Genomic DNA, 218,325 nt, shown 5'->3' with positions numbered 1-218,325 from the left:
GTTTGTTGTGCAGATCGCTGTTTTTTTAGCTGAACTCGCGCGTTATAAGGGTTTCTGCTAGGCTAAGAAGTATCAATTTCGATCAAAAAGCTAACAATTTAAGGAGTAAGTCCCATGAATGGTGATATTCGTAGTTATCAGGGCATCGAGCCGACCATTGGGGAACATGTCTATATTGATCGCAGTGCGATTATCGTCGGTGACGTCACGCTGGGAGAAAACAGCAGTGTATGGCCACTCGTTTCCGCGCGGGGGGACGTCAATTACATAAGTATTGGCGCACGTACCAATATTCAAGACAATTGCGTGCTACATGTCAGTCGCAAAAGCAGTGGTAACCCAGACGGTCACCCTTTAGTCATTGGAGACGATGTTACCGTGGGCCATCATGTGATGCTGCATGGCTGTACGATTGGGTCCCGTATCCTTATTGGTATGTCGGCGGTGATCATGGACGGTGCGATGGTAGAAGATGACGTTATCATTGGGGCAGGAAGTTTAGTACCGCCAGGTAAAACACTACGTAGCGGCTATCTCTATGTAGGCAGCCCAGTGCAAGAAGCACGTCCGCTTACCGATGAAGAAAAGGCGTTTTTACCTGCGTCTGCTGCCAACTATGTAAAACTTAAAGATGAGTATGCTTTAAATGTACATTCCGTTTAGTGAAAGTCACGCGAACGCTTCCCTTCCATCTCGAGTTGCGCCAGCAATGGCGCGCCATCTTCTAAGCGCCCGGCAATAACATGAATGACCTCGCCATGTATTTCGACAGTACCCACAACTTTTAGTAACCTTGCGGTAAGGTATTCCTGGCGCTGAGCGCGGGCCGTTGCTTGCCATATCACCACGTTCACCATACCCGTTTCATCTTCTAAAGTAATAAAGGTCACGCCACCTGCCGTGCCTGGTCGCTGTCGACACGTAACCAACCCCGCCACTTGTACGATTTGTTGATGGCGGCAACCTGCCAGCTCAGCAGCTGTGCGCACACCAGCTAACAACCGACGTTCGCGCAGTAATGCGAGAGGGTGACGACGAATAGAGGTGCCCAATACTCGGTAATCTGCCGCTAAACTCTTCACTTCGGTGGGTGGCATTAGCTCTAAGACGTGTTCATCTTGGCCAGCACTCGTTTCGCCATCAACAAACAAAGGTAACTGTTCAACTTTCTCGGCAAGCGTCTGCCACTGACTTTGATAACGGTGTCCAGCTATTTTCTTCAAAGCATCGGCGGCGGCAAATCGTTGTAATAATGCAGGACTCGCGCCAGCGCCGCGTAAGGCACTTAATGAAGCAAAGCCTGCTGCAGGGCGGAGCGCCAACACCGCTTGCACTTGTGTTTCGTTCAACCCGCGAACTAAACAAAAACCTAGCCGTAAAGCCATACCATTTTTCATTGGCACCAGTTGATGTTGCCAAGCACTGGTTTGAATATCGACCGGCAAAATGGTGACATCATGACGGCGCGCATCTTGGATCAGCTGATCCGCCGAATAAAATCCCATCGGCAAACTGTTCAAAAGGCCACAATAGAATGCTGCAGGGTAATGGTACTTAAACCACGCCGATGCATAAGCTAAGTTAGCAAAACTCGCCGAATGTGACTCTGGGAAGCCGTACTCGCCAAAACCACAAATTTGCTGGTAAATGCGTTGGGCAAAATCAAGTCGATAGCCACGTTCCTGCATCCCCGCAATCAAACGTTGTTCGAATTGCTGTAGCTCACCGGTACTACGCCAGTTGGCCATAGCACGGCGTAATTGATCTGCCTCGCCACCACTAAACCCAGCTGCCACCATAGCCAGCTTGATCACTTGCTCCTGGAAAATCGGCACGCCCAAAGTGCGCTCGGTCACTTGCCGTACCTCTTCACTCGGATAGATCACCGCTTCTTCGCCCGCGCGGCGCCGTAAATAAGGATGTACCATGTCACCCTGAATTGGCCCTGGTCGCACAATAGCAATTTGCACTACCAAGTCATAAAAGGTAGCAGGGCGCAGCCGTGGCAACATATTCATTTGTGCGCGTGACTCAATCTGGAACACGCCTATGGAGTCGGCGCGTTGCAACATCTGGTAAACCTTAGGGTCTTCGGTAGGAATACTGGCTAAATCCAGCGGCCGTTGATAGTGCTCGGCAACCAATTGCAACATGCGTCGCAAGGCCGACAGCATACCCAAAGCTAGAACATCAACCTTGATCAGCTTTAGTGTTTCTAAGTCGTCCTTGTCCCATTGAATCACAGTACGATCAGCCATACTGGCATGCTCAATAGGTACTAAATCGGCTAATGGTCCAGCAGCAATGACAAAGCCGCCCACATGCTGTGATAAGTGCCGCGGAAAACCTCGTAACTGTTCGGTAAGTTGCAATAACCAACGTCCGCGCTCGGTATGCGGTAAACCTTTTTGTAGTAATGCCAATTGCTCATACCAAGGAGAGTCTTGGTCTCGACGATCTATTTGTCGCAAGTAGTGCCCGAGTTCTTGCTCATTAAAACCAAGCGCTTTGCCGACATCACGAAAGGCACTGCGTAACCGGTAGCGAATCACCGTAGCCGCCAACGCTGCACGATCACGACCGTACTTCTTATAGATGTATTGAATGACTTCTTCGCGGCGCTGATGCTCAAAGTCCACATCAATGTCGGGCGGCTCATCACGCTCCTTTGAAATAAAGCGTTCAAACAAGACATCGACTTGGTCAGGATTAACCGCTGTGATTTGCAGACAGTAACAAACGACCGAATTGGCGGCAGAACCACGGCCTTGATACAGAATCCCACGCTGCTGGGCAAACTGCACAATGTCGTGAATAGTTAAAAAGAAATACTCGTACTTTAATCCGGCAATAATACTCAGTTCTTTCTCTAGCTTTGCCTGTACGTCACTTCGCAAACCATCTGGAAAGCGCTGTTTGGCGCCTGCATAGGCAAGCTGACGCAGGTGCTCTGTGGCGCTCATGCCCTCGGGGACGAGTTCGGCAGGGTACCCGTAGCTAAGCTCACTCAATTGAAAATCACAGCGCGCCACAATCGTATCGGTAGCATATAACCACGACTCTGGATAACAACGTTTTAGCTGTGCCGCCGAACGTAAATAATGCTCAGCATTTGGGCGTAAGTTGGCACGAACCCCAGATAACGTTTGCCGATAACGAATCGCCGTCATCACATCATGCAATTTCTGCCGCTCAGGTTCAGGGTAAAGCACTTCGTCAACGGCAACGACTGGGAGCTGACTGATGCGTTGGTAATGCTGATATGTGCGTACTTCACTTACATCCGTGGCCTGATAGTGCCGTGCGTAGGCCAACCATAAGCGCTCCGAAAAAGCCGTACGTAGCTTACTCAAGTGTTCGCTAAAGCGCTGCTCTTGAGGACGCCAAAGCAGCAAACAGTCGTCGAGTCCCTGTAAAAAGTCACTGAGCTCAACCTGATAACTACCTTTGGCGCAACGGCTACGTCCTAAGGTAATAAGTCGACATAGCTGGCCGTATCCTTGGCGATTTTGCGCCAGCACTATGAGGGTGCCGACGTCAGACACGACAAAAAAACTGCCCATTAAGAGCTTAAGTGGGTGAGCTAAACCTTTCATTGCGACGAAGGCTCGCACGACACCTGCCACTGAGCACTCGTCAGTAATCGCTAACGCTCGGTAGTCAAGTTGCACTGCACGTTGAATATACTCATGCGGATGCGCCGCACCATACAAGAAGCTGTAGTTGGTGACACAGTTAAGAGCGCTCGGGCGCCACTGTTCGCCGCTGTTAGCTATACCAACCATGCAAATACCACTGTTCGCTGCTTTCGTTACTCTGGTAGCTCGCGCAAGTGCGGTAGATCCAACCTTGTCGTTGCCACCTATCCAGCGCAATAAAATAGTCGCGCACCATACTTTGCCCGTCCCACCAACCGCTTTGAATGCGTTCTGGGCCCCACTGCAATTGCCAGTCACTAACGTTGATCGGCTCGGCTTCAGGCAATAACCACAGCGGCCGCGGCAAATCCGCGGATATTGCCGTTTTCAGTTGCACTGCGGCACTCGTTTGCCATTGCTGCGCCAGCTCTGGTCGCCAGTCCTGCACCCATTGTGCTTGTTGCACGGCTTGCTCACCTAAACGCGCTTGCAACTTACCCAATAACGCTTGCAACTGTCGTTGCTCGTTACCCTGCGTATAGGCATCTTGCTGGGCAGGCAACCAACTGCCGTGCTGAACTTCCCGTGCACTAAAGTCTTCCGCGCGTACGCTTAACTCCAAAGCGGGAGTCTTTAACTGCTGCCGTTCTAACTGGAGCTGCACCAATTGCAACATGTCGCGCTGCCGCCATAGAGGCAGGGCAAACGCCACTCGCACAAAGGTCTGTCGTTTATCACGGTGGTGTGCAATCAGCGCCAACTCTGTCACGCTCAGTTGCCGTACTTGTAAAAACGCCTCTAATTGTTGCAATAGCCGCCGTAACGGAAACAAAAGCTGTTGCCAACTAGCGACTTCGGTCAGTAAATCGAGACACTCACGGAAGCGTAATGGCGGGCGATACCATTGCTGCGGTGGTAGCAAATCACCTTTTAATTGCGCCATATAACTGAACATATTGCGGCCAAAGCGCGCACCTAATTCAGCAACAGGAAGGTGTAACAACGCTCCAAGTCGCTCAATACCGACCTCTTGTAACTGTTGTTGTTGCTGCGCTGGCAATAAGCTTTGCATTATGGATACTTGCCCAAGCTCATGCTGTAAAACCGCCTTATCGGCGCTCAGTATGTTTTTACCTGATTGTGCTAATAACCGCGCAACCAAAGGACTATAACCTGCCGCAAGAACATAATGCACAGCGATACTATTGAGCCGCCGCTGCAATTGCCGCTGCACCCCAGCATAACCACCGTACATACGTTGCAGATCATGCACGGCCAGCAATAAGCCATGCGGTGGGTACAGCGCAATCTGTGCAATATCTTGATGTAGCCACTGCGCCAACCGTCTAAGCACTTGTACTTCACGATCTTCGTCGTAATCACGTTGCTGTAAATCAGGCAACAAAGTACTTGCTGTCACCTCAGCCATACCCTCACGTACACCACCAGCGACTGCTGCGCGATTCGCTTGCACTACCTGGCGTCGACGCTGACCGTCACTGGTACAAAGTACCTGTGGCTGCTGTTGCTGCTCCTGACTCTGCAAACTCAATTGCTCATCCAGCAACAACTGTGGCACATGCAAAAACCACCAAAGCTTGCTCGAACTCATGCCGATAACCGTCTGCGCTCCGGTAAGTGCCGCTCTACGTTGCAAGGGAAGGCAGGCAATGGCCAACCGGCACGGCGCTTCAACACGGCGATTTGCAACTGCTCAGCCGCCCAGCTGAGCTGCAAGCGGTTCACATAAGCACGGGCTTCGGTGGTTTGTTGCCATGGCGTGATCACAAAGGCGAGTTGCTGATGCTTGGCAGCGCTTTGCTGCAAGCGCCTTACGCCGCTGGCGTCAATGCTGTCAAACCATGCCACCACAACGCCTAGCGCTTCGCTTTGCAAGGCTTGCTCAAAGGCCCACAACGCTTGCTTCTGATCTCTTTCTTGCAACCATAAGGGCGCTTGCTTGAGGTGTTGGTAGCGCAAGCCGGGCCAATAGGGCTGACAAGGTGGATTCAACCACAGGCAAGGTTTTTCTTGCGCAAGTAGCACCGGCAACAACAATGCTAATTCGCCTTGAAAGTGATGCAGCACCTGAACTTCGTGCACGGCCCCTCGTAGCCAGCCGCCACCCAAGCGCCGGTCCAACTCTGCCCAACCACTCGCCACTAATTGTTCCGGTGCTAACTGCTCTACGGCCTCGCGCCCCTGCCAGACCCATCCTTTGTGCACCAAGTCTTGTAAAGGGTGTGCCATAACAACCTCGCAAATACTGTATAAATATACAGTATAATGTAGCTGTTTTTTTCAGCACTGGCAAGCTCACCTCTACACATTCAACACTGAATTAAAGTTGAGCTTTGCCCTTTAATTTCCGTATGATGAAATGATACTTAACTGGTCGGAACCTCTTATGCTTACGCTGTTGTTAGCGCCTTTTCGGGTCATTATTAACTTCATTTTTGGTGCGCTCGCCACTGCGATTATTGGTCTGTTGGTGATTTTGGTCGGACTACCGAAATTATTACTCCCTATTCCAGTGGTGCAACGCGGACTTTCGACCTTTGCCAATGGGCTTTTTCGCCTGTGGGGCTACGCCATGTCAATGATGTTCCGACTGACGCAACCGATGCACTGGCATATTCAGGGTGACGCCCAGTTGCATCGTGATCGCTGGTACATGATCTTGTGCAACCATTTGAGCTGGGTCGATATTTTGGTGCTGATGCACTTGGCCTCGCGCAACATGCCAATGCCGCGTTTTTTCTTGAAGCAGCAATTGTTTTGGGTGCCGATTATTGGTTTAGGGTGCTGGACGCTGGATATGCCGTTTATGAAACGCTATAGCCGCGAACAAATTGCCCGCAAGCCTCACCTAAAAGGACGTGACATTGCCACCACGCAAAAGAAATGCGCTAAGTTTCGGCACATTCCCACTACAGTTATTAACTTCTGCGAAGGTACGCGCTTCACGCCAGAAAAACATAAGGCCAAAAACAGTTCATTCAAGCACTTGCTGCCACCGAAAGCAGGCGGCACAGCATTCACTTTGCAAACCATGGGCGAACAATTCGATGCTATTTTGGATATTACGATTGTTTACCCGACGAACCAACGTCCAGCAGTGTGGCTCCTGCTAAGTGGGCAACTAAGAGATATCTATGTGAATGTCGAAACCATTCCGATGCAGCCCGAGCTGATCGGTGATTACTTTAATGATGAGAAATTTAAAGCACGCTTCCAGCGCTGGTTAAACCAACGCTGGCAGCATAAAGATGAGGTCATTGAGGAACTTATTTCTCGAGCAGATAACCCGCAGCAGCAATAAAGTCATCGGCGAAGTTCTGGCTTTCACTGAAACCTTGTGGGATCAGCTTGTATTTACCATTCACGATAAACGTTGGCGTTGAATTCACACCGAAGTTTGACGCTTCACGGTCCATCTTGTTGGCCATGCCGCGTACACCAAAGCTATTGATCATCTTATTGAAATCTTCTTTTTCAACGCCGTTAGTGGCAAAAATAGCTTCGAAATCTTCTTTGCTACCGATCATGTTGCCTTGTGCGAAGTTGCGTTGAAAGATTGCCGCCGAAATTTCTTTTTCTTTGTTCAAACGCTGCGCTAGTGCCCAGGCTTGGTTCATCATCATGCCTTGGCCTTTGTAATTGATGAACGATACGTGCGACTTTTCAAAGGCTTCAGGGTATTTTTCTGCCATTGCTTGAGCAATCGGCTCAAAACGGTAGCAAGCGCCACAGAAGAACGAGAAATATTCAGTAATGATTGGCTCTTCAGTGCCCTGTTCAGCGATCACTTCGTAGTGCACGCCTTCTTCAAATTGCTGCGCAGCGGCAGGGAACAGCATCAAGGCCAAAACGGCAAACAACAACTTCTTCATTTGGTTATTTCCTGTAGTTACTAATAGTTACTTAATTTAACAATTAAAATTTGGACGCAATTCCAGTGGCGCTTCTTGCAACGCAGCATACTGTTCTTTGAGTGCCAACACTTGTTGTTCCCAGTAGCGTTGCTCAGCAAACCACGGGAACGCGCGTTGAAACGCTGCATCTTCCCAGCGCCGCGCCAGCCACGCCATGTAGTGTATGATGCGAAAACCGCGTAAGGGTTCAATCAATTGCGTTTCACGTTCATCAAAATCACAAAATTCTTCGTAACCGCTGACCAACGCATCAAGCTGTTGCCAGCGTTGCTGACGATCATCACCCGCTAACATCATCCAAAGATCTTGGACCGCTGGGCCCGTCATGGCGTCATCAAAATCAACAAAAGTCAGCAAGTCATCATGCAACAGCATATTGCCAATATGGCAGTCGCCATGCAAACGTTGTTGATCAAAACCGCTGAAATCGGTCTCAAGCAACAAGTCGCTCAACGGTTCAGCAATGGCCCAGAATGCGCTCTGCAGATTGTCGGGGATAAGCGGGGTCTGTCGCAACGTCACCAACGAGGCACTGACATGATCTTCAGCAGTCAGGCGCTTTCGATGTTTAAATTCACCTTGCCGCGCCACCGCATGCAAGCGACCAATTTGCCGACCAATACGCTCAAGCTGATCGACGTCACCCGGTTCGACAGCACGCCCACCAATGCTAGGGAAAACGCTAAAGCGGTAGCCTTCAAAGCTATGCAAGGTCGCACCATCAAGCACCAAAGGCGCCACCGCAGGCACGTCCTCGGCGAGGAGCTCTGCGGTAAACGCATGCTCTTCGAGAATCTGCTCATTGCTCCAACGCGCCGGCCGATAAAACTTGGCCACATAGCGCTTTTGGTCGTCAGCAATAAACTGGTACACCCGATTCTCATAGCTATTGAGTGCTAGCAGGCCCGACATAGGATCAACGCCAACACTGGCTAGAGCATTGGCGATTAAATCGGGGGTTAAGCCAGCAAAACTAAAGTCATTGGCCGCATCCATGCGCAGATCGTCCTCGCGATTACTCATAGAGAAAACTCGTCTCGTGTTGTTCAGTAACTTCACCATCAGCGCTGGTGACGACAAAGCGAATATCGTGAACGCGCTGCGTTACGTCGTCTGGATGCACCGCCAACGTGACCGGCACGGTAGCGATGCTGCCGCCATCAATGGTAACTGTGGTGTTGCCGCTTAGCTGGGTGCGCTCAAAGCCTGCAACGGCAATTGTAAACGTCTGCGGTAGCTGCGACTTGTTCAATACTTTCAGTGTGTAAACGTTCTGTACCCAACCTTCCATGCTGATGCTATAAAGCTGGTTACGATCACGCAACACATCGACTTCGAGTGGTTTGCGGGTTGAAACATCCCAAATCAACAAGCCCGTCATGGCGATCATCACCACAAAGTAACCCACCGCTTTGAAACGTGTTTTACGCGTGCGACCACCTTTAAGATTGCGTTCGGTGGTGAAACGAATCAATCCGCGCGGGTAGTTCATTTTATCCATCACGTCGTTACAAGCATCGACACAGGCACCGCAGTTGATGCACTCGTATTGCAAACCATTGCGGATATCGATACCCGTAGGGCAAACCTGCACGCACATGTAGCAATCGATGCAGTCTCCGAGCCCCTGCTCTTTGTGGTCGGCTTTACGCGAACGCGGCCCGCGCGGTTCACCACGATTCGGGTCATACGAAACAGTCACCGTGTCTTGATCGAACATCGCCGATTGGAAGCGGGCGTAAGGGCACATGTGTGTACACATGATTTCGCGCATCCAGCCAGCATTGCCATAGGTGCAGAAGGTGAAAAAGAGAACCGAGAAGATAGCCCAAAAGCCAACATCAAAGGTCCAAAAGTTCGTGAATAAATTGCTAACGTCGGTGAAGTAGCCGACAAATGTCATTGAAGTGAGAAGTGCGACCAAAAGCCATGCCGCATGCTTACCTGTTTTGCGCCAGACCTTATCGAAATCCCACGGGCGACGATCTAAGGCAATTTGCTTGTTGCGCGGACCTTCAAACTTCTTTTCAATCCACATGAAAATAAACGTCCACGTGGTCTGTGGGCACATAAAGCCACACCAGACACGACCGTATAAAGTCGTAACGAAGAAAAGGGCGAACGCAGCAACAATAGAAATCCACGCGAGAATCGTAAGGTCTTGCGGCCACAGCGTCATACCGAAAATTCGGAAGCGTTGGTTAGCAATGTCGAGGAGGACCGCTTGATCGCCGTTCCACTGGAGCCAAGGAATAGCAGCAAACACGAACAACAGTAAAAAGCCAAAGATGCGACGAAAGTATTCGAGCTTACCCTTCACGTCGCGCACATAAATCCGGCTACGTGGCGAGTAGTCGTTGTTTTTCTTGTTCGGATCGGGGCGCTGGATCTTCACTTTATCCGCCGCCACGACTTTGACTTTCTGCTCCATAACCGTACACCGCCCTCAGCTATTTCCACAAGATATGAGGGGATTATACGCTTATTTGTTGACGAATATCAGTGCGTCAGATCAATCAAAATGTGCAATTTACTTGCCAAAAAGAAAACTCCTGTTCCGGCAAGAATAGGGGATCTCCCCTATAGAGACAGGGCACGATCGCAGCAATGATAACGGTGTACAAAAATCCAGCAGAACAGGACAACGTTATCATGAAGAAATTGACCCTATCGACGATCGCAGCGTTAACCCTTGCCGCAGCGCCTGGCCAAGCAATGGCCGAAGCGGTTATTGGCGAACAGCTGCAAGCGAAGTTACCCAGCTTATCCGTTACTGACACCGTGATGGCCGTCGTCACTTATAACCAAATGGAGCCCGTCACAGAATCACAAATTCAGCAGCTGCTCAACTTAGGGCTAACCGACGGCGTACAGTTTTCAACCTTACCAATTATTGGTGTAGTGGCAACGCGTCAACAAATTGAAGCGTTAGCGCAACAGGATGATGTGCGGTCAATTTGGCTCAACCGCGAGCTCGAATACTTTAATGCCGACGCACGCAAAATTACCGGTGTTGAGCAATTGCAAAGCACTGAATTCATGCAGCGCAACAACACGACGTTTACCGGTAAAGGCGTGACCATTATGGTCAATGACTCCGGTATTGACGCCAGTCATCAAGACTTATTTTATGGCGACACTGTAGTACAGAACGTACAAGCCATCACCCATGCACAAGCGATTAGCCTAGTGGCACCAACCGACGGTTTTGTGCTTGAAGACCAAATTAATACTGACCTCAACGTCGGCCATGGTACACACTGCGCCGGAACTATTGCCGGTTCAGGTGTCATGTCTGATGGAAAGTATATGGGTGCTGCACCCGACGCTGAGCTCGTAGGTTACGGCTCTGGAGCAGGTTTATCGATTCTTGATGCTGTTGGTGGTTATGACTATGCACTTAGCAATGTTTATGCATTCAACTCACCAATGCGCATCATGAGTAACTCGTGGGGCTCAAGCGGCAAGTTTAGCCCTGACAGTCCTGTCAGCATCGCTTCTTACAAAGCCTACAAGCTAGGTATTTTATCGGTATTTGCGGCGGGGAACTCGGGTCCAGGTGAAGACAGTCATAACCCGTACGCACAAATTCCTTGGGGCCTTTCGGTCGGCGCCGGTGACAAGTTTGGTAACCTTGCTGGCTTCTCGTCACGCGGATTAAAAAGCGAGTCGGGTACATTTACCATGCCTGACGGCAGTGCGTGGACCTACAACAATGAAGTTACTATTGTGGCACCGGGTGTCGATATTATTTCAACACGTGCCAGCACTAACTTGGTGTCCAACGGTGGTGACGCTGACCTAGACGCCATCGAAACCGAATACGTGCCATTCTACACCATGATTTCAGGCACCTCGATGGCAACGCCTCATGTGGCTGGCATTATTGCGTTGATGATGGAGGCGAACCCTACGTTATCGCTATTAGAGATCAAACGGCTTCTGCAAGAAACCGCAACCAACATGCCAGGTTACGAAAAATGGGAAGTTGGCGCCGGCTATGTCAATGCTAAAGCAGCAGTATCCGCCGCACTCAACTATGACATGGACTACGCCCAAACCGTAAATAACTTAAATAGTTTCAATGCTAATGCCCTGATCACGCCAAGTGACCGCGTGGAAAACTTTGAAGTACTGTATGCGCCCGTCGGCGAACCCGAAACCTTCAGCTTTGAAGTGGGTGAGGATGTCGCTTGGGTGAAAGCCAGTGCCGAAACCTTAGCCAACACCACTAAACTGGTGTTAGTTGCCCCAGATGGCACCGAATACTTCGGTAACCTAACCTTGCCCGTACTGGAAACTGGCATGCGTGTTTCCGCGCCGGGACAGGTTGGTACATGGCAGGTATATGTTTACGGCTTAACTTCACTGTCAGGTGTTGATCCGGACCCGTTAGATGTCACCAATGGCCCAGGCATCCCAGAAGTCATTGCTGGTACCGTCAGCTTCGAGCTAAGTGGTGGCTATGACGGGGTCGATGACATTGAAGGTCATCCGCAGCAAAACGCAATTGAATTCGCCGTTTCCGAGCGCCTCATGGACGGTTTCCGCAGTGGCAAGTTCCGTCCTGATCAAGACCTGAAGCGTAAAGACCTTGCGCAATATCTTGTAATGGGTGGCGCCATTCGCCAGTACCGCGACTTATTGAATGAGTCACAACCTCTGATTCAAGATGTCAACGCTACGTCTATCGCTTATGCCGAGGCCGTTTCTGTGAATGGTGCTGCGCTGAAAGATAGCGATCAGGTACAAGCTCCTGTCATGCTCACGCAAAACGGTAGTTTCGACCCTAACGGCAGCGTGAATAAGCTCGACTTGGCCTATTCACTGGTGCAAACCCTAGGCTTGCAAGCAGAAGCGGAGGCTTTTGACAGCAACGCGGATATTGTCTTCGACTATCAAGGACAAACCCTAATGTTAGCTGATCAACACCTGATTCCGGCGCACCTGAAAGGCTATGTGCAAACCGCTCTGAATTACTCACTACTCAACGTCAATTTTTCGGTAAGCCAAGGACCATTTGATCTTGAGCCGCAGCTAGAAGTTCGCTTTGCTCCAAGCACAACCATTAACCGCGCAGGTTTTGCTGTCACTATGGGACGGTTGTTTAGTAACTACTACGGAATGTAGTCGAGGACAAGGAGTCCACCCTTTGAGGGGCTCATCTGAGCCCCTTCTCTTTTTGCCAAAAGTGATGACTTTTTCGCCAGAAGAGAGTAAGTTTAAAGGGCAAATGTAACAAAATGTAACTCATACGAGGGTATTTGTATGTTACCTAGTAGCTCCATCAAAACATTCTTTGGCGTGGTTGCGACGCTATTTCTCGCGTGTTCCTCAATGACAAGCCGCGCGGAAGTGTTGGATTTAACGATTCAACCACAGAGCAACAAAGTAGAGACCTCGGTTCAGCTCACCGAGTTCATTGGCTTCGATCTCACAATCAGCTTTGAGAACTCCGTCGGCCTTACAGCGCAAAACTTCACAGTGAATGCGCAGCTCATCGATCTCAACGATCATACGATTCTTGATCGCTTACCGGACTCGATACTGACCGGAATTCCTTCAGCTTTTCCGGTATTGATTTCGATTGAACCCGATCCGGCGAAAGGCTTCTCGTTTAGCGGTGCATATGAAATTGAGCTCTACACCAAATCGCTCCACTACACCGCGGGCTCACCGTTACGGATGTTTCATTCACACAACAATGGTGAGTTTGAGGACATCACTACGATGACAGGTTCAGGCAGTTACCGCGTGAGAACGAATGGCGGCCAATTTTCAGATTTCATCATCGTCGCCGACCTACGTGATATCAATACCGTCATCTCTACCAAGGTCAATCGATTAGCTGGCTACGTTGACTCCGTATCGCACTCGCTTACAGCGGTAGCAAGTCAAGCTTTGAGTGACGCTATTGCCAGCATCGAAGTCGCCCTTGCAAATGGTAATTATCAACAAGCACTACAGGCGACCAATGCTCTTATCCAGTTAATGCGCGCCGACGACGGTACACTTTATCCTGATGTTTGGCGTTCAGCTGGCGACCTAGAGAATATCCGCGGTCGTATTCTTAGTATGGCGAATACGCTGCGCTATAGCTTGAGAATTAGGTAACACTGATGCCAGCACTCTTTGATTGCGTCTACCAAAACCGCTTTGCGCCTCGAATTTCCTTATTCGAGGCCAAATCTTACGTTGTCGGTCGTGATCCGGAGTGCGACATCGTTATCGAGCACCCGACAGTATCTAGGCGCCACTGTGTCATGAGGTTTCATGATGGCCAGTGGCGCATTCAAGATTTACAAAGTACCAATGGGGTAAACTTCCTCGGCAAGCGCCATAGCAAACTTGCCTTGGAACAACGATTAGTTATTCAATTAGGGTCGGTGACCTGCGTGCTGCAAGCAAAAAACGCACAGGAACTAACGGTAAACCTTAACCGCAGAGTCTGGGGCCAACAACAGCTACGCACCTTCCATACCCGTTGGCGAAACCAGCCTGACGTCGCCGCCTTGTTGCCCGCCTTGCAGTTTAACTTGGCACAAATTCTTGGGAGCGACCGTTGTGCGGTACTTTTATTTAACGCTACCCACGAAGCCACCTTAGCTAGCGACTTTCCCGGCTGGATGCAAACCAGTGACTTTGACGGAACGACAACATTGATCAATGCCGCAGTGAAAAATAGGCGCCCCTACGTTGTCAACAATGCACTTTTACATGAGCAGCTCAAACACCGTGCGAGTGTGCAAAAAGCACAGATTAAGGCAGCTTTTGCGTACCCCATTGAGTTGGAAGGTAACGTCATTGCAGTGATTTATGCTGACAGCCTTGAAGAGCAACATTATTTTACCGATCATGATATTGATCTAATTGATAATTTTTCATCTATGCTGGCGTTTCAACTACAGCTCAAAAGCCTTGATCAACAATTAGATGCATTAACCGCTGCGGCAACATCACTTGCCGTCTAAACTATAATTCATTCGCCACTTCTCCGAACTGTGTTAAGTTGAGGCTGTAGTGTTTCAACAATAACCAGTGATATTCGATGACAGATGTAAACGATTCATCAACACAGCCATGGCATGCTGAACCTACACGCCCAACTGATCGAGCGCTGCTAGCACCTGGAACCATGCTTGCTGAGCGTTTTCGTGTCGTGCGGCTACTGGGGCATGGTGGACAAGCACGCGTCTACGAGGTCTTCGATACTGTCCTCGAGCAACCTTGTGCGTTAAAACTCTTGGTCACCAACGAACAGCTTTCGACCGATGCTATCGAGCACTTGCGTAATGAAGTCTTGCTCACGCGGCAAATCAATCATCCCAATGTTGTCCGCGTACACGAATTTTATGTGACCGAGAATTATGTGTTCTTCACTATGTCGCTGATCACTGGCACGCCGCTTACCGATGTCATTGACGGTAGCATCCACGCGAAAGAGGTTATTCACTGGTTTCGGCAACTTCTTAGTGCTTTGCAAGCCTGCCATGAAACCGGCATTATTCACGGTGATATAAAGCCCGCCAACTGTATTGTGAACGACGAAGGTGACTTGATTGTGGTCGACTTTGGCATTGGTAGCCAAGACCATCAATCGACGACAACTCATTTCAGTGTCGGCTATACAGCCCCAGAGCTCGCTCAATCACACCGCGCAACTCACGCCAGTGATCGCTATGCCCTTGGCAAAGTCCTCGCGGCGCTACTCCAAGCCAGCGAACAGAAATCATGGGCAAGTGTCGAGCTAAAGCACAACCGCTTGCGCAAACTTGCCGAAAACCTTCAAGCCGACGAGCCAGAACAGCGCCCGTCACTAGCCAGTTGTACCTCGGCCTTGGCGCCACAACAGCGTCATCATGAACTGACGCTTGGCCTCATTGCCATAATAATACTTGTATTGGCGATGTTATGGTTTTTCCAGCCCGCGCAAAAGGAGTCGAACGCATCCTCTGAAGCGCAAGTTTTTACCCTCGCAATAGCGAGCGATGATCAGACCGATGCCATCGCGCAGTTAACCCATTTGATGTTACAAACCGAACCACAAATCTATTCAGTTGAGCCTAATGCAGTGGCCGAGCTCACCAAACAACTCGGTATTCGCGTACTCGATTCTGCGCGCGAGCGTACACGTCTTGCTGAGCTCACCGACGCGCAATATGTGTTAGTACTCAACCAACAAATCATTGCCGAACAACCGCATTTGTTAGCCTTGTTGTTGCGTTTTCCGGGCGAAGAAATACTGCTCAACGAAACCTTTCTACTCAGCCAAGAAACACCTCGACAACTTGCCCAGCAGGTGGCGACGCAAGTGAGCGCGCAGTTAGGAGCAGGGCAAAGCTCCGCCGAGCTTACACTTAACGACAAAGTAGCTGACTACCTTGAACAACTGCAAAATGCCCAGAATGTTGGCGATACAGCGCGTGCACAAGGGGTTCTAAAAACCATGATCGAAACGCCTGAAGTAGGCGATTTCTGGCGTCAGCAGGCACGCGCACAACTCGCCATGTCGGAACAGAATTATACTCTTGCAGCGCAAGTGCTGGACGGCGTGATTGCCAATTACCCAGATCGTGCGGATGTGCTTGAACAACGTGCACAGGTGGCCACTGCGCTAGGAGATTTGCAAGCCGCAAGAGCCTTCTACCGACAAGCCCTAGCACTCGATCCAATGCAACCCATGTGGTGGTTTGAACTTGCTAAGTTAAAAATCATTCAGGGCGAAATGAAAGAGGCCATTTCACAAGAGCTTACCCAAGCATTACTCGGTTTTCGGCAACAAGAAAATCAAGAAGGACAGGGACTCGTGTTGAATGCTTTTGGGGTCGCCTACCTGCGCTTGGCCGAAGTTGAGCAGGCGCGCGATTATTTTGAAATGGCCTTGCCATTTCGAACTGCCGACAACCAACCGGTTGAACGAATTACCACGCTCAGTAATATTGCTACCACAGCCGCTATACTTGGCGATTACGCCGCTGCCGAAGAAGCTCTACGAGAAGCACGCGATCTAGGATTGCAGACGGGAGATGAACTCGCTGTTGCGCACATTGAAAACGAGCGAGGATTATTATTTGAAGAGCAAGGGCTTTACCAACAAGCGTTGAAGCATTATAAGCGCGCTCTCGATTTGCGGTTGCGCTCGGGCGATGACTACGCACGCAGTCAAAGTATCAATAATGTCGCCTTTATTAACTTCCTGCTCGGCGAATTCAGCTTAGCTGAAGTGTACTGGCGACAAGCGCTCGACATCGCTCGGGCAATTGATGAAACAGCAACCCTACATAGTATACAAATAAGCCTCGCGCACTTACTGATCTTGCAGGGGCAGTTCAAACAAGCGGAACACCTACTCGCTGAACTCATCAGCACCACCGACAAGAGCCCAGATGCGCAATCGAACACACAACTACAAGTCAGCCGATTGAATTTTGCCCTAGGGCGCATGCAAGCAGCGGCAGAAGCCGCCGACGCATCGGTTAAAATAGCTGAACAACTGAGTGACCAACGTGGGCTTACCGAAAGTTTGTTGTGGCAGGCCGAGATTGCCTTGCACCTTAACCAAACTGGTTTGAGTAGCGAAGTTTTGGCCACCTTGCGACAACATCAAGAACATTTTAACCATGAGCAGCAGCTTGCCTTTGACTGGCTGCAACTGATGAATGGTGAGCTGCAGATGCCACCGCAACAGTTTGCCGAGCGAGTTCTGCAGACGAACTTATCACGCCTGTTAGAAATGAAAATCCTCTCGGAACTGGTCTACAACTTCGAATTTTCTAAAAACCAAGCAATTTGGACGCGACTCGAAACGATCCTTAATGAAACCATGTATGACGCGTACTTTATTACCTTAGCGGCACGTGGTGACACCGAATCACATCAGATCTTATTGAATAAAATAAAAAGTTTCCCTAGCTACTGGCGCAATTTTGAGCTACTTCAAGTACTATCTAATTCGTCTACGGAAGCTTTGGCGCAGGGAGCTCTCGAACAATTACTAGAAAACATGAATGACAGCCAACGAAAAGCCTATACAGAAAAATTTAACCTCCAGTGAGCTACTGGCGGCGATCGAAGAGCTGCGGGAACAACAAAAATCACTGCAGCACCGACTCGACGCTGAGCAAGCACAGTTGCAACAACTGGCGAAGCGTTTATGGCTGCAACAGGAGCATGAGCGTGCGCGGCTAGCCCGCGAGTTACACGACGATTTGGGACAACAACTTACCGGCATCGCCACCCAACTCTCACAGTTGTCTGCTACTGACGAACGCCTTACGACCATCTATCAGCATGTTAAACATGCTATTGAGAGCACTCGCACACTTTCGCGACTACTGCATCCGACCTTGGTTCATGACCTTGGCTTACAGGCCGGTATTCAATGGCTTGGCCGCCAACTCCTTGCGCCTGCGGGAGTCCATTTACAGCTTGACTATACTGTTACGCATCAACTCGAGAGTGATGTGGAGCTGTTTTTCTTTCGTATACTCCAAGAAGCAATGGTGAATACCGTGAAGTATGCAAAAGCTTCTCAATTTGAGGTCTTTTTCAGTCAATCTGAAACCGCGTTATTGCTACTTTTGCGGGACAATGGTCAAGGTTTTGACGCAGCTAAAACGGCATATGGCGTCGGGCTACAAAGCATTTACGATCGCACACAAGCGTTCGATGCAATGCTCAAACTGACCGCGGCTCCGGGCAAAGGCTGTGAAATTCAAGTCCAGCTCCCCTACCAAAACGTAACTGTTGAGGAGGCGCGTTGATACGACTCATACTGGCCGACGACCATGTCATGGTGCGCCAAGCAATCGCCACAACCCTTCAAGCTACTGGGCAATTCGACATCCTCGCCGAATGTGATGATGGCGTCGCGTTGGTGAGCGCGGCCTTGCGCCACGATGCTGACGTTATCCTTATGGATATTTCCATGCCCAAAATGAACGGCTTCGTCGCTTTGGAAAAAATTCTGCATCACCGTCCAAAGAGTAAGGTGATTGCCCTGAGCATGCACAACGAGCCCGAGTACATCGACGCAATTCGTCATGCTGGAGCGGTAGGTTACGTATTTAAGGACGCACCAACAACAACCCTCCTCGAAACTATTCAAACCGTCCTTAACGGCAAGACAAGCTTTCCGCTAACTGAAAACGCTGCAGGTGCGGAGTTACACCAGCCGCTTGCAGCGTTAACACGGCGCGAACGCGAAGTGTTTTTTCTTGTTGTTGCTGGTCGTTCCAATAAGGAAATTGCGAACTTGTTGGCGATGTCTGCGAAAACCGCCGAGAATCACCGTGGTAAGTTGTTCAAAAAGCTCAACGTAAACACCACCGTTGAGCTCATTCATTTTGCGGCCAAACACGGCCTTTTAGAGTCTTAGTTCTCGGCTAAGTTAGCTAAGACCGAATGCAATAACACATTGGTACCCGCTTCAATATCATGCCAATGCGACCACTCATCGGGAGCATGACTCACGCCATTGACTGAGGGGATAAAAATCAGGCCTGCGTCGGTGATTTCGGACAAAAACTGCGTGTCGTGACCGGCACCACTGGGCATACGCAAATAACTGTAATCCAGCGCTTTGACTTGCTCTTCAATGAGATCGGTAAGTTTTGCCGAGCAGGGTTTAGGGGCTAACCAACTCGATTGTTCATACTCAAACATCAGTCGATGTTTGCGAGCAATCGCTGACAACGCCTTACGACAAGCGTTGGCGACTTCTTTCATAACCTCTTCGTCCATGTCACGACCGACAATGGTAAAAATAGCTTCGCCTGGTACCGTGTGTGGGTAACCTGGTTTTAGCTCGACTTTACCCACAGTGATACGCGTTTTGTCGGTACCGTTTTCGGCGATGATACGCTCAATTTCGTGAGCAAAATCAGCAAGTCCCATAAAGGCATCGCTGCGCATATCCATAGGTGCCGTGCCCGCATGGTCAGCCTTCCCTTTCAAATGCACAATCCACTTAAAAACGCCGGAAATACCTTCGACAACACCAATTTTCAGGTTCTCTTGAAACAGCACTGGGCCTTGTTCAATGTGCAGTTCAAGATAAGCTTTAAGTTGTTCGGGGCGCCATGCAGCATCAAGTGCGTCCATCGCATTTAAGCCTTGCGCGGCCATGGCATCTTTTAAATACACACCGTCAGCGTCATGGGCAGACATAATCCAGTCAGGGTTGAGTTTGCCTGAGATCGCTTGGGCGCCAAGCATGCCACCGAAACGACCTTCTTCTTCAGCTGTGGCTACGCCCCAAACTGGCGTTTCGGTCACCACTTGGTTTTCATCTAGGGTCTGCATGACTTCTAGCGCAGCTAAAACGCCAAGTGAGCCGTCGAAAATACCGCCCGCAGGGACTGAGTCGATATGTGAGCCCATAAGGACTGCTGGCTTATCGAGCTCGCCACGACCAAAAAACACGTTCCCTGCGCCATCCATGTAAGTTTCGTACCCAGCAGCTTTCGCTTTCTCTTGCAGCCAGCGTCGGCTTTCCATGTCGGCGTCACTGTAGCCGGGGCGGTAGATGCCGCGGTCTTCTTCGTTGTAGCCAATTTTGGAGAGTTCGATGAGGTTACCTTTAAGGCGTTCGCAATTGATCTGCATAGGACTCCTTAAAACTCGATGTTTGCTGTTCGCTAACAAAAGCTTAGTTACTGAGGAGGGATTGGGCAAGTGGGATGCGATAGCGTTGAATGACTGACTCGTGCGCTGCGTCGGTGATTTCGGAGTGGAGTTTTCCGCCATTCGCGATGATCATGGCGGCTGATGCTGGATTTGTCTTTTCGCAATGGATATGAATATCTTTAATGCCCATTTGTTGCGCTTTTTCTAGGGTGAGACTAAGCAAAAATTTTCCGAGGCCTTGTCCACGGTAAGAAGGGCGAATGCCTAAGCCGATATGTCCGCCTGCGCGTTCGATTTGGGGAGAGTTTAACCCGTAGTAGAACTACGGGCTACCCGTGTTTGGCTTTCAACGGACAGCGAGGCAAAAAAAGCCCGGCACGGTGCCGGGCGAAAGGGTATAACAACCAGATCTCAGGGAAGTCGATGGGTAATCTACCGCACGACTATGACAAACATGTGACTGCAGCCGAATATTTTTTAAGCGATTCGGCGCGCTGTTGCTGCAGCGTTAAGTACCGCAGCCATTTTGATCGAGTTTTGAATCACTTGCGCAGAGATGTCGTGCTTAAGCAGGACGCCTACGTGTGAGTCAATGCACATACCACAGCCGTTTAGTGCAGAAACGGCAAGTGAGTACAACTCGAAATCTGCTTTATCAACACCAGGATTCGCCATGCCGTTCATGCGTAGGCCTGCTGGCATTTTACTGAACTGCTTATCGCTGCTCAGGTGTAAAAAGCGATAATAAACGTTGTTCATCGCCATCAAGGTCGCGGCAAGCTTTGCTGCGCCAACAGCGTTTTCTTCAATTTTGCCTTCGGCTTCGGCTGTAACTGCAGCCGTCAACGCGTCATCACCAATCGCATAAGCAAGTGATAAAGCGGTACCGTAAAATTGGGTTGGGGTCATGCCAGAGGTATCGACATTGCCGAAAATGCTCGACAAGTTCAATTTGGTGTCTTTACCGTGGTCGCCCAAGCCTTGTTTGTAATCTGCAATGCTCATAAGTTCCTCCGTAAAAAAAAGTGCCGCCGAAGCGGCACTCAAAGTGACATCATTAAATGTGGGGGTAATGATGTCGCTTACAGGGTGTCGCCACCGACTGCGCGGTTACATGGGCACAGTTCGTCAGTTTGCAAACCGTCCAAGATACGCAAGATTTCAGCTGGGTTACGACCGACGTTCAGGTTGTTCACCGACACGTGCTGAATCACGCCGTGCGGGTCAACTACGAAAGTTGCGCGCAATGCTACGTTCTCTGCTTTGTCACGCACGCCCAAGCCATCAACCAATGAACCATTGTCAGCGAATGAGTACTGGTTCAAGCTTTTCAGGTCTGGGTGCTCACGACGCCATGCCAACTTAACGAATTCGTTATCGGTGCTGCCGCCCAATACCACTGCATCACGGTCAGCAAATTCTTCGTTCAATTTCGCGAACTCAACGATTTCAGTTGGGCAAACGAAAGTGAAATCTTTCGGATAGAAGAAAATGATTTTCCACTTGCCTGCAAAGCTGTCGTTCGTGATGGTTTCAAACGCGCTCTCGCCATTTTCTTCTGGCATGTTGAAGCCAGGCTTGGCTGCTACAACTGAAAACTCTGGTAATTTATCGCCTACGGTTAACATATAGGTGTACTCCTTGATTAAGCGTTAAGTGTTCAATAAGAAATCGGGTGGCGTTTCGTGTTACGCCAGCTCGGTACGGGGAGAATGATAGGGGGTAGGGTAGATTTGTTAAAACGAATAAAACGGATTATAGTAATCGGAAAATATGATTGAACCTTGAGAATAGGTTCCGACATCGTGGGGGATTCGATGAGTAAGTTACCGAGCTTAAAAAACTTGAGCTATTTGCTGGCGCTGCATCAGCACCAAAACTTTAATCGAGCGGCACAGGCCTGTCATGTCAGCCAGTCAACGCTTAGTAGCGGTATTCAAAACCTAGAAGAGCAATTGGGCTGCCAATTGATTGAACGTGACCATAAATCCTTCTTGTTCACTGGCATGGGCGAAGAAGTCGTCAGGCAAGCGCGTAAAATCCTCACCGAAACTGAAGAGTTACTCCATTTTGCCCAAAGCCAAGGTAAAACCATGGAAGGACCACTGCGTTTAGGTTGTATTCCTACCATCGCGCCGTTCTTGCTTGGTGAACTGAGTAAGTTTGTACATCAGCACCATCCACAGCTGCACCTTAATATTCGCGAGGACACTACTGCCAACCTGTTGCAGTTACTCCGCAACGGTGAACTTGATGTGCTGATTCTTGCGTTACCCATGGATATTCAGGGTAATCAAAGTTACTTGCTAGGTCGCGACCCGTTCAAACTCGTTATGCATAAGTCGCTTGCTGATAACTTGCAAGAACCAGTGGCCTATGATCAATTACCCGACGAGTCGATTTTTTTACTTGAGAAGGAGCATTGCTTAACTGGCCACGCTGTCGCGGCCTGTGAATTAGCCGACTCAAGTAAAATTAACCCGTTTACCGCGACCAGCCTACATAGCCTTGTACAAATGGCTGACGCTGGGCTCGGCGCGACCTTTATCCCGCAGATGGCCATTGACCGCGGTATTTTGAATGGCACTGACCTTGTTGCCTTGCAACCTAAAGGACAGCAAGCGGCTCGCGATATTGGTTTGATTTACCGCTCGACCACCAATCGCCGGCAGACCTTCCGCAAACTCGCGGAAATCATTGCCGACTTGTTGCCTGAACGCACTTTGCAGTAATTCGGTCGCATTGCAGATAAAAAAAGCAATCCAAATCACGAATTTGACTATAGTAATGGGTACGCTACAGAACTTAAGGAGCACACAATGTTGCACAGCATGTTCAAACCCGCCGCTTTAGCCCTCGCTACTGCGAGCCTCGTCTTTGCCAGCAGCGCCAGCGCTGAAACTGCGCAAACGGAACGTCATAAAGTTGAGGCGACCACTATCGCCGAAGGCTTGAGCTTTCCGTGGGGCATTGCCTTTTTACCCAATGGTGATGAAGCCTTGGTCACAGAAAAGTCTGGCACGCTGCGCCGTGTCGGCATGAACGGCGTGATCAGTGACGCCATTACCGGTGTTCCGGATGTCGTTTATAAAAGCCAAGGCGGTCTACTCGACGTGGCTATTGACCCGAACTTTAATGACAACAACTATGTCTACTTAAGTTATTCCGAAGCCGACCCTGCCGGTGGTGAAGGCAACAGCACAGCGGTTGCCCGCGGCAAGTTGATTGGTAATAACTTGCAAGAGGTCGAAGTGATCTTCCGCGGTGCCCCGAAATATAAGAGCGGCGCGCATTTCGGTTCGCGTTTAGTCTTTTCACCTGACGGCTACCTGTTCATTACCTTAGGCGATCGCTATTCCGCCATGGATGATGCCCAGACCTTAGATAACCACCACGGTAAAGTGGTGCGCATTTGGCCAAATGGCACAGTCCCCGAAGACAACCCGTTTGTCGGCAAAGAAGGTGCACTTGATGAGATCTGGTCGTATGGCCACCGTAACGTACAAGGCGCAGCCATCCACCCTGACAGCGGCGAGTTGTGGACCGTAGAGCACGGTCCGAAAGGTGGTGATGAGATCAATATTCCACAAGCTGGCGCGAACTACGGTTGGCCGATCGCCACCTATGGTGTGGACTATGATGGCAGCATCATTAGTGACCAAACTCATGCTGAAGGCACGGTACAACCGCACTATTACTGGTTGCCATCAATTGCGACCTCGAACATGATCTTCTACACCGGTGACGAGTTCCCAGCTTGGCAGGGTGATGCGCTTGTTGCTGCATTAAAAACCATGAAGGTGGCGCGTCTTGATCTTGAAGGTAACCGCGTGATGCACGAAGAATCACTGTTCGAAGATCTCATCAAACAGCGTATTCGTGATATTGAGCAAGGTCCTGACGGGGCCATCTACCTTGTCACCGACGACCGTAACGGCAAACTCATTCGTATTAGCAACGCTGACGAGTAAACTATGCACTCTCCATCGAAGTTAGCGCTGGCTGTGGCCAGCGCTAGTATGGTTTTTCTTTCTATAACTATTCCCGCAAGCTTCGCCCAAGAAGTTGACAATGCGCCGATCGAACGCATTGAGATCACTGCCAATAAGCGTTCTACCACGCAGACAACGCCTGCCGCCGTCACCAACTTAGCCACTGACCAGCAACTTCCCGGCATGCGAATTGACGCTGCCGAGCTACTTGGTGGTATTGCTAGTGTGCAAAGTGACTCGCGCGCCAACTATGCGCAAGATACCCGTATTACCCTGCGCGGTTTCGGTGCGCGTTCAGCCTTTGGCGTACGTGGCGTGTTGTTGCAGCTTGATGGCGTACCGTTAAGTATGCCTGATGGGCAAGCGCAGACCTCCAGTATTCTGTTAGACGAGCCTGATAACATCCAAGTCATCCGTGGTCCATTGGCGGCCTTGTATGGCAACGCCGCTGGCGGTGTCATTGATTGGCGGAGTGCTGCACCGCGAACTACCGCGACACAAATTGATCTGATGGCTGGCGGCAATGACACCCAACGGCTTTTTATCCAACAAGATCTAGTACAAACTGAGAGCGCTTTGCGTTTTGCCGCGGCGACGTTTAGTACCGACGGACCACGCCCGCATAATAGCGCGAAGCGCCACCAAGTGGCGGCACGCTGGTATCAACAGCTGAACGATACCACTCGCCTCGTCGTGCGTCTCGATAATAACAATGCGCCCCACCTTCAGGACCCAAGTTCACTTACGCCAGATGCATGGCGCGCTGACCCTACGCAAACGGTCGAGCGAGCCTTCACCTTTAACACCCGCAAACGCATTCATCACCAACAAGCTTCGGTGAGTATCGAACACGACACCAGTGAACGATCCGCTGCCGCAACATTCTGGCGCGGCTGGCGCGATGTTGAGCAATATCTGCCATTCCCAGGTAGCGACCTTAATGGCGACGGCGCGGTCATCGACTTACGCCGCGATTTTATCGGTATGAACGCCAATTATCAGTGGCGGCCGTTAAATTTGCCGGAGTGGCAGTTTAGTAGTGGCCTACAAATTGCCGAACAGAATGACCGTCGGTTTGGTTACGTCAATGATTTTGGTGAGCGGGGCGACGTGCGCCGCAATGACGACGGCGTGGTGCGCACCAAGTCCGTTTACGGGCTCGCGGAGTGGCAAGTTGCACCGGCGTGGCAATTGCTAGGGGGCTTGCGCTACAACGACACTGAGTTTGCCGTAGATGACTATTATGTCATTCCAGAAAATCCAGATGACAGCGGTGCCGCAGACACGCAAGAAACCAGTTGGATGGTCGGTTTTAATTACGCGCTTAATGACGCACTCTCACTCTATGTGAGTCGCGGTGCTGGCTTTGAAACGCCAACCTTGACCGAGCTTGCGTACCGCAACGACGGTACTGGCTTGAATACCGAACTCGGCCCAGCCAATAACTTACAGTGGGAAGCTGGACTGAAATGGCAAACTAACCTCGCACAAGCGCGCGTGACTTGGTTTGATATTCAAACCAGCAATGAAATCGTCGTCGATCAAAACAACGATGGCCGCACCACCTATGTGAATGCCGAAAACACCTCACGGAAAGGTGTTGAACTCGAGCTGCAAGCGCAATTAGCTGAGCGTTGGAGCACACGAGCCAGTGCCACCTACCTTGATGCTACCTACAGTAATGGCGCCCGCCTGCCCGGCATTGCGCGTCAACAAGCCTATTGGCAGTTGGCGTGGCAACCTAACGAACGTCAACGCCTGCAGCTGGTCGGCGACTATCGTGGTGAAGTCGCCGCCAACGATGCTAACAACGTTTTCGCACCCAGCCATACTCTGTGGCATTTGGGCTATCAATATAGCTGGCGACACGGCAATGTTGAGCTACAGCCATGGCTCAAGCTTCATAATCTGACTGACCGCGACTATGTTGGCTCCGTTGTCGTTAACCAAGGCAGTGGGCGTGCCTTCGAGCCGGGGATTGGTCGTGATATGCAAGCCGGCGTACGCATTCAGTACCTGTGGTAGGTGAAAAAGTAAGCATTTGGTAAGGCCCTTGCGAGCGGCACCTCGCTAATGTTAGGGTCCGCGAGCTACACGCAGCTAAGCTAGAACAGGTTTAGCTGTAAAATTCGCCTCGATGAGGAGACCATATTATGAAAAAACTATTGGTAATGACTGCTGTGAGTGCCTCACTCGCTATCAGTGCAGCAACCGCCGCGCCGATGGTACAGCAAGCCGCTCAAGGTCAAACAATGCAACAGCAGACTCAAGTGGAAATCACCGACACTTTGTTAGAAAAGTTTATCGTAGCCATGAGCGACGTACAGAAAGTCAGCCAAAAATACGGTCAACAATTCCAGAACACCGAAGATCAGCAGAAAAAGCGTGAAATCCAGCAAAAAGCACAGCAAGAAATGCTGGCAGCTGTAAGCGACGCTGGCCTGTCGCCAGATGAGTACAACGCTGTTATTCAACGCGTACAGCAAGATTCTAAATTGCAGAAGCGTCTGCAAGAAATGACATCTGAATAATACCTTCAGATTTCGCCCAACACTTGCAGTTGGACTACATAAAAAGAAAGCCAGCCTTGTGACGGGGCTGGCTTTTTTTGTTTACGATAGCAAGAGGTTGCGGTTTAGTTTTTGAGGCGCTGAATCAATTCACGTGCTACCGCCTCTGAACTCGCAGGATTTTGACCGGTGATTAAATTACCATCTACCACAGCAAGCGGTGCCCAATCATCGGCTTTCTGATAGTTGGCGCCCAGCTCAATGAGTTTATCTTCCAGTAAGAAGGGTACGACCTCAGTTAGCCCTACACCGGCTTCTTCGCCGTTGGTAAAACCGCTGACTTTCTTACCTTTCACTAAGCTTTCACCATGCTGGTCTTTCGCATTGACCAGCACCGCCGGTGCATGACACACCGCTGCAACGGGCTTCCCTTGACGCCAGAACTTTTCGATCAGTTGCAAGGATACTTCGTTATTTACTAAGTCCCACAAAGGACCGTGACCGCCAGGATAAAAGACCGCATCAAAATCGTCAGCGTTTACCTCATTGAGTTTCAATGTCGTCGCCAACTGGTCCATTACCGCTTCATCTTCAAATAAACGTACGGTCGCTGGCGTTTGCGCATCTTCTTGCTGGCTATTCGGATCGATAGGTGGCTGTCCGCCCAACGGTGACGCCAAAGTGATATCAGCACCAGCATCTTTAAATGCATAAAAAGGCGCCGCAAACTCCTCTGCCCAGAAGCCGGTTTTGTGCCCGCTGTCTCCGAGTTTATCGTGCGAGGTCAGAACCATTAAAATTTTCATGGGCTTACTCCTGTATTTTTGCGAGTGTATCTAGTTAAATGGGGTTTCTTATTACGATTTCAAGCAAGGATCTGATCACATGAGCATTGCCTGGGTAGCCCCCGAACCGAGTTACCGCTCTTACTTACAAGTGCGTTCATTACTGTCAATGCTCATCTTAGCTGGTATGGTTGCCGGTGCCTTTTTTACTGGTATTTACCCAGCTGATGTATTCCCGCTTTGGTGGGCTGGGGCGATATGGGCCGCACTCACTTTGTTTTTTAGCGTGTTCTTTGCATCGCGACGTTTTCTCTTTACCGCTTATGCACGCAGCCCTGAAGGTATGCATTTAAAACGCGGCGCGCTGTTCCGCAAAATCCGCGCGGTACCTTTGAATCGCATCCAGCATGTCGAATTCAAGCAATCGTTTTTAGAACGACTGTTTGGCATTGCGCGCTTGGCCATGTATACCGCGGGTAGCGGTGGCGCAGATTTGACCATTCCGGGTTTGGCGCCAGAATTTGCGTTGCAACTCAAAACCGAGTTGTTGACCACCATCGCTAACGAACCTGAGCAGGAAGAAGACAACAATGAGTGAACTTGCTTGGCAACGCACGCCGCTGATCACCATTGCATTCTTTTTACTCAAACAGCTGAAACAGTTCGTCACCAATATTTCGAACTTGATTCCGGTATTGGCGGCCGTTTTTGTTGCGGGTAAGAATGCGGTATGGCTACCGTTTGCTCTTGCTGGCGGTTACCTTGTCTTCACTATTATCAATGCGGTTTTGCAACAACGGTTTTTTTTGTATGCCATTGCCGATGATGCGGTTCATATTCGATCAGGCTTGTTTAACCGCCAGCATTTAACGCTGAAATACGAGCGAATTCAACAGGCTGAAATCCACGAAGCATGGTACTTTCGTCCCTTTAAGCTGACCATCTTGAGTGTTGATAGCGCCGGCTCCGCAGGTAAAGAGGTCATGATCCCAGGGCTAACTATGCCGCTGGCGCAAGAGCTTCGACAACGCATGCTTGAGGCTCATGACGACACAGCGAGCTCGCGCGCTTCCAGTAGCAGTACCTCGTCACAGGACGAAACCGAGCTTGAACAACATTTTCCCGTCAGTGAAATCATTCGTGCGGGGATTATCGACAATAAACTCTTCGTGTTACTCGCGGTTTTGATTTACCCCATTAGCCAATTAGATTTACTCGATGACTACGTCGTGCCCTGGGTGCAAGCAAATGTCTCTTGGCTCAGTGAGGACAATGCCTGGCTACTCGTCAGTGGGGCGGTCGTCGCCGGCTTAGCGATATTGTTTTTGCTGGCGATTATCGTCAGCTTGATTACCTATCATGATTTAAAGCTCAGCATTCGTGGCGAACGATTTCAGGCGAAATCCGGAGCGCTCTCCATCCGTACCCTAAGTTTCAGGTATCCCAAGTTGCAAGCAGTGTATTTGCGCCGTAATTTACGTGCTCGGTTGTTAAAACGTAGTGTGGTTCGAGTAAGCCAATTACAACCGCGACAAGCACAAGGCGGTGCACAACAAGGCGGGCAACAGTTTATTTTGCCAGTGGTCGACGCTGACTTTTTAGCGCGCTTTCGCCTTCTGCTGCGCCTACCCGACAGCGCCCAAGTGCATTGGCAACGCCTCTCCAACTTGGCCTTACTTGGGCCCAGCGTGTGGCTCGGCTTGCTTGCGCCTGTCGCCGCCGGAGTGCTCTTTTTCGCCCTCGATAGCGGTGCTCTAGGGTTAGTGCTAACAGCTCTCGGTTGGTTACTGTTGCAAACGCTAGTGATTTTACGTTGGCGCAACTATGGCTATAGCTTTGTCAGCAGTGACACACAGCCAAAAGAACAATGGTTCGTGGTGCGCCGCGGCATTTTTAGTCGTAATGAAAACTGGTACCCGCGCCACAAAGTACAACAAATCGATGTTGAACAAGGCCCCTGGCTACGCTTGCTTGGTTTTTCGCATCTCGTGCTTCATACCGCTGCCGGTTCGGAGTCCATTGAGTTCTTAGCCCGCGATGAAGCGCTTCGACTGCAAGAAGAGTGGACACAAGAAATTGCCCGAAATCACCGACGCTGGATGTAGTAGACACAGTTTGTAACGCTTCATACTCGCCAATTGGTCAGTTTTTTGCCAATCTAAAAGAGGTGAATGTTTAGCAACAGACCCAAACAGAGGAAACACATCATGTACAGTGATGATGATTTACGCTCCGCCGTTGCTGCGGGCGTGATTAGTGACAAGGACGCCAACGCTCTACGTGATTACGTAGAACGGCAACGCGCCACGCATTTTCAAGACGAAGAACACTTTCGTTTAGTGAGCGGTTTCAACGATATTTTTGTGGTCATTGCTGCAGTGTTAGCGCTTGCCGCATTATGGACGTTGGGTAATCTTGTCGCACCATGGTTAGGCGGTGGCGCCGTTGCTATCGCCAGTTGGCTATTAGCCGAATACTTCACTCGCAAACGACGGATGGCACTACCCTCCATCGTCTTATTATTTGCCTGTCTTGGCGGGGTTTTTGCTGGGGTTTTCATTAGTTTGATGGACATCTGGCAAGAGTCTCCAGTGGTGCCCTTGTTAGCCTTCTTACCCACCACTATTGTGGCCTGTGCGCATTGGTTTCGTTTTCGAGTACCCATTACGCTCGCTGCAGGGGCAGCGACCACCGTAGGTCTAATCGTTTCTTTATTGGCTTGGGCTTTTGCCTTTTCTGATGAGTTACTCAAAGTCATTTTGTTTGTCGCGGGACTCGCGGTGTTTTCGTTAGCCTTGTATTGGGACCGTAGTGACTTAGAACGCCAAACTCGCCGAGCTGATGTGGCTTTTTGGCTGCATTTACTTGCCGCGCCACTCCTCGTCCATCCAATTTTCGTCACCCTTGCGGATAGCGATATGAACGTCGGTTTAGCGCAAGCCATGGTGACTATTTTGGTTTATTTGGTGCTGGCGGGCGTATCCTTGGTCATCGATCGCCGCGCCCTGATGGTATCGGCATTGTCGTACGTCATTTATGTTTTCAGTGCACTGCTCAACAGTTATGGTCTCGTCTCAGTGAGCACGGCATTAATTGGCTTAGTGGTCGGCAGCGGGCTGTTATTACTTGCCGTATTTTGGCATCCATTACGCAGTGCATTGGTGAAAGCATTACCGCAACGTCTCTCAGCAAGCGTTCCGGCTATTCGTTAAACGTCAGAAATCGCCAACGACTGCTTAAAGCGCTCGACCCAATAGGTTGTTGGTTGCGGGCGCCCATACAAGAAACCTTGGAATTTTCGACAGCCAAGTTGACGCAATGCGTCAGCTTGGCTGTCAGTTTCAACACCTTCCGCCACCACTTCTAAGCCTAAACTCTCACCCAAACTAACAATCGTTTCGACGATCACCGCATCATTCGCATCGGTTAATACATCACGAACAAACGACTGATCGATCTTCAGCTGGTAGATGGGCAAGCGCTTCAAATAGGCTAATGAGGCATAGCCTGTACCAAAATCATCGAGCGAAAAGCGCACGCCTAAGCGTCCCAGCTTCGACATCCGCTCTATGGTGAGCTCGACATTGTCAATCAACATATTCTCGGTGATCTCAAGCTCCAAACGGCCAGCAGGGATCTGATAGCGCTGTAAGCAAGATGCCACGTAGTCGACGAACGCAGGTTGTCGAAACTGTTTCGGACTGATGTTAATGGCTAACTGAAGGTTGCTCAGTTGGGCGTCGTTCGCCCACTGCTGCAACAACATACAGGCTTGTTCAATCACCCAATTGCCAAGCGGGACAATCAAACCACTGCTTTCAGCAACCGGTATAAATTCACTGGGCGGCACTTGACCGAACTCTTCATCTTGCCAACGCAGCAAGAGTTCACCACCTGTCACGCTGCCTTCGTTATTCACTTGCGGCTGCAAATAAAGCTCCAATCGACGCTCGTCGATAGCGCGCCGCAATGCCGTTTCCAAATGTAGCCGGCGGTTAATTGACTGCTGCATTTCCGGATTAAATAATCGAATCGATCCGGTACCTAAACGCTTCGCTTCACTTAATGCGAGATCAGCATTCTTTATGGTTTCAGCCGCACCGCCTTTGCTATCAGAGAACATGCTTATACCGATACAGGCAGCAGTTGTATGGCTGCGTACCCCTAAATCTATTGGTTCTTGGATTGCTTCCACCAATTCGTTTGCCAAGCGTCGAGCGGTTAGAATCGCTTCATTACGATCCGAGCCCAAGTCTTCGAGCACGACCACGAAGTCATCGGATCCCAAACGCGCCGCAAAGTCGGTATCCTCAATACTACGCTCTAGACGTTCAGCAACAGCTCGCAGCAGCCGGTCTCCAACAAGGTGACCCATGCTGTCATTGACCAGCGTAAAGTCGATCAAATCGACTGCTAACACTGCACCTTCGAAACCAGTTCGACGGTAACTCGCCAAGGCATGATCCAATTGCTGGATAAGTAACTTACGATTCGCTAAACCGGTAATACCATCGTAATACGCCAGTTGATTAAGCTGTTCTTGAATACGTACATGCTCAGTAATGTCGGTCGATATACCACAGAGTGCATAAATGTTTTCGTTGGCGTCCCGCAGTGGGATCTTCACCGACAAAAATTGCCGAGTTTCACCTTCGCGGGTCGTGTTGTGTTCTTCATCGACTAAACGCTCACCATACTCGATCACTCGTAAATCATTGTCGCGTAGGTATTCCGCGGTAACCTCGTCAAACAGATCGAAGTCCGACTTGCCGATAATCGACTCTTCAGTTTCACCGAAGAGCTCGCACACCCGTTTATTGGCATATCGGTACTTCAACTGTGCATCTTTGACAAAAATATAGGCTTCGACCGAGTTTAAAATCACATTAGAGCGCTGCTCAGTTTCAAGTAACGCCCGCGACTTGCGGACCACTTGATGGCGCAAAAACGCAACGACCAGAATTGCGAAAGCGAGCAAGCCTACTAAGCCGGGGAGCAGCCATGGCGCAAGAGGAGACACTTCAGCAGGGGCATAGACACCCCACTTTTGCATAATCGCGTGGTAAGGCGAATTGGTATCCGCGCGCCACGTTGCCAACCAACGGTCGACGCTATTTAACACCGATCGCAGTTCAGCCTTCGGCGCAGAGGCAAAGAATAAACGGCTTGGCTGAAACATCACCGGCGTTGCCTTCATACCAAGTTCACGCGCTCGCTGATCACCATACAGATGATTCACCGCAACAAGATCAACACGGTCGGCAAGCACCGCGGCAAACCCTTCATCAAACGAACCGACCGGAACAAACCGTACATTGATACCAAAGTTACGTACTAAATTTTGTAAGTAATGGCTTTGCACCGAATCACGCAATACTGCGACTCGCGTGCCATCCAGTTCGATCAAACTTGTCACTGCTCGGCTCGACTGGGCATAAAGCTGTGACCAACTGTGGAGAACAGGAATTTCGTGAAATAGGAAAGCGTCATCACGGGTATCGGTAATCGCAACATCCGGCATAAGGTCGATCTCGCCAGCCGCCAGAAGCTGCAAACATTGCGACCACGAACATGGAACAATCTCAATTTGCCAATCTTCACGATCAGCGATTTCGTAGAGAACTTCGCCGAAAATTCCAGAAAGTTCACCATTTTCGTCGATAGTCACCTTGGGTGGGTTTTCATAAGCACCGACACGAAGTACTTGCTGCGCCGCCACAGGCGACACAGCAAGGAACGCAACAGTGGCAAGTAAGAGTGGCGCTAGATAGGGCCGAACAACAAGCGGCATGCAGATTTTGTTTCCTCGATAGAAGTTACTCTTATCTATAGCAGATAACGCTGTTTTTTGCCCAAAAATTACGTGGTTAGCCAGCGTGTTTTCGCAACTTCCGAAGCGTTTTGTTAGACTGGTTTTCTCCTTCGTCGCAGGTAAAGAATCCGCTATGTCGCATAACACTATCGCTATTAATCAGCAGCAACAGCCTCTTGATCACCTCGAAAGCGTTTGGTTGTTTGGCTATGGTTCTTTGATTTACAAGGCCGACTTTCCCTATCTACAAAGCCATCCTGCGGTTATTCACGGCTGGCAACGACGTTTCTGGCAAGGCTCCCATGATCATCGAGGTACGCCCGAAGCTCCGGGGCGTGTGGCAACCCTCATTGCAGTTCCCGAGGCTCGATGTGCGGGAATGGCTTACGAAGTTACCCCTGACGTATTCGCCCACCTTGATCATCGTGAAAAGAATGGTTATCTGCGTTTTTTCACGACCTTTGCATGGCTTGATGAACCCGCAACCGTCGAAGGCTTAGTGTACGTTGCGGGACCTGATAACGCGGCGTACTTAGGCCCAGCAAGCGAAGCTGAAATTGCCACACAGATTGCCAACTCGGCGGGGCCAAGTGGGCCAAACAGTGAGTATTTGCTGAAACTTGCGGATGCTTTAAGAGCGTTGGGCGAACACGACGAACACGTGTTCACCATTGAAGCGGAATTAAAAAAGCTACTGGAGCAAGGTTAGGCTTTCTTCACAAACTCGGTTTTGAGCTTCATTGGGCCTATGCCATCGATTTTACAGTCAATATCGTGGTCACCTTCGTCAGTAAGGCGAATGTTTTTGACTTTGGTACCGACTTTTACCACCAGCGATGAGCCTTTCACTTTTAAGTCCTTGATGACCGTGACGGTATCACCATCAACCAGTTCATTACCGTTCGCGTCACGATAAACCTTTTGTGCTGGTGCTGTTTGCTCGTTGGCGGACCATTCATGCGCACACTCGGGGCAGACCAGCATTGGACCATCTTCGTAGGTATAGGGCGAATCGCACTTCGGACAAGCTGGCAGTTGGCTCACGTTGGGTTCCTTTTCGGTTTGGCGGAAATATAGATAATAATTTCGCCGACAATGACCGCTGTGCCATCTGCACGAAACCCCTTCACTTGCACGGGTAAGTCACCTTCACGCCAAGCATCGGCAGGGGTCTCTGCGATGATGCGAATATCACTATCGGCTTTAGCCGTGTAGTTTACTGTCATTCCCTTGGGGATCCAACGCAAATGCTTGGGGATGCTCGCTTCTGCTAAAGCTCCCATGGCCATTTCGAGGCCATTGCATAGCGCAATGGCATGTACCGTACCAATGTGATTTTCAACCGCCTTGCGCTTCTTAAAGCGCAACTCGCAGAAATTCGGCTGTAATTCCGTTATCAGCGGTTTGATACTGCGGAAATAAGGCGCTTTTCGCGCAAACACCGCACTAAATAGCTGCCGTCCAAACGGATAACGTAAACACTTGTGGTAAAGCTTTAATAGATAATTTTCACTCATTACCTAAGCCTTAGATATTCAACAACAAAAAGCCAATGCCAATACGGTTTTGGCGGTGATTATAGTCAATTAACGTTTCGCCATAACCCGAGAAAAATTGAATATAAAAGCGCAGTCCATCAGGCTTATTGCTGTTAACGGGATGGGTAAAGTCCAGTTGCCATGAACCGCGATCCCACGACAACTCGCGCGTGATTCGAGTCACACTGTAGGTGCTCAGATCATTGCGCCAAGAAAAGCGATTCTCAAAATTGCCACGAAAGCGAATCAAATCAGGATTGTCGTCCTCATCGCCGGTTTCATTGACTCGTTGCTTATAGGTGGTTTCCCATAATAAATCCCCCCATTGCACCGCACCGCCAAAGTGGAAATAGTTCCAACTGCGCGAGTCAGGTTTCGTTTGACCATTGGACTCATGCGCAAAACCTACTTTGGCAAAGCGTACTTTAGCTGGGCCGGGAATAAAGTCTAAATCATCAGACCAGGGAACAATATAAAAAACATCCGGATTATAGTTGGTGCTCCGAAACGGCGATGACTCATCGCCATTCCAAGCTTGCCATAACGACGTCTGCGTGTACGACACCCACAAGTCAGCGTTCGGCAACAGCAAGTTTTCGAATAACTTGGTTCGTAACGAGATTTGTAGCTTCACCTCGTTCGGTTTGTAGCTATTAAGCGTATCTGAAGATGGCCCACGCGAGGGTGACTCCGGCTGCGTGTTAATCTCCGAACTATGGTGGATCGGCAAAATAAAGTTCGGTTCGTAGGTGCGTAGCTGAAAGATACCACGCTTATGCTCTTCATCAAGCTCCCATAGACGACTGACTAAATCCTCGGTATCAAACTCTTGCCAAGTTAAACCTTTACTTTGTTGTGGTTCTTCGTTTGCCGCATCATCGGCAACAGCCGACGTACTCATCAAACCCACCCCAAGCACTAGCGCACTCACCCATAAACGCATGGTTTGCTTTCCTTCTTCGCCGAAATTAGTCCGTCACTCGATAACGCTCGATAAGTTCCGCGCCACAAAGCTTGGCCGGAGTGTAATAACCACCCTCAGGATTATGTTCAAGTAACCACAATGTCACATCAACCGCACCACGACTGGTAAGCTTATAGCCATTCATTACCTTTTCACGCTTACTGATCACTTTGCCCTCGGCATTGGTGGCTTCACCCCATACAAAAGTATGAGCTTGTTCAAGCTGCTTTTCGCTGGGCCCAGCGGGTTGTTGCTCGATCTTTTTCTCGAGCCAGTTCTTCATCCACTCGAAACGTAACAACCAACGGAAGTAATTCATGCGTTTTAAGCGTTTCACCAGATTAGGCGAGGCCGGAATATAAACTTCGATCGAGCCGATCCCGGTTGTGTAATAAGCGGTTGAAACATCTCCCCAAGGGATCGTCATCGCCAGCTTTTCGCCGTTACCAAAATCGATTTTGCGCGTCTTATACGCTAGTGGCACCGTTTCGATAATGCCGTTACGCCGCACAGCGCCGCCTTCACCTAGTCGTCGAACGCTGGTTTTTGCCGTACCGCGACTCATGCGTGATGCAGAATCGAAACCCAGCGTCAGCGCTGTAGCATCGGGCATCTCGGCCTTCAATTGTGCGGCAACACAGTCAGTGGGAATCACATCGAAGCCAACACCAGGGCAGAGCACCACATTCGCTCGCTTTGCCTCATCATGTTTACTATGTGCCAACTCGAATACAGCTAACTCCCCAGTGATGTCTAAATAATGCGTGCGCGTCGCGATACAAGCATCCATCATCGGCGCAGCAGTCACGTCAAATGGCCCTGCACAATGCACGACCACCTGTTGTTCAGCCAAGGCCTGGCGCAAGGCAACAGGGTCTTCAAGATTTACGACTTGATAAGGCAATTCGAGTTTATCGGCAACAGCTTTTAACTTTTTTTCATTGCGTCCAGCAAGTAACGGCGTTTGCCCACATTCTTTAGCGTATGCCGCCACCAACTCGCCGGTGTAGCCGTAAGCCCCGTAGATCATCCACGACATGTTGTTCTCCTGATTTACTTTTCGTTACGTACTTTATTGACGTATGACTCAGCATTTTTTTGCCGCGCGGCTTTCGCTACTTCTTTCGGAACGATCGTCTGGCCAATCGGCAACAAGGCGATCATGGCTAGCTTCAAATGTTGGATGCCAAACGGAATACCAATAATGATAATAAACATTCCTAGTGCAGCGACTAAATGACCAAGCGCCAGCCACCAACCAAAGAAAATAAGCCACAGGATATTGCCGATGGAACCAAAAATACCGGTACCAATATCCGTTCGTTGAGTGAGTTCGCGCCGACTCATCGCCTCATAACCGAACGGTAAAAATGCAAACCGACCAATAACAAAGCAAGCTTTACCCCAAGGAATACCGATAATTGAGATAAAAGCGATTAATCCGGCCAGCCACCAGCCAAGGCCCATGACAAACCCACCAAAAATCAACCAAAGTATATTACCGAGAAGCGCCATTCGTTACCTCGTTATTTTTAAAACTTTAACCACTTAACTTTCGCAGAATCTCAGAGTAACGCAAATTCAGGGTAAATAATCTCGCAAAATTGTAAATACGAGCTACATTTAACAACGGAAGTTAACTAAAAACAGGGGGTTATTAGATGAAAAACATGAATCGTTTAGCTTTATTGGCGTTATTTTCGAGTTTGACCCTAGCGGCGTGTAGCCAAGCCGAGCAAGAGTCGGCAGAGAATCAAACCGAACAAGCGATGGAGCAAACTGAAGCAGCAGCAAATGAAGCCGCTCAAGAAACCGAGGAAGCTGCTGAAAAAGCCGCTGATGCCGCTGGTGATGCTTGGGATGAAACCAAAGATGCTGCTGGTGATGCATGGGACGAAACCAAAGAAGCTGCCGGTGAAGCGGGCGACTTTTTAAGCGATGCAGCCATTACCGGCCGCGTCAAAGCTGCACTGGTTGAAGCAGACCAGATCGAAGCCATGAACATCAATGTGGAAACCATCGATGGTCACGTGGTTTTAAGTGGTATTGTTGCGAGCGCAGACATTGCGGATCTTGCGGCGCAAATCGCTGAAGGTATTGAAGGCGTGCAATCCGTTGAAAACGACATCGAAGTACAAAACTAAGTGTATCGATAGAAAACTAACAGCAATTGATTGATCTAAAAAGTCCGTATTCGGTTATGCTGAATACGGACTTTTTTTATGGAGGTTGATCAATGAGTGATGTTAAGTACCACCCCCCAAAAGTATGGACATGGGATCAAGAAAGCGGCGGCAAGTTTGCAAAAATAAACCGGCCAATAGCTGGGGCAACGCATGACAAAGCATTGCCGGTTGGTGAGCACACGCTACAACTCTACTCGCTCGCCACGCCAAATGGTGTCAAAGTCACCATTCTGCTAGAGGAGCTCCTAGAGTCAGGTATCACCGACGCAGAATATGACGCTTTTTTGATTGATATTAGCGAAGGCGAGCAATTCAGCAGCGGCTTTGTCGAGCTCAACCCGAACTCCAAAATTCCAGCACTAGTAGACCGCAGCACGCAACCGCCGACGCGAGTGTTCGAGTCGGGTTCAATTTTGCTTTACCTTGCTGAGAAATTTGGTGCATTTTTGCCCACCCCCCCTGCACAACGCACCGAAACCTTGAATTGGCTGTTTTGGCAAATGGGTGCAGCACCCTTTTTAGGCGGTGGCTTCGGTCACTTCTATGCTTATGCACCAGACAAATACGAATACCCTATCAACCGTTACACTATGGAAGTGAAGCGACAGTTTGATGTCCTTAATCGTCAACTCGCTGCGAACCGCTATATTGCCGGAGACACCTACACCATTGCCGATATGGCTATCTGGCCGTGGTACGGTGCCGTGGTGAATAACGAAGCCTATGATGCTGCTGAGTTTTTGCAGGTCCACGAATACGAGCATGTGTTGCGCTGGGTTAAAGAAATTGGCGCCCGCCCGGCGGTGAAACGTGGCCGCATGGTTAACCGCGCATGGGGCGACGAGAACGAACAAGTTCGGGAACGTCACAGTGCCGCCGATTTCGCCGGTAAGAATTGTTAAACTTTGTTGAATTTGTAGACAAATCTTACGGTAGCGCCTATTTGTTAAAAGTAACTTCTATGAGGCGCTACCAGTGAACATCGGTAATTATCTATTTCGTAAATACACCCAGCCACAACGGCTGCTTCTTGTTGTCGTGCTAATGTCTGCGGTCGCCGGTGTTACCACCCTGGTCTGGATGACCGGTGGCATCAAGTACGTTTACTCCCATTCCATGTACATTCCTATTGCCATTGCCGGTATTATTTTCGGTTATAAAGGCGGCATTATTATCGGCTTGATCGGTGGTGTGGCCCTTGGCCCTTGGATGCCTATCAATACTGAAACTATGGAAATGCAGGACACCATTAATTGGGTATACCGCACTTTTTATTTTGTGGCGGTTGGTACGCTCGCTGGTTTATCAAGTGACACAAGTCGACGCTACATCGAGCGCTTAAAGCAATTAGCTCGACGCGATCCCTTAAGTAAATTAGCTAACCGCAAAGCACTATTGGAGCGGCTACAGGAGCTACGCGACAGTCATAAACTTAACACCCAGAATTATTTTCTCGTCACCTGCAGCATCGATAATGGCATGGCGTTACGTTCAGCGTTTGGCTTCACTGTTATCGACGCGATTATTCAAAGCTACGCTAAAGCCCTGCAAGCTATGTCGGCGCATCAACCGGAAGTGTTTCGTATTCACGCCGGCCAACTTGCGGCCCTATTTCCAAACATCGCCGCCAATGACACCGATGCACTTATGAGAGAATGCCTTTCGACGCTGCGCGAGAATGCGAACTTCGAGAATCTCTCCGTTTATGTTAACCGTCACTTGGGTGGCGTCTACCTCAATGACTTATCTATTGAACCAGCGACGTTGTTACAGCACGCCGAAATAGCGATCGCACGTGCCAACGACAAGATGATGGATTCTTTTATTTACACTCCAGAAGTTAGCGAAACGATTAGCAAGCACCTAGCGTTAATGGCGGAGGTGTCGGAAGGCATCGAGCGCGGTGATTTTCTTATGCATTATCAACCGAAACTGGAGCTCGCAAGCGGCAAAGTGTTTGGTGTTGAGGCACTGATACGCTGGCATCATCCTGAAAGGGGTTGGATTCGACCCGACGAATTTATTCCCAGCGCTGAACACAGCACGCTTATTCTCAAAATCAGTGAATTCGTTTTGCGTGAAGTCATTCAACAAACCAGCGCTTGGCAAAAGCAAGGTATTTACTTGCAAGTCGCCATTAACGTTACCGGCCACGACTTACTGCAGCCAGGATTTTCACAGATGTTGTTTGATTTATTGAATGAATACGACGTCGATGGCAACTGGATTGAAATTGAGATCACCGAAGGCACGCTCATTGAGGATATTGATGATGTTGTCGCTGAATTGTTGAAGCTCGCGAAAGCCAAAATCACCGTATCCATTGATGACTTCGGTACTGGCTATTCATCGCTACAGTACTTGTACAAATTACCTATTTCATTACTCAAAATTGATCAAGTCTTCGTCAAGACGCTACCAGACGACGAGGGCGCCAGTCATATTTGCACCGCAGCCGTCGTGCTGGCGCAAAAGATGGGCATTAAATCATTGGCTGAGGGGGTAGAAACCGAAGCCCACCTTACTTACCTGCGCGAGCTTGGTTGCGATTATGGGCAAGGCTATCTATTCTGTAAGCCCCTAGGAGCAGACGAATTCATCGATTGGTATCGGAGTCATCAAGATCATGAGCAACAACTGGGATGAGCGCTACAACACAGAGGAATACATCTACGGCACTGCTCCAAATGATTTTCTCCAAGAACATGCCACCGACCTGTTAGCTCCTCACGAGCAAGCTCATGTGTTATGTGTTGCTGACGGAGAGGGCCGCAATTCCGTTTACCTCGCTGAATTAGGTGCGCACGTTTGCGCCATGGATATTTCTAGCGTTGCGCTTAAGAAAGCCGTCAAGCTTGCCGAGCAGCGTGGTGTCAGTATCCAAACCGAAGTCGTCGATCTTACTCAGGCAGAACTGCCGAAAGCTCATTACGATGGCATTGTGGCTATTTTCTGCCACTTACCAGGACATGGCCGTGCCCATCTTTATGAACAAATTGCTGCTAGCCTCAAGCCCGGCGGATTTTTCTTGCTGGAAGGCTACACAACTGCGCAACTTGGTCGCGGTACCGGTGGCCCTGACAACGCAGATTTAATGATTTCCAAAGTCGAACTCGAGCGCGCATTCAAAGGTTACACTATTCAGGTCAGCCAAGAGATCGAACGCGACATCCATGAGGGCGATCGCCACAATGGTCGTGGCGCAGTCTGTCAGTTTATCGCCCGCAAACCCCAGCAGCGTCAGCAAAGCTACCAATTCAGTGCTAATCGAGACAAAGCGTCCCATCGCATGCGCTACGTGGAAGGCTCAGTCGCCACTGACGGTGAATGCACCCTCTGCAAAGGACCACTCACCAATGAAGATTAAACCGCTGTTTTGCTCAATAACGTGAAACGGTCATAGCCTCGCAGGTAAAACAACACAAAACAGGCTGCCCACATCGGCCATGCAGCAAAGAACAGTAAGTTATTGAAGGCGTCAAAATAGTAAGGCATGGACGACAACGTTGAAACACCGTGTAAAACAAAGATGAGTCCGTAGGTTAGGGTTTTCCAAAGTCCCAATACAAAGGCAAAGCATAAGGCGATCTGTAAACCTCCGAGCACCGCTGCCAAGTTAGCTGACAAATCACCGATGCCGTAAAAATTTTCAAACACTACGGCGGTGTGACTTGGATTCACGAATTTATCGAGCGCCCACACAAACATAACGATGAACACACCAAGACGCAGAGCAAGTAAGCTCCACGCCAGTTTTTTCTGTAATTGTGCAGAATCTGTCATAGCGTCCTCACTTAAAATCTTGAAATGCTTCATCCACCGGCGTTTCAGCCACATGGTTGGTATAGTTACTCATAGTTTTTTGCGAAATACCGAGTATTACTGCCAACACATGCTTGGGCTCGTAACCAGCCTCAGCAAAATCCTTAAATGCCCGTTGATCAACGTTGCCGCGGGCATCCAGCATACGCTCGGTGAAGAGCCTTAATGCCTGCAGCTTGTCATCGGCAAGCGCTTCACCTTGCTTAATGTTTGCTGTGATAGCGTCATCCGCACCCATTTGCTTCGCAATGGCTGTGTGGGCTGGCACGCAGTAATGGCAATCGTGGTAAACATTGATCGTTTGCCAAACCACGGTTAGCTCATTTTTGTTAAAACCCGCCTCTTGAAACAAGCTATCTAGAGTTTGATAGGCTTCCAGCAGCTGCGGTGAGCTTGCCATGACAGCGAACAAGTTGGGTACCATTCCCATACTATCTTGCGCTGCTTGCAGACGTTCTTTACTGCCATCGGGAGCTGACTCAATCGAATGGAGCTTAAATTTTTGCATAATTGACCTCCTTAAAGGTTTCGAATTGCGCAAAGCTTAGATAATACTTCGCGTTATTTCGAGCGCCGAAAGGTGGTTCCGGTGATTTGGTAGGGTATTAAGGTGATTTAGTTACTTAACGCTGTTCGCGAAAAGCTTGTGCGGAGCAGCCTAAGTAGCGCTTAAAAAAACGGCCAAACGCGGTAACCGATTGATAACCGATAGCCCAGGCGATCGACTCGACCGCTAATGTGCTGCTGCGCAATAAATATTTAGCGCGTTGTAAACGAATCGCATCCAAAAGCTTTTTCGGGCTTAGCGCAGTCGTCTTCACGCAACGCTCAGCAAACGCACTCACAGATAAATGAGCCTGTTCCGCCATTGCTTCCACGCTCCAGTTTTGACCTGGGTCTGCAAGTATTGCGGCGACCACAGGAGCTAATGCGCGGTCTTGCAACGCGGCGAAAAGTCCTGGGGAGTGATGCGTCGTCTGAATAACTTGACGTAACAACTGTACTGCTAAAATTTCGCTTAGGCGCTGTAATACTGTTCGATAGCCAGGTTTGCGTTGTTGGGTTTCGGTACGAACCATCTGTAACAGCTGCGCGAGTTGCTCAGTTTGTTGTCCAGCGGGCACGACCAACCATGGCGGCAACAGCTGAAACACCATTTGATTTGACTCACCTTGATCCTGCAACTCATAACAAACAATACCTTGCTGATCGTGTTCAGCAATGCAATGTTGCGCTAACTGTTGCAAATCCATATCGGTGGGGAGCGTTTGTTGACTTAGAAAGTGAGAAACACCTTGGTTTACAAAGACCACATCACCGGCTTGCAAACGTTGTTTCGAATAGTCATTGCCCGTCACACCAAACCAGCATTCACCTTGAGATAAAACATGAAAACCTACTTTTTCTGGTTGTTTAGCCTGAATTGACCAAGCACCACAAAGACCTGATTCAAAATGCAGCTCTGTACCCAAGGCTACAGAACTGATCAGTAGCTCAATGGATTCCGTCGTTTTAGTTGGTTGCTCAGGCGTTTCGGTCATTTACCTACTACTCTTCAATCGCTGATACTATGTACGATACTAATAAACTTATTCAGGCGTCTATGCGTAGTCTAAACCTATTCATCTGTTTTGGAGAGCTTTCGTTGAAACTATTACCCCTTTACGCCGCCTTATTTATCCCGTTAAGCGCAACGGCACAACAAGAGCAGCCTGATGAAGTCATTGAGGTGCGCGGTGAGCAGCGTGAAATTGTGCTCCCGAGTGAACAAGAGGTAGAAGGCGTATTTGGTACCAATGAACAACTGCAGGATATCCCTCGTTCAGCCACAGTGATCACCGAATCGCTTTTGCGCGAAGCGAACATTGACGATTTGCATGATATTGCCAAGTTTGCGCCTAACAGCCATGCTGCAGCTGGATTTGGTAACCCATCATTACCCAGTATGCGCGGCCAACTTGGCGAGCTCTTCACTGGCGGTATGCGCCGCCAAGCCGGTAATAATGGTTTAGGGGTTCCGCTGTCGCTCAACGCTTATGAAAGTATGGTCGTCGTGAAAGGCGCTCCGCCAGTAATGCTGGGCACCACACAACGGGTCGGTGGCTTTGTGAATCTGCTGCCGAAACGTGCACGCACTGACACTTCGCGTACCGAACTAAAGGCGCGTGTTGGTGAATGGGATCAGTACCGTTGGCAGGCCGATCACAACACCGTCATTGAAGAAGATCGTCACGCCTTTCGCGCCAGCGTAGAAGTCATCGACGAAGGCAGCTTTTACGACTATACCCACCTGCGCAGCGACGACTTATTACTCGCTTATGAATGGACACCATCCAACAGCACGCGTTGGTCGTTGAATTTTGAGTATTATGACGTCGACTGGACGGATAATGCGGGCATAAACCGGCCCACGCAAGATCTCATTGACGCCAACCTCTACATTACTGGTCAGGGACAGCAGCCAAACGGTTCTTATGTGCCAGGCGCTGGCGCAGTCATAAGTCCAACAGGTTTAGTTGCAATTGATCGAAGCACTGTGCTGACCGATCCATTAGATACCAATACCGCAGAAACCTATTTGCTGCATTCCGTTATTGAGCAGCAACTTAATAGTGATTGGTTATTGCTCAATCGTAGCTACTATCAATACCTAGAGCGCGAAGGCATTAACCAAAACAGTTTTGTCGAAATTGTTGACGGTGCGCACACCTTCGAGCATCGTGTCGAGCTCCAGTACGGTGAAAACACCAGCTTTGGGGCAAACCTTCGCTACAACGATGTGCTAGGCTACAGCCAGTTTACGACCGAAGCCGATAACCCTATTGATTTGACCGGTACGCTCGACCAACGACGTATTCCATTAACGCCCGAGCAGCAGGCACGCTTGGTGGAACTGCGCCCGAATTTATTTGTCTCGCCCGGCGCTCAGTACGATCTGAATAACGATGGCATTGGCGATTTTAATCTTTCTGATACGACTGACTCCACCAGCTATCAATGGGGCTTGTTCGCGCAACAAAAGTGGACCGTGACGAAGCAATTTCGCCTCACCTTGGGCCTGCGCGCCGATTACTACGACGTTGAAGCACGCGATCCTCTCGCGCCAGCGGATGTGACCGCCAAACAAGACAGTCATAGTGACTGGCTTACCGCAGCGAGTTTTGCTGCGCAGTACAACTGGACACCTGATCTTGTGGTTTATGCGACCGCTTATGATAGCGATTCCACCTCGAATTCAATGGCTGGCGGCAACGTCCTGAATGCGGCTGGGGTTATCGATTCGCAGAATTTTGCTACTGAAAATCGTCTCTACGAAGTTGGGGTTAAGTATGCGCCGAGCGGGGCTCGCTGGTACGCTGATGCTGTTTGGTTCGACCAAACCCGCAGTCTACGCAACCGTGATGGCTCCAATAGCGGCATCGCCAGCGAAGGCGTTGAATTGCAGTGGCATTATCGCCATGAGCAAGGTTACTGGGTAACGCTCGCCGCCAGCTATATCGATGCGTACTGGGACGATTCAGCCTCCTTTCAAGGCACCCGTCAAGTCGCCGATGCTTTCGATAACTCTCGTCCCGATATCATTGCAGGAACCGGTGTCGGCTCGCCGAACTTTACCGTCTTTCCAGCGTCAAATCAGCAACTGCAAGGCGTTCCAGAGGTACAAGCAAATGCTGTTGCTGGCTGGCAAGTCTCAGACGCATGGTCGCTTGGCGGCGACGTAAGCTACACCAAATCCTATCCGCTTGATTTTTTACAAACGGTGATGATTCGTGACCAACATCAACTGAACTTGCACACGCAATATCGCTTTACCCCGCGATTGAGTGCGCGCTTAGACGTTATCAACGTGACCGATCAAGACAATTGGGCGCCGGTATTCGAGGGTGGTTACTTTGGTGCCACCTTGGCATTTCCTTCGCTACCTCGACATGCCCAGCTAAGCTTAAGCTATCGCTTTTAATAGGAAGTTAAATGTCACTGAAAAAGTTACTCTTTATTGCAATCGTCGCTGCACTGGTCGCTAGTGTTTTCCTTTTCGACTTGACGCAATACCTAACACTGGAACAACTCAAGCAGCAGCGTGAGCAGCTGACCAACTTATTTACTGAGCAACCGCTCCTGATGTTTGGCGGTTACTTTGCGTTGTATGTGCTTTGCACTGCGCTATCAATTCCGGGTGCCACTATTCTGACGCTCGGTGCTGGCGCGATTTTTGGTCTTGCTTGGGGGCTTTTGCTCGCCTCATTTGCGAGCTCTGTTGGCGCGCTTCTCGCCTTCCTCAGTGCCCGCTGGCTATTACATGACTGGGTACAAGAACACTTTAACCAACGCCTAAAAGCCGTCAATGAAGGCGTGCAACGTGACGGTGCCTTTTACTTGCTCAGCTTACGCCTAGTACCGCTCTTTCCATTCTTTGTGATTAACCTAGTGATGGGGCTTACCAAGATCAAAACCTGGACCTACTACTGGGTCAGCCAAGTGGGCATGCTTTTAGCCACCGCCGTCTATGTTAACGCCGGTACACAGCTCGCTGAGGTTGAGAGTCTGGGCGATGTGTTGTCAGCCGACCTACTTGGTGCGCTGGTATTGCTTGGCTTAGTACCGCTGATTGCAAAGCTCATTTTAACCCTACTGAAGAAGCGTCGGGCTTATCAGGGGTACACCAAGCCCTCTTCATTCGATAACAACCTGATCGTTATTGGAGCTGGCTCTGCTGGGTTGGTAAGTGCATACATTGCTGCAGCGGTCAAGGCTAAGGTAACGCTTATCGAGAAGCACGAAATGGGTGGCGATTGCCTGAATACTGGCTGCGTGCCTTCGAAAGCTTTATTGCATGTCGCTAAATCTATTCGGCAGACCCGCGATGCGCAGCGGCTTGGTGTGCAGACCTCGATTGAAAGTATCGACTTTGCGCGTGTGATGGATGAAGTCCACAATGTCATTCAGCGCATCGCACCCCATGACTCCGTTGAACGCTATACCGAGCTCGGTGTCGACGTGATGAAGGGCGAGGCGACCCTTACCTCTCCTTGGCACGTGAAGGTGCGTACCGCCGAGGGAGAGCAGACGATTTCTAGCCGCAGTATCATCATTGCGTCAGGCGCGCGTCCTCTGGTTCCGCCATTTGAGGGGCTTGAGCAGGTGGATTACCTAACCTCGGACAACCTGTGGCAGTTGCGTAAACTGCCTGAACGTTTGTTGGTACTGGGTGGTGGTCCTATAGGTTGTGAGCTTGCGCAAGCGTTCCAGTTGCTAGGTAGCCAAGTAACTCTAGTTGAAATGGCCCCGCGGGTGCTAAGTAATGAAGACACTGATACCAGTGCTTTGCTACAAAAACAGCTACGTGAAGATGGCGTGGATTTACGTTTGAACCATCGTGCCGAGAAGTTTGTGGTGGATGAGAGTGGCCAAGCAAAACTGCTGACGCAACACGAAAGCGAAACTGTTGAACTCGCTTTTGACCGCGTACTCATTGCCCTTGGTCGGCAAGCCAATACGCAAGGCTTTGGACTCGAAGAATTAGGTGTTGACGTCGACAAAACTGTGCACGTGAATCAGCTGTTGCAAACCAACTTTCCAAATATTTATGCTTGTGGTGATGTGGTGGGGCCCTATCAATTTACTCATGTTGCTTCACATCAGGCTTGGTATGCTGCCGTAAACGCTCTGTTTGACCCCTTTAAGACCTTCCGCGCAGACTATTCAGTTATCCCTTGGGTGACCTACACAACGCCTGAAATCGCCAATGTTGGGCTCACTGAACAAGCAGCAGAGCAACAAAATGTGGCCTACGAAGTTGTCGAATACGACATTAGCGATATGGATCGTGCCATCGCCGACCAACAAGATTATGGCCGTATCAAGGTTCTAACCGAACCCGGTAAAGATAAAATTCTAGGCGTTAACATTGTCGGCGCGCAAGCAGGCGAGTTGCTGGCCGAATATGTCTTAGCGATGAAGCAAGGGATCGGTCTGAACAAGATTCTTGGCACTATTCACAGCTATCCAACCATGTCGGAAGCCAACAAATATGTGGCGGGGCAGTGGAAACAGGCACATAAGCCGGAGAAATTATTGAATTGGGTAGCGAAGTTTCACCGCTGGCGCCGCGGTTAGGCATGTCGCTCGATCACCTACTTCAGCGCATCCGAGCTTGTCGGGAATGCGAATCCGACTTGCCTTGTGGCGCCCGTCCCGTGGTACAAGCATCGGTCACCGCACCCATACTTATTGCAGGCCAAGCGCCGGGGCGCCGCGTGCATGCTTCAGGTCTTCCCTTCGATGACCCAAGTGGTGACCGTTTACGCAGTTGGTTGGGTGTTGAACGTGCAACATTCTACGATGAGCGCTGTTTCGCCATCGCGCCGATGGGTTTTTGTTATCCCGGTACGGGCAAAAGTGGTGATTTACCGCCGCGGCCGGAGTGCGCGCCACTTTGGCGCCAGCAGTTATTGCACGAGCTACCTAAGCTCCAGCTAACGTTAGCCATCGGCAAATACGCCATTGATTGGCATCTGAGCCAGCTAAACCATGTGCGAAGCTACAAAACCTTGACTGAAACTGTAGCCCACTGGCAGGAATACTGGCCTGACGTATTACCGATGCCGCATCCTAGTCCACGCAATAATCTTTGGCTCAAACGAAATCCGTGGTTTGAGCGCGACGTCGTACCAATGCTCCAAGATCGCGTCAAAACCTTGCTCGATTAGAGCGTGTGTCATGCCGCGGCTTTCCTGTTAAAATGACGAATTCATTTACCTTAGCATTTATTTAGGAAAAACCATGAGCAGTTGCTGCGGCATTGACAGCCAAGCACAAATTGACAGCGCCCAACGCAAGCTACTTTGGACCGTATTGATTCTGAACGCGGTGATGTTTTTTGTCGAGTTCATCGCTGGCTGGATAGGGCAGTCGAGCGGTTTGATCGCCGACTCTCTAGATATGCTGGCCGACGCCCTCGTTTATTCGGCAAGTCTTTATGCCGTTGGCAAAACCTTAAAACACAAAGCCAATGCAGCCTTGCTGAACGGCAGCTTACAACTCGTACTGGCTACATTGGTTGTACTAGATGTGATCAAACGCTTTTTGTTCGGTAGTGCGCCAAGTGCAGATATTATGCTCTCTGTAGCGTTCTTAGCTTTGATTGTAAACGTCATTTGCTTTGCGATGCTCTACCGCTTCCGCAATGGCGACATCAATATCCGCGCCAGTTGGATCTGCTCCCGGAACGACATGCTGTTAAATACTGGTGTCATCTTCTCGGCGCTGCTGGTGAGTTCACAAAATTCAGCATGGCCAGACTTGCTTATTGCGCTTGTGATTGCGGCAATCGTTATCGTCTCGGCCATCGGGATTGTCCGCAACGCGCTACAAGTACGCCGTGGTGAAGCTGATACGATAGAAGACTGCTGCGGTTAACCCGCAGCTATTTCACCATCACCTTGCCACCCACTATTTTGTAGGCTGGCGTACCACGGATCATTGTTTCACGGGCAAATTCCTGCCCGCAGCCAGGGCATATCCCGACCTCGGTTGTGTGGTCTTCCACAATACGTTCAACAAAACACTTCACCAGTGCGCCTTTACCGCCTTTGCGGTATTTATATAAAGGCGTTCGACACTTATTGCAGCTGATTTGAACCGTACGAAGCGGTTGTTTTTTGCGAGGTTTGGCCATGCCGAGCCATGTTAATGACTGGCATGGCAAATGCAATCGAAAATGGAAGGAGCGCTAAGCTTTTTTCAACGCCCGTACGATGACGAGTAAAACAATAGCGCCAATAGTGGCCACAACAATACTACCAATCAGCCCGCCATTACTTGAAAGGCCAAGTAGACCGAACAAGAAACCGCCCAACATGGCACCTATAATGCCGATAACAATGTTGCCCAAAATACCGAAACCACCGCCTTTAACCAGCGTTCCTGCTAACCAGCCAGCGATAAGACCTACCAATAAAAACCATAAAAAGCTCATTGGAATTTCCTTCTTTTGCTATAGGTGATTGAGATAACTCACTCTTAAACATAGCAAAGAAGTTGATTTTTGGTAGGTGTTGACGAGGCCTTTACGTTTTAACGACTTTGACCAAACTCTTGTAATTTTTGCGCTAGTTTTTGCTCTTGTTCGTCGCAATAAAGGCGCCGCAAGCGCAAGTACAATCCCAATAAGTAAACGCATATTAGTCGTGATCTGTAATCGTTAAACGTAGTCCCGTAGAGCCAATCATGACGGACGCTGGCTCATTCGGCTTTATGAGTAGACTCGGGGAAATATCACTTTGATTGGTCTTTAAACGCGTTGTCACTGCGTAGAACGCTTCTTGTTTGCGTACCGTCATACTCAAATCAAAGGTGTTTGAAACGGATACTGCGGCTTCTTCACCTTCTTTTACGATCAGCGTTGGTGAAGCAATGACTTCGTCCTCATCAACAACCTCAACAGCTACATTGTAGTCTTGTGCCAACGCTGAACCGCACAGCAGACCAACCATCCATATCCATTGTTTTGTTTTCATTGTTAGCTTCCTCTAATGATTTATGTGGCTTAACGATAGCAACAAAACTATAACATTTTATTTTAATTCACCATCGTCACCTGATGTCGTTCACCAATAGCCAGCACTTTATCAAGATCATCTGGCATCGCGTTAATGGTGTCGTTAATTTCTTTGAAGAAGAGATGTGAATGGCTCGGCGATTCGAATGCAATTAACAGACCTTCTTCGTCCGACAACCCTTTAAATGCGGCGCCAGCGTTCCATAAAAACTTAAACATGCTGCTCAGACTCTTGAGCTTTCTCTTTTTGCGTACGGTAAGCAATGCCGCCGGTCTTCTGCGCGACAAGGTTATACATCCATGCTGCAATGAGCGCGAAGATATAGGTCGTAAAACCGTAAAATAAAGGGGCGAGCGTGATACTAAATAGGGAGAACCCGAACGTAATCGCTACATCACTGTCAACGTCACCAATTACGGAAATAACGGCCATTAAAATCGATAACGGGAACAAGATAACAACCGATACACCTGCTGCAACCATTCCACATACCACACCTGCCTTGTGCGGAGCGATGTACGAAAGCCTTTTCATTGACTGTCATCCTTTTCACATTTGATTTACATTTTTATGGTTTTGAAATTAACATTCTAGTCATTGTTTTTCCAGACAAAGTGAAGCCTTTTATCACTGACTATTATGTACTTTCGATTTGATTTTATTGAGGCCGCATACCAAAATATATTAAATATTGGTATTAAATACGGTTTAGTATTCAACAAACGAGACAACTATGGCTAAAAATACAAGCGTCAGCCTAGGGCACCACTTTGATCAATTTGTCGATGAACTTGTCGCTAGTGGCCGCTATGCGTCTGCAAGCGAAGTCGTGCGAGCAGGTTTACGTAAGTTAGAGGAAGAGCGGGATCGCATGGTCTTAGGCGAAGGCGTCGCTAGTGGCACTACGACATACAATTACCGAGCGATTTTTCGAAAGTTGAATGACGAACGTGAGCAATGGCTAAAAGACAATGCCAAAGCCATTGAAGCCTACAACGAAAAGGTTGAGTCAGGCGGTACATTCAGCGATAGCGTAAGGAAGTTCTAATGTCTCAATTTTGGGCGTACCATAATCCTAACCCTCGAACACGCGCCGAATACCCTTTGTTGCTTGAGATCCAAAGTGACTTATTAGGTGATTTGAAGACAACAGTTGTGATCCCGCTAATCTCAGCACATGGCGCAGTTATTCCGCCTATGACACGGCTTAATCCGCGATTTAATATAGACGGGCAAGATTATATTGGAATAATACAAGAGATAGCTGGGCTTGAACGGAAATACTTGGGAGAACCGGCGGCAGATCTAACCGACTATCATGCGGATATAGTAGCTGCTTTTGACTTTCTAATATGCGGCATTTAAACAGTAGAGAAGCATTAAAAAAGGCGCCGCAGCGCCTTTTTTAGCTTCGAAATTCAGAGTTATTCAACCGTCACCGATTTCGCCAAGTTACGCGGTTGGTCAACGTCGGTGCCTTTGATGATGGCCACGAAGTACGACAGCAACTGTAGCGGAATGGTGTAGACGATAGGGGCAATGAGTTCGTCGCAGTGACTGACGTTGATCACGTGCATGCTTTCGTCGCTTTTGAAGTTGGCATCGCGATCGGCAAACACATACATGATGCCGCCGCGGGCACGGACTTCTTCAACATTCGACTTCAGTTTCTCAAGTAGCTCATCATTCGGAGCGACGACGATAACTGGCATTTCAGCGTCAATCAGGGCCAACGGGCCGTGCTTGAGCTCACCCGCAGCGTAGGCTTCAGCGTGAATGTACGAGATCTCTTTGAGCTTAAGTGCGCCTTCCATCGCGATCGGATATTGCGAGCCTCGGCCTAGGAAAAGACTGTGATACTTGTCGGCAAATTGTGGCGCTAACGCTTCGATTTCGTCGCTCAACAACAACGCTTCTTCCAGCTTCGCTGGCAAGGTTTTCAGGCCTTTGACAATCACATCTTGTTTGTCTGCCGCAAGGCCACGGGATTGCCCAAGGGCTAACACCAGCATCATTAAGCCTACCAACTGCGTGGTGAAGGCTTTGGTTGAGGCCACACCGATTTCAGTACCGGCGCGGGTCATGTACGCTAGGTCAGACTCGCGAACCATCGAAGAGGTCGACACGTTACAGATGGTCAAAGAACCTTTGTAGCCGAGCTCTTTCGACAAGCGCAATGCCGCCAAGGTGTCTGCAGTTTCACCAGACTGTGAAATCGTCACCAGCAAACTGTTTGGATGCACGTGCGACTGGCGATAACGGAACTCGGAAGCAATTTCGACATTACACGACACGCCAGCAAGCGCTTCGAGCCAGTAACGCGCAACCATTCCAGCGTGGTAAGAGGTGCCGCAGGCCACAATTTGCACGTGCTCAACACTCTTCAACAGCGCCATTGAGCCTTCACCGAAAGCGTTGTCAGCGACACGCCCGTCGACCAATCGGCCCTCTAACGCGTTACGCACTGCCGCTGGCTGCTCGTGGATCTCTTTGAGCATGAAATGACGATAATTGCCTTTGCCGCCAGCGTCATACTGGCCGTCAGACTCGTGCACGTCACGTTCGATGCGCGCTCCCTGCGCGTTATAAACTTTCACCTCAGTGCGGCTGATATCAGCCATATCACCTTCTTCAAGGTACATAAACTTGCGCGTAACAGGTAACAACGCCAACTGGTCCGAAGCGATAAAGTTCTCGCCGATACCTAGGCCAATCACCAGTGGGCTGCCTGAACGCGCGACCACTAAGCGACCTGGTTCTTGGCAATCCATGACCACAGTGCCATAAGCGCCTTCGAGTTGCTTCACCGCCGCTTGTACCGCTTCAAATAAGTCGCTGTGCGTCTTTTTCTCGTGGTGTACCAAGTGACAAATCACTTCAGTGTCAGTGTCGGAACGAAATTCGTAACCGTGGGCACGCAATTGCTCACGCAGTTTGTCGTGGTTTTCGATAATGCCGTTATGAACAACGGCAATACAGTCGTTAGAAATATGCGGATGGGCGTTTGCTTCAGTCACGCCACCATGGGTTGCCCAGCGCGTATGCGCGATACCTGTAGTACCACTTAGCGGGTGTTCACCGACTGCATCTTTCAATTCTTGAACTTTACCTGTACGACGAATGCTTTCAATAACGCCATCTTCGCTCAATACGGCAAGGCCAGCAGAGTCGTAACCACGGTATTCAAGGCGCTTAAGGCCTTCCAGCAGGATTTTGCTAATACGGCGCTCGGAAGTGGCGCCTACGATTCCACACATACGTCTTATCCTTTCTTTTGCGGGCGTTGCCAGCCCGTCATATTGCGTTGTTTACCACGGGCGATACCCAGCTCGGCATCCTCCACATCCTTGGTAATGGTCGAGCCAGCACCAACTGTGGCTTGTTTGCCAATGCGAACCGGCGCAACCAAAGAGCTATTGGAGCCGATAAAAGCACCATCGTCGATTTGGGTGGTGGACTTATTCACGCCATCGTAATTGCAAGTGATGGTACCTGCACCAATATTCACCTGCTCACCGATGATCGCATCGCCTAAATAGGTGAGGTGATTGGCTTTTGAACCTTTACCGAGCTTCGACTTTTTCATTTCAACAAAGTTGCCGACCTTCGCGCCCTGTTCAAGTACCGAGCCCGGACGCAGGCGAGCATAGGGGCCAACTTCGCATTGTTCGCCAACTTGTGCTTCTTCAACAATGCTATGGGACTTAATACGCGCACCCGCAGCAATTCTGCAGTTACGCAAAATACAGTTGCTTTCAATAACAACGCCTTCGCCAAGCTCGACATGACCTTCAAAGATCACATTCACATCAACTAGGACGTCATTGGCAATTGTGACCGTGCCGCGCACATCAACACGGGCGGGGTCGAGCAGTGTAGCGCCATCGAGCATTAGCTGTTCGGCTTGGCGTTGTTGATACGCACGCTCAAGCGCTGCAAGCTGTACGCGGTTGTTCGCGCCCTCGACTTCATGGATGTCTTGCGGTTGGGTCGAAGCTATCTGTACACCTTCTTGAGCAGCCATCGCAACGATATCGGTCAGGTAGTATTCGCCCTGTGCGTTGTGATTCGATAACGCTCCTAGCCAACGTTTTAGCGCTTTTCCTTGCGTCAGCATCATGCCAGTGTTGGCCTCAGTCACCTTCAATTGCGCAGCCGTTGCGTCTTTTTGCTCAACGATGCCAGTGATGTTGCCATCAGCGTCACGCAAGATGCGCCCATAACCTGTTGGATCGGGTAGGTTGACGGTCAGTAAAGCAAGCTCTGAATTTTGGCCTGCTTCGACTAAAGCTTGTAAGGTCTCAACGCGCGTTAACGGTACATCACCATATAAAATCAGCACATGTTCATCATCGCCAAGATGCGGTACCACTTGCTGCACCGCATGACCAGTACCAAGTTGCTCGGCTTGCTCAACAAAATTAAGCGCTTGCCCACCAAGGCGATCTAACAATACTTCAGCACCGTGGCCGTAAATTACATGAATGGCGCTCGAATCAAGCTGCCGTGCGCTGTCGATCACATGTTGCACCATCGCTTTGTGGGCAACGGGATGTAGCACTTTAGGCAATGCCGAACGCATACGCGTGCCTTTGCCAGCAGCCAGAACCACTACACTCAATGCCATGAATTCGTCCATTTTTCAGTTGGTGAATTGGAAAGCCCTATTCTAGCGGGATTACAGTAAATTAACAGGTGGAAAATTGCTTTGTGTGACGCCGGGTTAATGACTTTGCAGAATATTTGCACAGCAAAAACGAATGGGCTCTAAGTTGAATTGCGGATGTCTGGTCTTTTATTAAACTCTAATTTCATGCTACTTAAGCCTTTCAGGCCACTTTTAGTCTAAGCGAACCAGAATAGACATAAAAGCACATCATTAGTCAGGGGCCCTCGCACAGGCGGCCCCATCAATCTAACATCTACTTCAGGAATAATTCATCGAATTGAGGATGGTTAAAGATTTTGTAGATAAGCTCTTTAACAGTCGGAGCAAAGGCTTTAGGCATGTCCGAACCGCAAGCTATACCGCCGACAAAACTAGCGTCAAACTCTCGCTTATGCTTAACCTGAAAGCTCTCTCCCTGTGCATTTGAAACTGTTAAATCCAATGTCCAGTGCGCATCAGTCATTCCAGAGCTCACATCCGTATCGTTTAGATGGCCTTTAATTAAAACCCCCTCTTTCTCAGAGTATGCACTTGCCATTTTCAACTCTTCGATTAAGGCTTGTTCAATATACTCTTGAAACGATAGGCCATCGCTTAGTTCCACATTATTTGCCAAACGACACATCACCTTGTAATCGGTCGTCGTAGCCGTAAAATCAGCAACTTTGAATTTTCTATCCTGAGCTTTAATTATATTTTGGTTATCTGCCGACGCATGGTACCGATCAACCGGAATTGCACACCCCGAAAGCACACCAACTAAAACCACAACAAGCAATATTTTTAATTCTTTCATTTGTTTCCCTACTCTATTTTATTATTAGTTATTAACTTAATTGCGACTTAAATATAAACTAACAAAAACAAAAAGCCCAGCTCGAGGCTGGGCTTTTGCTTCTATTAGGCTGGACCAGATTATTTGCGGATTTTGCGAATAATCTGCAATTGTGCCAACGCCCGAGACAGTTCTGCCGCCGCTTCTGCGTAGCTAAGATCAGAACTTGAATCTGCGATTGCTTCTTCAGCACGTTTCTTCGCATCAAGTGCTTGTTGTTCGTCAAGCTCTTCACCGCGAACGGCTGTATCAGCCAAAACCGTGACGTTGTGTGGCTGCACTTCCAGCACACCACCAGCAACGTAGATGATTTCTTCTTCACCGCCTTCTTTTACCACTCGCACCATACCTGGCTTGATTTTGGTAATTAAAGGCGCGTGACCAGGGTAAATACCCAATTCACCTTCGCTACCGGTCACTTGCACGGTCTCAACGGCGCCAGTAAACAAACTGTCTTCGGCGCTGACCACGTCAAGGTGTACAGTTTTTGCTGCCATTTAAACCTCCCGGTTCTTACATTTTCTTGGCTTTTTCGGCCGCTTCTTCGATGCTGCCAACCATGTAGAACGCTTGTTCTGGAAGGTCATCATAGTCACCGTTTAAGATGCCTTTGAAGCCAGCGATTGTGTCTTTCAACGCAACGTATTTACCAGGTGCACCGGTGAATACTTCAGCTACGAAGAAAGGCTGCGACAAGAAACGCTGGATCTTACGAGCACGGGCAACGGTCATCTTGTCTTCTTCTGACAATTCGTCCATACCCAAGATGGCAATGATGTCTTTCAGCTCTTTATAACGCTGCAATACAGACTGCACGCCACGTGCTACGTCATAGTGCTCTTTACCGATAACTTGCGGGTCAAGCTGACGTGAAGTTGAATCCAGTGGGTCAACCGCAGGGTAGATACCCAAAGACGCGATATCACGTGACAATACAACGGTCGCATCCAAGTGCGCGAAGGTTGTTGCTGGTGATGGGTCAGTCAAGTCATCCGCAGGTACATATACGGCCTGGATTGACGTGATTGAACCGGTCTTGGTTGAAGTAATACGTTCCTGAAGTACACCCATCTCTTCAGCAAGTGTCGGCTGATAACCTACCGCTGATGGCATACGACCCAACAATGCAGATACCTCGGTACCGGCTAGGGTGTAACGATAGATGTTATCCACGAAGAACAAGACGTCACGACCTTCGTCACGGAACTTCTCTGCCATGGTCAAACCGGTCAACGCTACGCGAAGGCGGTTACCTGGAGGCTCGTTCATCTGACCGTAGACCAATGCTACTTTGTCGAGTACGTTTGAATCTTTCATCTCGTGATAGAAGTCATTACCCTCACGCGTACGCTCACCAACACCGGCGAATACTGAGTAGCCGCTGTGCTCGATAGCGATGTTACGGATAAGCTCCATCATGTTTACGGTTTTACCAACACCGGCACCACCGAACAGACCAACTTTACCACCTTTGGCGAACGGGCAAATCAAGTCGATAACTTTGATACCTGTTTCCAAAAGCTCAGTTGCGTTTGACTGGTCTTCGTACGAAGGCGCTTCACGGTGAATAGACATACGCTCTTCTTCGCCGATGTCGCCCGCTTCGTCGATTGGCTCACCCAATACGTTCATGATACGACCGAGGGTTTGTTTACCCACAGGAACCATGATTGGCTCGCCAGTGTTTTCTACTGTAATACCACGACGCAAACCATCGGTTGTACCGAGTGCGATACCACGCACGATACCACCGCCTAGCTGCTGCTGAACTTCCAAGGTCAAACCCTTGAGGTCACCGTCGGTCACCTTCAGCGCGTCGTAGACCTTTGGCACGCTTGATTGTGGAAATTCGATATCCACAACCGCGCCAATAATTTGCACGACCTTACCTTGACTCATGACATTTCCTCTAACTCTAAAATTCTTGCAAGCTTCGCCTTAAACCGCTTCGGCGCCCGATACAATTTCCGAAATTTCCTGCGTGATAGCTGCCTGACGTGCCTTGTTGTACACGAGCTGCAACTGATCGATGAGGTCTTCGGCGTTGTCGGTAGCGGCTTTCATAGCCACCATCCGCGCTGCCTGTTCACTAGCGATGTTGTCCACCACACCTTGGTACACGGTTGATTCGACGAAACGACGAATCAAGGTATCCAAGATAGACTCTGGTGCTGGCTCGTACAGGTAATCCCAGCTACCTGCTTGCACGCGATCACGTTCTTCGCCTTCAGCTTTCGGCAACGGTAGCAACTGCGCTATCGTTGGGTCCTGCTTCATGGTGTTCACAAACTTGTTGTACACCACGTAAAGACGATCGATGCTGCCTTTATCGAAAGCATCCAACATAACTTGTACGGTGCCGAGCACATCATTCACGCTTGGCTTATCGCCAAGACCTGATGTTTGCGCTAGTAAACGGCCTCCAAAGCGTTTAAAGAAACCCGTTGCCTTGCTGCCAATCGCCGCAAAATCAACTTCAATACCTTGGTCTTGTTGTTCTTTAGCATGCTTAACCACCGCTTTAAATTCATTGGTGTTTAAGCCGCCACACAGACCACGGTCCGTTGAAATGACGATATAGCCAACTCGTTTCACTTCACGTTCTTCTAAGAACGGATGCTTGTATTCCAAGTTAGCGTGGGCAACATGGCCGATCACCTTGCGAATGCTGTCGGCATACGGGCGGCTAGAAGCCATCCGTTCCTGCGCCTTTTTCATTTTCGACGCAGCAACCATTTCCATTGCGCTGGTGATCTTCTGAGTATTGTTAATACTCCCGATCTTGGTTTTTATCTCTTTACCGCCGGCCATGATAATCTCCTGTTAACTCAACGACGTGTGGCCACGCTTAGGTGGCCACTGCTCATTACCAAGACTGCGTCTTTTTGAAGGTTTTCAAACCTTCGTGCAGCTTAGCTTCGATGTCGTCGTTATAGTTGCCAGTTTTATCAATATCAGCCATCAGATCGGCGTGCTCGCTCTTCATGTACGAAATTAACGCACTTTCAAAGTCGAGGATTTTGTCCTGCGCCACATCTTTGAGGTAGCCTTTTTCAGCTGAGAAGATAGACACTGCCATCTCTGCAACGCTCATTGGCTCATATTGGTTCTGTTTCATCAGTTCGGTGACACGTTGACCGTGTTCAAGCTGCGCACGTGTTGCTTCATCAAGGTCAGAAGCAAACTGAGCGAACGCCGCAAGTTCACGATACTGGGCCAATGCCAAACGAATACCACCACCAAGCTTCTTAACGATCTTAGTTTGTGCTGCACCACCTACACGCGATACCGAGATACCTGCGTTAACAGCAGGGCGGATACCAGCGTTGAACAAGTCAGTTTCCAAGAAGATCTGACCATCAGTGATTGAAATCACGTTGGTAGGTACGAATGCCGATACGTCACCCGCTTGGGTTTCGATGATTGGCAATGCGGTTAGTGAACCGGTTTGACCTTTGACTTCACCGTTGGTGTATTTTTCAACGTAGTCCGCATTCACTCGTGCTGCACGCTCAAGTAGGCGTGAGTGCAAGTAGAATACGTCACCAGGGTAAGCTTCACGACCTGGCGGACGACGTAGCAACAATGAGATTTGACGATAAGCAACAGCTTGCTTCGACAAGTCATCGTAGACGATCAATGCGTCTTCACCGCGGTCACGGAAGTATTCACCCATGGTACAACCTGAATAGGCTGCCAAGTATTGCAACGCTGCTGATTCAGAAGCAGATGCTGCAACAACAATGGTGTTTTCCAAAGCGCCGTGCTCTTCAAGTTTGCGTACCACAGAAGCGATGGTCGACGCTTTCTGACCGATAGCTACGTACACACACTTAATACCAGAGTTTTTCTGGTTGATGATGGCGTCAACTGCCAAAGCTGTTTTACCAGTCTGACGGTCACCGATCACCAACTCACGCTGGCCACGACCGATTGGAATCATCGCATCGATAGACTTGTAACCAGTTTGCACTGGCTGATCTACTGATTGACGTTCGATAACGCCAGGTGCGATTTTTTCAACAGGTTCAAAGCCATCAGCTTCGATAGGACCTTTACCGTCGATTGGCTCACCCAAGGTGTTCACAACGCGACCCAATAGGTTACGACCTACTGGTACTTCAAGGATACGGCCTGTTGATTTAACTTTAACGCCTTCTTGCAAGTCCGCGTACGGACCCATTACTACGGCGCCTACAGAATCGCGTTCCAAGTTCAACGCGATGGCGTAACGATTGCCAGGAAGCTCAATCATCTCACCTTGCATACAGTCAGCAAGGCCATGAATGCGGATGATACCGTCGGTTACCGAAACGATAGTACCTTCGTTACGAGCTTCACTGACCACTTCGAACTGTTCAATACGTTTCTTGATCAGTTCAGCGATTTCATTTGAATTCAGTTGCATGCTCAAGTCCCCAATTAGGATTGCAGTGCATGGGCAAGCCGATCGAGCTTACCGCGCACCGTACCGTCAATCACGGTGTCACCAGCTTTAATGTATAAGCCACTGACAATCGCTGCATCGACACTGCAATTCAGCTTAACTTTGCGTGAAAAACGTTTTTCTAACGTCTGTGCTAGATTGTCCTGCTGCTTCTTGGTCAATTTGACCGCAGAGGTCACTTCTACAGTGACTTCTTGCTCGTGTTCTGAGCGCAGTTCGCTGTAAAGCTTCTCGACAGCAGGTAAGGCTTTCAAACGGTTATTCTCCGCCATCAAACGTACGAAGTTTTGGCCTTTCTCATCCAGTTGTTCGCCGCAGACGTTAACGAAAACCTCTACCTTTTTCTCTAGCGTTTCGGCACTACTCAAAAAAGTGGCCATGCCTTCATCGCTCGCAACAGCGGCGGCAAAGGTAATCATTTCATGCCATTTTTCGATTGCGCCGTGCTCTAGTGCAAAATCAAAAGCTGCTTTTGCATAGGGGCGAGCAACCGTAGTCAATTCTGACATTTGCACAAACCCCTTTGGTTAGAGTTCAGCGACCAGTTTTTCAACGATGTCACTGTGAGCGTCTTTATCAATTTCACGCTCAATGATTTTGCTAGCACCAGCAACAGCCAATACTGCTACTTGCTTGCGCAGCTCTTCGCGTAAGCGGTTGCGCTCTGCTTCGACTTCAGAGTGGCCCGCAGCAACGATTTTCTCGCGCTCTTGCTCGCCACGCTTTTTGCCGTCTTCGATTGTTTCGTCCGCGCGTTTTTTCGCTTGGGCGATAATCTCTGCAGCTTGCGCTTTCGCGTCTTTAAGTTCGTCAGCAACTTTAGCTTGCGCTTCTTCGAGGCTTTTCTCAGCTTTTTCACCAGCTGCTAGGCCATCGGCAATCTTCTTCTGACGAGCTTCAATCGCATTGTTTAGCGGTGGCCAAACAAACTTCATGCAGAACAGCACGAAGACGATAAACGCGATTAATTCACCGATCAGGGTCATATTTAAACTCATAGACCCACCCTCCTATTCGTTCAGTTGTTCGAGAAAGTTAATCGAGCCTTACAGAACGAACAACAGAACCATGGCGATACCAACACCGATCATTGCTACCGCATCGATCAGACCCGCCAAGATGAACATTTTAACTTGCAGAGAAGGCGCTAATTCTGGCTGACGTGCACACGCTTCCAAGAATTTACCACCCATGTTACCGAAACCAACTGCAGTACCGATTGCACCGAAACCGATCAATAGTGCTACAGCGATATATTTAAGACCTAACATTAGTTCCATTGTTTTCTCCGATATTTCAAAGGTTGAAGTTAAAAATAAAAGTTAATAGCAAAACTAGTGACTTTCTGAGCTGGCCATACTTAAGTAAACAATGGTCAGCATCATGAATACGAACGCTTGTAACACGATTACCAGAATGTGGAAAACGGCCCAAACAAAATGCAACGGCAACTGCATAAGGCCAATCGCACCAATCAAGATGAAGATCAGCTCACCGGCATACAAGTTACCGAACAGACGCAGTGCGAGCGAGAACGGCTTCGCAACCAACGCGATGGTTTCGAGCAACAAGTTAAACGGAATCAAGAGGATTTGAACCGCCATGTTGCTAGAACTAAACGGGTGCAACGTCAGCTCTTTAATAAAGCCGCCGATGCCTTTCATACGAATACCGTAACCGATCATCAATAAGAACACGCCAAGCGCCAGCGCTGCGGTCATGTTGATGTCTGTGGTCGGTACGATCTTCATGTAAACATCATGGGAGTCGACGCCAAAGCCGGTCTCACCAACCCAGCCTGCAAATGCTGGCAGGAAATCCACTGGGATTAAATCCATCAAGTTCATCAGGAAAACCCAGACGAAGATGGTCAATGCCAATGGTGCAATAAGCTTACTTTTACCGTGGAAGGTGTCGCGCACGTTGTCCGAAACGAACTCAACGATCATTTCGATGAAACACTGGAATTTACCAGGAACACCGGTATTCGCTTTTTTCGCTGCGCTACGGAAAATCATTAAGAACAGGATGCCCAGTCCGATCGACCAAGCGAGTGTGTCTATGTGCCACGTCCAGAACCCGGCTTCACTACACGCTTTATTAAAGGCTAAACCATTTTCGGTAGAGCACATTTTGGCGTTAGTTAAGTGGTGCTGAATGTGACTCTGGAGCGTTAACTCTTCTGCAGCCATCTTAATTCCCACAAGTTTAAGTTGATTTTAAAAACAAAATCGGTGCCAACCATTGCACGATCAAAACTGCTATGTAGCCGCTACAAACCGCAACCAGCGGGAGCGAGGTCAACAATAGCAGTGCGACCAGCAAGATTACTGTGAGGCTAATTTTCAGCGCCTCACCGGCAAAAAAATTACTGACGACTTGTTGCGCCGCACGCGCGCCGCCTTGAGCAAAAGCGCGCCATGCAAACAGTGCTGTTGGAAGCATGACGGTTAGACCACCGCCAACAACACCCCAAAAATATTCATACGATGTCGCCAAAGAAAACGTGCAGGCCAATAAAAACAAGGTACCTGCTTGGGCTCGCAGCAGTTTTACGGCGAGCTGTTTTCCGGCATGTGTTAACGTTCCACTCACGGGCTCAGAACCTCAGTTAAAAGCCCGCGATAGTATAAAGATTTGCGCTCTAATTGCAACAAAATGCAAACGGCTTAAGCATCATCAGGCAACTGAAAGTGAGTGAGTATACCGTCAAGCTCATCTAAACTACTGTAATTTATCACCACTTTGCCTTTGCCTTTGCGGCCATGATTAATCGCAACTGCAGCACCTAAGCGATCGCTCAAACGTTGTTCCAAGCGCTGAATATCGGCATTTGGTTTTTGTGGCTCAACTGGTTTTTTCGGTTCCAGTGTAAGTCGCACCAACTTTTCTGCCTCACGCACAGTCATCGCTTTTGCAGCAATAGTACGCGCAACTTCGCTTTGTTGTTCACCCTGAAGGGCAAGAAGTAGTTTGGCGTGGCCATGTTCAATGTCACCACGTTCAAGGAGGGTTTTGGTTTCGTGTTCTAAGTTGTTTAAACGCAATAAGTTAGTGACGGTTGCGCGTGATTTACCCACTGCGTCAGCAACCTCTTGATGGGTCAGTTGAAATTCATCCAACAGACGTTGCAAGGCAGTTGCTTCTTCCATTGCGTTCAGATCTTCACGTTGAATGTTCTCGATCAACGCAATAGCAACTGCAGCTTCATCGGGTACGTGTTTAACCAAACAGGGCACTTCACTCAAGCGCGCCATTTGAGCCGCACGCCAACGACGCTCACCGGCGATAATCTCGTACTTATCTTTCTCAATTTCGCGCACCACAATCGGCTGAATGATGCCTTGCGCTTTAACTGAAGCGGCAAGGTCTTCAAGTGCTTCAGGCGACATATCCTTGCGCGGCTGGTATTTACCTGGCTGCAAAAACTCAATCGGAAGTTTCTGAAGTTCGCCTTTGCTGATATCCTGTACGTCATTGCCCTCAGGCTGCTCATGTTCGAGCTCACGAGCATGCTTACTGGTGGTTAATAACGCGTCCAAGCCGCGTCCTAGTCCTCGTTTCTTGGCAGACATAGCTCGTGGTTTCCTCAGGCTTCAGCCGCTGCTTCGGCTTTTTTTAATTGTTCTGCGCGGCGAATCAGTTCGCCTGCTAGCGAGAGATAGGCTTTTGCCCCGGTAGATGATTTGTCGTAGTACATAGCTGGAGCACCAAAACTTGGCGCTTCAGCCAAACGCACGTTGCGCGGAATCACCGTGCGATAAACCTTATTGCCAAAATGCGCTTTAAGTTGTTCTGAAACATCGTTCGCTAAGCGATTACGCGGATCATACATGGTGCGCAAAATACCTTCGATTTGCAGCCGCGGATTTACCGCTTCAGCTAAACGCTCGATAGTATCCATTAGGGCTGTTAACCCCTCGAGTGCGTAATATTCGCACTGCATAGGAACTAAAATGGAGTCGGCTGCCGCCATGGCGTTCACCGTCAACATGCTTAGTGACGGGGGGCAATCAATAAAAATGAAGTCGTAGTTATCACTCACTGGTTTGAGTGCACTGGCCAGTCGTTGCTCACGGGCAAATTCTTCCATGAGTTTAACGTCAGCTGCGGTCACGTCACCATTGGCAGCAATCAAATGATATTTACCGTTCGTTTCTGTGACAACTACATCTTGAAAAGGCTTTTGATCAACCAGTAATTCGTAAGCGGTATTTTCGATATCGTATTTATCGATACCACTACCCATGGTGGCATTGCCTTGTGGATCGAGATCAATCAACAACACTTTACGCCGTGTCGCGGCCATCGATGCCGCCAAATTCACCGCCGTGGTGGTTTTACCCACGCCGCCTTTCTGATTTGCAATGGCAATGATTCTACCCACGGGCGTTTAACCTCTTGTTGAGATGATAACTAAGTGACGCTCTGCATCGACTTCAGGTACCTGCAGCGCAATGACGTCGTCCACCTGAAATTTATCGGCTGGAAAATCAGTTGCTAATGCAGTGATTTCAGCTTCAGGATAGACGCCTTTTAAAGCGTAAAACTTACCTTGTGGCTTTGGCAAGTGCTGACACCAATTCAGCATATCACTAAGCGAGGCAAAGGCTCTACTGATGACTCCATCAAATTTAGTTGGGTCATCGAATTCTTCCACGCGGCTTTGCACAGCTTTAACATTCTTAAGCCCTAGTTCGTGACAAACTTGGCGAATAAAACGAATGCGTTTACCTAAACTATCAAGCAATACAAACTCTTTATCCGGTTGTGCAATCGCGAGCGGCAAGCCTGGTAATCCAGGTCCGGTGCCAACGTCGATAAAACGTTCACCTTGAAGATAAGGTAACACTACCAGACTATCGACAATGTGACGACTCAGCATTTGCTGTGGATTACGTACCGACGTCAAGTTGTATGCTTTATTCCATTTATCCAGCAATTGCACCAAACGCACGAGTTGTTGTTGCTGCTCGGGTGCAATGGTGAGCCCTGCACGCTCAATAAGTTCTGCTAATTTTTTCTGCATGCTCGTTTCGATAACCACGGTTAGGCGCTTTTGCGCAACAATCCTTGTTTTTTCAAATGAACTAATAACATTGAAATAGCCGCCGGAGTGACGCCTGAAATACGCGCTGCTTTACCGACGGTTTCAGGTTGATGCTCATTCAGCTTGGCAATCACTTCATTCGATAAACCTTTGATGCTGGCGTAATCAAAACCCATCGGCAAACGCGTATTTTCATGGCGTTGCTGTTTTGCGATCTCGTCTTGTTGGCGAGCGATATAACCAGCGTACTTGGTTTGAATTTCGACTTGTTCCGCTGCTTCGTGATCAGAGAGGCCTGGACCTAACACATCGATCGCCATCATCGCTTGATAGGTAATTTCTGGTCGACGTAACAGATCTTCACCGTTGACTTCTTTCGTGATTGGCGTTTTCACCAATTCGTTGACTGCTGTAACCGCTGGGTGATCTTTGTGGATCCAAGTACTGCGTAAGCGTTGTTGTTCTTGTGCAATAGCTTCCATTTTTTCGCTAAAGCGCGCCCAACGAGCATCATCAACCAAGCCGAGTTCACGGCCTTTTTCGGTTAAGCGCATGTCAGCATTATCTTCACGCAGCAATAAGCGGTACTCCGCCCGAGAGGTAAACATGCGATAAGGTTCTTTGGTACCTAGCGTCGAAAGATCATCGATCAGCACACCCATATAACTATTATCTCGACGTGGTGCCCAACCTTCTTTGTCTTGTGCTTGCAGAGCAGCGTTTAAACCAGCTACTAAACCTTGTGCACCGGCTTCTTCATAACCCGTCGTTCCATTAATTTGGCCGGCAAAGAACAAACCATGAATGTATTTGGTTTCTAAGGTTTGTTGCAGATCACGTGGATCAAAATAATCATATTCAATAGCATAACCTGGGCGCGTAATATGCGCATTTTCAAAACCTTTTATGGAACGCACCAATTCAACTTGTACGTCAAATGGTAAGCTCGTTGAAATACCATTTGGATAAACTTCATGCGTATTTAATCCTTCCGGTTCAACGAAGATTTGATGCGAGGTTTTATCAGCAAAACGCATTACTTTGTCTTCGATCGATGGACAATAGCGTGGCCCAACGCCTTCAATAACGCCTGAATACATCGGTGAACGATCTAAACCACCACGAATGACATCGTGAGTGCGATCGTTGGTATGAGTGATGTAACAACTAATTTGTTGAGGATGATCTTCGGGTTTTCCCATAAACGAGAACAACGGTGTTGGTGTATCACCGGGTTGTTCTTGCAGTTCGGAAAAATCAATTGATTTTGCATCAATACGCGGTGGTGTACCGGTTTTCAAGCGATCAACACGCAAAGGTAACTCACGTAAACGCTTCGCTAATGCATTTGCTGGAGGATCACCAGCGCGGCCGCCTTGATAATTTTCTAGACCAATATGAATTTGGCCACCCAAAAATGTGCCAACCGTTAAAACCACTGTTTTCGCACTAAATTTCAGACCCATTTGGGTGACAACGCCAACCACACGATCGTTTTCAACGATCAGATCATCACAAGCTTGCTGAAATAGATTTAGATTCGGTTGATTTTCAAGTAATTCGCGGATTGCAGCTTTGTACAATACACGATCGGCTTGTGCTCGCGTAGCACGAACTGCTGGGCCTTTGGATGAATTCAGCGTACGAAATTGAATACCTGCACGATCAGCTGCTAGTGCCATAGCGCCGCCTAAAGCATCTATTTCTTTTACCAAATGTCCTTTACCAATACCACCAATGGCTGGATTACATGACATTTGACCTAAGGTTTCGATGTTATGCGTCAACAATAGCGTTTGACAGCCCATACGTGCTGCAGCAAGCGCTGCTTCAGTACCAGCATGTCCACCACCAATGACAATAACGTCATAATGCTGATGGTAAGTTGGAGTATTCGACATAAACGTAATCCTAGAGCCTTACGAGCAAAAATTGTAGCCGTATAGTTTAACCTGAATTGGCTTGGATCGAAACGGTTAAATTTCGTTCAGTTGCTCGTTCTGAAATTTTTTTTAGCGGTCTTAAAGATCTAAAAATAACTTAAGATCTTTTGTTTAGATCTTTTATTGCTATTACTACTAGTGCGGGAAATTCTGTGGATAAGCATCTGTAGCCCTTAATAGCTAAGGATCAAAACGATCCGTAAAGTTGTGATCAATAGATGATCCTTGTTCTGATCAACCTGTGCGTAACTTGCTTGGTTATCCACAGACATAGTTATCAACAGTTTTGTACAGTGTGTATCTACAGATCTCAGAGGATCTTATACAGTGATTACTCACAAATGCGCGAGTAGAGATCCTAGCCATGTTGATGCTTTTTCCTCCGGATCGTCTTGAGACATGTCAATTTCGAGGCGTTCGATTAATCGTTTAGCACCAGCGTTGGCAAGCTTTTCATCAAAATCACGACCGGCAGCACAATAGGTGTCGTAACAACTATCCCCAACCGCAATAACTGCGTAGTGCAGAGGTTCTAAACGGGGTTTTTTGGCATGCAGATCGTCGGCGAATGCCAACATACTGTCGGCGTAGTCACCTGCGCCGTGGCTGGCAATGCAGCCGATCCATAAGGTTTCATCGGTAATCCCTTCGATTAAATCAGTGTAGTCGGGTTCGTAATGAACACGTGCAGTGTAGCCCTGTTGCTGGAGCTGATCGGCGAGTTGATCAGCCAAATATTCTGTGTTTCCTGAAGTGGTAGCGACCAGGATTTCAATAGATGTAATAGCCATGATGGCAACCTTAAAACGTACAAAAGATACTTAAGATGATACCACTTGATCGCGACCTTTGCGTTTAGCTTCGAGTAAAGCTTGGTCGGCACGTTGTAAGGCTTCATTGATGGATTCGTGGGCTTGGATCTCAACGATACCAAAACTCGCCTTGATTTGTACTAACCCCTTAGGCGTTGGGATAGCTGGGAGTGAATGACGTAGGCGTTCAGCAGTTGTAGTGGCTTGCGTTAAGTTTTGTTCGGGTAACAAAATTAAAAATTCGTCGCCACCGAAGCGGGCAATCAAATCACAGTTACGAATATGGGTACGTACACTTTGTGCGGCCATGATAAGCGCTTGATCACCAATTAAGTGACCGTGGGTGTCGTTGATGTTTTTGAACTGATCAAGATCAAACACAATGAGAGCGAGCGGAAAGTCGTTACTGCGTTGCCCTTGTAGTTTGGTCTCGGCGATTTCAATAAAATGCGCCCTCGTCGCAACGTGTGTCAGTGCATCAATTTGGGTTTGGTGATGCAAACGCCGATTATGATTTAACAGTGTCGGTACAGCGAGACCAAAATAGGCATTCGCTGCGACGACACACATCGCAAATTGATAGGTGAGCGCATGTTCGTTAATGCCATAGAAACCGAACCAAAGCGCTATAACAACACTTACAAGAGCGAGAGAAAATACGGTTTGCTCCATTCTTTCGGTAAACACAATCCACATTTGCGGGATGCTAATAAATAAAATGAAGTAGGCAATAGCAGGATGCTCGTAGTAATGATCAGCAACAATAACGAGTCCGACTAAAATAAGCATCAAGGTTATTTTATGGCTCCACATAGGGCGTTTACGTTGATCACTTGCACGGCGTTGGTTCGTGGGGCGTAACCATGAAATATCGTGATCCCAGAGTCGGCTTAAAACTAAAATAAAGAAAGGTGTTAGAACGATTGCTCCGGCAAGATCACCCACCCACCAATTGATCCAAGAGTCGCTCGCTTGCACCCAGTCCATGCCATCAATAAAGAGAAAAGCTCCAATTCCAAACCAAGCTGCTAAGAGCGTCGTTAGCATTGTTACAACGAGAAAATAGAGGATACGTTGGGGCAGTTGCTGAATATCCCATTTACCAACGGTTTGCCGGAAATACAAACCGCCGATGCCGTAGGCAAAAGTATGCGCGAGCGCTAACATCAGACTGTTATAAGCTTGTTCCATATAAGGTAGTGCGCTACCGAGCTGCAGATACATCCACATGCCAACAATTAAGGCTGCCATGAGGATCGGTAAAAAAGCGCGCGTACCGATTAGGATGAACGCTGCAAGCGATAGCCCTGCTGGCGGGAACCAAAGACTAATAAAAGGTTGGTATTCCATTAGTGTCGCCGTCCACCAGACCAATACCCAAAGCGCGATAAAGGCTAGGTAGCGAAAAGATGAAGCAGAAAATTGTCGGATAGCGGGCGCTGACACAGTGGAGATCCATCTACTTACTTTTATTTAACTAACTTTATGTAAAGCACATTTAGCGATAAAAGGAAACTTTTTACGACCAACGCAATGGTTTGAACAAGCTCGGTTTGGTACTTTAAGCGAGTGATTTTAAAATACTTCGAAAAAAGAGAGCTCCCATGCATCGTTCAAGTTTCTGGTTAGCCTTTGCGGCGCTAACCGTGGCAGGTTTTGGTTCGATTGGTGATGTGTCAGCATCAGCAATTAAGCAGACAAAAGGCGATTTTGAAGATAAATTTCGCCAGTTAGATGAAGTGTTACCCACTCCCAATGTTTATCGGAGTGCGGCTGGCGAGCCAGGCGAAAGCTATTGGCAACAGCGCGCCGACTATGACATCAACGTGCGTTTAGACGAGAAAAAACGTCGACTTGATGCTTCCGAAACCATCACCTATCACAATAATTCACCTTACACACTAAAGTATGTGTGGATTCAACTGGATCAGAATATCTTCCGTGATGATTCACGTGCCGAGCGCAGTGCAACCTTTGGTAGCCATCCCGATACCGATCTAGACGGGATTGATAAACCTGCACGGCTTTCGTTAGGTCAATTAAGACGTCAGCAGTTTATGACCGATAACGAGCTCGGTTTTGCCATTGATAAAGTTGCTACGGCGAGTGATGAAGCGTTAAGTTTTACTATTGTTGGCACCAATATGCGTGTCGATTTAGCTGAACCATTGGCACCTGGCGAGCAAACTGAACTAGCGATTGATTTTGGTTTTAACATTGTTGAAGAAGATGCCGTTGGTGCGCGTTCGGGTTACGAACATTTTCCTGATGACGCACGTGACGGTGGCAATGACATCTTTTTGCTAGCGCAATGGTACCCGCGTGTTGCGGCATTTACGGATTACGAAGCGTGGACCAATAAAGAATTTTTAGGCCGAGGTGAGTTCACCATGGAATTCGGCGAATTTAATGTCGCTATTGATGTACCCGCCGATCACATTGTTTCAGCGAGTGGCGTGTTGCAAAATCCGGAGCAAGTGCTTACCACCACACAGCGCGAGCGCTTAGAAGAAGCCCGTACGTCGAAGCGTCCAGTTTTTGTAGTCACCGCAGAAGAGGCTTTAGAGAACGAAAAAGCGGGGACAGACGAACGTAAAGTATGGCGCTTTAAAGCAGAGAACGTGCGTGACTTTGCGTGGGCTTCATCGCGTAAATTTATGTGGGATGCAAAAGGCTATCAACAGGGCGGTGATGTACAACCAGAAGTCATGGCGATGTCTTTTTACCCGAAAGAAGGCGGTGACTTGTGGAAGAAGTATTCCACTGAATCGGTGATTCACACCATGGAAGTTTACAGTCGTTTTTCGTTTGACTATCCGTACCCTACGGCGCAATCGGTGAACGGTCCTGTAGGTGGTATGGAATACCCAATGATTACTTTTAACGGTCCGCGTACCGAGTTACAAGACGACGGTAGCCGAACTTATTCATTGGCCGAAAAACGCTTCTTGATTGGCGTGGTGATTCATGAAATTGGCCATATCTACTTTCCGATGATCGTGAATTCTGACGAACGCCAGTGGACCTGGATGGATGAAGGACTAAACAGCTTTTTAGACGGCGTTGCTGGTCGTGAATGGGATCCGCAAATTCCATGGGGTGTTGAACCGCGTGGCATTATTGATTATATGAAGTCGTCGGTACAGGTACCGATCATGACGCAATCAGATAGCGTATTACGTTTAGGGCCCAATGCTTACACCAAACCAGCGGCCGCATTGAATATTTTGCGCGAAGTGATTCTCGGGCGTGAGCTGTTTGATTTTGCTTTCCGTGAATATGCGCAACGCTGGATGTTTAAGCGTCCAACCCCAGCAGATTTCTTCCGCACCATGGAAGAAGCGTCGGGAGTTGATCTTGATTGGTTCTGGCGCGGGTGGTTCTATAGCACCGATCATGTCGACATCAGCCTCGATCGTGTTTACAAATTGCGTTTAGATACGAAAGATCCTGATATCGATTGGCAGCGTCGTCGGCAAGAAGAAGCCGATAAACCAGTTTCATTTTTTGTTCAGCGTAACGAAGCTGAAGGACGTAAAACGTGGGTTGAACTCAATTCTGATGTGCGTGATTTCTACGACGAAAACGATCGCTTCACGGTGACGAACAAGCAGCGTAATGCGTATCAGAAATTCCTTGAGAAGCTCGAGCCATGGGAGCGTCGGGTGTTTGATCGCGCGATTGCGGAAGACCAAAACTATTACGTTCTCGACTTTTCGAATGTTGGTGGTTTGGTGATGCCGATTTTGTTGCAGATGACCTATGCTGATGGAACTACCGAAAACTATCGTATTCCCGCAGAAATTTGGCGTCGCAATGCGAAGAATGTCAGCAAACTCATTGTGACGGATAAAGAAGTCGTGAGCTTTGCTGTTGATCCGAATTGGGAGACCGCAGACGTGAACATCGAGAATAACTTCTATCCGCGGAAGATTATTGAGTCTCGGATTGAAGCGTTCAAGTCAGAGCGTGGCACTGACCACATTAGCCGTGACTTGATGCAAGAAGCGAAATCAAAACTCAAAGCTGACGAGAGCGATAACGACGAATGATGCGCTGTGCATTTTTCTTGATGGTAATGTTGATGTTGGTGGGCAGTGCTACTGCCCACCAACTCAAATCGGCCGTCACTACTATTTTGTTCAATCAGCGTACGGGCAACATTGAAGTGATGCATCGCTTTGTGTTGCACGATGCAGAGCATGCAATGAGGGAGTTATTTAATAAGAAGCAAGCCGATATTCATACCGATGAAGAAACGCGTGCGTTATTTGCTGCTTATGCACTTGAGTCTTTTCATCTTGCTTCTTTAACGGGACAACCGATCACCCTTGAGCCGGTCGGGTATCAGGTCGATGGTCGTGACTTTTGGGTATATCAAGAAACCGCAATTCCTGCAGATTTGCAAGGACTGGCGGTGCGGCAAAAAGCGTTACAAGAACTTTGGGCTGAACAGCAAAACTTAGTTAATATAGAAGGCAAGGGTGCGATTAAGAGTCTACAATTCACTGCAAAAGACGAATGGCTAACGGTTTCGTTTAGTGACGATGCCGCAGATGATTAGCACCGAGGAGGTGCCATGCTAAGGACCTTAATTGCTTTTGTTATCGCCGTGGTTGCCGGTGCTATTGTCGGTAGCGTCATCCAGACCCAGTTTAATCTCGCAGCACTTATCGAACTTTCAGTTCCGATTTCTTTAGATACTCGAATTTCAACGATAATTCATGATCTTCTTAATTTTTCGCCAATTTTAGCTGCAATTTTAGCGATAGTTTTACTTGTTGCGTTACCGATTGCAGCGCTTTGCAGTCGTAAATTAGGTGGGCCCGAGCGTTGGTGGTTCATTAGTGCTGGCTTCTTCGGGTTATTGTGCTGCTTTGCCGTAGTTAACTATCTTGCACCTATGCCAACCTTGATAGCGGCGACACGTAGTTGGGCTGGACTCGGGGCTATGGCATTGAGCGGGGCTTTCGCGGGGTGGATTTTTGATCGATTATGGCATCCTCTGCCACGTGAACTTGTGGAGCCTTTAGCATGATAAAAAGCTTTTTTTTAGTCCTTGTCATAACGTTTGCGAATGTTGGTATTTGCCAAGCGGCGGATAACGAGGCGTTCCAGGTCGAGGTTGTCACTGATGGCCTAAGCTTTCCTTGGTCACTACAAGAATTACCCGAACAACGCGCTGGTTGGTTGGTAACCGAACGTGGCGGGCGCTTAATACACGTCGCTGACGATGGCTCAGTCAATGCGATACCCTTGCAGTTGCCAGAGCTCTTTGTCGCTGGCCAAAGTGGTCTGTTTGACGTGAGTTTAGCGCCGAATTTTGTGCAGACCCGCGAGTTCTATGTGAGTTATTCCTGTGGTTCTATTAGCGCCAATACAACCTGCCTAGCTCGGGCCAAGCTGTCGTTAAACCCACCGTACACTACGTCAGAAGTGCAGCAGATTTTCGTCGCACAACCGTTGCGTAAAGGTGCTGCGCATTATGGTGGTCGTATGGCTTGGTTGCCTGATGACACCTTGCTGCTGACCTTGGGTGATGGCTTTGACTATCGCGAACAAGCGCAAAACTTAGCGAATCACCTTGGTAAAGTGGTTCGTTTACAGCGCGATGGCAGTGCAGCTTCGGATGGGCCGTTTCCAACGAAGGCCGACGGTTTTATCTTTAGCTATGGACATCGTAATAGCCAAGGTATCGTGTATGACGCCCAACGTAAGACCATTTGGCAACATGAGCATGGACCGAAAGGCGGTGATGAAATTAATCAACTGCAAGCTGGCAAGAACTATGGTTGGCCGATCGCCAGTTATGGTGTTGATTACACGGGTGCGATGGTGACTCCATACCAAGAATTACCCGGTGTGGCCCCTCCTCTGCACCAATGGACCCCCTCGCTAGCGCCCTCAGATATGGCGCTTTATGCTGGTCAGTTATTTGCCGATTGGCAAGGCGATTTGTTGGTGACGCATTTGGCTGGGAAAAGATTACAACGGCTGCGTTTAGTCGACGGGCTGTGGCAAGTGATGAGTGAGCATGCTTTCGTTAACAACAGTCGGTTACGAGCCGTTGCAGTGGCTCGAGATGGCGCTATATGGCTTGCCACTGACGCTGAAAATGGACAATTACTTAGGCTGACCCCGAAGGGAAGCTAACTCGCTAAGGAGTGGGCTATGCCCGATATTGAAAAGAACCAGCAACCCGTGCCGCCATCATTCGAGCAACCATGGTGGAGCAAGGCCATTGTTCTACTGGCGATGCTATTCGTATTTTTGCTTGAGGCGCAAACTCAGTTAGGTTTCGCCCATGGCTTTTTGCATTTGCCCATTGTGTTGTTCTGTTTGTTTGCGGCTTCACACAAGTTTGCTCGCGGCGTTGCTTGGGCATCGTGTTTATTAATCGTATTGGGTTATCTTATTTCGCCACCGCCGCCAATAGGATTCTCTGAATTATTCGTGGTGGGCAATCGCCTAGGTGCGATCGTTGCGATAATAGCGCTGTACATTATCTACACCCACTACTACATGCGCTTAAAAAGACAGCAAGATTTTGCTTATTTTGTCGAAAGTTTACCGATTCAGATTTGGACCGCCACGCCGCAAGGCGAAGTCAACTTTGTGGGTGATAAATTAGCCGCTTATGCGGGTAAGCCCAAGGGAGAAATAATTCCAGACTGGCTTAGTGTAGTGCACCCAGAAGATCACGAGCATGCTATTGAAGTCTGGTCAGCTGCGGTACAAAACCTGCACAAATACGAAGTTGAATTCCGTATGCGTCGCTTCGATGGACGTTATCGTTGGCATTTGACCGAAGCCGTTCCCGAGTACGATGAAGCAGGTAATTGTGTGCGTTGGCTGGGCTCGTCGATCGACATTCATCATCTTAAGGAAGTCGAAAAAGAAGTGACAATCGCATTAGAGCGCTTTGATTTGATGTCAAAAGCTACTAACGACGCTATTTGGGACTGGGACTTCACAACCGATAAAGTGTGGTGGAATCAAGGTTTTGAAGACATGTTTGGCTACGATAGAGCGACCTTAGAGTCAGGTCCGGAGTCGTGGTCCAATCGTATTCACCCCGACGATCTAGAAGAGGTGTTACATAGTATTCATGATGCTATTGATAGTGACGCTACGCGTTGGCAGATGGAATATCGGTTCATGCACGCAAATGGCGAGCCAATAATCGTCATGGATCGGGGGTTTATCGCTCGCGATGCTCATGGTAAAGCAACCCGCATGGTCGGTAGCATGATGAATATTACCGAACGGCGGCAACTCGAACAGCGATTACAGCAAGCACAAAAACTTGAAGCGGTGGGTCAGCTTACCGGCGGCGTTGCCCATGACTTTAATAATTTATTGACGGTAATACTTGGCAATAGTGAAGTGCTCGATCTGCGTCTTAGCGAACAGCCAGAGCTCAAAGCGTTGGCGCAAATGAGCTTGACCGCAGCCGAGCGCGGCGCCGAATTGACGCAACGCTTGTTAGCCTTTGCCCGGCGCCAACCGTTGGAGCCGACCACGGTTAATATCCATGAGACGGTGGTCGGCATGGAGCCGTTACTAAGGCGTACGTTACCTGAATCGATTGCACTTGAATTTACCGTTACTGAACAGCCTTGGCCGTGCCAAGTCGACGTCCATCAGCTGGAGTCGGCATTGCTAAATTTGTGTTTGAATGCCCGCGATGCGATGCCCAAAGGTGGTCGCATTGTTGTTGATTTATACAACCAGTCGTTCGACGAAGATAGCGCAGACATGGCTCGAGGTGACTATGTTGCTGTTGCGGTATCGGATAATGGTGTCGGTATGAGCGCTGATGCCGTTCAACAGGCCTTCGAACCATTCTTCACGACCAAAGAAGTAGGTAAAGGGAGTGGTCTAGGCCTGAGTATGGTGTACGGCTTTATGAAGCAATCCGGCGGTCACGCTAAGATCTATTCAGAGCCAGGTGAAGGCACGACAGTTCGATTGTTTTTCCCTCGTGTTGATGCGGAACCGGAAATTAAAGCCAGCGACGATGATGCGACGCTCTTGGATACCGGTCATGAGCGAATTCTTGTGGTTGAAGATAATGATTTGGTACGGCAAAACTTGGTAAGCCAACTGCAGGGCCTCGGTTATCAGGTCACTGCAGCTGAAAATGGCGACGCAGCTTTGCGTATTTTGCAGCAAGGTGAACGTTTCGACTTGTTATTTACCGACGTTATTATGCCGGGCTCACTCAATGGCCCGCAGCTGGTCGAAAAAGCCAATGACATAGATAGTTCGATGCGCGTGCTCTACACCTCAGGTTATACCGAAAACGCGATCATACATCACGGACGCTTAGACGAAGGTGTTCAGCTGTTGAGCAAGCCTTATCATGCAAAGGAATTAGCCGAGAAAGTACGTAAAGCGCTTACCGTGAAACGCTAGTGATAAAGTGCTTTGTGACCCTTAAAAATTATGTAAAGCAACCACGCAGATTTTTACCTTTGTGCTACTTTGTAAAGACACATTGTAAAGATAAAGAGGTAGCTTTATGAAAGTTTGGATTCCAGTAGTTGTAGCTTCAGCAGTGGTTTTAGCGGGCTGTCAGACACCGATGACAAACACCCAAAAAGGTGCCGCGATAGGTGCAGTGGCGGGTGCGTTGATCGGTAAAGGCACCGGCGACCACGATAAAAGTCGCTACGTCTGGGGTGCAGCAGTAGGCGCCTTGGCAGGAAGTGCCATCGGTAATTACATGGATCGGCAAGAACAACAGTTTCGCGAAGAGCTTTCGGGTAGCGGTGTTCAGGTGATTCGTGATGGCGACAATATTCGCTTACAATTGCCAAGTAATATCACCTTTGCGACCGATAGCTCGCAAATCGCATCGAACTTCGATCCGATCTTGGTGGATGTTGCTCGGGTACTACAACAATATGAGAAGACCACAATGGTGGTAGAAGGACACACTGACAGCACGGGTAGCGCTGACTACAATCAGCAATTATCAGAGAGCCGTGCTTGGTCGGTAAGTAATCACTTGGCCCGTAATGGTGTCGACACACGTCGTATCACCATTATTGGCTATGGTGAGAGCCAGCCGGTAGCTACAAATGATACGGCAAGCGGTCGTCAACTAAACCGACGGGTTGAGTTGCGCATTGTTCCAAATCGTGCGTAGCAAAGGATTGGAGAGCAAAGTGGAAGCGCGCCTTTGGGCGCGCTTTTTTATTGCATTTGATTCAACTGTTGTTGTACGCGGATCAGGTATCGGGCCGCAGTGAGTTTGTCGTTAAAACCCAGTTTGTCGGCCATTTGGTAGAGCTTAAATAAGCGATGGTAGAAACGTGCGCGATAGCGCTTTAACTGCTGGGCCGTAAGGCGCCGCGCTTCGAGTTCTTCGAGCTCGCGCTCCAAAGCTTTGAGTACATGGCGTTGACGAGAGCGTAAATTGGTCGGAAAGACTAACTTAAAACTCGCCATGGCGAGTAAAGGTGCGGCAACCACAGCGATGGCAATACCGACAGCTGTGTAAGGTTCAAAGTGATAGTGCAACGAAGGTTGCATGAGTAGTAAAAACACTAAGTTAAAATCCATGGCACCGGGCGCAGTGCGATTGTGCGACAGCGGCAAACCGGCGACGAGGATGACAGGCATCAATACCACCAACATGCCCAACAGCGAGTCAATGTGGGGCCATATAAAAGCTTGAATCGTTAATGCAACGCTGGCACCTGCGGCTTGACCAAGGAACACGTAGTACATGGTCTTGGCTGGGTTCTCCATGGTGGAGAACAACGTGAGCATGACTGAGGCGCCGAGTAATAAATAGGCGAGTTGCATCCAACCGGTGTAAAACCATGCAAAACTGATCAATAGCATTACCGCGAACGTGCGCAACGCAGCTTGTTGTGCACCCCGCCAATCGCGGTGCAGCAGCACAGAGAAACGATGGTGTGAACGTGCCGTCGAGCCACTCTCACGAAACTGAATGCGATCTTCAATCGCCTCGCTGAACTCTTGAAACTCAAGTTGTAGCGTACTGCCTTGGATAAGTTCTAGTGTGGCCTGCAAACTTTTTCGAATCGGTCGCACTTCATTATCGATAAAGGCTTGCGCCGTATCACGTAGGGCTTGTGCTAAATCTTCGCGGTGTTGTACCGAACTGGTTTCAAGTTGCGCCAGTAAACCAAGCTGTGCGTTGAGCAGCCGCCGGAGCAGCTTGGCCGACAAATGCGCTGAGGGAGAACCTGCACCATGGTCAGCGAGCTGCGTTTCAAGGTGAGCAAGGTTGGTGATTTGGTCATGTAGCGGGATTTTATCAATCGAGCCTTGCTCAAACGCGCGGGCAAGCGTTCTTAAAGTCTCTGCAGTTTGGCGCCGTACTTTGTTCACGAGGGTCTGTTCGGCACGTTTGTAGGTAAAAAACCAACCGACAATCAGGGCGGTTAAAACGCCAAGTAACACTGTGAAGAGACGGTCAAGGCCAAGTGGAAGTAGGGCGTCCGGCGTGCGCGACAGAAGCACCACCATCGATGCCGAGTAGCCGGCTAAGACTGCACCGTAAGAAATAAGTCCGTGTAGCAAGTTGGCACCGTAGACACAAAGGACAACCCACAATGTCAGGCCGATGCCTTTAAGTAAAACGGCATCTCCGGCAACCATGACGATGCCAATACCAATGCTGGTGCCAATGAGTGTGCCGAGGCTTCGATAGCCGGCTTTTTCAAACAGTAAACCACGGGTGGGTTGTGATACCCCCCAAACCGTCATTGCAGCCCATTGTGGATGCTCTAACCCAAATACCCAAGCAAGCAGCAAAGCCAAACAGGCCGCTATACCGGTTCGTGTGCCGAACCGGAAGCGGGAATAGTCAAAACCGTAATTTGCTAACTTAGTTTTGAGTTGGCTCATCTACGAGTAGCGCAATCGCTCCATCTCCGGTGACGTTACAGGCGGTGCCAAAGCTGTCTTGCGCCATATAGAGTGCAATCATCAAGGCAATCGCTGTTTCTCCAAAGCCTAGCATAGATCCAAGCAAACCGACCGCCGACATCACCGCACCGCCAGGTACACCAGGCGCTGCTAACATTACTACGCCAAGCATAAAGATGAACGGCAATATCGTAAAAAACGAAGGTATAGCGAGGGCATCATGTAAGAACATGACGGCTAAAGTGCAGCTAACAATGGTAATCGTTGAGCCGGCTAAGTGGGTCGTTGCGCACAAAGGTACGACGAAATTAGCAACGTCATCATTCACTTTGTTGGCTTTTGCGCAGCGTAAACTTACTGGAATTGTAGCTGCGCTCGACATGGTTCCCAGCGCGGTGAAATAGGCTGGCAACATGTTCTTTAACAGGTGTAATGGACTGCGTCCATGACGCAGGCCTGCCAGTATGTACATTGTCGTAAGGTAAACCCAGTGCAAGGCGACGGCCATCAGGAGCACAATGCCAAAGGTCTGCAAGGTTTGAAAGACAGTTCCAGCATGTGCCATGCCGGCAAACACACCGGCGATGTAGAATGGCAACAGTGGAATAATCACTTTAGCTAAGAGCCGCTCGATGATGTCTCGGCCTTGGTCAGAGAACTGTTTGAGGAGCTCCGCTCGCGTTGCCGCGATGCCTAATCCAAAAATAAATGCCAGAGCTAATGCCGTCATGATGCCGAACACCGGAGGCAAGTCAACGGTGATAAAAGGCTCTAGGGCTTGAGCGCTCGCCTCTGTTCGGGTACCTGCCGCCGTGAGCATCGGAACGATGAACCGTGCTAACCAATAGGCCGCAATGCCCGCAAGAATTGTGGATAAGTAAGCGATAATAAGTGTACGGCCAAGAAGTTTTCCAGAGTTTTGCGGTAACCCAGCGATACCGCTGGTGATGAAGAATAAAATGAGTAATGGAATAGTGAAGAATAGCAGCTCACCAAACAAGCTCTTGAAGGTTAACAGCAGTTGGGTGAACCACTCCGGCATGAACAAGCCAATCACAATACCAAAAACTATACCAAGCACTAGTTTAACAACTAGACCCATGTTGTTGCTCTCGTTGTGGGGTGATGTCGGAACGAACTAGGAGTCTAGTGTACCTGAAAATTAGGCTTTTGAACTAAGGCGTTGGACTTTTGCGGATTGACTACCTGATGAGGAATACGTGGGGGCGTGTTCGGCTGAACTTTCGCGCAACAAATTGAGCATTTGTTGATTATGGCGCAGGCGGTGATCGATAAGCTCGCCATTGAGACGGTTGAGTTGTGCAACACGCTGGGCAACTAAGCGCATTGCATTCCAGTCATTGACGGCATTTTCTTGCACTGCAAAAGCGTGCATATCACGTGGTGAATTACTAAACCCAGCTTGTTGAGCAAGCTCGTCGCGTTGGTGTTCCAACCCCTCGAGTTGTTCATACAATGGTGTTTTATCTGCCGCAACTTGGGTAAGCGCTTCACCGTCGATCGAACCTTGACTCAGCAGCTGTTGCTCGTGTTCGAGAAGCTGCTTGAGCTTTTCAAGTAACTTGTGTTGCTGCTGTACGACAGAGCTTAGCGACATTAGGACTGGCCACTCTCGGTGAGTTCCTGCAGTAGCGCATCGGCGATTTGGTCTGTCCGCATCGTCAGTTGACCGTCACGGATAGCTTGACGGAGCTCATCCACACGAGCTTGATCAATGTCCATGCTGCTATCTTGTGCCGTGCCGCTAAAGTGCGTGACGACTTCAGCAGCTTGTTGTTGTACCGCTGAGGAGTCAGTTGCTTTCTTCGCTTGTTCAGATGAACGTTGCGAGTCAACTTGATTTAAATTGTTAGGTGGTTGAAATCCATTGATTTTCACGAGAAATCACCTCTTTTGGAATCGCTGTCTACCCTTAACTATCGGCGGCTCAGCACATTTCTTTAGGGTAGAAGCGAAAAATTATTTTGCAACTTCAGCCTTGTTCTCACCGACGACTTTAACGTTCAGCGTTTTACGATTTTGCAACTGCACCCGAATGATATCGCCGATAGCACCTTGGTTTAAAGCTTTTGCTTGCTGTTCCACGTGGAACCCATGTCCAGCATAGTGCACTGTAATCATGTCGCCATAGTTTATCACGTTTGTTCGGTTGAGGAGCGACTCGGTAAGTGCTGCACCTGCGTTGATCGAGCGGCGTAGTGACCAGTTCGAGGTAAGGCTCTGTAATGATACGTGTTCGGCAAGCAACACATCTTGCGGTAGCTTACGCAGATCACCCGTTACCAATTTGACGTCCGCCGCCGTTAAATTTTGCTCCGCCGCAATGGCACGTGCTGTCACCCAGTAGCTCGCACTCGCTGAAACGTCGACTTGGAGAAAAAGCGGTCGTTGTGCTGAAGCTTCACAGCTCGCCTTGAGAACGACACGACCCAATACCTTATCTGGGCGATGCGTAAAACTGAGTAACGGTTGGCTGCAGGCATTGAAATAAAGCGCAGCGGTATCCGCGTTGCGGATGCTAACTTCAATGTTTTGGTAAGCAGGGTCAGCATGGCGCTGCAAAAAGCTCGTTACGCTTTTTTGCCAAGAAGGCTCGTCAGCCATTGCTGGCGCACTTATTATCAGCAAGACCCACAGCGAGGCCAGCCTGCGAAAACGCATATCAAAACCTATTTATCATAAGAACTGCACAAAGTATAAGCAGGTGTGCCTTTTTAAAACGTTCGAAATAGGACTTAAAAAATCCCCTTTTCTTTGCTTTGTCTTCCAATTGACCGCTGTACTCTGCATCGTGTGATGGAGGGTTTAGTCATGATTGACAAGTTATCGAACGCACTACAATTTCAACAACAAGCTTTGGCGTTACGTGAACAGCGGCAACGTGTATTGGCCGATAATATCGCGAATGCGGACACGCCTAACTATAAAGCCCGCGACTTTGATTTTAAAGCTGAATTGCAACGCGCAACAGCACAACAAAGCGCGCCTGTTGGGGTGGCTAAAACCCATGCGGGGCATATGTCAGTAGGCGTCTCGAACACCCCCAATGTCGATCTTATGTATCGTAATCCAGCGCAGAATCGCCTTGATGGTAACACTGTTGATATGGACAGGGAGCGCGCGGCGTTTCTTGAAAATTCACTGCGTTATCAAGCGGACATTCAGTTTATGGATGACAAAATCAGCGGCCTGCGCAAGGCCATGCAACCTGAGCAATAGGAGCTAGCAAATGGCTGATTTCTCTATTTTAGATATTTCTGGCTCAGCACTGTCTGCGCAATCCAAGCGGATGAATGTGGCCGCGAGCAATTTAGCGAATGCGAATAGTGTCGCTGGGCCAAATGGTGAACCGTACAAAGCGAAGCAAGTGATTTTTGAGCAACAGTTAGCCAGTGGCGGAGTAGCGGTAAAAGAGGTCGTAGCTTCCGAAGCCCCTCCTCGTATGGAGTACAAGCCTGGGCATCCGCTTGCGAATGACGAAGGTTACGTGGCGATGCCAAATGTCGATCCGGTTGCTGAAATGGTGAATATGATTTCTGCCAGCCGTTCTTATCAAGCAAACGTTGAGGTAATGAACACCAATAAAGATTTGCTGATGCGTACACTCACCATCGGTAAAGGCTAGGAGGCGCGATGAATACCATCGACAGTAATGTGCTGAATCAAATCAACCAAGCACCGAAATCTGAGCAAATTGCATCCGATAGCGAGAGCATGCGGAACAACTTTATGACCTTGTTGGTCACGCAATTGCGCAATCAAGATCCATTGAACCCAATGGAAAATAACGAAATGACTTCGCAGTTAGCGCAAATCAACACGGTTAGCGGAATCGAGTCATTGAACACGACAATGCAAAACATCAATGGCCAAATTGAAGCCGGTCAAGCGATGCAAGCCTCGGCCATGATTGGTCGGGCAGTGTTGGTCCCAGGGCAGCGCATCATGGTTGGCGCGGAAGCCAATGACATTACGCCGTTCGGCTTCGAGCTCAACAGTGCAGCTGAAAGCGTAAAGGTCAATATTTTCAATGAAAGCGGAATGTTAGTTCGACAGATGGATCTTGGCAGTGTTGGCTCAGGTACGCAAACGTTTACCTGGGACGGTCAAATGAACGACGGCAATACTGCACCCGCAGGTGCATACCGTTTTGCGATTGAAGCAAACAATGGTGAGCAAGCTGTCACTTCAGAAACATTTAATTACGCTCAGGTTATTGCGGTAAGTAACAGCGCTGAAGATGGCGTTCGTTTGGACTTAGGCGGAATTTTTGAACCGGTGCGTTTACAAGACGTACGGCAAATCATTTAAGGAGCTCGATTATGGGTTTTTCACAAGCACTTTCAGGTTTACGCGCAGCGGCAACAAATCTTGATGTCGTTAGTAATAACATTGCGAACTCACAAGTGGTTGGTTTCAAATCAGCCCGCGCACAATTTGCTGACGTATACGCCAGTGCGCAGGTGGGTTTGGGTACTCGAGTAGCTGGTATTTTCCAAGACTTCAGTGATGGCAACATCGAAGCGACGTCACGTAACATGGACATAGCGATTGCCGGTAAAGGCTTTTTCCGCTTGGATCAGCAAGACCAAATCCAGTTCTCTCGTAATGGTCAGTTCACCATTGATAAAAACGGCTACATTGTCAACGCAGACGGCGCACGATTAACCGGTTATCCACGCGGCGAGGGCTTCGGTGGTCAACCTGAAGTTCTGCAAATTCCTTCTGCTGGACTTGAGGCGAACCCAACAGCGAACGTATCGGGTGTCTTCAACCTCGATGCAGGAAGCCCTGTTTTGCCTGCCGGCACGTTTGATATGAACGATTCAGACACCTACTCGTATGCAAACTCAATCACCATGTACGACTCGCTGGGTAATGCGCACCCAAGCATGATGTACTTTACCAAAATCGGTGATAACCAGTGGGAAGTGCGTATTTCACGTGGCGGTGAGCTGGCTCCTGAAGTGGGACAAATTGACTTCGACACTAATGGCTTGCTGGTTAACCAAACAAACATGGATGCCTTTACGTTTGCGCCTGGCGCTGGTGCGGCAAATATGTCAGTCGAGTTTGAACTTGATGGCACTACCCAATTTGCGAATCAGTTCGAACAAACAGAAATCGCTCAAGATGGTTATGTGTCAGGTACGTTGATGCAAGTTGCAGTCGATGAAAATGGCGGCATTATCGGCACTTATTCAAACGAACAACAGGTGACGTTAGGTACCGTAGCTTTAGCAAACTTCCAAAGTCTTGAAGGCTTAAAGTCAGTTGGTGGTAATGCTTGGATTGAAACAAAAAGCTCGGGTATCCCGATTCTTTCAGTTCCTGGTGAAGGTCAGTTTGGTTCGTTGATGTCTGGTGCAGTAGAGGCGTCAAACGTCGACTTAACGCAAGAGCTGGTCGCCATGATCATTGCGCAGCGTAACTATCAAGCGAACGCGCAAAGCATCAAAGCACAGGATGAAGCCTTACAGACAACCATGCAGTTGAAGTAAGACTGAAGGGGTAAACCGATGGACGCAATGATCTATACCGCAATGAATGGTGCGCGCCAAACGCTCGATGAGCAGACGGTGGTCACGCACAATTTAAGCAACGTTTCGACGACAGGCTTTCGTGCGCAGCTTGCTGCAGCGCGAGCTGTCCCAATAAACGGCGTCGGTGTGCATGATACGCGCGTGGCATCGGTTGCCGCAACGGGGCTATTCAACAGCCAGCAAGGCGCACTGCAAACGACCGAGCGTGAGCTTGATGTTGCTTTGGCGGAAAACAACTGGCTGGCGGTACAAACACCAGCTGGCGAGGCTTACACCAAGCGTGGTGACTTGCAAGTTGATGCCAATGGCCAGTTAAGCGTTAACGGCATGCCGGTGCTGGGCGATGGTGGGCCGATCATGATACCGATGGGAACACAGTTATCCATTGGCGATGACGGCACCATAAGCGGTATTGGGCTTGGTGGTGATCCGAATGAACTGGTTCCTTTTGATCGCATGAAATTAGTACGGGTCGATCAACCCAATCAACTTGAACGGCGCGAAGACGGCTGGTTTCAGTCGTTGACGGGCGGTCCATTGGCGCGCGATGAAAACGGTAGTTTACGCTCGGGCGCCTTGGAAAGTAGCAACGTCAATGCGGTTGAAGCCATGGTGGCGATGATTGATACCCAGCGACGTTACGAACTTAATATGAATGTTATCAAAACCGCAGATGAATCTGCTCAGCAGGCCAACAGCTTGCTATCGGTGAAAGGTTAAAGGGGGTTACCCATGATTAAGTCATTATGGATCGCGAAAACCGGGTTAACTGCCCAGCAACAACAGCTTGATGTGATTACCAACAACTTATCAAACGTCAACACGTCAGGTTTTAAGCGTTCGCGCGCAGTTTTTGAAGACTTGCTGTATCAAAACATGCGCCAACCAGGCGCGCTGAATAACGCGCAAGATTCATTACCTTCAGGCCTACAAGTAGGCTCTGGGGTGCGCACGGTCGCAACCGAGCGTTTGCATACGCAGGGTGCGCTGAATAACACCGGTAACTCTCGGGATCTCGCGATTAACGGTAAAGGTTACTTCCAAGTATTGATGCCTGATGGCTCGCGCGCATACACACGCGACGGAAGCTTTCAGATTAATGAAGATGGACAAATGGTGACCGCTAACGGATTGCCTTTAGAGCCAGCGATTTTTCTGCCTGCCAATGCGCTGAGCGTCACCATCGGGCAAGACGGTATTGTAACGGTGACCCAACCCGGTAGCCCACTGGGTAACCAAGTTGGGCAAGTGACGTTGAGCACGTTTATGAATGATGCTGGGTTGGAAGCTCGGGGCGGCAACCTTTACGTCGAAACACAGTCGTCAGGAGCGCCGGTTGAGGCGTTACCAGGCTTTAACGGCGCAGGCACCTTGTATCAGGGGTATGTCGAGGCATCGAATGTGAACGTTGTGGAAGAAATGGTCAACATGATCCAGACCCAACGCGCATACGAAATTAACAGCCGTGCGATTTCAACCAGCGATGAAATGCTGGCGCGTTTAGGTCAGCTTTAAACGCTGAGGAGTTGTGCACATGCGGTTCGTAAATCTTTACATTATTGCGTTGCTTGGGTTGGTCGGTTGTTCTTCAGTGCCCGAGCCCGTGGTCGTTGAGCCTTACGAACCTGTCGCGATCCCTGCACCGCAGCCAGCAGAAGCGAATGGTTCTATCTACCAGGCCCAGATTGGTTACGTTCCCTTGTTTGAAGATCAACGTCCGCGTCTGGTCGGTGATGTGATTACCATTGTCCTTGAAGAGCAGGTCAATGCGACGAAATCGTCGTCGTCAAATGCCAGCCGCTCAAGCAATATGGGAGTTGATCTTGAAGGACTACCGGATGTGCTCCAAGAGCTGGCTGATTATGGCTTTGAAGTTGGCAGCGCTAATGACTTCAATGGCTCCGGCGGCTCGAGTGCATCCAACCAATTTTCGGGCGTTATTACCGTGCAAGTCACGCAAGTATTACCTAACGGAAACTTGCAGGTGCGTGGTGAAAAACAAATTGCGATTAACCAAGGCACAGAGTTCATCCGCTTTTCAGGAATCGTCAATCCGCGCATGGTGAGTGGCCAAAATACTGTGTTATCGACCCACGTCGCCGAAGCACGCTTAGAGTATATCGGTGATGGTTACATTACCGGTGCACAGCGCATGGGCTGGTTACAGCGCTTTTTCAATTACGTGTCGCCACTGTAAAGCAAACGAGGTCATGTCGTTATGTTGTCTGTAAAAAAGGCTTTCTTCTTACTCGCTTTATTGCTCACTAGCGAAATTGCCGGTGCCGAACCTATCAAGCAATTAGCCGACTTTGCTGGCGTACGGCCCAATAACCTTGTTGGCTACGGCCTAGTTGTGGGCCTCGATGGCAGTGGTGACCAAACGATGCAAGCGCCGTTTACTGGGCAAAGTATGGTGAATATGTTGTCACAGCTAGGAGTGACGATTCCGCCAGGAACCAATATGCAATTGCGTAATGTGGCGGCAGTAATGGTGACCGCGACGTTGCCGGCATTTGCGAGACCCGGGCAGCGCCTAGATGTGGTGGTGTCATCGATGGGTAATGCGCGCAGTTTACGCGGCGGCACATTATTAATGACGCCACTCAAAGGTGTTGATGGGCAAGTTTACGCCTTGGCACAAGGTAATCTACTTATCAATGGCGTCAGCGCTGAAGCACAAGGGGCATCGGCGGTGATTAATCAACAGGCGGGTGGACGAATCACCGGCGGTGCTATTGTCGAGCGTTCAGTGGCGCTGGATTTGGGCCGCAATGCCGGCATGCTGCAATTGAATCTCAAGCAACCTGACTTTGCCACTGCCCAGCGCATGATGGATGCCATCAATCAAGAGTTTGGTTTCGGAACTGCGGAAGCCTTAGACGGCGGCACGTTGCAACTACAGGGGCCAACCGATTCAAGCCAACGTGTGCGTTTTATGGCGCAAGTGCAACAACTGGACGTCAATCCAAGTGCGCAGTCACCTCGTGTGGTGTTGAATTCGCGCAGCGGTGCCGTAGTCATTAGTGGGCCGGTGCGGTTGCGCCAAGCAGCCGTTGCCCACGGAAACTTGTCGGTGACCATCAGCTCTGAGCCATTTGTCAGTCAGCCAGGACCATTGAGTGGTGGCGATACTGTGGTGGGTACCACCAGCGACATTACTATTGAACAAGAAGCGGGGACGTTACGGGTTGTTGAAGGCGTCGATTTAATGGCTGTTGTCGATGCATTGAACAGCCTTGGCGCGACGCCAAATGACTTAATGGCGATCTTGCAAGCGTTGCAAACGTCGGGCGCTTTGCGTGCCGAGTTGGAGATTATCTAATGGCAGATATGAGTGCACTACATGGTGTAGCAATGGATGGTAAGCAACTGGATTCGTTAAAAACGTTGAATCAACGAAATCCCGAGAAAGCTGCTGAACAAGCCGCGCAACAATTCGAAGCGCTGTTTATCCAGCAGATGATGAAAACCATGCGGCAAGCGGGTGGTGAGTCAGAGTTCTTTAGCAGTAATGCTATGCGCACTTACACTGACATGTTAGACCAACAATTTTCGAGCGAGCTTGCGCAACGCGGCATTGGCCTTGCCGAGCAGTTACTTGGCGAGTTACAACAAAAAGCAAAATAACGCTTAAGTTTTTGCTGTTTCGGCCGATGCTAAAAGTAAGTTGCAGAGGAATGATTGCATGAGCATTTTTTCAATTGGCTTAAGTGGTTTGCGCGCAGCGCAAGCGGGTCTCTACGCCACCAGTAACAACATCAGTAACGTCAACACTGACGGCTATAATCGAGAGTTGGTGAACCTCTCCGAGAACCGTATGCAAGGTGTTGAAGTCGATGGCATCACGCGGCAGTTCAATCAGTTTGTGGCGACGCGCCTGAACGCTGCAAGTGGCAGCTATGAATCGCTGGAAACCTACTATTCTCAGGTACGCCAAATTGACAATGTCTTGTCCGATGAGCGCTCGGGCTTGAATGCGGTCATGGAAAAGTTTTTTGGTGCGCTAAGCCAGTTTGCTGGCAATCCGGCTGACCCATCAGCACGCGAAGGCGTGCTTGGCACCGCAAGTACGCTTACAGCTCAGTTTCGCTCTTTTGATAACTATCTGCGCGACATCGAGACCAGCGTAAACTCGCAAGTTAAGTTTGAAGTCGACGCAATTAATACAATGACTGGTCAGGTGGCTTCTTTAAACGAAGAAATTCTGATGGCTCGCGCCGTTTCTGGGGTCGCACCAAACAGCCTATTGAACCAACGTGATCAAATAGTCCACGAACTGAGTCAGAAGATGGATGTGCGTGTTTATGAGCAAAAGTCAGGCTCGTATACCCTATCGTTAAGCAATGGTTCGCCGTTGGTTGCAGGTGATCGTGTTTATCAACTGGAAACAGTGACTGATCCTGCCGACCCATCGCGGGTAAGCATTATGTACAACGACGTGGCGGGCAATCCAGTACAATTGAAAGACAGCGTTTTTAGTCGCGGTGCTGTAGCTGGTTTGTTGGAGTTTCGCGCGCAAAGCTTAGATAAGATTCGTGACCAATTGGGTCAGATGGTCGTGGCGTTTGCCTCGGCCTTTAATGAGCAACACATGGCGGGTACCGACCTTAACCAGCAGCCGGGGCAGGCAATGTTCTCGCTCGGACAGACGGTCACCAACACCAACCTTCAAAATGCGGGAACCGCGACCGCAACGACGACCATTACTGACCCGCAAGCCTTGCTGGCGACGGGTTACGATGTTAAGCAAACCGCAACTGGGCTAGAAGTCACGCGGTTAGATAACGGTAAACAAGTCGCCGCAACCTTTGACGCAGGAACGAATACCTTGTCGTTTAATGGTCTTGAAGTTGCCTTTGATGCCGGAACATTGGTTGATGGCGATCGCTTCCGCGTGAATCCTTTGCGCGAGCAAGCTGCTAATTTTGACTTATTGCTTACCGAAGGCTCTGAGCTCGCGGCCGCGCAGTCGAATGCGAGCGGTGATAACCGCAATGCGCTGGCATTGAGTCAACTGCAAGGTGACTTGATCGTCGAAGGTAATGCGACGGTGAGCCAAGCCTACGGCGCTATGATTAGTAGTCTCGGCAACCAGATCAATGTGGTGCAAGCCAATATGGCTGCGCAGCAAGGGCTTACCGAGCAACTTGAAGGTCTGCAGCAGTCTGAGTCTGGGGTTAATCTTGACGAAGAGGCGGCGAACCTTATTCGCTATCAACAGTATTACCAAGCCAACGCCAAAGTCATCGAGACTGGCTCGACCTTGCTTGATACGATTTTATCGCTTAGATAACGGAGCTGGACATGCGTATTAGCACCCCCACCATGTACAACTTGAATGTGTCGTCGATGAACCGACAACAGGCCGAGTTTAGTCAAATCAGTCAGCAAATTGCGAGTGGCAAGCGAGTTGTGAATATTGCTGATGATCCGCAGGCGATGACGCAGGCGGTCAATATTAGACAGTCCAAGGCTGTAACTGAGCAGTATGCTGAGGCGCGGGTTGGTGTGCGGAATTCACTTGCACAAGAAGAAAACGTGCTTAATACCGTTAGCGATGTTTATGCACGTGCGAAGACGCTGCTCGTACAAGCATCTAGCGATACCTTAGCTGACCCTGATCGCGCGGCAGTAGCGAGTGAGCTTAAGGGGCTGTATGAGTCGCTGCAGGGGCTTGCAAATACGCGTGATGGTAATGGCCGTTATTTGTTTGGTGGGTACCAAGATGATACCGCGCCGTTTATCAAAAATGGCGCGGGTACCGTCGACTATGTTGGCAATACCAATGTCCGTGAACAGCAAATTGATGGCGACCGCCGCATGGCGATCGGTCATAGCGGTCAAGATGTATTTCTAAATGTGCATAACAGCGCAAACTACGGTGTGCAAGCCGATGCAGCGAATCAAGGCGCGTTGCGTTTTGATAACGTGAATATTATTGACCCTAATGATCCTAATTTCGGCCAACAATACGACATTACGTTTGAAGAAAATGCTGGGCAATTACAGTACCGCGTTAACGGTGGCGCAGCCATTGATTACAATGATCCGATGAAAATTCCCTTGGACGGCATTGAGCTCGAGGTCAACGGTGTTCCAGTGGCGGGTGATCAGCTCACAGTGGCTCGCGGCGCCGACTTGAATACCAATATTTTCCGCACCTTTGAACAAGCTATCGCAGTTCTTGATCAGCCAGCGGCGACTGACAATCAAAAGGCCAATCGCGCCAATCAGATTCGTTCGGCAATGCAGCAATTCGACAATAGTTTGGACAACGTTTTAACCACCCGTGCCGAAGTGGGAGCGCGTCTTAACGAGCTAGATGGCCTCGATACCATTGGTGGCAATCGTGAGCTTGCCTATGAGCAAGCGTTATCTGACTTGGTCGATCTTAATTATGTTGAGGCAAGTGCGGAGTACAGTTTACGTATTGTCGGCTTACAGGCGGCGCAAAAGACGTTTGTTTCGATGAAAGAAATGAGTCTGTTTAAGTTTCTTTAAGGGCCAACGAACAGCGTATCTAAAAAGTTAAAGCCGAGCTGGAATAGGTTTTGTAAGTAATAGCCCAGCTCGGTCATTAGCACAACTAATAGCACCATCCCTAGCGTCAGTGACATCGGAAAGCCGACTGAGAAAACGGTTAACTGTGGCGCTGAACGATTCAAAATGCCCAAGGTTAAGTTGACGATGAGCAACGCACCAAAGACCGGTAAGGCGAGCAAAATACCCGAGCTAAACACCATCCCCCCAAGTCGCGCAATTGATTCAAAGACGCCGCTTTCGAAGGAACCGAAGCTTGCGATGGGCATCCAGGTAAATGACCGTATTACGATCTCGAACAAGATAAGGTGTCCGTCGATCGTGACAAACAACAGGGTCGCGAAGACATAAAAAAAGCGCGATAGAATCATCGTATTAGCGCCGCTGTCGGGCGAAAAGAAGGTCGCGAAGGCCAGCCCCATTTGCAAACCGATATACTCACCTGCGGCTTGTACAGCGGCAAAGGTAATTTGCATCACGAAGCCAATGGCAACACCAATAATCAGCTGTTCGACGACAATGCCAAAACTTGCCCACGACAACAGAGGAATGTCGGGAATAGCAGGAAGAAGTGGTGCAATGATGATGCTAATTATCGCGGCAACGCCAAGCTTCACCCGATTCGGCACGCTGGAGTGACTAAGCACCGGAGCAATGAGGAGCAAGCCACTAAAGCGACAAAAAGGCCAAAAGAATAGACTTATCCAGGCTTCGAGTTGGGCAAAGGTGATCGAAACCATAACGTACTGCCTTACTGCAACATGCTAGGAATGTTAGTAAAGAGACGCGTCGTAAAATCAATAATGACTTGTAAGAGATAAGGGCCAAGAATCACGAGTACCGCCAAAACACCGAGGATTTTTGGAATAAACGATAAGGTCATTTCATTGATTTGCGTAGCCGCTTGGAACAGGCTGATCAATAGGCCGAGTAACAGTGCAGTTATCAATAACGGTCCAGCAAGGTGCAAACACACAAGCATGGCTTGGTAAGCGATGGTCATGACGGTTTCGGGAGTCATTGCGCGACCTTGCTATAAATAAAAGCTGTTGGCTAATGAGCCAATCAGCAGTTGCCAGCCGTCAACCAGCACAAACAACATAAGTTTGAAGGGTAGTGAGATTGTGGCCGGAGGCACCATCATCATACCGAGGGCCATCAGCACACTCGCAACGACTAAGTCAATGATTAAAAAAGGAATAAAAATCGTGAAGCCGATTTGGAAAGCGGTTTTCAGTTCGCTAGTAACAAACGATGGCACGAGGACCTGAAAGGGTACATCAGCAGGGGTCTGAATCGGACCAACGGCAGCGAGCTCGGCAAACATGGCTAAATCGGACTCACGCGTTTGTGCCAGCATGAATTCCCGCATGGGTTGACCAGCGAGCTCTAAAAAGCGCTCAAAGCCGATGCTTTCTTGGCTGAATGGCAGCCATGCAACGTTATAAACCTCAGTAAATACCGGACCCATGATAAAAAAGGTTAAGAACAGTGCCAGACCTAGTAGTACCTGATTGGGCGGCGCAGATTGGGTTCCCATTGCAGTACGCAACAGACTGAAGACAATAATGAGCCTAACGAAGCAGGTCATCATCAACAGTACGGCTGGTAGAAAAGTAAGGCTACTGAGAAAAAGTAGTGTTTGGAGGGGTAATGACCAACGTTGGCCGCCGTCATCCGTAGGCTCGCTTATCGGCCCAGGGATGGACTGCGCAAAGGCGGTTTCGGGCAGCAGTACTGCGAGCACAAATAAACCAAACAGAACGACGCGCAGCATTCGACTAACCTCTATTTTTTTGCTTTGTTAATTGCTGCTGTAAAGCCGCTTGGAAGCGTGTAGCAAAGGATCCCGACGACGGCTTGGGTAGTTCTTGTGGGGCCATTTCGTGCAATTTGGTGATGCTTTGCGGGGTTACCCCTAATACGAGCCAGCGCTCGTCGACTTCGACAATCATCACGCGCTCTTTCGCACCTAGATGACTGACGCTGACTATTTTTGTCCATTTTTGTGCATTGTTGCCGTTTAAAGCAACGCGCTTAAAAACCCAGCCGCAAAATAAAATCAGTAGAATAATCAGCAACAGGATACCGACGACTTGCCCAAATAAGGCAAGACTGCTGGTCATTTCTAAAGGTTGTGGCGAGGTGGTCGCAGTCATTATCGGTTCAACTTTTGTACACGTTCTGATGGCGTGACAATTTCGGTGATGCGGATGCCATATTTATCGTCTAAGACGACAACCTCACCTTGGGCAATCAAATAACCGTTGATAAGAATATCCATGGGCTCGCCGGCTAAGCCGTCGAGTTCAACGACGGACCCTTGTGCTAGCTCTAAGAGTTGCTTGATGGTGATTTTGGTGCGTCCAAGCTCAACGCTGAGCTTCACCGGAATGTCCATAATCAGATCAAGGTCATTCATTGCCGGCTTTGTAGCGCTATTCGCGACGGTTTCGCTATGCGTGGTTTCCGCTTCCGCTAATGCTTCATCCCAAGGTTGCTCTTGATCCTCGGTTTGCTCCGTTGCTTGAGCCGTCTCTTGGCTTTTGTCTTTATTCGTCATGATCATACTCCTTGGCGCGCATTGGCGAGAACACGCTGTTCTTGCGCTCCTTAAAAATTGAATCAGGGAAACGATGATTATTCAGTACGCGCTTCACTTTTAGCGCACGGTTTTCATCGGTGCTACCGAACTCGCATTCCAGCATGGGCAAGCCATTAACGGTCGCTAGGACAGTTTCTGGAAGATCGATAGGTAGCACATCACCGGGTTTGAGCGACATCACCTGAGGTAACCGCAGTGGCAGTTCGACAAAGTCGGCAATAAGCTCGACATGTGACTGTTGCACCTCATGACTGATGCGTTCCCGCCAAGCCTGGTCATTGCGATTACCGCCAAGATCCGCACGCAAATTTGTTAGTTTTTCCCGCAACGGTTCAACCATTGCGTACGGCATGCAAATCGAGAAATTACTCTCGAGCTGCCCTACCTCTAAATGAAATGTCGTCGTGACCACGATTTCGCTTGGTGAGCTGGTAATCGTCGCAAACTTTGACTGTATTTCGGAACGGATAAAACTGATGTCGAGCGGGTGTACTGCACGCCAAGATTCTTGGTAAGCGTCCATCGCTAAATTCAGAACGCGAGTGATGATGCGCTGCTCCGTGCCAGTGAATTCACGCGCTTCGTTACGTGTCATAAAGCGACCATCACCACCAAATAGGTTTTCGACAATCAATGACACGAGTGCATGCGGAAAGACAATCAATGCGCTTCCGCGCAGAGGTTTCATCGAAATCATATTGATATTCGATGGTGAGGGCGTGGCCTCAGCAAAATCACTAAACCGTTGGTAACGTACAGATTCTACAGTGATGTCGGCGTTGCGTCGCAATAGGTTAAACAAATTCATGCGAAACTGGCGCGCAAACCGTTCATTAATGACTTCTAAAGTATGTAAGCGCTCACGTACAATGCGTGCCTGAGAGGCTGGATCAAAGGGCTGTTGAGAGACCTTTTTTTTGGTTTTACTAGACAACTTTTGCGACGCATCAGGCGCAGCTTCGCCACGTCCGACATCGGACGTAGCAAGCATAGCGTCAAGTTCGTCTTGCGAAAGTTGGTGGCCGTTACTCATGTTTTTCCTTTACTGCACTATTTTCCGCGCTATTTACTGAACGATGAACTCGGTAAATAACACATCATTGATTTCAATGGGCTCATCGCCGTTGTACGGTTGGCTTAACGTGCTAGCAATTGATTGTGCGAGCGTCTTCTTGCCTTCCGATTGGGCAATTTTCTCTGCACGTTGGCCTGACAATAAAACCAGCAAGCGGTTGCGCACTTGTGGCATATTTTTGCTAAGGGTTTCTTTAACCTTGTCGCTTGGTAATTCAAGGGTTAGCCCAGCATAAAGTAGCCGTGGACCAAATTGATCACTCGCTAGGTTTACGGTAAACGGTGAAATCGAAAGAAAGACTGGATCAGCACTTTCCTGCTCGACAGGTTGTCCATTCCCGGCTGCTGCTTGCGCTGCAATCGAGCGTGTGTCCCATAGTAGCCAAGTATTTAAAGCTACTAGGATCATCATAAAAAACACGAGTACATAAAGAAGTTTTGAACTCGATTTTGCTTGTTGTGCTGCTTGCTCTTTCTTTGTTGCCATTACTGCGCTCCTTTATTTCTACGCATTCCTATCTATGCATAAAGATCCACGCGACCATCATCTGGAACACGGGAACTTTGGTTAGCCGCCATTTCTTCATTATTATTTTCGGCGGATTCGCGCAAATCTAAAGGGTTGTTTGGCGATTGTCGAGTCGATTGTTGTTGCTCCTGCTGGCCAGACTGCTGCCAAGAGCTTTGTTGCTGACTGACGGTACTGTCAGCCAATTGTAAGCCTTGGGCTTGCAATGCCTCGCGTAACATTGGTAAGGCGTTTTCGAGAGCGCCACGAACGTGTTGGCTATGCGTCAAGATATGCAATTGTGTTGCTTTGTCATCTTGAATCAATTGAATCTGCAGTGGGCCTAGATCTGCTGGCCGTAAATGCAATGTCATTTCATTCTGATTGCGCATCACCATTTGCACGACGGAGTCATTAAGTTGCGCTTGCCACGCTTGAGTTCCGACGGACGGTTGTAATACCGATGCTTGGTTCACCGCAGCAGGTATTTGCGCACGCTCAGTGGTGACGACTTGAATAGTTTGGAGTGCGTGCGATGGGGTTGTTTGCGCTGAATCCGACGCCGACAACGTTGCCGAAGTACCTACGGCGCTTAAATTTTCAGCTGCAAATGCGGCCGACGACGATGTCTGTGTAAATGTTGGAACGTGTTGTTCTGCGGAGCGGTTCCCATTGGTCGCAGTCATTTGCGCTGCTTTTAAGTTGTCTGTCGCCGCACGAGAGGAATCGTGCGCAGCGGCATTGCTACTAGCGTTTTGCTGCTCGACTCCGCGAGGTACTTCTACACGCTGCTGCAGACGTTCATGTTGTGCCAGCTCTTGGCTCATTATGGGTGTCTGACCGTTGGTTTGGCTCGCAGCCGCCGTTGCGGAGGTCGTTACAATCGTACCTGCGATTTCTTTACGGGCTAATGCAGCCTGTTCGGTAACTTGCTGGGCTGCATTTGTTTTGTTGTGCGGGGTGGCCTGGGCCAGTGTTTGCACGCCGTCGGCAGGGGCTGGGCTCGTCCCGTGAGAAAGTGCTTTAGTATTCCCGGAGTTGGTTAGGGCGGCAGTAGCAACGTCACGTTGGCCGATCGTTAAAGGGTCGAGAGGTGCGTTATTCGCCCGCATCGTTGCGGCAAGCTCTGGTTTTGGCAGCTGCTGAACGTCGCCTTTAGATGGCTCTTGCGCATGCTGGGCTACCAGTTGCAATTGCGCACCTTGCATCGCTAGCCATTGTGTTGCGTCGGGCGATACGATTGCTTCGATGTCGTCAACCGAGGAAAAATCACGCGAGGCGAGTTGCATAGCGTTCTGGCCAGCTGTTTGCTCGGTTGGCTGGGATGAAAGCGCCTGAAAAACATCGGCGAACGCACCTTCGCCTCGCGTGTGGGAGTCTTGGTTCGCATCTTGACGCGCGCTAAAGGCGTGCGTCAGAGCTTTCAGTAAAGCGAGTTGAACCATGTGTGTATCCTCAAGTTGTTTTGCGTCGATGACGCAAATACATCGTCAGTGATAATTCGTCGTTCTGCCGTTGTTCGGCGCGTTCACGTTGCTGTTTTATGCTCGTGTGTTGACGCTCTTGCAAAAGGTCAAACGATTGCCAGCGACGCTGTTTTTCTAACCACTTTTGCTTACTTTTCGCAATGCGCTCTTCATTTTGTGCTAGTGCTTCTTGCGCCTGCGCAATAGCTCGATCAAGACTGGCTAAGAAGGCGCGATAGGTGCCGAGCATGGTCGACTGAATACCAATCCGCATTTGCTGCTGTAGCTGCAGAGCGTACTCGTGTCGATACTGCTGAAGCATTTGTAACTGTTGCGCAATCTTTTCTTTGTTATTGCGGTCCTCAGCAAGTAATTGCGCCGCTTGCGTGCGTGCTTTCTCAGCTTGTTCAGTCAAATGAGCTAATGCGACACTATTCATTATGCCCTCCTAAAAGCAAATCTAAGCTTTTAATAGCGGCCTCAAAAGTGGCTTGTTCATCCATTTGCTGCTGCAAAAAAGACTCGATGCGGGGGAATTTTTGCACCGCTTGGTCAAGCAATGGATCGTGTCCGGGACTGTAAGCTCCAACACTGACAAGGTCTCGGTTGCGTTGGTAGACCGAGAATAGCTTTTTGATTTTTTGCGCGGCGATGACTTGTTGTTGCTGCACGACTGCGGGCATGACACGACTAATCGACGCTTCAATGTCGATCGCTGGATAATGACCGCTGTCGGCGAGCTCTCGTGACAGCACAATGTGACCGTCGAGTATGGCGCGAGTTGCATCAGCAATCGGATCTTGTTGATCATCGCCCTCGGTGAGCACGGTGTAAAAGGCTGTAATAGAGCCACTCCCGCGGCGGCCATTACCTGCGCGTTCAACCAAAGCTGGTAGCTTGGCAAAAACGCTGGGTGGATAGCCTTTGGTGACTGGCGGTTCGCCAATCGCTAGCGCAATTTCCCGTTGCGCCATGGCATAGCGCGTGAGGGAATCCATAATCAACAGGACGTTCTTACCCTGATCACGAAAGTCTTCCGCTAGCCGTGTGGCATAGGATGCGCCTTGCAATCGTTGCAGCGGCGAGGCATCAGCTGGGGCTGCCACCACCACCGAGCGTTTGCGCCCTTGTTCACCTAAGATACTCTCAATAAATTCTTGAACTTCGCGGCCCCGTTCACCGATGAGGCCGACGACAATGACATCAGCCTTGGTGTAACGCGCCATCATACCCAGGAGGACCGACTTACCTACCCCTGAACCAGCAAAAAGACCAATGCGCTGGCCACGACCCACACTAAGTAACGCATTGATGGCTCGGATGCCAACGTCAATGGGTTGTTTAATGGGCGCCCGTTGCATGGGATTGATTTGTGCTGAGGCTAATTCGCCGTACCGTGTTCCTTTTGCTAACTTCTGCCCATCCAACGGGCGACCGGAACCGTCAACGACCCGTCCGAGAAGTGCTTCACCAAGCGGAAAGCGGCGCTTTGTCGTGGTGCCGCCCAGCGGGATGACGCGCGCTCCAGGGGTGAGGTTTTGGACTGATTCAAGCGGCATTAAAAACGTAATGTCGTCCGCGAAGCCAACAACTTCTGCTTCAAGCGTGATGTGCTCGCCAACAATTTCACAGGCACTGCCAACCGGAAGTTTCAAGCCAACGGCTTCGAGGACCATGCCAGTAGCGCGGACCAGACGCCCGCAAGCAAACCAGCGTTGGTGGTCGGCCACCCGCTGAGAAACACTTGCAAGTGTGCTTTGCCAATGGCCAATGGAGTTAGCTGTGCTGTTCACTACGCCCCCGCAATTGACTGATGATACGTTCCCAACGCGCTTCAATGGTGGCGTCGATTTCGCCCTGAGAGCTGATCAGCCGGCAGCCGCCGCGCTCAAGCTTTTCGTCGTGTCGGACGCGCCAACCGTGCGTTTTCAGCTCGTCATTGAGATGTTCCTGTACGATCTGTGCGTCCTCTGGGTGCAACAACAAGGTTGGACGGTCTTTAATAAATGGGTCTTCGTGAATGATTTCGCGCACTAGCGTTAGAATTTCTTCAGGGTGCGTTTGCAGTGCTTCGCCTGCAAGTTGGCGACCGACAGTTACAGCCAACTGCACGAGACTTTCGGCAAGCTGTTCGTCAATGCTTTGTAATGCACCCTCAAGTTCTGAGAGCATGTTATTTAACGGACTCAAGGTCGTTTGGCAACGTTCCTCAAAGGCCTTTTCGACTTCTTTTTCGGCAGTTTCTTTGCCTGCGCTATAACCTTCTGCAGAGCCTTTCTCAAAGCCCTCTTGATAACCTTTTTCGTAAGCTTCGGTGCGAGCGTGTTCACGCAGCTGTTTGAGTTCTTCTTGTGCCTTAAACGAACCTTTTTGCGGCGCTTTTGTAACGGCAGGAGATTCGCTGTCTGCTTGCAATGTCTTAAACGACCAGGCTTGCCACTCGCCCTCAGGCGGCGCAGCTGGTTTCTCTTCTAACGGCTGAGCCGCTTTGTTAAAAGGCTTAAACGTAGGCATCATCACCACTGCTTAGGACAATTTCACCGCTATCGGCCAAGCGTCGAACAATTTGCAAAATTGCTTTCTGCTCGGTTTCGACTTGCGAGACGCGAATAGGACCGCGGGTTTCCATCTCTTCACGGATGATTTGGCCGGCGCGCTGCGACATGTTGCGCAAGAACTTATCAACCAACTCGTTAGGCGCACCTTTGAGTGCAACCACCAACGAAGACGTTTCGATTTGGCGTAGTAATACTTGGATACTGCGGTCGTCCAAATCGAGTAGGTTTTCGAATAGGAACATTTCGTCGATGATTTTTTGTGCCAACTCGTCGTTGTAGGCTCGAATATTTTCCAATGCGGTGTCTTCTTGGCCGGTGCTGAGCAAGTTGAGGATTTCAGCGGCAGTGCGAACGCCGCCCATTTTGCTGCGTTTCAGCGACTGACCGTCAAGCATACCGCCAAGTACTTCGGTGAGCTCCTGCAAGGCTGCAGGTTGTACACCTGTAAACGATGCAATACGCAGAACTACATCGTTGCGTAAGCGCTCCTCGAATAGCTCAAGTACGCCAGCGGCTTGCGCACGGTCAAGGTGAATCAAAATGGTTGCAATGATTTGCGGATGCTCATCCTTAATCATTTCGGCAACTTCCGGAACGTCCATCAAATTAAGAGCGTCAATGCCAACGCCGCCAACCTTATGCTCCAAGACATCTTCGATCAGCGTGTTGGCGCGATCTGCACCTAATGCCTTGGTAAGTACCGAGCGAACATAGTCGTCGTATTTGTCTAACGCCGGTGTGTTCGACAAGTCTTGATGGAAAGCTTCAAGGACGCGTTTTATCTCGGCATGTGAGACGTCATTGAGCTTGGTCATTTCTTTACTGATTTTTTGAATCATATTCGGCGGAAAGTGCTTGAAGACTTCCGCCGCAGACTCTTCTTCGAGCATGAGCAGCATCAAGGCGGCACGGCGAATGCCCGACATTTCTTGGCGTTGGGTGTCGTTCGTGGCGTTAGACATGGTCATCCTCGTCAATCCAATTCTGCAAGATTCGCGCGACTTGGCGCGGATTCGTCTCTGCGGCCTCTTTAGCCTTCGTCAGTGCCTCGTTATAACTTTGATTCGAGTTCTTTTCGGGCCAGTTAAAGTCGTCTTTGACTGGCTCTTGGCGAGCGGAGCTAGAGTTTGCCGTTCGTTCGCGAGTCGTTGCGTTGCTTGGCTCTAATGATTCGTCGTCATCGCCAACCACAGCGCGTAGTTGACCGCGTTGAGCAGGGCTTGCGCTAGCTTCGACAGCGGCTTGGCGACGGCGCAGCAGAGGTCGCAACACCAGTAAATAGAAGAGTAATGCTGCGACACCAGCGGCAACGTATTTGATGATTTGCTTAATCAAGTCGAGTAATGCTTGTTGTTCGTACCAAGCGCGTACGACAGGATCTTCTTGTTCTGGCACAAAAGCAGTGTTCACCACCTCAAGTTGATCTCCGCGTTCGGCCGAGAAGCCCATGGCTTGGCGGATGAGGCGTTGAATGTATTCGATTTCTTCGTCGCTGCGAGGCACCAGAACCGGCTGGCCTTCTTCATCGGTGCTGGTGCGGTGGTTGACGACGACGGCAACCGATAGGCGCTGTAATACACCTTGTTGGTGTTGAATATGTGAAATGGTGCGGTCGAGCTCGTAATTCACGACTTGGTCTTGTTGTAGACGGTAGTTGCTGTCAGCGTCGTTATTGGCCACCGCTTGCTCATTGTTTTCCGCATTCGCCGCGTTGCTGACGGGCGATGGTTCTACACCAGGGGGCGTGTTGGTCAATGCTCCGGGAACGCCTTGTGCTCCGTTGCCATTGCCGTTGACGTTCAGATTACGCTGAATGCTACGAATTGCTGCGGTTTCCGCGGTGGGATTCGGGGTATAACGTTCCTCAGTAGCTTCCCGCTTGGAAAAGTCTACTTCGGCAACAACTTGCGCTTGCAGGTTATCGACGCCAAGAATAGGTGTCAGAATAGCCTCAATGCGCTGTTGATACGTACGTTCAATTTCACGCACATAATCGAGCTTAGTGCCGCTTAAGGCATCATTATTAGCCTTTTGCGACAGCAGGGCACCGTGCTGATCGACAACAGTGACCTGATCAGGAGCAAGGTCGGCAACACTGCTCGATACCATATGCACGATGGCCTGAATTTGTCCTTCGCCAAGCTTCCGCCCTGGGTGCAAAGTTAGCACCACAGACGCTTTTGCCGGTTGACGGTCGCGCACAAATACCGAATCTTTCGCCATGGCAAGATGGACGCGGGCGCGCAGCACTGGGCCTAATGCTTCCATCGAGCTGGCAAGCTCGCCCTCAAGTGCCCGCTGGAAGTTTACTTTTTCAGCGAATTGACTAATCCCAAAGGCTTGGTTGTCAAGTAATGAAAAGCCAACGTTGCCAGCGTTGGGCAGCCCCTGTTCAGCGAGTTGCAAACGCAAGCGGTGTACTTGATCGCTAGGAACGGAGATAGTGCCATTGGCATCAATTTGATAAGGGACCTGGCGACTATCGAGCTCAGTGATAATACGACCACCATCGGCCTCGCTTAAATTACTATAAAGGACTCGGTACTCCGGTGCGGAGACCCACAAGAGCAGTACAAAAATCAAGCCAATGAATGCGGCCCCACCAAGCAGTAGCGGTACAAGACCGTTTTCTTTGATCGCCATCAACCAAGCAATCGAGCCATTTGCGGCTGCGCTTTTGTTGCTGTCGTTTGGCTGCGGCTTGGTGGCTCCGGCGGCAGTCGCTGTTGCTTGGCTTGCTTCCATATCGCTGATTGACTCTTGGGTTGTAACACAAATGAAAAACGGATTTATCTAGAGCACATTATGCGGATGTATAGGCAAGGCAAAGAAAAGAAAAGCGTACTTTTTTACGGCCTTTTACTTCTTTCGACCATGAAGCAAGCTGTTACTTTAGCTGCTGTAAAAAGTTACAGAACCTGCGTGGAAGGTAGTAAAAAATGAGTGTACCAGCGATTCAAACGGCACTAAATAAAATGCAAGCCCTGCAAAGCCAAGCGACGACGCAGCCTCAAACAGCTGCGCAAGCGCCTGCTAAAAATGGTTTTGCTGGCGAGTTAAAGCAGTCCATTGAACGTATTAACGAGTTGCAACAAACAGCGGGCGCAAAAACCACAGCATTTCAGCTGGGTGACCCGAATGTGTCGCTCAACGAAGTGATGGTGGCCAAACAGAAAGCTGGTTTGGCCTTTGATATGGGCGTTCAAGTGCGCAACAAGCTGGTCAGCGCCTACAAAGAAATCATGAATATGCAGGTTTAATTCTGCTAAAACTAGAAATTATGTTGCGCGAACTAAGCCTGTTCGCGCACCAGTAAACCAGACATTTCTGACAAGTGCTGCGAAATGCGTAGCACTTCTTCCGATGGAATTTGTCGAATCACTTCGCCCGAATCTCGGCTGACCACTTGAATGACTACGCGGTCGACGGCGTCATTCATTTCGAAATGAATCCCGTAATTGTTCATTACTTCATTGATTTGTTGTACCGGTTTAACCAGCTCATCGCGTTTGAGCTCGCGTTGAACTTCACTTTGGCGCACAGCGGGGAGTTGTTGTAATACCCGATCTAAGCGTTGGCGCTCTGCAGCGGCATGTGTCACAGGCCAGTTTTGGGTGGTAGCGTCATTAATGGGGTTTGCCATGATTTGTCTCCGCAATCGTCCCCTCGTTTGGGGTCTCTAACGATGACTATCGGCAAGTTTGCACAAAACTTTAGCTTCGGTTAAGTAGATATTTAGTTAAAGCGAAATGTTGAAGTGCGCAGCAATTTTGTCGATGCGTTGGTAGAGTTTCCAAGCCGAAGTGACCGCTGTTTGCTCACGGTCATCGAGCTCTAGCACGGTTTCGTCATGCTCCAAATCGGCAACATTGATGACCTCTTGATGGCGCTTTAGCAAGTGCTTCATATTCATTTTGATCATCATTAATTCAAGCTCGAACTCGTTCTTCAAGGTTTCGAGCTGAAACTTACGCGTCGGTGTTGGTGCTTTCCAAATCAAATCGTCGAGCCGCGTTTCGATAACATGTTCGATGGTCCGTAGCTTTGGCATAAGCTCGGTCACTAAGCTACGAACTGTAATGGTCGTGTGTTCTGGCATGATACAACCTTCATTGTTTTTAACATCAAACTTCGCTGGGAGTTAAATAAACGACTTATGTGTGCGGCTTTACCCTAACAAGGATAGCACTGATTGCGGTACCTGGTTGGCCTGAGCTAATACCGATGTGCCCGCTTGTTGCAGAATCTGGGCGCGTGTCATATTGGCAACTTCAACCGCGTAATCAGCGTCTTCAATGCGCGAGCGAGCTGCGGATAAATTTGTTTCATTGGTTTGTAGGTTTGAGATTGCAGATTCAAACCGGTTCTGTATAGCGCCTAAGTCAGAACGCAACGTATCGACATTTGCGATCGCTTCGTCAATGGTACTTAATCGATTTACTGATGCCGCTGGCGTTACGTCCGCACTGGTGTAATCGCCAACTTCCCAAACGAAATTTAAATTGGTTGCCGACTCTGTTGTTCGGTCAAAATTTGCTGGCGTATAGACTTTAAAGTTACCGCCACCTTCGTCGATGTATCCCATCGACTCAAGTTTCACAATATCGTTACCGGTTACCGTAATATTGTCTTCGATGTAGAAGTCACCTTTGTCGTCGGCAATGGCATAGATGTCGTTAACGACGACGGTGTTTTCTAGATCTAACAAAGTAGCCCATTCGGCGCCTGTTGGGGTGGATGAAACGCTAGTAGATGTTAACGTTGTGTCGTTACCAAACTTTGCTTTTAGCGCATCTGTAATGTTCATACCTACGCCATCATCACCCAATTGTGGACCGTTAAAAACTAAGCGGTCGAGGTTTAGCGTTTGCGAGTCGACTTGTTTTAAGCCGATGGCAATGGCTTCACCGTCGTTGGCTCCTATTTGAATGCTGAGCTGCTGATCGCTTGCCAAGACTTTTACACCGTTAAACTCAGTTTGCTTAGAAATGCGATTGATTTCGTCTAAACGTTGATCTATTTCGGCACGGATGGAGGCTAAGTCAGCTGATGAGTTAGTGCCGTTCAAGGATTGCACACTCAATTCGCGAATACGTTGTAAATTGTCATTGACCTGATTAAGCGCACCTTCAGCGGTTTGTGCGGCTGAAATACCGTCGTTGGCATTACGTTGTGCTTGTGCGAGTCCACTGATTTGAGCTGACATGCGGTTGGCAATAGCTTGGCCCGCAGCATCATCTTTTGCGCTATTTATACGTAACCCAGAGGATAAACGCTCCATAGCTGTTGTTAATGATGACTGTGACTTCTGTAGATTCTGTTGCCCAATGAGTGACGTAATATTGGTATTGATGACGGACATTTTGGTTTCCTTAAGACATGGACTCAGCAACTGCCGGATGTTAAATGTCGGAGATATTAAATTCGTATACCCTGATGATCAGTTCCCGGCCGCAATAACTTAAGCAAAAAGGCGCTCCACGTAGAAGCGCCTTTATAGATATCATTAGGCTGTTAACCCAACAATGATAGTACTGATTGTGGAACCTGGTTCGCTTGCGCAAGAACCGAAGTACCCGCCTGTTGTAGAATCTGCGCACGTGTCATGTTCGCAACTTCTACTGCGTAGTCAGCGTCTTCGATACGTGAACGTGCTGCTGCCAAGTTCGTTTCGTTGGTTGCTAAGTTAGTGATAGCAGATTCGAAACGGTTTTGGATAGCACCAAGGTCTGAACGTAAAGTGTCAACTTCGCTTAAGGCTGAATCGGTCGCCGCAAGTGGTGAAGCTGTACGTTCAGCAAGGATAGTAGCAGTATCAGAGTCGAAGTTTACAGTAAGTGTACCGTCATTAGTTCCCGCACCTGCGGTTCCGTCACCAATTGTAAATGTTGATGAATCTACAGCAATGTACGCATTGTTGCCGTCGGCATCGGTACCTGAAACATACCAGTTACCGCTCTCATCTTGAGATAGACCTGTTGCTGTAAACGCCGTGCCAGCGCCGCCGTCTGTTAAAGTTAAGTTACCAGCAGGGACATCGTCACCATCACCGTCGACAAAATCGCCGGTTGCAAGGGCGGTAAGGCCTGTTGCATCAACGCCATTCACGTTAAAGGTGTCCATGTTTAACGTTTGCGCGCTGATTTCTTTAAGGTTAACGTCGATTTTCTCGCCGTCATTTGCACCAACTTGAATAGAAAGCGCTTGATCGGTTGCAAGAACTTTCACGCCGTTAAAGCTGGTTTCTTTAGAGATACGATCGATTTCACCAAGACGTTGAGTTATTTCAGCCTGGATTGAATCTAAGTCATCTTGTGAGTTAGTACCGTTTTCGGCCTGAACGCTCAGCTCACGGATACGCTGTAAGTTGTCGTTGACCTGGTTCAAAGCACCTTCAGCGGTTTGCGCGACAGAGATACCGTCGTTAGCGTTACGCTGTGCTTGTGACAAGCCGGTGATTTGAGCTGACATACGGTTCGCGATAGCTTGACCAGCTGCGTCGTCTTTAGCGCTGTTGATACGCAGGCCTGAAGACAGACGTTCCATAGAAGTTTGCAATGCAGATTGCGACTTCATCAGGTTTTGCTGACCAATCAGCGAGGTGATGTTGGTATTGATTACTGACATAGTCTTATTCCTTCTGTTTCCAAATTTGGCCGCCAAGTTTGGCCTGCCGTCACAGGGGTTATCGGTGGCTGGAAAAAAACCTTTAGAACAATTTACAAAAAAATTTTTGCGGCGTGTTGCACAATGGTGCTAAAGAACTGCGAAGAGGTGACGATAACTAAAGCTAAGCAACCCTTCGGATAAACAATGTGCGAATAAGGACTCTTGGGTGAACAATGCGGTAAAAGGCTCTGACGAGTTTACAACCATAAGCAATGGACTACAGATGGCAACCTATCTCGAGGCGCTAGGGCAACCTGGTGTGGCGGCGTTGCGATTGGAGAGTGGCAATACGGAAGAGCACCCGCTGGTAGTCGCAGATGAAGAAACCGATGTGCACTTAGTGTTCGAGTTCACGGCTATTCGGGATGTGGTGCCAGCCTTGCGTGCTGGCGCGAAGTTCACCGTATTTGGTTACACCTCGGGTGGTTTTGTGCGTACCGAACCGATGAAGGTGAAAGCGTTCGAGAGCAAAGACGGACGTTTATTCGGCACGGTCGACTGGCCCGAGCAAATCGAAGTGAAGCAACGTCGCGCAAGCTTTCGCGCCACTTTGCGGGTTGGCATGGAGGTTGGCGTTTATTTACGTAGTTCTGATCACGAGGGTGATGAGACGATCGAACTGCAGGGCGATTTGCGTGATTTGTCGGCCGATGGCTGCCTTGCTGAGTTTAGTATTTATGATGGTGCCTCCAAGGTCTTGCCGAATCAGTCGACAGTTATTGAGTTGTATTTTCCGAATGGACGTTCACTGGAATTAATGGCGGGTGTGCGCCATGTGCGCGCAGACAATGATCGCAAGGTGCTGGCGGTCGGCTTTGAATTTCAAAACGTAGATCAAGAGCTACATAAAGAACTCTGGAACTTGGTTAAAGAAATTGAGCGAGAGTCGAGCCGTAGTGCCGGAGGGGGCGATAATCGTACGCCATCAGAGTTATTTCGTGTCAAAGATCCCGAGACAACAAAGCTGGGTCGGCGCCGTAGTCACGATTACCCCACACCGACGGCTAAGCGTTTGGCGACCATTGCTGGCTATCTTGATAGTCAGATGATTTTGCTCAAGCAAGAAGGTGTATTTGACCCTTATCAGTTATCGGTACAAACCGATCATCTATTGGATTTATTACAGGAAGATCGTGAGGGCGTATTGTTTGCCTTGCATTGTTTGTACCGCGAATCGCGCTGGGTACAACATGGTATTGCAGTAGCGGCACGTCTAGGTGATTTACTGTACAGCATGAAGGTTCCGCATACGGTGCTTAAAGCTGCCACTGCGGCAGCGATGGTGCACGATTTGGGTAAGGGTGTCATCAGTCAAGACATCTGGCGTGCAACGACGTTGAGTCGGCCGATGTACCTGGATATGCAAGACCATGTGCCGCAGGTGCTCGATGCAGCGAAGAAGATTAAATGGTTAGCGCCGGCGATTCGCGACAATGTGATAGGGCAGGTGAACGAGCGCTTGGATGGCAGTGGCTATCCACAGCATCTTAAGGGTGAGGCGATAGGCCAGTTGGCGCGGGCGGCTATGGTTGTTGACGCTATGGATGCGATGCAGCGCAGTCGCCCCGATCGGGCTGCGGTACATGCCATTAGTGCGCTTGCTCAGCTCCAAGCGGTGAGTGGGCGTTATGACCCTATATGGATAGAGCGTTACTTAAATCGATTTGGGCGACTACCGATAGGGAGTTTATTGAAGTTTGAAGGTGGCGTCTTGGCTTGGGTCGTTGGGCTTGATCGGCAGAATCGTGTCGAGCGTTTGCGCATAACACCACACAAGAATCATCCCGATCATAAACTTGGCGAATTGATTCAAGGCAGTAAATTAAGAGAGCTGGGCAGTATACGAGATGTCTTAGTCGTCGATGACTAAAGTTTTTCTTTAAGGTGTCGATAAAAGTAAAAATGGCCCTTGTAAAAGGCTTTTTTATAAGCTTTGGGTGGCAAAGTTTCAGGCACACTGGCCTGACACGATAGAAGAGGTGTTTGATTATGGCATCAATAGCAGCGTTAGGTGTAGGCTCCGGCCTCGACTTAAATGGTTTGCTCAGCCAACTCGAATCGGCGGAGCGGCAGCGACTGCAACCGTTAGCGCAACAAAAAGCGAGCTACCAGGCGCGCATCTCTGCGTATGGCAAACTCGAAGGTGCGTTGGCGCAGTTTCAGACGGCCTTGAGTTCGCTAGGGAAGGCCGAGACCTTTGCGGCGGTGAAAAGTAATGTCACAGGCGATGCCGTAACCGCTGCGGCCAACTCGTCGGCGGTACCGGGTAGTTATAACGTTTCCGTTACCAGTCTTGCCAAGTCTTACAGCGTGGCGGCTTTAGGGTTGGACGATAAAGCTCGTGATTTAGGCGCTGGAAGTGTCGATTTCACCCTCGCTAATGGCACCGCTCACTCGGTTGCTATCGACGCTGATGCTTCATCGTTAGAAGATGTTCGGGATGCCATTAACAACGCACAAACAGATGTGGTTGCCAGTATTGTTAACGATGGTGATCCCGCGAATCCTTATCGTTTGGTGTTGAACGCAGCAAAGACCGGCACTGACGCTGGCGTTCAGAGCTTAACTTTTAATGGCATGGGTGGCGAACTCAATAAAGATGCCGCTACTGAACAACTTGCCGCAAATGCTCAGTTCAGCGTTAATGGTTTGACGATGCAAAGTGCTTCGAACCAAGTTGACGAAGCGATTGCAGGTTTAACGCTTAACCTTGCGAAAGAAAACGAGACTGCGGTTATTACGGTTACCCGTGACAATGCTGCGATTGAAAAGTCAGTCAACGATTTCGTTAAGGCTTATAACAGCTTAAATAGCACCGTGCGTGATTTAGGGGATTACAACCCTGAGACACAAGTCGGCGGTCGTTTGCTAGGGGATAGCAGCTTACGCATGGTGCAATCGGAATTGCGCTCAATGTTCAGCGAAACGGTCGTTGAAGGTTCAGCATTCACGTTTTTGTCTGACATAGGCATTTCGCGTGAGCTTGACGGCTCTTTAAAAGTCGACAGCGAGCAGTTGAAAACAGTTACTGCAGATCAGCTACAAGACCTCCAGAGTTTCTTTGCCGGGAGCGACGGAAACGAAGGGTTTAGCGCACAGTCAAAAGGCGTTATTGATCGACTACTGGACGAAAATGGTTTGATCGCCACAAGCACTGAAGGCATGAAAAGTGCGATTACACGAATTGATGAACGCATTGAACGTGAAGAGGTTGCGATTGCCCGAACGGTCGACCGTTATCGCACGCAGTTTGCCAAGCTCGACAGCATGATTGCGAACATGAACTCCACCAGCGCTTATCTGACGCAGCAATTTGATGTCATGAATGCGCAGCTAGGTCGTAAACAGTAAGGGAGATTGGGTATGTACGGAATGCGAGGAGCAGCAGCTTACGGACGGGTTAATGTGGAAAGCCATGTATTGAGTGCGAGTCCACATAAACTTATTGAGCTGCTATTTGAAAATTGCTTGCGCCAGATCAAAACCGCGCGCGCTCACCTTGCACAAAAGCAAGTTTCGGCTAAAGGTGAAGCTATCGGCAAAGCGCTCGATATCGTCAATCAGGGTTTGTTAGCCGCAGTCGATAAGGACAAAGGTGGTGAGGTTGCCGAACGACTCGAGTCACTTTACTTGTATGTTGGCGACCTATTAGTGCAAGCGAACTTGCATAATGATGCGAGCAAGCTCGACACCGCCGAGACGATTTTGTCGCAGTTAGCGGGCGCCTGGAAGGAAATCGCTACTGAGGCTGCAGAGGCCTAAATTATCGTGGTTACGCAACCCAAACTTAAACCAAAGGAATCGATAACTCCAACGGAGGTGCTTATGTCCTATCAAGCCCTGCTGGAACACTCGAACAAAATGCTCGATAGTGTTCGTAACGGCGACTGGGATACGCTGATTGAAACGGAAGTCGAATACGTACGCGAAGTGGAACGTTTAAGCTACGCTGAAAGTGGCGTTGAGCTTTCCGATGAACAAAAGCTGCAAAAAATGACCTTGTTGCATACCATTATGGATCAGGATCGCGAGATCCGCGAACGCTTGATAGAACGGCGTGCGAAGTTAGAAGAAACGCTATTAAGCATGCAAAAAAAGCAGCAGCTTGAGCATAGTTATCGCAATTGAGCAGCATAACGCCTTTATTGGATACACTTGTCCACCAAGTCGCCAAGCAAAAAGCGACGGTGGACCTACTCCCTCGCGGTGCACCTCCGGTGGTGCCGGTGCAAGCTACCGCGAGTACGACAGAGTTTAGCCAAGCTGGGCAGCAGTTTTCTCGCTTATTACAAATTATTGAAGGTTTACAACAACAACTGCCATCGCAAACCCCGGGCCGAGCAATTCGGCCAACGGCAAACCAACCCATCTTTCCCAGCAGCCATGTTTTAAGTGTTGCGTCGCTCGCTGACCGATTAGGATCATTGACGCGTAATTCGGGATTATTTTACGAAGCTTTTTTAAGCCAGTGGGTTAAAAACAAAGTGCCTTTCGAGGTGGTTCGTCAACAACCTCAAAATCTTGCGCAAAATCAACAAATAAAGATCGCTTCGCAGCAGCTTGAGATGATAAGCTCTGGTGTGGTTCGATTCGAGTTTGATGTGAGTCCGGACATTCAGTTGTTTGGCGTTATCCAACCGGACGTTCATCCCTTGGTAAAGCGCTGGCAGCAAGAGCAAGCGCAGCCCCAAGAGCATGATGAAGCGAATGACTGGACGACAGAGTTGCGTATCACTTTCCCAATTCTTGGCACCTTGCGAGCGCGATTGCGAATGCAAGAAGCTCAACTTAGCATTGAGTTGCAGTGCGACGAAGAGTGGCGCGACAAACTACAAGCCGCGAGTGAAGAGTTTCGTGCACGGTTGATGAATGCCCATGGCATCAAAGTGTCATCGTTGATTGTCAGGGGGGGCCAATGAGCGAACCTAAAGGCAACGACAAAAAAGCGGTCGCTTTGCGCTATCAAGCTTTTGAACCAGCGCCAAAGGTCGTCGCTAAGGGCGATGGTTTGATCGCTGAAGAGATCATCCGTCGTGCCCAAGAGCATGGTATCTTTGTGCATGATTCACCCGAATTGGTGAACCTTTTATCGCAAATTGAACTTAACGATTATGTACCGCAAACGCTTTGGGAAGTTGTTGCAGAGTTGTTGGTTTGGGTCCGATCTATTGAAGTAAGTCGTTGATTTTCTCCTGCCCTGCCTGCTTTTTATATAAAAAATTAACAATTCTCTAGTCTAAGTAGCTGAAAAAGTTCTTGCGCTTTTCATCTTTCTAATGTAAAAGTTTTACAAAGATCGTGAAAAGATCGCAGAACGTGCTCTCGCGATCGTAAAGTTTGCTAAAGGGGAATGACACTATGACGCAATCAAAAGTTTTAGCAGAGCTACAAGAGTTGAATCTAAACTACTTGTTGTTGGTGCAAAAGCTTGTCACTGAAGATCGCGACGCAGCGATTTTTAGATTAAAGATCGACGAAGATCTTGCAGATCTGATTGCTGAAATGTCGGTAAAAGACCTCACCTTATTGGCACGCCAACCGCAAAGTTGGTTACGCCCTTGTGTTGATGCAACGAAGACATTGAAAGAAATTCTCTCGAACTCTCGTGCACCAAGCATGCGTGAAACTCATTTAGCGATGTTGATGGCGTCCGCTAGCGCATAAGGTTACAACGATGGCGACTCGGAAACTACTCGAAGAACTCAGCCAAGTTCAACTGGCGATCGAGCTCATTGAGCTCGGTGCCCGACTGCAGGTACTCGAGTCCGAAGTCGGCCTAAATCGTGGTCGTTTGGTGCGCTTGTATAAAGAAGTTTCAGGCAAGTCGCCGCCGAAAGGAATGCTGCCGTTTTCCACAGATTGGTTCATGACCTGGCAGCCCAATATTCATGCTTCGTTCTTTTATACGATCTATTCACGCCTGCGCGAGGGTCAAGATCTTGAACGTATGCAAGCGTTCATCAAAGCCTATCGTTTGTATCAAGAGCATATGCGTCTGCAAGACGATGAAGAGATACTGGCACTTACACGTGCTTGGACCTTGGTGCGCTTTTTCGAGAATGGCATGTTCCAGTTGTCTAAGTGTAATCAGTGTCAGTTAAATTTTGTCAACCATGCGCATACTCCGGATGACGACTATGTTTGTGGCGTATGCCAACCGCCATCAAGAGCTGGTAAGCCGCTCAAGAAAAACCGCACAAAATCAGTAAAACAAATTTAAGTTCCCGCGTTTAAGGCCGATAAGTTTAGTAAATAAGATACTAGAAGGATTCGGTCGTGCTCATTCCATTAGGTTTCTTCATTGTTATTGCCTGTGTATTCGGCGGCTTTGCCCTTGCTGGTGGTGCACTGGGACCGCTTTTTCAGCCGCTTGAATTCGTTATTATCGGCGGCGCGGCGGTGGGTGCCTTTATTGCGGCCAATAACGGCAAGGCGATTCGCGCAACCTTAAATGCTTCAAAAAAACTCAAGGCCTCCAGTCGTTATAACAACGAAACCTACTTGTCGTTGCTTTCAGCCATTTACAAATTACTCAACAAAATGCGTCGTGACGGCATGTTAGCGGCAGAGCAAGACGTTGAAAATCCCCAAGAAAGTGCAATTTTTGGTGAGCATCCGGATATTTTGGAAGATCCAATGTTGGTTAATTTTATCACCGATTATTTGCGCTTGATGATCAGCGGCAATATGAACCCTCATGAGTTAGACGAATTGATGCTGCACGAAATTGAGACCATGGAGCAAGAGGGCGAGATTCCCGCTGATGCGTTAACTAAAGTAGGTGATGCCATGCCGGCCTTTGGTATCGTCGCAGCAGTACTTGGTGTGGTACGCGCCCTCAGTACCGCCGATGTTCCGCCCGATGTTATGGGGACGATGATTGCACACGCCTTGGTGGGCACATTCTTAGGGATTTTGCTGGGTTATGGATTTATTAACCCATTAGCGAGTCGTATTGAACGGCAAGTCGCAGAAGTGGTGAAAACCTTGCAAGTGATTCGCGTCACGCTTTTGGCAAGTATGCATGGTTATGCGCCACAGTTAGCGATTGAATTTGGTCGAAAAGCTTTGCACGTAGAAGAACGCCCAAGCTTTACTGAATTAGAAGACCACGTTCGAGGCAATGCAACGGAGTCTGCCTAATGGCTGATGAAAAGCAACCCATCATCATTCGTCGCCGTAAGGCGAAGAAGCACAAGCATCATGGCGGCAGTTGGAAAATTGCGTTGGCCGACTTCATGACGGCTTTGATGGCGTTGTTCTTGGTCATGTGGATCTTGTCGATGTCGAGTGAAGAAGATCGCCAAAGTATTTCGGAGTATTTTCGAACGCCGTTGGTGGTCGCTATGGCGGGCGGTGATAAAGCCTCCGCTAGTAGCAGTGCGATAAAAGGAGGCGGCGATGATCCAACGCACATGAAGGGTGAAGAAGCTCGCATTGATCTGCGCCGTGAAACGCGTCCCGCCGATATTCGCCGCCACTTTAATGAAATTCAGCGGAAAGTCGAAGCGGCCATCGAAGCCGATCCGGTATTGCGCGCACTGAAGGCACAGTTGCGCTTTGATATCACTCGTGAAGGGTTACGTATCATGATGCTCGATACTGAAGCCCGGCCGATGTTTGAATTGGGCAGCGACAAAATTGCACCGTACATGGAGCGTCTGTTGCGCACCATGGCGCCGTTACTTAATGAGATACCGAATGAAATTACGGTGAGTGGGCATACCGATTCGCTTCCTTACGCTGGCGGTGAGCAAGGGTATAGTAACTGGGAACTTTCCGCAGATAGGGCGAATGCTTCGCGCAAGGCCTTACTTGAAGGTGGCTTTAATTCGGAGCAATTGCTACTGGTTATGGGTGCGGCAGACCGGATTCCGCTTGATGGTACGAGCGCCGATGACCCGCGTAATCGACGCATTACCATTGTGATTCACACACCGGAATCTGCCGACTTTATTCGTCGCCAAGGATTTTTTCCACAAGACCAAACTGCCGAAGCGGCGTTAAGCCAGGGTGAGCTGCGTAACAGTGCCGCACCATAAACTAAAATAAGCGGGATTTTTCCCGCTTTTTTAGCTCTTCAATTCGCTTCTTAGTCGCCATAATGCTTGCATGGCACAAGAAGAATCCAACGATCAAGAAAAAACAGAAGAACCCTCCGCGCGAAGATTACAAAAATCGCGTGACGAAGGACAGGTCGCTCGCTCGCGCGAGCTGACCACTTTTGTGATCTTGTTCGGTGGCGTTTTGTTGCTTTGGAGTATGAGTTCGCCGCTTTTTAATCACTTGGGCGTTGTCATGGAACAGTCGTTCTTGTTTGATCGACAGCAAGTGACGGAACCTGGGCCGATGCTACAGAGCGTACTGCGGCTCGGCGAGCAGGCGCTTTGGGCGGTTCTACCTTTGTTTGCTGTGATGTTGGTGCTTGCCGCTGTCGCTCCTGCGCTTTTAGGTGGTTGGGTTGCCTCAGCGAAGGCGTTGCAGCCGAAGTTTAGCAAACTCAACCCGATAAAAGGGGTTAAGCGGATTTTTTCCGGACAAGCATTGGCAGAATTAGGCAAAGCGATTGCGAAAACCGTGTTGGTTGGTGGTGTACTGGCGTTATTTTTGTGGGTTGAGCGCTTTAGTTTCATGGAGCTGTTACGTCTACCGGTCAAGCAAGCACTGGTATCGGCATTAGAGCTCGCGGCCACGGCATGCTTGTACATGGTCTTGACGCTGATTGTTGTCGCCCTCTTTGATGTACCGTACCAGCTCATGAGTCACACCAAGAAATTACGCATGACCAAAGAAGAAGTGAAACGCGAGAATAAAGAAACCGATGGCGACCCGCATATCAAGGCAAAGATTCGCCAACAGCAACAGGCCATGGCTCGCCAGCGCATGATGAGCGAAGTACCGAAAGCAGATGTTATTGTTACCAACCCGACCCATTTCGCGGTAGCACTTAAGTACGATGAAGCAACCATGGGTGCTCCGCGCGTCGTTGCGAAGGGCACTGACTTAGTGGCCAAGCGTATTCGTGAATTAGCCAATGAGCATCGTATCCCTCAGCTAGAGATGCCGCCGCTGGCGCGCTCGCTGACCAAGCATGTTGATATCGGCCGCGAGATCCCAGTAGCCTTGTATAGTGCGGTGGCAGAGGTATTGGCCTGGGCGTTTCAAGTGAAAAAAGCGCAAGTAGGTCAGGCAGCGACACCGCCTGAACCAATAGCGATTTCGATTCCTGAAGATTATGAGGTACCGGCACAATGAGTGTAGCGTTTAGGGAAGTCATGCGCGGCCTACGTTATGACAAACTGCAAGTGCTGGTCGGGCCGGTCCTCATTTTGATGATTTTGGCGATGATGGTATTACCGTTGCCGCCCTTCTTGTTGGACTTTTTGTTTACCTTCAATATCGCACTCTCACTGATGGTCTTATTGGTGAGCATGTTCTCGGAAAAACCCCTAGAATTTGCCGCGTTTCCGGCGGTGTTACTTTTCTCAACCTTGCTTCGCTTGTCGCTTAACGTTGCGAGTACTCGAGTGGTGTTGATGGAAGGTCACCAAGGTGGTGATGCGGCTGGTAAGGTGATTGAGGCGTTTGGGCAATTCCTCGTCGGTGGTAATTTTGCGGTTGGCTTAGTGGTGTTTTTGATCCTGGTGATTATCAACTTTATGGTCATCACCAAAGGTGCGGGGCGTATTGCCGAAGTTGGCGCACGTTTTACCCTTGACGCTATGCCGGGCAAGCAAATGGCGATTGATGCGGATTTGAATGCTGGACTCATCGGCGAAGAAGAAGCCCGTAGCCGTCGACAAGAAGTCGCTCAGGAAGCCGAGTTTTATGGCTCCATGGACGGTGCGAGTAAGTTTGTTCGAGGCGATGCCGTGGCGGGCATGGTGATCATGGTCGTCAATATTATTGGCGGCCTATTGATTGGCGTCATGCAGCACAATATGTCGATGGGTGACGCGGCTCATACCTATGTGCTGTTGACGATTGGCGATGGTCTCGTCGCACAAATCCCAGCGCTCATTATTTCAACTGCTGCCGGTGTGACAGTGTCGCGGGTAAATACCGAGCAAGATGTTGGTCAACAATTGATCAAGCAGCTTTTTGTTAATCCAAAAGTTCTCATGTTGGCGGCTGGAGTGATTGGCTTGTTAGGCTTAGTGCCGGGCATGCCGAATTTTATCTTCTTGTTGTTTACGGCGATATTGGGTGGCTTTGCTTGGTTCCTCTATCGCAAACAAGAACAACACCGTGTTCAGGCCGCAGCAGACAATGTATCAGCCGAACCCCCTGCTGCTTACAGCGCACCCGAAGCAAGTTGGCAAGACGTCAACTTGGTCGACACTTTGGGTATGGAGGTTGGTCACCGCTTGATACCATTGGTTGACGATAACCAGCAGGGTGAACTGTTGGCTCGTATCAAGAGCGTGCGTAAAAAATTCGCACAAGAGGTCGGCTTTTTACCGCCCGTGGTGCATATCCGCGACAACCTTGAGCTCAAGCCAAATGTTTATGTAATCACGCTAAAAGGCAGTGAAGTAGGGCGTGCCGAAATTTATCCAGAAATGTGGTTGGCGATTAATCCTGGACAAGTCACCACTGAAATTGAAGGCATCGAAACCACCGATCCAGCGTTTGGTTTGCCCGCGTTGTGGATTGAAAGTGAGCAACGAGAGCACGCACAAATCTACGGTTATACAGTTGTCGATTCAAGCACTGTGGTGGCGACGCACCTTAATCACTTACTACAAGTTCATTCGGCAGAACTGCTTGGTCGCGAAGAAGTTCAAAAGCTGGTTGATAAGCTTGGCGAAGAAAATAAAACCTTGGTTGACGATGTCATTCCGAAGTGCGTGACCTTGACTAACTTACAACGGGTACTTCAGCGTCTGCTTGACGAAGATGTATCGATTCGTGATTTACGTACGATTTTTGATAAGTTGGCCGAATTTGAGGGGCAACAGCTCGATGTACAGCAACTCACGGCGGAAGTACGAATTGCCTTAGGCCGCATGATTACCCAAAAATGGTTTGGTGGTGCGGCCGAACTTGAAGTGATTGGTTTGGACGCGGGCCTTGAGCAAATGCTTATGCAGGCGTTACAGCAAAACAGCGCACTCGAGCCTGGGCTTGCAGCGACCTTGCAGCAACAGGCGCAACAGGCAATACAACGTGCACAGGCTATGGGGCAACCGCCAGTTCTGGTGGTACCCCATGCATTACGCGAGTTGATGGCGCATTTCTTGAGACGCCAAGTGAGCGATATTGTTGTTGTTTCTCAAGCGGAAATTCCGCATGATCGTGGCATCAAAGTGGTACAAATAATTGGAGAGCGTCAATGAGCTTGAAGCGGTTTGAAGCTCAGAGTCATAAAGAAGCAATGCGTCTTGTGCGGGCAGCCATGGGCGCTGACGCGATTATTGTGACCTCGCGTAAAACAGCGCAGGGGTTTGAAGTTTTCGCGTTACGCGAGGAAGACCTTGATAACGTGGTCGATGAACCCCCAGCCGAAGCAGCATCCGACATAACCCGTCAGTTGTTGCATGATGTGCAAGAAATGCGCAGTTTGCTGCAACAGCAAATGAATCAGAATCCCCCAGAAGATAAACGCAAGTGGAGCTATTTAAAGCTCCGCTCGTCCGGTTACTCAGAAGCACTCGCGCGAGAGTTAATCACCTTAATGCCGCAGCACTTATCACGTTCAGAGACTCGTAGTGAGGCCATCGAAGCGTGGCTTACGCAACAGCTTGCAGCGCGTTTACAGCATCCGCAGCAGGATTGGGATTTACTGCAACATCAAGGTGTAATTGCGTTAGTCGGCCCTACAGGTGTGGGGAAAACCACGACTACAGCGAAACTTGCTGCGCACTATGTGATGCAAATGGGCAGCGAGAGTTTACTCTTGGTGACCACGGATAGTTATCGTGTCGGTGCACAACAGCAGTTAGCAACTTACGCAGAGTTACTCAATGTTGAGCTGTTTGCGATGACCGATGACAGTGATTTAGAAGTGTTGGCCGAAAAAATTAAGAACAAGCGTTTGGTGCTGGTGGACACGGTGGGTATGAGCCAACGTGATCACCGATTGACCCAGCGGATCGCCTCGTTTTCGGTGCCCGAGTTAGGCAGTAAGCCGCGTCTTGCACTGCTCCTAAATGCGGCATCACAACAAGCGACGTTGCACGAAGTCGCCAGCGTTTATCAAACGATCGCACAACAACTAGAGCTGCCGCTGCGCGACTGTATTTTGACTAAAACAGACGAGGCTTCATGTCTTGGTGGAGCGCTGGATACAGCGATGCATTTTGGACTGTGCTTGCAAGCTGTTTCGGGCGGCCAGCAAGTACCAGAGGATATACAGGCGCCTGATTTTAATGCCTTGGTGGCAGCGTCGCTCAAAGTAGCCGCAGAAACCCATGGGTTCGCAGAGTCAGAAGGTGCTCAGTTGTCCTCTGGACTGTCACCCGACAGTTATGCTTTAGTGAGTCACGCACAGGTGATTCGCCAGTGTGTCGAAGGGCTTGCTGCTGCCGTGCCCGATTTTGCTGAGGTCTCGGCGCGGATCGGTGATGCCTCGACGATTGGAGAACTTCCTCACCAATTGCCGCATGGCACAGCTTGGGCTTTGTGGTCGGCACCGCGGCCGTTTCAAGGTTGGGCGCAACTTACTCCTCACATTGCATTAGACGCAGATGGATTGCCACTAATGGATGCCTTGTTGCAACATTTACATGATGACGCTGAGCCACTGAAACCAAGTAAGGGCCATTTGTTTGACTTTTTGCCGAGTGTGCAGCAATTGATGACTCTTGAAGAGCAGCAAGTTGCATGGTTGGCGAAGCCAAGCCGCAATCATCATGTGGTGAGTCAAGGCGAGAAAAATTCTTGTGCTAAGGTAATTGCTCGCAATGGTATTGATCTTGATCAGTGGACGATGACGTACCGTGGTGAGCAACGCAAAGTAAAATTACGCATCGCTGCAGTGAGTTTGCAGTCTGATAGCGAGGAAACATTACAGTTACTTGGCGTGAAGGTGGGTGCGGGGAAAGCGAAAGGCAGTCAGTTTGAGCGATTCTTTCTTGTTCATTCAGCGTGCACAGCGGAACAAGCTCGCCACTTTGTAGATTACATGCTACTCAATGATGAACTTCCACGATTGACGCGACTTGCATGGCAGCTCTTAGAAACTAATGCTGTGATCAAGGAGAACACTGTAGAGGCGAATAACAAACGGTTGTATCTTAGTGGCCTCTTAGCCGCTTTAGCGAGTCGTGTGGAACATACGCAGCAGCATGGCAGTAGTCAGGTTCGTGCCCAGTTAATGGCGTTGACTCAGCGCTCGGGTAGAATCGAGGCGAATAAACTAATGACGGCGATGTGGCAAGTTATTCAGGCCCATGAGGCCTTTCGCATCGTTTATCAACAAGAGCAGTAACCCCTATGACCGATCAGGCAGCAAGTTTAAGAGCGTGGGCGGCAAAACAGGATCGGCCACAAGAGATAAAAGACTCCGTAGGGTCGGCGCGCGCAGACGTTACCAAGCGCACGGTAATGGTGTTGGATAATACGCCAACAAACGGTGTTAGAGCGACAGAGAATTATACTAACGTGTTTACCCGTTGGGCGGACCAAGGTCGAAAGTGGGTTGGGTCCCCAGCGCAATGGCAATTCGTACAGGTTGGGCCGAATCATCCTGAACTAACGGATATAGCGCAACAATGTCGGTATTGGGCGATTTGGATTGATAATGACTTGGACGGATTTAAACGTGCTTATACCTGTTTGAAAGCCCTGGCAGCAACGGGGCAGGTTAAGCAGGTTTTAGCGTTACATGAGCCAATACGCTCACGGCGCGGCCTACTTAGTAATCTGCAGCAGGTCGCACAGAACTATTTTGATCTCCAGTTGTTGGTCTTCTCGGATTAAAGCCGGATAAAAGCCTATGTATACAGCGGAAGGTAAATTAAATAAGCATCATTTAGTGGAGCAGTATTATCCGCTCGTGCGCCGCATTGCGTTTTCACTCAAAGTGAAATTGCCGGAGAGCGTAGATGTCGACGATCTTATTCAATCAGGACTCGAAGGCTTGTTGGTAAGCGTCGATCGCTTCGACCCCGAGTCTGGTGTGGCATTTTCGACGTTCGCTCATCAACGCATCAAAGGTGCAATGATCGATGAGCTACGTAGCCGAGATTGGTTACCGCGTAGCGTGCGGCGCAGTGGACGCGAACTCGAAGCGTGCATGCGGCGTTTAGAGCAAACGTTAGGGCGACCGCCAGAAGAACGTGAAATTGCTGAAGCAATGGGGCTCGACATCGAAGCCTATCGTAGCTTGTTGAGTGATACCAACAACGGTCTTGTGCTTTCGCTTGACGAACTGACCTCGGCTGGTAGCCATATGGAAGTAGGCGATGGAACTGTCGACGACCAACCTGAGCGACAACTCAGCGCCGCGGAGTTACGTGGACTGGTTATTCATGCCATTGATGCTTTGCCTGAGCGCGAAAAGTTGGTCATGACGTTGTATTACCAAGAAGAGCTTAATTTGAAAGAAATCGGTGCGGTATTGGACGTGACGGAGTCGCGCGTATCGCAATTACATAGTCAGGCCATTAAGCGCATTCAAGCGCGGTTGAGCGCGCATTAAGACCTGCTGTTATTTACCGATACAGAACGAACTAAAAATCTTGCCAAGCAAATCGTCGGAGGTAAATTCGCCGGTGATTTCGTTTAAGTGTTGTTGCGCTAAACGCAGTTCTTCGGCAAGAATCTCACCTGCAACATGTTGCTCTAGAGCTTCTTGACCAGTAAGTAAGTGCTCACGTGCTTTTTCTAAGGCGGCGAGGTGACGACGCCGTGCCATAAAGCTGCCTTCGCTGGTCGCTTGATAACCGACACAATGTTTAAGGTGTTCACGCAGCAGTTCCACACCATGGCCAGTCTTGGCAGAAAGGTGCAGTACTGGTACGCCACCAATGTCTTCGAGTTGTACCGGCTCTTCGTTTAAATCGACTTTATTACGGATAACGGTATAGGGTAGTTCCGCTGGAAGCTGCGCGAAAAACTCCGGCCAAATATCGGCAGGGTGGACGGCTTGTGTTTCAGTAGCATCGACCATAAACAGCACACGATCTGCGCCGCGAATTTCGTCCCACGCGCGTTGAATACCGATTTGCTCAACTTCGTCGGGACTCTCGCGTAGACCTGCGGTATCGATGATGTGCAATGGCATGCCATCAATCTGAATATGTTCTCGCAGTACGTCACGAGTGGTACCAGCGATCGACGTTACGATGGCTGATTCGCGGCCAGCGAGAGCATTTAACAAGCTTGACTTACCGGCATTCGGACGTCCGGCAATAACCACTTTCATGCCCTCACGTAGCAGCGAACCTTGCTTCGCTTGCACCATGACCTGCTGCATGTGATCTAAAATGGCCTCAAGGTCAGTCGTGACTTTGCCATCACTAAGAAAGTCGATTTCTTCGTCGGGAAAGTCGATGGCGGCTTCGACATACATACGTAAACGAATGACCGCGTCGACAAGCTGATCAATTTCGTGCGAGAAGCCACCTTGTAAGCTCTGTAAGGCCGCTTTTGCCGCTTGCTCTGAAGTGGTATCGATCAGATCGGCTATCGCCTCTGCTTGCGTTAAATCGAGTTTGTCATTCATGAAAGCGCGTTCACTAAATTCACCGGGGCGCGCAGGACGTACATCGGGTAAATCTAGAATCGCTTTGATGATCATATCAATGAGCACTGGACCGCCATGGCCTTGTAACTCAAGCACGTCTTCACCGGTAAACGAGTTCGGCCCAGCAAAGAACAAAGCTATGCCTTCGTCGAGCAAGTCGCCTTGGGCATCACGAAAGGGAAGGTATTCGGCTTTTCGCGGTGGTGGGCAGTGGCCTAGCAACGTTTCGGCAATAGCGCGCGCTGCAGGGCCACTAACACGTACGATACCAACCCCGCCGCGTCCAGGCGGGGTGGCTTGGGCAACAATGGTATCGTTACTTAGCTCGAGGCTCATTTCTTCTTACGACGCTCCATCATGCCTTTTTTCTCAAGGCCGCGGTAAATCCACTGCATTTGACCGATGGTGATCAGGTTGTTACTCAACCAATACAACACTAGACCTGATGGGAACCATAGGAAGAACACCGTGAAGATCACCGGCATGTACTGCATCAATTTCTGCTGCATTGGATCGGTTGCCGGCGTAGGCTGTAGTTTCTGCATGAACCACATTGACACACCCATTAATAACGGCAGGATGTAATACGGGTCTTTCGCTGACAAATCTTCAATCCAGAGGAACAGTGGCGCATGGCGCAGTTCAACACTTTCGAGGAGTACCCAGTAGAGCGACAAGAAGATCGGTAATTGCAGCAACATTGGCAAACAACCACCCAGCGGGTTCACTTTTTCTTCTTTGTAGAGCTTCATCATAGCTTGCGACATCTTCTGACGGTCGTCGCCATGACGCTCTTTTAGCGCCTGCATCTTCGGCTGAATCATGCGCATTTTTGCCATCGACACGTATTGGGCTTTGGTCAATGGATAGAGCACAGCTTTAATGATAACGGTTACTGCGATGATCGACAGACCCCAGTTGATCAAGAAGCTTTGTAAGAACTGCAACAGCTTAAAGATGGGCTGAGCGAGCCACCATAAGAAGCCGTAATCGACGGTTAAATCGAGGTTTTCCGCAACCGCGGCCATGGCGTCTTGGTCTTTAGGTCCGACGAATAAAGTAGAGCGAATTTCGGCTTCACTATTTGGAGCGATGGTCGCGGTAGGGTAAATCACTCGCATCAGCGCTTGGTTACCGCCAATGACGCTCGACGAGAGCTGCTTTGTACCGTTAGCGCGTGGAATCCAAGCACTAACGAAGTAGTGCTCTAACATGCCTACCCAACCAGCTTCGGTTGAAATACGCAGAGGCTTGTCCCGCATGTCATCAAAGTCGTATTTTTCGTAACGGTCTTCGTCCCATGAATAGGCGCCACCTTTATAGGTAGGCATCATCATGCTACCGCCAGCTTCAGTGATGATTTGCTTTAACTGAGCATAAAACTGTACTTCTTTATGCGCAGTACCGGCGTTTTGCACTGAATAAACGACGTCAATGGCATAAGAGCCCTTATTGAAAACGAAGGTTTTGGTAATTTTTGAGCCATCGTCCATGGTGTACGTCATTGGTACGCGGAGCGTATCACCGGTCATTTCATAGCTGTCACGTTCCACGTAGAACAATGGGCGACCATCGGACGAATCTGTACCGTCTTTGCCGACGAGGCCTGACTGAGCAATGTAGAGCTGCGTTGGGTCATCATGAAGGAGTTCAAAACGAGCCTTTGAATCTTGCGTGCGGGCAAACTCTAGCAGTTGTGCGTTGACGATATCACCGCCGCGTAAGGCAATAGCAACATCTAGCACGTCAGTGGTAACTTGTACCCGACCACCAGAAACAGCCTCAGCTACTGTAGGAGTATCGCTACCGGTCGAATTGGGTACGCTTTCATCGCGTAGGCTTGGATCTGCGCTTGGTACTGCACTTTCTGTAGTAGCAGAGGAGTTAGCAGTATTCGCTGTTTGAGAAGCTTGTTGGGCCGCTTTTTGTGTACCAGGAGCGGTATCAATGACCCAGTTCTGATAGAGGAAAAAGCTCACTACCAAAAAAGCAATAAACAATATGGAACGTGGCGAATTCATAAGTCCTTCGTCTCTGTTTTACTTTCGTTCTTTGAGTCCGATGCGTTTGTTTTGGGCACCGGGTCGAAGCCGCCCGGATGACCGGGATGACATTTACTAATGCGTTTACTGGCAAGCCAGAAGCCCCGCATCATACCATGCTTTTGTATCGCTTCGATGGCGTATTGCGAGCAGGTGGGTTGAAACCTACAGCGCGGACCTATCAGTGGGCTTATGAACCACTGGTAGAATCGGATGCAGCCGATAGGTACTGCACGCACCGCTTGCTTAATGTTCGCCATAAATAATCGAGCCGTTGTTGCAAAGCATCATTTTCCAGATCGGCAATACCGCTTTTTGCGATAACGATAATGTCGAATGGCGGTATTTTATGCTGTTTCAGCCTAAAATTCTCTCGAATCTTGCGTTTTATTCGATTTCGATCAACTGCACGCTTTGCGCGTTTCTTTGAAATCGTCACGCCGAGCCGAGGATGGCTGAATTGATTTGGAGTTGCGAGCATGGTGAGTTCAGCTGTGACAGCTTTCACCGGGGGGCTATTGAAGACTTGCTGAAATTGAGCGGGAGTTAGCAGACGTAACTCCCGACCATAGGAAAACTGCTTCAATTACGCAGACAGGACTTTGCGGCCCTTGGCACGACGACGTGCCAAAACTTGGCGGCCGTTCTTAGTTGCCATACGAGCACGGAAACCGTGAGTGCGCTTGCGCTTCAATACGCTTGGTTGAAATGTTCTTTTCATAACGTTACTTCCGTAATCGGGTTACCTAAAAATTTAGAGCGCGAATTCTATCGATAAAAAGGATCAAAGTCAACGCAAAAAGCTATCCACAATTAGAAAAGAAGAAAGATTCTTATTGTGGATAACCTGACAGCAGTTGGTCGCATAATTTGCCGTTCAGACTAGCGAATGACGCTCGAGTTCAGTACAATCAATAGCAATAAATTATACAAAAAATCGTGATAGATTCCCGCCTTTTTCTTGAAGAACTAGTGCAAAAGTGGGAGCACTGGAGAGGATCGCTATCGCTACAGAATTGCAGGGCAGAAATGCAGGGAGTAGAGAGTGAGTAAATCGCTTTGGGAACATTGTACTGAGCGCCTACAAAGCGAGCTGTCGACACAACATTATAATACTTGGATCCGACCATTACAGGCGGATCTGAGTAATGATATTTTGACGCTTTATGCTCCAAATATGTATGTCGTTGATTGGGTGAAGGATAAATACCTAAGTCTCATCAATGATTATTTAGGTGAAGCAGCGAAGGACAAAGGTGGCGAGGCCCCGAGCGTTTCCTTTGCCGTAGGTGGCGTCGAACGCAAAACGAATGGTGCAGCTGATAATAAGAATAAAGTTGAACCGCGCCGCACCGCAGTCGAGCGACCTTCCCGTCGGCAAAGTCCTTGGGACGAAGCTACTCCAGCTCCCGCCTTTGAAAGCAATATCCATCCAGAGTACACCTTTGATAACTTTGTTGAAGGTAAGTCTAATCAACTCGCTCGTGCAGCAGCATCGCAAGTGGCCGAAAATCCGGGCGGCGTTTATAACCCGCTGTTTGTCTACGGTGGCACAGGTCTCGGTAAGACGCACCTGCTTCATGCGGTTGGTAATGCCATTATGGCCAACAAAAAAGGCGCAAAGGTTTTCTATATGCGTGCTGAGCGTTTCGTCCAAGATATGGTGAACGCGCTAAAGAATAACTCGATTAATGAGTTTAAGCGCTATTACCGTTCGGTCGACGCATTGTTGATAGATGATATTCATTTCTTTGCTAACAAAAAAGGCTCTCAGGAAGAATTCTTCCACACTTTCAATGCCTTACTTGAAGGTAACCAACAAATCATTATGACCAGTGATCTCTATCCGAAAGAGATCGAAGGGGTAGAGGATCGTTTGCGCTCGCGTTTTGGTTGGGGTTTAACCATTGCCATTGAACCGCCTGAGTTGGAGACACGCGTTGCGATTTTGATTCGTAAGGCACAAGAACGAGGCATTACGTTGCCACACGAGGTTGCGTTCTTTATTGCCAAGCGGTTGCGCTCTAATGTTCGCGAATTAGAGGGGGCATTGAACCGTTTAGCGGCTAACGTTAATTTGACTGGCCGACAGATTACGATTGATTTCGTGCGTGAAGCTCTAAGAGATTTGATTGCAGCGCAAGAGAAGTTAGTTACTATAGAGAATATTCAAAAAACGGTCGCCGAGTATTACAACATCAAAATGGCAGATTTACTGTCGAAGCGCCGTACACGGTCAATAGCGCGTCCGCGACAATTGGCTATGGCGTTAGCGAAGGAGCTTACCAATCATAGCCTTCCTGAAATTGGTGATGCTTTCGGTGGACGCGACCATACAACAGTTCTGCATGCGTGTCGTAAAATACAAAACTTAAAAGATGCGCAGCATGATATTAAAGAAGATTATAGAAACTTGATCCGAACGTTATCAGCCTAAACTAAGCTGTGAGTGTAAGGCCGGTGCGCAGGGATACGAAACACAGGGGAATGACGGGATGAAATTTACCATCAATCGTGATGCGTTTTTAAAGCCTCTCCAAGTAGTTAGTGGAGCAGTTGAACGTCGTCATACAATTCCAATTTTATCGAATGTATTGATTCAAGTTGCTTCGGATCATATTCGTCTTACTGGTACAGATTTAGAAGTTGAGTTGGTATCGGTGTGCGCAATCGAAGGTGGCGAAGAGGGGCAGCTCACGGTTCCCGCGAAGAAGTTGGTGGATATTGTCCGAAGTCTTCCAGATCACGCCGAGGTTGAAGTAAGTGCGAGCGGAGAAAAGGCGACCATTCGTTCGGGCCGCAGTAAGTTCACGCTAGCGACGTTGCCAGCCGAAGACTTTCCTAACATTGATGACTGGGATAGCGACATCCAACTTGTTACCTCGCAAGGTGTGTTACGCGACTTAATGGAGCGCACTCACTTTTCGATGGCGAATCAGGATGTGCGTTACTACCTAAACGGAATGTTGTTTGAAACGGATACAAACACTTTACGCACTGTTGCCACCGATGGGCACCGATTGGCGATGAGTTCAGTTGAGATCCCGCAACCCAACTTACCAGGCCGGCAAGTTATTGTTCCGCGCAAAGGTATCATGGAGTTGATGCGTTTGCTCGATGATGGCGATAACGAGGTGAAAGTAGCGATTGGTGCTAACCACATTCGTGTTGAGACCAACGGTATGTCATTCACCAGTAAGTTGGTGGATGGTCGCTTTCCTGACTATCGTCGGGTGCTACCGCAGGGGGGCGATAAAACCGTGGTTGCTGACCGCGATGTGCTCAAGCAAGCGTGCTCTCGTGCAGCGATTTTGTCGAATGAAAAGTACCGTGGTGTACGGGTAAATCTGAGTTCAGGAGAGATGTGCCTTACCGCTAATAACCCTGAACAAGAGACAGCTGAAGAAGTCATCGAAGTCGACTATCAAGGCGATAGCCTAGAAATTGGTTTTAATGTTAGCTATCTGATTGATGTTCTAAATACGATTCACGGCGAAAAGATCAAGATGACGTTATCGGGCCCTGACGCAAGTGGATTGATCGAAGATAATGAAGATGATGCTTCGTTGTACGTCGTCATGCCAATGCGCCTGTAGCCGCTAGTGATTAACGGGCTTTATGTATATTGACGCACTGACGCTAACAAACTTCCGAAATTTCGAAGAAGCGAAGGTGGTGCCGGGGCGTCAAGTTAATCTTTTGATCGGCGCAAATGGCAGTGGCAAGACAAGCCTATTGGAGTCTATTTACTGCTTAGGTTCGGGGCGTTCTTTTCGTCCGGGAAGTTATCGGCAAATCGTCCAGCATGAAAAAGAACGTTTTGTCATTTTTGCGAAAGTTACCGATCAAAAGGGCGAGGCGCATAACGTAGGCTTTCAAAGAGAATCATCTGGCGAAGTTAAGATACGTTTAGATGGGGAGGTTCTACGTAAGTTTGGACCGATGGCGAAAATGGTGCCTGTTCAATTGATGACGCCGGAAACGGTCGAGTTGATTCTAGGGGGGCCAAAGGTCCGTAGGCAGTTCATCGATTGGGGAGTGTTCCACGTGGAACATTCTTTTGTAGATGACTTTACCAAGTTCGCCTATCTGTTAAAGCAGCGTAATTCGTTGCTTAAAAGAAGACAGAAAAATGATGAAAATGTTTATTGGGATAAAAACTTTGCCGAGTATGGTGAACGCGTAGCGAAGTCTCGACATGAATATGTCGAGCGTTTTGCGCCTATTCTAGTTGAAAGGCTTAAACACTTTTTACCCCAATACACATTTAAGTTTCAGTTAAAAAGAGGGTGGGATAGCTCACTTAGCCTTGCAGAGGCAATGGCGCAACATGAGGATGCCGACTATCGGTATGGACATAGTACGGTTGGCCCTCATAAAGCTGAATTGCGAATGACTGCAAACGGGGAGGATGTGAAGAGTATTCTTTCCCGCGGGCAACTGAAGCTCTTGGTCGCAGCATTAAAAGTGGTGCAAGGAGAGTACTTAAGTAGCGAAACAGGAGTACAATGTATCTACTTGGTAGATGACATTACGGCGGAGCTAGATAGTACAAGCCAAGAAAAATTTTGTGAGGCCCTCGTGGCCACTAAAGCACAATTATTCGTTTCAGCGATAAATCAGGCGGAATTGCCTGAACTCATAAAAAGTGCTGATACAAAGATGTTCCACGTGGAACATGGAACCGTCAAGGAACTATAGAGAAACTAATTATGGCAGAAAATAATTACGATTCGTCCAGTATTAAAGTCCTTAAAGGGCTAGATGCCGTGCGCAAACGTCCGGGTATGTACATCGGTGACACCGATGATGGAACCGGACTTCACCACATGGTTTTTGAGGTGGTGGATAACTCCATTGACGAAGCATTAGCTGGACACTGCAAAGACATCGTTGTGACCATTCATTCCGATGGCTCGGTTTCAGTTCGAGATGACGGACGAGGGATTCCTGTAGACTTGCATCCAGAAGAGGGTGTTTCTGCGGCCCAGGTTATCATGACCGTACTGCATGCTGGCGGTAAGTTTGATGATAACTCCTATAAAGTCTCAGGCGGTTTGCACGGCGTGGGCGTTTCGGTTGTGAACGCATTATCAGACAAATTACAGTTGACCATTCGCCGCCAAGGGCATGTCTATGAGCAGTTCTATAGCTTAGGCGACCCAGATGCCCCGCTAAAGCAAATCGGTGACACTGATAAAACAGGTACCGAATTGCGCTTTTGGCCGAGCGCAACAATCTTCAGTGATGTCGAGTTCCACTACGATATTCTAGCCAAACGCTTACGGGAACTCTCATTCTTGAACTCGGGTGTCTCGATTATCCTTCAAGATGAGCGCAGCGATCGTAAAGACCACTTCAAATATGAAGGTGGTATCGCCGCATTCGTTCAATACCTTAACGATAAAAAGACGCCGATCCATCCCAACGTTTTCCACTTCACCTTAGAGCGTGAAGACGGCATCGCAGTTGAAGTTTCTATGCAGTGGAATGACTCATTCCAAGAGAATATTTTCTGCTACACGAACAATATTCCTCAACGTGATGGTGGCACACATTTGGCTGGCTTCCGTGCAGCACTTACGCGTACGCTTAATTCCTACATGGAAAAAGAGGGGCTCAATAAAAAGTACAAGACCAACGCCACCGGTGACGATGCTCGTGAAGGTTTGGTCGCTGTGGTATCAGTCAAAGTTCCTGACCCTAAGTTTTCATCACAGACGAAAGAAAAACTTGTTTCTTCAGAAGTGAAGTCTGCTGTAGAGCAAGCGATGAATGAGAAGCTTTCTGACTTCTTATTAGAACAGCCAAACGATGCAAAAATTATCGTGGGCAAGATTGTCGATGCGGCACGTGCACGTGAAGCCGCGCGGAAAGCTCGTGAGATGACACGCCGCAAAGGTGCTCTCGATATCGCGGGCTTGCCTGGTAAATTAGCGGACTGCCAAGAAAAAGATCCTGCACTCTCTGAACTCTATATTGTGGAGGGTGACTCTGCGGGTGGCTCGGCGAAGCAGGGGCGTAACCGTAAATTCCAAGCTATTTTGCCTCTGAAAGGTAAAATCTTGAACGTTGAAAAAGCGCGTTTTGATAAGATGCTTGCGTCGCAAGAAGTTGCGACACTGATTACGGCGCTTGGTTGCGGTATCGGTCGTGATGAATATAACCCAGATAAAACACGTTACCACCGCATCATTATCATGACCGATGCTGACGTCGACGGCTCGCACATTCGTACGTTGCTGTTGACGTTTTTCTATCGTCAAATGCCTGAGCTCATCGAACGTGGCTACATGTATATCGCGCAGCCGCCATTGTATAAGGTTAAAAAAGGCAAACAAGAGACGTATATCAAAGACGATCCGGGCTTGATTGTTTATTTGACCAGTATGGCGTTAGAAAATGCTTATTTGCATGTGAACGCAGAGGCGCCAGGTATTTCCGGAGCTCATCTTGAAACATTGGTGAATGACTATCAGCTTGCGCAGAATGCGATTAAGCAGCGATTATCGCGCCGTATGCCGGAAACCTTTTTACAGCGTTTACTTTACGCTCCGCGACTTACGGAAGAGTTGTTGAAAGACCAAGCTAGCATGCAAAAGTGGGCTGAAACGTTACAAGGCGACCTGACCACGCGTGAAACAAACTCAGCGACCTACACACTTTCGGTACAGTTCGATGAGGAGCGTTCATTGTATTTACCGGTTGTTACGGTTCGCCAGCACGGCATCGACAAAGATTACCCGTTAAACTTTGAGTTCCTGATGTCTCGCGACTATGACCAGTTGGTTAGCATTGGCGAAAAGATCAATGGTCTTGTCGAAGAGGGCGGCTATGTTCGACGTGGTGATAAAGAGAAGCCAATAAATGATTTTGTCGAAGCTGTAGAATGGTTAATCAATGAATCCAAGCGTGGCGTTTATATTCAGCGTTACAAAGGTCTTGGTGAAATGAACCCTGAACAGTTATGGGAAACCACCATGGATCCTGAGACACGTCGCATGCTTCGCGTCACAATCGAAGATGCGATTGCAGCAGACCAATTGTTCGTTACTTTGATGGGTGACGAAGTTGAACCTCGTCGCGACTTCATTGAAACGAATGCGTTGAAGGTTGCGAACCTAGACGTTTAGCGCTTCGTTGTCAAAGGCGTCAAAAAAAAAGGAGCCGACTGGCTCCTTTTTTATTATTTATCAAATGCTTACTGATTAAGAACCGATATGTCCGCAATCTGCAAGAACAGCCCACGTAAGCGTTGCAATAAAGCTTGACGGTTTTCACGGACTGCTGAGTCATCAGCATTGACCATTACGTTATCAAAGAATGCATCTACAGGCTTCTGTAAGGCCGCTAGGGCCTTTAATGCCCCGGTGTAGTCTCCTTGCTCTAATGCACTACCAGAACGCAGCTCAGCCTCTTCTAACGCTTTAACAAGAGCAATTTCTTCTTGCGCCGACAACAAACCGCTATCAACTTTGTCTGCAATTGGCGTCTCTACTTTCGCTAGAATATTAGCGACGCGTTTATTTGCGGCAGCTAATGCTTCAGCTTCGTTAAGCTCACGGAAGCTTGCAACGGCACGAACCCGCTTATCAAAGTCGACCGGTGCAGTGGGGCGGCGCGCGAGCACTGCTTGAATAACATCGACGCTAATCCCTTGCTCTTGGTACATCGGACGGAAGCGACCTAGCAAAAACTCCAACACGTCATTGGTGACATTGTCGTTGGTAAGAAGCTTCGCAAAGCTGCTACGTGATAGTTCGATCAGATCGATGAGATCAAGCGGTAAGTCTTTTTCGACAATAATCCGCAGCAAGCCAATCGCCGCGCGACGCAACGCAAAAGGGTCACGATCGCCTTTTGGCGTTTGCCCGATGCCAAAAATACCCACCAAGGAATCGAGTTTATCGGCAATTGCTACTGCACACCCGGCGATACTTTGTGGCAACACGTCGCCGCTAAAGCGTGGTAAATAATGCTCATAAATCGCCTCTGCGACGCCCTCGGCTTCACCGTCGTTACGAGCGTAATGCATCCCCATAACGCCTTGTGTTTCAGGAAACTCAGATACCATTTGCGCTACCAAGTCGGCTTTACAGAGATAACCCGCGCGCTCGGCAACGTCGCCACTTTGCCCGAGTTTTTCGGCAATCCCCGCAGCGACTTGGGAAATACGATCTGACTTATCTTTGATGCTTCCTAATTGCTTTTGGAACAAAACGTTCGCAAGGGCAGGAACACGGTCAACGAGCTTGGTTTTCTTATCAGTTTCAAAGAAAAACTGTGCATCGGCTAAGCGTGGGCGCACAACACGTTCATTACCTGAAATGATTTGCGCTGGGTCTTTACTGTCGATATTGGTGACAAACACGAACTTGGACAAAAGGTTACCGTTGTTGTCTTCGAGCGGGAAGTAACGTTGATCGTCCTTCATGGTAACGATCAAGGGCTCTTTAGGTACATTCAAAAAACTTTCATCAAAGCTTGCCGTTAAAGCCGCTGGCCATTCGACCAAAGCGGTGACCTCGTCAAGCAGCTCAGCGTCTTCGCGAATCGTACCCTTTGCGGCTTTCGCTGCGGCACTGATGCCGTCGACGATGCGCTGCCGACGTTTGGCGAAATCAGCGATCACATAGGCTTCCTCTAGTGTCGACTCGTAATCGTCAGCGTGCTTCAAGGTCGCGCCCTGAGGACGATGAAAGCGGTGACCTAGCAAATGATTTGAAGCAGCCACACCAAGCACTGTGCCAGGAATAAGCTGATCACCGTGCAGCATTGTTACGGTATGTACCGGACGAATAAACTGCACCGAGCTTGAGCCCCAGCGCATCGGCTTCGGAATGGGCAATTGCGCCAAAGCTTTTTGTACAAAATCAGGCAGCAAATCAGCCAATGGTTGACCTTTTACTTCAGCTTTATACAACAGCCATTCGCCTTTATCGGTGACGAGGCGCTCGGCCTCAGCAACGCTAATACCGTTGGAGCGAGCCCAGCCCTCGGCAGCCTTGGTTGGATTGCCGTCGCTATCAAAAGCTACATCAACCGACGGGCCGCGCTTTTCGACGACTTGATCGGCTTGCTGAGCAGCAACGTCCTTAAGCTGCACGGCAAGACGACGCGGGCTGGCGAATAAATGCATCGCGCCAGTGGCGATGTTATGTTCTTGCAACTGATTTTGCAGCGCATCGCCAAAGGCTTCGCTAAGACGCTTAAGGGCCTTCGGGGGTAATTCTTCGGTACCTATTTCTACGAGTAGGGTAGCTGTTTGCACGACTTAGGCTCCTTGCTCTGCCAGTGGAAATCCAAGCGCTTCTCGCGCAGCGTAGTAAGCTTCGGCACAACCCTTGGCCATAGTGCGAACACGTAAAATATAGCGTTGCCGCTCAGTCACCGAAATGGCATGACGGGCATCCAGCAAATTGAAGGCATGTGAAGCGCGCATAACTTGTTCATACGCTGGTAGCGGCAGGTTTGATGACAGTAAGTGCTCACATTCTTTCTCGCAAGAATCAAAGCGAGCGAATAAAACATCAACATCAGCGTGTTCGAAGTTATAAGTGGATTGTTCAACTTCGTTTTGATGGAAAACATCGCCATAAAGAATTTTGCCGCGTGGGCCGTCGGTCCAAACGAGGTCATAGATGCTATCCACGCCTTGAATGTACATGGCTAAACGCTCGAGGCCATAAGTAATTTCGCCGGCCACTGGCTTACACTCAAGCCCACCGACTTGCTGGAAATAAGTGAACTGTGTCACTTCCATGCCGTTTAGCCAAACTTCCCAACCAAGACCCCATGCACCAAGGGTTGGCGATTCCCAGTTATCTTCAACGAAGCGAATATCGTGTACCAGCGGGTCAAAGCCGAGCATTTGCAGGGAGCCTAAGTAAAGCTCCTGAATATCTTTTGGTGATGGTTTCAAAATCACTTGGAACTGATAGTAATGTTGCAAACGGTTAGGGTTTTCGCCGTAACGGCCATCCGTCGGCCGGCGGCACGGTTGCACGTAGGCATAGTTGGCTGGCTCTGGGCCGACCGCACGGATAAAGGTCATTGGATGGAAGGTGCCTGCACCTACTTCCATGTCGAGGGGCTGCACAATTGCGCAACCTTGCTGCGCCCAGTAATCTTGCAGCGCGAGGATAAGCCCCTGAAAGGTTTTTACATCATAGCTAGCCATGGGTTGGTCTCGTACTTAGATCTTTACGGAAAATTGGCGTAAATTATAACCTTTATTCAGCCTTGGTGACAGGGCATGGCTATAGGAGCCAAGTGAAAAATGCCAGACAACTTGAAGCGCTGCAGTTGGTGCGGTGATGACCCGCAATATACGCGTTACCACGATAAGGTATGGGGACGGCCAGTGGCCGACAGCCAAGAGTTGTTCGCCAAACTTTGTTTGGACGGTCAGCAAGCCGGTTTGAGCTGGATAACGATTTTGCGCAAGCAAGAAAATTACGAACAGGCGTATTGTGATTTCGACCCCGAGCAGATCATACAACTTCCAGCAAGTTACAAAGACGATTTGATGCAAAATGCGGGTATTATTCGTAATAAACTTAAAATCGAGTCTATTTTCAAGAATGCACGGGCTTATCTGCAATTACGTGAGCAAGGCATCGCGTTTAATGATTTTTTGTGGCAATTCAGCGATGGAACGCCGCGAATTTTCGCTCGGCAGGGTGGCGACATACCGACTTCTGACGAGGTTTCTGATAGGATGGCCAAAGCCTTAAAGAAAGCGGGTTTTAGCTTTGTAGGTACGACGATATGTTATGCATTTATGCAAGCGGTGGGCATGGTGAATGATCATGTGGTTCACTGCCATTGCTACGACGAAGTATGTCGTGAAATGCGTGATTTTTCTCCAACAGCACGAGAGCATCATGGTTGAAATTATTTTAGCGGATTACCAAAATCCGAAGCACCGTCAAGCGGTAGTTGCGATGTTAAATGATTATGCGCAAGATCCAATGGGCGGCGGCGAGGAGTTGCCGGAAGAAACCAAGGAAAACTTGGTCGATGAAATGGCGAAGCGCGATTATGTTTTTTCACTGCTGGCTTTTGTCGATGATGAACCTGTAGGGCTTGCCAACTGTGTCGAAGGCTTCTCAACCTTCGCGGCAAAACCAGTGATGAACATTCATGACATTGCTGTTATCAAGGACTTCCGCGGCAAAGGTATTGCTAAGCGTCTGCTGCAAGAAGTAGAAACCCTGGCGCAATTCCGGGGCTGTGTGAAGCTCACGCTAGAAGTACTGCAAGGCAACGAGCCAGCAAAAATTGCCTACGACAAATTCGGCTTCAAACCTTACCAACTCGACGAAGCCAACGGCAAAGCCGAGTTCTGGCAAAAGTACATCTAAAAGGCGAAGGCCTTTCTGCGAGGCTCTAACTCAAGCACCAAGGGACGCCGTGAACCCGTCCTTGGGGGCTTGCCTGCCGCATCCCTGCGGCAGACACCCTTTCGCCCTAGCCCTTACGGATCACGTAGCGATACGGTGTAGCCGCGGTCTCGGCGAGCACCAACTCATGATCCATAAAGCGGCAGAAGCTGGGGATATCGCGGGTGGTGGCGGGGTCGTCGGCGATGACTTCAAGCAGGGCGCCTGACTCAAGTTTGCGGATGGCGGCACGGATCAGCATCACTGGCTCCGGGCAGCGGAGTCCGAGGGTATCGAGGCTTTCGGTGATGGTTTCTGACACGATTTTTCCTTCTAAATCCGCAACACAAATAAAAACGCCGCATCCGACAAGGATACGGCGTTTATTTTACGGTAAAACCGTGGCGCGCAAAAGCGCGGCTTAGTCGAGGCGCTCAAACACGGTGGCAATGCCTTGGCCAAGGCCGATACACATGGTCGCGAGACCCAATGTCGCGCCTTTGTCTTCCATCAGGTTGAGCAGGGTGGTCGAAATACGCGCACCTGAACAGCCGAGTGGGTGACCGAGAGCGATGGCGCCGCCGTTCAAGTTAACCTTTTCCTCCATCTTGTCGAGTATGCCGAGGCCTTTGAGTACCGGCAGTGATTGCGCGGCGAAGGCTTCGTTAAGCTCGAATAGGTCGATATCATCGATGCTTAAGCCAGCACGTTTAAGTGCTTTCTTGGTGGCTGGCACTGGGCCGAAGCCCATGATCGATGGATCGCAACCGGCGACTGCCATGGAGCGAATTTTCGCACGAGGCTTCAAGCCAAGGGCTTTGGCTTTGTCGGCTGACATGATGAGCATTGCTGCGGCGCCGTCTGACAGCGCAGAAGAAGTACCTGCAGTTACGGTACCGTTGGCTGGATCGAACACAGGACGTAGCTGCGACAAGCCTTCCACTGTGGTTTCCGGGCGAATCACTTCGTCATCTTTGATGAGGCGCAATACGCCGTCGGCGTCGTGACCTTCGATCGGTAAGATTTCTTTAGCGAAGCGGCCGTCAACGGTCGCTTGATGTGCACGTTGATGTGAGCGTGCACCGAAGGCGTCTTGCGCTGCACGGTCAATTTCGAATTTACGTGCCAATAACTCAGCGGTCATGCCCATCGAGCCAGAGGCGCGGGCGACCGACTTGTTCATACCTGGATGGAAGTCGATGCCGTGAGTCATGGGTACGTGACCCATGTGTTCGACACCGCCAGCGATGAAGATGTCCCCGTCGCCGGCCATGATGGCACGCGCTGCGTCGTGAATGGCTTGCATCGATGACCCGCAGAGGCGGTTCACCGTCACTGCGGCAACGTGGTGCGGAATACCAGCAATCAACGCTGCGTTACGGGCAACGTTGAAGCCTTGTTCTAGGGTCTGCTGTACGCAGCCCCAGTAGATGTCTTCGAGTTCGTTCACGTCAACTTCTGGGTTACGCTCCAGCAGGCCTTTCATCAGGTGCGCAGAGAGGTCCTCGGCACGCACATTGCGAAATACGCCGTTTTTCGAGCGCCCCATTGGGGTACGAATACAATCGACAATTACTACGTCTTTCATAATTTCCTCCGTTAGCCTGCAAAGTACGATTTACCGGCTTTCGCCATTTCACGCAGGCCATCGGTGACTTGATACATTTCACCTAAATGCGCGTATTTGTCGGCCAGCTCAACAAAGTTGGCCAAACCCATGGTTTCTAGGTAACGGAATGGGCCGCCACGGAACGGCGGGAAGCCTAGTCCGTATAGGAGTGCGATGTCGCACTCTGCTGCTGAGCCGACGATGCCTTCTTCAAGACAACGCACACATTCGTTGACCATTGGCACCATGGTGCGGGCAATGATTTCTTCGGCACTGAGTTCTGTGCCTGAAATTCCCAGCATCTCATAAACTTCTGGTGCTTTTTCTTTGCTAGGGCGGCCCTTTTTGTCGACGCCATAGTTGTAGAAGCCTTTGCCATTTTTCTGACCATAGCGGTCGGCGGCGGCAAGTTTGGCAATAGCACTGCTGGTATCACGAGGCATACGTGACGGGAAGCCATCAGCCATGACCACGGTGCAGTGATCGGCGGTGTCGATGCCAACCACGTCCGACAGATAAGCAGGGCCCATTGGCCAACCAAATTGCCGTTCCATAACCTTGTCGATAGCGGCGAAATCTACACCTTCGTCGACCATACCAGCAAAGCCGGCGAGGTATGGGAACAATACGCGGTTGACTAAGAAACCTGGGCAATCGTTGACAACGATCGCGGTTTTTCCCATGCGTGCGGCGTACGCCACAACGGCATTGACGGTATCATCAGAGGTTTTTTCACCACGGATGATTTCAACCAACGGCATTTTGTGCACCGGGTTAAAGAAGTGCATGCCACAGAAGCGCGAAGGGTCTTTGAGGTTCTTCGCTAAGCGGTCGATCGAAATCGTTGAAGTGTTCGAAACAATGATCGCGTCATCGGCGACGACATCTTCCATACCGGCCAGCACTTTACCTTTCACGTCTGGGTTTTCGACCACGGCTTCAACGACGATGTCGACGTCTTTGACGGCTTCATCGAGCAGAGTAGGAGTAATCGATGACAAGATCTTGGCCATTTTCTTATGGTCAATTTTGCCGCGCTCAACCAACTTACCAAGAATCTTGCTGGCTTCGCCCATGCCTTGGTCTAAGGCTTCTTGACGAATATCCTTCATTACCACCGGAACGCCTTTGTAGGCTGACTGGTAGGCGATACCGCCACCCATGATGCCGGCACCAAGTACTGCTGCTGACTTGATTTCTTTAGTCGCTTGTTTGGCCGCTTTCTTGGCTTTGCCTTTGACCATTTGGTCGGCCATGAAAATGCCAACTTGTGCCTGACAAGCGTCGGTCTGCGTGAGGCCAACGAACGCTTTGTTTTCGGCATTCAATGCTTCTTCACGGCCATGGCGTGCACCATCTTCAATCGCTTTGATGGCGGCGTGTGGTGCCGGGTAGTGCTTACCTGCTTTCGCAGCCACCATACCTTTAGCGGTGACCAAAGTCATGGTGAGCTCAGTGTCATTGGCTTTTAAAGCTTCTAGTTTTGGCTGGCGCTTCGCTTGCCAATCAAGGTCGCCTGCGATGGCTTGCTTGACGATCTCCAAAGCGGCATCGCGAAGTTTTTCTGGGGCTACAACAGCGTCAACTAGGCCAACTTTCTGCGCGGCGGCCGCTGAGTTGTTTTTACCGGTAGTGATCCACTCGAGGGCGTTATCTGGCCCAATAATGCGAGGTAAACGGACGACGCCACCGAAGCCAGGAATCAAACCGAGTTTTACTTCTGGCAAGCCGATGGTTGCGGTGGTATCGGCAACGCGGTAGTCACAAGCGAGCGTGGCTTCACAGCCGCCGCCAAGCGCAAAGCCGGTCACTGCCGCAACTGTAGGCACTGGCAGGTCTTCGAGCTGATCAAAGACGCGTGAGGCTTTGTGTACCCATTTCTTGGTTTGATCGACATCTGCGAACAAGGTTTGGAATTCGGTAATATCAGCGCCTACAATGAAGGTAGGTTTGCTACTGGTGACAATAACGCCACGTAGGTCTTTGGTTTCGGCGAGTTTCGCTAAAGCCTGACTGAATTCTTCCAAGGTTTTCTGGTCGAATTTGTTAACTGAACCAGCGGCTGCAAATTGCAACTCGGCAATGCCGTCAGTAACAAACTCAACCCGAATGCTATCACCCTGATAAATCATAAAAGGTCTCCTGATTTTCAGATTGCTTTCGGTTAGCGTATGATTAGTCGTTACGAGAGTTTGGCTCGAATAGGCTCATTTTTCAATGATTATTTAAACGAGCGTTTGAAATTATGCGGACATTAAGTGGTACAAGTTGTGCGCTTCTGTTTACAGCCTTCGTAAGTTTGCTGTGGAGCTCGAGCGGCTGGTCTGAGCCGAAAATCCACGATCCTGTGTTGGCGAATATCGAACAACGGAGCGAGCAGCGTGAGCTGTTTGTGAAAGCTGAATATGCTGCTAAACGAGGACGCTTAATTGAATATCAACAGCTTCTTGAGCAGCTCACGGATTATCCGCTAACACCTTATCTAGAACTTGAGCGCCTGCAGCAAGTGGGCTATCTCGCAAACGAAGACCGCGTATTACGCTTCTTTAATGCCATGCAGAAAACACCACTCGATTGGCAGCTGCGTGCGCCCTGGTTAGATTACTTAGCCCGTAATAACGAGCAACAACGCTTTCTTCGGGATTTTCGCCACCCCGGTCGACTTGACCATCGTTGCTATTTTTGGCGCTTTACACTTACCCAAAAAACGCAGCCACGTGCCGCAGTAATGCGCGCAGTTGATCAGCTTTGGCAGACGGGTGAATCCTTACCCAAGGAATGCGATCCGTTGTTGGCGACATGGAGTAAGGCTGGTAATCGCACTGAAGAGCTGGTTTGGCGGCGCGCGAAATTAGCGGCCGAAGACGGTAAGCACACCCTGTTACCGTATCTAGCGGGCCTCGTTGAGGAGCCTACACGGTCGCTGATTTTGAGTTATCGACAGGTACGCAGAAATCCCGCTAACTTGGTGCGCGAGCTCGACGCTTTGGCTGAGCACAAAGGCAAGGCGCAAGAACGCGCGGCACAAATTGTCGCTTATGGGCTCGGTCGTCTCATTTGGCGTGACCCTGATGTCGCCCTAAAGACCGTCGGTAATTTGCCTGCAGGTATCAAACTTTCATCCGCACAGTGGACGGAGTTAGAGCAAAAATTTGCGGTGGCATTGAGCGCAAAGAATCATGAACAAGCACATAACTGGCTAACGCGTCTTGAACCGACCGAACATGACAGTCAAACATTACAGTGGCAGCTGGCCGAGTGGGTTCGAGAGGGCGCTTGGCGCTCCTTTGTTGACGACCCAGTTGCTGAAATGGCGACCGCAAGCGGCAGTGCACAATGGCGTTATTGGCGGGGCCGAGCATATGAAGAGCTGGGCCAGCCACAAAAAGCGCTAGCGCAGTACGAAGAAATCGCGAAACAACGTAATTATTATGGATTTCTTGCGGCGACCAAGCTGGGCACACCATTGCAGCTAGCACGGGAACAAATAAATTTTTCAGCCAGTGAGCTGGATACGGTAAGACAGCTTCCAGGAGTGCAGCGCACGTATGAATTTTTGCAGTTACAACGTTACCTAGACGCACGCCGTGAATGGTACGAATTGTTGCAGCACACAAGTGCGCGTGAGCAAGAGTTGATGGCGGTTCTGGCATCGCAGTGGGGGTGGCATGATCAGGTCATTTATACGCTAGGGCAACTGGGCGAATTTGGGGCTATTGAGCAACGTTTTCCATTCGCTTATGCAAATGAACATCGCGAATTCGCACAGTCTGCAGGAATCGATTTGGAATGGGCTTTGGCGATTTCGCGCCGCGAAAGCTCATTTCGGTTTGATGCTTATTCACATGCTGGCGCGCATGGTTTAATGCAGTTATTACCGAGTACGGCAAAATACGTCGGCCGGCGTGACTACAGTCGGTTCGACTTGTATAACGTAAACACCAACATTCTGCTGGGAACGCGGTATTTGGCCGATCTAAAGCGTCGCCTAGGCGATAACTGGGTACTGGCGACGGCAGCCTATAATGGCGGTATTTATCGCGTGACGGAGTGGATACCACAAGAGAGTATGGCGATGGATCGTTGGATCGAAACGATCCCCTACAAAGAAACACGAGACTACGTAAAGAATGTTTTAGCGTATCAACAAATTTACTTGCTACTTTCGGAGCAAGCTCCAGCGAATCGATTTGCTGATGTTGCGACGATGAAGATAAGTCGTGAAAGCGTTGGTTTATAGTGCTGTGCAACATTATTTAATTCCAAAAACTGCGGTTTTCGTCGAGCTTGAAATTAAGCAAAGTCGTTTTATCACCTCACTAAAGCCTGTGGCATCACTTGCCGAGCATCAAGCGCATATTACTGAGTGTCAGCAGCGCTGGCCGGGTGCTAGTCATTATTGTAGTGCTGCGGTAGCGGGTGCGCCTAATGCGAGTCAGCAGTATGCAATGAGTGATGATGGTGAGCCAAGCGGTACCGCCGGGCGGCCGATGCTCAATGTTCTTCTGAAGCAGGAAGTAGGCGAGCTCTCTGTGGTCGTGACACGCTATTTTGGCGGTATCAAATTGGGTACCGGCGGACTGCAGCGAGCTTATTCACAAGCTACGGTCGATGTTTTACAAGCGGCAGAATTTATTGAAAAAAAGGTACGCAAAGCAGCTTATATACACTACGATTATGCTGATCAAAAAATAGTATCGCATTGGCTTGCCCAATATGATGCTGTGACGCAACATCAGGACTTTGCAGCGGCTATCGAGCACGACCTTGCCGTAGCTGAAAGTGACTTCGAAGACTTAGCCGAAGCCTTAAAAAATGCGACACAAGGGCGTGTCGAACTAAAAGAATCTTGAGGAACCGCCGTGCGCTTTCGAGGTATTTTACGAGTACTGGGATTATTGATTTGTGTGTTTAGTGTGACCTTGTTGCCTCCGGCGGCGGTTGCATTGTATTTCGGTGACGGTGGCGGAACGGCGTTCATGCTGGCGTTTGCAATTAGCTTGGTGATCGGCTTCTTTGTTTGGTACCCAAACCGTAGCATCCACACCGACCTAAAAGTTCGCGATGGTTTTCTATTGACGGTACTTTTTTGGACGGTTCTTGGTATGGTCGGGGTTATGCCACTGTGGTTTGCGGAAGAGCTTCCTCTGTCATTTACCGATGCGGTGTTTGAGTCGTTTTCGGGGTTAACGACGACTGGCGCCACGGTCATTCAAGGCATTGAAACGCTCCCTCATAGTCTCTTGTTCTACCGCCAACAACTGCAATGGCTCGGCGGTATGGGGATTATCGTTCTTGCAGTGGCCATCATGCCGATGCTCGGTATCGGTGGCATGCAGCTTTATCGGGCGGAAATCCCGGGACCACAAAAAGATACTAAAATGACCCCAAGGATCGCCGATACTGCGAAGCACCTTTGGTACATTTATGTAGCGCTAACCGCCACCTGCGCGTTTGCTTACTACTTGGCTGGCATGAATTGGTTCGATGCCATCGGGCATGCGTTTTCAACCATAGCTGTAGGTGGTTTCAGTACTTACGATGCAAGTATGGGGTACTTTGATAGCAGTACAATTAACACGATTTGCGTAGTGTTCTTGCTGTTGTCATCCATCAACTTCGCACTGCATTATGCGGCAGCCACGAACCATTCCATAATGAACTACTTGCGCGACCCAGAAGTGCGCGCTTTTCTTGGGATTCAAGCCGTCCTCGTATTTTTAGTGTTCGCAACTGTCTTGGTGCATAAAGAATTTGCGGATACCGGAACGGCCTTTAATCAAGCGATGTTCCAAGCGGTTTCAATTAGTACCACCGCGGGCTTTGCAACCACGGACTTTGCTGCGTGGCCGCTGTTTCTACCAATTATGTTGATTTTCGCCAGCTTCATTGGCGGTTGCGCGAGTTCCACCGCAGGTGGTTTAAAGGTTGTGCGGGTCGTATTATTGTTCCGCCAAGGCGTACGTGAACTCAATCGGCTTGTACACCCTGCGGGAGTTTACTCGGTCAAGCTTGGCAATCGGGTGTTACCACAACGGGTGGTTGAAGCGGTGTGGGGCTTTTTTGCAGCCTATGCGCTGGTGTTTGTCGTTATCATGGTCGGCCTGTTGGCGACCGGGTTGGATGATATTACCGCGTTTTCTGCAACCGCGGCGTGCTTAAATAACTTGGGCCCCGGTTTAGGTGACGTTGCAGCGAATTATGCAACGATTCCCGATACTGCGAAGTGGTTACTCGTGGCCGCGATGCTGTTTGGGCGCCTTGAGGTGTTTACGATTTTGGTATTGTTGACACCAACGTTCTGGCGCTCTTAGAAGAACAGAGCGCTTGGTTGGAACAGGCGTTCAACTTCACGAATATACTTTTTGTCGACCAAGAACAAAATGACGTGGTCGTCAGGCTGTAACATCGTATCGTCATGCGCAATCATAACTTCATGGCCACGAACAATCGCGCCAATGGTGGTACCTGGCGGGAGCTTGATTTCACTAATCACGCGACCAACCACCTTCGAAGTTTTCTCGTCCCCATGCGCAATCGCTTCAATTGCCTCGGCAGCACCTTTACGCAATGAGTAAGCGTTAACAATGTCACCTTTACGAATGAGTGAGAGCAGGGCAGATACCGTTGCTCGCTGTGGCGAGATGGCAATATCAATCACATTATCTTGGACTAAATCGACGTAGGCTTGGCGTTGAATGAGTACCATGGTCTTTTTGGCGCCCATTTTTTTGGCAAGCATGGCCGACATGATATTGGCTTCATCATCGTTGGTTACGGCAATGAATACATCGACATCTTCAATATGTTCGTCACTCAGCAACCGTGAATCTGAAGCGTCACCTTGTAAAATCGTAGTGTGGCGTAACTGTTCATTAAGTACTTCGGCACGCTCACTATTATGCTCGACCAATTTAACGTGATGATTTTCTTCGAGCATACGAGCTAAGCCCGCGCCCACGTTACCACCACCGGCGATCATGACCCGTCGATACTGATGTTCAAGTTTTTGCATTTCTTCCATTACCATACGCACGTAACGCGTATCCGTAATGAAAAAAACCTCATCACCAGCTTCGATAATGGTCGTACCCATAGGTTTTATGGCTTTACCTTGTCGAAATATTGCAGCGACGCGCGTCTCGACATTGGGCATGTGTTCCTTCAACGACGATATCGCATGGCCAACCAATTTGCCGCCGTAATAGGCTTTTACCGCAACGAGGCTAGCGCGCCCACCAGCAAACTCCATAACCTGCAGGGCTCCTGGGTAATCCACCAGTCGTTTTATGTAATGTGTGACTTGTTGTTCAGGCGAGATAATGTGGTCGACGGGAACATCATCTTTATGGAACAGGCGATCTTTGAAGTCGATATAAGCTTCTGAGCGAATTCGTGCAATGCGTTGCGGCGTTTTGAATAGCGTGTATGCAATCTGACAAGCAAGCATATTGGTTTCGTCACTCGGGGTGACCGCAATCAGCATATCGGCATCTTCGACGCCGGCATTGCGCAGTACCCGTGGATGCGATGCATACCCTTGAACCGTACGAATATCATTGGTTTCTGACAGCTCAGTTAGGCGCGCTAAGTCAGTATCCACAACGGTAATATCGTTGTCTTCGCCAACGAGGTTCTCCGCGAGGGTACCCCCAACTTGTCCACCACCTAAGATGACGATTTTCATAGTTGTTTTTCCACTATTGCGTAGAAGAAGCCATCACCACCTTGTTCACCCGGTAAGCGCTGCCAACATGTCGCGCCATCGGGCGCGGTTGGTAACGCAGATGCGTCGGCATGGCGTTTCATAAACGCTTCTATTTGTTGTTTATTCTCGGCCGGTAAAATTGAACATGTGGCGTAAACTAACCTACCACCTGGACGCAACATTGGCCAGAGTGCATCGAGTAACTCGCATTGTGTTTGTTTGAGTTGCGCAATATCGCTTGGTCGCCGCAGCCATTTGATATCCGGATGGCGGCGGATGACACCAGTGGCAGAGCAGGGTGCATCGAGTAAAATGCGGTCATAAAGTTCGCCATCCCACCATTGGTCATGCTTGGCTGCGTCGCCACATAACACCTGCGCGTGAAGTTGCAGTCGGTCAAGGTTCTCGCGGACCCGTTGCAAACGTTGTTCATCAATATCTAATGCATGTACCGTAGCCTGCGGTGCCAACTCAAGAATATGCGCGGTCTTGCCGCCTGGTGCGGCGCAACAGTCTAATATGCGTTCGCCGTCCTGAGCTTCGAGTAGTTTAGCAGCTTGTTGTGCGGCGATGTCCTGTACTGAAAACCAGCCTTCGGCGAACCCAGGGAGTTGACGGACGTCGACCGCGTGCGTTAGCGGAATACTTGCACTTTCGTGTGAATGCTCAGCTCTAAGTTCAGGGTCATAGGCGTCGAGTGCGGTGATAAAATCGGTAACGCTAACTTGCTGTATATTGACGCGCAGCCACATTGGGGCCTGCTCATTATTGGCCGAAAAAATGGCTTGGGCTTGAGCGGGGTAGGCGTATTGAATTTGTTCCGCTAGCCAGCGTGGGTGCCCATGGTTCAAATTTTGGTCGGCTTGCAACTTGCTTAGCAGTGTGTCTCGTTGGCGCTGTAAATTACGTAAAATAGCGTTGACTAAGCCTTTCTGTCGACGTTTTTTGAGCAGCTCTGTGGCATCAACAGTGGCGGATACAGCGGCATGATCGGAAGTTCGCATAAAAAGAAGTTGGTAAGCGCCCACTAACAGCAGGTGGTGCAATATTAAAAGGTCTTTCTTTAATGGCTTACTAACAAAAGATGCTATTGCGGCATTAAGTACGGGCAAATGACGAAGTACGCCGTAACATAACGACTGCACCATAGCTCGATCGCGGCCGTCAAACTGCTCAGTATGTTGGGGGAGCGTTTGGCTTAGTGAGCGTCCGTGTTCCAGAACATCGAATACGATACGTGCTGCTGCGGCTCGTGAAGCGGCGCCATTACTCATGGTTAGCTCCAGCTAGTTGGCTACCTACTGGGAAATGCTCGGCGCGACCGTTGAGAAAGTCTGCCGCAGGCATGGGCTTTTTCCCCGCTGGCTGCAATTCAAGAATGCGTAAGGCGTTTTCTTGAGTTTTCACGACGATGCCTGATTTGTCTGCTGATAATACCGTCCCCGGTGCGACGTTAGAAGTATCAGGAAGAACTTCGGCGCGCCAGATCTTCAGTGTTTCGCCGGTGGCGCTGCGCAGCCAAGCCACTGGCCATGGATTAAATGCGCGTATCCAACGCTCTAAAACAACCGCAGGTTGTTGCCAATTCAATTGCGCTTCTTCTTTACTGAGTTTGTGGGCATAGGTAACACAAGTCTCGTCTTGTTGCTGCGCAGTACTTAGTTTCTGCGGTAACTCGTGTAAACATTCGAGCAGCGCAGCTGGGCCCAACTTAGCTAGTTTTTCGTACAAACTCGCCGAAGTCTCTTCTGCGGCAATCGGGAGTGCTTTTTCGAGTAATACTGGGCCTGTGTCTAAGCCGGCTTCCATTTGCATGATGGCGACGCCTGCATGCGTGTCACCCGCCCAAATCGCACGTTGAATTGGTGCAGCTCCACGCCAGCGCGGCAAGAGTGAGCCGTGCACGTTAATACACCCATAGGTCGGGATACGTAGCACTGCTTCGGGCAAAATGAGGCCATACGCCACCACAACCATTACATCGGCGTGATAGCTAGCTAACTGCGCCTGAACGTCGGGGTCTTTGAGTGACACCGGTTGCTCAACCGCAACATCATGCGCCAAAGCAAGCTGCTTAACCGCACTTGCTTGTAGCTTTTTGCCACGCCCAGCAGGACGATCGGGCTGAGTATAAACCGCTACGACTTCGTGCTCTTTCGCAGCAAATAACGCTTCTAAGTGGCCCGCAGCGAACTCAGGGGTTCCGGCAAAAACGATACGCATCAGTGGTTATACCGCATGAAGTCGAGCTTCTTTTTCGAGCTTTTTGCGAATACGGTCGCGTTTTAAAGGCGACAAGTAATCGACAAATAACTTGCCATTTAAATGGTCGAGCTCATGCTGAATGCAAATTGCGAGCAATCCTTCGGCAGTTAAGGAAAACGCTTCACCGTTTCGATCAAGGGCTTGCACCGTCACTTTGCTGGCGCGTTCCACTTTGGCATAAACGCCAGGAAACGATAAACACCCTTCTTCGTTAGCAAATAATCCGTCTTTTTCAGTAATCTCTGGATTAATAAAAACTAACGGTTCGCTCTGATCTTCACTACAATCAGCTAGAAAAAGGCGTTTATGCACATTGACTTGTGTTGCCGCAAGGCCTACACCATTAGAGTCGTACATAGTTTCGAACATCGCATCGATTGTATCGCGTAGACTATCATCTACACTAGTAACTGGTTCTGCGACGGTGCGTAAACGTTCGTCAGGGTATTTTAAAATAGTTAATTTAGTCATAACTCGTCATTCGCTAGTTTCATCTTGCCTAATTTTAACGTAATTTGGGGATGAAAACACGAGTTTACAACGGAGCTCAACATGACTACGTGGCGATTCCAAGCGATTGCGGTCATCGGTTTTTTGCTGGTTGCTCCAGCAACGGCCCTCGCAACCCAACAACAAGAGACCTCGGCTACCACAACAACGCGTGGTGACGTCATCCGTTTACGTGAAGATGCGCCGCAGGAATATGTGGTAAAAAAAGGCGATACCCTATGGGATATCTCCGCAATGTATCTTAACGACCCGTGGCATTGGCCCGAATTATGGCGGGTCAATAGTGACATCGCCAATCCGCACTTAATTTATCCCGGTGATCGTTTGCTTCTTAGTTGGGTGAATGGACGTCCGCAGCTCAGTCGCAAGGTTACCAAAACTCTTGACCCCGAAGGCAAGTTAGAGCCGAAAGGGAATCCAATCCCCACGTTCGACCGCGCCGCATTAGAACCATTTTTAGATGGTCATCATATTGCGTTGCGTGGTGAAATTTCGCGGATGCCACAAATTGTTGGCGATAACCGTGGGGCACCACGAATTAACGGTATGGCGCCGGTCTTCATCAAGGGAAATGTTGAACTTGATCGCAAGTACCGCGTGTTTACCCAAGTGGATAGTTTCGGTGACCAAGTGCTGTTACGCGACGTCGCTGGCGTACGTGTGAATCTTCATCATGTGGATTTAATTGAAGGTGAGCTCATTAGTCCGGAGCGTGAAATTCGTCGAGGTGACGTTATTTTGCAGCCGCAAAACACCGATCTCCCTGACATCATTGTGCCGACCAACGGTGCGCCGGTCGATGGCCATGTAGTAGGTTCATTGAATGCGCGTAATAAGCACGGCAAGTACGATATGGTCGTACTCGATAAAGGCGCGGCCGACGGTGTAGAGATTGGTCAAATGTTCCAAGCGATTCGCCCTGGAGTTCGGGTGTTTATGGATGGTGAAAAGCCAGAGTTTGTGAATTTGTATAAGCCTTACGACGATATATCGAGGCAGTGGCGCGACACGCTTCGTCTACCCGATCAAGCGGGTGCAGAGCTGTTGATAGTAAAAACTTTCCGGAATATGAGTATGGCAATGGTCGTTGAAGCTCACGAATGGTTTGAGGTCGGTACTTATTTTGTTCCGAAAATTCTAACGACTAACGACTAACGACTAACGAATCACACGCACAAGGAAGTGCTATGGAACCCTCTCTCGCAGAGCTTTTGGCGTTATCGCGTCTGACCGCCGCTGATCGCAATCGTGTCCGCAAATTAGCGAGTTTTGCAAAGAGCCGAGCATTACTCGCTCCCTATCTGGATAGCTTACCGGAGCGCTACCTCGACCATCTCCAGCGCTGGATCGAGGAGAGCGGGAGAGCAGGCCCCACGCGCTGTGTTGTGCATTGGTTTTCCTCCACGTACCCAGAACGTTTACGCAACATACATAATCCACCATTAGTGCTCTTTGTCGCTGGAAATATCGACTATTTAGCTGCACCTCAAATTGCTCTGGTGGGAAGCCGTGCAGCTAGCCATGAAGGACTGATTGAGGCTGCCTATTTCGCTGAGCAACTCACCCGAGCAGGGCTACTTGTAAGTAGCGGGTTGGCGAAAGGCGTTGATCACTACGCCCATAAAGGCGCGTTAAAGGCTGGGCCGACGCTGGCTGTTTTAGCTACGGGCCCAGATATTGCAGCCCCGACGCAACATCGGCAGCTGCAACAACAAATTGAACAGAGCGGCTTGTTGGTTTCGGAGTTTGCCCCCGGCATGTCGGCACAACGTGATCATTTTTCGCGACGTAATCGTATTCTAAGTGGCCTAGCGCTCGGCGTTCTCATTATCGAAGCGAAGTTGCAAAGCGGCTCATTGGTTACTGCGCGCTTGGCGTTAGAACATGATCGCTCATTGTTAGTGTTACCAGGTAGTATTTGGAATCCGCATCGGACAGGGAATTTGCAGCTATTACAGCAAGGTGCTGCATTGGTGGTAAAAGTTGATGACGTGTTCAACGAATTGAATTTAAAACGTCTGACCCCATATAGTGATGACGGCAGTGCTAGCGCAGGTGAAAATAATTGCGACCGAAGCTTGGCAAACCCACAATTGTTGGCTAATGTGGGCTATGAGGCTACATCGATAGACACTATCGTAGCGCGCAGCGGACTACCGGTCGCTGTGGTTTCAGAGCAGTTAGTGTTATTAGAATTAGAAGGCCGAGTAGCTTCAGTCGCCGGTGGTTATATTAGAATGGGGAGGCGCTAAAGATGTTTGATATCCTCATGTATCTGTTCGAGAACTTCATCCATTCGGATGTTGAGGTGGTGGTGAACCATGATGAGCTCACCGACGAACTCACGCGGGCGGGCTTCCGTCAGCAAGAGATTCACAAGGCGCTTGCTTGGTTAGAGCGTTTGGCCGACCTTCAGGACAGTCAAACCAAACCCTATCTTAATCGTTCTCAAAGCAGTGCGACACGAGTGTTTACGGCTGAAGAAACAGCGCGCTTGGATTGTGCAAGCCGCGGCTTCTTAATGTACCTCGAGAACTTAGGTGTCCTTGACTTCGCTACCCGCGAGATGGTCATGGATCGCGTTATGGAACTCGATATGCCAGAAGTTACACTAGACGATCTGAAGTGGGTGGTGTTGATGGTGCTATTCAATGTGCCGGGCTGTGAAGATGCCTACAATCAGATGGAAGGACTTTTGTTTGAGGAACCAGAAGGTCTCTTGCATTAAATGACCGACAACTTTCTTGAACCTCAACCACTGGGCGTTCCTTGCCCCCGGTGCCAGCGCGAACTGCAACTCAAAAAAGGCCGTTATGGCCTTTTTGTTGGTTGCAGTGGCTATCCAGACTGCGACTACATGACCTCCGCTGATTTTGACCCAGGTACAGATGTGCCTTGTCCGAATTGCGAAAAAGGCAAACTGGTTCAGAAAACCAGTCGTTTCGGTCACTCCTTTTATGCTTGTGATGCGTACCCAGAATGTAAGTTTTCCGTTCCGCTGCCACCTGTGGCAGAATCATGCCCTACCTGTAACTATCCGTTGTTACTGCGCAAAAAAACAGCCGCTGGCGAACGTCTTATTTGCGGTAACGATGATTGCGATTACAAATCAGAGATGCGTTGAGTAGGAGAATGAAATGGACTGGCAAGCCGCAAAAGAAGCCTTTTCCAACGGGGAGTTGTTAGCGTACCCCACTGAGGCTGTGTTTGGTTTAGGCTGTGACCCGCGTAACGAACAAGCCGTATTGAAACTTCTGGAACTCAAGCAAAGACCAATTGAGAAAGGCCTCATTTTACTCGCTGCTGATTACAGCCAGCTCGTGCCCTTTGTCGCTGACCTTAAAATTCCTCAAGATAAACGCTTTAGTGTGTTTTCCCATTGGCCAGGGGCGATTACGTTGCTGCTTCCGGCGGCACCGACGACACCCGACTGGCTTACTGGGGGGAGTGACAAAATCGCTGTGCGCGTTACCGCACACGAACCGGCACGACAGTTATGCCGAGCCCTCGGCAGTGCCATTGTGTCGACCAGCGCTAATTACTCTGGTGAGCCAGCTCTAACGACAGCAGAATCAGTGAAGAAAACGTTTGCTGATAGAGTGGCATGGGTAATGGATGAAGCCGTTGGCGGTGCAACGAGTCCATCGAAAATTATTGATCCTCTCACCAACCAAATCTATCGAGCTTAATGATGAGTCATCCGGCGTTAACAGAAGTCATCAGCTATTTACAGGGCCTCCAAGACCGTATTTGCCAAGCGCTTGAAACGGCCGATGGCGGTGCTACCTTCGCGGAAGAAAGCTGGCAACGTGAAGGCGGCGGTGGCGGTCGTTCCCGCGTATTACGAGATGGCGATGTACTGGAGCAGGGGGGCGTCGGCTTCTCGCATGTTTTCGGTGAGCAGATGCCAGCTTCGGCGACAGCGCACCGGCCCGAGCTCGCTGGCAGAAACTTTAATGCCTGCGGGGTTAGTCTGGTTATGCATCCGAGCAACCCTTATGTGCCAACCAGTCACGCTAATGTGCGCTTTTTCATTGCCGAAAAAGAAGGTGCTGAGCCGGTATGGTGGTTCGGTGGCGGCTTTGACTTAACACCCTTCTATCCTTTTGATGAAGACATTAAACACTGGCACCAAATGGCGAAACAAGCGTTGGAGCCTTTTGGGTCTGATTTGTATCCAAAATTCAAAGCATGGTGTGACGACTACTTTTGGCTAAAGCATCGTGATGAGACGCGCGGCGTTGGTGGTTTATTCTTTGACGATCTCAACGATCGGCCATTTGAGGAGTGTTTCGCTATTATGCGAGCGGTGGGCGATGCTTATTTAGATGCTTATCTCCCCATCATTGAGCGCCGCAAGTCGACCCCGTTTGGTGACCGCGAACGGCAATTTCAATTGTATCGCCGCGGACGCTACGTTGAATTTAATTTGGTCTGGGACCGTGGCACGTTATTCGGTTTACAAACCGGTGGCCGCACCGAATCGATTTTAATGTCAATGCCACCGCTGGTGCGCTGGGAGTATGGCTACTCACCTGAGCCAGGCTCCCCGGAAGCTCGGCTTTACGAGAATTATCTGCGCCCACGTGATTGGCTGAATGAGCTTTAGTCAGTGTTAATCATATGATGCGCAAGGCGTGTAAACTGTTGCTTTAATTGCATATGCAGCAATGGATCGGCAACTTGCTCGTCAAGCACTTGATACATACATAACAACCACTGGTCACGCATGTCGATGTCAATACGAAACGGTAGGTGACGCGCGCGTAGCTGCGGGTGGCCGTATTTAGCTGTAAATAATTGTGGGCCGCCAAACCAGCCGCTGAGAAACTCGAAAAACTTTTGTCGAATCGACGTTAGCGGCTGCGGGTGGAGTTCGAGTAGATCTTTGGCTCGTGGGTCGCTTTCCATAATATCGTAAAAGCGATCGGCCATGGCTCGTACCCCTTGTTCGCCACCAAGTTGTTGGTATTGTGAAGCAGGTTCACTGGTTTTTTTACTTTTTAAGAATGACAACATAATGAAATTTACAGTCTTTGGTAATCCGATTGCACATAGTTTATCGCCGATAATACATCAACAGTTTGCGAAACAACTGCGTATCGAGCTTGAATACACGCGCAGTTTAGCATCGAAATTAGGTTTCGCAGAGGCGGTGGCGAAGTTTTTCCGTACTGGCGGTGCTGGTGCTAACGTGACTGTCCCTTTTAAAGCTACGGCTGCGAAATTGGTGACCCACCTAACCCCCCGTGCAGCGCGAGCCGGCGCTGTTAATACGCTAATCCCGCTGGGCCGCGGGCAGCTTGCCGGCGACACGACCGACGGTGAAGGATTGGTGCGTGATCTGCAACGCCTGTTGAAAAGCGATGACATTCTCTATGAAGTACTGATTATCGGCGCTGGTGGGGCGGCGAGCAGCGTGATTGAACCGCTACAGCAGGTCGGCGCAAGCATTGTCATGGCAAACCGAAGTAGTGCAAAGGTTACAGCGCTACAACAAGACTTTGGTGATTTGCAAGCCATGTCGTTTGCGGAACTGTCGGCGCCACCACGAAGAGGCTCGAAAAGTCGGCCTCGTATTGTCATCAACGCTACTTCGGCTTCGTTAACAGGCTCTGAGTTGCCAATACATCCTAATTGGTTTGCAGACAGCGCTTTAGCTTATGACATGATGTATGGAAGGGTGCCGACGCCTTTCTTACGACAGGCGCAACAAGCCGGCGTCGAGCAGAGTGCGGACGGTTTAGGGATGCTCGTTGAGCAAGCGGCCTTAGCTTTTGCCTTATGGCATGATGGGCAGCTGCCGAATACGGAAATCGTCTTACCGACTATTCGTGCGGCGCTCGAACCTAGTTAATCACGGATTTGCAGTGTAGGGTTGAGATTCACTTCACCGCTTTGATCAACGGTTGCGTATTCGCGGCTGCGTCGGACAACCGCTATCGGGCCATTCGCCATGTTACGAATGAAAGCGAGTTCAAAGCCGAATTTACTGAGTTGATAGACGCCAAACTTTTGATCCATCGATAAACGTTGCCACCATTCTTTAGTGTCAAAGTCGCCGCGCCGACGTTCTTCTGGCGTAGTCTCTATCGCGTCAGTTAGCGCAGGACTCATTGAATCTAACTCCATAACAAGATTACTCGTGTACCTTCACACCCTATTTTTGGAAGACGGCGACGGACCAACTTTTGCTTTGTCGCTTTGCCTATGCGAACTCTAATATGACGATGATCATAGAAAAGTTCAACCCTTAATTCTGATTACAAAATAATCTAATGACGCACTTCTATATGCGAAAAACATTCTAAAAATCTTTACCGGTGAGCTAGCAAAACCGACCACATGTGATAGTCTTACTGTTCGGTTGGATAACACATCAACCTCAGCTTCATGAGATTGGCGTTTCTTAATAGGTATGCGATTCGTGAAGCGAAAGATCAGTTTCCACAACTGACACACTATAAAAAAATAAAGCTGTCAGGGAATGTGAAGTCTAAAAATTCCCATGTATACCAGTAGTTTATAGATCAAAGACATCGTACGGTTTCGCCGTTTATCACGATGGAATAGCTTATTGTCAACAGACTTATCCACATGCTATCCACATTTTTCGCTAGGTATGAAGTTCTATCGGAACTGGCGAGAACTTGGGGACTGTGGCATGCTTAGCGGCATCAATAAACAGCTAAAAAGCATGTAAATTATGGCCGCAAAAGAATCGCCTCAGGTTCCTGAAAATCCTTTTATTCTCGTTGATGGGTCGTCGTACTTATTTCGTGCGTTCTACGCCCCTCCACACATCACGACAAGCGCTGGCGAGCCTACCGGAGCCATCTTCGGTGTGGTGAACATGCTACGTAGTTTGATTAAGAAGTATCACCCGTCGCACATGGCTGTGGTATTCGATGCTAAGGGTAAAACCTTTCGCAATGACATGTACGAAGAGTACAAGGCAAACCGCCCGCCGATGCCTGACGATCTACGTTCGCAAATTGCGCCGTTGCACGCGATTGTGAAAGCGCTCGGCTTACCACTACTTTGCATCGATGAGGTTGAGGCCGATGATGTCATCGGTACGTTGGCGCGGCAAGCCGGAGAACAAGGCCGTTTCACCTTGATCAGTACTGGCGACAAAGATATGGCGCAGTTGGTGAATGAGCACGTGATGCTGATTAATACCATGACGAATACGTTGTTGGATGATGCCGGCGTCAAAGAAAAGTTTGGTGTGGAACCAAGTCAGATCATCGATTACTTGGCTCTGATGGGCGATAGTTCAGACAATATTCCTGGTTTGCCAAAGGTGGGTGAAAAAACAGCACTAGCTATGCTGCAAGGCATGCACTCGATTGATGCGATGTATGATGCACCAGAGAAGGTTGCTGAACTCGGTTTTCGTGGTGCTAAAACGATGCCGGAGAAACTGCGAGAGCACAAAGATATTTTGCTGTTGTCACGTGAGCTCGCAACCATCAAACTCGACGTTGACCTCGATGGTATAACGCCAGAGGCCCTGCAAATTAAGCCTTCCGACCGCGATAAACTGAAGGAACTCTATACTGAGTTAGAGTTTAAGCGCTGGTTAGATGAGCTGATGCAGGAAGGGCCTGTGACTGAGCAGTCGAGCGACCATCAAGATAACTCGAGTACTGCGACGGTCAGCCACGATGATTACGACGTTGTGCTTGACGAAGAAGCACTCGACTGTTGGTTGGCTAAACTTGAGAACGCCGAGGTGTTTGCCTTCGACACCGAGACGACGAGCCTGAACTACATGGAAGCTGATTTAGTTGGCTTATCGTTTTCGTGTGAACCCGGAAAGGCAGCTTATGTGCCCGTTGCGCACGATTACCCAGGAGCGCCGGAGCAATTATCACGGGATTTGGTGCTGCAAAAACTCAAACCATTGTTGGAAAATGATAAAGCCACAAAAGTTGGCCAAAACTTAAAATACGATAGCCACATTCTGCGTCGCTATGGCATTAAGTTGGCGGGAATCAAAAATGACACCATGCTGGCCTCTTATGTGTTTAATAGTGTTGCATCACGGCATGATATGGACAGTCTAAGCTTGCAATACTTAGGACATCGGCCCGTGTCCTTTGAAGACATCGCTGGCAAAGGCGCTAAACAGTTAACTTTTAATCAGATCGGTCTCGACGAAGCGGCACCTTATGCGGCGGAGGATGCGGATGTAACGCTGCGTCTGCACGAGAAATTATGGGCTGCGGTGAGCAAAGAAAAATCGCTCTTGAGTGTACTGACTGAAATTGAGCTGCCCTTATTACCTATTTTAGTGGATATGGAGCAGCGAGGTGTACAAATTGACGCTCACTTGCTGGCAAAGCAGAGCAATGAAATAGCACTAGAATTGGCGCAACTTGAAGAGCAGGCATACGCCATCGCTGGCGAGGAATTTAACCTAGGTTCACCGAAACAGTTGCAAGCTATTCTTTTCGAAAAGCTTGAGTTACCGATTCGCAAGAAGACGCCCAAAGGTGCTCCGTCGACCGCCGAAGATGTGCTGCAAGAGTTGGCGCTTGATTATCCACTCCCTGACGTCATTATGAAGCATCGAGGCTTAAGCAAACTAAAATCGACCTACACGGATAAATTACCAAAGATGGTTAATCCGCGTACCAGTCGAATTCATACCTCTTATCACCAAGCCGTCACCGCCACAGGGCGATTGTCGTCGAGCGATCCAAACCTGCAGAATATTCCAATCCGAACCGAAGCGGGGCGTCGCGTTCGTAAGGCGTTTACTGCCCCTGCGGGTTACCGCATCATGGCTATTGACTATAGTCAGATTGAGCTACGTATTATGGCGCACTTGTCGCAAGACAAGAATTTGCTTGAGGCGTTCTCGAAAGGACGAGATATTCACAAAGCAACCGCTTCAGAGGTTTTTGGTGTGGCGCTAGATGAGGTTACGAGTGAGCAACGTCGCCGAGCCAAAGCAGTCAACTTTGGGCTGATCTACGGCATGTCAGCGTTTGGTCTAGCCCGTCAACTCGATATACCGCGTAATGAAGCACAGCTTTATATGGACAAATATTTTGAGCGCTTCCCAGGCGTACAGGACTACATGGAACGGACGCGGCAACAAGCTAAGCGCGACGGATTTGTTGAAACGCTATTCGGACGACGTCTGCATCTCCCCGAAATTCGCGCGCAAAACGGAGCTCGCCGCAAAGCTGCGGAGCGCGCGGCAATCAATGCGCCAATGCAAGGTACTGCCGCTGACATTATCAAGTACGCGATGATCAAAGTAGCTGACTTTATGCATAAAGAGGTGACCGACGAACAGGCGTGGCTGATTATGCAAGTTCACGATGAACTGGTTTTTGAAGTCAAAGAAGAGCATGTAGAATCGTTGAAAAAGCAACTAGTCGCTATCATGGAAGCCGCGGTCAAACTTGACGTGCCATTAATTGCCGAAGCTGGTGTTGGTGCGAATTGGGATGAGGCACACTAAGGCGATGTTGTTGGGAGCAAAAATCTTTTTTTGGGGAAATTTGGATTTTTTTTGAACTAATCAAAAAACAACCAGTCAGATTTAATGAAAGGCGCATTAAACGAGTTTATTTGTTCCGTTTGCGAAGTCCTTTCAGAGATGTTCTCTCCCTGGATTGTAAGTTTTTTGCCCGGCCATGAGCCGGGCTTTTTCTTTTCTAGCGTTGCGCATTGAAGGGTTGGCGCTTGCGCTTATTCGCGATCCAAACACCACTCAGTATCGCTGCAAGTCCAAAACCTTGTTGTAGGAAAAACGGCTCGCCATCGAGAATGCCAAGGATCAGTGCGACGATGGGTATGAGATAAGTTACCGAACTTGTAAAGGTGGTATCGGTGAGTTTAACCACTGTATTGAAGATCACTAACGCCATTGCCGTACCAACGACTCCGAGAACCAGTATTGCACCCAACGGAAACCATAACTCGGGTTGCGTAACTTGTGCAGCAAAGGGTGTCGCTACAAGCAGATAAATAAGTGCGGCTGGCGCAACTAAAAACAGCGAGACGCCGGTAATTGTTAAGGCTCCAAGGTCTGGAATATGGTGTTTGATTAGATTTAAATTCAAGCCATAACAGATAGTGGCGGCAATAATAAGTAGCCCATAGCGATTGAATTCGAAATTGCCGCTCGCGGTTGCGGTGACCAAGAGTAGCGTACCTATCAAGCCAATAATGACGCCAAACCACTGCTGCGTTAAGGCTATTTGCTTGAACAGAAGGACGCCAATGATTAATGTGGCTAAAGGCGTGAACGTATTCAGTACCCCAGTTACCCCTGAAGGTAATTCGGTTTGCGCATACGCAAATAAGAAAGCTGGAATAAAGCTACCGACAAGGCCAACACATATCAGCTTAAGCCAGTGATGTGGCTGCACGGTTTGGAAGCGCTTGAGAATAAACGGAAGCAAGACAAAACCAGCTGACGCGATACGAATCGCTGCTAATTGGTCAGGAGTAAAGCCAAGGAGCCCTTTCTTAATCAGCAGGAACGAGCTCCCCCAAATGAGGGCGAGTAAGCCAAGAAGTAGCCAAGCCTTGAGCGGCGGTACTTCATTCGTCATTCTGCACTAACCATTCGGTTAGCTTGGTTTCAACTTGCGGCAGACCAAGCTTGCTTAGCGAGGAAAACATTTCGACGGTAACGTCACCACCAAAAACCAATACGGCTTCACGCGCCTTCAGCAAGGTTGACTTGCGTGGGCCGGGTTTGAGTTTGTCGGCTTTGGTAAGCAAAACCAGAACAGGAATCTCGCAGTCCGTTGCCCAATGCAGTAATTCTTGGTCAACATCGCGGAACGGATGGCGAATATCCATGAGCAACACCAAACCACGCAGTGACTCACGTTTCTGTAGGTATTCACTTAACGCTTGTTGCCATTTTTCTTTGACCGCGATCGGAACCTTGGCATAGCCATACCCTGGTAAATCGATAAGGCGTTTTCCAGGAAGAACCTCAAACACGTTGATCAACTGTGTGCGTCCGGGTGTTTTACTGGTTCGGGCAAGATTACGCTGACGTGTTAGCGTGTTGAGCGCACTCGACTTGCCCGCATTTGAGCGGCCAGCAAAGGCGATCTCGACACCGTCATCACTTGGTAATTGACGGATATCTGCTGCACTGGTGACAAACACCGTAGGTTGAAAGTTAAGGTTTGTTGATTCCATGAGTTCTAAGATGCTTTGAAGGAATGCTTATACTATCACGATTAGGCGTTTAATCCTTAGAAGTTTTGTGTAAAATAGCGACTGTTACAACATCCAGAGCAGAGATATCGATCATGAAAAAAATCGCATTGTTCGTTGGGCTGTACCTTGGTTTCACTGGCGCCGTGATGGCTGCTGAAGGTGATGCCGAAGCAGGCAAACAAAAATCACAGGTTTGTGCTGCATGCCATGGCCCGACTGGTAGCTCGCCTTCAGATATGTATCCAAAACTGAACGGGCAGCATGCTTCGTACATCGAGAAACAACTGCACGATTACAAACTTGCGGCCGAAACCGGCGGTGAGCAAGGCCGTGCCAATGCCATTATGCAAGGGCAGGTGGCCAACTTAAGTGAGCAAGACATTGCTGACTTAGCGGCGTACTTCGCAAGTCAAGATCCGATGCAAGGCACTGCACCGGAAGATGTGGTTGCTGCAGGCCAAGCGTTATACATGGGTGGTGATGAAGAACGCAAAATTGCCGCATGTGTAGCTTGTCATGGTCCACGTGGTGACGGTATGGGCTTAGCTAAATTCCCTGATGTTTCTGGGCAGCATGCTGCTTATTTGAAAACGCAATTGGAAATGTTCCGCAGCGGCGAGCGAGCGAATGACCTGAATGGGATGATGCAAGATGTTGCCGCGAAACTTACCGATAAAGACATTGAAGTGCTGTCGCAGTACATTCAAGGATTGTATTAATCTAGCGGCTTGCACAGCTTAGTTACCTAGAAAAGCAGCATATCGATGCTGCTTTTTTTTGTTTTTATGTTATCGAAAATGCGGATAAAGCCTTTAAAAACCAATCTATAAACTTATAGGGTATAAAAAAAGTATTTTTTAGATCATAAAAATCATTGAATAAATATTTCGATTCAGTAGTCTGAATGCCATTCAATATTTAGGGAATCGCTGCGAAAGCGTCACCCGACGGTTGCTAAGGCGACTTACAGTTTTAATCCAGGGAATAAGAATAGGCTAGGAGGCCATCTTTAACCAAGCAAACAATAACAATCATAATGCTCGGTTAATGCGCGACAAAATAACAATAATAATAAAAAACCTCACGGAAGTTATAATTAAGAACACGGATGAATTGACAACCGTTCTCGTGAATCGCACGTGCGCTGTGTGAGAAAGAGAGAATACCCTAGGCGATGCTTCGGCATCGCCTTTTTATTTTGTGCCGCTGTAAGTTAAACTACGCCTATCAATTCCATTGGAACCTCATCGTTTATGACCCGTAAAAAGAAAACGCGCAAAACTGGCCCACTCGCTGCGCCAAAGAAAGCCAAAGAAGAACTTAAGCGCAGCGCCCCAGAGCCGAGCAAGCACAAAGGGAAAGGCAAGAAGCCTGGCTCTCGCTTTAACGTTGCCAATACTAAGTCTGCGGCGACGAGTAAGGGCAGCCAAAGCAGTTCAGACCCGCGGTTTGGGAGTAAAAAGCCGATTCAACTTGTTAATGCAAGTACGCCGCCGGATGAGGCCATGGCTAAGCCAAGCTTTAATCGAGCGGCAGCGGAGGCTGAATTGCAGGCGCTTGAAAACGATCCGCGCTTGCAGCAACTCCTGAACGCAATCGAAGATGGCGAAGATCTAAGCGCAGCCGACGAAGCGTATGTAGACGAGCGTACCGAACGTTTCGAACAACTGGCCAAACAACTGGGTCTGAGCCTTGACGAGGATGATGACGAGTGGGAGGACTTCGATGACTAATTTACCGTGGTGGGCTTGGGCTGTAATGCTGTTAGGCGTAATTATCATCGCCGTTTTAGCTTTCATCGCTGGGCGCATGTTAAGTCGGCTACAAAGTCAAACTCAACGTCGGGATGAGGCTATCGGTAAGCGCAATGAGCGCCTGCATGAGAGTATTGTTACGATTGCAAAAGCAATGGACCAAGGGCAATGTCCGTTGTCGGAAGGCGCACTCCGTTTGGTGGTTTTATTAGATTTGCGGGTAGAGCCGGAAAAAGTCGATTATGCTGAACGCTACAGTGGTCTACACACCATGTATGAGCGCATAAAGCATATGCCAACCCATGAAGCTCGCAAGCAGTACCCAAAAGCCGAAATTCGTAAAATGGACGACGAGCGTGAAGGCTATGAAAAAGAGCTGGAAGACGTCATTTTAAGTGACGTCCGCCAGCTACTAAAGGACTTTAGTTAAGCGTGTTCTTGTAGACTTTGCCGTCCTTCATAACGAGATTGAGGTTACTCAACGCGTCGATGTCTTTAAGAGGGTTACCTGCAGTGGCGACCACATCGGCGCGCTTGCCCACTTCCAACGTACCAAAGTCTTCGATTGTGCCTAGGAGCGTAGCCGCTTCAAAGGTCGCTGCTTTGATTGCTTCCAGTGCTGGCATGCCAGCTTCGACCATATAACCAAATTCACGCGCATTTTCACCATGATCAAACACGCCAGCATCGGTGCCAAAGGCTATTTTAACGCCGTGTTTATATGCCTCGGCGAAGGTCCCTTGGATTTTCGGGCCAATCGCCTTTGCTTTTGGCACCACCAACTCAGGGAAGAACCCTGGAATTTTTGCTCGTTCCGCCACTGACTTGCCAGCCGTGATGGTTGGTACGTAGTAAACCCCTTTCGCTTTCATGGCATCCATAACTTCTTGATCCATATAGGTGCCATGCTCAATTGAGTGTACACCGGCCTTAATGGCTCGTAGCATGCCTTGTTTACCATGCGCATGCACGGTAACTTTCATGCCATAATCGCGCGCAGTTGTCACGATGCCTTCAATTTCATCCATCATGAATTGTGGGTTCTGACCACTTTTGGCGACGCTCAAAACGCCACCGGTAACCGTTAATTTAATCAAGTCAGCACCGTCTTGATATCTAGCGCGTACTGCTTCGCGTGCCTCATAAGGGCCGTTGATAACGCCGTCAGCGGGTGTCGGTGAGGGATAGAGATCGTCCTTTGCGCCGTTGGTAGGGTCGGCGTGACCACCAGTTGTGGCAACGGACTTCCCAGAAGTGAAGATACGTGGACCTTCAACTTTACCAGCATTCACAGCGTTACGTAGCGCGATACTAGCATTATAAGAATCGCCCAAGTCGCGTACGGTAGTGAAGCCTGCATGTAAGGTTTTTTGGGCGTAGTTTACCGAGTCAAGCGTTACGTCAGCAGCACTTTTGGTAAACTTGTGGATGTAGCTACCTTCTGCCATTTCTGAGGTGAGGTGGGTGTGCATGTCGATAAAACCAGGCATGACGGTGCCGTTGCGGCGGTCAATAACGTCATCGTTGGCCGTGGCTTGTTGAAAGCCATCAACAATTGCCTTAATACGGCCATCGGCAACAACAATGGTTTGATCCTCGACAGGTGCTGCGCCCGTCCCATCAATCAATTGTCCCGCATAAATGAGTGTGTCAGCGTGTGCAACTGTGCTTGCTGCGAGCAAGCTTGCCGTAACTAGGGCTAGGGGCGTTTTTTTGATTTTCATGAGAGTCCTCTGTTTGCAGCCGATGAAAGCTTCACCTTACGCCTTTCCGTTCATTGATGGCAAGCCAAGTGCCTTGTAAATACCGCAGAAATCAGCACGGTTAACGCAAGGGGGCGGAAATTGGTATACTTACACCCAAGTACCAGCTTAGGATTAGAGCCTTATGTTTCAACGCATCCGCGAAGATATTCAAAGCGTTTACGCCCGCGACCCTGCGGCGCGCAATTGGTTTGAGGTGTTAACCACGTATCCAGGGCTACATGCCATCTGGTGGCACCGTTTGAGCCACAAGCTTTGGAGTTGGCGTTGTTATTGGTTAGCACGATTTACATCAACGCTAGCTCGCTGGCTAACGGGAGTCGAAATTCATCCTGGCGCACGGATTGGCCGCCGCTTTTTTATCGACCACGGTATGGGCGTGGTGATCGGCGAAACCGCCGAAATCGGTGATGATGTCACGATTTATCATGGGGTAACCTTGGGGGGTACCAGCTGGAACCAAGGTAAACGTCACCCAACCCTGAAGGACGGTGTCGTCATAGGTGCTGGGGCCAAAGTTCTTGGCCCAGTTACGATTGGACAAACCGCGCGGATTGGCTCAAATGCAGTTGTCGTCAAAGATGTACCTGACGAGACAACCGTGGTGGGAATCCCCGCGCGTGTCGCTCATACAACCGTCAGCAAAGAGGTTAATGACCGTCGTGCGGCGATGGCTAAGCAATATGGTTTTGATGCCTATGCGATTTCGCCTGATAATCCCGATCCAGTGGCGACGGCGATCGGCCGCATGTTGGATCATGTGCACTTACTTGATCAGAAAGTGGCGGATTTGTGCTGCGCTGTGAACCAGCTGGGCGGTAATGTTTGTGAGGAAATTCCAGAGGTGGAGATGGACGATATGGATTTTCTTTCAGCCGAGCAAGAAGCTGCTGAGCGACGTAAACAAGAACCCGAGTCAGAAAGGGAAAAGCCATAAAAAAAGCCGCTCAATGAGCGGCTTCTTCAAATTCGTTTCGCTAAATGCGTTGCAAAAGCAACGTCTTACATAGGTACTACGTTTTCAGCTTGTGGACCTTTAGGGCCTTGAGCAATGGTAAACTGTACAGTTTGACCTTCAGCTAAGGTTTTGAAACCTTCAGACTGGATAGCGCTGAAATGTACGAATACGTCTGCGCCTTGCTCTTGCTCGATGAAACCGAAACCTTTAGCTTCGTTAAAGAATTTTACTTTACCAGTTACAGTAGACATGCTGAATATTCCTCGTAATGCATGTGAAAATCTAGGGTCTTGCTAATAAAAATACGTGTATTACTTGGGACTTACAAAACGAGGTACAGCAATAGACTTCGTAACAGGCCACAATTAGACAGCCGAATTTTTCTAGCGGCGTTCAGTATACGCTCAATAAAGCCCCTGTCAAATGAAGTTTTTTAGCAAGATCTAAAGCTTAGCCGCGAATCCAATTTTTAGTGATGTGTCGGAAGGTGTCGTTGCCACTGCGATGTAGCCATTCATATGCGGCCATTTCAGAAGTAATCATTTCAATGCCGTGCTGGCGCATACGCTGTAAACCAACTTGTTTGTCAGACTCACGCCGTGAGCCGACAGCGTCTTCTACCACATAAACCGAATAGCCAGCAGCTTTCATATCAATGGCCGTCTGTAAAATACAGACGTGCGTTTCCATACCCATCAAAATAATCTGGCGCTTTTCGGACTGCTTTACGGCATCAACAAATGCGGGCTCTTGCCATGCGCTGAAATGCATTTTTTCTATCACGCGAGAATTTTCAATGACCGCTGCTAAATCGTCTACACTTATTCCTAAGCCTTTGGGGTATTGCTCGGTCACCAACAGGGAAACCGAAAGTTCGTTAGCAATTTCGCCCAACCAGCGCATACGACCTATGAGTTGGTCACGTTGATGAATAACAGGCGCAAGTTTTTCTTGTACGTCGACAATAACAATAAGGCTGTCGGTGGCGTCGAGTAGCATAGGTATAACCTCACAAATACTTGTGCAAAAGAGAATAGCATTGTGCCGTATTCAGCTTGCTATTCCTAGAACTTGGCGATAGCTTTGAGACAAAGGATTGGGAAACTCATGCAGCGGACAGTCAAGACAAACCACGCATCTGCAGATGAGCTGTTGCAGAAGTTCAAGATTAAAGTGACCGGCAATATTATTTGGGCGGGTGGTATCACCGAGCTCCTGCTGTCGATCGCGCAATTCTTGTTAGGGAACACCATGCAAGCGTTGATTATCTTGGTGGCGGGCGTTTTCTTTACCGCCATGGCGTGGCTCTACCAAGGTCGTCGTATTCCGCTCCCCGTTCGCATTGCTTTTGTTGCGCTGCTAACTGTTATTAGCGTCATGTCGATCCATTTAAATGGACATATTGGCGTCTATTGGACTTATCCTTTATTGGTTGCGTGCTTTTTTGTTTTCAGCGGTGCGGCAGGTATTCTTTCGGCGTTATTGCTGACCATCATTTTTTCAACGACTGCGATGTTAACGATGCCGGTGGACGATGGTTGGCGAATCGCCGCAACGCTCATCATTATCTGCGTTTTGGGTTCGGTGTTTGTGGTGCTCTTAGCAGAACTGCAGAAGCTATTGCGACAGATGGTGGTGACCGATACCTTGACTGGTCTACAAAACCGTCATTTGGTGACACAAGTGTTAGAAAAGTCAATCTATAGCCATTCGCGCTATGCAAGGCCAGCAAGCATCATCATGGCCGATCTTGATCATTTTAAACAACTTAACGACCAACACGGGCACTTATTTGGCGATCAAATTCTCAAGCAAGTGGCAGAACGCTTGCATACCGTCTTGCGCAAAGAAGATCAGCTGTTTCGTGTTGGTGGCGAAGAGTTTTTGATTGTCTTGCCAGCGACCAAGTTAACCGAAGCGATGCTTGTTGCCGAGAAGTTGCGAGCGTTGATCGCGGATAGTGCGTTTAATGGAAAAACTGCGACCGTGGCTGTAACCCTCTCACTGGGCGTTGCTGAGCTTGTTACTGGGCAGTCATGGGTGGATTGGCTAAATGCTGCAGATACTGCTTTACTTGAAGCCAAACGTAAGGGCAGAAATCAAGTGCGCAAAGCAAGTAACGCAGCCCGTGAAGCAAGTCTTGAAACCTAGCTAGGCAAACTGCGACAAAGCAGTTAAAGTTAACAATATTAAAACGAATACGGACATAATTATGACGCCAGTAACGACAACCAGTCCTTCTGCTACTTTCGATTTGTGGCAACATTTTCGCTTGCTTGCCATGCGTACCATTTACTTTGGTTCAGGTTTGGTGATTGCTGGCACAGCATTTTATTCGTTGCTTGATGGTGGATTGGCGGCAGCCGCAGCGCTGTTCTGTGTTGCGGTGGGCTTCATTTTGATTGGCTACTTGTACCGCCACGAACTAGCACCACAATGGATCAATTTCTTGGTGATTTGTTGTCTCGGTACGCTTGTTAGTGTGTCGATGAAGTCGGCAGGCATTATGGGGGTGTATTGGATGTACCCCATTTTGGCGATGGTCTTTTTTATGTTCGATAAGACCATATTTGTACTGGTGATCATGCTTATTTATGCCCTTTTTGCCGCGGTGATTTACCAAGTATTGCCGTTTGATTATGCATGGCGTGTGGCGATTTCGATGCTGGTATTGATCGGTGTCGGTGCTGCTTTCTTGATTATGATGAGCAGTATGCAGAAAAAATTATTTTCGGCGGCGGCAACCGACTCGTTAACGGGGTGTATTAAGCGCGAGTATCTGAGCGATATGGTGCAGCAAGCCATCAATAAAGCGCAACGTTCAAAGCAACCGGTGTCATTACTGCAAATCGATATGGATTCGTTTCAAAGCGTCAACGACCGCTACGGTTATTTGTTCGGCGATAAAGTGCTCGAAGAAGCAGCGCGCCGAATTCGCGGAGCAGCTCGGCAGCACGACAGTGTGATTCGTAGCAGCGGCGCTGAGTTTGTTGTATTAATGCCGAACACTGCACGTAAGCAAGCAGCTGATGTTGCCACAGATATTTTGGATCGAATCCGGCATGACCCTTTCACGGTGAAGTCGCTTACGGTTACAGTAACCGCCAGCGGTGGCCTAGCTGAACTCAAGCAAGGGCAGCAGTGGGGTGAGTGGATGGAAGCAGCAGATTCTGCGCTGTATCAAGCGAAAAGTCAGGGCCGCAACCGGCTAAAAGTCGCACAATAAATTTGCACCGAGCGGCGTGCCTAGCTACAATTCGCTCCTTTCAAAAAGGAGCAGCTCATGGCACCCGTTCTTATTCTAATGGGCTCACAGTCAGACTGGCCCGTCATGCAACATGCCGCACAGATGCTGAAAGACCTTGGTGTCGAGTGGCGCGCTGAAGTTGTGTCTGCACACCGCACCCCTGATTTACTTAAATCTTCGATGGTACAAGCTGAGCAAGATGGTGTTCCGGTGGTTATTGCTGGCGCTGGTGGCGCCGCTCATCTACCTGGAATGCTTGCGGCCTACACGGCTATCCCTGTGCTAGGTGTGCCGGTGCCAAGTAAGCAGCTCAAAGGGCTTGATAGCTTGTTATCGATTGTGCAAATGCCCAAAGGTGTAGCTGTTGGCACTTTGGCGATTGGTCAAGCTGGCGCAGCGAACGCTGGTTTGTTGGCGGCACAAATTGTTGGCACCCAAGACGTCAAAATACGCGACAATGTAAATGCATTCCGTAAAGCTCAAAAAGAAAAAGTCATGAACGGTCCAAAACTGGAGTTACCTGACGCATGAAGGTCTTGTTTGTCGGTGACGGTCAATTAGGTCAAATGCTCGGCGCTAGCGGTATTAGCCACGGCCATGAGTGTCTGCTGTATAGTACGCGTAGCCAAGAAGTTAAGCCGCTGTCGGCACATGTGTCGCTGCCGTGGAGTTTAGCTGATGCTATTGATTGGGCTGATGTGGTGAGCTGGGAGCACGAGGCTATCCCCGCGGACGTTATTGCTGCTGCGCACGACAAATTTTTGATGGACCCAGCCCGCATCAAGAGCTTGACCGATCGTCGGGCCGAAAAGAAGTTATTTGATGATTGCCGCGTCGGTACATCACCTTGGCAGAGCTATGGCACTGTCAGTGAACTCGAAAAATTACTGACTAAGGCCGAACAGCCGCTCGTTTTGAAAGCGGCTCGTGGCGGCTATGATGGCAAGGGCCAGTGGCGCTTCAAGCCTGGTGATGATGTGTCAGCATTAGCTGCCGAAGCAGGGAAAGAGCCAGGTATCGCCGAACACATGATTCCATTCCATAAAGAAGTTTCATTGGTTGGCGCGCGCGGTAAAGACGGTAGTGTCTGCTGTTATCCCTTAATCACCAATGTCCACACCCAAGGTATTCTGAGCTATAGCTTAGGCGGCATCGACGATGTACCGGATATGTTGCAACAGCAAGCCGAAGAAGCCTTCCATCGCCTTACGACCGCATTAAATTACGTGGGTGTGTTTGCGATTGAGTTTTTTGTCGTGGGTGAAGGTAAAGACGCTGCGCTACTTATCAATGAAGTGGCGCCGCGGGTACACAACTCGGGGCATTGGACCATGAGTGGGGCGAACTGCAGTCAGTTCGATTTGCATATGCGCGCGCTGACGGGCATGCCGTTTCCAGAACTGCACATCGAACCGACGCTTATGCTTAACGTTATCGGCGCGCAACAGATTCCGGTCGGACTATGGCACCATCAAGACGCGCAGTGCCACTGGTACAACAAAGAACCTCGACCCGGGCGCAAAGTAGGGCACGTGAATATTCGTACCGCAAACTTTGCGACGGCAAAAAAGTGGGTCAAGCAATGGCGTGAGCGTTTACAGGTGCTTGCTTAACCACTTATTGATCGCATCAATTTGCTCAGCGCAAACCTGATGCTGCATCGGAAAACTTTGATAATCCGCTTGGTAACCCTGCTCGGTGAGCCATTGATAAGCATGTTTGCCGAGTGCTTCGGGTACGACTGGATCTTGACTGCCGTGTTGCATCAAAATAGGTAACTCGCGATTCACAGGGTTGAGCTTGATACTTTCGTGGGTTGCCAAGTAGGTTGATAATGCCATCAAGCCGCCCAACTTTTCATGATGGGTCAATGCGGTCTCATAGGCCACCGCGCCGCCTTGTGAAAATCCCGCCAAAATAATGTGTTCGGCAGCGATGCCACGCTCTTGCTCGCGTTGAATTAAGTCCCGAACTGCCGAAGCAGAAGCGCGTAGCTGTGTAGCATCAACTTTTCTCGCAATCGACATTTCTAAAATGTCGTACCACGCGGGCATGCGCATACCACCATTGATCGTGACCGGTAGTTGCGGGGCGTGTGGAAAGACAAAGCGAATGTGAGCACCTGTCGGCGCTTGAATGTGCGGTACAATGGGGGCGAAGTCATTACCGTCGGCACCAAGCCCGTGCAGCCAGATAATACTGCGGTTGGCGGTTTCATTCGGCTCAATTTCGACACACGGCAAATAGGCCATTTACTACTCCTTGGCTTGTTTTTTCCCCAACCCTGCACTGATGGTTAACTGCAATGCATCGGCGGGACTCATATCAATAGCTTCAATACAGCTACGCGGCACCATGACCATGTAGCCGCCGACATTGTAACTCATTGGTAAGAACACCGCGACGTGGTCGTCTTCAAGAAATTGTGCCAAACGGTCATCATCATCGCTTTTTTTGGTAATGATGCCGATCAGTCTTAAATCACCTCCAGGAAGCGTGACCAATACCACCGACTCATCGGCGAAATTTTTGCCGGACATCATTTCAATAACGTCGTTGATAGTGCCGTAAACGGTGTTAAGTAACGGCATTTTGTTCATTAACTTACCCGGCAACTCCCAAAGGTTGTTGATAAAAGCCCAGCGCGCACTAAAGCCAATAAGAAAGGCAATACCTAGAAAGCTAATAAAGGCTAAACCAGGGAAGTAAAACGTTTCGCCGAGCACAGCAACCCAAATGGGCCGCAGCCACGTTTCTATCGTAACGAGTAACCAACGTACGACCGCAATCGTGACGATAATAGGTAGCAGAACCGCTAGACCTTTAAGTAAATACTGTATGGCTTTTTTCATTATGCTACTCTCTTGTGAGTTTGTTCTAGCTTAGCTTTTTCAGGACCCAACATGAAACTATTTGGCAGCTATACCTCACCATTTGTGCGTCATTGTCGAATTGTATTGGCGCTTAATGAGCAAAAATTTGAACTAGTACCTACGGACTACGCCCAAAGCGCGCAAAATTCGCCAGCCAAACGCGTACCCTTCTTTACTCATCATGGGCTAAAATTGCACGATTCGTCGTCTATTTTACGTTATCTTCGCACTTTAGCGGGGCAGGGTTTTTGCGACGACATTGAAGATTTTGATTTGTATTGCTTGGTCAACACGGCACTCGATACCACCATTAACTTATTTTTACTCGATCGTGACGGTGTGGCTATCGAAGATATAGGCTACTTGCAGCGTCAGCAATCTCGTGTGATTGCTATTTTAGATGAATTAAATGATCGTGATTGGCCGGCCGCAGACCCGGAAAATGATGCCCACTTACGCTTAGCGTGCTTTTTGAGTTGGGCGCAATTCCGCGAGCGCTTGGACATCCACCAATGGCCGAACTTACAAGCGTTTTTAGCAAGCGTGAACCAACAACCATGGTTTGCAAATACGCACCCAGCATTAAGTTAAATGACATAAGTTAAAACAATAACGAAGGAAGATCTCATGCGATTTATGATCACCCTAGCGAGCGTAGCAGTCCTAGCTGCATGCTCGCCGCAACAAGAAACGAGTACCCCAGAAGTGGCTGAAAAAACAACAACGGTAAATACCCAGATTACCTACCCAACAACGTTCCGCGGTAATGTGACCGACGAATACTTTGGCACTGTTGTGGCAGACCCGTACCGTTGGCTTGAAGATGACCGTAGTGAAGAAACGGAAGAGTGGGTTAAAAAGCAAAATGAAGTGACGTTTGATTACTTGGAACAGATCCCATATCGCCAAGAAATTGAAGAACGTTTAACGGCCATGTGGAATTATGAAAAGATTAGTGCGCCGTTTAAAGAAGGTAACTACACCTATTTTTATAAGAATGATGGTCTGCAAAACCAAAGTGTTTTGTATCGCACCGATGCTGAGGGTAATACTGAAGTTTTCTTAGATCCAAACACCTTTAGTGAAGATGGCACCACATCATTGGCGAGCATTAGCTTCTCGAAAGATGGCTCGATTGCCGCATACTCTATTTCTGAAGGCGGTAGCGATTGGCGAAAAATCATCATTATCGATGCGGAAACCAAGGAACAGCTTGAACCAGCATTAGTAGATGTGAAGTTTAGCGGTATTTCATGGTTTGGTAACGATGGCTTTTACTATTCGAGCTATGACAAGCCAGAAGGTAGTGAACTGTCAGCAAAAACTGATCAGCATAAGCTGTATTACCACAAGCTAGGTACTGAACAAGCGAATGATCCGGTCATATTCGGTGGTACGGAAGCCGAGAAACATCGCTATGTACAAGGTTTTGTATCGGAAGATGATAACTATCTTTATATTTCAGCAGCCATTTCGACATCAGGAAACAAGCTATTCCTGAAGGACTTGAGCTCATCCGATAGTGAACTCGTGGCAGTACAAGGGCATACCGACGCTGATACGTTTCCATTAGATAACAAAGGTTCGACTTTGTACTTAGTAACCGACCTCGATGCTCCGAATAAGCGCGTGGTCACTGTTGATGCGAGTAACCCAAGCCCAGAAAACTGGCAGGACTTTATTGCTGAAACGGATAATGTGTTAAGTGCTGGCACTGGTGCAGGCTATATCTTCGCTGAGTATATGGTCGATGCTATCTCGAAAGTCGAGCAGTACGACTACGACGGCAATAAAGTTCGTGACGTCGAACTGCCGGGTGTTGGTAGCGTTGGTGGTTTAGGCGGCAAGGCTGATGCCGAAGAACTTTACTACACGTTTACTAACTACAACACGCCAAGCACAATTTATAAGTTTGCGCCAGAAACCGGTGAATCTGCGGTTTACGAGAAATCGAAAGCAGACTTTGACAGCGATGCTTATGTGTCAAAGCAGGTATTCTATACTTCTAAAGACGGCACCGAAGTACCGATGATCATTACCCATAAAAAAGGTCTTGAGTTAAATGGTACAACGCCAACGATTCTATATGGTTATGGTGGCTTTAACGTGAGTTTGACGCCATCGTTTAGCATTACCAATGCGCTGTGGTTAGAAATGGGCGGTGTTTACGCCGTCGCAAACCTTCGTGGTGGCGGCGAATACGGTAAAGCTTGGCACGATGCCGGCACAAAAATGCAAAAGCAGAACGTGTTCGATGACTTTATCGCTGCAGGTGAGTACCTGATCGAGCAAGGTTATACGTCACGTGAGCGATTAGCGGTACGCGGCGGCTCAAATGGTGGACTATTGGTCGGTGCGGTAATGACGCAGCGCCCTGATTTGATGCAAGTCGCTCTGCCAGCCGTTGGCGTTTTGGATATGTTGCGCTATCACACCTTTACTGCTGGCGCTGGCTGGGCCTATGACTACGGTACCGCCGAAGACAGCAAAGAAATGTTCGAGTACTTGTATGGTTATTCGCCGGTACACAACGTTGAGCAGGGTGAAAACTATCCAGCAACTTTAATCACCACAGGCGACCACGACGACCGTGTGGTTCCGGCTCACTCATTTAAGTTTGCGGCTGAGTTACAAGCCAAAAACACCGGACCTAACCCGCAGCTGATTCGCATTGAAACGAATGCCGGTCACGGTGCAGGTACTCCGGTCTCGAAAACCATTGAACAATATGCTGATATCTACGGTTTCACCTTGTACAACATGGGTGTAAAAGACCTAGCAGAGCTTAAATAAGCCTGCGTGGTTTTGGGATGAATGCAACGAAGGCCTCCATAAGGAGGCCTTTTTTCTATGTAAAACAGCAGTTTAATATTTCTTAAGAACCATTCAGCTAGCCTTCAAGAGCTTTAAGAAAAACTTGACCATAGTGTTACCCATCACCAGCCCCTTGTGGTTGGCACGGGAGGAAAACTATGAGTCTTTTTCGTTTAAGTCATTACAACCCAGTTGCTACGGCCATTGCCTTTTTGATCGTTACGCTTATTGGCTTTGCCAGTGTGAGCCAAATGCCAGTGCAACTGACACCGAATTTAAATCGTCCGCAAATTGCAATTCTTAATAGCTGGCGCGCTGCAGCACCGGCAGAACTCGAAAGCGAGATAGTCGAGCCCCAAGAAGAACTTCTGATGGGTTTAAGCGGTGTTGAGCGCCTCTATTCATCAGTGCGCTCGGGCTTTAGCATTACCATTATGGAGTTTGCGCTGGGTACTGACATGCAGCAAACCTTCATTGATGTCGTTAATGCGCTGAACCAGGCTCCACCACGGCCACGTGAAGCTGCCGAGCCTCAAGTAATGCTGGGTGGCTTGGAAGAAAGTATTGCGACCCTTCTGATCACCAAAACCGGTGAGCAGCAAGACTCTGACTTCACTGACTATCAGGACCTTATCGAGGCGAATGTGAAGCCGGTCTTGCAACGCATTGAAGGTGTCGCACGTGTAAACTTGAATAGTAGCGTGGGTCACCAGCTAAAAATTGAAATCGATCCCTACAGAATGGCGGCTTTGGGCGTACAAATCAGTACAGTGACCAATGCCATTCAGCGTTCGGCAAATATGTCGGGAGGTTTCGCTGAAGTGGGGCGTCGTGAATATACGGTGCGTTACAACGGCCAATATACCGCAGAAAACTACGGCAATATGATAGTGGCTTATAACAACGGCCGACCGGTGTATTTGAAAGAAATTGCCAAGGTTCGTAATGGTTTTGCTGATGCACGTAGCTTTGCTTACCGCAGCGGGCAACCGGCATTTTATATCACACTTAACGGCACCAATGACGCTAATACCGTGGCCGTGGTTGAGGAGCTCAAAGCAGCAATTAAGGATCTGAACGAAAAAGTATTGGTGAACAAGGGCTTAGAAATTGAGCTAAGTTTTGATCCGTCAGTCCACATCAAGCGTGCAATTGATTTGGTACAGAGTAGCTTGGGAATCGGTATTATTTTGGTCCTAGGCCTGTTGTATTGGATGATTCGAGGCTTTCGTGCGACTTTGCTCATAGCAACAACGATTCCGGTCAGTCTTGCTGCGGCGTTACTGGCGATGGCGTTGCTGGGACGCACCATAAACATCATATCGCTAGCCGGTTTGGCGTTCGCTGTTGGATTAGTGCTCGATGCCGCAATCGTCGTGCAGGAAAACTTCCTTCGCTTGCGTCATCAAGGCTTGTCAGTGTTTGACGCGGCAGTGAAGAGCGCCAGCCAAGTTGCACCGGCTTTATTCGCCTCGACCGCGACCACAGTTGCGATTTTCATTCCTGTGCTCTTCATGCAAGGCATGGCGGGTCAGCTCTTCTTCGATTTAGCTATCACCATGTCCGTAGCGGTGGTGATGTCGATGCTTACGGCTATGTTCTTGGTTCCGGTTTTAGCAACTAAGGTCTTAAAAAATCAGGACGAGGACAAAGAACCTTTAGCGCTTTGGACCCAACTGGCTAACTTATATGCGCGTCTGACTCGCACGCCCAAACGTGCGGTCGCATGGTGTTTAGGATTGTTAGTCGCTTCTGCCGTGACGTTGTTGTTGTTATTACCACGTCCGGATTTCTTGCCGGAAGCGAAGTGGGAAGGCATTTTTGTGGCGATGATGACGCCTCCTGGAGCGAATTATTCGGTGATTGAAGATGAGATCGCTACCACCATTATGCGTCGCCTCGAACCTCACCTGACGGGCGAGAAGCTGCCTAAAGTAAAAGATTATAATCTATCAGCCAGTGCTGGCGGCAATGTGTTGTTTGTTTACCCAGAGGATCCGACCGCAGCGCCGGAAATGATCAAGGTTTTGAATACCGAGATACTGGCGAACTTACCTGAAACTTTGGCTTATGCGCAGCAGGCTTCGTTGCTCAATGTGAGTGTGGGCAGTAGCAACCGTGCGATACGTTTGAATTTCAATGGTGCCCTTGATGATGCTTCACGTTTGGTCATTGAGCGCACCATCGGACGACTGCAAGATCGCTTGCCTAACACCGTGGTTCAGCCGGTGCCGTCGATTTACGATGCCAAGCCAGAGCTGCAAGTGACGCCTCGCGATCATCAGCTTGCGCAAGCGGGTGTCGACCGTACGACAGTTGCACAAAATATTCGTGCTTACACAAACGGCTTGTGGGTTGGTGAAATGTTTGATGGTTTTAACCGTCGCGACATTATCGTTGAAGCGCAGCCTTGGAAAACGCCTGAGGCGCTAGAGGCAACGCCAATTTACACACCCGAAGCGGGCGTGCAAACGGTCGGCCAACTTGCCTCAATTGAGCGCGTAACTGGACCTGTGCGCATTCAGCGATTAAATGGCAATCGTACACTGACGCTGCTTATTCGTTTGCCTGCCACTATCACCATTGATGAAGCGGTGGAAGTCACCCAAACCGTTATGGCAGAAGTCGAGTCAGAGCTGAGCCCTGGTGTGTTTATGACCTTATCGGGCGGCGCCGATGACTTAGCCGATACAATTAAAAGTATGGCGGACAACTTTATCTACGCAGTGTTTATTTTATTCCTAATTATGACTGCGTTGTTCCGCTCGGCAAAAGACAGCTTGTTAGTACTTACTACTGTTCCAATCGCTATAGCTGGTGGTGTTTTTGGATTGCAGTTCTTGAACATCTTCACCTTCCAAGCGCTTGACCTATTGACCATGATTGGCTTTGTTATCTTGCTCGGCCTTATGGTCAACAATGCCATCTTGCTCATCGATCAAACGCGCAACGCGCAGCGTGAGGGCATGGCTATTCAAGCAGCTATTCATTACGCGATTGCCTCTCGAGTACGTCCAGTTTATATGAGTTCACTGACTTCTGTGGTTGGCATGTTGCCACTTGTAGTGGTGCCTGGCGTCGGTAGTGAGATTTATCGAGGTCTCGCTACGGTGATTGTGGGCGGGATGCTGGTCAGTACGTTGTTTATGTTGATTTATATTCCTGCAGCTTTGCGGGTTATCGAAGCATTGAAGTCGCAAATGAAAGGTCTGCGCATGCTTCCGCGTTCGAATAAAGAGGAGAACGATAATGTTTATGAATAATCGTTTAGTAAACGCTGCGATTGCGGCTGTTATGTTGACCCTTTCATCATCAGCTGTTGCACAAGGGGAAGCAATTGTTTCGGTGGTTCCTGTGCAGCAACAAGTCATTAGCCCCACGGCCATGGTGAGTGGCCAGGTCTATAGCCGCAATTCGAGTGAACTGAGTGCTGGCGTTGCTGGTAAGTTAATGTGGATTGCGGAACCTGGAACCCAAGTGGAAAAAGGTGCGGTGATTGCGACGATTGATTCGCGTGCCTATCGTTTGAAGGTGCGCCAGTTGGAGGCGCAAATCAAGCGCAAAAGCATCGAAATTCAGCGCGCTGAACGTGACCTAGAGCGCCTTAATGGCTTGTACGAGCAACAGGCAGTTTCGGCGCGTGAAATAGATAACCTGAATGCCGATATTGCCTTGTTAGAATCCGATCAGGAGCTCTTACAACTGCAACTTGAGCAAGCACAGGATGATTTGAACAAGACCACAGTTCGAGCGCCATTCTCTGGTGTTGTGACGGAGCGTCTACAGCGGACCGGTGAAGATGTGGTCGCAACTGCGCCATTATTGGGCTTGGTGGATGTTGACCATTTGGAAATTCGTTTTCATGGCCCGCTAGCCTATAGTGATTTTGCCCGTCAAGCAGACCGTATTGACGTTTATTTTTCGGGTGGTGATGCGCGGATGCCTATGCATACAGTAATTCCCGTAAGCGATAGCCGCTCACAGACCTTCACCGGTGTCATTGCGATCCCGGTTGAGATGCAGGGTAAACTTCGTGTTGGCGAGTTGGTGACCGTTGCGGTGCCTGCTTCGGTGCCAGCTGAGCACTTTGTCGTGCCACGCGATGCCTTGGTGATTGGTAAAGGTAAAACCAGCGTTTATGTGGTCGGCAAAGAAAACAAAGCTGAAGAAGTGAACGTCTCTATTGAAGGCGGCTCAGGTGACTACGTAAATGTGGTGGGAAATCTGCAGAATGGGCAACGGGTTGTTGTACGTGGCGCTGACATGCTACGCAGCGGCCAGTTGGTAAAGGTTCTGAGCGCTAAGGAATTTCCGTTGACCACCTTGGGAGGGTAACTATGCGACTCTGGATCATCGCGGTTATTAGCACGACGCTTTATACCAATGCTTATTGGTGGACGGGGGAGGGTTTTGACTATGGCGAGCGTTTTGTTGCCGACGGAATGTTTGTGGCGGCCAGCGAGCAAGTCGACGCAACTGTCGACTTAAAGGGGCAGTATGTGCTGCCGCCGCTCGCGGACGCGCACAATCATAATTTGCAAAACCCTTATCTCGTCGAAAACTTTGCCCAACGTTATGTCGACCAAGGTGTCTTGTACGGCGCTATGCTTTGCGGAAGCCCGAGTAGCGCCAAACAAACCCGTGAGCTGTTGGCGGCGATTTAAGCAAGCTCATTCTGGTCCATCATGAAGATGACTCGCGGCGCAACAATGAGGCTTACTTTGGGCTTAATGGCCTGATGGCCGAAGTTTTCTCGCCACTTGTAGAGGAGCTTCATAAAAATGGCCAAACAGTCGTTGTTCACACCGAATCAGCTGCTGACTTTGCACTTGCTGCGACACGCTGGGGTAACCTTATTGAGCGGCTCTGACCTATTTATGGGCAGTGTTGTCGACGAACTTTTGTATTTACAAAAAGCCGATTTCACCCCGGAAGAGTTATTAATCATGTCGACGTTCACAACACCTAAGGTGTTATTCCCGCAACGTAACATTGGCCGCTTAGATGAGGGCTATGAAGCCAGTTTCGTTAGCTTTGATCGCAATCCAATGAATGATTTAGAGTACTTACGTAGTCCTGCCTATGTGGTCAAACAGGGGCGCCAGTTACAGACGCCTTAGTGCGGAATTTGTGCAAGTAGCGCTTGAAATTCTGGCAATTGCCTTAGTGGGTCAAAGTGCGGATCTTCATGCACGAGTAACGTTTGCGGTTGTTTCTCGCGGATAGCACGGCTCAAATGGAACAGCGCCTGCTCTGTTTCGCCGGCGACAATTGCATAGCGGGCCCACGATAGCGGTGGAATGTATTGCCCTAGGTTATCTTCGTTGCGTTCGGCTAGCAGTTGTGCAAAAACCGCCTGCAAGCCTCCCGTTTCGGCGATGCGCTCATAGTCGTTGATGCGCGCATCGGAATAATTTCGCTCGCGCATAAGGACTTTCAAGTTGTCCATCGCCATGTCATCGTTTTCGGTAATAACACCGATACGGTGCAATATTGAGTTATGCAAGACGGTTGGCGCTTCAGAGTTCATAAGCCGTTGTGTTTCGGCGATGGCTTTGTCGTAATCGCCCTGAAACATGTAAACCAACGACAAATTGATGTACCGAAAGAAATCTGGATTCTTCTTGCGAAGTTGTCGCAGCAGGTCTTTTGCTTCGGCGATTTTTCCGCGTGTAATCAGGAACTCGGAAAAGCCGAGATACAGTCCAGGATCATTTGGCATGGCTTCGATAGCGCGAGAATAAAATTGTTCGGCGGCGTCCAGATCCCACCCGGCTAAGAAAGCTACTTTAGCTTTTAACTCAAGCGCATGCCCATTATCTGGTTTCTGTGTCAGGGCAATCGTGGTGATGGTATTAAGTTCTTCGGTATAGAGCTCTAAATCGCGGTAACCATTAAGCCCACTCATCTCGAACTTCGCTTCAGCAATACCAATGTGTGCTGGCGTAAAGTTCGGATGCTTCTTTAACAGATTGCGATAAATTCCAATCGCTTGACGATAGTCGTCGGCGCTAACTTCATGGTAGACCGTACTGTTGATGACAGCTTGCGCACGCGCAAAGTTAGCTTTCTCTTGCTCACTAAGGCCGCGGGTGTCGATAGTATTCTGGGTGAGATTCTTGGGTGTTTGTGCTTCTGCTTCGTTTACACTCGGTTTATAGAGACTGTAACCTAGAAGCACCACGGCAACGCTGGTTAGTGCCGCGATACCAATGGCGTATGCTTTGCGCCGCTGTTGTCGTCTTTGGCCACGTGGGGGAATTTGCGGAGCATGGGTGACAGTCTCGGTTGAGTCAAGCGTGGATGTCTCAGGTAGCCAGCAGTAACCGACGCCTGGAATGGTTTTGATGAATTGCGGTTCGCCTCGACTGTCTTGCAAAAGCTTGCGGAGTTTGGAAACTGCCACCGAAAGGCTATCTTCGTTAACGACCCTACCAGCCCAAACGGCCTCTAATAAGCTTTCTTTGGTGAGCGGTTGTTGTGGGTGACGGCAAAAGTGTTCAAGCAAAGAAGCCACGCGATGTTCGAGGCTTGTCTCGCCATCGGGCCCTTTGAGTAGGGCATGCATGGGGTCGAATACAAAGTTGTTAAATTGATAGTGGTGCACGGTTTTGTCGCTGGTGTTTCCATTCACAAGTTAACTAAGACTAGCGAGTCTTATTTGCAATGTAAACGCAGGAATTGTGATCAAGTATTTTGGCGTGGGCCATGTAACGTAATCGCAGAAACTAGGTTCTGCTCAATGGCCTTAGCAAGGTCGGTATCGAGCACTTGGTGCGCTTGGGCAAACGGCACGTTTAGACTAACGATTCCCCATGCTTGGTTGCGTCCGTGAACCTTGCCTGCGTAGAGTGCCTTGTCGACGAGCTGCAGTGTAGCTTCCCAGTCCATCTCGGCCTGATTAAGATCAGCAAAGGGATAACTAATAAAACCTGCGGTGGCGGTCACTGGCAGCGCTTCTTTCTCAGTTTTTATCGGTTTACCGGCAATTGCTTTTAGCATCCGCAGCACAAATCGCGGTAAAGCGTCTTTGTCAGTATTCTTTAAGTAAATAAGAAACTCTTCGCCACCCCAACGAATAACTTTGTCGTTATCACGGCAAACGTCTAGCAGCCGTTGTGCAACCGCGCGGATAACTTCGTCACCGGCACTATGACCGTGGTGATCGTTGATGCGTTTAAAGTAGTCGATATCAAGCAACACCATCGCATCATTGCTCGGTTGTTGTTCGCGTTCCTGACGTAGCAGTTCTTGTTGCATGGCACGGCGGTTTAACAGGCCGGTTAACGGATCGCGTAACGATTGATCAGCCAGTTGGGCGTTGGCTTGTTTCAGTGCCTGATTCGATCGATGTGCGGCGCGATAAAGATAGAAGGCTAATGCCGTCAGTAAGAGTGCGACAACAACGCCCAAGATCAAAATAACTTGCTGTTGTCGCTCGTTCTCCAGCAACTGATCGCTAAGTTCTTTTTGGCGTTGGAGTAATTCGATTTGCTGAGCTTTATCTTTCGAGTCATACAAATTCTGTAGCTCGGTGACATTCTTTTGCAGTTCAGTATTGAAAACACTTTCACGAAGTTGACGTTGTTCAGTCAAAATGGCATTTGCCTGTTGATGACGGCCCGCTATAGTTAGTGCTTCAGCATATTCGCCGAGCAACATTTCAAGTTCACTGTCGCTCCATTTGCCGCGTGCTTTTTCGACGACATCGCGCATTGCCCTTAAGCCTTTTTCGTACTGGCCTAGATGGACGTCGATAAAGCCTAAGTTAAAGCGAATCAACTCTTCATTGATAACGTCATTATTTTCTACGGCTAATGTGAGCGCTTCTTGCAGTACTTGAATACCGGCTTCGAAGCGCTTGGTTCGGATTGCCAAATCCCCCAGATTATTAAGTACCGAGGCTTGCATGTAACCCCAGTCGGGGTCGTTTTTGATGTCGCGCTCGAGCTGACTGTAAATATCGAAGGCTTGGTCATATAAACCCTGCTCGGTTGCGGTCACTGCACGTAAAAAAGTGATCTCGGGGCCATACATGGCCTCAAGTCCAGCCTCGTTCATAATCGCTTCAGCGGAGTCAATTTGCTCAAGAGCTTGATCGTAGAACTTCTGTTTATTGTATATTTCTGCAATACGTAGCTTGAGGAAGATGCGGCGAATCGGAGTTCGCTCATCATCCGTCTCATTCACCGCCGTTGACGCCGCAATCAGGTGTTCCAGCGCGCGCTCGGTATTATTTTTCTCTAAGTAGATACTACCAATAAGGTTGTTGGCGAAGTAACGCACGCGTGGTAATTGCGCTCGCTCTAGGTGAACCGTGGCAGTGTTAATAAGGATATAGGCCTCGGTCAGCTTACCCTCGATATTTTTAATCAATATTCGGGTTGCAGCAACTTCAGCTTGCGCGTCAGGTAAACCTGAGTCGCGCGCAATTATCTCGGTTTCATCAATGACCTCGTAGGCCTTGTCAATCTGATCAAGGTAGGCAAATGATAGCGCTATGTAAGATAGTAAGCGAACACGACTCATTGGCGCGGTGTCACTATCAAGATTTTGCCGCAGTACTTGCATTTGCTCGAGCATGGCTTGCTCCGAGTCGGCTTCGATTAACAGCCGATCGAGCTCAGCTTCAAGGTTTGCATCGAGTTGTGGTGGTGAAACTTCATCAGTACTGGCGCTAGCCAACGGAATTTGCGTCTGCGCATGCGCAAAAGTGCCGCCCCAAAAGAGCAGCAGCGCAATTATTAGGGTGCTATAACCCTTTAAATAGGCTATAACGTTTTGCTTACGGGGCGTGTTCAACAACAAAAAGACTTCCAAGTTCAAAATTCGGTCACACCATAGCGTTCTGGTCGGACGAGTTCAATAAATAAGCGACTAACGACATTTATGAGCGTTGACCTGTTCCGATGTTTTAATCATGTTAACCTACCGCATCTTTACATTGATGTCGATGTCAACGAGTAGGAATAAACGGCATTTTAGTTCATTCTATAACCAATACATCGAGTTAACTAAGAAAAAGTCCAGAAAAATAATGATAAAGAGAGCTAGATCATGTTAATTGAATCATTCAAAACACCAAAAACGTGGTTGTTGGCGACAGCGTTGACTGCATTGGTTGCCTGTCAGCCGAATACGTCGCCCGCCGAAAGTGCGCAGGAAAGTGCTGCACCCGTAGCAAAACGCGAGCCTTACACAGTGGTGTCGCCGCAAGGTGAACGTGTTGATCACTACTATTGGTTACGTGATGATGAGCGCAAAGACCCAGAAGTATTGGGTTATCTGAACGCAGAAAATGACTATTACGATGCCTATCGTGCTAGCTATCAGCCGCTGACAGATGAACTTGAACAAGAAATCATCGGGCGGGTAAAGCAGGACGACAGCACGGTGCCTTATCAACGCGGTGACTACCTGTACCAAACTGAGTATGAGGCTGGCAAAGAATATCCCATTCACTCGCGTACGCATGTTGAATCTGGCGAAAAGCAAATTATCGTTGACGTTAATGTGTTAGCCGAGGGTGAGTCTTTTATGCAGGTTTCGAATCTGCAAGTGAGCCCAGATCAAAATAAAGTCGCTTATGTGGTTGATAATGTAGGTCGTCGTCAATACGAGCTACACGTCAAGGACTTAACCACCAACGAAGTGACTGAGACAGGCATTGCTGGCATCTCGGCCGCGATCGCATGGGCGAAAGACAACGAAACACTCTTCGTAATTGAAAATGACCCGCAAACCTTGCTGTCGAAGCGTGTGGTGAAGTACCAACTGGGACAGCCTCTCGACACTGCAGAAGTTGTTTATGAAGAGCAAGACGATACCTTCTATATGTGGGTGAGTAATAGCTCGGATGACGAGTATGTGATGATTCAGCTTGATGCCACGGTTTCTGATGAAGTTCATGTGCTCGACGCGGATACGCCAAACGGTGATTTCCAAGTGTTGGCGCCGCGCGAACGCGACTTCAAATATTCAGCAGACCACATTGATGGGCGTTGGATCATTCTGACCGATTACCAAGCACCTAACTTTCAGGTGATGGAGGTTGCACATGCAGATATCGGCGATAAGAGTAAGTGGCAGCCGCTCGTCGCACATGATGACGCGGTCTTTATTCACGGCTTTGAGTTATTTGCGAACTACCTCGTGCTCAACGAGCGTCGCGAAGGCTTGCGACAAATTCGTGTGGTGCCATGGGCGAATCCTGAGCAAAGCTATGTCGTGAACGCCGATGAAGCAAGCTATGTGATGACCTTCGAAACCAACGTTGAGCAAAACACCGAAGTGTTGCGTTATAACTACACGTCGTTGGTCACGCCAACGGTTACCTACGCAATGAATATGGCGACGCAAGAGCGGGAAGTGTTGAAAGCCACTGAAGTACCAAACTACGACGCCAGCAACTATGCGACCGCACGCACTTGGGCAACTGCTGATGATGGCACTCAAGTACCAGTGTCATTGTTGTACAAGAAAGACTTCAAACAAGACGGTACCGCACCGTTGTATCAGTATGCGTACGGCTCTTATGGCTCGACTTCTGAGCCGTGGTTCCGCTCGTCAGTGTTCTCGCTGGTTGATCGCGGTTTTGTCTATGCAATTGCCCATATTCGCGGTGGCCAAGAAATGGGCCGTCATTGGTATGAAGACGGCAAGTTAGAAAACAAAAAGAACACTTTTACCGATTACATTGATGTGACTGAACATTTGGTGGCGGAAAAATATGCCCATCCGGACAAAGTGTTTGGCATGGGGGGTAGTGCTGGTGGCCTACTTATGGGCGCAGTCGCCAATTTGGCGCCAGAGCAGTATCGCGGCTTAGTGGCTCATGTGCCGTTTGTCGATGTCGTAACGACCATGTTGGATGAGAGTATTCCTTTGACGACCAACGAGTTTGACGAGTGGGGTAATCCGAAGAACCAGCCGTACTATGATTACATGTTGTCGTACTCACCGTATGATCAAGTTAGTGCGCAAGACTACCCAGCCATGCTGGTGACGACCGGTTTACATGATTCGCAAGTGCAGTATTTTGAGCCAGCGAAGTGGGTGGCAAAATTACGTCATTACAAGACGGATAACAATCCGTTGATGATGAAAACCAATATGGAAGCAGGTCACGGCGGTGCTTCAGGACGCTTTGCGCGCCTGAAGGAAACCGCCGAAGAGTATGCGTTTATTTTGGACTTACTCGAAAATCCAGAGGAGTAAATCAGTATTGAGCGTTGTGATAGATGTTTTGTACATCATCACAATCGTTCAGCATGTCGAGGAATTTTTCCATCATGGCGACATCGTCACCGGCGATGTCGGTCATCACTTGCGGTAAATACTGAATTTCGTCGACTTCAAACTCGAGGTCGGCGAACGCTTCTTGCAAAGCAGTTTTGGCCTTGTGCCACTCCGTATGTGGGGCAAACACGGTGATGTGGCCATCTTCTGCTTCAATATCGGTGACATCAACATCCGCCATCATGAGCGCTTCAAGCACGGCATCCTCGTCTTCACCGGCAAACTTCAAAATAGCGCAGTGATCGAACATGTGAGCGACACTTCCTGGCGCACCAATTTTTGACTTGGTTTTAGTGAAACAGTTACGTACTTCGCCATAGGTTCGTGCGTTATTGTCGGTCAGGCATTCCACCATGACCATGCAGTTACCCGGGCCAAACCCTTCATAAACCGCTGGCGCATAATCTTCACCAGCACCACCTTTCGCTTTGTCGATCGCTTTTTCGATAACGTGCGCGGGTACCTGGTCCTTTTTCGCTCGTTCGATCAGGCTGCGCAGTTGCAGGTTAGATTCAGGCTCGAAGCCGCCTTGCTTAGCGACAACATAAATTTCTCGTCCATATTTACTATAAACTTTACTTTTAGCCGCCGCGGTCTTCGCGATCGACTCCTTGCGGTTTTGAAAGGCGCGACCCATAGTGAACTCTCACTGCTGTTATTGGAAAGGCGCAATTTTATACGCACAATGCAATGTGATCCAGTTTAACTCTTGCCGCGGATGACGTATTTTAGCTGTAGCTGATGTATTTGAAGGAGAGGTAACCATGGCCAACACAAGTCAAGCGCAGGTGAAAGCGTTTCTAGATGATGACAGCGAAACCTTTAGCTATGTGGTGTGGGATGCAAGTTCACAAGCGGCTGTCATTATCGATCCCGTACTCGATTTCGACTATAAATCTGGACGAACAGCAACGACCGGAGCGCAACGTTTGGTTGATTTTGTGCGGGCGAATGACCTAAAGCTTGAATGGATACTCGAAACCCATGCACATGCCGATCATTTGTCTGCCGCGCCTTTTATCAAGCGTGAGCTTGGTGGGCGTATTGGGATTGGTGAGCATATTCAAGATGTACAGAAAATCTTTAAAGATGTCTTTGACCTCGAAAAGGAGTTCTTGCCAAATGGTGCCCAGTTTGATCACCTGTTCAGTGATGGCGAAAGCTTTACTGTGGGTACGATGACTTTCGAAGTCATGCATACCCCGGGCCATACACCAGCCGATATTGCGTACATTATTGACGGTGAAAAAGCGTTCGTCGGTGATACGTTGTTTATGCCTGACGTGGGTACAGCGCGTTGCGACTTTCCTGGCGGCAGCGCTGCTACTTTATTTCGTTCGATTAAAAAGCTGCTGGCACTACCCGCAACCACCGAAATTTACATCTGCCATGATTATCCGCCGGAGGGACGCGAACATGAATGTCGGACGACAGTTGCGGCCCAACGCGAGCATAGTAAACACGTACATGATGGTGTCACCGAGGAGGAGTTTGTGCGCATGCGTGAAGAGCGTGATGCCACGTTGGAAATGCCGCGGCTGATTCTGCCATCCATTCAAGTCAACATACGTGCGGGCGAAATGCCTCCCGCCGATGACGAGGGTAAAGTGTATTTAAAATTACCCATCAACCAGTTGTAAGCCCAAATGATCGCATGGATTGGTGTTGGACTGGTTGCGCTGCTTGCGCTTGGTGGTTTGATCGCATCGCCACTCGCGCTGGTTATTGGCTTTTTGCTGGCGGGGTTTGGCTGGGTACCACGGCATTTTAATCCGGCTCAGCGGGCAAAGCAGTTACTGGCCATTGCGATCGTGTTACTGGGGTTTGGTATTCAGCTTGATACGGCGCTAGCAGTGACCGGCGACGCGCTTGGCTTAATAGTGGTTTCAATTGTCCTCACGTTAGTGCTGGCGCTACTCGTGGGGAAGGCATTAAAGCTCGAGCTAAGCACCGCTCACTTGATTGGTTCTGGCACGGCTATTTGCGGTGGAAGTGCGATAGCAGCCGTTGGGCCAGCCATCCGCGCGCGCAGTGAGCAAATGGCTTTGGCTCTCGCGGTGGTTTTTATTCTGAACTCTCTGGCTCTACTGGTGTTTCCGCTGGTAGGCCACTATTTCGAGCTGGATCAATACACCTTTGGTCTTTGGGCGGCCGTGGCGATTCATGATACGTCTTCGGTGGTCGGGGCGGCGCAAGCTTATGGTGATGAAGCCTTGTTGGTTGCGACTACCGCAAAACTGGCACGCGCGTTATGGATTGTGCCGCTGGTTATCCTCTCGGCACTGGTGTCGGCACGTTACAGTGACAAGCAAGGACAGTCGGCGTGGGTGTTGCCATGGTTTATTTTTGGCTTTCTCGGCGCAACTTGTATCGCAACGTTTTTACCTAGTGGGGAGGCCGTGTATGCTTGGTTATTCTTGGCGGGGAAACGGCTTCTCGTTTTCTGTTTGTTCCTGGTTGGGTTAAGCTTAACTGTAAAAAGAATTCGAGCAGCCGGCTTCAAACCATTGTTATTAGCTAGCATTTTGTGGATAGTGGTAGCTATTGGAAGCTTAGCTTGGCTGTTAAAGTAATAACCATAAAGGATGCGCATGACGATACCCGCAAGTATTCGCCAACAGACCTGCCGTGATTGTTTGGCTGGAAAAGATCTTGGTTTTGCCATTGAAATGGCGTTTCAACCGATTGTTGATATTAAAACGCAACGCATCATCGCTTATGAAGCTTTAGTGCGTGGCCCAAATGGCGAGGGTGCGGGTTGGGTTTTCGAGCGTGTGACTCATGATAATCGCTATTATTTCGACCAAGCCTGTCGGGTAAAAGCGATCGAAACAGCGGCGCGCTTGGGTTGCAAAGCGTTTTTGCATATTAACTTTCTTCCCAACGCAGTCTACAGCCCAGAAACGTGTATTAAAGCAACGATTGAAGCCGCGGATTTGTATGGTTTTGATCTAACAAAACTGGTCTTCGAAGTCACGGAAGGCGAAGAAATCATTAGTAAATCTCATTTGCAGCGTATCTTTGCGAGTTATAGTGCGCGTGGTTTCCAAACCGCCATCGATGACTATGGTTCCGGCTATGCAAGCCACCGCTGGCTGGTAGAATTACGCCCGCATATTCTGAAGCTTGACCGCACGCTGATTATCGATATTGACCAACACCCAAAAAAGCAACAAGAGGTAGCGCAAGTTCGTGCTCAATGCGAGCTTCAAGGCACACGTATTTTGGCCGAAGGTATTGAAACTGAGGCGGAAATGCGAACCCTTACTGCACTAGGTGTACGTTACATGCAGGGCTATTTATTTGCGAGGCCCGAATTTCAAGGGTTACCGGCAGTTGCGTTTCCCAGTATGGACTAAATCGAAATGGGAAAGCTTCTCTTTTAAAATTTTGTCACCCCCACCTATAAATTATAAAAAATGTTATAGGCCCACAATATGACTATGGCTACTGTCAGATAGCATCTTTCGTAATTTGTACTACTATTGCTCATAAAATCAACAGATTTTAGGTTGCAACTTTTGTTGCGTTTATGGGCAGTTCACTTGCAAATTTCTAACACTGTTCAACGAGTGAAAGAGCGCAGTGAGTTGAGTGCAACTTAACCGTTGCCGGGGGCTCCTTCTATGACATGGTTTGATGTTTTTGTCCTTTATCTCTATGGATTAAAGTGGCTTGCAATAGGTGTGATGGTCGTTTTGTTTATTTTCGGCGTAGATGACCTTTTCATTGATTGCTATTACTGGATTCGTAACCTTTATCGCAAGTTAACCATCTATCGGAAGTTTGATTACTCTGATCCTGACAAGCTATTGAATGAGCCCGAAAAGCCTTTGGCGATCATGGTGCCGGCGTGGCACGAAGTGGGTGTCGTGAATAAAATGGCAGCAAGCGCCGCCGCGTCACTCGACTATGAGAACTATCAAATTTTTGTCGGAACCTATCCCAACGATCCAGAAACCCAAGCTGAGGTCGATCACGTCGTCGAGCACTACCCGAACGTTCATAAGGTGATCTGTGCGGAGCCGGGGCCTACCAGTAAAGCTGACTGTCTGAATAACATCATCGCTTCGATCATTGAGTTCGAGAAGAAAACCAAAATTGAATTTTCAGGTTACATTCTGCATGACGCTGAAGATGTCATCTCAAGTATGGAATTGCGGCTCTTCAACTATTTAGTTGGCCGTAAAGACATGATCCAATTGCCCGTTTATCCGTTTCCGCAGCGCTGGTATGACTTTACCGCAGCGCATTATCTTGATGAATTTTCTGAGCTTCATGGCAAAGATATTATTGTGCGTGAGTCACTTGCGGGACAGGTACCGAGCGCTGGTGTGGGCACATGTTTTAGTCGTCGTGCGATCATGCACCTACTTAAAGAGGGTGATGGTCTACCCTTCGATGTCCGGTCACTAACTGAAGATTACGATATTGGTTTTCGCCTAAAAAACTGGGGCATGGAGGAAATCTTCGTCCGCTATCCGGTGAAGCTTGAACAAGCCCAATTACGCGAGAAACACGCTGGGGTTGGGCGTCGTGATGGCAATGTGGTGTGTGTGCGCGAGTATTTTCCAACCACCTTTACCGCTTCCGTGCGACAAAAGACGCGTTGGATTATCGGCATCATCTTTCAAGGTTCACGTAAACTGAAGTGGACCAAAGATTGGCGAATCAACTATTTTTTATGGCGTGACCGCCGCGGCGCACTTGCCAATATCGTTAGTTTTTTGGCGATGGTGGTTTTCATCCAACTGTTAGTAATTTGGACGGTTGAGCAATTTGTTCCAAGCACCTATCGGGTACTGTCGATCTTCGAGAACGATCCGCTGGTAGTGTTCTTCTTGCTTGCTAACTTGTTCTTCTTGGTCAATCGATTGGTGCAACGCTTTTATTTTGCTAAGCAATACTACGGTTGGTTCCAAGGCTTCATGTCTATTGTGCGTATTTTCTGGGGTACGCTGATTAACTTCACCGCAAGTTTACGGGCTATTAAACAAGTCCTGCAACATGGCGACCCGCGTAAAGTCGCCTGGGATAAAACGTCGCATGTGTTTCCTGTGGTGGCGCCGCCGCGCAAACAACCACTGGGTTCGATACTGATTGAGAATGGTGTACTTACCGAAGCGGATCTCGAGAAGGCATTGTTGGAACGACCAGCGGGCATTCGGTTAGGGGTTTATTTGGTGACAGCAGGCTTTGTCACACTCGACGAACTCAGCGAGGCGATTGCGGTGCAAGAATACAGCTCGTTCCAAGCGTGCGACCCGTTCACATTGGATGAGAATCTGATGAAAGCGCTCCCTGCGGATATTGCCTTTAAATATTCGATTATCCCGCTTGCTGAAGACGGGAAAACGCTCATCGTTGGTCGTGAATATGCGCTTAGTCCTGTTGCCGAAAGTGCTATAAGTCGTAAGCTGAAAAGGCCGGTGCGCGGTTGTGTGACGACGCAAGGTGCGGTCACCTTAGGTTTGCGTTATTGGTACATGAATGATGAAAGTGCTGATCCACGTGTAGCGCTTAGTGAAGCACAAGAATCTAAGGCTCTCTCCGAAACGCAAGTGCGCCTCTTACGCGATTCCTATTTTATCCGCCAAGTGCCTTTCGGCACGGCCTTGGTGCAATCTCGCGTGATCGACCCTGCAGTGATGGCGCAGGTGATGATGGCTTTTGATCGGCGCGGGGAAACGCGTCTAGGTGATTATTTGGTCCGTGAAGGTTTTATTAGTGATGAACAACGTGATGAAGCTTTGGCTTACCAAGAGCGGCATCAGATTGAAATGAAAAAACTTTTAGCTGAGGCGGTTGCTGGCCAACCGGGTATCACATGCGTGTTCTAAGTATAGTTGCCGCAATGGCGGCGATGGCGCCACAAGCCATGGGTGACTCGATTTTTATCGGTCTAAGTGATTACCAAGAGTTTCGTACCTACCCGTATGTTGATAAAGCCTATCGGCTACAGCAGGAAGAACGCTATCAGGCCGCTTTAGAAGAGCTTGATCGAGCGATAGCAATTGCGCCTGAGCATGAGCCGTTTTATCAATATGCGTTTGAATTGGCGATGTTGAATCAGGATATTGAGCGCGCGCGACAGTACCTTGGCGAAATTCCTGAACGTAACCGCGTGGCGCTACGTCAGCGCATGCTCCGCAGTGCGATGGCACGAGAGGTTCCCGCAGCGCCTGAGATGCCAGCTTTTTTGGCGGACCTTACGCCAACTCAGCAGCTTGAGCTTATTCAGCAAGGTTTGTATCAACTCCAGCAGGAGCAAAACAAAGAAGTGGCTTGGGCATGGCTCAATGCGTTGCCGCAAGAGCTGTGGACACCGGAACTTAACCTTATCGCAGCACGTATTGCTGCCGATGTAGGTGCTTTTGACGCGGCGGCACAACAATTTTCACGCTATGCCAAGCATGCAGAACTTGCGCCGGAAGAAATTGCGGAATTTGGGTATGTGTTGGTTGAAGCGAACGATGAAGCAGGTGCCTTTGCGTTAGCACAACGTTACCCGCAAGCTGCTGGTGGTGTGATACGTGAACTGGCCTATAAGGCTTTGGGACGCAACGATCATGCTGGTGCGTTGCGTTATTTCGGTTGGTTACAGAAACGTGGCTATTTGAGTGCAAATGATGTTAAGCAGTACTACTTTTTGCTCGAAGAAGATGGCCAACTAGAGTCTGCATTAGCGCTATCCGAACAAGCCCAAACCAGCTGCTTAGAGCAAGTTCAGTTGCTGCTGAAAATGGATAACACCAGCGGCGCCCGTGAGCGCTTTGTCAATTGTTCAGTGCAAGAGAATCCTATCGTCTGGTTGTCGTTGGCAGAGCGTCTGGAACTTTATGACGCAGTGCAACGTACGACCTTTACAAGCTCAGCGCTGCAGCAACAGCGGCGCCAACTGCTGATGAATTACTACCATCAACAGCAAGCATGGCAACGGCAAGTGGAGTTACTTGCTGACACGGCTGCAAATGAAGCCGAGTTGACGTATTTGGCGATGGCATATGACCGTTTGGGTGATAACCGTAATGCTGAAACAACATGGCTGGCGATTTGGCGCAACTACCAAGACCCTGCGGCGCTCGAGAAGGTTACGTATCTGCTATGGCAACGCGGTGAGGCAGAACAAACCATCGCTTTATTGGAAGAAGGATTTGCCAAAGTTAATCTTGCAAGTGCGCCGGGTCGTGTGCTGGTTTCGCGCTATGTGAATATCCTTTATGGGCACCCTGAAGCGATTGCGGTTGAGCGGATTAAGTTACTGTCACGCAGTAATGCCGACCCGGTAGATGTTGCTGAGCTGTGGCGTCTGCAAGGTAATTGTGATGAAGCGTTAGCGGCGCTGGCGCAAGTCAGTAAAGAGCGTGGTATTCGGACGCGCGCAGAATGTTTGATTGACCGTGATCCAGAAGCGGCCTATGAAGCATTGCAGTTGGCGATTGGTCAAGAGCCTTCAGCGGGTGATTTGCGTTCGTTAGCGAGTTTGGCCGAGCGTGTGGGCGATAATGCTGCAGCAGTCGGCTATCTACAACGCATTCCGACTGCCGAACGCGTTTCTTCCGATGAGTTAGCGATTGCGCGGCTAACTTACTTACAGGGTGACTTGGCGGCGGCTGAGGCTGCATGGCAGGCGGCGCGGCAAGAAAACGAGCTGGATTGGTGGCTGCTCGGGGTGGATATTGCGCAAGCGCAACAGGATGATGAAAAGACCTTGTTACTGCTCGAGCGCGCTGATGAACGTTTTGATTCGCCGTTGTTGGTTGAAGAGCGGGCGCCGATTTATCGTAAACGTAATGACTGGCCGGCGCTTGAAGCATTGTATCGCGAAGCGGTCGCAACCTACCCCGACAATAAACACTTCCAAGCGGAGTTAGCCTATAGCATTTATGAACGGGATCCACTTGAATCAGCTGATTATTTTGACCGAGCTTTGCTGGGTTATGAAGAAAATTCGCAGGTTAAGCATTTGCACCAAGCTGCGTATGCTTTTAATTATCGAGGCGATAATGAAAAAACGCGTCACTATGCGGCAGCTGCGATCGACAAAATGCTCGTCAGCGATGATCCTGATGAGCTCCAGTTAATCAAGGCACAACGTTTACACCGTGATGTCGAAAGTCAGTGGGACTTTACTGTTGCAGGTTGGGCGGGTGACAGCAGTCGCGCTAATGTTGGACAGGGCATCGACGCGCAAGGCGATTATTTCATGCAGGTGCAAGCCGCCTATGCGTTTACTGAATCGCAAACGAGCATTGGTGGCCTTGGGGCTCAACTAAGTTTACTGCAAGGTGGCGAGAGCGATTTCTTCGAAACTCAAGAACTGGATGTAGGTCTAACTTGGAAGCCTTCAAAAACCTTTAACTCAGTGCTTGCCGTAGGTTTGCGACAGCAACTGGATGGCGACGAAGAATTGAAGCCGTACCTAAGGGCGTCGGTGGATATTTTGAGTCCGTGGAGTGGCAGCAAGTGGTGGGAACCGCAAAGCGAGCGGGTGTGGTACAACTCGTGGTTTGTTGATGGGATTTACTTCCCTGACGATGACCAACATGCGTTTTATTCGCGACTTGAATCTGGCCCAGTATTTTCATTGGCGCAGAGTCATCGGCAAGCATTGCGTTTCTATGGTTTTGCGCAAGGCGATACGTCGCGCGACTTAGTTGCTATAGGTGATGCTGACGACACCCGCGCGGGCCTTGGGGTAGGCTGGATGTCCGAGTGGTTTCAGTCTGACTACAATGGTTACAATTTGCGAATGGAGTTAGGTCTCGAGTGGCAGCACGTAGTATCAAGCGACTTTGCCGAAGACAGCGACAACGCGTTTATTGTGCGTTTTCAGCTTTACTTCTAACTGTAGTCTTAGGCGGTGCATCATCGGTCACGGCGAATGACGAACTGAAGCTGGGGGTGATGTACCAACCGCTCAACCGCGACGCTGATTTAGGCGCTCGCGGCTGGCGCTATTTGTTGCAGCAGGTGATGGCGCGTGACATCGATTTTGGCGTGTTGCAATGGACTCAATACGGTGCCGAAGGCTTTCAACAACCGCGGCCGTGGCTAGTTGAAACCGCTACCCTGTGGCAACATGAAATGCCGCTATGGTTAGGGCTTCACACCGAGCCTGACTACTTTACTGAAATGGCGGAAGGGGCCGCGGCACAACAAGCCTTCTTTGCAACCTATCTGCGTAAGGTCAATGCGACTGTGGCGCAATGGCAGCTATGGACACAGCAACATCGGGAACAATTTCTCGGCTGGTATGTGCCACTTGAGTTAAGTGATGCCTATTTTGCGAGTGCCGCAGAGCGAGCGCAATTGCACAGCTTCTTAGCAGACCTAAAGCAACGCCTTGGGCCAACACCTACTGCCATCAGTCTGTTTTTGAGTGCCGCTATGGCTCCGGAAGACCTTGGCGAATGGCTGGTCGAATTGCAGGAGCTTGGTTATGAAGTTTGGCTGCAAGATGGGGGAGGAACGCAGGCTTTGTCGGACGCTGATCGCCGTCAATACTTTGCCAAGCTAAATTGCAAAGTGGTGTTGATTAACGAAGCCTTTGTGCAGACTTCGCAACAGCCTTTTCAGGCCCGTCCCGCCCGCAACGAAGAGTTAGAACAGGCAATGGCAGAGCAGCCAGATTGCCATCGCCGTATTCTATTTTCGCTGCGCTATTTGCCGGAAACGTCGGGCCTACTTTATTTGAGTGACGTGACCAAACCGCCGCAAAGTTAAAGCACTAAACCTGCGCCGACGGACGTTCTTTCATCTGCTGATACCACTTGTTTAAGTGGGGTAGGCTGTCATCGACTCTTAGCTGGATAACCCGGGCAAACGCTGTCACCGCGAAAGCGGTAAGGTCTGCTGCGGTTAGTTTGCCACAACAAATATAATCCTTATCGGCGAGATGCTGGTTTAGAAATTCCATGAACTTTTGCGTGTCTTTCACACAAGACTCACCCCAGGTTGGGTTAGGAGTCATACGATCTTTGAAGTAGCCACTTGTGTGTTGAAAGCCCATACCACAAGGCACAAAATAGTAGTAATCAAGCCAACGTAGCCATTGTTCAATGAACGCCTGTTCGGTCGCAGACTCACCGAGTAATTTAGGGCTATCCGGATAGGCCTCTTCAAAATAGCGGCAAATGGCCATGGTTTCAGCAATACAGGTGCCGTCGTCGAGTTCCAATACGGGTACTTTCTTCATTGGGTTTTTGGCGACAAACTCAGGTTGTAAGTTCTCGCCTTTTTGAATGTCGACTTCGACGCACTCGACCTTATCTAACAAGCCCTTTTCGGCCAAGAACATACGCACGCGGCGCGGGTTGGGAGCTGTTTTTGTCTCATAAAGCTTCATTTTGCGGTCCTTCTTGTCGGTTATTCTTACCACAGCTTTAGTGGAACTTGCTGTAATTGCAGATAGTCCCCATTCGTTAACTGCAGTTGCAAAGTGTTGTCACTAAATACTTTCACGTTAGTGACTTGTTGGAGATCGCGCAAGAGCGCATCTTCAAATGCCATAGCAGGCTGTGGACACATACGCTTGGTTACCGCTAAAGGAGCAAACCGCAGGCCCTCGCCAGTGATTTCATAGCGGCCATTTACATAGTTACAACCGGCGAAGCCGCTAACACGTTGGTCTGAGTGAAATGTGAGTGACGGAGGCTGGTCTAGGGTGCTTGGGGCATCCATGAGTTGCCAGCTTGCACCGGCAATTAAACTATCAGGGTCTCCGGCACAGCCAAGCAATACGTCATCGTCAGTCTTTAGCTCAGCGTGGTAAGGAAAGCTCTGGCCGCTCATCGTATCGTAGCAAACCTGTTGTTCGAGCGTTAACACCCAACCGTTATCGAGCATTATATCGATCAGCAAAGGATGAAGCTGCTGCGCTTCAGGTCGCGTAATGGCAAAACTGGCCTCGCTACCGGGTTGGCGTAAGGTGGCTTGATCGCCGTTGATTGCGAGTAGCCAAAAGGGTTCGTTCCCGCGAGCGTTGAACTGTTGCGGAAGTGTGCCTTCAACAACGCAAAGCGGCAGAGAAAAGGCGTCTGAACTAAACTGCGCTTCGTTACCTTTGCTCCAGAACTCCGCACCGTTTTCAAGATGGGTATAACGAGCTCCTGAGGCGCTGCGGGTGGCCTTAAGATCGAGCGTTTGCGCACTTTCTGCACCAAACCGCAGCGTCAAGGTTTCGCCGTTAAGCTCGGTGGTTAACGGCAGGGCACCGCATTGGTACGACACCTTATTTCTCGGTTGCTCACTTGGACTACAGGCGAGCACGATAAGGGCTGTTGCGACAATGCTTAAACCACGAAGAATTGACATGTTGGAGTACCTTTTCTTTCTATCACGGAGCGATCACGGAGCTATCAAGGAACCTCATTATTGCTCGTTTCGGCCGCCTTTACGAGGGGGAGAGCTCGTTACAACGTATCTAAGACGTGACTTTTTGCCTCGTCTGCGTTGAAATGGGGTAACAGAATAACAACGAGGCAGATTATGACTTTTAAAGTAAAATTCATTTTAGCGAGTGTGACTGCGTTGCTGCTTTTAGCATGCGGACCTGCGCAGGAAACAAGTGGCACGACGAAAGATGACGCGCAAGCGAGTGAAAGCGACATCGGCGCGACATCTAAAGTCGCACAAGAGCTTGACCCGACGCCTGATGTCGTACAGGAGTTTAGTGCGACAGATTTTGTCGAGGGTAAGGATTATCGGGTTCTCGACGCAGCGCTAACACTCGCTGATTTTGAAAAATCGCCGGGCGAAGCCGGCTTCGTTATGGAGTTTTTGTGGCCAGGCTGTCCGCATTGCCAACATTTCAATCCAACCATCAATGCCTATGCATTGGAGTACACCGACGTAGCGGTAGTGAAACGTGCAGCGCCAGCCAACGAGCGTTGGGCCTACGACTCACGAGTTTTCTATACGCTACGTGAAGTTGCAGAAACGAACCTCGATGATGAAATGATCGAGTTTTATCAGCGTACCCGCGAAACCCATAATCGTTTACCAAGCCCCGAGGATATTCAGGGCTTTATGACAGAACACGGAATTGATGGCGAAGCGTTTGCTGCAGCGTTTGAAAATCCAGCGCAAACAGACAAGTTGCGCAAAATTATGACTGACATGATGGATGCCGAAGTTACCAGTGTGCCGACGCTTGTCGTCAACGGCAAATACGTGATTACGGCCTCGGCGCCGCACTCTCCGGCTGAGTCGCAGCGTTATTTCGCGCTTGTGAATCACTTACTCGAACTTGAATAACTCCGTTTAAAGGTGCTGTTGCAGCCATTGCTTAAATTGCTGTGGCGGCAACGCACCTGCCTGCCGTCCCACTTCCTGTCCATTTTTGATGATCATCAATGTAGGTATGCTTCGAATCGCAAAGTGCTGGGCCAAATGTGGTTCGGTTTCGGTGCTGACTTTCACAAAGCGCGCACGTTCGGCATACGCCTTGGCAACCTCGCTGAACGTCGGGGCAAACTGCTGACAGGGGCCACACCAACTGGCCCAGAAGTCAACGACTAGTGGAAGGTCACTGTCGCGGTGCGCGCGAAATTGATCAGCGTTAACGACAAACGCTTCGCCAGTAAAAAGTTTCTGCCTACAGGAACCGCACTTGGCGTCAGCGCGATGACGATCCGCCGGAAGTCGATTTTTCTTATGGCAGTGCGGGCAGGCAGCGATGATGGAGTCTGGCATGAATAGAATTCCTAAACTATTTTAGTGATAAACGAAATATAGTGGCGTATTCGCTTAATTCAAGTTGCTTTCAGCGATCCATTAACTAGGTTTTATAGTAAAAACTGGGTGATTTTATAAAAGAGGAAAGTTGTTCCATGCTGAATATGGATTTCTCACAGCGCGTCGTTATTGAAACCGCACGAGCTGAGTGGCAGCCCAGTCCGGCTGCAGGTATAGAACGAAAATTACTAGAACGTGAAGAGGCGGAGCGCGGGCGAGCTACCAGCATCGTTCGCTATGCACCGCGATCACGTTTTGCCACCCATCAGCATCCATTAGGCGAAGAAATCTTCGTGCTTGAAGGTGTGTTTTCCGATGACACCGGTGATTATCCGGCGGGCACTTATTTACGCAACCCACCAGGTTCATCGCATGCCCCTTTCAGCGAGCATGTCGCCTTAGTAAAGTGGCCTGCGGGCGAACTTTTCAAGCCGCATCGTCATTATGCTGGTGAGGAGATAGTGGTGTTAAGCGGTGAGTTTATCGATGAGCACGGACGTTACCCACAAGGTACTTGGTTACGTAATCCTCATGGCAGTAAACACACGCCGCGCGTTGAAGAAGAAACGATCATCTATGTAAAAACTGGCCATTTGCCGATTCCTGAACTCGCCTACTGACGGCGTCTTGTGCTATTTTGGCGTTACTAAAACATTAAACTTTAGCGAGAGGAATTCCTAATGACGCCAGCGCAAGCACGCCAACTTGTGGCTATGCAGATTGCCTTCAACCAGGTGATTGATCCTGATTATCCTGAAGCACCAAAAGTCAAACGTGACGACGTGAAGGCTATTCTTGTCGAGCTAGGCGAGTACTTTGAGCACACCGCTTACAAATGGTGGAAAAAGCAGGAAGCGGATTGGGAGCAGGCGAACATGGAGCTCATCGATATTCTCCATTTTGCGATTTCCGATGCGGTTGAACATGCGTGCGCTCAAGGCAAAGATGTTGTGGCTGCGACGGAGCATGTCGCACAGATCTTGCTTGCTGGTGCCGAAAACCATGGCAACGTTAAGGATGGTAAAGCGTTGGTCGCAGCCCTTGCGCAAGATGGTACAGAGGCGCAACCGCTGGTTTGTGGCCCGGTGTTTTTCGACAAGTTGATGACCATGTTGGTCGATGCCTACGGCGATGCCGACAGCGTGTACTTAACCTATATTGGTAAAAATGCGCTGAATAACTTACGACAGCAACGCGGCTACAAGCAGGGTACCTATATTAAAATCTGGCACGGCGAAGAAGACAACGAAGTGATGATGCGTCTCCTCGGTGAACACCAAGACGCAATTATTGCAGCCGAGCAACCGCTGGTGCATGCCCAAACGTTATTGCTCGACCATTATGACCGCGAGGTCGCTTCCGCTTAATTGCGATAAGCCGGCATCAAGTAAACTTCGCGGACGCTGTTGCGCGGGTGCGCATTAAGCGCAAACAGCACGGCGTCCGCCACGTCTTGTGGATCAAGCTTATCCGGCTTAGGTTCGTCAAAAAACGGTGTATTGACCATGCCTGGTGCAATGGTTGTACAACGGCCGTCCCATTCTTTCATTTCTTCCGCTAGATTTTGCGCGAAACCATGCACAAACCACTTGGTCGCACCATACACCGAACCTTTGATAGTGTAGCGTCCAGCGGCAGAGCCGGTCATCAAAAAATGCCCAGTGGTTTTGCGTAGATGCGGCAGGGTAAGGCGTGCGGTGTAGAGTAAACCATTGATGTTCACATCAATCATGGTCTTCCACTCGTCGGCACTGCCGGTTTCGGTGCCTGGTGTCTTCACACCGGTACCTGCATTGGCGAACACTGCATCTAATTGACCGAATTTCTCCAGACCTTTCACCACCACTTGCTCGAGCGACTTGTAGTCGCCCGCATCAGCAGCGATACCGATGGCTTGATCACTACCGATCTGGTCGACGAGTTCATTGAGAAGCTCTTTGCGGCGGGCCGTGAGAATGAGCTTGAAACCTTCTCGGGCAGCCGTTAATGCGGTGGTTTTACCGATGCCACTCGAGGCACCAGTGATGAGTAATACGCGACCTCTCTTAGGTTCTGACATAGCTGTTACTCCTTATACGTCAAGCTTAGGGGGAATGGGTTGATAGCCTTCAGCTTCGAGCAGCTGTGCTAAATGCAATAGTGTGGGCTCTTGGTGGTGTGCTGCGGCGAACGAAAGACCTACGGGTAAGCCGCTTTCGTTGAGTCCTGTTGGTACATTGAGCACTGGCTGGCCAGTTAAGTTATAGAACATCACAAACGGAAAGCAGTAGTCGACATAAGGCACAGCTTCACCGTCTAAAAGAATCGCTTCATGTTTGTGATTATGCGGAAAGGCTGGGCCCAATGAAGTTGGGCTTATAACTACGTCGACCTGGGCATAAAGCCTATTTATTTCAGCGATCACCTCGTCGCGCTCTTTTAAGGCGGCACTTAAACGCCTCAGATTTAAACTTAACCCTGACTTCAAAGCCTTTGTTGCTGGCAAACTCGATCGCTTTAAGAGTTTGCTGTATTGCCAATAAATAAGCTTGCGTACAGGCCAACTCATGGTTTGTCCCATAACGAAGCCAAACAATTCGACCCATAGCGTCAGTAACTTGCGGGCAAGCTGCGGATCTATGGCTATTTTATCAACGGTAGCACCTTTGTTACGTAGGTCATGGATCGTTTTGTCCAATACATGACTCACGTCGTGTCCAGGGCCTAAGCCGATAAAATTATCGATATAGCCGAAGCGATAACCGGCCAAGTTGTCAGGTTTTACTTGCGGGCGTGCGATCGGAAGATAAAAACGGCGTTGCCAATCAGGTTGGTACAACACGTCGTAAGCGTTCTTTAGTAGTGAAGCGCTGCGCGCTAAAGGACCAGTGCTGTTCATCAGGTGAATGCCGACATCGTGTCCAGGCAAAGGCGGTATGTGACCATCGTGTGCATGCCCATTTTCAGTTGGCTTCAGACCATACAAGCCGCAGAAATGCGCTGGATTGCGAATTGAGCCACCAATATCGCTACCCAGTTCAAGGTCAACTAAGCCTGAGGCTAGTGCTGCAGCGCCACCACCTGTGCTGCCGCCCGGTGTGCGACTGAGGTCATAGGGGTTATTCGCAGTCGGGTAAAGCGGGCCAAAGGTCTGCGCATCCGCCAGCAAAGCTGGTACGTTGGTCTTGCCGACAATCACCGCTCCCGCGTCGATCAGTCGCTGCACCAAGGGTGAGGTTGTGTTCGCACGATAGTTGCGCAAAGGCGGATAGTTAATCGTTGTTGCGGTACCAGTCAGTTGATAACACTCTTTGATGGAAATAGGCAGGCCGTGCAAGACGCCTTGCGGCTCGGTTTGATCACACCGTTGCGCTGCGGCAAGCGCCGATTCGTGAAACAGCTCAACGAATGCGTTGAGTTTCGGGTTGAGTTGCGCAATGCGCTCAAATCGCTGCTTTAGGTTCTCTTCATAAGACATGGCACGCTCGCTATGCGGTTAAAGCCCAAATTGCTGCGATTGATGTCGGGCTTCAATGACTGATCACTTTGTTTTATGTGTTAGCTTAAAGTAAACACAAGAAAGGATAATAACAATGCTAAAAACGTTGAAAGTAAGCTCATTAGCGTTGGCTATCGGTGCCGGCGCCTTGTTGAGTGTCAGCGGTGTCACGGCGGTCGACGCCAACCCCGTTAAGTTGACGTATCAAGAACCCGACCAAGCCATTATTGATATCGTTGATGCAGCGCCTTCACCAGGCGGCAGCTTAAGCCCAGATGGTGATGTGCTGTTAGTGACGGGTTATCCAGCACTACCGACCATTGAAGATGTCGCTGCCGAGCAATTAAAGCTGGCTGGACGGCGTATTAACCCAGCCAACTACACGGTCAGCCAAGCGCGTTATATTAGCGAATTAAAGCTGGTTGACGTCGATGATGGCAGTGAATTAAAGATCGATGGACTGCCTAGCGACTTGAAGCTGTTAGGCGTGAGCTGGGCACCGAATGGCGATTACATTGCCGTAGCGCAGCAAACGGTCGATAGCGTCGACCTGTGGTTGATCGATGTCAACGCTGGCACCGCCAAGCAATGGTCGAGCACGCCGTTGAATGCCGTCTGGGGACCACGTTTAGAGTGGCGCCATGATAGCAGCGGTTTATACAGTTACACGGTAGCAGAAGGCCTAGCGAAACCTAAACCGTCTAATGTGCCGAGTGGTCCAGTTGTCACTGAGAGTGCAGGGCGTAATGCGCCAGCGCGGACCTATCAAGATTTGTTGCAAAACAAGACCGACGAAGCGCTCTTTGACTACTACTTTACCAGCCAAATTCGCTTCTTTGCTGTGAATGGTGACGAGCAAAAACTTGGGCCACAGGCCATTTATAACGGCGTAAGCGTGTCCCCAAGTGATGATTATTTGCTGGTGAGCCATATCAAGCGTCCGTACTCTTATGCTGTGCCGTACTACCGCTTTCCTGAAACCACGATGGTCTGGAACCAAGCAGGTGAAAATGTTTACACCGTGGTAGAACAGGGTCTAGCCGATAACCTGCCGATTGCTTTTGATGCTGTGGTGCAAGGGCGTCGCTCGGTGCAGTGGCGCAATGATGCTGATGCTACCTTGGTGTGGGCGGAAGCCACCGATAAGGGCGATCCAGCAGTTGAGGCTGAAGTACGTGATCAGGTGTTCCAACAAGCAGCTCCTTTTGACGCTGAACCGCAAAAATTGATCGATTTAAGCAAGCGTTTAGGCCGTGTATTGGCTGCCGATGAAGAAACCATTCTGATTTGGGAGCGCTGGTGGGCCGATCGTGATGAAAAGCTGTGGCTCGTGGACGCTACCTCTGACGCTGAGCCGCAATTAGTTTGGGATCGTTCGTGGGAAGATCGTTACAACGACCCAGGCCAGCCTTTTACCGTTGATGTTAATGGTCGAAGTCTTCTGCATGTGCAAGATGGCAAGGTGCTCTTAACGGGTACCGGCGCTTCTCCGGAAGGTGACCGTCCGTTCATTGATCAATTTGATTTGCAAAGTGGCGAGAAAGAGCGCCTGTGGCGCAGCGAAGCGCCTTATTTTGAACGTCCAGTCGATTTGATTGACGCTGTTGAAATGACCTTCTTAACGCAACGCGAAGGTGTCGAAGATCCAGCAGACTTTTTTGTTCGTGATGTCGATGACGCTGAACTGACAGCCTTGACCGAAACCGCGCACCCGATGCCGCACACCAAAGGCATTACGCGTGAAATGATTAATTATGAGCGCGAAGATGGGCTGGCGATGTCGGCGGAGCTGTATTTACCCGCCGGTTACGACAAAGAAAAAGACGGTCCATTGCCGACGATGATTTGGGCTTATCCGCGGGAATATAAGAGTTCTTCTGCTGCCGCTCAGGTGTCGGGTTCACCTTATGAGTTTGTTCGCATTAGCTACTGGGGGCCACAATATCTTGCCACCCAAGGCTATGCGGTGCTGGCCAATGCGACCATGCCCATCGTCGGCGAGGGCGAAAATCGTCCTAATGATACGTTCATTGAACAGTTGGTGATGAACGGTCGTGCGGCGATCAAAGCTGGTGTTGACCGTGGCGTAACCGACCCTGAACGCGTAGCGCTTGGTGGCCATTCCTATGGCGCGTTTATGACCGCAAATATGCTGGCCCACAGCGATTTGTTCACTACCGGTATAGCTCGTAGTGGCGCCTACAACCGGAGCTTAACGCCGTTTGGCTTCCAGCGCGAAGAGCGCACGGTGTGGGACGACACTGATTTATACATTGGTATGTCGCCGTTCTTCCATGCGCATAAAATCAATGAACCATTGTTGATGATTCATGGCAGCAACGACAATAATTCGGGCACCTTCCCAATGCAGTCGGAGCGTTTGTATCAAGCTGTTAAAGGTTTGGGTGGTACAGCGCGTTTGGTGATGTTGCCGCATGAGTCACACGGCTATCGCGCGCGTGAGTCGGTGCTGCACATGTTGTGGGAGCAGACGCGTTGGCTTGATTTGTATTTAAAAACAGAGAAATAAGTGAAGAAACCCGCCGTTTGGCGGGTTTTTTTATGGCTCTGAAGGCTTAAGCGCGCGCCAAAATGCGATCAAGGTGGTTGGCAAATTCCATGCGGTCGCGTTGGTTCAACGGTGGTGGGCCGCCACTTTGAATCCCGCTGGCGCGCATGGTATCCATGAAATCCCGCACGTTCAGGCGGCCGCGAATGTTGTCCTTGGTGAACAGCTCGCCGCGTGGGCTAAGCGCTTGCCCACCTTTTTCGATGACTTCGGCGGCCAACGGAATATCTGCTGTAATGACCAAGTCACCGGCTTTGCAGCGCTTGACGATTTCGTCGTCGGCAACATCGAAGCCGCTCGTCACGGTCAAGGTTTTGATAAACTTGGAAGCGGGCACGCGCAATGGCTGATTTGCCACCAGCAATAATTCAAGGTGCTTGCGCTCGGCCGCGCGGTAGAGAATATCTTTTATTACCGTTGGACAAGCATCAGCATCAACGTAGATTTTCATACGTCTTCTCGTATTATGGTTTTAGCCATAGCTTAGCACGCCACTGACAGGACCCTTAGCCTCATGCGTAAACTTTTATTCGCTCTTGCTGCCCCGTTACTACTCGTACAGGGAAAACGGGTACGCCAGCGAACCCCGCGTCTGCCGGAACCGCCTGGACCACGCCACGGACAACGAGAGGGAGGGAAGCCCGCCCTCTCGTTATTGCTCATAGGTGACTCAGCGATTGCTGGGGTGGGGTGCGATGCGCAAGCCGAAGCGGTGACTGGAAAGTTAGTAGCGGCGTTGAGTGAACACTGTGCGCTGGAGTGGCAGCTGGTGGCACAGTCGAGCCTGACCTGTGCAAAGGTGCTGGCGTTGCTACAAGGGACCGAGCTGAGAATTGCCGCACCTGATGCGGTGCTCATCTCGGTTGGTGTGAACGACGTAACAAAGCGCACCTCAGTGCGCCAATGGCGTACAGATTTAGAAAATCTCACGCATTATTTAAGCGCGCAGCTAGGGGCGAAAAAAATTATTTATACCTCACTACCACCAATGCATAAGTTTCCCGCGCTGCCACAGCCACTGCGTTGGTTTGTTGGGCAGCAAGCCATGGAATTAAACCACCATCTGGAAACGCATTGTCAGACACACGCAAACACTGAACTGTTAAAGTTCGACTTACCTTACGCACCTGAATTCATTGCTGCTGATGGCTATCATCCGTCTGCACAGGCAGCCGCTATCTGGGCGCAGGCTGCCGAGAACATGATTATGGAGTTTCAATAACAACCTGAAAGGTATAGAGTTAGCAGCAACTTTTTAAGCTGCTTAATGATAAAAAATGATTCGAAAGACATTAGTTTTTATTTTGCTTGCACTGGTTGTCGTCACGGTCATGGATCTATGGCGCGGCAAAGACCTTCCGAAAGGTGCATTACCCGATACGCGCTGGGTGACTTTAGAACAGCAGCATATTGATTTGGTCGAGCAAAGTTACGGCGAGCCAGTGGTCGTGTACTTCTGGGGCTCTTGGTGTCCTGTGTGTCATGTGCTGACGCCCAGCGTTGATTGGGTTGATAACTATTTGCCGGTGGTCAGTGTGGCCATGAGTTCTGGCTCACCGAGTCAAGTGCAGCGTTACTTGCAAACCAACAACTACGAACTTGCCGTCGTCAATGATCCCGATGCGGCCATTTCGCAACAGTGGGGCGTACCCGTAACACCAGCTTTTGCCATCGTTCGCAATGGCAAGATTCATTCCTTCACCGCTGGCGTGACCACACCGTTAGGGCTTTATGCGCGTTGGTTGTGGGCTTACATGTCGTAAAAAGGGTGTAAACCTGACTGTTGTTCATTCGCGGTTTTTGGGTAGAATGGCGCTTGAATTTAGAGAGCTAGGAAATCGAATGCCAAGATCGTTAATTGCGCTGTGCCTGATGACTGCATTTTTGCAGCTAGGTTGTAGTGATGCGCCAACTGAGGTTGAAGCAGAGCAAACTCCAGAAACTCAACAACAACCGGGTCAAGTCGATCAGCAGAGTGAGACGGCTCATCTATTGCGGCCTATCGAAAGCAAAGACAAGGCGCATGATCTCACCAATAGCTCAACACTCGAAAAAAACACAACAACACCAGAACGTTCGTTCACTGCAATGTCGCAAGAAGCACAGCTGGTAACGTTAAAAAGTGGGCAAACGGTCTCCTCATTACTATCAAAGCAAGGCTTTAGTGCCCAGCAAATTGCCAATCTTGCAATAGCGCTGCGCAAGGTCGTACCTTTAAATAAATTACAGGCTGGCAGTATCTTGGCAATTGATGAAGTTGCTGGGCAGCGGCAAGTGAGTTTGGCAGGTGAGTATGCGATTCGGGTTGATGCAGTGCAGCAGGGTGATGACTGGCAGGTCACAAAGACTAAAGTTCCGACACGCATTGAAGTTGCCGAGCATGCCATCGTTATTAATCACAGTTTATATGGTGATGGTGCTGCAGCAGGAATTCCTGGTGATGTGATCAATAGTGCTTTGCTCGCATTATCGCATTTCATTGATTTTCAGCGCCAAGTTTATAGCGGCAATCGATTTGAAGTGGTATTTGAGCGTACGCTGGTGATCGAAGATGAAGCCCTATTTGCGCATCAACAAACGCCGCTGCAACCGACTTATTTGCGTTTTAGGAATAGCGAAGACGATTTACGCTTGTATCGCTACAACGATGCGTTTTACCTCGAAGATGGCCGCCTCGCTGAGAGTTTTTTGCTGAAGACACCGCTTAATGGCGCACGCTTATCGTCGCATTACGGCCAGCGCAAGCACCCTTTGCTGGGTTACACGCGTATGCATAAAGGCATTGATTTCAGTGCGCCGGCGGGTACACCAATTATGGCCGCGGGCAACGCCACAGTTAAACGTGCCGATTGGTACAGTACTTATGGCAATGCTGTCGTACTGCAACATGATGACGGCTACGAAACCCTATACGCACACTTGAAAGGCTTCGCCAGCGACATCAAGCCCGGCGTTAAAGTGAAACAGGGTCAGGTTATTGGATTTCTGGGTAATACCGGCCTTTCGCAAGCGCGTCACCTGCACTATGAAGTCTACAAAAACGGTAAAAGCGTGAACCCGTTGAACTTAAAAAAACTCACTACTGAACGTTTAGCGGGTCAAGAACTTGCGCAATTTATCGCTTTTGTCGAAGGCCTCGAAGATCGCACTATGCGCCTAGCCCAATTTGCCAGCGGCGACAGTGCTATTTATCTGCCACCGCTGACGGCTGAGGCTCGCTGATGTATTAGTCTTGCTGACGGAGCTCGGACAACACGCGTTCGAGCTTGGCGTTAGCGCTAAGAGACGAGGCCATAAAGTCAAAAGAGATATCTGGCGTTACGCCATCTGCCTTCAAATCCCCATTGGGGCGAATGATATGCGCTTTTGGATAACCCACCTCGATACCGGTATATTTGAGTTTAAAGCTTTCCATAGCGGCGTAGGTCGTTGCTAAGTCGCCGGTTTTCTCACCAATCACTGTCGCAAAACCATAGTCTTGCGCGATGGCCGCGACGGAAATGGCATTACTGTAGGAATATCGATCAATCAACACATAAACCTGACGGTCAGCTACGGATTTAGCGCTACCGTGCGGTTGTGCCTCAGCGAGCGGGAAGGACACAATATCGCCTGCCTGATGGTCAGCATAAAGTTGCGCCAGTTGCTGTGACGTCGCATTGCTATCACCGTTGCCTTCAAGTCGGCGTTGATTCGACGCACGCGATAACTCTGAGACTTTAATGCGGAAGTCTGAGGCGAACTTAAACGGTTTGTCGGCAAACCAAGCAAGCATGTAGTCACTGAAGCTATTGGTGCCACCTGGATTATCGCGAACATCGATCAGTATTTGCTTGACCTCTTGCTTCTTGAAGGTGGTAAATGCCTCATCAATAAAGCGATGAAACTCTTCGGTATCCCAAATATCAGCATGTGAAGTGGCGTAAACATTATAGAAAGGGCCCGGCTTCAAATAGCCAATAGTGCCGTCTAGAATCGCATAATCACGTACTTTTTCTTCGGCACCAGGGGCCTCATCGTTGGTTAGGCCAGCCACTTGGTCTTCTTGTGGCAGAGTAACTTGCGTAAAGGTGTAGGGCGTCTCGCTATTAGCGTGGCGTAACGTCAGTTCATAGCTATCGCGTTCGCCTTGGTGCAGCCAGAGTAGCGGCACCAGTAAACCCTCGGTAAGCGATGCCATAATTTCTGGGTTATCGGCTGCGATATAGGCCTGAACGCTTGCCAACCAAGCGTCAACAGGTTGGCCGTCGATCGCAATCAGCTCATCGCCGACCTGAATTGGACTGGTCTCGTTGTTATCGAAATAGGCAGCGACAGAGACTCGCTGAGGCGTCACAGAAAAGTCGATGGGTAGCGTTTTACCATTGCGCATCATAAACTCTTTGTAGGCGTCGACCGGGAAATCAATACGTGTATGCGCGATCTTCGCCACCGCAGCGAAGCGCATGAAACGCTTATGTGCCTCAAGCTGGCTCAAAGGAGTATTGATGTTGCGTAACATATCGTGGTAGATGATATCGAATTCTGCTTTTGGCGTGTGTGCGAACAGGTCATAGCTGCCAAGTTGTAAATCTCGATAGAGCTGCTGTAAGTCGAAGCGGATCTGCTCAGCCGGATAGACAACAGGCGCTTGCGGATCCGTCATGGCAGTGGGCGACAGAAACGCAGTCGTACCAATAAGAAGAAAAAGAGTAAGTTGACGTAGCATTTTCATGATTCCTTTAGTGTGCGGCAAACAATTGCATGCGGCTAAATAGCCAAGCTCGAAAATTCGAACACAATAGTAGAAAATGCTCTACACAGAGTCCTGACAATACTACCTGAACGTTCGGACAAAAACCTGACAAGGTTAATTCACTGAAATGAAAACAGATTTTCTAAAAGGTGTGGCTGTCATTGGAGACTGGCAGGTTGATTTTAGCAGCGGACAATTGCGTAAAACCGCGTCGCAATCGGCCGAAAAAGACGCCGTTATTGGACGTTTGGAGCCGAAATCCTGCCAAGTGTTAGCCTATCTCGCTGCTCATGCGGGAGCTTTAGTCAGCAAGCAAGATATCACGGAGGCGGTTTGGAGTGAGAGCTACGCCAGCGATGAAACCATTGCGCGAACCATTTCACGATTGCGCACAAGCTTGGGTGACGATCCGCGTAGTCCTAAGTACATTGAGACGCTACCGAAGCGCGGCTACCGACTGTTGGCCAAGGTCGTTGCAGCGCCGGCAGACATCGAGCTAGGAGCGCGAACGCCTGAGCCCGCGCCTCGACGTCCGCGCCGAATGTTGGTTGTCGGCTTACTGTTAGTGGTCGCGATTCTGTCCGTGGTCGTCGCGAATCTTAATTTATGGGAGACACCACCGCAGGCCGATGTGGCGCCAACCGACACACAAGATGATCTTTTGGCACGCGCCGATGATTATTACCACCAAATGCGCTTAGCCGACAACGAGATGGCGATTTCGCTATACCAACAACAGATTGAACTCAATCCTGATGCTGCGTTGGCTTATGCCGGATTGGCGAATTCATTGGTGCAGCGCGTGATCCGCTGGTCTGACAGCGGCGCTGCGGCTGCTGAACCTGTGACATTGACCCAGCGTGTGGCTTCGGGGGCGTTGGATACCGAGGCAGCGCAACGGCAACTACAGCGTGCGCAAACCTTAGCCGAGCGCGCTGTTAATCTAGCGCCCAACAATGCAGCAGCGCTAAAGGCATTAGGTTTCGTGCGCTCAGCGCAAGGCGACTATGCCGGTGCCATCAACGTCTATGAAAAGGCGCTGCAGGTTGATGAGAGTGCCTGGCAGGTTTGGCTCAATAAGGGTGAGTTGAATGACGCGTTAGGTAACGAGGCTGCGGCCTTGCGCGATTATCAGTCCGCCTTTCAAGCAATGACTAAGCGTTATCAGGCAAATGAGGTGCAAATTCGGCCTTGGTATGCCGATTTGGGCAGCTTTATTGGTGATCGTTACTTAGCCGCGGAAAACTATCAAGAGGCGGAAAGTTGGTACCGTCGGGTACTCGCTTTTGCGCCGGTGCATGAAGAGGCGACCTTAGGCTTAGCCGTGGTGCTGCAGCAAACTGGCGATCAGCCTGGCGCTTTGCGCTTATGTGAAGACCTTAAGCGCCGTCTGCAAGCAACGTACTTTTGCCCTACGAAACTCGCTGAAAGAAAATCACGCGCTGACTGAGGATTTCGCACTCGAGCCCGAAGTGTTTAGCCAGCCATTGCATGGTTAGGGGCGTGTAAAAACTGACATGGGTCGGATCGTTCTTGTATTGCCAAGCCAGAAAAGCTTCGGGCGTTTCGCGGGTAAAGAGTGATGTCATTACCGCTAACCAAGCACGCTCTTTGAGCAAACCTACTAAGGTCGGCCAACTCGTGGCAGGTGCGTTGAAATGCTCCACAACCTCAGTACAGGTCACTACATCATAACGTTGCTTTAATGGCGCTTTATCGGGGTAATAAAAAATATCGTACAGCGCCATGCGAATACCGGCGTCCTCGAGCATTAGATTCAGCGTCGGGCCCGGACCGCAGCCAAAATCGAGGCCTTCAGCGCTGGCCGCCACGCGCTCGAGGAGCGGCTTGGTGAGCAGGCTAAGAAAGCGCCGATAACCTTCATCGTTAGGGTCATTTTGGTGAAGATCGTAGACTTCTTTTTCGGAATTTTTCGAGAGCTTTGCCTTAGGATCGGCAAAAATAAGCTCACATTCGCGACATTTAAAGTAACTTCGCTGCTTATCTTTGGTGAACGTGACGGCAGAGCCACCGCAAAGCGTGCAGACGTCTGTCATGACGCATCCTCAACATACAGTGCAGACACACTCTGACCTTTAGCGTTAATCCCATTGACCGACCAAGCGCCAGTAACAGGGTTCTGCGTCACGCGACCTTGTAAAGTCGCACGCCCACCATCGTCAAAGATCACATGAATTTTGCAAAAGTGATTTTTCTCTAGCTTGAAATCTTCGACCTCTACATCTACAGGCTTCGATTCGGCATTCGGCTTACGGCGTTTGTACCAGTTCAGCTCTTGAATAACAAACGGCATGGTTGGTAACTTTAAACCTGCGTCAGCCAACCGTGAAGGTCGGGCGTTTCACCCCACTGCACTGCGTTAAGTGCTTTACGCAGTTTTTCAGTGGTGGGACCTTGTTGGCCGGTGCCAACGGCATATTCTTGACCATTTTGTATTAGCGTGCCAACTGGTGTGAGTACGGCGGCTGTACCTGATAACGCCGCTTCAGTATGAGGCTTGCTGGCACGCTCCAATAATTCGTCCACGCTAAGTTCGCGTTCACTAACGGTCATGCCCATGTCGCGGGCGAGGGTTAGAATCGAGTCGCGTGTAATGCCGTGTAAAAAAGTGCTATCGAGCGCTTTGGTGATAATTTCGTTGCCATCAATCAGCAAGAAGTTGGCAGCGCCCGTTTCTTGTACGTCGCCATTAGGGCAAAACAGTACTTGGTCGGCGTTGACCTCTTTACGTGCGGTCAAAATAGGTTGTAAAGCACTGGCGTAGTTACCACCGCTTTTAATCATGCCCATGTGAGCCGCGCAGCGCGAGCCGTTTTGTTCCAGTAATAAGCGTAGTGGACGAATACCGCCAGAAAAATAATCGCCAACGGGTGATAACAGTACATAGAGCATGGAAGTGAGACTTGGGTTGGCAGCTTTTCCAATCGCGGGTTCGGTGCCAATGTGCGTAGGTCGAATATACATCGATCCTGGAGGTGCCGGAACTTCATCGGCAAAGCGGCGGACGATGCTGACGATCATTTCTTCGAGTTGCTGCGCCGAAGGTTCTGGCAGTGACAGCAAGCGGCTGCTTTGGATCATCCGAGCAATGTTGGCATCCATACGGAAAATAGTGATCGAGCCGTCTTCATGACGAAATGCCTTGAGGCCTTCAAAGCAAGTACTCGCATAGTGCAACACATGGGCGCCGGGATGTAAGCTGATGTGGTCTGCAGCAACAACTTCTGGCTTACTCCATTGCTCGCCGTCAAAGGTGCTGAATGCCATTTCAGGCATAAATACGGTACCAAATGCTGCCATGTTTTTTCTCACTGCGTTACAAAATGAGCAATGAGTGTACTTTGGACCTTGTCTATCTGCAAATCGCCGGCCCTAATTCAGGGCCGGCGTTGGTGGTAGGGCTTAGTCCTCTTTTGGACTTAAGTGTTGTCTAACTTCGAGTGCATCGAAACTCGCATCGGTATCGGGGCGCACACCTTTGCCAAGTTTAATCTCGAGAATACTTTTGATGTCTTGAGAGCGATCCCCGCCGATGTGCACACCTGCACTAAAAGTGCTGCGTGGATACGAGGTTGTGGTGCATGACACCAAGCCACAGCGGGTGACGACATCTCGTGAATCGGCATAGCGCAACGTGCTGCTCGGTTCAATGCGCTCGTTATCGATGAGCGTTTCACGGTGCGTTACGACAAACCAGTCGTAGCCGTTTTGCAGGGTGACCTCGGCAGCGCGCAGCAGCGCATAATCCATTGCTTTGTCGGCGTCTGAGCCTCTTGCTTTAAAGGTCACACGATACTGAGTATCAGTGAGTTGCGTCGCATTGTAACCATAACCTGAGCCTTCCGCCGCGCGGTAGTCAGGTTGCGAGCTACACGCTGCGATTACTACTGAAACGAGCGCAATTGACATAAGTTTGATTACATTCATAGCTATTCCTCCATTGCTGCTTAATTTGCTTCCGTCGCTGGTGCATCAACGCGCCAATGCGAATTCAGGGCAGCGTCTTCGGTTGCTTTAGAAAAAGGAGCGGTGGCCATGACCGCTTCCAAAACTGTGTCGAGCATCTGTTGGCCTGAGGCGGTGGTATAACTTCCGCTTACAGGATTAGTGTAGCTTATCGCCTCCGCGATCGGCTCCCAGCTACCATCACGGCGGCATTGTATCGCCGTCGTGGTATAGCCGGCTTGCTCATTGTTTAGCTCATAATGTCGGCAGTAGTCACCCATGTAATTCTTAAACGTAAGTTGTGGGGTCATGGCTACCGCGGTATTAAGAGTATAGGTTTGTCCGCTGGCTTTATTTTCAAGCACTTGCTCAATGGCTTGGGCGAGCTGGTTTTCTGTGGCGCGCATGGCATGGTCGCTGAACCACATGCCAGCGCTAAGACCCACCACCATTGCCACACTTGCTGCCAGCGCCACCTGACGTTGCGCAAACTGCCGCATGGTTTGCCATGGTCCCGAAGCAACTTGCGCTGGCTCATCAGTTTCGGTCAGCATCTGCGTAATTTTATCAGGCACTGGCGTTTGGTTTTGTACCTCGGCATGCTGGCGCAATCGTTCATCGACCATGACGAGTGCGGCCAGTCGAGCGGCTGTGTCCTCGTCCTGAGCAAGAAGCTGACGAACTTTTTCCATCTCTGCAGCTGGGAGCTCGTTGTCGAGAAATGCAGATAATTTTTCAGTTTCTTTCTCTGTTTCTTTCTCTGTTTCTTTCTCTGTTTCAATTCTCATGACGAAGCTCCTGACTGTTGTTGGCTGAAAGCCTCGGTTGCGAGCCCCATGATTTCGGCGAGTTTGCTACGGGCGCGCGCGAGCCTACTCATAATAGTTCCCGTGGGAACGCCAATAATGGCAGCGGCTTCACGGTAGCTTAAGCCTTGCACGGCAACGAGCGCGATGATCGTGCGCTGGTCATGCGGTAGCTGGTGCAATGCAGCATCAATATCCTGCAGCGCAAGCTGATCACTGACTTGGGTGTCGACGGCTTCGCTTGTAGCTTCTTGCAGCTCGGGTTGTTGTGTTGCTTTCTGCCGTACCTGGCGCGCTCGATGCTCGTCGAGCCACAAGTTGCGACAAACTTTAAAAGCCCATGGCATTAGTTCGATCTGCTCGGGAATACCTTTACTCAATAGGCGTTCCAAGGTTGATTGCAATAAATCATCCGCGTCGGCCACGTTCCCGCACAGCGAAATAGCAAACCGACGCAATGCGGGTAGCAGTTCGTGTAACTGTTTTTTTAATGAGACTGTGGTCGTCATTGCTGGCCCTCGGTTGTCTTCTGCCAAGTACATGGCGTTCTTTCATTCATGCTATGGTGATAACGTTTCAGCGAAATACTTATTCCAGCATAGACGGAATTTTTTTGCAGTCAGCACGTTATCTCCCTACGCATAGGTAAAAAAGAGTTAAAGTTGTGAAGGTGTTGCATGGTTAAAAATTCAAATCGGCGCGGTTTCGCGCCCAGCTTACTTATCGCCTTTGGTTTGGCTACCACATTAGCTGTGCCAGCTGGTGCGCAGGTTTTGCAAGATCCGTTGCGCGACGTTGTGAAACCCGTGGAGCAGGTGCGGCAGCAGGTTGAGCAACGCGTGCAAGAGCGCCTATTGGAAGATGCCAGGCTAGATGCTGAGCTCGCTGATGTGGTTGATATTGTTGAGTTAGCCGAAGACACGGCGCGACGGACTCTGCAGTCAACGACGGGTGAAGCGCTATTCGTTGAGGTAACACTGCCTAACGGCGATCCCGTTATCGAGCGTGAGTGGTTGGTGCTAGCGACCACTGAAACACAAGCTACTCTCCGAGCGCTCGGTGCAAACGTGATAGACGAGAAAGAGTTGTCGGCGTTGGGGATGACGCTGCTGCGTTTTCGCGTGCCAGAGCAATTGGACTCGCGCGAGCAACTCGAAAAACATTTGCCGGCGCAAAGCCACGGGAGCTTAAGCCGACATTTTGTGTATCGCGCCCAAACCTCCATAAACGAGTTGGAGCCAAGTACGTCTGATGCGCAACTACAGCAAGCAAAATGGTGCGATGCTGCAGTGAACATAGGCATGGTGGACACTAAAATCATGGCCGAGCATGCAGCTTTTGCGCATCAGCCTATTACGCAAAAAACCTTCACCGACGCTCGCTTGCAGCAGCCCTTGGCGCATGGTACCGCAGTGGCGGGTTTATTGGTTGGACGTTCTGATCATTATGCCAGCTTATTACCCAATGCACGTTTGTTTAATGGCGCGGTTTTTTATCGTCAAAATGCGCTGCATCAGGGCGCGGCACTTATGCCGTTGCTCGAAGCGTTGAACTGGCTTGCCGAAGCACAGGTAAGAGTGATTAATGTTTCGCTAACGGGGCCGCATAGCCCATTATTCGCACAAGCAGTGACACAGTTAGCAGACAAAGGGATTGTTTTGGTTGCCGCTGCCGGCAATAACGGCCCGCTAGCTCCAGCTGTTTACCCTGCGGCCTATGAAGATGTTATTGCTGTGACAGCAGTTGCTGCGGATCACACGATCTATCGTTGGGCCAATCAAGGTGATTACATTGAATTTGCTAGCCTAGGTGTGCGTATCACCACAGCTAGGCGCGACGGCAATACTGGCTTTGAAAGCGGTACCTCAATGGCGGCACCGGTCGTCGCCGCGGCCGCAGCGTGCTGGTTGGAGAACAATTCTGGCGCATCTTTAACTGCGCTAAGAGGCTTTTTGCAAGGTATCGTTGAAGATCTAGGCGCGACAGGCCATGACAGCGCTTTCGGTCATGGCCTTATATCTACTAGATATAGAGTGTCGAACTAAAGTGCGCCTAAAAGTGAACACTCAAGTTTAAGCTCGCGGTTGTTTCTTGATAGTCGACGTCAGTGAAGTTTGATTGGTTATCGACGTATTCAAGTTTCGGAGTGAATCGAAACGCCTCGCTTAGTGGGATCTGCCATTTTGCCTGTACCGACTGACGTTGCTCGTCGCGCGCGCTGTTCCGATCGGGCATTGCTTGCACATAGTCTCGATTTTCCAACTGCCAACCTAGCTGCCACGTGTGTTTATTGCCCCACAGCGAAGCGCGCGTTTGCCAGCGTAGACGTAGGGTAGAACCGTTATAACTGAATTGCGGGTCATCGGCGGTTTCATTGTGGTCGGTGTACCCGAGCGTGATGAAGCTTTTTGCCGAAGGCGTAAACCAGTAGACATCACCGCTATAGGCTTTGGCGGTAGCGTTACGTTCATTCAAATTCGCAAACTGCTTTTCGGTGTCTTCGTAAGCGAAGCGAGTAAACCATTGTTGGCCCCAAAGACGCGACACGTAAAGTGTATCGAGTTGGTAATCAAGAAAGTCTTCGCTAGCGAGTTTGGCATCTGCATCGTGTCGGCTCATGCCTATTTTGACCACGTCGAAATCGTAGCTTACTTCGCCATTCAACGTAGTGATTGCCAGATCGAACGCGTCGAACTCTTGATAGGCATGATCGCTGTGCTGCGCGCCTGCTTTGACTTCAAGCTTGCGCCATGGGCGCCATTGCAAGCCAAGCTGAGCTTCTGTCACAAGGGCTTGATCTGAACGTTCGGTATTTTGGTCAAGTTCTCGAATATTCACGTTACTGTCGTACTGATAACCGGCTTGCAGTTTGCCCGACCAATCGAAAACATCTTCTTTGGCTTTTATAGGTGCTGCGACCGATAATGCGAGGATTAGGCTGCAGCTAGATAGGGTGATCTGTGTCGATTTCATAATAACCTCCGCAGAGAAAAAGCAGCCGACAGAGCGCCGGCTGCGTGGTTTGAGTCGCGTTAGCTTAAATGCCTAGGCCACCGCGAATGCTGTCGCGAACTGTCGCATCGACAGTAGATTCCACTGCGGTTTCCACTGCAGTATCGACCGTACTCTCCACCGTTTCGCCGACAGCATCTTGCACTGCAGCTTCAGATGCTGTGCTCACAGCGGTTGATACCACCGTATCGACACTGCCATTTACAGCAGAGTTAACGTCGTTCAGCGCTGCTTCGGCTGAGGCTACTGACTCAGTTGTGACTGACGTGAGGGCGTTGGTTGCCACTTCAGTGTCAGGTAGCTCGGCTTCGGGCATTTCGGTTTCATTTTCTACCGGATCTGCCTCGTTCGAGCCTTCTTCACCGTCGTCAGCAGGTTGGTTAGTTTGGCCTTCAGCTTGTGCTGAAGCATCAGCTTCAACGTCTGCTGCCGCATTTGCTTGCGCAGATGCGTTGGTGGATTGGCCGTTCTGGCTTTCAACTGCAGCAGACTGCTCCGTAGAGGCTGAAGCTGAAGCCGAAGCTTGGGCGTTCACCGAAGCTGAACCGATGTCGGCCATCGCTGCGGTTGAAGTTAGGGCGAAAGATAATGCGATAACACTTGGTTTGATGATCGTTTTCATAATGATTTCTCCTGTTTTGTCGCAAAGACATCAAGGTAACGATTCAAACCGAGGCATATTCCTAAAGGAGATGTAAAGCTTGGGTAAACACGCGAGACAAAAAAGCCCCGCACTTTCGGGCGAGGCTTTTGGCGTGTTTTATTGCGAGATTTTAGATATCAAAGCGATCAGCATTCATCACTTTGGTCCATGCTTTTACGAAGTCTTTCACAAACTTCTCTTGCGAGTCGTCTTGCGCGTAGAGTTCGGCGTAGGAACGCAGTACCGAGTTCGAGCCAAAGACTAAATCGACCCGTGAGGCGCTGTACTTGGTCTCACCTGACTTACGTTCGACAATGTCATAGGAGTTCCAGCCCGTTGGCTTCCAGCTGTACTTCATGTCCGTTAAGGTCACGAAGAAGTCGTTGCTTAAGCTGCCAACGCGGTCTGTGAAGACGCCATGTTTGCTACCGCCGTAGTTAGTGCCGAGAACCCGCATGCCGCCAATGAGCACGGTCATCTCTGGTGCGGTGAGACCGAGCAATTGTGCACGGTCGAGCAAGAGCTCCTCACCGGTGACTTCGTAATGCTTTTTCTGCCAATTCCGGAAGCCATCGTGAACTGGCTCGAGCCACTCGAAGCCTTCAACATCAGTTTGCTCAAGTGTAGCGTCGCCCCGACCAGGGGCAAAAGGTACTTCGATGGCATAGCCGGCGTTCTTCGCTGCCTGCTCAACTGCATAGTTACCGCCGAGTACAATCACGTCGGCAATACTTGCGCCAGTTTCTGCGGCAATGGGCTCGAGTTTCGCTAAGACTTTTTGCAAACGCTCTGGCTCATTGCCTTCCCAGTCTTTTTGTGGCGCTAAACGGATGCGCGCACCATTAGCACCACCGCGCATGTCGGAGTGACGGAAGGTCCGTGCACTGTCCCAAGCTGTGGCTGCCAGCTCGCTAATCGACAAGCCAGTTTCCGCAATTTTGGCTTTCACTACGTTGACGTCGTAGTCTTTCGAGCCCGCAGGAATAGGGTCTTGCCATAGCAATTCTTCGTCTGGCACATCTGGGCCAATGTAACGGTCCAATGGCCCCATGTCGCGGTGGGTGAGCTTGTACCAAGCCCGCGCAAATACTTTCGAGAAGTACTCGGGGTCGTTGTAGAAACGCTCTGAAATCTTGCGGTACTCAGGGTCCATTTTCATGGCCATGTCGGCGTCGGTCATGATTGGATTACGACGAATAGACGGATCCTCTGCGTCGACCGGCTTGTCTTCTTCTTTGATATTGATGGGTTCCCATTGCCATTTACCAGCAGGGCTCTTCTTCGATTCCCACTCGTAGTTGAGCAGCAAATAGAAGTAACCATTGTCCCACTTGGTCGGCTCGGTGGTCCATGCACCTTCTAGGCCACTGGTCACAGCATCACGACCAATGCCGCGGGTTTTGTGGTTCATCCAGCCAAGCCCTTGCTCTTCAATATCAGCTGCTTCAGGATCAGGGCCTAAGTTTTCTTCCTTGCCGTTACCATGACATTTGCCGACCGTATGACCACCGGCAGTGAGGGCGACGGTTTCTTCGTCATTCATGGCCATACGTTTAAAGGTTTCGCGCACATCTTCAGCGCTCTTTAACGGATCAGGAATGCTGTCACGTCCTTCGGGATTGACGTAAATCAAGCCCATTTGCACCGCTGCTAGAGGGTTTTCGAGTGATTTGCCATCGTCTGAATCACCGTAACGTTCTTTGGTAAGCCACTCTCGCTCTGAACCCCAATAGATATCTTTTTCTGGGTGCCAGATATCTTCTCGACCGAAAGCAAATCCGTAAGCAGGCAAGCCCATTGACTCATAAGCCATGGTGCCAGCGAGAATAATTAAATCCGCCCAGCTAATTTTGTTGCCGTACTTCTTCTTAATTGGCCACAACAAACGGCGGGCCTTGTCGAGGTTGGCATTATCTGGCCACGAGTTCAGCGGCGCAAAACGTTGGTTGCCAGTACCGCCGCCACCGCGACCGTCAGCAACACGATACGAACCGGCTGCGTGCCAAGCCATACGGATCATCAAACCTCCATAGTGACCCCAATCGGCTGGCCACCAGTCTTGGCTGTCGGTCATAAGCGCTTTAACGTCGTTTTTCAACGCTTCAACATCGAGCTCTTTGAGGGCTTCACTGTACTTGAAATCAGGGTCTAGGGGATTGGTCTTGGTATCGTGCTGATGCAGAATGTCGAGATTGAGGGCGTTGGGCCACCAATCCATATTTGATTTGCCCGCGGCGGTATGACCGCCATGCATCACTGGGCACTTGCCACTACTGTTGCTCATCGAAAGCTCCTTTAGCTATCCTACTTATGGCTGTTCTACATATTAAAATTTATGTTTCAACTGTAGTCGGTGAAGCCAAAAGAGTAAATGCTATTAAAGCGACTGCTTTAATAGGTTTTTTCGATGCACATGGCGGCGCCAAGTTGAATTATTGCAGCGGACGTTGGTGGACAGCGGTGTCGGTGTATTGCTGAAATGATACGGCCTTACCATCTTCAAACTTCCAGACGTGGGCGAAGGGTGCTTTAAAGCTTTTGCCGGTTGCCTTATAGGCACCGCTGTACTCGCCTAAAGCCACGACCGTTGAGCCTTCAGCGATGAACTCGTGCGGAACAGCGGTAAATTCATCCCACTCACCACTGAGTTTCATAAACACATTATCGAGTACCGCTTCTGGCCCGACGAAAACACCACCGTAGGGTCCACCTTCGGCTTCGGTCCAGCGAATGTTGGGTGCAAGTGTTCCAAGAACAGAGGCAATGTCACCTTTGGCAAACGCGCGGTAGACGGTTTGAACCAGATCGAGGGCACTGCTCATGGAAACCTCTTTAGATAGTGAGTTGAGGTTTAAAGGTAGTTCAGTTCCAGTGATAAGACAAAACAATGGCCGATCGGGATTTGCTATGTCGTTTTTGGCGTCACTTCTTGTACTATTTCAATTTCAACGAGCTGTTTAAGTTAAACAAGAGCAGTACCAATAAACTATCTAAAAAGTTGGCTAACACGATGAACCAAGTCAAACAAAACTACCAACGCGCAGCGAGCGCGGCAAAACATTCGATTTTGCGCCATCCGACACGAACCATGGCCGAAATTTTGAGAAGCTGCGCCGAACGCGCGGAAGCGTACGCCAGCCCCGATGTTTATGGTTCTGGTGAACTCATAGAGCAATTCGAGGCGCGTATTGCCAAGTTGCTGGGTAAGCCGGCCGCGGTGTTTCTGCCAAGTGGTACGT

The 218,325-nt window shown here is 49.5% G+C and carries 214 protein-coding genes and 1 pseudogene (1 of these 215 running past the window's edge); 107 read left to right on the top strand and 108 right to left on the bottom strand.

Annotated elements, in window-relative coordinates; all coding sequences use genetic code 11:
• Positions 1-114: 114 nt before the first annotated feature.
• The gene (locus NV375_RS09310) at positions 115-663 is read left to right on the top strand and encodes a gamma carbonic anhydrase family protein (protein WP_258807927.1); all 549 of its coding nucleotides are present in this window, start codon (positions 115-117) and stop codon (positions 661-663) included.
• On the opposite strand, the gene NV375_RS09305 is transcribed toward NV375_RS09310, so the two are convergent.
• Genes NV375_RS09305 through NV375_RS09295 form a run of 3 tightly spaced genes read right to left on the bottom strand, consistent with a single transcriptional unit; the run spans position 660 to position 5,888 of the window.
• The gene (locus tag NV375_RS09305) at positions 660-3,785 is read right to left on the bottom strand and encodes an error-prone DNA polymerase (RefSeq protein WP_258807926.1); all 3,126 of its coding nucleotides are present in this window, start codon (positions 3,783-3,785) and stop codon (positions 660-662) included. The genes NV375_RS09310 and NV375_RS09305 overlap by 4 nt on opposite strands.
• Positions 3,769-5,250, bottom strand: a complete 1,482-nt coding sequence (locus tag NV375_RS09300) for a DNA polymerase Y family protein (RefSeq protein ID WP_258807925.1) — start codon at positions 5,248-5,250, stop codon at positions 3,769-3,771. Before NV375_RS09300 ends, NV375_RS09305 begins: the two co-directional genes overlap by 17 nt.
• On the bottom strand, positions 5,247-5,888 hold the full coding sequence (locus NV375_RS09295; protein ID WP_258807924.1) for an ImuA family protein: 642 nt from the start codon (positions 5,886-5,888) through the stop codon (positions 5,247-5,249). The genes NV375_RS09300 and NV375_RS09295 overlap by 4 nt, the downstream gene beginning before the upstream one ends.
• A 157-nt stretch (positions 5,889-6,045) precedes the next feature.
• Here NV375_RS09295 and NV375_RS09290 point away from each other — a divergent pair, with 157 nt between their 5' ends.
• Positions 6,046-6,960, top strand: a complete 915-nt coding sequence (locus tag NV375_RS09290) for an acyltransferase (protein ID WP_258807923.1) — start codon at positions 6,046-6,048, stop codon at positions 6,958-6,960.
• Here the strand turns inward: NV375_RS09290 and NV375_RS09285 are convergent.
• The 3 genes from NV375_RS09285 to ccoG are packed head-to-tail and all read right to left on the bottom strand — an operon-like array spanning position 6,926 to position 10,004.
• Positions 6,926-7,531 carry a thiol:disulfide interchange protein DsbA/DsbL gene (locus tag NV375_RS09285; protein WP_258807922.1) on the bottom strand — a complete coding sequence of 202 codons (606 nt, stop codon included), beginning with the start codon at positions 7,529-7,531 and terminating at the stop codon, positions 6,926-6,928. The genes NV375_RS09290 and NV375_RS09285 overlap by 35 nt on opposite strands.
• A 36-nt stretch (positions 7,532-7,567) precedes the next feature.
• Positions 7,568-8,596 carry a serine/threonine protein kinase gene (locus NV375_RS09280; RefSeq protein WP_258807921.1) on the bottom strand — a complete coding sequence of 343 codons (1,029 nt, stop codon included), beginning with the start codon at positions 8,594-8,596 and terminating at the stop codon, positions 7,568-7,570.
• Positions 8,589-10,004 carry a cytochrome c oxidase accessory protein CcoG gene (gene ccoG, locus NV375_RS09275; protein WP_258807920.1) on the bottom strand — a complete coding sequence of 472 codons (1,416 nt, stop codon included), beginning with the start codon at positions 10,002-10,004 and terminating at the stop codon, positions 8,589-8,591. Before ccoG ends, NV375_RS09280 begins: the two co-directional genes overlap by 8 nt.
• 221 nt (positions 10,005-10,225) lie before the next feature.
• On the opposite strand from ccoG, the gene NV375_RS09270 reads away from it, so the two are divergent.
• The 6 genes from NV375_RS09270 (at position 10,226) to NV375_RS09245 (ending at position 18,950) form a co-directional block, all read left to right on the top strand.
• Positions 10,226-12,703, top strand: a complete 2,478-nt coding sequence (locus NV375_RS09270; RefSeq protein WP_258807919.1) for a S8 family serine peptidase — start codon at positions 10,226-10,228, stop codon at positions 12,701-12,703.
• 138 nt (positions 12,704-12,841) lie between these two features.
• Positions 12,842-13,687 (top strand): DUF6689 family protein, encoded by an 846-nt coding sequence (locus tag NV375_RS09265; RefSeq protein ID WP_309491685.1) that lies wholly within the window; start codon positions 12,842-12,844, stop codon positions 13,685-13,687.
• Positions 13,688-13,692: 5 nt separating this feature from the next.
• Positions 13,693-14,544, top strand: coding sequence for an FHA domain-containing protein (locus tag NV375_RS09260; protein WP_258807917.1), 852 nt, complete (start codon positions 13,693-13,695; stop codon positions 14,542-14,544).
• A 77-nt stretch (positions 14,545-14,621) separates the two neighbouring features.
• Entirely contained in the window at positions 14,622-17,627 is a 3,006-nt protein-coding gene (locus tag NV375_RS09255) for a serine/threonine-protein kinase (protein WP_258807916.1), read from the top strand.
• Positions 17,581-18,336, top strand: a complete 756-nt coding sequence (locus tag NV375_RS09250; protein WP_258807915.1) for a sensor histidine kinase — start codon at positions 17,581-17,583, stop codon at positions 18,334-18,336. The genes NV375_RS09255 and NV375_RS09250 overlap by 47 nt, the downstream gene beginning before the upstream one ends.
• Complete coding sequence (locus NV375_RS09245) at positions 18,333-18,950, top strand: response regulator transcription factor (RefSeq protein WP_241967851.1); 618 nt, start codon at positions 18,333-18,335, stop codon at positions 18,948-18,950. The genes NV375_RS09250 and NV375_RS09245 overlap by 4 nt, the downstream gene beginning before the upstream one ends.
• Here the strand turns inward: NV375_RS09245 and NV375_RS09240 are convergent.
• From NV375_RS09240 to NV375_RS09225, 4 genes and pseudogenes are all read right to left on the bottom strand, one after another.
• A complete protein-coding gene (locus tag NV375_RS09240) occupies positions 18,947-20,179 on the bottom strand; it encodes a Zn-dependent hydrolase (protein ID WP_258807912.1) in 1,233 nt (410 codons plus the stop codon). The two genes, NV375_RS09245 and NV375_RS09240, sit on opposite strands and share 4 nt — an antisense overlap.
• A gap of 43 nt (positions 20,180-20,222) precedes the next feature.
• Positions 20,223-20,498, bottom strand: a pseudogene (locus NV375_RS09235) (GNAT family N-acetyltransferase); the annotation flags it as partial.
• 179 nt (positions 20,499-20,677) lie between these two features.
• Entirely contained in the window at positions 20,678-21,205 is a 528-nt protein-coding gene (locus NV375_RS09230; RefSeq protein ID WP_258807910.1) for a carboxymuconolactone decarboxylase family protein, read from the bottom strand.
• Between the two features lie 77 nt (positions 21,206-21,282).
• Entirely contained in the window at positions 21,283-21,828 is a 546-nt protein-coding gene (locus NV375_RS09225) for a peroxiredoxin (RefSeq protein WP_126772524.1), read from the bottom strand.
• Between the two features lie 189 nt (positions 21,829-22,017).
• On the opposite strand from NV375_RS09225, the gene NV375_RS09220 reads away from it, so the two are divergent.
• The 4 genes from NV375_RS09220 (at position 22,018) to NV375_RS09205 (ending at position 26,723) form a co-directional block, all read left to right on the top strand.
• Positions 22,018-22,932, top strand: coding sequence for a hydrogen peroxide-inducible genes activator (locus NV375_RS09220; protein ID WP_126772521.1), 915 nt, complete (start codon positions 22,018-22,020; stop codon positions 22,930-22,932).
• Positions 22,933-23,019: 87 nt separating this feature from the next.
• Positions 23,020-24,171 (top strand): PQQ-dependent sugar dehydrogenase, encoded by a 1,152-nt coding sequence (locus NV375_RS09215; RefSeq protein WP_258807907.1) that lies wholly within the window; start codon positions 23,020-23,022, stop codon positions 24,169-24,171.
• Between the two features lie 3 nt (positions 24,172-24,174).
• Entirely contained in the window at positions 24,175-26,217 is a 2,043-nt protein-coding gene (locus tag NV375_RS09210) for a TonB-dependent receptor domain-containing protein (RefSeq protein WP_258807905.1), read from the top strand.
• 128 nt (positions 26,218-26,345) lie between these two features.
• A complete protein-coding gene (locus tag NV375_RS09205; RefSeq protein ID WP_258807904.1) occupies positions 26,346-26,723 on the top strand; it encodes a DUF4168 domain-containing protein in 378 nt (125 codons plus the stop codon).
• 104 nt (positions 26,724-26,827) lie between these two features.
• Here NV375_RS09205 and NV375_RS09200 read toward each other — a convergent pair whose 3' ends face one another.
• Positions 26,828-27,508: a type 1 glutamine amidotransferase domain-containing protein gene (locus NV375_RS09200; RefSeq protein WP_258807902.1), complete on the bottom strand. Its 681-nt coding sequence runs from the start codon at positions 27,506-27,508 to the stop codon at positions 26,828-26,830.
• A gap of 79 nt (positions 27,509-27,587) precedes the next feature.
• Between NV375_RS09200 and NV375_RS09195 the strand changes: the two genes are divergently transcribed.
• From NV375_RS09195 to NV375_RS09185, 3 genes are all read left to right on the top strand, one after another.
• Entirely contained in the window at positions 27,588-28,085 is a 498-nt protein-coding gene (locus tag NV375_RS09195; protein ID WP_258807901.1) for a PH domain-containing protein, read from the top strand.
• On the top strand, positions 28,078-29,592 hold the full coding sequence (locus tag NV375_RS09190; protein WP_258807899.1) for a PH domain-containing protein: 1,515 nt from the start codon (positions 28,078-28,080) through the stop codon (positions 29,590-29,592). The genes NV375_RS09195 and NV375_RS09190 overlap by 8 nt, the downstream gene beginning before the upstream one ends.
• Before the next feature lie 102 nt (positions 29,593-29,694).
• A complete protein-coding gene (locus NV375_RS09185; protein WP_258807898.1) occupies positions 29,695-30,699 on the top strand; it encodes a hypothetical protein in 1,005 nt (334 codons plus the stop codon).
• On the opposite strand, the gene NV375_RS09180 is transcribed toward NV375_RS09185, so the two are convergent.
• Complete coding sequence (locus NV375_RS09180; protein WP_258807896.1) at positions 30,696-33,278, bottom strand: EAL domain-containing protein; 2,583 nt, start codon at positions 33,276-33,278, stop codon at positions 30,696-30,698. The two genes, NV375_RS09185 and NV375_RS09180, sit on opposite strands and share 4 nt — an antisense overlap.
• Positions 33,279-33,432: 154 nt before the next feature.
• Here NV375_RS09180 and NV375_RS09175 point away from each other — a divergent pair, with 154 nt between their 5' ends.
• Complete coding sequence (locus tag NV375_RS09175) at positions 33,433-34,008, top strand: gamma-glutamylcyclotransferase (RefSeq protein ID WP_258807894.1); 576 nt, start codon at positions 33,433-33,435, stop codon at positions 34,006-34,008.
• Here NV375_RS09175 and NV375_RS09170 read toward each other — a convergent pair.
• Genes NV375_RS09170 through NV375_RS09150 form a run of 5 tightly spaced genes read right to left on the bottom strand, consistent with a single transcriptional unit; the run spans position 34,005 to position 37,316 of the window.
• Entirely contained in the window at positions 34,005-34,343 is a 339-nt protein-coding gene (locus NV375_RS09170; RefSeq protein ID WP_258807893.1) for a zinc ribbon domain-containing protein YjdM, read from the bottom strand. The two genes, NV375_RS09175 and NV375_RS09170, sit on opposite strands and share 4 nt — an antisense overlap.
• Entirely contained in the window at positions 34,340-34,816 is a 477-nt protein-coding gene (locus NV375_RS09165; RefSeq protein ID WP_258807891.1) for a hotdog fold domain-containing protein, read from the bottom strand. The genes NV375_RS09170 and NV375_RS09165 overlap by 4 nt, the downstream gene beginning before the upstream one ends.
• A gap of 10 nt (positions 34,817-34,826) precedes the next feature.
• Positions 34,827-35,780 (bottom strand): phospholipase A, encoded by a 954-nt coding sequence (locus NV375_RS09160; protein WP_258807890.1) that lies wholly within the window; start codon positions 35,778-35,780, stop codon positions 34,827-34,829.
• A gap of 25 nt (positions 35,781-35,805) precedes the next feature.
• Positions 35,806-36,840 (bottom strand): trans-acting enoyl reductase family protein, encoded by a 1,035-nt coding sequence (locus NV375_RS09155; protein WP_258807888.1) that lies wholly within the window; start codon positions 36,838-36,840, stop codon positions 35,806-35,808.
• 14 nt (positions 36,841-36,854) lie between these two features.
• Positions 36,855-37,316 carry a YccF domain-containing protein gene (locus tag NV375_RS09150; protein ID WP_126772485.1) on the bottom strand — a complete coding sequence of 154 codons (462 nt, stop codon included), beginning with the start codon at positions 37,314-37,316 and terminating at the stop codon, positions 36,855-36,857.
• Between the two features lie 146 nt (positions 37,317-37,462).
• Between NV375_RS09150 and NV375_RS09145 the strand changes: the two genes are divergently transcribed.
• From NV375_RS09145 to NV375_RS09130, 4 genes are all read left to right on the top strand, one after another.
• A complete protein-coding gene (locus tag NV375_RS09145) occupies positions 37,463-37,945 on the top strand; it encodes a BON domain-containing protein (RefSeq protein WP_258807886.1) in 483 nt (160 codons plus the stop codon).
• Positions 37,946-38,037: 92 nt separating this feature from the next.
• Entirely contained in the window at positions 38,038-38,889 is an 852-nt protein-coding gene (gene yghU / locus NV375_RS09140) for a glutathione-dependent disulfide-bond oxidoreductase (protein WP_258807885.1), read from the top strand.
• A gap of 73 nt (positions 38,890-38,962) precedes the next feature.
• Positions 38,963-40,633, top strand: coding sequence for a bifunctional diguanylate cyclase/phosphodiesterase (locus NV375_RS09135; RefSeq protein ID WP_258807884.1), 1,671 nt, complete (start codon positions 38,963-38,965; stop codon positions 40,631-40,633).
• On the top strand, positions 40,614-41,354 hold the full coding sequence (locus tag NV375_RS09130; RefSeq protein ID WP_258807883.1) for a cyclopropane-fatty-acyl-phospholipid synthase family protein: 741 nt from the start codon (positions 40,614-40,616) through the stop codon (positions 41,352-41,354). Before NV375_RS09135 ends, NV375_RS09130 begins: the two co-directional genes overlap by 20 nt.
• Here the strand turns inward: NV375_RS09130 and NV375_RS09125 are convergent.
• The 3 genes from NV375_RS09125 to NV375_RS09115 form a co-directional block, all read right to left on the bottom strand.
• Positions 41,351-41,770 (bottom strand): hypothetical protein, encoded by a 420-nt coding sequence (locus NV375_RS09125; protein ID WP_258807881.1) that lies wholly within the window; start codon positions 41,768-41,770, stop codon positions 41,351-41,353. The genes NV375_RS09130 and NV375_RS09125 overlap by 4 nt on opposite strands.
• A gap of 7 nt (positions 41,771-41,777) precedes the next feature.
• Positions 41,778-42,317: a carboxymuconolactone decarboxylase family protein gene (locus NV375_RS09120; RefSeq protein WP_258807879.1), complete on the bottom strand. Its 540-nt coding sequence runs from the start codon at positions 42,315-42,317 to the stop codon at positions 41,778-41,780.
• 115 nt (positions 42,318-42,432) lie between these two features.
• Positions 42,433-43,350 carry an AraC family transcriptional regulator gene (locus tag NV375_RS09115; RefSeq protein ID WP_258807878.1) on the bottom strand — a complete coding sequence of 306 codons (918 nt, stop codon included), beginning with the start codon at positions 43,348-43,350 and terminating at the stop codon, positions 42,433-42,435.
• Between the two features lie 62 nt (positions 43,351-43,412).
• Between NV375_RS09115 and NV375_RS09110 the strand changes: the two genes are divergently transcribed.
• The 4 genes from NV375_RS09110 to NV375_RS09095 all read left to right on the top strand — a co-directional run bounded on the left by NV375_RS09110 (position 43,413) and on the right by NV375_RS09095 (position 49,228).
• A complete protein-coding gene (locus tag NV375_RS09110) occupies positions 43,413-45,770 on the top strand; it encodes a TonB-dependent receptor (protein WP_405035609.1) in 2,358 nt (785 codons plus the stop codon).
• A gap of 11 nt (positions 45,771-45,781) precedes the next feature.
• Positions 45,782-47,926, top strand: a complete 2,145-nt coding sequence (gene lpdA / locus NV375_RS09105) for a dihydrolipoyl dehydrogenase (protein ID WP_258807874.1) — start codon at positions 45,782-45,784, stop codon at positions 47,924-47,926.
• Positions 47,927-47,928: 2 nt separating this feature from the next.
• Positions 47,929-48,519, top strand: coding sequence for a uracil-DNA glycosylase family protein (locus NV375_RS09100; protein WP_258807968.1), 591 nt, complete (start codon positions 47,929-47,931; stop codon positions 48,517-48,519).
• 73 nt (positions 48,520-48,592) lie between these two features.
• Positions 48,593-49,228 carry a cation transporter gene (locus NV375_RS09095; protein WP_258807873.1) on the top strand — a complete coding sequence of 212 codons (636 nt, stop codon included), beginning with the start codon at positions 48,593-48,595 and terminating at the stop codon, positions 49,226-49,228.
• 7 nt (positions 49,229-49,235) lie between these two features.
• Here NV375_RS09095 and NV375_RS09090 read toward each other — a convergent pair whose 3' ends face one another.
• The 5 genes from NV375_RS09090 to NV375_RS09070 all read right to left on the bottom strand — a co-directional run bounded on the left by NV375_RS09090 (position 49,236) and on the right by NV375_RS09070 (position 50,904).
• Positions 49,236-49,487 carry a hypothetical protein gene (locus NV375_RS09090; protein WP_126772451.1) on the bottom strand — a complete coding sequence of 84 codons (252 nt, stop codon included), beginning with the start codon at positions 49,485-49,487 and terminating at the stop codon, positions 49,236-49,238.
• A 54-nt stretch (positions 49,488-49,541) separates the two neighbouring features.
• Positions 49,542-49,787, bottom strand: coding sequence for a GlsB/YeaQ/YmgE family stress response membrane protein (locus NV375_RS09085; protein ID WP_126772448.1), 246 nt, complete (start codon positions 49,785-49,787; stop codon positions 49,542-49,544).
• A 205-nt stretch (positions 49,788-49,992) separates the two neighbouring features.
• Positions 49,993-50,328, bottom strand: a complete 336-nt coding sequence (locus tag NV375_RS09080; RefSeq protein ID WP_258807871.1) for a hypothetical protein — start codon at positions 50,326-50,328, stop codon at positions 49,993-49,995.
• A 62-nt stretch (positions 50,329-50,390) separates the two neighbouring features.
• The gene (locus NV375_RS09075; RefSeq protein ID WP_258807870.1) at positions 50,391-50,588 is read right to left on the bottom strand and encodes a hypothetical protein; all 198 of its coding nucleotides are present in this window, start codon (positions 50,586-50,588) and stop codon (positions 50,391-50,393) included.
• Entirely contained in the window at positions 50,581-50,904 is a 324-nt protein-coding gene (locus tag NV375_RS09070) for a hypothetical protein (RefSeq protein WP_258807869.1), read from the bottom strand. The genes NV375_RS09075 and NV375_RS09070 overlap by 8 nt, the downstream gene beginning before the upstream one ends.
• Positions 50,905-51,103: 199 nt before the next feature.
• On the opposite strand from NV375_RS09070, the gene NV375_RS09065 reads away from it, so the two are divergent.
• Together NV375_RS09065 and NV375_RS09060 are read left to right on the top strand one after the other, a co-directional pair.
• On the top strand, positions 51,104-51,418 hold the full coding sequence (locus NV375_RS09065; RefSeq protein WP_258807868.1) for a type II toxin-antitoxin system ParD family antitoxin: 315 nt from the start codon (positions 51,104-51,106) through the stop codon (positions 51,416-51,418).
• Positions 51,418-51,735: a CcdB family protein gene (locus tag NV375_RS09060; protein ID WP_258807867.1), complete on the top strand. Its 318-nt coding sequence runs from the start codon at positions 51,418-51,420 to the stop codon at positions 51,733-51,735. Before NV375_RS09065 ends, NV375_RS09060 begins: the two co-directional genes overlap by 1 nt.
• 59 nt (positions 51,736-51,794) lie before the next feature.
• On the opposite strand, the gene glmS is transcribed toward NV375_RS09060, so the two are convergent.
• From glmS to NV375_RS08970, 18 genes are all read right to left on the bottom strand, one after another.
• Complete coding sequence (gene glmS, locus NV375_RS09055; protein WP_258807866.1) at positions 51,795-53,627, bottom strand: glutamine--fructose-6-phosphate transaminase (isomerizing); 1,833 nt, start codon at positions 53,625-53,627, stop codon at positions 51,795-51,797.
• 5 nt (positions 53,628-53,632) lie between these two features.
• Entirely contained in the window at positions 53,633-54,997 is a 1,365-nt protein-coding gene (gene glmU / locus NV375_RS09050) for a bifunctional UDP-N-acetylglucosamine diphosphorylase/glucosamine-1-phosphate N-acetyltransferase GlmU (RefSeq protein ID WP_258807864.1), read from the bottom strand.
• A 295-nt stretch (positions 54,998-55,292) separates the two neighbouring features.
• Positions 55,293-55,835, bottom strand: a complete 543-nt coding sequence (locus NV375_RS09045) for a hypothetical protein (protein WP_258807862.1) — start codon at positions 55,833-55,835, stop codon at positions 55,293-55,295.
• 119 nt (positions 55,836-55,954) lie between these two features.
• Entirely contained in the window at positions 55,955-56,371 is a 417-nt protein-coding gene (locus NV375_RS09040) for a F0F1 ATP synthase subunit epsilon (RefSeq protein ID WP_126834356.1), read from the bottom strand.
• A gap of 16 nt (positions 56,372-56,387) precedes the next feature.
• Entirely contained in the window at positions 56,388-57,773 is a 1,386-nt protein-coding gene (atpD, locus tag NV375_RS09035) for a F0F1 ATP synthase subunit beta (RefSeq protein WP_258807861.1), read from the bottom strand.
• Positions 57,774-57,812: 39 nt separating this feature from the next.
• Positions 57,813-58,685, bottom strand: coding sequence for a F0F1 ATP synthase subunit gamma (gene atpG / locus NV375_RS09030; RefSeq protein ID WP_258807860.1), 873 nt, complete (start codon positions 58,683-58,685; stop codon positions 57,813-57,815).
• A gap of 55 nt (positions 58,686-58,740) precedes the next feature.
• The gene (atpA, locus tag NV375_RS09025; RefSeq protein WP_258807858.1) at positions 58,741-60,282 is read right to left on the bottom strand and encodes a F0F1 ATP synthase subunit alpha; all 1,542 of its coding nucleotides are present in this window, start codon (positions 60,280-60,282) and stop codon (positions 58,741-58,743) included.
• A 14-nt stretch (positions 60,283-60,296) separates the two neighbouring features.
• The gene (gene atpH, locus NV375_RS09020; RefSeq protein WP_258807856.1) at positions 60,297-60,830 is read right to left on the bottom strand and encodes a F0F1 ATP synthase subunit delta; all 534 of its coding nucleotides are present in this window, start codon (positions 60,828-60,830) and stop codon (positions 60,297-60,299) included.
• 18 nt (positions 60,831-60,848) lie between these two features.
• Positions 60,849-61,319 (bottom strand): F0F1 ATP synthase subunit B, encoded by a 471-nt coding sequence (gene atpF / locus NV375_RS09015; protein WP_126772400.1) that lies wholly within the window; start codon positions 61,317-61,319, stop codon positions 60,849-60,851.
• Between the two features lie 48 nt (positions 61,320-61,367).
• The gene (atpE, locus tag NV375_RS09010; protein WP_034733567.1) at positions 61,368-61,601 is read right to left on the bottom strand and encodes a F0F1 ATP synthase subunit C; all 234 of its coding nucleotides are present in this window, start codon (positions 61,599-61,601) and stop codon (positions 61,368-61,370) included.
• Positions 61,602-61,655: 54 nt separating this feature from the next.
• Positions 61,656-62,513 carry a F0F1 ATP synthase subunit A gene (gene atpB / locus NV375_RS09005; RefSeq protein WP_258807854.1) on the bottom strand — a complete coding sequence of 286 codons (858 nt, stop codon included), beginning with the start codon at positions 62,511-62,513 and terminating at the stop codon, positions 61,656-61,658.
• A 16-nt stretch (positions 62,514-62,529) separates the two neighbouring features.
• Positions 62,530-62,916 carry an ATP synthase subunit I gene (locus tag NV375_RS09000; protein ID WP_258807853.1) on the bottom strand — a complete coding sequence of 129 codons (387 nt, stop codon included), beginning with the start codon at positions 62,914-62,916 and terminating at the stop codon, positions 62,530-62,532.
• Positions 62,917-62,990: 74 nt separating this feature from the next.
• Entirely contained in the window at positions 62,991-63,896 is a 906-nt protein-coding gene (locus tag NV375_RS08995) for a ParB/RepB/Spo0J family partition protein (protein WP_258807852.1), read from the bottom strand.
• Between the two features lie 14 nt (positions 63,897-63,910).
• Positions 63,911-64,708 carry a ParA family protein gene (locus NV375_RS08990; RefSeq protein WP_126772390.1) on the bottom strand — a complete coding sequence of 266 codons (798 nt, stop codon included), beginning with the start codon at positions 64,706-64,708 and terminating at the stop codon, positions 63,911-63,913.
• A 6-nt stretch (positions 64,709-64,714) separates the two neighbouring features.
• Positions 64,715-65,350 carry a 16S rRNA (guanine(527)-N(7))-methyltransferase RsmG gene (gene rsmG / locus NV375_RS08985; protein ID WP_258807851.1) on the bottom strand — a complete coding sequence of 212 codons (636 nt, stop codon included), beginning with the start codon at positions 65,348-65,350 and terminating at the stop codon, positions 64,715-64,717.
• Between the two features lie 20 nt (positions 65,351-65,370).
• Positions 65,371-67,272 carry a tRNA uridine-5-carboxymethylaminomethyl(34) synthesis enzyme MnmG gene (gene mnmG, locus NV375_RS08980; protein WP_258807849.1) on the bottom strand — a complete coding sequence of 634 codons (1,902 nt, stop codon included), beginning with the start codon at positions 67,270-67,272 and terminating at the stop codon, positions 65,371-65,373.
• 377 nt (positions 67,273-67,649) lie between these two features.
• Positions 67,650-68,105 (bottom strand): flavodoxin domain-containing protein, encoded by a 456-nt coding sequence (locus tag NV375_RS08975; protein WP_258807847.1) that lies wholly within the window; start codon positions 68,103-68,105, stop codon positions 67,650-67,652.
• A 30-nt stretch (positions 68,106-68,135) separates the two neighbouring features.
• Entirely contained in the window at positions 68,136-69,572 is a 1,437-nt protein-coding gene (locus NV375_RS08970; protein WP_258807845.1) for a diguanylate cyclase, read from the bottom strand.
• Positions 69,573-69,730: 158 nt separating this feature from the next.
• Between NV375_RS08970 and NV375_RS08965 the strand changes: the two genes are divergently transcribed.
• The 6 genes from NV375_RS08965 (at position 69,731) to NV375_RS08940 (ending at position 77,280) form a co-directional block, all read left to right on the top strand.
• Positions 69,731-72,178 carry a M1 family metallopeptidase gene (locus tag NV375_RS08965; protein WP_258807844.1) on the top strand — a complete coding sequence of 816 codons (2,448 nt, stop codon included), beginning with the start codon at positions 69,731-69,733 and terminating at the stop codon, positions 72,176-72,178.
• On the top strand, positions 72,175-72,690 hold the full coding sequence (locus NV375_RS08960; RefSeq protein WP_258807843.1) for a DUF6702 family protein: 516 nt from the start codon (positions 72,175-72,177) through the stop codon (positions 72,688-72,690). Before NV375_RS08965 ends, NV375_RS08960 begins: the two co-directional genes overlap by 4 nt.
• A 15-nt stretch (positions 72,691-72,705) precedes the next feature.
• The gene (locus tag NV375_RS08955) at positions 72,706-73,164 is read left to right on the top strand and encodes a hypothetical protein (protein ID WP_258807842.1); all 459 of its coding nucleotides are present in this window, start codon (positions 72,706-72,708) and stop codon (positions 73,162-73,164) included.
• Entirely contained in the window at positions 73,161-74,279 is a 1,119-nt protein-coding gene (locus tag NV375_RS08950) for a PQQ-dependent sugar dehydrogenase (RefSeq protein ID WP_258807841.1), read from the top strand. Before NV375_RS08955 ends, NV375_RS08950 begins: the two co-directional genes overlap by 4 nt.
• An 18-nt stretch (positions 74,280-74,297) precedes the next feature.
• Positions 74,298-76,544 (top strand): PAS domain-containing protein, encoded by a 2,247-nt coding sequence (locus NV375_RS08945; protein ID WP_258807840.1) that lies wholly within the window; start codon positions 74,298-74,300, stop codon positions 76,542-76,544.
• A 106-nt stretch (positions 76,545-76,650) separates the two neighbouring features.
• Entirely contained in the window at positions 76,651-77,280 is a 630-nt protein-coding gene (locus NV375_RS08940) for an OmpA family protein (protein WP_258807839.1), read from the top strand.
• Positions 77,281-77,327: 47 nt separating this feature from the next.
• Here the strand turns inward: NV375_RS08940 and NV375_RS08935 are convergent, their stop codons facing one another.
• From NV375_RS08935 to flgA, 5 genes are all read right to left on the bottom strand, one after another.
• The gene (locus NV375_RS08935) at positions 77,328-79,013 is read right to left on the bottom strand and encodes an FUSC family protein (protein ID WP_258807838.1); all 1,686 of its coding nucleotides are present in this window, start codon (positions 79,011-79,013) and stop codon (positions 77,328-77,330) included.
• Positions 78,994-80,136, bottom strand: coding sequence for a dicarboxylate/amino acid:cation symporter (locus NV375_RS08930; protein ID WP_258807836.1), 1,143 nt, complete (start codon positions 80,134-80,136; stop codon positions 78,994-78,996). The genes NV375_RS08935 and NV375_RS08930 overlap by 20 nt, the downstream gene beginning before the upstream one ends.
• Before the next feature lie 60 nt (positions 80,137-80,196).
• The gene (locus NV375_RS08925) at positions 80,197-80,652 is read right to left on the bottom strand and encodes a flagella synthesis protein FlgN (protein ID WP_258807835.1); all 456 of its coding nucleotides are present in this window, start codon (positions 80,650-80,652) and stop codon (positions 80,197-80,199) included.
• Positions 80,652-80,933 carry a flagellar biosynthesis anti-sigma factor FlgM gene (gene flgM / locus NV375_RS08920; protein WP_258807833.1) on the bottom strand — a complete coding sequence of 94 codons (282 nt, stop codon included), beginning with the start codon at positions 80,931-80,933 and terminating at the stop codon, positions 80,652-80,654. Before flgM ends, NV375_RS08925 begins: the two co-directional genes overlap by 1 nt.
• 81 nt (positions 80,934-81,014) lie before the next feature.
• Complete coding sequence (flgA, locus tag NV375_RS08915; RefSeq protein WP_258807832.1) at positions 81,015-81,716, bottom strand: flagellar basal body P-ring formation chaperone FlgA; 702 nt, start codon at positions 81,714-81,716, stop codon at positions 81,015-81,017.
• Between the two features lie 150 nt (positions 81,717-81,866).
• On the opposite strand from flgA, the gene flgB reads away from it, so the two are divergent.
• From flgB to flgL, 11 genes are read left to right on the top strand one after another with little or no spacing between them, the layout of a single operon-like run.
• Positions 81,867-82,274 carry a flagellar basal body rod protein FlgB gene (flgB, locus tag NV375_RS08910; RefSeq protein ID WP_258239636.1) on the top strand — a complete coding sequence of 136 codons (408 nt, stop codon included), beginning with the start codon at positions 81,867-81,869 and terminating at the stop codon, positions 82,272-82,274.
• 10 nt (positions 82,275-82,284) lie between these two features.
• Positions 82,285-82,680, top strand: a complete 396-nt coding sequence (gene flgC / locus NV375_RS08905) for a flagellar basal body rod protein FlgC (RefSeq protein ID WP_126772349.1) — start codon at positions 82,285-82,287, stop codon at positions 82,678-82,680.
• 8 nt (positions 82,681-82,688) lie between these two features.
• Positions 82,689-83,366, top strand: coding sequence for a flagellar hook assembly protein FlgD (locus tag NV375_RS08900; protein WP_258239637.1), 678 nt, complete (start codon positions 82,689-82,691; stop codon positions 83,364-83,366).
• 11 nt (positions 83,367-83,377) lie between these two features.
• Positions 83,378-84,556 (top strand): flagellar hook protein FlgE, encoded by a 1,179-nt coding sequence (flgE, locus tag NV375_RS08895; RefSeq protein ID WP_258807831.1) that lies wholly within the window; start codon positions 83,378-83,380, stop codon positions 84,554-84,556.
• 18 nt (positions 84,557-84,574) lie between these two features.
• On the top strand, positions 84,575-85,318 hold the full coding sequence (locus NV375_RS08890) for a flagellar basal body rod protein FlgF (protein WP_258807830.1): 744 nt from the start codon (positions 84,575-84,577) through the stop codon (positions 85,316-85,318).
• 12 nt (positions 85,319-85,330) lie between these two features.
• Complete coding sequence (gene flgG / locus NV375_RS08885; protein ID WP_258807829.1) at positions 85,331-86,113, top strand: flagellar basal-body rod protein FlgG; 783 nt, start codon at positions 85,331-85,333, stop codon at positions 86,111-86,113.
• A 19-nt stretch (positions 86,114-86,132) separates the two neighbouring features.
• Positions 86,133-86,795 carry a flagellar basal body L-ring protein FlgH gene (locus tag NV375_RS08880; RefSeq protein ID WP_258807828.1) on the top strand — a complete coding sequence of 221 codons (663 nt, stop codon included), beginning with the start codon at positions 86,133-86,135 and terminating at the stop codon, positions 86,793-86,795.
• 21 nt (positions 86,796-86,816) lie between these two features.
• Positions 86,817-87,920: a flagellar basal body P-ring protein FlgI gene (locus tag NV375_RS08875; RefSeq protein ID WP_258807827.1), complete on the top strand. Its 1,104-nt coding sequence runs from the start codon at positions 86,817-86,819 to the stop codon at positions 87,918-87,920.
• Positions 87,920-88,225, top strand: coding sequence for a rod-binding protein (locus NV375_RS08870; protein ID WP_126772333.1), 306 nt, complete (start codon positions 87,920-87,922; stop codon positions 88,223-88,225). The genes NV375_RS08875 and NV375_RS08870 overlap by 1 nt, the downstream gene beginning before the upstream one ends.
• A gap of 58 nt (positions 88,226-88,283) precedes the next feature.
• Positions 88,284-89,891 carry a flagellar hook-associated protein FlgK gene (gene flgK, locus NV375_RS08865; protein WP_258807826.1) on the top strand — a complete coding sequence of 536 codons (1,608 nt, stop codon included), beginning with the start codon at positions 88,284-88,286 and terminating at the stop codon, positions 89,889-89,891.
• A gap of 11 nt (positions 89,892-89,902) precedes the next feature.
• Positions 89,903-91,099 carry a flagellar hook-associated protein FlgL gene (gene flgL / locus NV375_RS08860; protein WP_126772328.1) on the top strand — a complete coding sequence of 399 codons (1,197 nt, stop codon included), beginning with the start codon at positions 89,903-89,905 and terminating at the stop codon, positions 91,097-91,099.
• Here flgL and fliR read toward each other — a convergent pair.
• Genes fliR through fliF form a run of 13 tightly spaced genes read right to left on the bottom strand, consistent with a single transcriptional unit; the run spans position 91,096 to position 102,094 of the window.
• Positions 91,096-91,878: a flagellar biosynthetic protein FliR gene (fliR, locus tag NV375_RS08855; RefSeq protein WP_258807825.1), complete on the bottom strand. Its 783-nt coding sequence runs from the start codon at positions 91,876-91,878 to the stop codon at positions 91,096-91,098. The two genes, flgL and fliR, sit on opposite strands and share 4 nt — an antisense overlap.
• Before the next feature lie 11 nt (positions 91,879-91,889).
• Positions 91,890-92,159 (bottom strand): flagellar biosynthesis protein FliQ, encoded by a 270-nt coding sequence (fliQ, locus tag NV375_RS08850; RefSeq protein WP_258239644.1) that lies wholly within the window; start codon positions 92,157-92,159, stop codon positions 91,890-91,892.
• Positions 92,160-92,171: 12 nt separating this feature from the next.
• Positions 92,172-92,915 (bottom strand): flagellar type III secretion system pore protein FliP, encoded by a 744-nt coding sequence (gene fliP, locus NV375_RS08845; protein WP_126772319.1) that lies wholly within the window; start codon positions 92,913-92,915, stop codon positions 92,172-92,174.
• Between the two features lie 4 nt (positions 92,916-92,919).
• Positions 92,920-93,297 (bottom strand): flagellar biosynthetic protein FliO, encoded by a 378-nt coding sequence (gene fliO, locus NV375_RS08840; protein ID WP_258807824.1) that lies wholly within the window; start codon positions 93,295-93,297, stop codon positions 92,920-92,922.
• Entirely contained in the window at positions 93,297-93,701 is a 405-nt protein-coding gene (gene fliN / locus NV375_RS08835; protein ID WP_126772313.1) for a flagellar motor switch protein FliN, read from the bottom strand. The genes fliO and fliN overlap by 1 nt, the downstream gene beginning before the upstream one ends.
• Positions 93,691-94,776: a flagellar motor switch protein FliM gene (gene fliM, locus NV375_RS08830; protein ID WP_258807823.1), complete on the bottom strand. Its 1,086-nt coding sequence runs from the start codon at positions 94,774-94,776 to the stop codon at positions 93,691-93,693. Before fliM ends, fliN begins: the two co-directional genes overlap by 11 nt.
• Positions 94,777-94,809: 33 nt before the next feature.
• On the bottom strand, positions 94,810-95,304 hold the full coding sequence (gene fliL, locus NV375_RS08825; protein ID WP_258807822.1) for a flagellar basal body-associated protein FliL: 495 nt from the start codon (positions 95,302-95,304) through the stop codon (positions 94,810-94,812).
• Between the two features lie 32 nt (positions 95,305-95,336).
• Positions 95,337-96,770 carry a flagellar hook-length control protein FliK gene (locus NV375_RS08820; RefSeq protein WP_258807821.1) on the bottom strand — a complete coding sequence of 478 codons (1,434 nt, stop codon included), beginning with the start codon at positions 96,768-96,770 and terminating at the stop codon, positions 95,337-95,339.
• A 10-nt stretch (positions 96,771-96,780) separates the two neighbouring features.
• Entirely contained in the window at positions 96,781-97,230 is a 450-nt protein-coding gene (gene fliJ / locus NV375_RS08815) for a flagellar export protein FliJ (protein WP_258807820.1), read from the bottom strand.
• Positions 97,223-98,584 (bottom strand): flagellar protein export ATPase FliI, encoded by a 1,362-nt coding sequence (gene fliI / locus NV375_RS08810; RefSeq protein WP_258807819.1) that lies wholly within the window; start codon positions 98,582-98,584, stop codon positions 97,223-97,225. Before fliI ends, fliJ begins: the two co-directional genes overlap by 8 nt.
• Entirely contained in the window at positions 98,568-99,308 is a 741-nt protein-coding gene (locus NV375_RS08805) for a flagellar assembly protein FliH (protein WP_258807818.1), read from the bottom strand. The genes fliI and NV375_RS08805 overlap by 17 nt, the downstream gene beginning before the upstream one ends.
• Complete coding sequence (gene fliG, locus NV375_RS08800) at positions 99,292-100,311, bottom strand: flagellar motor switch protein FliG (RefSeq protein WP_258807817.1); 1,020 nt, start codon at positions 100,309-100,311, stop codon at positions 99,292-99,294. The genes NV375_RS08805 and fliG overlap by 17 nt, the downstream gene beginning before the upstream one ends.
• A complete protein-coding gene (gene fliF, locus NV375_RS08795) occupies positions 100,304-102,094 on the bottom strand; it encodes a flagellar basal-body MS-ring/collar protein FliF (RefSeq protein ID WP_258807816.1) in 1,791 nt (596 codons plus the stop codon). Before fliF ends, fliG begins: the two co-directional genes overlap by 8 nt.
• A 194-nt stretch (positions 102,095-102,288) precedes the next feature.
• Between fliF and fliE the strand changes: the two genes are divergently transcribed.
• Complete coding sequence (fliE, locus tag NV375_RS08790) at positions 102,289-102,609, top strand: flagellar hook-basal body complex protein FliE (protein ID WP_258807815.1); 321 nt, start codon at positions 102,289-102,291, stop codon at positions 102,607-102,609.
• A gap of 32 nt (positions 102,610-102,641) precedes the next feature.
• On the opposite strand, the gene NV375_RS08785 is transcribed toward fliE, so the two are convergent.
• The 4 genes from NV375_RS08785 to NV375_RS08770 all read right to left on the bottom strand — a co-directional run bounded on the left by NV375_RS08785 (position 102,642) and on the right by NV375_RS08770 (position 105,976).
• Positions 102,642-102,992 (bottom strand): flagellar protein FlaG, encoded by a 351-nt coding sequence (locus NV375_RS08785; protein ID WP_258807814.1) that lies wholly within the window; start codon positions 102,990-102,992, stop codon positions 102,642-102,644.
• 96 nt (positions 102,993-103,088) lie between these two features.
• Positions 103,089-103,448, bottom strand: a complete 360-nt coding sequence (locus NV375_RS08780) for a hypothetical protein (RefSeq protein ID WP_258807812.1) — start codon at positions 103,446-103,448, stop codon at positions 103,089-103,091.
• A gap of 69 nt (positions 103,449-103,517) precedes the next feature.
• Positions 103,518-104,711: a FliC/FljB family flagellin gene (locus NV375_RS08775; RefSeq protein ID WP_258807811.1), complete on the bottom strand. Its 1,194-nt coding sequence runs from the start codon at positions 104,709-104,711 to the stop codon at positions 103,518-103,520.
• A 152-nt stretch (positions 104,712-104,863) separates the two neighbouring features.
• Positions 104,864-105,976, bottom strand: a complete 1,113-nt coding sequence (locus tag NV375_RS08770) for a FliC/FljB family flagellin (RefSeq protein WP_258239650.1) — start codon at positions 105,974-105,976, stop codon at positions 104,864-104,866.
• 265 nt (positions 105,977-106,241) lie between these two features.
• On the opposite strand from NV375_RS08770, the gene NV375_RS08765 reads away from it, so the two are divergent.
• The 15 genes from NV375_RS08765 (at position 106,242) to NV375_RS08695 (ending at position 120,662) form a co-directional block, all read left to right on the top strand.
• Positions 106,242-107,888, top strand: coding sequence for an HD domain-containing phosphohydrolase (locus NV375_RS08765; RefSeq protein ID WP_258807809.1), 1,647 nt, complete (start codon positions 106,242-106,244; stop codon positions 107,886-107,888).
• A 119-nt stretch (positions 107,889-108,007) separates the two neighbouring features.
• Complete coding sequence (gene fliD, locus NV375_RS08760; protein WP_258807808.1) at positions 108,008-109,369, top strand: flagellar filament capping protein FliD; 1,362 nt, start codon at positions 108,008-108,010, stop codon at positions 109,367-109,369.
• Positions 109,370-109,381: 12 nt separating this feature from the next.
• A complete protein-coding gene (fliS, locus tag NV375_RS08755) occupies positions 109,382-109,780 on the top strand; it encodes a flagellar export chaperone FliS (RefSeq protein WP_258807807.1) in 399 nt (132 codons plus the stop codon).
• Positions 109,781-109,843: 63 nt separating this feature from the next.
• A complete protein-coding gene (locus tag NV375_RS08750; RefSeq protein ID WP_126772268.1) occupies positions 109,844-110,146 on the top strand; it encodes a flagellar protein FliT in 303 nt (100 codons plus the stop codon).
• A complete protein-coding gene (locus NV375_RS08745) occupies positions 110,143-110,937 on the top strand; it encodes a flagellar hook-length control protein FliK (protein ID WP_258807806.1) in 795 nt (264 codons plus the stop codon). The genes NV375_RS08750 and NV375_RS08745 overlap by 4 nt, the downstream gene beginning before the upstream one ends.
• Positions 110,934-111,203, top strand: a complete 270-nt coding sequence (locus NV375_RS08740) for an EscU/YscU/HrcU family type III secretion system export apparatus switch protein (protein WP_258807805.1) — start codon at positions 110,934-110,936, stop codon at positions 111,201-111,203. Before NV375_RS08745 ends, NV375_RS08740 begins: the two co-directional genes overlap by 4 nt.
• A gap of 173 nt (positions 111,204-111,376) precedes the next feature.
• Entirely contained in the window at positions 111,377-111,682 is a 306-nt protein-coding gene (locus tag NV375_RS08735) for a flagellar transcriptional regulator FlhD (RefSeq protein ID WP_258807804.1), read from the top strand.
• A gap of 10 nt (positions 111,683-111,692) precedes the next feature.
• Positions 111,693-112,238, top strand: a complete 546-nt coding sequence (flhC, locus tag NV375_RS08730; RefSeq protein WP_258807803.1) for a flagellar transcriptional regulator FlhC — start codon at positions 111,693-111,695, stop codon at positions 112,236-112,238.
• A gap of 56 nt (positions 112,239-112,294) precedes the next feature.
• The gene (gene motA / locus NV375_RS08725; protein ID WP_258807802.1) at positions 112,295-113,161 is read left to right on the top strand and encodes a flagellar motor stator protein MotA; all 867 of its coding nucleotides are present in this window, start codon (positions 112,295-112,297) and stop codon (positions 113,159-113,161) included.
• Entirely contained in the window at positions 113,161-114,060 is a 900-nt protein-coding gene (gene motB / locus NV375_RS08720) for a flagellar motor protein MotB (RefSeq protein ID WP_258807801.1), read from the top strand. The genes motA and motB overlap by 1 nt, the downstream gene beginning before the upstream one ends.
• Positions 114,061-114,130: 70 nt before the next feature.
• A complete protein-coding gene (gene flhB / locus NV375_RS08715; protein WP_258807799.1) occupies positions 114,131-115,273 on the top strand; it encodes a flagellar biosynthesis protein FlhB in 1,143 nt (380 codons plus the stop codon).
• Positions 115,270-117,357: a flagellar biosynthesis protein FlhA gene (gene flhA, locus NV375_RS08710; RefSeq protein ID WP_258807798.1), complete on the top strand. Its 2,088-nt coding sequence runs from the start codon at positions 115,270-115,272 to the stop codon at positions 117,355-117,357. Before flhB ends, flhA begins: the two co-directional genes overlap by 4 nt.
• Positions 117,354-119,450 carry a flagellar biosynthesis protein FlhF gene (gene flhF, locus NV375_RS08705; RefSeq protein WP_258807797.1) on the top strand — a complete coding sequence of 699 codons (2,097 nt, stop codon included), beginning with the start codon at positions 117,354-117,356 and terminating at the stop codon, positions 119,448-119,450. Before flhA ends, flhF begins: the two co-directional genes overlap by 4 nt.
• Positions 119,451-119,455: 5 nt before the next feature.
• Complete coding sequence (locus NV375_RS08700) at positions 119,456-119,941, top strand: hypothetical protein (RefSeq protein WP_258807795.1); 486 nt, start codon at positions 119,456-119,458, stop codon at positions 119,939-119,941.
• 16 nt (positions 119,942-119,957) lie between these two features.
• Positions 119,958-120,662: an RNA polymerase sigma factor FliA gene (locus NV375_RS08695; RefSeq protein ID WP_258807793.1), complete on the top strand. Its 705-nt coding sequence runs from the start codon at positions 119,958-119,960 to the stop codon at positions 120,660-120,662.
• 9 nt (positions 120,663-120,671) lie between these two features.
• On the opposite strand, the gene mnmE is transcribed toward NV375_RS08695, so the two are convergent.
• Genes mnmE through rpmH form a run of 5 tightly spaced genes read right to left on the bottom strand, consistent with a single transcriptional unit; the run spans position 120,672 to position 124,472 of the window.
• Complete coding sequence (gene mnmE, locus NV375_RS08690; RefSeq protein ID WP_258807792.1) at positions 120,672-122,045, bottom strand: tRNA uridine-5-carboxymethylaminomethyl(34) synthesis GTPase MnmE; 1,374 nt, start codon at positions 122,043-122,045, stop codon at positions 120,672-120,674.
• Positions 122,042-123,730 carry a membrane protein insertase YidC gene (yidC, locus tag NV375_RS08685; RefSeq protein ID WP_258807790.1) on the bottom strand — a complete coding sequence of 563 codons (1,689 nt, stop codon included), beginning with the start codon at positions 123,728-123,730 and terminating at the stop codon, positions 122,042-122,044. Before yidC ends, mnmE begins: the two co-directional genes overlap by 4 nt.
• Positions 123,727-124,011, bottom strand: coding sequence for a membrane protein insertion efficiency factor YidD (yidD, locus tag NV375_RS08680; protein ID WP_258807788.1), 285 nt, complete (start codon positions 124,009-124,011; stop codon positions 123,727-123,729). Before yidD ends, yidC begins: the two co-directional genes overlap by 4 nt.
• Complete coding sequence (gene rnpA, locus NV375_RS08675) at positions 123,942-124,337, bottom strand: ribonuclease P protein component (RefSeq protein WP_126772240.1); 396 nt, start codon at positions 124,335-124,337, stop codon at positions 123,942-123,944. The genes yidD and rnpA overlap by 70 nt, the downstream gene beginning before the upstream one ends.
• On the bottom strand, positions 124,338-124,472 hold the full coding sequence (gene rpmH / locus NV375_RS08670; RefSeq protein WP_055439485.1) for a 50S ribosomal protein L34: 135 nt from the start codon (positions 124,470-124,472) through the stop codon (positions 124,338-124,340).
• A gap of 324 nt (positions 124,473-124,796) precedes the next feature.
• Here rpmH and dnaA point away from each other — a divergent pair, with 324 nt between their 5' ends.
• Genes dnaA through gyrB form a run of 4 tightly spaced genes read left to right on the top strand, consistent with a single transcriptional unit; the run spans position 124,797 to position 130,884 of the window.
• Positions 124,797-126,188 (top strand): chromosomal replication initiator protein DnaA, encoded by a 1,392-nt coding sequence (gene dnaA, locus NV375_RS08665; protein ID WP_258807781.1) that lies wholly within the window; start codon positions 124,797-124,799, stop codon positions 126,186-126,188.
• A gap of 58 nt (positions 126,189-126,246) precedes the next feature.
• Positions 126,247-127,347 carry a DNA polymerase III subunit beta gene (dnaN, locus tag NV375_RS08660; RefSeq protein WP_258807780.1) on the top strand — a complete coding sequence of 367 codons (1,101 nt, stop codon included), beginning with the start codon at positions 126,247-126,249 and terminating at the stop codon, positions 127,345-127,347.
• Positions 127,348-127,369: 22 nt separating this feature from the next.
• Entirely contained in the window at positions 127,370-128,452 is a 1,083-nt protein-coding gene (gene recF, locus NV375_RS08655) for a DNA replication/repair protein RecF (RefSeq protein WP_258807779.1), read from the top strand.
• 11 nt (positions 128,453-128,463) lie between these two features.
• Positions 128,464-130,884 (top strand): DNA topoisomerase (ATP-hydrolyzing) subunit B, encoded by a 2,421-nt coding sequence (gene gyrB, locus NV375_RS08650; protein WP_258807778.1) that lies wholly within the window; start codon positions 128,464-128,466, stop codon positions 130,882-130,884.
• 68 nt (positions 130,885-130,952) lie between these two features.
• On the opposite strand, the gene glyS is transcribed toward gyrB, so the two are convergent.
• Entirely contained in the window at positions 130,953-133,022 is a 2,070-nt protein-coding gene (gene glyS / locus NV375_RS08645) for a glycine--tRNA ligase subunit beta (RefSeq protein ID WP_258807777.1), read from the bottom strand.
• Positions 133,023-133,025: 3 nt separating this feature from the next.
• Positions 133,026-133,931 carry a glycine--tRNA ligase subunit alpha gene (gene glyQ, locus NV375_RS08640; RefSeq protein ID WP_258807776.1) on the bottom strand — a complete coding sequence of 302 codons (906 nt, stop codon included), beginning with the start codon at positions 133,929-133,931 and terminating at the stop codon, positions 133,026-133,028.
• 99 nt (positions 133,932-134,030) lie between these two features.
• On the opposite strand from glyQ, the gene NV375_RS08635 reads away from it, so the two are divergent.
• Positions 134,031-134,645 carry a DNA-3-methyladenine glycosylase I gene (locus tag NV375_RS08635; protein WP_258807775.1) on the top strand — a complete coding sequence of 205 codons (615 nt, stop codon included), beginning with the start codon at positions 134,031-134,033 and terminating at the stop codon, positions 134,643-134,645.
• Entirely contained in the window at positions 134,638-135,117 is a 480-nt protein-coding gene (locus NV375_RS08630) for a GNAT family N-acetyltransferase (RefSeq protein WP_258807774.1), read from the top strand. The genes NV375_RS08635 and NV375_RS08630 overlap by 8 nt, the downstream gene beginning before the upstream one ends.
• Before the next feature lie 106 nt (positions 135,118-135,223).
• On the opposite strand, the gene tusA is transcribed toward NV375_RS08630, so the two are convergent.
• The 3 genes from tusA to fadB all read right to left on the bottom strand — a co-directional run bounded on the left by tusA (position 135,224) and on the right by fadB (position 138,876).
• Entirely contained in the window at positions 135,224-135,457 is a 234-nt protein-coding gene (gene tusA, locus NV375_RS08625; protein ID WP_126834325.1) for a sulfurtransferase TusA, read from the bottom strand.
• A gap of 99 nt (positions 135,458-135,556) precedes the next feature.
• Positions 135,557-136,723 carry an acetyl-CoA C-acyltransferase FadA gene (gene fadA / locus NV375_RS08620; RefSeq protein ID WP_258807772.1) on the bottom strand — a complete coding sequence of 389 codons (1,167 nt, stop codon included), beginning with the start codon at positions 136,721-136,723 and terminating at the stop codon, positions 135,557-135,559.
• Positions 136,724-136,734: 11 nt separating this feature from the next.
• Positions 136,735-138,876: a fatty acid oxidation complex subunit alpha FadB gene (fadB, locus tag NV375_RS08615; protein WP_258807771.1), complete on the bottom strand. Its 2,142-nt coding sequence runs from the start codon at positions 138,874-138,876 to the stop codon at positions 136,735-136,737.
• A 113-nt stretch (positions 138,877-138,989) separates the two neighbouring features.
• Here fadB and NV375_RS08610 point away from each other — a divergent pair, with 113 nt between their 5' ends.
• The 3 genes from NV375_RS08610 to NV375_RS08600 are packed head-to-tail and all read left to right on the top strand — an operon-like array spanning position 138,990 to position 143,058.
• A complete protein-coding gene (locus tag NV375_RS08610; protein WP_258807770.1) occupies positions 138,990-140,984 on the top strand; it encodes a transglycosylase SLT domain-containing protein in 1,995 nt (664 codons plus the stop codon).
• Entirely contained in the window at positions 140,965-141,597 is a 633-nt protein-coding gene (locus NV375_RS08605; RefSeq protein ID WP_258807768.1) for a YigZ family protein, read from the top strand. The genes NV375_RS08610 and NV375_RS08605 overlap by 20 nt, the downstream gene beginning before the upstream one ends.
• Before the next feature lie 9 nt (positions 141,598-141,606).
• Positions 141,607-143,058 carry a TrkH family potassium uptake protein gene (locus tag NV375_RS08600; RefSeq protein WP_258807766.1) on the top strand — a complete coding sequence of 484 codons (1,452 nt, stop codon included), beginning with the start codon at positions 141,607-141,609 and terminating at the stop codon, positions 143,056-143,058.
• Here the strand turns inward: NV375_RS08600 and trkA are convergent.
• From trkA to def, 4 genes are read right to left on the bottom strand one after another with little or no spacing between them, the layout of a single operon-like run.
• Entirely contained in the window at positions 143,055-144,431 is a 1,377-nt protein-coding gene (gene trkA, locus NV375_RS08595; RefSeq protein ID WP_126772211.1) for a Trk system potassium transporter TrkA, read from the bottom strand. The genes NV375_RS08600 and trkA overlap by 4 nt on opposite strands.
• On the bottom strand, positions 144,428-145,726 hold the full coding sequence (gene rsmB / locus NV375_RS08590; protein WP_258807765.1) for a 16S rRNA (cytosine(967)-C(5))-methyltransferase RsmB: 1,299 nt from the start codon (positions 145,724-145,726) through the stop codon (positions 144,428-144,430). Before rsmB ends, trkA begins: the two co-directional genes overlap by 4 nt.
• Positions 145,719-146,675 (bottom strand): methionyl-tRNA formyltransferase, encoded by a 957-nt coding sequence (gene fmt, locus NV375_RS08585; RefSeq protein ID WP_258807764.1) that lies wholly within the window; start codon positions 146,673-146,675, stop codon positions 145,719-145,721. Before fmt ends, rsmB begins: the two co-directional genes overlap by 8 nt.
• Positions 146,676-146,681: 6 nt before the next feature.
• Positions 146,682-147,188: a peptide deformylase gene (gene def, locus NV375_RS08580; RefSeq protein ID WP_258807763.1), complete on the bottom strand. Its 507-nt coding sequence runs from the start codon at positions 147,186-147,188 to the stop codon at positions 146,682-146,684.
• Positions 147,189-147,269: 81 nt separating this feature from the next.
• On the opposite strand from def, the gene NV375_RS08575 reads away from it, so the two are divergent.
• From NV375_RS08575 to hemF, 6 genes are read left to right on the top strand one after another with little or no spacing between them, the layout of a single operon-like run.
• Complete coding sequence (locus tag NV375_RS08575; RefSeq protein ID WP_258807761.1) at positions 147,270-148,382, top strand: LysM peptidoglycan-binding domain-containing protein; 1,113 nt, start codon at positions 147,270-147,272, stop codon at positions 148,380-148,382.
• Positions 148,383-148,414: 32 nt separating this feature from the next.
• Positions 148,415-149,479: a DNA-processing protein DprA gene (gene dprA / locus NV375_RS08570; RefSeq protein WP_258807760.1), complete on the top strand. Its 1,065-nt coding sequence runs from the start codon at positions 148,415-148,417 to the stop codon at positions 149,477-149,479.
• A gap of 2 nt (positions 149,480-149,481) precedes the next feature.
• Positions 149,482-149,955, top strand: a complete 474-nt coding sequence (locus tag NV375_RS08565) for a DUF494 family protein (protein ID WP_126772200.1) — start codon at positions 149,482-149,484, stop codon at positions 149,953-149,955.
• Positions 149,956-150,351, top strand: a complete 396-nt coding sequence (locus NV375_RS08560) for a type I DNA topoisomerase (protein ID WP_258807758.1) — start codon at positions 149,956-149,958, stop codon at positions 150,349-150,351. It begins immediately after the preceding gene.
• 13 nt (positions 150,352-150,364) lie between these two features.
• Positions 150,365-150,916, top strand: coding sequence for a Sua5/YciO/YrdC/YwlC family protein (locus NV375_RS08555; RefSeq protein WP_258807756.1), 552 nt, complete (start codon positions 150,365-150,367; stop codon positions 150,914-150,916).
• Between the two features lie 2 nt (positions 150,917-150,918).
• Positions 150,919-151,836 carry an oxygen-dependent coproporphyrinogen oxidase gene (hemF, locus tag NV375_RS08550; RefSeq protein ID WP_258807967.1) on the top strand — a complete coding sequence of 306 codons (918 nt, stop codon included), beginning with the start codon at positions 150,919-150,921 and terminating at the stop codon, positions 151,834-151,836.
• On the opposite strand, the gene NV375_RS08545 is transcribed toward hemF, so the two are convergent.
• On the bottom strand, positions 151,833-152,246 hold the full coding sequence (locus tag NV375_RS08545) for a group II truncated hemoglobin (protein ID WP_126772194.1): 414 nt from the start codon (positions 152,244-152,246) through the stop codon (positions 151,833-151,835). The two genes, hemF and NV375_RS08545, sit on opposite strands and share 4 nt — an antisense overlap.
• Position 152,247: 1 nt before the next feature.
• Here NV375_RS08545 and aroE point away from each other — a divergent pair, with 1 nt between their 5' ends.
• The gene (gene aroE, locus NV375_RS08540) at positions 152,248-153,084 is read left to right on the top strand and encodes a shikimate dehydrogenase (protein WP_258807754.1); all 837 of its coding nucleotides are present in this window, start codon (positions 152,248-152,250) and stop codon (positions 153,082-153,084) included.
• Here aroE and NV375_RS08535 read toward each other — a convergent pair.
• Positions 153,081-153,359 carry a hypothetical protein gene (locus tag NV375_RS08535; protein WP_258807753.1) on the bottom strand — a complete coding sequence of 93 codons (279 nt, stop codon included), beginning with the start codon at positions 153,357-153,359 and terminating at the stop codon, positions 153,081-153,083. The two genes, aroE and NV375_RS08535, sit on opposite strands and share 4 nt — an antisense overlap.
• Before the next feature lie 574 nt (positions 153,360-153,933).
• On the opposite strand from NV375_RS08535, the gene polA reads away from it, so the two are divergent.
• Complete coding sequence (gene polA, locus NV375_RS08530; RefSeq protein ID WP_258807752.1) at positions 153,934-156,708, top strand: DNA polymerase I; 2,775 nt, start codon at positions 153,934-153,936, stop codon at positions 156,706-156,708.
• A 196-nt stretch (positions 156,709-156,904) separates the two neighbouring features.
• Here the strand turns inward: polA and NV375_RS08525 are convergent, their stop codons facing one another.
• Both NV375_RS08525 and yihA read right to left on the bottom strand, forming a co-directional pair.
• Positions 156,905-157,807 carry a DMT family transporter gene (locus tag NV375_RS08525; protein ID WP_258807751.1) on the bottom strand — a complete coding sequence of 301 codons (903 nt, stop codon included), beginning with the start codon at positions 157,805-157,807 and terminating at the stop codon, positions 156,905-156,907.
• The gene (yihA, locus tag NV375_RS08520) at positions 157,797-158,411 is read right to left on the bottom strand and encodes a ribosome biogenesis GTP-binding protein YihA/YsxC (RefSeq protein WP_258807750.1); all 615 of its coding nucleotides are present in this window, start codon (positions 158,409-158,411) and stop codon (positions 157,797-157,799) included. Before yihA ends, NV375_RS08525 begins: the two co-directional genes overlap by 11 nt.
• Before the next feature lie 113 nt (positions 158,412-158,524).
• Here yihA and NV375_RS08515 point away from each other — a divergent pair, with 113 nt between their 5' ends.
• The 3 genes from NV375_RS08515 (at position 158,525) to NV375_RS08505 (ending at position 160,616) form a co-directional block, all read left to right on the top strand.
• Positions 158,525-159,151: a cytochrome c gene (locus NV375_RS08515; protein WP_258807749.1), complete on the top strand. Its 627-nt coding sequence runs from the start codon at positions 158,525-158,527 to the stop codon at positions 159,149-159,151.
• A gap of 534 nt (positions 159,152-159,685) precedes the next feature.
• Positions 159,686-160,165 carry a Der GTPase-activating protein YihI gene (yihI, locus tag NV375_RS08510; RefSeq protein ID WP_258807748.1) on the top strand — a complete coding sequence of 160 codons (480 nt, stop codon included), beginning with the start codon at positions 159,686-159,688 and terminating at the stop codon, positions 160,163-160,165.
• Positions 160,158-160,616, top strand: coding sequence for a DUF2489 domain-containing protein (locus NV375_RS08505; RefSeq protein ID WP_258807747.1), 459 nt, complete (start codon positions 160,158-160,160; stop codon positions 160,614-160,616). The genes yihI and NV375_RS08505 overlap by 8 nt, the downstream gene beginning before the upstream one ends.
• Here the strand turns inward: NV375_RS08505 and NV375_RS08500 are convergent.
• Positions 160,609-161,904, bottom strand: a complete 1,296-nt coding sequence (locus NV375_RS08500; protein WP_258807966.1) for an amidohydrolase family protein — start codon at positions 161,902-161,904, stop codon at positions 160,609-160,611. The genes NV375_RS08505 and NV375_RS08500 overlap by 8 nt on opposite strands.
• Positions 161,905-162,073: 169 nt before the next feature.
• Here NV375_RS08500 and cysE point away from each other — a divergent pair, with 169 nt between their 5' ends.
• Entirely contained in the window at positions 162,074-162,886 is an 813-nt protein-coding gene (cysE, locus tag NV375_RS08495; protein WP_258807746.1) for a serine O-acetyltransferase, read from the top strand.
• Positions 162,887-162,951: 65 nt separating this feature from the next.
• On the opposite strand, the gene NV375_RS08490 is transcribed toward cysE, so the two are convergent.
• Together NV375_RS08490 and NV375_RS08485 are read right to left on the bottom strand one after the other, a co-directional pair.
• A complete protein-coding gene (locus NV375_RS08490) occupies positions 162,952-163,158 on the bottom strand; it encodes a cold-shock protein (protein ID WP_126772172.1) in 207 nt (68 codons plus the stop codon).
• A 199-nt stretch (positions 163,159-163,357) separates the two neighbouring features.
• A complete protein-coding gene (locus tag NV375_RS08485; RefSeq protein WP_258807745.1) occupies positions 163,358-163,906 on the bottom strand; it encodes a hydrolase in 549 nt (182 codons plus the stop codon).
• Between the two features lie 108 nt (positions 163,907-164,014).
• Here NV375_RS08485 and NV375_RS08480 point away from each other — a divergent pair, with 108 nt between their 5' ends.
• The 4 genes from NV375_RS08480 to NV375_RS08465 all read left to right on the top strand — a co-directional run bounded on the left by NV375_RS08480 (position 164,015) and on the right by NV375_RS08465 (position 167,767).
• Positions 164,015-165,058 carry a GGDEF domain-containing protein gene (locus tag NV375_RS08480; RefSeq protein ID WP_258807744.1) on the top strand — a complete coding sequence of 348 codons (1,044 nt, stop codon included), beginning with the start codon at positions 164,015-164,017 and terminating at the stop codon, positions 165,056-165,058.
• A gap of 61 nt (positions 165,059-165,119) precedes the next feature.
• Complete coding sequence (locus NV375_RS08475) at positions 165,120-166,133, top strand: GGDEF domain-containing protein (protein WP_258807743.1); 1,014 nt, start codon at positions 165,120-165,122, stop codon at positions 166,131-166,133.
• A gap of 57 nt (positions 166,134-166,190) precedes the next feature.
• The gene (purE, locus tag NV375_RS08470) at positions 166,191-166,685 is read left to right on the top strand and encodes a 5-(carboxyamino)imidazole ribonucleotide mutase (protein ID WP_258807742.1); all 495 of its coding nucleotides are present in this window, start codon (positions 166,191-166,193) and stop codon (positions 166,683-166,685) included.
• Complete coding sequence (locus tag NV375_RS08465) at positions 166,682-167,767, top strand: ATP-grasp domain-containing protein (RefSeq protein WP_258807741.1); 1,086 nt, start codon at positions 166,682-166,684, stop codon at positions 167,765-167,767. Before purE ends, NV375_RS08465 begins: the two co-directional genes overlap by 4 nt.
• Here NV375_RS08465 and NV375_RS08460 read toward each other — a convergent pair.
• Complete coding sequence (locus NV375_RS08460) at positions 167,750-168,406, bottom strand: alpha/beta hydrolase (RefSeq protein ID WP_258807740.1); 657 nt, start codon at positions 168,404-168,406, stop codon at positions 167,750-167,752. The genes NV375_RS08465 and NV375_RS08460 overlap by 18 nt on opposite strands.
• Positions 168,407-168,409: 3 nt before the next feature.
• On the bottom strand, positions 168,410-169,006 hold the full coding sequence (locus tag NV375_RS08455) for a DUF502 domain-containing protein (protein ID WP_258807739.1): 597 nt from the start codon (positions 169,004-169,006) through the stop codon (positions 168,410-168,412).
• 51 nt (positions 169,007-169,057) lie between these two features.
• On the opposite strand from NV375_RS08455, the gene NV375_RS08450 reads away from it, so the two are divergent.
• From NV375_RS08450 to NV375_RS08425, 6 genes are all read left to right on the top strand, one after another.
• A complete protein-coding gene (locus tag NV375_RS08450) occupies positions 169,058-169,618 on the top strand; it encodes a glutathione S-transferase family protein (RefSeq protein ID WP_258807738.1) in 561 nt (186 codons plus the stop codon).
• A 36-nt stretch (positions 169,619-169,654) separates the two neighbouring features.
• A complete protein-coding gene (locus NV375_RS08445) occupies positions 169,655-171,820 on the top strand; it encodes a prolyl oligopeptidase family protein (RefSeq protein ID WP_258807737.1) in 2,166 nt (721 codons plus the stop codon).
• Positions 171,821-171,999: 179 nt separating this feature from the next.
• A complete protein-coding gene (locus tag NV375_RS08440; protein ID WP_258807736.1) occupies positions 172,000-175,104 on the top strand; it encodes an efflux RND transporter permease subunit in 3,105 nt (1,034 codons plus the stop codon).
• Positions 175,091-176,176 (top strand): efflux RND transporter periplasmic adaptor subunit, encoded by a 1,086-nt coding sequence (locus tag NV375_RS08435; protein WP_258807734.1) that lies wholly within the window; start codon positions 175,091-175,093, stop codon positions 176,174-176,176. Before NV375_RS08440 ends, NV375_RS08435 begins: the two co-directional genes overlap by 14 nt.
• Before the next feature lie 2 nt (positions 176,177-176,178).
• Positions 176,179-176,505: a hypothetical protein gene (locus tag NV375_RS08430; protein ID WP_258807733.1), complete on the top strand. Its 327-nt coding sequence runs from the start codon at positions 176,179-176,181 to the stop codon at positions 176,503-176,505.
• 117 nt (positions 176,506-176,622) lie between these two features.
• Entirely contained in the window at positions 176,623-176,961 is a 339-nt protein-coding gene (locus NV375_RS08425) for an amidohydrolase family protein (RefSeq protein WP_258807732.1), read from the top strand.
• Here the strand turns inward: NV375_RS08425 and NV375_RS08420 are convergent.
• Positions 176,958-178,475, bottom strand: coding sequence for a tetratricopeptide repeat protein (locus NV375_RS08420; RefSeq protein WP_258807730.1), 1,518 nt, complete (start codon positions 178,473-178,475; stop codon positions 176,958-176,960). The genes NV375_RS08425 and NV375_RS08420 overlap by 4 nt on opposite strands.
• A 53-nt stretch (positions 178,476-178,528) precedes the next feature.
• Positions 178,529-180,667 carry a diguanylate cyclase domain-containing protein gene (locus tag NV375_RS08415; RefSeq protein WP_258807729.1) on the bottom strand — a complete coding sequence of 713 codons (2,139 nt, stop codon included), beginning with the start codon at positions 180,665-180,667 and terminating at the stop codon, positions 178,529-178,531.
• 231 nt (positions 180,668-180,898) lie between these two features.
• On the opposite strand from NV375_RS08415, the gene NV375_RS08410 reads away from it, so the two are divergent.
• The gene (locus NV375_RS08410) at positions 180,899-183,058 is read left to right on the top strand and encodes a S9 family peptidase (protein WP_258807728.1); all 2,160 of its coding nucleotides are present in this window, start codon (positions 180,899-180,901) and stop codon (positions 183,056-183,058) included.
• A 1-nt stretch (position 183,059) separates the two neighbouring features.
• Here the strand turns inward: NV375_RS08410 and NV375_RS08405 are convergent, their stop codons facing one another.
• On the bottom strand, positions 183,060-183,776 hold the full coding sequence (locus NV375_RS08405; RefSeq protein WP_258807726.1) for a YebC/PmpR family DNA-binding transcriptional regulator: 717 nt from the start codon (positions 183,774-183,776) through the stop codon (positions 183,060-183,062).
• A gap of 127 nt (positions 183,777-183,903) precedes the next feature.
• Here NV375_RS08405 and NV375_RS08400 point away from each other — a divergent pair, with 127 nt between their 5' ends.
• The 6 genes from NV375_RS08400 (at position 183,904) to NV375_RS08375 (ending at position 192,865) form a co-directional block, all read left to right on the top strand.
• The gene (locus NV375_RS08400) at positions 183,904-184,779 is read left to right on the top strand and encodes an MBL fold metallo-hydrolase (RefSeq protein WP_258807725.1); all 876 of its coding nucleotides are present in this window, start codon (positions 183,904-183,906) and stop codon (positions 184,777-184,779) included.
• A gap of 6 nt (positions 184,780-184,785) precedes the next feature.
• Positions 184,786-185,712, top strand: coding sequence for a YeiH family protein (locus NV375_RS08395; RefSeq protein WP_258807723.1), 927 nt, complete (start codon positions 184,786-184,788; stop codon positions 185,710-185,712).
• Positions 185,713-185,730: 18 nt separating this feature from the next.
• Positions 185,731-186,498 (top strand): EAL domain-containing protein, encoded by a 768-nt coding sequence (locus tag NV375_RS08390; protein ID WP_258807722.1) that lies wholly within the window; start codon positions 185,731-185,733, stop codon positions 186,496-186,498.
• A 267-nt stretch (positions 186,499-186,765) separates the two neighbouring features.
• Positions 186,766-188,979: a glycosyl transferase family protein gene (locus NV375_RS08385; RefSeq protein ID WP_258807721.1), complete on the top strand. Its 2,214-nt coding sequence runs from the start codon at positions 186,766-186,768 to the stop codon at positions 188,977-188,979.
• On the top strand, positions 188,967-191,987 hold the full coding sequence (locus tag NV375_RS08380) for an NfrA family protein (RefSeq protein WP_258807719.1): 3,021 nt from the start codon (positions 188,967-188,969) through the stop codon (positions 191,985-191,987). The genes NV375_RS08385 and NV375_RS08380 overlap by 13 nt, the downstream gene beginning before the upstream one ends.
• A gap of 59 nt (positions 191,988-192,046) precedes the next feature.
• On the top strand, positions 192,047-192,865 hold the full coding sequence (locus NV375_RS08375) for a DUF4434 domain-containing protein (protein ID WP_258807718.1): 819 nt from the start codon (positions 192,047-192,049) through the stop codon (positions 192,863-192,865).
• A 4-nt stretch (positions 192,866-192,869) separates the two neighbouring features.
• Here NV375_RS08375 and NV375_RS08370 read toward each other — a convergent pair whose 3' ends face one another.
• Both NV375_RS08370 and NV375_RS08365 read right to left on the bottom strand, forming a co-directional pair.
• Positions 192,870-193,487: a glutathione S-transferase family protein gene (locus NV375_RS08370; protein ID WP_258239688.1), complete on the bottom strand. Its 618-nt coding sequence runs from the start codon at positions 193,485-193,487 to the stop codon at positions 192,870-192,872.
• A 26-nt stretch (positions 193,488-193,513) separates the two neighbouring features.
• Positions 193,514-194,455: an META domain-containing protein gene (locus NV375_RS08365; RefSeq protein WP_258807717.1), complete on the bottom strand. Its 942-nt coding sequence runs from the start codon at positions 194,453-194,455 to the stop codon at positions 193,514-193,516.
• A gap of 174 nt (positions 194,456-194,629) precedes the next feature.
• Between NV375_RS08365 and NV375_RS08360 the strand changes: the two genes are divergently transcribed.
• The gene (locus NV375_RS08360) at positions 194,630-195,397 is read left to right on the top strand and encodes a thioredoxin domain-containing protein (protein WP_258807716.1); all 768 of its coding nucleotides are present in this window, start codon (positions 194,630-194,632) and stop codon (positions 195,395-195,397) included.
• A 6-nt stretch (positions 195,398-195,403) separates the two neighbouring features.
• On the opposite strand, the gene trxC is transcribed toward NV375_RS08360, so the two are convergent.
• Positions 195,404-195,835: a thioredoxin TrxC gene (trxC, locus tag NV375_RS08355; RefSeq protein WP_258807715.1), complete on the bottom strand. Its 432-nt coding sequence runs from the start codon at positions 195,833-195,835 to the stop codon at positions 195,404-195,406.
• Positions 195,836-195,972: 137 nt separating this feature from the next.
• Here trxC and NV375_RS08350 point away from each other — a divergent pair, with 137 nt between their 5' ends.
• On the top strand, positions 195,973-196,497 hold the full coding sequence (locus NV375_RS08350) for a cupin domain-containing protein (RefSeq protein ID WP_258807713.1): 525 nt from the start codon (positions 195,973-195,975) through the stop codon (positions 196,495-196,497).
• Between the two features lie 60 nt (positions 196,498-196,557).
• Positions 196,558-197,244 carry a dUTPase gene (locus NV375_RS08345; protein ID WP_258807712.1) on the top strand — a complete coding sequence of 229 codons (687 nt, stop codon included), beginning with the start codon at positions 196,558-196,560 and terminating at the stop codon, positions 197,242-197,244.
• On the opposite strand, the gene NV375_RS08340 is transcribed toward NV375_RS08345, so the two are convergent.
• Together NV375_RS08340 and NV375_RS08335 are read right to left on the bottom strand one after the other, a co-directional pair.
• Positions 197,241-197,936, bottom strand: a complete 696-nt coding sequence (locus NV375_RS08340) for an SDR family oxidoreductase (protein WP_258807710.1) — start codon at positions 197,934-197,936, stop codon at positions 197,241-197,243. The genes NV375_RS08345 and NV375_RS08340 overlap by 4 nt on opposite strands.
• 12 nt (positions 197,937-197,948) lie before the next feature.
• Positions 197,949-199,334, bottom strand: a complete 1,386-nt coding sequence (locus tag NV375_RS08335; protein WP_258807708.1) for an amidase — start codon at positions 199,332-199,334, stop codon at positions 197,949-197,951.
• Positions 199,335-199,449: 115 nt separating this feature from the next.
• On the opposite strand from NV375_RS08335, the gene NV375_RS08330 reads away from it, so the two are divergent.
• Positions 199,450-201,885 carry a prolyl oligopeptidase family serine peptidase gene (locus NV375_RS08330; protein ID WP_258807706.1) on the top strand — a complete coding sequence of 812 codons (2,436 nt, stop codon included), beginning with the start codon at positions 199,450-199,452 and terminating at the stop codon, positions 201,883-201,885.
• A 46-nt stretch (positions 201,886-201,931) separates the two neighbouring features.
• Here the strand turns inward: NV375_RS08330 and NV375_RS08325 are convergent, their stop codons facing one another.
• Entirely contained in the window at positions 201,932-202,375 is a 444-nt protein-coding gene (locus tag NV375_RS08325; RefSeq protein ID WP_258807704.1) for a YaiI/YqxD family protein, read from the bottom strand.
• Positions 202,376-202,438: 63 nt separating this feature from the next.
• On the opposite strand from NV375_RS08325, the gene NV375_RS08320 reads away from it, so the two are divergent.
• From NV375_RS08320 to NV375_RS08310, 3 genes are all read left to right on the top strand, one after another.
• A complete protein-coding gene (locus NV375_RS08320; RefSeq protein WP_258807703.1) occupies positions 202,439-203,146 on the top strand; it encodes an SGNH/GDSL hydrolase family protein in 708 nt (235 codons plus the stop codon).
• A 55-nt stretch (positions 203,147-203,201) separates the two neighbouring features.
• On the top strand, positions 203,202-203,687 hold the full coding sequence (locus tag NV375_RS08315; RefSeq protein WP_258807702.1) for a protein disulfide oxidoreductase: 486 nt from the start codon (positions 203,202-203,204) through the stop codon (positions 203,685-203,687).
• A gap of 79 nt (positions 203,688-203,766) precedes the next feature.
• Positions 203,767-205,146: a M23 family metallopeptidase gene (locus NV375_RS08310; protein WP_258807701.1), complete on the top strand. Its 1,380-nt coding sequence runs from the start codon at positions 203,767-203,769 to the stop codon at positions 205,144-205,146.
• A gap of 4 nt (positions 205,147-205,150) precedes the next feature.
• On the opposite strand, the gene NV375_RS08305 is transcribed toward NV375_RS08310, so the two are convergent.
• On the bottom strand, positions 205,151-206,632 hold the full coding sequence (locus tag NV375_RS08305) for a S41 family peptidase (protein WP_258807700.1): 1,482 nt from the start codon (positions 206,630-206,632) through the stop codon (positions 205,151-205,153).
• Positions 206,633-206,786: 154 nt separating this feature from the next.
• On the opposite strand from NV375_RS08305, the gene NV375_RS08300 reads away from it, so the two are divergent.
• On the top strand, positions 206,787-208,109 hold the full coding sequence (locus NV375_RS08300; protein ID WP_258807699.1) for a winged helix-turn-helix domain-containing protein: 1,323 nt from the start codon (positions 206,787-206,789) through the stop codon (positions 208,107-208,109).
• Here NV375_RS08300 and NV375_RS08295 read toward each other — a convergent pair.
• The 6 genes from NV375_RS08295 to NV375_RS08270 form a co-directional block, all read right to left on the bottom strand.
• Entirely contained in the window at positions 208,072-208,716 is a 645-nt protein-coding gene (locus NV375_RS08295; protein WP_258807697.1) for a class I SAM-dependent methyltransferase, read from the bottom strand. The two genes, NV375_RS08300 and NV375_RS08295, sit on opposite strands and share 38 nt — an antisense overlap.
• Positions 208,713-208,973 (bottom strand): hypothetical protein, encoded by a 261-nt coding sequence (locus NV375_RS08290; RefSeq protein ID WP_258807696.1) that lies wholly within the window; start codon positions 208,971-208,973, stop codon positions 208,713-208,715. The genes NV375_RS08295 and NV375_RS08290 overlap by 4 nt, the downstream gene beginning before the upstream one ends.
• 11 nt (positions 208,974-208,984) lie before the next feature.
• On the bottom strand, positions 208,985-209,980 hold the full coding sequence (locus NV375_RS08285) for a branched-chain amino acid aminotransferase (RefSeq protein ID WP_258807695.1): 996 nt from the start codon (positions 209,978-209,980) through the stop codon (positions 208,985-208,987).
• Positions 209,981-210,082: 102 nt separating this feature from the next.
• The gene (locus NV375_RS08280; protein WP_258807694.1) at positions 210,083-210,607 is read right to left on the bottom strand and encodes a CC0125/CC1285 family lipoprotein; all 525 of its coding nucleotides are present in this window, start codon (positions 210,605-210,607) and stop codon (positions 210,083-210,085) included.
• 20 nt (positions 210,608-210,627) lie between these two features.
• A complete protein-coding gene (locus tag NV375_RS08275) occupies positions 210,628-211,413 on the bottom strand; it encodes an anti-sigma factor (RefSeq protein WP_258807693.1) in 786 nt (261 codons plus the stop codon).
• Positions 211,410-211,940: an RNA polymerase sigma factor gene (locus tag NV375_RS08270; RefSeq protein WP_258807692.1), complete on the bottom strand. Its 531-nt coding sequence runs from the start codon at positions 211,938-211,940 to the stop codon at positions 211,410-211,412. The genes NV375_RS08275 and NV375_RS08270 overlap by 4 nt, the downstream gene beginning before the upstream one ends.
• Before the next feature lie 168 nt (positions 211,941-212,108).
• On the opposite strand from NV375_RS08270, the gene NV375_RS08265 reads away from it, so the two are divergent.
• Positions 212,109-213,476 (top strand): S8 family serine peptidase, encoded by a 1,368-nt coding sequence (locus NV375_RS08265; RefSeq protein ID WP_258807691.1) that lies wholly within the window; start codon positions 212,109-212,111, stop codon positions 213,474-213,476.
• Between the two features lie 7 nt (positions 213,477-213,483).
• On the opposite strand, the gene NV375_RS08260 is transcribed toward NV375_RS08265, so the two are convergent.
• The 4 genes from NV375_RS08260 to NV375_RS08245 form a co-directional block, all read right to left on the bottom strand.
• Positions 213,484-214,404, bottom strand: coding sequence for a hypothetical protein (locus NV375_RS08260; RefSeq protein ID WP_258807690.1), 921 nt, complete (start codon positions 214,402-214,404; stop codon positions 213,484-213,486).
• A gap of 64 nt (positions 214,405-214,468) precedes the next feature.
• Entirely contained in the window at positions 214,469-215,065 is a 597-nt protein-coding gene (locus NV375_RS08255) for a hypothetical protein (protein ID WP_258807689.1), read from the bottom strand.
• 151 nt (positions 215,066-215,216) lie between these two features.
• Positions 215,217-217,370: a catalase/peroxidase HPI gene (gene katG / locus NV375_RS08250; RefSeq protein WP_258807687.1), complete on the bottom strand. Its 2,154-nt coding sequence runs from the start codon at positions 217,368-217,370 to the stop codon at positions 215,217-215,219.
• 148 nt (positions 217,371-217,518) lie between these two features.
• Positions 217,519-217,908, bottom strand: a complete 390-nt coding sequence (locus NV375_RS08245; protein ID WP_258807686.1) for a nuclear transport factor 2 family protein — start codon at positions 217,906-217,908, stop codon at positions 217,519-217,521.
• Between the two features lie 188 nt (positions 217,909-218,096).
• Between NV375_RS08245 and NV375_RS08240 the strand changes: the two genes are divergently transcribed.
• On the top strand, positions 218,097-218,325 hold the beginning of the coding sequence (locus NV375_RS08240; RefSeq protein ID WP_258807685.1) for a low specificity L-threonine aldolase. It continues 878 nt past the right edge of the window; 229 of the gene's 1,107 nt are visible here — the first part of the coding sequence; it begins with the start codon at positions 218,097-218,099; its stop codon lies beyond the right edge, outside the window.

It is taken from the genome of Pseudidiomarina sp. CB1 (assembly GCF_024752025.1).
In the GTDB taxonomy this organism is placed as follows: domain Bacteria; phylum Pseudomonadota; class Gammaproteobacteria; order Enterobacterales; family Alteromonadaceae; genus Pseudidiomarina.
This window is presented reverse-complemented; position numbering and strand designations above follow the sequence as displayed.

What these genes read in the sequence shown, in the direction of transcription:
- NV375_RS09310 (WP_258807927.1), top strand. Translation starts at nt 115, where the DNA reads ATGAATGGTGATATTCGTAGTTATCAGGGCATCGAGCCGACCATTGGG.
- NV375_RS09305 (WP_258807926.1), bottom strand. Translation starts at nt 3,785, where the DNA reads ATGGTTGGTATAGCTAACAGCGGCGAACAGTGGCGCCCGAGCGCTCTT.
- NV375_RS09300 (WP_258807925.1), bottom strand. Translation starts at nt 5,250, where the DNA reads ATGAGTTCGAGCAAGCTTTGGTGGTTTTTGCATGTGCCACAGTTGTTG.
- NV375_RS09295 (WP_258807924.1), bottom strand. Translation starts at nt 5,888, where the DNA reads ATGGCACACCCTTTACAAGACTTGGTGCACAAAGGATGGGTCTGGCAG.
- NV375_RS09290 (WP_258807923.1), top strand. Translation starts at nt 6,046, where the DNA reads ATGCTTACGCTGTTGTTAGCGCCTTTTCGGGTCATTATTAACTTCATT.
- NV375_RS09285 (WP_258807922.1), bottom strand. Translation starts at nt 7,531, where the DNA reads ATGAAGAAGTTGTTGTTTGCCGTTTTGGCCTTGATGCTGTTCCCTGCC.
- NV375_RS09280 (WP_258807921.1), bottom strand. Translation starts at nt 8,596, where the DNA reads ATGAGTAATCGCGAGGACGATCTGCGCATGGATGCGGCCAATGACTTT.
- ccoG (WP_258807920.1), bottom strand. Translation starts at nt 10,004, where the DNA reads ATGGAGCAGAAAGTCAAAGTCGTGGCGGCGGATAAAGTGAAGATCCAG.
- NV375_RS09270 (WP_258807919.1), top strand. Translation starts at nt 10,226, where the DNA reads ATGAAGAAATTGACCCTATCGACGATCGCAGCGTTAACCCTTGCCGCA.
- NV375_RS09265 (WP_309491685.1), top strand. Translation starts at nt 12,842, where the DNA reads ATGTTACCTAGTAGCTCCATCAAAACATTCTTTGGCGTGGTTGCGACG.
- NV375_RS09260 (WP_258807917.1), top strand. Translation starts at nt 13,693, where the DNA reads ATGCCAGCACTCTTTGATTGCGTCTACCAAAACCGCTTTGCGCCTCGA.
- NV375_RS09255 (WP_258807916.1), top strand. Translation starts at nt 14,622, where the DNA reads ATGACAGATGTAAACGATTCATCAACACAGCCATGGCATGCTGAACCT.
- NV375_RS09250 (WP_258807915.1), top strand. Translation starts at nt 17,581, where the DNA reads ATGACAGCCAACGAAAAGCCTATACAGAAAAATTTAACCTCCAGTGAG.
- NV375_RS09240 (WP_258807912.1), bottom strand. Translation starts at nt 20,179, where the DNA reads ATGCAGATCAATTGCGAACGCCTTAAAGGTAACCTCATCGAACTCTCC.
- NV375_RS09230 (WP_258807910.1), bottom strand. Translation starts at nt 21,205, where the DNA reads ATGAGCATTGCAGATTACAAACAAGGCTTGGGCGACCACGGTAAAGAC.
- NV375_RS09225 (WP_126772524.1), bottom strand. Translation starts at nt 21,828, where the DNA reads ATGTTAACCGTAGGCGATAAATTACCAGAGTTTTCAGTTGTAGCAGCC.
- NV375_RS09220 (WP_126772521.1), top strand. Translation starts at nt 22,018, where the DNA reads ATGAGTAAGTTACCGAGCTTAAAAAACTTGAGCTATTTGCTGGCGCTG.
- NV375_RS09215 (WP_258807907.1), top strand. Translation starts at nt 23,020, where the DNA reads ATGTTGCACAGCATGTTCAAACCCGCCGCTTTAGCCCTCGCTACTGCG.
- NV375_RS09210 (WP_258807905.1), top strand. Translation starts at nt 24,175, where the DNA reads ATGCACTCTCCATCGAAGTTAGCGCTGGCTGTGGCCAGCGCTAGTATG.
- NV375_RS09205 (WP_258807904.1), top strand. Translation starts at nt 26,346, where the DNA reads ATGAAAAAACTATTGGTAATGACTGCTGTGAGTGCCTCACTCGCTATC.
- NV375_RS09200 (WP_258807902.1), bottom strand. Translation starts at nt 27,508, where the DNA reads ATGAAAATTTTAATGGTTCTGACCTCGCACGATAAACTCGGAGACAGC.
- NV375_RS09195 (WP_258807901.1), top strand. Translation starts at nt 27,588, where the DNA reads ATGAGCATTGCCTGGGTAGCCCCCGAACCGAGTTACCGCTCTTACTTA.
- NV375_RS09190 (WP_258807899.1), top strand. Translation starts at nt 28,078, where the DNA reads ATGAGTGAACTTGCTTGGCAACGCACGCCGCTGATCACCATTGCATTC.
- NV375_RS09185 (WP_258807898.1), top strand. Translation starts at nt 29,695, where the DNA reads ATGTACAGTGATGATGATTTACGCTCCGCCGTTGCTGCGGGCGTGATT.
- NV375_RS09180 (WP_258807896.1), bottom strand. Translation starts at nt 33,278, where the DNA reads ATGCCGCTTGTTGTTCGGCCCTATCTAGCGCCACTCTTACTTGCCACT.
- NV375_RS09175 (WP_258807894.1), top strand. Translation starts at nt 33,433, where the DNA reads ATGTCGCATAACACTATCGCTATTAATCAGCAGCAACAGCCTCTTGAT.
- NV375_RS09165 (WP_258807891.1), bottom strand. Translation starts at nt 34,816, where the DNA reads ATGAGTGAAAATTATCTATTAAAGCTTTACCACAAGTGTTTACGTTAT.
- NV375_RS09160 (WP_258807890.1), bottom strand. Translation starts at nt 35,780, where the DNA reads ATGCGTTTATGGGTGAGTGCGCTAGTGCTTGGGGTGGGTTTGATGAGT.
- NV375_RS09155 (WP_258807888.1), bottom strand. Translation starts at nt 36,840, where the DNA reads ATGTCGTGGATGATCTACGGGGCTTACGGCTACACCGGCGAGTTGGTG.
- NV375_RS09150 (WP_126772485.1), bottom strand. Translation starts at nt 37,316, where the DNA reads ATGGCGCTTCTCGGTAATATACTTTGGTTGATTTTTGGTGGGTTTGTC.
- NV375_RS09145 (WP_258807886.1), top strand. Translation starts at nt 37,463, where the DNA reads ATGAAAAACATGAATCGTTTAGCTTTATTGGCGTTATTTTCGAGTTTG.
- yghU (WP_258807885.1), top strand. Translation starts at nt 38,038, where the DNA reads ATGAGTGATGTTAAGTACCACCCCCCAAAAGTATGGACATGGGATCAA.
- NV375_RS09130 (WP_258807883.1), top strand. Translation starts at nt 40,614, where the DNA reads ATGAGCAACAACTGGGATGAGCGCTACAACACAGAGGAATACATCTAC.
- NV375_RS09125 (WP_258807881.1), bottom strand. Translation starts at nt 41,770, where the DNA reads ATGACAGATTCTGCACAATTACAGAAAAAACTGGCGTGGAGCTTACTT.
- NV375_RS09120 (WP_258807879.1), bottom strand. Translation starts at nt 42,317, where the DNA reads ATGCAAAAATTTAAGCTCCATTCGATTGAGTCAGCTCCCGATGGCAGT.
- NV375_RS09115 (WP_258807878.1), bottom strand. Translation starts at nt 43,350, where the DNA reads ATGACCGAAACGCCTGAGCAACCAACTAAAACGACGGAATCCATTGAG.
- NV375_RS09110 (WP_405035609.1), top strand. Translation starts at nt 43,413, where the DNA reads ATGCGTAGTCTAAACCTATTCATCTGTTTTGGAGAGCTTTCGTTGAAA.
- lpdA (WP_258807874.1), top strand. Translation starts at nt 45,782, where the DNA reads ATGTCACTGAAAAAGTTACTCTTTATTGCAATCGTCGCTGCACTGGTC.
- NV375_RS09100 (WP_258807968.1), top strand. Translation starts at nt 47,929, where the DNA reads ATGTCGCTCGATCACCTACTTCAGCGCATCCGAGCTTGTCGGGAATGC.
- NV375_RS09095 (WP_258807873.1), top strand. Translation starts at nt 48,593, where the DNA reads ATGAGCAGTTGCTGCGGCATTGACAGCCAAGCACAAATTGACAGCGCC.
- NV375_RS09090 (WP_126772451.1), bottom strand. Translation starts at nt 49,487, where the DNA reads ATGGCCAAACCTCGCAAAAAACAACCGCTTCGTACGGTTCAAATCAGC.
- NV375_RS09085 (WP_126772448.1), bottom strand. Translation starts at nt 49,787, where the DNA reads ATGAGCTTTTTATGGTTTTTATTGGTAGGTCTTATCGCTGGCTGGTTA.
- NV375_RS09080 (WP_258807871.1), bottom strand. Translation starts at nt 50,328, where the DNA reads ATGAAAACAAAACAATGGATATGGATGGTTGGTCTGCTGTGCGGTTCA.
- NV375_RS09075 (WP_258807870.1), bottom strand. Translation starts at nt 50,588, where the DNA reads ATGTTTAAGTTTTTATGGAACGCTGGCGCCGCATTTAAAGGGTTGTCG.
- NV375_RS09070 (WP_258807869.1), bottom strand. Translation starts at nt 50,904, where the DNA reads ATGAAAAGGCTTTCGTACATCGCTCCGCACAAGGCAGGTGTGGTATGT.
- NV375_RS09065 (WP_258807868.1), top strand. Translation starts at nt 51,104, where the DNA reads ATGGCTAAAAATACAAGCGTCAGCCTAGGGCACCACTTTGATCAATTT.
- NV375_RS09060 (WP_258807867.1), top strand. Translation starts at nt 51,418, where the DNA reads ATGTCTCAATTTTGGGCGTACCATAATCCTAACCCTCGAACACGCGCC.
- glmS (WP_258807866.1), bottom strand. Translation starts at nt 53,627, where the DNA reads ATGTGTGGAATCGTAGGCGCCACTTCCGAGCGCCGTATTAGCAAAATC.
- glmU (WP_258807864.1), bottom strand. Translation starts at nt 54,997, where the DNA reads ATGGCATTGAGTGTAGTGGTTCTGGCTGCTGGCAAAGGCACGCGTATG.
- NV375_RS09045 (WP_258807862.1), bottom strand. Translation starts at nt 55,835, where the DNA reads ATGAAAGAATTAAAAATATTGCTTGTTGTGGTTTTAGTTGGTGTGCTT.
- NV375_RS09040 (WP_126834356.1), bottom strand. Translation starts at nt 56,371, where the DNA reads ATGGCAGCAAAAACTGTACACCTTGACGTGGTCAGCGCCGAAGACAGT.
- atpD (WP_258807861.1), bottom strand. Translation starts at nt 57,773, where the DNA reads ATGAGTCAAGGTAAGGTCGTGCAAATTATTGGCGCGGTTGTGGATATC.
- atpG (WP_258807860.1), bottom strand. Translation starts at nt 58,685, where the DNA reads ATGGCCGGCGGTAAAGAGATAAAAACCAAGATCGGGAGTATTAACAAT.
- atpA (WP_258807858.1), bottom strand. Translation starts at nt 60,282, where the DNA reads ATGCAACTGAATTCAAATGAAATCGCTGAACTGATCAAGAAACGTATT.
- atpH (WP_258807856.1), bottom strand. Translation starts at nt 60,830, where the DNA reads ATGTCAGAATTGACTACGGTTGCTCGCCCCTATGCAAAAGCAGCTTTT.
- atpF (WP_126772400.1), bottom strand. Translation starts at nt 61,319, where the DNA reads ATGAGTTTAAATATGACCCTGATCGGTGAATTAATCGCGTTTATCGTC.
- atpE (WP_034733567.1), bottom strand. Translation starts at nt 61,601, where the DNA reads ATGGAACTAATGTTAGGTCTTAAATATATCGCTGTAGCACTATTGATC.
- atpB (WP_258807854.1), bottom strand. Translation starts at nt 62,513, where the DNA reads ATGGCTGCAGAAGAGTTAACGCTCCAGAGTCACATTCAGCACCACTTA.
- NV375_RS08995 (WP_258807852.1), bottom strand. Translation starts at nt 63,896, where the DNA reads ATGTCTGCCAAGAAACGAGGACTAGGACGCGGCTTGGACGCGTTATTA.
- rsmG (WP_258807851.1), bottom strand. Translation starts at nt 65,350, where the DNA reads ATGCAGAAAAAATTAGCAGAACTTATTGAGCGTGCAGGGCTCACCATT.
- mnmG (WP_258807849.1), bottom strand. Translation starts at nt 67,272, where the DNA reads ATGTCGAATACTCCAACTTACCATCAGCATTATGACGTTATTGTCATT.
- NV375_RS08975 (WP_258807847.1), bottom strand. Translation starts at nt 68,105, where the DNA reads ATGGCTATTACATCTATTGAAATCCTGGTCGCTACCACTTCAGGAAAC.
- NV375_RS08965 (WP_258807844.1), top strand. Translation starts at nt 69,731, where the DNA reads ATGCATCGTTCAAGTTTCTGGTTAGCCTTTGCGGCGCTAACCGTGGCA.
- NV375_RS08960 (WP_258807843.1), top strand. Translation starts at nt 72,175, where the DNA reads ATGATGCGCTGTGCATTTTTCTTGATGGTAATGTTGATGTTGGTGGGC.
- NV375_RS08955 (WP_258807842.1), top strand. Translation starts at nt 72,706, where the DNA reads ATGCTAAGGACCTTAATTGCTTTTGTTATCGCCGTGGTTGCCGGTGCT.
- NV375_RS08950 (WP_258807841.1), top strand. Translation starts at nt 73,161, where the DNA reads ATGATAAAAAGCTTTTTTTTAGTCCTTGTCATAACGTTTGCGAATGTT.
- NV375_RS08945 (WP_258807840.1), top strand. Translation starts at nt 74,298, where the DNA reads ATGCCCGATATTGAAAAGAACCAGCAACCCGTGCCGCCATCATTCGAG.
- NV375_RS08940 (WP_258807839.1), top strand. Translation starts at nt 76,651, where the DNA reads ATGAAAGTTTGGATTCCAGTAGTTGTAGCTTCAGCAGTGGTTTTAGCG.
- NV375_RS08935 (WP_258807838.1), bottom strand. Translation starts at nt 79,013, where the DNA reads ATGAGCCAACTCAAAACTAAGTTAGCAAATTACGGTTTTGACTATTCC.
- NV375_RS08930 (WP_258807836.1), bottom strand. Translation starts at nt 80,136, where the DNA reads ATGGGTCTAGTTGTTAAACTAGTGCTTGGTATAGTTTTTGGTATTGTG.
- NV375_RS08925 (WP_258807835.1), bottom strand. Translation starts at nt 80,652, where the DNA reads ATGTCGCTAAGCTCTGTCGTACAGCAGCAACACAAGTTACTTGAAAAG.
- flgA (WP_258807832.1), bottom strand. Translation starts at nt 81,716, where the DNA reads ATGCGTTTTCGCAGGCTGGCCTCGCTGTGGGTCTTGCTGATAATAAGT.
- flgB (WP_258239636.1), top strand. Translation starts at nt 81,867, where the DNA reads ATGATTGACAAGTTATCGAACGCACTACAATTTCAACAACAAGCTTTG.
- flgC (WP_126772349.1), top strand. Translation starts at nt 82,285, where the DNA reads ATGGCTGATTTCTCTATTTTAGATATTTCTGGCTCAGCACTGTCTGCG.
- NV375_RS08900 (WP_258239637.1), top strand. Translation starts at nt 82,689, where the DNA reads ATGAATACCATCGACAGTAATGTGCTGAATCAAATCAACCAAGCACCG.
- flgE (WP_258807831.1), top strand. Translation starts at nt 83,378, where the DNA reads ATGGGTTTTTCACAAGCACTTTCAGGTTTACGCGCAGCGGCAACAAAT.
- NV375_RS08890 (WP_258807830.1), top strand. Translation starts at nt 84,575, where the DNA reads ATGGACGCAATGATCTATACCGCAATGAATGGTGCGCGCCAAACGCTC.
- flgG (WP_258807829.1), top strand. Translation starts at nt 85,331, where the DNA reads ATGATTAAGTCATTATGGATCGCGAAAACCGGGTTAACTGCCCAGCAA.
- NV375_RS08880 (WP_258807828.1), top strand. Translation starts at nt 86,133, where the DNA reads ATGCGGTTCGTAAATCTTTACATTATTGCGTTGCTTGGGTTGGTCGGT.
- NV375_RS08875 (WP_258807827.1), top strand. Translation starts at nt 86,817, where the DNA reads ATGTTGTCTGTAAAAAAGGCTTTCTTCTTACTCGCTTTATTGCTCACT.
- NV375_RS08870 (WP_126772333.1), top strand. Translation starts at nt 87,920, where the DNA reads ATGGCAGATATGAGTGCACTACATGGTGTAGCAATGGATGGTAAGCAA.
- flgK (WP_258807826.1), top strand. Translation starts at nt 88,284, where the DNA reads ATGAGCATTTTTTCAATTGGCTTAAGTGGTTTGCGCGCAGCGCAAGCG.
- flgL (WP_126772328.1), top strand. Translation starts at nt 89,903, where the DNA reads ATGCGTATTAGCACCCCCACCATGTACAACTTGAATGTGTCGTCGATG.
- fliR (WP_258807825.1), bottom strand. Translation starts at nt 91,878, where the DNA reads ATGGTTTCGATCACCTTTGCCCAACTCGAAGCCTGGATAAGTCTATTC.
- fliQ (WP_258239644.1), bottom strand. Translation starts at nt 92,159, where the DNA reads ATGACTCCCGAAACCGTCATGACCATCGCTTACCAAGCCATGCTTGTG.
- fliP (WP_126772319.1), bottom strand. Translation starts at nt 92,915, where the DNA reads ATGCTGCGCGTCGTTCTGTTTGGTTTATTTGTGCTCGCAGTACTGCTG.
- fliO (WP_258807824.1), bottom strand. Translation starts at nt 93,297, where the DNA reads ATGACTGCGACCACCTCGCCACAACCTTTAGAAATGACCAGCAGTCTT.
- fliN (WP_126772313.1), bottom strand. Translation starts at nt 93,701, where the DNA reads ATGACGAATAAAGACAAAAGCCAAGAGACGGCTCAAGCAACGGAGCAA.
- fliM (WP_258807823.1), bottom strand. Translation starts at nt 94,776, where the DNA reads ATGAGTAACGGCCACCAACTTTCGCAAGACGAACTTGACGCTATGCTT.
- fliL (WP_258807822.1), bottom strand. Translation starts at nt 95,304, where the DNA reads ATGGCAACAAAGAAAGAGCAAGCAGCACAACAAGCAAAATCGAGTTCA.
- NV375_RS08820 (WP_258807821.1), bottom strand. Translation starts at nt 96,770, where the DNA reads ATGGTTCAACTCGCTTTACTGAAAGCTCTGACGCACGCCTTTAGCGCG.
- fliJ (WP_258807820.1), bottom strand. Translation starts at nt 97,230, where the DNA reads ATGAATAGTGTCGCATTAGCTCATTTGACTGAACAAGCTGAGAAAGCA.
- NV375_RS08805 (WP_258807818.1), bottom strand. Translation starts at nt 99,308, where the DNA reads ATGATGCCTACGTTTAAGCCTTTTAACAAAGCGGCTCAGCCGTTAGAA.
- fliG (WP_258807817.1), bottom strand. Translation starts at nt 100,311, where the DNA reads ATGTCTAACGCCACGAACGACACCCAACGCCAAGAAATGTCGGGCATT.
- fliF (WP_258807816.1), bottom strand. Translation starts at nt 102,094, where the DNA reads ATGGAAGCAAGCCAAGCAACAGCGACTGCCGCCGGAGCCACCAAGCCG.
- fliE (WP_258807815.1), top strand. Translation starts at nt 102,289, where the DNA reads ATGAGTGTACCAGCGATTCAAACGGCACTAAATAAAATGCAAGCCCTG.
- NV375_RS08785 (WP_258807814.1), bottom strand. Translation starts at nt 102,992, where the DNA reads ATGGCAAACCCCATTAATGACGCTACCACCCAAAACTGGCCTGTGACA.
- NV375_RS08780 (WP_258807812.1), bottom strand. Translation starts at nt 103,448, where the DNA reads ATGCCAGAACACACGACCATTACAGTTCGTAGCTTAGTGACCGAGCTT.
- NV375_RS08775 (WP_258807811.1), bottom strand. Translation starts at nt 104,711, where the DNA reads ATGTCCGTCATCAATACCAATATTACGTCACTCATTGGGCAACAGAAT.
- NV375_RS08770 (WP_258239650.1), bottom strand. Translation starts at nt 105,976, where the DNA reads ATGTCAGTAATCAATACCAACATCACCTCGCTGATTGGTCAGCAAAAC.
- NV375_RS08765 (WP_258807809.1), top strand. Translation starts at nt 106,242, where the DNA reads ATGGCAACCTATCTCGAGGCGCTAGGGCAACCTGGTGTGGCGGCGTTG.
- fliD (WP_258807808.1), top strand. Translation starts at nt 108,008, where the DNA reads ATGGCATCAATAGCAGCGTTAGGTGTAGGCTCCGGCCTCGACTTAAAT.
- fliS (WP_258807807.1), top strand. Translation starts at nt 109,382, where the DNA reads ATGTACGGAATGCGAGGAGCAGCAGCTTACGGACGGGTTAATGTGGAA.
- NV375_RS08750 (WP_126772268.1), top strand. Translation starts at nt 109,844, where the DNA reads ATGTCCTATCAAGCCCTGCTGGAACACTCGAACAAAATGCTCGATAGT.
- NV375_RS08740 (WP_258807805.1), top strand. Translation starts at nt 110,934, where the DNA reads ATGAGCGAACCTAAAGGCAACGACAAAAAAGCGGTCGCTTTGCGCTAT.
- NV375_RS08735 (WP_258807804.1), top strand. Translation starts at nt 111,377, where the DNA reads ATGACGCAATCAAAAGTTTTAGCAGAGCTACAAGAGTTGAATCTAAAC.
- flhC (WP_258807803.1), top strand. Translation starts at nt 111,693, where the DNA reads ATGGCGACTCGGAAACTACTCGAAGAACTCAGCCAAGTTCAACTGGCG.
- motB (WP_258807801.1), top strand. Translation starts at nt 113,161, where the DNA reads ATGGCTGATGAAAAGCAACCCATCATCATTCGTCGCCGTAAGGCGAAG.
- flhB (WP_258807799.1), top strand. Translation starts at nt 114,131, where the DNA reads ATGGCACAAGAAGAATCCAACGATCAAGAAAAAACAGAAGAACCCTCC.
- flhA (WP_258807798.1), top strand. Translation starts at nt 115,270, where the DNA reads ATGAGTGTAGCGTTTAGGGAAGTCATGCGCGGCCTACGTTATGACAAA.
- flhF (WP_258807797.1), top strand. Translation starts at nt 117,354, where the DNA reads ATGAGCTTGAAGCGGTTTGAAGCTCAGAGTCATAAAGAAGCAATGCGT.
- NV375_RS08700 (WP_258807795.1), top strand. Translation starts at nt 119,456, where the DNA reads ATGACCGATCAGGCAGCAAGTTTAAGAGCGTGGGCGGCAAAACAGGAT.
- NV375_RS08695 (WP_258807793.1), top strand. Translation starts at nt 119,958, where the DNA reads ATGTATACAGCGGAAGGTAAATTAAATAAGCATCATTTAGTGGAGCAG.
- mnmE (WP_258807792.1), bottom strand. Translation starts at nt 122,045, where the DNA reads ATGAGCCTCGAGCTAAGTAACGATACCATTGTTGCCCAAGCCACCCCG.
- yidC (WP_258807790.1), bottom strand. Translation starts at nt 123,730, where the DNA reads ATGAATTCGCCACGTTCCATATTGTTTATTGCTTTTTTGGTAGTGAGC.
- yidD (WP_258807788.1), bottom strand. Translation starts at nt 124,011, where the DNA reads ATGGCGAACATTAAGCAAGCGGTGCGTGCAGTACCTATCGGCTGCATC.
- rpmH (WP_055439485.1), bottom strand. Translation starts at nt 124,472, where the DNA reads ATGAAAAGAACATTTCAACCAAGCGTATTGAAGCGCAAGCGCACTCAC.
- dnaN (WP_258807780.1), top strand. Translation starts at nt 126,247, where the DNA reads ATGAAATTTACCATCAATCGTGATGCGTTTTTAAAGCCTCTCCAAGTA.
- recF (WP_258807779.1), top strand. Translation starts at nt 127,370, where the DNA reads ATGTATATTGACGCACTGACGCTAACAAACTTCCGAAATTTCGAAGAA.
- gyrB (WP_258807778.1), top strand. Translation starts at nt 128,464, where the DNA reads ATGGCAGAAAATAATTACGATTCGTCCAGTATTAAAGTCCTTAAAGGG.
- glyQ (WP_258807776.1), bottom strand. Translation starts at nt 133,931, where the DNA reads ATGGCTAGCTATGATGTAAAAACCTTTCAGGGGCTTATCCTCGCGCTG.
- NV375_RS08635 (WP_258807775.1), top strand. Translation starts at nt 134,031, where the DNA reads ATGCCAGACAACTTGAAGCGCTGCAGTTGGTGCGGTGATGACCCGCAA.
- NV375_RS08630 (WP_258807774.1), top strand. Translation starts at nt 134,638, where the DNA reads ATGGTTGAAATTATTTTAGCGGATTACCAAAATCCGAAGCACCGTCAA.
- fadA (WP_258807772.1), bottom strand. Translation starts at nt 136,723, where the DNA reads ATGAAAGACGTAGTAATTGTCGATTGTATTCGTACCCCAATGGGGCGC.
- fadB (WP_258807771.1), bottom strand. Translation starts at nt 138,876, where the DNA reads ATGATTTATCAGGGTGATAGCATTCGGGTTGAGTTTGTTACTGACGGC.
- NV375_RS08610 (WP_258807770.1), top strand. Translation starts at nt 138,990, where the DNA reads ATGCGGACATTAAGTGGTACAAGTTGTGCGCTTCTGTTTACAGCCTTC.
- trkA (WP_126772211.1), bottom strand. Translation starts at nt 144,431, where the DNA reads ATGAAAATCGTCATCTTAGGTGGTGGACAAGTTGGGGGTACCCTCGCG.
- rsmB (WP_258807765.1), bottom strand. Translation starts at nt 145,726, where the DNA reads ATGAGTAATGGCGCCGCTTCACGAGCCGCAGCAGCACGTATCGTATTC.
- fmt (WP_258807764.1), bottom strand. Translation starts at nt 146,675, where the DNA reads ATGCGTATCGTTTTTGCCGGAACCCCTGAGTTCGCTGCGGGCCACTTA.
- def (WP_258807763.1), bottom strand. Translation starts at nt 147,188, where the DNA reads ATGACTAAATTAACTATTTTAAAATACCCTGACGAACGTTTACGCACC.
- NV375_RS08575 (WP_258807761.1), top strand. Translation starts at nt 147,270, where the DNA reads ATGACTACGTGGCGATTCCAAGCGATTGCGGTCATCGGTTTTTTGCTG.
- dprA (WP_258807760.1), top strand. Translation starts at nt 148,415, where the DNA reads ATGGAACCCTCTCTCGCAGAGCTTTTGGCGTTATCGCGTCTGACCGCC.
- NV375_RS08565 (WP_126772200.1), top strand. Translation starts at nt 149,482, where the DNA reads ATGTTTGATATCCTCATGTATCTGTTCGAGAACTTCATCCATTCGGAT.
- NV375_RS08560 (WP_258807758.1), top strand. Translation starts at nt 149,956, where the DNA reads ATGACCGACAACTTTCTTGAACCTCAACCACTGGGCGTTCCTTGCCCC.
- NV375_RS08555 (WP_258807756.1), top strand. Translation starts at nt 150,365, where the DNA reads ATGGACTGGCAAGCCGCAAAAGAAGCCTTTTCCAACGGGGAGTTGTTA.
- hemF (WP_258807967.1), top strand. Translation starts at nt 150,919, where the DNA reads ATGAGTCATCCGGCGTTAACAGAAGTCATCAGCTATTTACAGGGCCTC.
- NV375_RS08545 (WP_126772194.1), bottom strand. Translation starts at nt 152,246, where the DNA reads ATGTTGTCATTCTTAAAAAGTAAAAAAACCAGTGAACCTGCTTCACAA.
- aroE (WP_258807754.1), top strand. Translation starts at nt 152,248, where the DNA reads ATGAAATTTACAGTCTTTGGTAATCCGATTGCACATAGTTTATCGCCG.
- NV375_RS08535 (WP_258807753.1), bottom strand. Translation starts at nt 153,359, where the DNA reads ATGGAGTTAGATTCAATGAGTCCTGCGCTAACTGACGCGATAGAGACT.
- polA (WP_258807752.1), top strand. Translation starts at nt 153,934, where the DNA reads ATGGCCGCAAAAGAATCGCCTCAGGTTCCTGAAAATCCTTTTATTCTC.
- NV375_RS08525 (WP_258807751.1), bottom strand. Translation starts at nt 157,807, where the DNA reads ATGACGAATGAAGTACCGCCGCTCAAGGCTTGGCTACTTCTTGGCTTA.
- yihA (WP_258807750.1), bottom strand. Translation starts at nt 158,411, where the DNA reads ATGGAATCAACAAACCTTAACTTTCAACCTACGGTGTTTGTCACCAGT.
- NV375_RS08515 (WP_258807749.1), top strand. Translation starts at nt 158,525, where the DNA reads ATGAAAAAAATCGCATTGTTCGTTGGGCTGTACCTTGGTTTCACTGGC.
- yihI (WP_258807748.1), top strand. Translation starts at nt 159,686, where the DNA reads ATGACCCGTAAAAAGAAAACGCGCAAAACTGGCCCACTCGCTGCGCCA.
- NV375_RS08505 (WP_258807747.1), top strand. Translation starts at nt 160,158, where the DNA reads ATGACTAATTTACCGTGGTGGGCTTGGGCTGTAATGCTGTTAGGCGTA.
- cysE (WP_258807746.1), top strand. Translation starts at nt 162,074, where the DNA reads ATGTTTCAACGCATCCGCGAAGATATTCAAAGCGTTTACGCCCGCGAC.
- NV375_RS08490 (WP_126772172.1), bottom strand. Translation starts at nt 163,158, where the DNA reads ATGTCTACTGTAACTGGTAAAGTAAAATTCTTTAACGAAGCTAAAGGT.
- NV375_RS08485 (WP_258807745.1), bottom strand. Translation starts at nt 163,906, where the DNA reads ATGCTACTCGACGCCACCGACAGCCTTATTGTTATTGTCGACGTACAA.
- NV375_RS08480 (WP_258807744.1), top strand. Translation starts at nt 164,015, where the DNA reads ATGCAGCGGACAGTCAAGACAAACCACGCATCTGCAGATGAGCTGTTG.
- NV375_RS08475 (WP_258807743.1), top strand. Translation starts at nt 165,120, where the DNA reads ATGACGCCAGTAACGACAACCAGTCCTTCTGCTACTTTCGATTTGTGG.
- purE (WP_258807742.1), top strand. Translation starts at nt 166,191, where the DNA reads ATGGCACCCGTTCTTATTCTAATGGGCTCACAGTCAGACTGGCCCGTC.
- NV375_RS08465 (WP_258807741.1), top strand. Translation starts at nt 166,682, where the DNA reads ATGAAGGTCTTGTTTGTCGGTGACGGTCAATTAGGTCAAATGCTCGGC.
- NV375_RS08460 (WP_258807740.1), bottom strand. Translation starts at nt 168,406, where the DNA reads ATGGCCTATTTGCCGTGTGTCGAAATTGAGCCGAATGAAACCGCCAAC.
- NV375_RS08455 (WP_258807739.1), bottom strand. Translation starts at nt 169,006, where the DNA reads ATGAAAAAAGCCATACAGTATTTACTTAAAGGTCTAGCGGTTCTGCTA.
- NV375_RS08450 (WP_258807738.1), top strand. Translation starts at nt 169,058, where the DNA reads ATGAAACTATTTGGCAGCTATACCTCACCATTTGTGCGTCATTGTCGA.
- NV375_RS08445 (WP_258807737.1), top strand. Translation starts at nt 169,655, where the DNA reads ATGCGATTTATGATCACCCTAGCGAGCGTAGCAGTCCTAGCTGCATGC.
- NV375_RS08440 (WP_258807736.1), top strand. Translation starts at nt 172,000, where the DNA reads ATGAGTCTTTTTCGTTTAAGTCATTACAACCCAGTTGCTACGGCCATT.
- NV375_RS08435 (WP_258807734.1), top strand. Translation starts at nt 175,091, where the DNA reads ATGTTTATGAATAATCGTTTAGTAAACGCTGCGATTGCGGCTGTTATG.
- NV375_RS08430 (WP_258807733.1), top strand. Translation starts at nt 176,179, where the DNA reads ATGCGACTCTGGATCATCGCGGTTATTAGCACGACGCTTTATACCAAT.
- NV375_RS08425 (WP_258807732.1), top strand. Translation starts at nt 176,623, where the DNA reads ATGGCCAAACAGTCGTTGTTCACACCGAATCAGCTGCTGACTTTGCAC.
- NV375_RS08410 (WP_258807728.1), top strand. Translation starts at nt 180,899, where the DNA reads ATGTTAATTGAATCATTCAAAACACCAAAAACGTGGTTGTTGGCGACA.
- NV375_RS08405 (WP_258807726.1), bottom strand. Translation starts at nt 183,776, where the DNA reads ATGGGTCGCGCCTTTCAAAACCGCAAGGAGTCGATCGCGAAGACCGCG.
- NV375_RS08400 (WP_258807725.1), top strand. Translation starts at nt 183,904, where the DNA reads ATGGCCAACACAAGTCAAGCGCAGGTGAAAGCGTTTCTAGATGATGAC.
- NV375_RS08395 (WP_258807723.1), top strand. Translation starts at nt 184,786, where the DNA reads ATGATCGCATGGATTGGTGTTGGACTGGTTGCGCTGCTTGCGCTTGGT.
- NV375_RS08390 (WP_258807722.1), top strand. Translation starts at nt 185,731, where the DNA reads ATGACGATACCCGCAAGTATTCGCCAACAGACCTGCCGTGATTGTTTG.
- NV375_RS08385 (WP_258807721.1), top strand. Translation starts at nt 186,766, where the DNA reads ATGACATGGTTTGATGTTTTTGTCCTTTATCTCTATGGATTAAAGTGG.
- NV375_RS08380 (WP_258807719.1), top strand. Translation starts at nt 188,967, where the DNA reads ATGCGTGTTCTAAGTATAGTTGCCGCAATGGCGGCGATGGCGCCACAA.
- NV375_RS08375 (WP_258807718.1), top strand. Translation starts at nt 192,047, where the DNA reads ATGTACCAACCGCTCAACCGCGACGCTGATTTAGGCGCTCGCGGCTGG.
- NV375_RS08370 (WP_258239688.1), bottom strand. Translation starts at nt 193,487, where the DNA reads ATGAAGCTTTATGAGACAAAAACAGCTCCCAACCCGCGCCGCGTGCGT.
- NV375_RS08365 (WP_258807717.1), bottom strand. Translation starts at nt 194,455, where the DNA reads ATGTCAATTCTTCGTGGTTTAAGCATTGTCGCAACAGCCCTTATCGTG.
- NV375_RS08360 (WP_258807716.1), top strand. Translation starts at nt 194,630, where the DNA reads ATGACTTTTAAAGTAAAATTCATTTTAGCGAGTGTGACTGCGTTGCTG.
- trxC (WP_258807715.1), bottom strand. Translation starts at nt 195,835, where the DNA reads ATGCCAGACTCCATCATCGCTGCCTGCCCGCACTGCCATAAGAAAAAT.
- NV375_RS08350 (WP_258807713.1), top strand. Translation starts at nt 195,973, where the DNA reads ATGCTGAATATGGATTTCTCACAGCGCGTCGTTATTGAAACCGCACGA.
- NV375_RS08345 (WP_258807712.1), top strand. Translation starts at nt 196,558, where the DNA reads ATGACGCCAGCGCAAGCACGCCAACTTGTGGCTATGCAGATTGCCTTC.
- NV375_RS08340 (WP_258807710.1), bottom strand. Translation starts at nt 197,936, where the DNA reads ATGTCAGAACCTAAGAGAGGTCGCGTATTACTCATCACTGGTGCCTCG.
- NV375_RS08335 (WP_258807708.1), bottom strand. Translation starts at nt 199,334, where the DNA reads ATGTCTTATGAAGAGAACCTAAAGCAGCGATTTGAGCGCATTGCGCAA.
- NV375_RS08330 (WP_258807706.1), top strand. Translation starts at nt 199,450, where the DNA reads ATGCTAAAAACGTTGAAAGTAAGCTCATTAGCGTTGGCTATCGGTGCC.
- NV375_RS08325 (WP_258807704.1), bottom strand. Translation starts at nt 202,375, where the DNA reads ATGAAAATCTACGTTGATGCTGATGCTTGTCCAACGGTAATAAAAGAT.
- NV375_RS08320 (WP_258807703.1), top strand. Translation starts at nt 202,439, where the DNA reads ATGCGTAAACTTTTATTCGCTCTTGCTGCCCCGTTACTACTCGTACAG.
- NV375_RS08315 (WP_258807702.1), top strand. Translation starts at nt 203,202, where the DNA reads ATGATTCGAAAGACATTAGTTTTTATTTTGCTTGCACTGGTTGTCGTC.
- NV375_RS08310 (WP_258807701.1), top strand. Translation starts at nt 203,767, where the DNA reads ATGCCAAGATCGTTAATTGCGCTGTGCCTGATGACTGCATTTTTGCAG.
- NV375_RS08305 (WP_258807700.1), bottom strand. Translation starts at nt 206,632, where the DNA reads ATGCTACGTCAACTTACTCTTTTTCTTCTTATTGGTACGACTGCGTTT.
- NV375_RS08300 (WP_258807699.1), top strand. Translation starts at nt 206,787, where the DNA reads ATGAAAACAGATTTTCTAAAAGGTGTGGCTGTCATTGGAGACTGGCAG.
- NV375_RS08295 (WP_258807697.1), bottom strand. Translation starts at nt 208,716, where the DNA reads ATGACAGACGTCTGCACGCTTTGCGGTGGCTCTGCCGTCACGTTCACC.
- NV375_RS08290 (WP_258807696.1), bottom strand. Translation starts at nt 208,973, where the DNA reads ATGCCGTTTGTTATTCAAGAGCTGAACTGGTACAAACGCCGTAAGCCG.
- NV375_RS08285 (WP_258807695.1), bottom strand. Translation starts at nt 209,980, where the DNA reads ATGGCAGCATTTGGTACCGTATTTATGCCTGAAATGGCATTCAGCACC.
- NV375_RS08280 (WP_258807694.1), bottom strand. Translation starts at nt 210,607, where the DNA reads ATGAATGTAATCAAACTTATGTCAATTGCGCTCGTTTCAGTAGTAATC.
- NV375_RS08275 (WP_258807693.1), bottom strand. Translation starts at nt 211,413, where the DNA reads ATGAGAATTGAAACAGAGAAAGAAACAGAGAAAGAAACAGAGAAAGAA.
- NV375_RS08270 (WP_258807692.1), bottom strand. Translation starts at nt 211,940, where the DNA reads ATGACGACCACAGTCTCATTAAAAAAACAGTTACACGAACTGCTACCC.
- NV375_RS08265 (WP_258807691.1), top strand. Translation starts at nt 212,109, where the DNA reads ATGGTTAAAAATTCAAATCGGCGCGGTTTCGCGCCCAGCTTACTTATC.
- NV375_RS08260 (WP_258807690.1), bottom strand. Translation starts at nt 214,404, where the DNA reads ATGAAATCGACACAGATCACCCTATCTAGCTGCAGCCTAATCCTCGCA.
- NV375_RS08255 (WP_258807689.1), bottom strand. Translation starts at nt 215,065, where the DNA reads ATGAAAACGATCATCAAACCAAGTGTTATCGCATTATCTTTCGCCCTA.
- katG (WP_258807687.1), bottom strand. Translation starts at nt 217,370, where the DNA reads ATGAGCAACAGTAGTGGCAAGTGCCCAGTGATGCATGGCGGTCATACC.
- NV375_RS08245 (WP_258807686.1), bottom strand. Translation starts at nt 217,908, where the DNA reads ATGAGCAGTGCCCTCGATCTGGTTCAAACCGTCTACCGCGCGTTTGCC.